The sequence below is a fragment of the Nocardia sp. Root136 genome (genome assembly GCF_001427185.1).
Lineage (GTDB): Bacteria > Actinomycetota > Actinomycetes > Mycobacteriales > Mycobacteriaceae > Nocardia > Nocardia salmonicida.
This window is the reverse complement of record NZ_LMFE01000013.1, coordinates 1-225,672: the sequence shown is the minus strand read 5'-3', so window position 1 is coordinate 225,672 and position 225,672 is coordinate 1. Positions and strand designations below refer to the sequence as shown.

211 protein-coding genes, 1 tRNA gene and 6 pseudogenes (1 of these 218 only partly in view) are annotated in these 225,672 nt (G+C 66.8%); 119 read left to right on the top strand and 99 right to left on the bottom strand.

What is annotated here, in order from left to right; genetic code table 11:
• The 3 genes in view from ASD42_RS31765 to ASD42_RS31755 are tightly spaced (at most 45 nt apart) and all read right to left on the bottom strand, a layout consistent with a single transcriptional unit that may run on beyond the window.
• A protein-coding gene (locus ASD42_RS31765; protein WP_235569907.1) for a carbohydrate ABC transporter permease crosses the window boundary here: on the bottom strand, positions 1-618 show its 5' portion. Its footprint begins 270 nt before the window's first position; the window shows 618 of its 888 coding nt (coding positions 1-618); its start codon is at positions 616-618; its stop codon lies beyond the left edge, outside the window.
• Positions 619-629: 11 nt separating this feature from the next.
• Positions 630-1,607: a carbohydrate ABC transporter permease gene (locus ASD42_RS31760; RefSeq protein ID WP_056823879.1), complete on the bottom strand. Its 978-nt coding sequence runs from the start codon at positions 1,605-1,607 to the stop codon at positions 630-632.
• Between the two features lie 45 nt (positions 1,608-1,652).
• The gene (locus ASD42_RS31755; RefSeq protein WP_056823877.1) at positions 1,653-2,930 is read right to left on the bottom strand and encodes an ABC transporter substrate-binding protein; all 1,278 of its coding nucleotides are present in this window, start codon (positions 2,928-2,930) and stop codon (positions 1,653-1,655) included.
• 197 nt (positions 2,931-3,127) lie between these two features.
• Here ASD42_RS31755 and ASD42_RS31750 point away from each other — a divergent pair, with 197 nt between their 5' ends.
• Entirely contained in the window at positions 3,128-3,928 is an 801-nt protein-coding gene (locus ASD42_RS31750; protein ID WP_056824192.1) for a DUF2786 domain-containing protein, read from the top strand.
• A gap of 84 nt (positions 3,929-4,012) precedes the next feature.
• Positions 4,013-4,543 carry a TIGR04338 family metallohydrolase gene (locus ASD42_RS31745; RefSeq protein WP_056823874.1) on the top strand — a complete coding sequence of 177 codons (531 nt, stop codon included), beginning with the start codon at positions 4,013-4,015 and terminating at the stop codon, positions 4,541-4,543.
• Here the strand turns inward: ASD42_RS31745 and ASD42_RS31740 are convergent.
• A complete protein-coding gene (locus ASD42_RS31740; protein WP_235569906.1) occupies positions 4,540-5,505 on the bottom strand; it encodes an o-succinylbenzoate synthase in 966 nt (321 codons plus the stop codon). The genes ASD42_RS31745 and ASD42_RS31740 overlap by 4 nt on opposite strands.
• Before the next feature lie 80 nt (positions 5,506-5,585).
• A complete protein-coding gene (locus ASD42_RS31735; RefSeq protein ID WP_056823868.1) occupies positions 5,586-6,755 on the bottom strand; it encodes a thiolase family protein in 1,170 nt (389 codons plus the stop codon).
• Positions 6,756-6,839: 84 nt separating this feature from the next.
• Between ASD42_RS31735 and ASD42_RS31730 the strand changes: the two genes are divergently transcribed.
• On the top strand, positions 6,840-7,370 hold the full coding sequence (locus ASD42_RS31730) for a winged helix-turn-helix transcriptional regulator (RefSeq protein ID WP_056823865.1): 531 nt from the start codon (positions 6,840-6,842) through the stop codon (positions 7,368-7,370).
• On the opposite strand, the gene ASD42_RS31725 is transcribed toward ASD42_RS31730, so the two are convergent.
• A complete protein-coding gene (locus tag ASD42_RS31725; RefSeq protein WP_056824188.1) occupies positions 7,367-8,014 on the bottom strand; it encodes an NADPH-dependent F420 reductase in 648 nt (215 codons plus the stop codon). The genes ASD42_RS31730 and ASD42_RS31725 overlap by 4 nt on opposite strands.
• 147 nt (positions 8,015-8,161) lie before the next feature.
• Positions 8,162-9,241: an ABC transporter ATP-binding protein gene (locus ASD42_RS31720; protein ID WP_056823862.1), complete on the bottom strand. Its 1,080-nt coding sequence runs from the start codon at positions 9,239-9,241 to the stop codon at positions 8,162-8,164.
• A gap of 136 nt (positions 9,242-9,377) precedes the next feature.
• On the opposite strand from ASD42_RS31720, the gene ASD42_RS31715 reads away from it, so the two are divergent.
• The 5 genes from ASD42_RS31715 (at position 9,378) to ASD42_RS31695 (ending at position 14,487) form a co-directional block, all read left to right on the top strand.
• Positions 9,378-10,172: an LLM class F420-dependent oxidoreductase gene (locus tag ASD42_RS31715; RefSeq protein WP_056823859.1), complete on the top strand. Its 795-nt coding sequence runs from the start codon at positions 9,378-9,380 to the stop codon at positions 10,170-10,172.
• Between the two features lie 114 nt (positions 10,173-10,286).
• Positions 10,287-12,068, top strand: a complete 1,782-nt coding sequence (locus ASD42_RS31710; RefSeq protein WP_056823856.1) for an ABC transporter substrate-binding protein/permease — start codon at positions 10,287-10,289, stop codon at positions 12,066-12,068.
• A gap of 76 nt (positions 12,069-12,144) precedes the next feature.
• Entirely contained in the window at positions 12,145-12,870 is a 726-nt protein-coding gene (locus ASD42_RS31705; RefSeq protein ID WP_056823853.1) for an amino acid ABC transporter ATP-binding protein, read from the top strand.
• A 111-nt stretch (positions 12,871-12,981) separates the two neighbouring features.
• Positions 12,982-13,278 (top strand): hypothetical protein, encoded by a 297-nt coding sequence (locus ASD42_RS31700; RefSeq protein ID WP_056823850.1) that lies wholly within the window; start codon positions 12,982-12,984, stop codon positions 13,276-13,278.
• Between the two features lie 141 nt (positions 13,279-13,419).
• Entirely contained in the window at positions 13,420-14,487 is a 1,068-nt protein-coding gene (locus tag ASD42_RS31695) for an alpha/beta hydrolase (RefSeq protein ID WP_056823848.1), read from the top strand.
• Between the two features lie 11 nt (positions 14,488-14,498).
• Here the strand turns inward: ASD42_RS31695 and ASD42_RS31690 are convergent, their stop codons facing one another.
• Genes ASD42_RS31690 through ASD42_RS31675 form a run of 4 tightly spaced genes read right to left on the bottom strand, consistent with a single transcriptional unit; the run spans position 14,499 to position 19,613 of the window.
• Complete coding sequence (locus tag ASD42_RS31690; protein ID WP_056823845.1) at positions 14,499-15,716, bottom strand: CHAT domain-containing protein; 1,218 nt, start codon at positions 15,714-15,716, stop codon at positions 14,499-14,501.
• A gap of 35 nt (positions 15,717-15,751) precedes the next feature.
• Positions 15,752-17,266, bottom strand: a complete 1,515-nt coding sequence (locus ASD42_RS31685; protein WP_056823842.1) for a tetratricopeptide repeat protein — start codon at positions 17,264-17,266, stop codon at positions 15,752-15,754.
• Positions 17,266-18,297: a hypothetical protein gene (locus tag ASD42_RS31680; RefSeq protein WP_056823839.1), complete on the bottom strand. Its 1,032-nt coding sequence runs from the start codon at positions 18,295-18,297 to the stop codon at positions 17,266-17,268. Before ASD42_RS31680 ends, ASD42_RS31685 begins: the two co-directional genes overlap by 1 nt.
• Positions 18,297-19,613, bottom strand: a complete 1,317-nt coding sequence (locus ASD42_RS31675; RefSeq protein WP_056823837.1) for a hypothetical protein — start codon at positions 19,611-19,613, stop codon at positions 18,297-18,299. Before ASD42_RS31675 ends, ASD42_RS31680 begins: the two co-directional genes overlap by 1 nt.
• 157 nt (positions 19,614-19,770) lie before the next feature.
• Here ASD42_RS31675 and ASD42_RS31670 point away from each other — a divergent pair, with 157 nt between their 5' ends.
• The 3 genes from ASD42_RS31670 (at position 19,771) to ASD42_RS31660 (ending at position 23,339) form a co-directional block, all read left to right on the top strand.
• Entirely contained in the window at positions 19,771-20,286 is a 516-nt protein-coding gene (locus ASD42_RS31670) for a lipoprotein LpqH (protein WP_056823834.1), read from the top strand.
• Positions 20,287-20,324: 38 nt separating this feature from the next.
• Positions 20,325-21,125: a hypothetical protein gene (locus ASD42_RS31665; protein ID WP_056823831.1), complete on the top strand. Its 801-nt coding sequence runs from the start codon at positions 20,325-20,327 to the stop codon at positions 21,123-21,125.
• A 156-nt stretch (positions 21,126-21,281) separates the two neighbouring features.
• On the top strand, positions 21,282-23,339 hold the full coding sequence (locus ASD42_RS31660) for a PhoX family protein (RefSeq protein WP_056823829.1): 2,058 nt from the start codon (positions 21,282-21,284) through the stop codon (positions 23,337-23,339).
• Positions 23,340-23,399: 60 nt separating this feature from the next.
• Here ASD42_RS31660 and ASD42_RS31655 read toward each other — a convergent pair whose 3' ends face one another.
• A complete protein-coding gene (locus tag ASD42_RS31655) occupies positions 23,400-24,134 on the bottom strand; it encodes a glycoside hydrolase family 25 protein (RefSeq protein ID WP_056823826.1) in 735 nt (244 codons plus the stop codon).
• Between the two features lie 132 nt (positions 24,135-24,266).
• Between ASD42_RS31655 and ASD42_RS31650 the strand changes: the two genes are divergently transcribed.
• Positions 24,267-24,953: a pentapeptide repeat-containing protein gene (locus ASD42_RS31650; protein ID WP_056823823.1), complete on the top strand. Its 687-nt coding sequence runs from the start codon at positions 24,267-24,269 to the stop codon at positions 24,951-24,953.
• Here ASD42_RS31650 and ggh read toward each other — a convergent pair.
• Together ggh and ASD42_RS31640 are read right to left on the bottom strand one after the other, a co-directional pair.
• Positions 24,950-26,290 carry a glucosylglycerate hydrolase gene (ggh, locus tag ASD42_RS31645; RefSeq protein ID WP_056823820.1) on the bottom strand — a complete coding sequence of 447 codons (1,341 nt, stop codon included), beginning with the start codon at positions 26,288-26,290 and terminating at the stop codon, positions 24,950-24,952. The two genes, ASD42_RS31650 and ggh, sit on opposite strands and share 4 nt — an antisense overlap.
• A gap of 54 nt (positions 26,291-26,344) precedes the next feature.
• Positions 26,345-26,887: a DUF6069 family protein gene (locus ASD42_RS31640; protein ID WP_056823818.1), complete on the bottom strand. Its 543-nt coding sequence runs from the start codon at positions 26,885-26,887 to the stop codon at positions 26,345-26,347.
• Positions 26,888-26,972: 85 nt separating this feature from the next.
• Between ASD42_RS31640 and ASD42_RS31635 the strand changes: the two genes are divergently transcribed.
• Both ASD42_RS31635 and ASD42_RS31630 read left to right on the top strand, forming a co-directional pair.
• A complete protein-coding gene (locus ASD42_RS31635) occupies positions 26,973-27,662 on the top strand; it encodes an SDR family oxidoreductase (protein WP_056823814.1) in 690 nt (229 codons plus the stop codon).
• Between the two features lie 170 nt (positions 27,663-27,832).
• Positions 27,833-28,621, top strand: coding sequence for a polysaccharide deacetylase family protein (locus ASD42_RS31630; RefSeq protein WP_056823811.1), 789 nt, complete (start codon positions 27,833-27,835; stop codon positions 28,619-28,621).
• 70 nt (positions 28,622-28,691) lie between these two features.
• Here the strand turns inward: ASD42_RS31630 and leuS are convergent, their stop codons facing one another.
• Positions 28,692-31,532 (bottom strand): leucine--tRNA ligase, encoded by a 2,841-nt coding sequence (gene leuS / locus ASD42_RS31625; protein WP_056823808.1) that lies wholly within the window; start codon positions 31,530-31,532, stop codon positions 28,692-28,694.
• A 95-nt stretch (positions 31,533-31,627) separates the two neighbouring features.
• On the opposite strand from leuS, the gene ASD42_RS34130 reads away from it, so the two are divergent.
• The 6 genes from ASD42_RS34130 to ASD42_RS31600 all read left to right on the top strand — a co-directional run bounded on the left by ASD42_RS34130 (position 31,628) and on the right by ASD42_RS31600 (position 36,041).
• The gene (locus ASD42_RS34130) at positions 31,628-33,046 is read left to right on the top strand and encodes an RNA-guided endonuclease InsQ/TnpB family protein (protein ID WP_084787387.1); all 1,419 of its coding nucleotides are present in this window, start codon (positions 31,628-31,630) and stop codon (positions 33,044-33,046) included.
• A gap of 158 nt (positions 33,047-33,204) precedes the next feature.
• Positions 33,205-33,612, top strand: coding sequence for an SdpI family protein (locus ASD42_RS31620; RefSeq protein WP_056823805.1), 408 nt, complete (start codon positions 33,205-33,207; stop codon positions 33,610-33,612).
• Between the two features lie 47 nt (positions 33,613-33,659).
• The gene (locus ASD42_RS31615) at positions 33,660-34,010 is read left to right on the top strand and encodes a hypothetical protein (RefSeq protein WP_176580403.1); all 351 of its coding nucleotides are present in this window, start codon (positions 33,660-33,662) and stop codon (positions 34,008-34,010) included.
• A gap of 99 nt (positions 34,011-34,109) precedes the next feature.
• Positions 34,110-34,457: a DUF7206 family protein gene (locus ASD42_RS35945; protein WP_131816737.1), complete on the top strand. Its 348-nt coding sequence runs from the start codon at positions 34,110-34,112 to the stop codon at positions 34,455-34,457.
• Between the two features lie 814 nt (positions 34,458-35,271).
• The gene (locus tag ASD42_RS31605) at positions 35,272-35,544 is read left to right on the top strand and encodes a hypothetical protein (RefSeq protein ID WP_056823799.1); all 273 of its coding nucleotides are present in this window, start codon (positions 35,272-35,274) and stop codon (positions 35,542-35,544) included.
• Between the two features lie 146 nt (positions 35,545-35,690).
• Positions 35,691-36,041, top strand: coding sequence for a hypothetical protein (locus ASD42_RS31600; protein WP_176579855.1), 351 nt, complete (start codon positions 35,691-35,693; stop codon positions 36,039-36,041).
• A gap of 88 nt (positions 36,042-36,129) precedes the next feature.
• Here ASD42_RS31600 and ASD42_RS31595 read toward each other — a convergent pair whose 3' ends face one another.
• From ASD42_RS31595 to ASD42_RS31580, 4 genes are read right to left on the bottom strand one after another with little or no spacing between them, the layout of a single operon-like run.
• Positions 36,130-37,158 (bottom strand): aminotransferase class I/II-fold pyridoxal phosphate-dependent enzyme, encoded by a 1,029-nt coding sequence (locus tag ASD42_RS31595; RefSeq protein WP_056823796.1) that lies wholly within the window; start codon positions 37,156-37,158, stop codon positions 36,130-36,132.
• Positions 37,155-38,168, bottom strand: a complete 1,014-nt coding sequence (locus ASD42_RS31590; protein WP_056823792.1) for a 3-oxoacyl-ACP synthase III family protein — start codon at positions 38,166-38,168, stop codon at positions 37,155-37,157. The genes ASD42_RS31595 and ASD42_RS31590 overlap by 4 nt, the downstream gene beginning before the upstream one ends.
• Positions 38,169-38,170: 2 nt before the next feature.
• Entirely contained in the window at positions 38,171-38,830 is a 660-nt protein-coding gene (locus ASD42_RS31585; RefSeq protein WP_056823789.1) for a hypothetical protein, read from the bottom strand.
• On the bottom strand, positions 38,827-40,539 hold the full coding sequence (locus tag ASD42_RS31580) for a thiamine pyrophosphate-binding protein (protein ID WP_056823786.1): 1,713 nt from the start codon (positions 40,537-40,539) through the stop codon (positions 38,827-38,829). Before ASD42_RS31580 ends, ASD42_RS31585 begins: the two co-directional genes overlap by 4 nt.
• Before the next feature lie 141 nt (positions 40,540-40,680).
• On the opposite strand from ASD42_RS31580, the gene ASD42_RS31575 reads away from it, so the two are divergent.
• The 3 genes from ASD42_RS31575 (at position 40,681) to ASD42_RS31565 (ending at position 43,133) form a co-directional block, all read left to right on the top strand.
• Entirely contained in the window at positions 40,681-41,208 is a 528-nt protein-coding gene (locus ASD42_RS31575; RefSeq protein WP_056823783.1) for an EXLDI protein, read from the top strand.
• A gap of 81 nt (positions 41,209-41,289) precedes the next feature.
• Positions 41,290-42,354, top strand: coding sequence for an ATP-binding cassette domain-containing protein (locus tag ASD42_RS31570; protein WP_442938699.1), 1,065 nt, complete (start codon positions 41,290-41,292; stop codon positions 42,352-42,354).
• Positions 42,351-43,133, top strand: a complete 783-nt coding sequence (locus ASD42_RS31565) for an ABC transporter permease (protein ID WP_056823781.1) — start codon at positions 42,351-42,353, stop codon at positions 43,131-43,133. The genes ASD42_RS31570 and ASD42_RS31565 overlap by 4 nt, the downstream gene beginning before the upstream one ends.
• A 53-nt stretch (positions 43,134-43,186) precedes the next feature.
• Here ASD42_RS31565 and ASD42_RS31560 read toward each other — a convergent pair whose 3' ends face one another.
• The 3 genes from ASD42_RS31560 to ASD42_RS31550 form a co-directional block, all read right to left on the bottom strand.
• Positions 43,187-43,885: a zf-HC2 domain-containing protein gene (locus ASD42_RS31560; protein ID WP_056823778.1), complete on the bottom strand. Its 699-nt coding sequence runs from the start codon at positions 43,883-43,885 to the stop codon at positions 43,187-43,189.
• Positions 43,882-44,391, bottom strand: a complete 510-nt coding sequence (locus ASD42_RS31555) for a sigma-70 family RNA polymerase sigma factor (protein ID WP_056823775.1) — start codon at positions 44,389-44,391, stop codon at positions 43,882-43,884. Before ASD42_RS31555 ends, ASD42_RS31560 begins: the two co-directional genes overlap by 4 nt.
• A gap of 66 nt (positions 44,392-44,457) precedes the next feature.
• A complete protein-coding gene (locus ASD42_RS31550) occupies positions 44,458-45,096 on the bottom strand; it encodes a YqgE/AlgH family protein (RefSeq protein WP_082844183.1) in 639 nt (212 codons plus the stop codon).
• 107 nt (positions 45,097-45,203) lie between these two features.
• Here ASD42_RS31550 and ASD42_RS31540 point away from each other — a divergent pair, with 107 nt between their 5' ends.
• Entirely contained in the window at positions 45,204-45,962 is a 759-nt protein-coding gene (locus ASD42_RS31540; protein ID WP_056823766.1) for a lysophospholipid acyltransferase family protein, read from the top strand.
• On the opposite strand, the gene ASD42_RS31535 is transcribed toward ASD42_RS31540, so the two are convergent.
• Complete coding sequence (locus ASD42_RS31535; RefSeq protein WP_056823762.1) at positions 45,956-46,267, bottom strand: GNAT family N-acetyltransferase; 312 nt, start codon at positions 46,265-46,267, stop codon at positions 45,956-45,958. The genes ASD42_RS31540 and ASD42_RS31535 overlap by 7 nt on opposite strands.
• Before the next feature lie 149 nt (positions 46,268-46,416).
• Here ASD42_RS31535 and ASD42_RS31530 point away from each other — a divergent pair, with 149 nt between their 5' ends.
• The gene (locus ASD42_RS31530) at positions 46,417-47,544 is read left to right on the top strand and encodes a glycerate kinase (protein WP_056823759.1); all 1,128 of its coding nucleotides are present in this window, start codon (positions 46,417-46,419) and stop codon (positions 47,542-47,544) included.
• 37 nt (positions 47,545-47,581) lie between these two features.
• Here the strand turns inward: ASD42_RS31530 and ASD42_RS31525 are convergent, their stop codons facing one another.
• The gene (locus ASD42_RS31525) at positions 47,582-47,959 is read right to left on the bottom strand and encodes a winged helix-turn-helix transcriptional regulator (RefSeq protein WP_056823756.1); all 378 of its coding nucleotides are present in this window, start codon (positions 47,957-47,959) and stop codon (positions 47,582-47,584) included.
• A gap of 143 nt (positions 47,960-48,102) precedes the next feature.
• Here ASD42_RS31525 and ASD42_RS31520 point away from each other — a divergent pair, with 143 nt between their 5' ends.
• Both ASD42_RS31520 and ASD42_RS31515 read left to right on the top strand, forming a co-directional pair.
• On the top strand, positions 48,103-48,984 hold the full coding sequence (locus ASD42_RS31520; protein ID WP_056823753.1) for an NAD(P)-dependent oxidoreductase: 882 nt from the start codon (positions 48,103-48,105) through the stop codon (positions 48,982-48,984).
• On the top strand, positions 48,984-49,826 hold the full coding sequence (locus ASD42_RS31515) for an NAD(P)-dependent oxidoreductase (protein ID WP_056823750.1): 843 nt from the start codon (positions 48,984-48,986) through the stop codon (positions 49,824-49,826). The genes ASD42_RS31520 and ASD42_RS31515 overlap by 1 nt, the downstream gene beginning before the upstream one ends.
• Before the next feature lie 45 nt (positions 49,827-49,871).
• Here ASD42_RS31515 and ASD42_RS31510 read toward each other — a convergent pair whose 3' ends face one another.
• From ASD42_RS31510 to ASD42_RS31500, 3 genes are read right to left on the bottom strand one after another with little or no spacing between them, the layout of a single operon-like run.
• Complete coding sequence (locus ASD42_RS31510) at positions 49,872-50,114, bottom strand: helix-turn-helix transcriptional regulator (protein WP_056823747.1); 243 nt, start codon at positions 50,112-50,114, stop codon at positions 49,872-49,874.
• Positions 50,104-50,952 (bottom strand): ABC transporter permease, encoded by an 849-nt coding sequence (locus tag ASD42_RS31505; protein ID WP_056823744.1) that lies wholly within the window; start codon positions 50,950-50,952, stop codon positions 50,104-50,106. Before ASD42_RS31505 ends, ASD42_RS31510 begins: the two co-directional genes overlap by 11 nt.
• The gene (locus ASD42_RS31500) at positions 50,949-51,878 is read right to left on the bottom strand and encodes an ABC transporter ATP-binding protein (protein WP_056823741.1); all 930 of its coding nucleotides are present in this window, start codon (positions 51,876-51,878) and stop codon (positions 50,949-50,951) included. The genes ASD42_RS31505 and ASD42_RS31500 overlap by 4 nt, the downstream gene beginning before the upstream one ends.
• A gap of 180 nt (positions 51,879-52,058) precedes the next feature.
• Between ASD42_RS31500 and ASD42_RS31495 the strand changes: the two genes are divergently transcribed.
• A complete protein-coding gene (locus ASD42_RS31495) occupies positions 52,059-52,505 on the top strand; it encodes a nitroreductase/quinone reductase family protein (RefSeq protein ID WP_056824181.1) in 447 nt (148 codons plus the stop codon).
• Between the two features lie 20 nt (positions 52,506-52,525).
• Here the strand turns inward: ASD42_RS31495 and aroQ are convergent, their stop codons facing one another.
• Both aroQ and ASD42_RS31485 read right to left on the bottom strand, forming a co-directional pair.
• Positions 52,526-52,969 carry a type II 3-dehydroquinate dehydratase gene (aroQ, locus tag ASD42_RS31490; protein ID WP_056823738.1) on the bottom strand — a complete coding sequence of 148 codons (444 nt, stop codon included), beginning with the start codon at positions 52,967-52,969 and terminating at the stop codon, positions 52,526-52,528.
• A gap of 201 nt (positions 52,970-53,170) precedes the next feature.
• Positions 53,171-53,731: a hypothetical protein gene (locus ASD42_RS31485; protein ID WP_056823733.1), complete on the bottom strand. Its 561-nt coding sequence runs from the start codon at positions 53,729-53,731 to the stop codon at positions 53,171-53,173.
• Between the two features lie 397 nt (positions 53,732-54,128).
• Here ASD42_RS31485 and ASD42_RS31480 point away from each other — a divergent pair, with 397 nt between their 5' ends.
• Both ASD42_RS31480 and ASD42_RS31475 read left to right on the top strand, forming a co-directional pair.
• Positions 54,129-55,808, top strand: coding sequence for an NTF2-like N-terminal transpeptidase domain-containing protein (locus tag ASD42_RS31480; protein ID WP_235569905.1), 1,680 nt, complete (start codon positions 54,129-54,131; stop codon positions 55,806-55,808).
• 73 nt (positions 55,809-55,881) lie between these two features.
• Positions 55,882-56,238 (top strand): DUF3054 domain-containing protein, encoded by a 357-nt coding sequence (locus ASD42_RS31475; RefSeq protein WP_056823728.1) that lies wholly within the window; start codon positions 55,882-55,884, stop codon positions 56,236-56,238.
• Here ASD42_RS31475 and ASD42_RS31470 read toward each other — a convergent pair whose 3' ends face one another.
• Both ASD42_RS31470 and ASD42_RS31465 read right to left on the bottom strand, forming a co-directional pair.
• Positions 56,239-57,309, bottom strand: coding sequence for a lysylphosphatidylglycerol synthase transmembrane domain-containing protein (locus ASD42_RS31470; RefSeq protein ID WP_056823725.1), 1,071 nt, complete (start codon positions 57,307-57,309; stop codon positions 56,239-56,241).
• Positions 57,310-57,313: 4 nt separating this feature from the next.
• A complete protein-coding gene (locus tag ASD42_RS31465) occupies positions 57,314-58,867 on the bottom strand; it encodes an adenylate/guanylate cyclase domain-containing protein (protein WP_435830330.1) in 1,554 nt (517 codons plus the stop codon).
• Between the two features lie 416 nt (positions 58,868-59,283).
• Between ASD42_RS31465 and ASD42_RS31460 the strand changes: the two genes are divergently transcribed.
• From ASD42_RS31460 to ASD42_RS31440, 5 genes are all read left to right on the top strand, one after another.
• Positions 59,284-60,525: an AI-2E family transporter gene (locus ASD42_RS31460; protein ID WP_056823722.1), complete on the top strand. Its 1,242-nt coding sequence runs from the start codon at positions 59,284-59,286 to the stop codon at positions 60,523-60,525.
• Positions 60,506-61,684: a MacS family sensor histidine kinase gene (gene macS, locus ASD42_RS31455; protein ID WP_056823720.1), complete on the top strand. Its 1,179-nt coding sequence runs from the start codon at positions 60,506-60,508 to the stop codon at positions 61,682-61,684. Before ASD42_RS31460 ends, macS begins: the two co-directional genes overlap by 20 nt.
• A gap of 16 nt (positions 61,685-61,700) precedes the next feature.
• On the top strand, positions 61,701-62,351 hold the full coding sequence (locus ASD42_RS31450) for a response regulator (protein ID WP_056823717.1): 651 nt from the start codon (positions 61,701-61,703) through the stop codon (positions 62,349-62,351).
• A 62-nt stretch (positions 62,352-62,413) separates the two neighbouring features.
• Complete coding sequence (locus tag ASD42_RS31445) at positions 62,414-63,085, top strand: DUF1707 SHOCT-like domain-containing protein (RefSeq protein WP_056823714.1); 672 nt, start codon at positions 62,414-62,416, stop codon at positions 63,083-63,085.
• A 564-nt stretch (positions 63,086-63,649) separates the two neighbouring features.
• A complete protein-coding gene (locus ASD42_RS31440; RefSeq protein ID WP_084787386.1) occupies positions 63,650-65,563 on the top strand; it encodes a DUF2339 domain-containing protein in 1,914 nt (637 codons plus the stop codon).
• Positions 65,564-67,220: 1,657 nt separating this feature from the next.
• On the opposite strand, the pseudogene ASD42_RS34710 reads toward ASD42_RS31440, so the two are convergent.
• The 3 genes and pseudogenes from ASD42_RS34710 to trmB form a co-directional block, all read right to left on the bottom strand.
• A pseudogene (locus ASD42_RS34710) lies at positions 67,221-69,809 on the bottom strand (MMPL family transporter); the annotation flags it as partial.
• Positions 69,810-70,526, bottom strand: a complete 717-nt coding sequence (locus ASD42_RS31430) for an NYN domain-containing protein (protein ID WP_082844190.1) — start codon at positions 70,524-70,526, stop codon at positions 69,810-69,812.
• Entirely contained in the window at positions 70,523-71,266 is a 744-nt protein-coding gene (trmB, locus tag ASD42_RS31425) for a tRNA (guanosine(46)-N7)-methyltransferase TrmB (RefSeq protein WP_442938702.1), read from the bottom strand. Before trmB ends, ASD42_RS31430 begins: the two co-directional genes overlap by 4 nt.
• Positions 71,267-71,458: 192 nt before the next feature.
• On the opposite strand from trmB, the gene ASD42_RS31420 reads away from it, so the two are divergent.
• The 4 genes from ASD42_RS31420 (at position 71,459) to ASD42_RS31405 (ending at position 76,681) form a co-directional block, all read left to right on the top strand.
• On the top strand, positions 71,459-72,568 hold the full coding sequence (locus ASD42_RS31420) for a hypothetical protein (protein WP_056823709.1): 1,110 nt from the start codon (positions 71,459-71,461) through the stop codon (positions 72,566-72,568).
• On the top strand, positions 72,555-74,036 hold the full coding sequence (locus tag ASD42_RS31415; RefSeq protein ID WP_235569903.1) for a hypothetical protein: 1,482 nt from the start codon (positions 72,555-72,557) through the stop codon (positions 74,034-74,036). The genes ASD42_RS31420 and ASD42_RS31415 overlap by 14 nt, the downstream gene beginning before the upstream one ends.
• Positions 74,037-74,285: 249 nt before the next feature.
• Positions 74,286-76,115, top strand: a complete 1,830-nt coding sequence (locus tag ASD42_RS31410) for a phosphoenolpyruvate carboxykinase (GTP) (protein WP_056823705.1) — start codon at positions 74,286-74,288, stop codon at positions 76,113-76,115.
• A 386-nt stretch (positions 76,116-76,501) separates the two neighbouring features.
• Entirely contained in the window at positions 76,502-76,681 is a 180-nt protein-coding gene (locus ASD42_RS31405; protein ID WP_056823702.1) for a hypothetical protein, read from the top strand.
• A 14-nt stretch (positions 76,682-76,695) separates the two neighbouring features.
• On the opposite strand, the gene ASD42_RS31400 is transcribed toward ASD42_RS31405, so the two are convergent.
• Positions 76,696-78,144, bottom strand: a complete 1,449-nt coding sequence (locus ASD42_RS31400) for an aldehyde dehydrogenase (protein WP_056823700.1) — start codon at positions 78,142-78,144, stop codon at positions 76,696-76,698.
• Between the two features lie 211 nt (positions 78,145-78,355).
• Between ASD42_RS31400 and ASD42_RS31395 the strand changes: the two genes are divergently transcribed.
• Positions 78,356-78,652 (top strand): hypothetical protein, encoded by a 297-nt coding sequence (locus tag ASD42_RS31395; protein WP_056823697.1) that lies wholly within the window; start codon positions 78,356-78,358, stop codon positions 78,650-78,652.
• Here ASD42_RS31395 and ASD42_RS31390 read toward each other — a convergent pair whose 3' ends face one another.
• Positions 78,653-79,438 carry a class I SAM-dependent methyltransferase gene (locus ASD42_RS31390; protein WP_056824171.1) on the bottom strand — a complete coding sequence of 262 codons (786 nt, stop codon included), beginning with the start codon at positions 79,436-79,438 and terminating at the stop codon, positions 78,653-78,655.
• Positions 79,439-79,781: 343 nt separating this feature from the next.
• Between ASD42_RS31390 and ASD42_RS31385 the strand changes: the two genes are divergently transcribed.
• Positions 79,782-80,945: a glycosyltransferase family 4 protein gene (locus tag ASD42_RS31385; protein ID WP_056823693.1), complete on the top strand. Its 1,164-nt coding sequence runs from the start codon at positions 79,782-79,784 to the stop codon at positions 80,943-80,945.
• Positions 80,946-80,964: 19 nt separating this feature from the next.
• On the opposite strand, the gene ASD42_RS31380 is transcribed toward ASD42_RS31385, so the two are convergent.
• Entirely contained in the window at positions 80,965-82,773 is a 1,809-nt protein-coding gene (locus tag ASD42_RS31380; protein WP_056823689.1) for a hypothetical protein, read from the bottom strand.
• 211 nt (positions 82,774-82,984) lie between these two features.
• Here ASD42_RS31380 and ASD42_RS31375 point away from each other — a divergent pair, with 211 nt between their 5' ends.
• The gene (locus tag ASD42_RS31375; RefSeq protein WP_056823685.1) at positions 82,985-84,190 is read left to right on the top strand and encodes a hypothetical protein; all 1,206 of its coding nucleotides are present in this window, start codon (positions 82,985-82,987) and stop codon (positions 84,188-84,190) included.
• Positions 84,191-84,251: 61 nt separating this feature from the next.
• On the opposite strand, the gene ASD42_RS31370 is transcribed toward ASD42_RS31375, so the two are convergent.
• Positions 84,252-85,442, bottom strand: a complete 1,191-nt coding sequence (locus tag ASD42_RS31370) for a DUF3068 domain-containing protein (protein ID WP_056823681.1) — start codon at positions 85,440-85,442, stop codon at positions 84,252-84,254.
• A 146-nt stretch (positions 85,443-85,588) separates the two neighbouring features.
• Here ASD42_RS31370 and ASD42_RS31365 point away from each other — a divergent pair, with 146 nt between their 5' ends.
• Positions 85,589-86,779, top strand: a complete 1,191-nt coding sequence (locus ASD42_RS31365; protein ID WP_056824168.1) for an acyltransferase family protein — start codon at positions 85,589-85,591, stop codon at positions 86,777-86,779.
• 7 nt (positions 86,780-86,786) lie between these two features.
• Here ASD42_RS31365 and ASD42_RS31360 read toward each other — a convergent pair whose 3' ends face one another.
• The 4 genes from ASD42_RS31360 to ASD42_RS31350 form a co-directional block, all read right to left on the bottom strand.
• Positions 86,787-91,055: an alpha-(1->3)-arabinofuranosyltransferase gene (locus tag ASD42_RS31360; protein ID WP_084787389.1), complete on the bottom strand. Its 4,269-nt coding sequence runs from the start codon at positions 91,053-91,055 to the stop codon at positions 86,787-86,789.
• Entirely contained in the window at positions 91,036-91,206 is a 171-nt protein-coding gene (locus ASD42_RS34120) for a DUF2613 domain-containing protein (RefSeq protein WP_022566695.1), read from the bottom strand. The genes ASD42_RS31360 and ASD42_RS34120 overlap by 20 nt, the downstream gene beginning before the upstream one ends.
• A 67-nt stretch (positions 91,207-91,273) precedes the next feature.
• Entirely contained in the window at positions 91,274-92,371 is a 1,098-nt protein-coding gene (locus ASD42_RS31355; protein WP_056823673.1) for an isochorismate synthase, read from the bottom strand.
• A gap of 57 nt (positions 92,372-92,428) precedes the next feature.
• Positions 92,429-92,896: a universal stress protein gene (locus ASD42_RS31350; protein WP_056823671.1), complete on the bottom strand. Its 468-nt coding sequence runs from the start codon at positions 92,894-92,896 to the stop codon at positions 92,429-92,431.
• Positions 92,897-93,011: 115 nt separating this feature from the next.
• Between ASD42_RS31350 and ASD42_RS31345 the strand changes: the two genes are divergently transcribed.
• The 3 genes and pseudogenes from ASD42_RS31345 to ASD42_RS35550 form a co-directional block, all read left to right on the top strand.
• Positions 93,012-94,190, top strand: coding sequence for a glycoside hydrolase family 3 N-terminal domain-containing protein (locus tag ASD42_RS31345; RefSeq protein WP_056824166.1), 1,179 nt, complete (start codon positions 93,012-93,014; stop codon positions 94,188-94,190).
• Positions 94,191-94,276: 86 nt separating this feature from the next.
• Entirely contained in the window at positions 94,277-94,876 is a 600-nt protein-coding gene (locus tag ASD42_RS31340; protein WP_056823668.1) for a TetR/AcrR family transcriptional regulator, read from the top strand.
• A gap of 141 nt (positions 94,877-95,017) precedes the next feature.
• A pseudogene (locus ASD42_RS35550) lies at positions 95,018-95,620 on the top strand (DUF5685 family protein); the annotation flags it as partial.
• Positions 95,621-96,169: 549 nt separating this feature from the next.
• Here the strand turns inward: ASD42_RS35550 and ASD42_RS31325 are convergent.
• Entirely contained in the window at positions 96,170-98,029 is a 1,860-nt protein-coding gene (locus ASD42_RS31325) for a VanW family protein (protein ID WP_056823658.1), read from the bottom strand.
• A gap of 302 nt (positions 98,030-98,331) precedes the next feature.
• On the opposite strand from ASD42_RS31325, the gene gnd reads away from it, so the two are divergent.
• The 3 genes from gnd (at position 98,332) to ASD42_RS31310 (ending at position 101,531) form a co-directional block, all read left to right on the top strand.
• Entirely contained in the window at positions 98,332-99,363 is a 1,032-nt protein-coding gene (gene gnd / locus ASD42_RS31320) for a phosphogluconate dehydrogenase (NAD(+)-dependent, decarboxylating) (protein ID WP_056823654.1), read from the top strand.
• Positions 99,364-99,748: 385 nt separating this feature from the next.
• Positions 99,749-100,447 carry a hypothetical protein gene (locus ASD42_RS31315; protein ID WP_056823651.1) on the top strand — a complete coding sequence of 233 codons (699 nt, stop codon included), beginning with the start codon at positions 99,749-99,751 and terminating at the stop codon, positions 100,445-100,447.
• 106 nt (positions 100,448-100,553) lie between these two features.
• Complete coding sequence (locus tag ASD42_RS31310) at positions 100,554-101,531, top strand: alpha/beta hydrolase (protein WP_056823649.1); 978 nt, start codon at positions 100,554-100,556, stop codon at positions 101,529-101,531.
• Between the two features lie 418 nt (positions 101,532-101,949).
• Here the strand turns inward: ASD42_RS31310 and ASD42_RS31300 are convergent, their stop codons facing one another.
• Positions 101,950-103,296, bottom strand: coding sequence for an acetyl-CoA C-acetyltransferase (locus ASD42_RS31300; protein ID WP_056823644.1), 1,347 nt, complete (start codon positions 103,294-103,296; stop codon positions 101,950-101,952).
• Between the two features lie 205 nt (positions 103,297-103,501).
• Between ASD42_RS31300 and ASD42_RS31295 the strand changes: the two genes are divergently transcribed.
• From ASD42_RS31295 to ASD42_RS31285, 3 genes are all read left to right on the top strand, one after another.
• Positions 103,502-104,857: a 3-oxoacyl-ACP reductase gene (locus tag ASD42_RS31295; RefSeq protein WP_056823641.1), complete on the top strand. Its 1,356-nt coding sequence runs from the start codon at positions 103,502-103,504 to the stop codon at positions 104,855-104,857.
• Entirely contained in the window at positions 104,857-105,726 is an 870-nt protein-coding gene (locus ASD42_RS31290; RefSeq protein ID WP_056823638.1) for a MaoC family dehydratase, read from the top strand. The genes ASD42_RS31295 and ASD42_RS31290 overlap by 1 nt, the downstream gene beginning before the upstream one ends.
• A gap of 483 nt (positions 105,727-106,209) precedes the next feature.
• Positions 106,210-106,737 (top strand): hypothetical protein, encoded by a 528-nt coding sequence (locus ASD42_RS31285; RefSeq protein ID WP_056823635.1) that lies wholly within the window; start codon positions 106,210-106,212, stop codon positions 106,735-106,737.
• Between the two features lie 99 nt (positions 106,738-106,836).
• On the opposite strand, the gene ASD42_RS31280 is transcribed toward ASD42_RS31285, so the two are convergent.
• Positions 106,837-107,418: a cysteine hydrolase family protein gene (locus tag ASD42_RS31280; RefSeq protein WP_056823633.1), complete on the bottom strand. Its 582-nt coding sequence runs from the start codon at positions 107,416-107,418 to the stop codon at positions 106,837-106,839.
• A 74-nt stretch (positions 107,419-107,492) separates the two neighbouring features.
• On the opposite strand from ASD42_RS31280, the gene ASD42_RS31275 reads away from it, so the two are divergent.
• Complete coding sequence (locus tag ASD42_RS31275; RefSeq protein ID WP_235569902.1) at positions 107,493-108,467, top strand: GlxA family transcriptional regulator; 975 nt, start codon at positions 107,493-107,495, stop codon at positions 108,465-108,467.
• 279 nt (positions 108,468-108,746) lie between these two features.
• On the opposite strand, the gene ASD42_RS31265 is transcribed toward ASD42_RS31275, so the two are convergent.
• Positions 108,747-109,196, bottom strand: a complete 450-nt coding sequence (locus ASD42_RS31265) for a hypothetical protein (RefSeq protein WP_056823623.1) — start codon at positions 109,194-109,196, stop codon at positions 108,747-108,749.
• A 155-nt stretch (positions 109,197-109,351) separates the two neighbouring features.
• Between ASD42_RS31265 and ASD42_RS31260 the strand changes: the two genes are divergently transcribed.
• Positions 109,352-109,615, top strand: coding sequence for a hypothetical protein (locus tag ASD42_RS31260; protein ID WP_056823620.1), 264 nt, complete (start codon positions 109,352-109,354; stop codon positions 109,613-109,615).
• Positions 109,616-109,669: 54 nt separating this feature from the next.
• Here ASD42_RS31260 and ASD42_RS31255 read toward each other — a convergent pair whose 3' ends face one another.
• Positions 109,670-110,383 carry an MmyB family transcriptional regulator gene (locus ASD42_RS31255; protein ID WP_056823617.1) on the bottom strand — a complete coding sequence of 238 codons (714 nt, stop codon included), beginning with the start codon at positions 110,381-110,383 and terminating at the stop codon, positions 109,670-109,672.
• 356 nt (positions 110,384-110,739) lie between these two features.
• Positions 110,740-112,575, bottom strand: a complete 1,836-nt coding sequence (locus tag ASD42_RS31250) for an acyl-CoA dehydrogenase (RefSeq protein ID WP_056823613.1) — start codon at positions 112,573-112,575, stop codon at positions 110,740-110,742.
• 211 nt (positions 112,576-112,786) lie between these two features.
• On the opposite strand from ASD42_RS31250, the gene ASD42_RS31245 reads away from it, so the two are divergent.
• The gene (locus ASD42_RS31245) at positions 112,787-113,383 is read left to right on the top strand and encodes an alpha/beta hydrolase family protein (protein ID WP_056823609.1); all 597 of its coding nucleotides are present in this window, start codon (positions 112,787-112,789) and stop codon (positions 113,381-113,383) included.
• Here ASD42_RS31245 and ASD42_RS31240 read toward each other — a convergent pair whose 3' ends face one another.
• The 3 genes from ASD42_RS31240 to ASD42_RS31230 all read right to left on the bottom strand — a co-directional run bounded on the left by ASD42_RS31240 (position 113,384) and on the right by ASD42_RS31230 (position 116,208).
• On the bottom strand, positions 113,384-114,055 hold the full coding sequence (locus ASD42_RS31240; protein ID WP_056823607.1) for a class I SAM-dependent methyltransferase: 672 nt from the start codon (positions 114,053-114,055) through the stop codon (positions 113,384-113,386).
• A gap of 129 nt (positions 114,056-114,184) precedes the next feature.
• The gene (locus ASD42_RS31235) at positions 114,185-115,291 is read right to left on the bottom strand and encodes a DUF4185 domain-containing protein (RefSeq protein WP_056823604.1); all 1,107 of its coding nucleotides are present in this window, start codon (positions 115,289-115,291) and stop codon (positions 114,185-114,187) included.
• A 167-nt stretch (positions 115,292-115,458) separates the two neighbouring features.
• Positions 115,459-116,208: a crotonase/enoyl-CoA hydratase family protein gene (locus ASD42_RS31230; RefSeq protein WP_056823601.1), complete on the bottom strand. Its 750-nt coding sequence runs from the start codon at positions 116,206-116,208 to the stop codon at positions 115,459-115,461.
• Positions 116,209-116,322: 114 nt separating this feature from the next.
• Here ASD42_RS31230 and ASD42_RS31225 point away from each other — a divergent pair, with 114 nt between their 5' ends.
• The 5 genes from ASD42_RS31225 (at position 116,323) to ASD42_RS31205 (ending at position 120,165) form a co-directional block, all read left to right on the top strand.
• Positions 116,323-116,640 carry a hypothetical protein gene (locus ASD42_RS31225; protein ID WP_056823598.1) on the top strand — a complete coding sequence of 106 codons (318 nt, stop codon included), beginning with the start codon at positions 116,323-116,325 and terminating at the stop codon, positions 116,638-116,640.
• 93 nt (positions 116,641-116,733) lie between these two features.
• Positions 116,734-117,849, top strand: coding sequence for a dimethylsulfone monooxygenase SfnG (gene sfnG, locus ASD42_RS31220; RefSeq protein WP_056823596.1), 1,116 nt, complete (start codon positions 116,734-116,736; stop codon positions 117,847-117,849).
• Positions 117,849-119,120 (top strand): SfnB family sulfur acquisition oxidoreductase, encoded by a 1,272-nt coding sequence (locus ASD42_RS31215; protein WP_056823593.1) that lies wholly within the window; start codon positions 117,849-117,851, stop codon positions 119,118-119,120. Before sfnG ends, ASD42_RS31215 begins: the two co-directional genes overlap by 1 nt.
• Positions 119,121-119,147: 27 nt before the next feature.
• Positions 119,148-119,675, top strand: coding sequence for an NADPH-dependent FMN reductase (locus ASD42_RS31210; protein ID WP_056823590.1), 528 nt, complete (start codon positions 119,148-119,150; stop codon positions 119,673-119,675).
• Positions 119,668-120,165: a flavin reductase family protein gene (locus tag ASD42_RS31205; RefSeq protein WP_056823586.1), complete on the top strand. Its 498-nt coding sequence runs from the start codon at positions 119,668-119,670 to the stop codon at positions 120,163-120,165. The genes ASD42_RS31210 and ASD42_RS31205 overlap by 8 nt, the downstream gene beginning before the upstream one ends.
• A 16-nt stretch (positions 120,166-120,181) precedes the next feature.
• Here the strand turns inward: ASD42_RS31205 and ASD42_RS31200 are convergent, their stop codons facing one another.
• Positions 120,182-121,027 carry a CPBP family intramembrane glutamic endopeptidase gene (locus ASD42_RS31200; protein ID WP_056823583.1) on the bottom strand — a complete coding sequence of 282 codons (846 nt, stop codon included), beginning with the start codon at positions 121,025-121,027 and terminating at the stop codon, positions 120,182-120,184.
• 560 nt (positions 121,028-121,587) lie between these two features.
• Here ASD42_RS31200 and ASD42_RS34695 point away from each other — a divergent pair.
• Positions 121,588-123,117: a PIN domain-containing protein gene (locus ASD42_RS34695; RefSeq protein ID WP_156677656.1), complete on the top strand. Its 1,530-nt coding sequence runs from the start codon at positions 121,588-121,590 to the stop codon at positions 123,115-123,117.
• A 703-nt stretch (positions 123,118-123,820) separates the two neighbouring features.
• Here the strand turns inward: ASD42_RS34695 and ASD42_RS34110 are convergent.
• The 3 genes from ASD42_RS34110 to ASD42_RS31185 all read right to left on the bottom strand — a co-directional run bounded on the left by ASD42_RS34110 (position 123,821) and on the right by ASD42_RS31185 (position 127,052).
• Complete coding sequence (locus ASD42_RS34110) at positions 123,821-124,807, bottom strand: GTP pyrophosphokinase (RefSeq protein ID WP_156677655.1); 987 nt, start codon at positions 124,805-124,807, stop codon at positions 123,821-123,823.
• A 719-nt stretch (positions 124,808-125,526) separates the two neighbouring features.
• Complete coding sequence (locus ASD42_RS31190; protein WP_200950549.1) at positions 125,527-126,138, bottom strand: HAD family hydrolase; 612 nt, start codon at positions 126,136-126,138, stop codon at positions 125,527-125,529.
• A 68-nt stretch (positions 126,139-126,206) separates the two neighbouring features.
• Positions 126,207-127,052 (bottom strand): GntR family transcriptional regulator, encoded by an 846-nt coding sequence (locus ASD42_RS31185; protein ID WP_056823575.1) that lies wholly within the window; start codon positions 127,050-127,052, stop codon positions 126,207-126,209.
• Positions 127,053-127,218: 166 nt separating this feature from the next.
• Here ASD42_RS31185 and ASD42_RS31180 point away from each other — a divergent pair, with 166 nt between their 5' ends.
• The 14 genes and pseudogenes from ASD42_RS31180 (at position 127,219) to ASD42_RS31120 (ending at position 135,082) form a co-directional block, all read left to right on the top strand.
• Complete coding sequence (locus tag ASD42_RS31180) at positions 127,219-127,665, top strand: hypothetical protein (protein WP_056823573.1); 447 nt, start codon at positions 127,219-127,221, stop codon at positions 127,663-127,665.
• A 14-nt stretch (positions 127,666-127,679) separates the two neighbouring features.
• Entirely contained in the window at positions 127,680-127,931 is a 252-nt protein-coding gene (locus ASD42_RS31175; RefSeq protein WP_156677654.1) for a hypothetical protein, read from the top strand.
• Between the two features lie 151 nt (positions 127,932-128,082).
• Positions 128,083-128,694: a DUF2637 domain-containing protein gene (locus ASD42_RS31170; protein ID WP_056823566.1), complete on the top strand. Its 612-nt coding sequence runs from the start codon at positions 128,083-128,085 to the stop codon at positions 128,692-128,694.
• 25 nt (positions 128,695-128,719) lie between these two features.
• Entirely contained in the window at positions 128,720-128,899 is a 180-nt protein-coding gene (locus tag ASD42_RS31165; protein ID WP_156677653.1) for a hypothetical protein, read from the top strand.
• The gene (locus ASD42_RS31160) at positions 128,899-129,240 is read left to right on the top strand and encodes a hypothetical protein (RefSeq protein ID WP_056823560.1); all 342 of its coding nucleotides are present in this window, start codon (positions 128,899-128,901) and stop codon (positions 129,238-129,240) included. Before ASD42_RS31165 ends, ASD42_RS31160 begins: the two co-directional genes overlap by 1 nt.
• Positions 129,240-130,556 carry an FtsK/SpoIIIE domain-containing protein gene (locus tag ASD42_RS31155; protein ID WP_156677652.1) on the top strand — a complete coding sequence of 439 codons (1,317 nt, stop codon included), beginning with the start codon at positions 129,240-129,242 and terminating at the stop codon, positions 130,554-130,556. The genes ASD42_RS31160 and ASD42_RS31155 overlap by 1 nt, the downstream gene beginning before the upstream one ends.
• Positions 130,553-130,834 (top strand): hypothetical protein, encoded by a 282-nt coding sequence (locus ASD42_RS31150; RefSeq protein WP_056823555.1) that lies wholly within the window; start codon positions 130,553-130,555, stop codon positions 130,832-130,834. The genes ASD42_RS31155 and ASD42_RS31150 overlap by 4 nt, the downstream gene beginning before the upstream one ends.
• Positions 130,835-130,836: 2 nt before the next feature.
• Positions 130,837-131,028: a hypothetical protein gene (locus tag ASD42_RS31145; protein WP_056823552.1), complete on the top strand. Its 192-nt coding sequence runs from the start codon at positions 130,837-130,839 to the stop codon at positions 131,026-131,028.
• Positions 131,025-131,678: a hypothetical protein gene (locus ASD42_RS31140; protein WP_056823549.1), complete on the top strand. Its 654-nt coding sequence runs from the start codon at positions 131,025-131,027 to the stop codon at positions 131,676-131,678. Before ASD42_RS31145 ends, ASD42_RS31140 begins: the two co-directional genes overlap by 4 nt.
• A pseudogene (locus ASD42_RS35940) lies at positions 131,675-132,573 on the top strand (replication initiator); the annotation flags it as partial. The gene ASD42_RS31140 and the pseudogene ASD42_RS35940, both read left to right, overlap by 4 nt.
• A gap of 31 nt (positions 132,574-132,604) precedes the next feature.
• Positions 132,605-132,937 (top strand): annotated as a pseudogene (locus ASD42_RS35935) (replication initiator); the annotation flags it as partial.
• 1 nt (position 132,938) lies between these two features.
• The coding region (locus tag ASD42_RS31130) for a replication initiator (protein WP_327153910.1) at positions 132,939-133,730 on the top strand (792 nt) is incomplete at its 5' end.
• 12 nt (positions 133,731-133,742) lie between these two features.
• Positions 133,743-133,955, top strand: a complete 213-nt coding sequence (locus ASD42_RS31125) for a helix-turn-helix domain-containing protein (RefSeq protein ID WP_056823540.1) — start codon at positions 133,743-133,745, stop codon at positions 133,953-133,955.
• A gap of 80 nt (positions 133,956-134,035) precedes the next feature.
• Complete coding sequence (locus ASD42_RS31120; protein ID WP_235569901.1) at positions 134,036-135,082, top strand: tyrosine-type recombinase/integrase; 1,047 nt, start codon at positions 134,036-134,038, stop codon at positions 135,080-135,082.
• Between the two features lie 96 nt (positions 135,083-135,178).
• On the opposite strand, the gene ASD42_RS31115 is transcribed toward ASD42_RS31120, so the two are convergent.
• Positions 135,179-135,249: transfer RNA gene (locus tag ASD42_RS31115), tRNA-Gly, on the bottom strand.
• A 162-nt stretch (positions 135,250-135,411) separates the two neighbouring features.
• On the opposite strand from ASD42_RS31115, the gene dcd reads away from it, so the two are divergent.
• Positions 135,412-136,011: a dCTP deaminase gene (gene dcd / locus ASD42_RS31110; RefSeq protein WP_056823535.1), complete on the top strand. Its 600-nt coding sequence runs from the start codon at positions 135,412-135,414 to the stop codon at positions 136,009-136,011.
• Here the strand turns inward: dcd and ASD42_RS31105 are convergent.
• On the bottom strand, positions 135,930-136,439 hold the full coding sequence (locus ASD42_RS31105) for a hypothetical protein (protein ID WP_235569900.1): 510 nt from the start codon (positions 136,437-136,439) through the stop codon (positions 135,930-135,932). The two genes, dcd and ASD42_RS31105, sit on opposite strands and share 82 nt — an antisense overlap.
• A gap of 202 nt (positions 136,440-136,641) precedes the next feature.
• Between ASD42_RS31105 and ASD42_RS31100 the strand changes: the two genes are divergently transcribed.
• From ASD42_RS31100 to ASD42_RS31090, 3 genes are all read left to right on the top strand, one after another.
• Positions 136,642-137,901 carry a helix-turn-helix domain-containing protein gene (locus tag ASD42_RS31100; RefSeq protein WP_082844197.1) on the top strand — a complete coding sequence of 420 codons (1,260 nt, stop codon included), beginning with the start codon at positions 136,642-136,644 and terminating at the stop codon, positions 137,899-137,901.
• 60 nt (positions 137,902-137,961) lie between these two features.
• The gene (locus ASD42_RS31095) at positions 137,962-139,215 is read left to right on the top strand and encodes a pyridoxal phosphate-dependent aminotransferase (RefSeq protein ID WP_056823529.1); all 1,254 of its coding nucleotides are present in this window, start codon (positions 137,962-137,964) and stop codon (positions 139,213-139,215) included.
• Between the two features lie 466 nt (positions 139,216-139,681).
• Positions 139,682-140,953: a YibE/F family protein gene (locus ASD42_RS31090; protein ID WP_056823526.1), complete on the top strand. Its 1,272-nt coding sequence runs from the start codon at positions 139,682-139,684 to the stop codon at positions 140,951-140,953.
• A 69-nt stretch (positions 140,954-141,022) separates the two neighbouring features.
• Here ASD42_RS31090 and ASD42_RS31085 read toward each other — a convergent pair whose 3' ends face one another.
• Together ASD42_RS31085 and ASD42_RS31080 are read right to left on the bottom strand one after the other, a co-directional pair.
• Positions 141,023-142,381, bottom strand: coding sequence for an Hsp70 family protein (locus tag ASD42_RS31085; RefSeq protein WP_063893786.1), 1,359 nt, complete (start codon positions 142,379-142,381; stop codon positions 141,023-141,025).
• A 90-nt stretch (positions 142,382-142,471) separates the two neighbouring features.
• Positions 142,472-143,794, bottom strand: coding sequence for a UDP-glucose dehydrogenase family protein (locus tag ASD42_RS31080; protein ID WP_056823524.1), 1,323 nt, complete (start codon positions 143,792-143,794; stop codon positions 142,472-142,474).
• Positions 143,795-144,046: 252 nt separating this feature from the next.
• Between ASD42_RS31080 and ASD42_RS31075 the strand changes: the two genes are divergently transcribed.
• On the top strand, positions 144,047-144,571 hold the full coding sequence (locus ASD42_RS31075; RefSeq protein WP_056823521.1) for a YdcF family protein: 525 nt from the start codon (positions 144,047-144,049) through the stop codon (positions 144,569-144,571).
• An 83-nt stretch (positions 144,572-144,654) separates the two neighbouring features.
• Here ASD42_RS31075 and ASD42_RS31070 read toward each other — a convergent pair whose 3' ends face one another.
• The gene (locus ASD42_RS31070) at positions 144,655-145,398 is read right to left on the bottom strand and encodes a glycine zipper family protein (RefSeq protein WP_056823517.1); all 744 of its coding nucleotides are present in this window, start codon (positions 145,396-145,398) and stop codon (positions 144,655-144,657) included.
• Between the two features lie 458 nt (positions 145,399-145,856).
• On the opposite strand from ASD42_RS31070, the gene ASD42_RS31065 reads away from it, so the two are divergent.
• The gene (locus ASD42_RS31065; RefSeq protein ID WP_056823514.1) at positions 145,857-149,144 is read left to right on the top strand and encodes a (Fe-S)-binding protein; all 3,288 of its coding nucleotides are present in this window, start codon (positions 145,857-145,859) and stop codon (positions 149,142-149,144) included.
• 132 nt (positions 149,145-149,276) lie between these two features.
• Here ASD42_RS31065 and ASD42_RS35545 read toward each other — a convergent pair whose 3' ends face one another.
• Positions 149,277-149,480 carry a PASTA domain-containing protein gene (locus ASD42_RS35545; protein WP_235569899.1) on the bottom strand — a complete coding sequence of 68 codons (204 nt, stop codon included), beginning with the start codon at positions 149,478-149,480 and terminating at the stop codon, positions 149,277-149,279.
• On the opposite strand from ASD42_RS35545, the gene ASD42_RS35540 reads away from it, so the two are divergent.
• Positions 149,479-149,742, top strand: coding sequence for a hypothetical protein (locus ASD42_RS35540; protein ID WP_235569898.1), 264 nt, complete (start codon positions 149,479-149,481; stop codon positions 149,740-149,742). The two genes, ASD42_RS35545 and ASD42_RS35540, sit on opposite strands and share 2 nt — an antisense overlap.
• 532 nt (positions 149,743-150,274) lie before the next feature.
• Here ASD42_RS35540 and ASD42_RS31055 read toward each other — a convergent pair.
• The 5 genes from ASD42_RS31055 to ASD42_RS31035 form a co-directional block, all read right to left on the bottom strand.
• Positions 150,275-151,534: a S1 family peptidase gene (locus ASD42_RS31055; protein WP_056823508.1), complete on the bottom strand. Its 1,260-nt coding sequence runs from the start codon at positions 151,532-151,534 to the stop codon at positions 150,275-150,277.
• A 154-nt stretch (positions 151,535-151,688) separates the two neighbouring features.
• Entirely contained in the window at positions 151,689-153,050 is a 1,362-nt protein-coding gene (locus tag ASD42_RS31050; protein WP_063893784.1) for a S1 family peptidase, read from the bottom strand.
• Positions 153,051-153,168: 118 nt separating this feature from the next.
• The gene (locus tag ASD42_RS31045) at positions 153,169-154,263 is read right to left on the bottom strand and encodes a hypothetical protein (protein ID WP_056823504.1); all 1,095 of its coding nucleotides are present in this window, start codon (positions 154,261-154,263) and stop codon (positions 153,169-153,171) included.
• 42 nt (positions 154,264-154,305) lie between these two features.
• A complete protein-coding gene (locus ASD42_RS31040) occupies positions 154,306-156,822 on the bottom strand; it encodes a LuxR C-terminal-related transcriptional regulator (RefSeq protein ID WP_063893783.1) in 2,517 nt (838 codons plus the stop codon).
• Entirely contained in the window at positions 156,812-158,626 is a 1,815-nt protein-coding gene (locus ASD42_RS31035; RefSeq protein ID WP_056823502.1) for an Hsp70 family protein, read from the bottom strand. The genes ASD42_RS31040 and ASD42_RS31035 overlap by 11 nt, the downstream gene beginning before the upstream one ends.
• A 293-nt stretch (positions 158,627-158,919) precedes the next feature.
• Here ASD42_RS31035 and ASD42_RS31030 point away from each other — a divergent pair, with 293 nt between their 5' ends.
• The 4 genes from ASD42_RS31030 (at position 158,920) to ASD42_RS34690 (ending at position 164,894) form a co-directional block, all read left to right on the top strand.
• A complete protein-coding gene (locus ASD42_RS31030) occupies positions 158,920-161,205 on the top strand; it encodes an IniB N-terminal domain-containing protein (protein ID WP_131817278.1) in 2,286 nt (761 codons plus the stop codon).
• Positions 161,206-161,222: 17 nt separating this feature from the next.
• Entirely contained in the window at positions 161,223-163,061 is a 1,839-nt protein-coding gene (locus ASD42_RS31025) for a dynamin family protein (RefSeq protein WP_056823497.1), read from the top strand.
• Positions 163,058-164,620: a dynamin family protein gene (locus ASD42_RS31020; RefSeq protein WP_084787383.1), complete on the top strand. Its 1,563-nt coding sequence runs from the start codon at positions 163,058-163,060 to the stop codon at positions 164,618-164,620. Before ASD42_RS31025 ends, ASD42_RS31020 begins: the two co-directional genes overlap by 4 nt.
• Before the next feature lie 73 nt (positions 164,621-164,693).
• Positions 164,694-164,894 carry a hypothetical protein gene (locus tag ASD42_RS34690; RefSeq protein WP_131816846.1) on the top strand — a complete coding sequence of 67 codons (201 nt, stop codon included), beginning with the start codon at positions 164,694-164,696 and terminating at the stop codon, positions 164,892-164,894.
• A gap of 118 nt (positions 164,895-165,012) precedes the next feature.
• On the opposite strand, the gene ASD42_RS31010 is transcribed toward ASD42_RS34690, so the two are convergent.
• Positions 165,013-165,315, bottom strand: coding sequence for a hypothetical protein (locus ASD42_RS31010; protein WP_156677650.1), 303 nt, complete (start codon positions 165,313-165,315; stop codon positions 165,013-165,015).
• Between the two features lie 20 nt (positions 165,316-165,335).
• Entirely contained in the window at positions 165,336-167,027 is a 1,692-nt protein-coding gene (locus ASD42_RS31005) for an MFS transporter (protein ID WP_056823491.1), read from the bottom strand.
• Between the two features lie 111 nt (positions 167,028-167,138).
• Between ASD42_RS31005 and ASD42_RS31000 the strand changes: the two genes are divergently transcribed.
• From ASD42_RS31000 to ASD42_RS30975, 6 genes are all read left to right on the top strand, one after another.
• On the top strand, positions 167,139-167,603 hold the full coding sequence (locus ASD42_RS31000; protein WP_056823489.1) for a MarR family winged helix-turn-helix transcriptional regulator: 465 nt from the start codon (positions 167,139-167,141) through the stop codon (positions 167,601-167,603).
• 251 nt (positions 167,604-167,854) lie between these two features.
• The gene (gene dnaK, locus ASD42_RS30995; RefSeq protein WP_056823486.1) at positions 167,855-169,720 is read left to right on the top strand and encodes a molecular chaperone DnaK; all 1,866 of its coding nucleotides are present in this window, start codon (positions 167,855-167,857) and stop codon (positions 169,718-169,720) included.
• A 41-nt stretch (positions 169,721-169,761) separates the two neighbouring features.
• Positions 169,762-170,289 carry a nucleotide exchange factor GrpE gene (gene grpE, locus ASD42_RS30990; RefSeq protein WP_371852136.1) on the top strand — a complete coding sequence of 176 codons (528 nt, stop codon included), beginning with the start codon at positions 169,762-169,764 and terminating at the stop codon, positions 170,287-170,289.
• Positions 170,290-170,313: 24 nt separating this feature from the next.
• Positions 170,314-171,510, top strand: coding sequence for a molecular chaperone DnaJ (gene dnaJ / locus ASD42_RS30985; protein ID WP_056823483.1), 1,197 nt, complete (start codon positions 170,314-170,316; stop codon positions 171,508-171,510).
• Between the two features lie 2 nt (positions 171,511-171,512).
• Positions 171,513-171,914 (top strand): heat shock protein transcriptional repressor HspR, encoded by a 402-nt coding sequence (locus ASD42_RS30980; RefSeq protein ID WP_056823480.1) that lies wholly within the window; start codon positions 171,513-171,515, stop codon positions 171,912-171,914.
• A gap of 616 nt (positions 171,915-172,530) precedes the next feature.
• Positions 172,531-173,700, top strand: a complete 1,170-nt coding sequence (locus ASD42_RS30975; RefSeq protein ID WP_056823477.1) for an FAD-binding oxidoreductase — start codon at positions 172,531-172,533, stop codon at positions 173,698-173,700.
• Between the two features lie 59 nt (positions 173,701-173,759).
• On the opposite strand, the gene ASD42_RS30970 is transcribed toward ASD42_RS30975, so the two are convergent.
• The 7 genes from ASD42_RS30970 to ASD42_RS30940 form a co-directional block, all read right to left on the bottom strand.
• Positions 173,760-174,164: a PIN domain-containing protein gene (locus ASD42_RS30970; protein ID WP_056823475.1), complete on the bottom strand. Its 405-nt coding sequence runs from the start codon at positions 174,162-174,164 to the stop codon at positions 173,760-173,762.
• Positions 174,152-174,418 (bottom strand): type II toxin-antitoxin system Phd/YefM family antitoxin, encoded by a 267-nt coding sequence (locus ASD42_RS30965; protein WP_056823473.1) that lies wholly within the window; start codon positions 174,416-174,418, stop codon positions 174,152-174,154. Before ASD42_RS30965 ends, ASD42_RS30970 begins: the two co-directional genes overlap by 13 nt.
• A gap of 366 nt (positions 174,419-174,784) precedes the next feature.
• Positions 174,785-176,254 (bottom strand): ADP-ribosyltransferase, encoded by a 1,470-nt coding sequence (locus ASD42_RS30960; protein ID WP_056823470.1) that lies wholly within the window; start codon positions 176,252-176,254, stop codon positions 174,785-174,787.
• Positions 176,251-176,553: a WXG100 family type VII secretion target gene (locus ASD42_RS30955; protein WP_056823469.1), complete on the bottom strand. Its 303-nt coding sequence runs from the start codon at positions 176,551-176,553 to the stop codon at positions 176,251-176,253. Before ASD42_RS30955 ends, ASD42_RS30960 begins: the two co-directional genes overlap by 4 nt.
• Before the next feature lie 2 nt (positions 176,554-176,555).
• Complete coding sequence (locus ASD42_RS30950; RefSeq protein WP_235569897.1) at positions 176,556-176,873, bottom strand: WXG100 family type VII secretion target; 318 nt, start codon at positions 176,871-176,873, stop codon at positions 176,556-176,558.
• 120 nt (positions 176,874-176,993) lie between these two features.
• The gene (locus ASD42_RS30945) at positions 176,994-177,752 is read right to left on the bottom strand and encodes an FAD-binding oxidoreductase (protein ID WP_056823463.1); all 759 of its coding nucleotides are present in this window, start codon (positions 177,750-177,752) and stop codon (positions 176,994-176,996) included.
• A 29-nt stretch (positions 177,753-177,781) separates the two neighbouring features.
• On the bottom strand, positions 177,782-178,939 hold the full coding sequence (locus tag ASD42_RS30940) for an FAD-binding oxidoreductase (RefSeq protein WP_056823460.1): 1,158 nt from the start codon (positions 178,937-178,939) through the stop codon (positions 177,782-177,784).
• Between the two features lie 227 nt (positions 178,940-179,166).
• Here ASD42_RS30940 and ASD42_RS30935 point away from each other — a divergent pair, with 227 nt between their 5' ends.
• Positions 179,167-179,745, top strand: a complete 579-nt coding sequence (locus tag ASD42_RS30935) for a DapH/DapD/GlmU-related protein (protein ID WP_082844337.1) — start codon at positions 179,167-179,169, stop codon at positions 179,743-179,745.
• Between the two features lie 5 nt (positions 179,746-179,750).
• On the opposite strand, the gene ASD42_RS30930 is transcribed toward ASD42_RS30935, so the two are convergent.
• Positions 179,751-180,182: a MarR family winged helix-turn-helix transcriptional regulator gene (locus ASD42_RS30930; protein ID WP_435830337.1), complete on the bottom strand. Its 432-nt coding sequence runs from the start codon at positions 180,180-180,182 to the stop codon at positions 179,751-179,753.
• Between the two features lie 74 nt (positions 180,183-180,256).
• Between ASD42_RS30930 and ASD42_RS30925 the strand changes: the two genes are divergently transcribed.
• Positions 180,257-180,886 (top strand): maleylpyruvate isomerase family mycothiol-dependent enzyme, encoded by a 630-nt coding sequence (locus tag ASD42_RS30925; RefSeq protein ID WP_056823457.1) that lies wholly within the window; start codon positions 180,257-180,259, stop codon positions 180,884-180,886.
• 7 nt (positions 180,887-180,893) lie between these two features.
• On the opposite strand, the gene ASD42_RS30920 is transcribed toward ASD42_RS30925, so the two are convergent.
• On the bottom strand, positions 180,894-181,259 hold the full coding sequence (locus ASD42_RS30920; RefSeq protein ID WP_056823455.1) for a hypothetical protein: 366 nt from the start codon (positions 181,257-181,259) through the stop codon (positions 180,894-180,896).
• A gap of 88 nt (positions 181,260-181,347) precedes the next feature.
• On the opposite strand from ASD42_RS30920, the gene ASD42_RS30915 reads away from it, so the two are divergent.
• From ASD42_RS30915 to ASD42_RS30900, 4 genes are read left to right on the top strand one after another with little or no spacing between them, the layout of a single operon-like run.
• Positions 181,348-181,875 carry a DUF3558 domain-containing protein gene (locus ASD42_RS30915; RefSeq protein WP_056823452.1) on the top strand — a complete coding sequence of 176 codons (528 nt, stop codon included), beginning with the start codon at positions 181,348-181,350 and terminating at the stop codon, positions 181,873-181,875.
• 9 nt (positions 181,876-181,884) lie between these two features.
• Positions 181,885-182,262, top strand: coding sequence for a hypothetical protein (locus ASD42_RS30910; protein ID WP_056823449.1), 378 nt, complete (start codon positions 181,885-181,887; stop codon positions 182,260-182,262).
• Complete coding sequence (locus ASD42_RS30905) at positions 182,263-183,576, top strand: hypothetical protein (RefSeq protein ID WP_056823446.1); 1,314 nt, start codon at positions 182,263-182,265, stop codon at positions 183,574-183,576. It abuts the gene before it with no gap.
• A gap of 33 nt (positions 183,577-183,609) precedes the next feature.
• Positions 183,610-184,368 carry an ESX secretion-associated protein EspG gene (locus ASD42_RS30900; protein WP_056823445.1) on the top strand — a complete coding sequence of 253 codons (759 nt, stop codon included), beginning with the start codon at positions 183,610-183,612 and terminating at the stop codon, positions 184,366-184,368.
• A gap of 186 nt (positions 184,369-184,554) precedes the next feature.
• On the opposite strand, the gene ASD42_RS30895 is transcribed toward ASD42_RS30900, so the two are convergent.
• Genes ASD42_RS30895 through ASD42_RS30880 form a run of 4 tightly spaced genes read right to left on the bottom strand, consistent with a single transcriptional unit; the run spans position 184,555 to position 187,757 of the window.
• Positions 184,555-185,091 carry an SMI1/KNR4 family protein gene (locus tag ASD42_RS30895; protein WP_056823440.1) on the bottom strand — a complete coding sequence of 179 codons (537 nt, stop codon included), beginning with the start codon at positions 185,089-185,091 and terminating at the stop codon, positions 184,555-184,557.
• Entirely contained in the window at positions 185,088-185,780 is a 693-nt protein-coding gene (locus tag ASD42_RS30890; RefSeq protein WP_156677649.1) for an SMI1/KNR4 family protein, read from the bottom strand. Before ASD42_RS30890 ends, ASD42_RS30895 begins: the two co-directional genes overlap by 4 nt.
• Positions 185,781-185,807: 27 nt before the next feature.
• Positions 185,808-186,212, bottom strand: a complete 405-nt coding sequence (locus ASD42_RS30885; RefSeq protein WP_056823436.1) for a hypothetical protein — start codon at positions 186,210-186,212, stop codon at positions 185,808-185,810.
• Positions 186,213-186,221: 9 nt separating this feature from the next.
• On the bottom strand, positions 186,222-187,757 hold the full coding sequence (locus ASD42_RS30880; RefSeq protein ID WP_156677648.1) for a hypothetical protein: 1,536 nt from the start codon (positions 187,755-187,757) through the stop codon (positions 186,222-186,224).
• A gap of 901 nt (positions 187,758-188,658) precedes the next feature.
• Between ASD42_RS30880 and ASD42_RS30875 the strand changes: the two genes are divergently transcribed.
• Both ASD42_RS30875 and ASD42_RS34685 read left to right on the top strand, forming a co-directional pair.
• Positions 188,659-189,006, top strand: a complete 348-nt coding sequence (locus tag ASD42_RS30875) for a hypothetical protein (protein WP_156677647.1) — start codon at positions 188,659-188,661, stop codon at positions 189,004-189,006.
• Positions 189,007-190,055: 1,049 nt separating this feature from the next.
• A complete protein-coding gene (locus tag ASD42_RS34685; protein ID WP_156677646.1) occupies positions 190,056-190,688 on the top strand; it encodes a hypothetical protein in 633 nt (210 codons plus the stop codon).
• Here the strand turns inward: ASD42_RS34685 and ASD42_RS35930 are convergent.
• The 3 genes and pseudogenes from ASD42_RS35930 to ASD42_RS30860 all read right to left on the bottom strand — a co-directional run.
• Positions 190,587-190,982 (bottom strand): annotated as a pseudogene (locus ASD42_RS35930) (WXG100-like domain-containing protein); the annotation flags it as partial. The gene ASD42_RS34685 and the pseudogene ASD42_RS35930 sit on opposite strands and share 102 nt — an antisense overlap.
• A 3-nt stretch (positions 190,983-190,985) precedes the next feature.
• Positions 190,986-191,303: a WXG100 family type VII secretion target gene (locus ASD42_RS30865; RefSeq protein ID WP_056823425.1), complete on the bottom strand. Its 318-nt coding sequence runs from the start codon at positions 191,301-191,303 to the stop codon at positions 190,986-190,988.
• A gap of 300 nt (positions 191,304-191,603) precedes the next feature.
• Positions 191,604-192,593, bottom strand: a complete 990-nt coding sequence (locus tag ASD42_RS30860) for an NADP-dependent oxidoreductase (protein WP_056823422.1) — start codon at positions 192,591-192,593, stop codon at positions 191,604-191,606.
• A 212-nt stretch (positions 192,594-192,805) separates the two neighbouring features.
• On the opposite strand from ASD42_RS30860, the gene clpB reads away from it, so the two are divergent.
• The 8 genes from clpB (at position 192,806) to ASD42_RS30820 (ending at position 201,885) form a co-directional block, all read left to right on the top strand.
• The gene (gene clpB / locus ASD42_RS30855; protein WP_056823419.1) at positions 192,806-195,382 is read left to right on the top strand and encodes an ATP-dependent chaperone ClpB; all 2,577 of its coding nucleotides are present in this window, start codon (positions 192,806-192,808) and stop codon (positions 195,380-195,382) included.
• A gap of 63 nt (positions 195,383-195,445) precedes the next feature.
• On the top strand, positions 195,446-196,261 hold the full coding sequence (locus tag ASD42_RS30850; RefSeq protein ID WP_056823416.1) for a DUF5666 domain-containing protein: 816 nt from the start codon (positions 195,446-195,448) through the stop codon (positions 196,259-196,261).
• Positions 196,262-196,329: 68 nt separating this feature from the next.
• Entirely contained in the window at positions 196,330-197,529 is a 1,200-nt protein-coding gene (locus tag ASD42_RS34680) for a hypothetical protein (RefSeq protein ID WP_174552016.1), read from the top strand.
• A gap of 54 nt (positions 197,530-197,583) precedes the next feature.
• Complete coding sequence (locus ASD42_RS30840) at positions 197,584-198,390, top strand: SDR family NAD(P)-dependent oxidoreductase (protein WP_056823407.1); 807 nt, start codon at positions 197,584-197,586, stop codon at positions 198,388-198,390.
• 5 nt (positions 198,391-198,395) lie between these two features.
• A complete protein-coding gene (pyrE, locus tag ASD42_RS30835) occupies positions 198,396-198,959 on the top strand; it encodes an orotate phosphoribosyltransferase (protein ID WP_056823404.1) in 564 nt (187 codons plus the stop codon).
• Positions 198,960-199,028: 69 nt separating this feature from the next.
• Entirely contained in the window at positions 199,029-200,087 is a 1,059-nt protein-coding gene (locus ASD42_RS30830) for a beta-ketoacyl-ACP synthase 3 (protein WP_056823401.1), read from the top strand.
• Position 200,088: 1 nt separating this feature from the next.
• Positions 200,089-200,775 (top strand): lysoplasmalogenase, encoded by a 687-nt coding sequence (locus tag ASD42_RS30825; RefSeq protein ID WP_056823398.1) that lies wholly within the window; start codon positions 200,089-200,091, stop codon positions 200,773-200,775.
• A 96-nt stretch (positions 200,776-200,871) separates the two neighbouring features.
• Positions 200,872-201,885 (top strand): alpha/beta fold hydrolase, encoded by a 1,014-nt coding sequence (locus tag ASD42_RS30820; RefSeq protein ID WP_056823394.1) that lies wholly within the window; start codon positions 200,872-200,874, stop codon positions 201,883-201,885.
• Here the strand turns inward: ASD42_RS30820 and ASD42_RS30815 are convergent.
• The gene (locus ASD42_RS30815) at positions 201,869-202,315 is read right to left on the bottom strand and encodes a hypothetical protein (protein WP_056823391.1); all 447 of its coding nucleotides are present in this window, start codon (positions 202,313-202,315) and stop codon (positions 201,869-201,871) included. The two genes, ASD42_RS30820 and ASD42_RS30815, sit on opposite strands and share 17 nt — an antisense overlap.
• 71 nt (positions 202,316-202,386) lie before the next feature.
• Here ASD42_RS30815 and ASD42_RS30810 point away from each other — a divergent pair, with 71 nt between their 5' ends.
• From ASD42_RS30810 to ASD42_RS30800, 3 genes are all read left to right on the top strand, one after another.
• A complete protein-coding gene (locus tag ASD42_RS30810; RefSeq protein ID WP_056823388.1) occupies positions 202,387-202,689 on the top strand; it encodes a hypothetical protein in 303 nt (100 codons plus the stop codon).
• 21 nt (positions 202,690-202,710) lie between these two features.
• Positions 202,711-203,376, top strand: a complete 666-nt coding sequence (locus ASD42_RS30805; protein WP_056823384.1) for a TrmH family RNA methyltransferase — start codon at positions 202,711-202,713, stop codon at positions 203,374-203,376.
• Positions 203,377-203,471: 95 nt separating this feature from the next.
• A complete protein-coding gene (locus tag ASD42_RS30800) occupies positions 203,472-204,599 on the top strand; it encodes a glycoside hydrolase family 76 protein (protein WP_056824148.1) in 1,128 nt (375 codons plus the stop codon).
• Between the two features lies 1 nt (position 204,600).
• On the opposite strand, the gene ASD42_RS30795 is transcribed toward ASD42_RS30800, so the two are convergent.
• Entirely contained in the window at positions 204,601-205,266 is a 666-nt protein-coding gene (locus ASD42_RS30795; protein ID WP_056823381.1) for a DedA family protein, read from the bottom strand.
• Between the two features lie 32 nt (positions 205,267-205,298).
• Positions 205,299-205,955 carry a DedA family protein gene (locus tag ASD42_RS30790; protein WP_056824144.1) on the bottom strand — a complete coding sequence of 219 codons (657 nt, stop codon included), beginning with the start codon at positions 205,953-205,955 and terminating at the stop codon, positions 205,299-205,301.
• 212 nt (positions 205,956-206,167) lie between these two features.
• Here ASD42_RS30790 and fbaA point away from each other — a divergent pair, with 212 nt between their 5' ends.
• Positions 206,168-207,205, top strand: a complete 1,038-nt coding sequence (gene fbaA / locus ASD42_RS30785; protein WP_056823378.1) for a class II fructose-bisphosphate aldolase — start codon at positions 206,168-206,170, stop codon at positions 207,203-207,205.
• Between the two features lie 30 nt (positions 207,206-207,235).
• Complete coding sequence (locus ASD42_RS30780; RefSeq protein ID WP_056823376.1) at positions 207,236-208,354, top strand: BTAD domain-containing putative transcriptional regulator; 1,119 nt, start codon at positions 207,236-207,238, stop codon at positions 208,352-208,354.
• Positions 208,355-208,638: 284 nt separating this feature from the next.
• Here ASD42_RS30780 and ASD42_RS30775 read toward each other — a convergent pair whose 3' ends face one another.
• Together ASD42_RS30775 and ASD42_RS34675 are read right to left on the bottom strand one after the other, a co-directional pair.
• Complete coding sequence (locus ASD42_RS30775; protein WP_056823374.1) at positions 208,639-209,697, bottom strand: fused (3R)-hydroxyacyl-ACP dehydratase subunits HadA/HadB; 1,059 nt, start codon at positions 209,695-209,697, stop codon at positions 208,639-208,641.
• Between the two features lie 98 nt (positions 209,698-209,795).
• Positions 209,796-211,307 (bottom strand): Rv0361 family membrane protein, encoded by a 1,512-nt coding sequence (locus ASD42_RS34675; protein WP_156677645.1) that lies wholly within the window; start codon positions 211,305-211,307, stop codon positions 209,796-209,798.
• 1,402 nt (positions 211,308-212,709) lie between these two features.
• Here ASD42_RS34675 and ASD42_RS30760 point away from each other — a divergent pair.
• Together ASD42_RS30760 and ASD42_RS30755 are read left to right on the top strand one after the other, a co-directional pair.
• Positions 212,710-213,144, top strand: a complete 435-nt coding sequence (locus ASD42_RS30760; RefSeq protein WP_056823365.1) for a DUF3151 domain-containing protein — start codon at positions 212,710-212,712, stop codon at positions 213,142-213,144.
• A gap of 25 nt (positions 213,145-213,169) precedes the next feature.
• Entirely contained in the window at positions 213,170-214,336 is a 1,167-nt protein-coding gene (locus ASD42_RS30755) for an FUSC family protein (RefSeq protein WP_082844334.1), read from the top strand.
• 1 nt (position 214,337) lies between these two features.
• Here the strand turns inward: ASD42_RS30755 and ASD42_RS30750 are convergent, their stop codons facing one another.
• From ASD42_RS30750 to ASD42_RS30740, 3 genes are read right to left on the bottom strand one after another with little or no spacing between them, the layout of a single operon-like run.
• The gene (locus ASD42_RS30750; protein WP_056823363.1) at positions 214,338-215,192 is read right to left on the bottom strand and encodes a glycosyltransferase family 2 protein; all 855 of its coding nucleotides are present in this window, start codon (positions 215,190-215,192) and stop codon (positions 214,338-214,340) included.
• A gap of 40 nt (positions 215,193-215,232) precedes the next feature.
• Complete coding sequence (locus ASD42_RS30745) at positions 215,233-216,021, bottom strand: site-2 protease family protein (protein ID WP_056823361.1); 789 nt, start codon at positions 216,019-216,021, stop codon at positions 215,233-215,235.
• Positions 216,018-216,647, bottom strand: a complete 630-nt coding sequence (locus tag ASD42_RS30740) for a hypothetical protein (RefSeq protein WP_082844335.1) — start codon at positions 216,645-216,647, stop codon at positions 216,018-216,020. The genes ASD42_RS30745 and ASD42_RS30740 overlap by 4 nt, the downstream gene beginning before the upstream one ends.
• A gap of 265 nt (positions 216,648-216,912) precedes the next feature.
• On the opposite strand from ASD42_RS30740, the gene ASD42_RS30735 reads away from it, so the two are divergent.
• Positions 216,913-218,202: an adenylosuccinate synthase gene (locus ASD42_RS30735; protein WP_056823356.1), complete on the top strand. Its 1,290-nt coding sequence runs from the start codon at positions 216,913-216,915 to the stop codon at positions 218,200-218,202.
• A gap of 206 nt (positions 218,203-218,408) precedes the next feature.
• On the top strand, positions 218,409-218,702 hold the full coding sequence (locus ASD42_RS30730; protein WP_056823353.1) for a hypothetical protein: 294 nt from the start codon (positions 218,409-218,411) through the stop codon (positions 218,700-218,702).
• On the opposite strand, the gene ASD42_RS30725 is transcribed toward ASD42_RS30730, so the two are convergent.
• The 3 genes from ASD42_RS30725 to ASD42_RS30715 all read right to left on the bottom strand — a co-directional run bounded on the left by ASD42_RS30725 (position 218,703) and on the right by ASD42_RS30715 (position 220,559).
• Complete coding sequence (locus tag ASD42_RS30725) at positions 218,703-219,521, bottom strand: alpha/beta fold hydrolase (RefSeq protein ID WP_056823350.1); 819 nt, start codon at positions 219,519-219,521, stop codon at positions 218,703-218,705. It abuts the gene before it with no gap.
• Between the two features lie 173 nt (positions 219,522-219,694).
• Positions 219,695-220,258, bottom strand: coding sequence for a methylated-DNA--[protein]-cysteine S-methyltransferase (locus ASD42_RS30720; protein WP_056824139.1), 564 nt, complete (start codon positions 220,256-220,258; stop codon positions 219,695-219,697).
• A 37-nt stretch (positions 220,259-220,295) separates the two neighbouring features.
• Positions 220,296-220,559, bottom strand: coding sequence for a hypothetical protein (locus ASD42_RS30715; protein ID WP_056823347.1), 264 nt, complete (start codon positions 220,557-220,559; stop codon positions 220,296-220,298).
• Between the two features lie 62 nt (positions 220,560-220,621).
• Between ASD42_RS30715 and yczR the strand changes: the two genes are divergently transcribed.
• Entirely contained in the window at positions 220,622-222,121 is a 1,500-nt protein-coding gene (gene yczR, locus ASD42_RS30710; RefSeq protein WP_056823344.1) for a MocR-like transcription factor YczR, read from the top strand.
• Here the strand turns inward: yczR and ASD42_RS30705 are convergent.
• Positions 222,108-222,479 (bottom strand): hypothetical protein, encoded by a 372-nt coding sequence (locus ASD42_RS30705; protein ID WP_056823342.1) that lies wholly within the window; start codon positions 222,477-222,479, stop codon positions 222,108-222,110. The genes yczR and ASD42_RS30705 overlap by 14 nt on opposite strands.
• A gap of 78 nt (positions 222,480-222,557) precedes the next feature.
• On the bottom strand, positions 222,558-223,655 hold the full coding sequence (locus tag ASD42_RS30700) for a CaiB/BaiF CoA transferase family protein (protein WP_056823339.1): 1,098 nt from the start codon (positions 223,653-223,655) through the stop codon (positions 222,558-222,560).
• Between the two features lie 128 nt (positions 223,656-223,783).
• Here ASD42_RS30700 and ASD42_RS30695 point away from each other — a divergent pair, with 128 nt between their 5' ends.
• Positions 223,784-224,266 carry a DUF456 domain-containing protein gene (locus ASD42_RS30695; RefSeq protein ID WP_056824136.1) on the top strand — a complete coding sequence of 161 codons (483 nt, stop codon included), beginning with the start codon at positions 223,784-223,786 and terminating at the stop codon, positions 224,264-224,266.
• A gap of 1 nt (position 224,267) precedes the next feature.
• Here ASD42_RS30695 and ASD42_RS30690 read toward each other — a convergent pair whose 3' ends face one another.
• Both ASD42_RS30690 and ASD42_RS30685 read right to left on the bottom strand, forming a co-directional pair.
• The gene (locus tag ASD42_RS30690; protein ID WP_056823336.1) at positions 224,268-225,116 is read right to left on the bottom strand and encodes an amidohydrolase family protein; all 849 of its coding nucleotides are present in this window, start codon (positions 225,114-225,116) and stop codon (positions 224,268-224,270) included.
• Between the two features lie 36 nt (positions 225,117-225,152).
• Positions 225,153-225,672, bottom strand: a pseudogene (locus ASD42_RS30685) (pyridine nucleotide-disulfide oxidoreductase); the annotation flags it as partial.

The following is a 225,672-nucleotide window of genomic DNA, read 5'->3' as shown; positions in this document are numbered from 1 at the left end:
CAGCATGATCAACCGGAAGGCCTGGAACTTGCTCGCGCCGTCGATGCGCGCGGCCTCTTCGAGCTCCCACGGCAGTTCGGCGAAGAACGAGGCCAGGATGTAGACCGTCATCGGCAGCACGAACGAGATGTTCGGGATGATCATCGCCTGGTACTGGCCGATCCAGCCGATATCGGTGAACAGCTGGAACAGCGGCGTCACCAGCACGACGGCCGGGAACATCGACGCCGACAGGATCAGCCCCGAGATCAGGTACTTGCCCGCGAAGGCCATCCGGGCCAGCGCGTAGGCCGCGAGCACACCGAGGATCAGCGCCACGGCGGTGGTCGCCGATCCGATGATCACACTGTTGAGCAGCGCCTTGCCGAAGTCGTTGCCGCGGCTGGTGTCGAAGGCGTTGCGGAAGTTCTCCAGCGTCACGTGGGTCGGCCACGGGGTGCTGTCGAAGGTGTGGGCCGGGTCGCGGAACGCCACTACGGCCATCCAGTAGAACGGCCCGAGGCCCCAGATCAGCACGATGGCCACACCCAGGTAGAGCCGCGCCGTGCCGAGTCGCTTACTCCACGGCACCGGCTGCACCGGCAACGAATTCGTTTCGGCGGCAGAATCTTTCGTCATCACAATGCTCATCAGTTCGCCTTCCGCTGATCTTCTTGCGTGCGAACAGCGTTGGCGCCCAGCACCTTCACCAGAATGAACGCGATCGCGAAGACGAGCAGGAAGGTGATCACCGACAGTGCCGCGGCGCTGTTGGGACCTTGGCGCACCTGCTCGACCACCAGGATCGACAGCGTGTTGGTCGACGGGTTACCCAGCGTCATGATCGCGGGCAGGTCGTACATGCGCAGCGCGTCCATGGTGCGGAACAGCACCGCCACCAGCAGTGCGGGCTTGAGCAGCGGCAGCGTGATGTGCAGGAACCGCTGCCAGGCCGACGCGCCGTCGACCTTGGCCGCCTCGTACACATCGGCCGGAATCACTTGCAGCCCAGCGAGAATCAGCAGGGCCATGAACGGCGTGGTCTTCCACACGTCGGCCGCGATCACCGCGAAGCGCGATGCCCACATATCCGAGGTCCACAGGATGTGCGTGCCGAGCACTCGGTTCACGACGCCGTCGTACTGGAACATGAACTCCCACAACCGCGCTGTGACGGCGGTGGGGATCGCCCACGGAATCAGCACGGCGGCGCGCAACAGCGCCCGGCCACGGAAGGTCTTGCCCATCACCATGGCCATGCCGAGCCCGAGCAGGGCCTCGAGCGACACCGTGATCACGGTGAAGAACAGGGTGATCCCGACGGCCGACCAGAACTGTGAGCCGAGGGTGCCGGTGGGACACGACACCGTGCCCGTCAGCGACCCGCACTGCTGCAGCAGCCAGTGCGTGTAGTTGCTGAATCCGGCGCTGCCGCCCTCGACGAACATCCCGGTGGCCGGGTCGATTCCGGAGTCCTTCGAGAAGGACATCGAGATCGCCTCGACCACCGGATATCCGATGACCACGGCCAGTGCGACGAGCACGGGCGCGACGAACAGCCACGCCTTGCCGGATTGTCGCAGTTCCAGCGCTAGCCCGCGCTGCTTGACTCCCGAAGGATCCGACACCGTTACTACTCTCCTACGGTCTGGTCGGGTCCGCTGCGCGTACCGCTACGAACCGGCGGTCTCGATGCCCTTTTGCATGCCGGCGACTGCGTCGTCGACGGACTTCGTGCCGTTGAGGGCAGCATAGGCGTTGTCCTGGATGGCCTTCGACACCGCGGGATAGAACGGGGTCACCGGACGCGGCACCGCGCTGGCGATAGATTCCTTCAGCGTGGGCAGGTACGGCATCTTCGCGATCAGGGCCGGGTCGTCGTAGAGCGAGGAGCGCACCGAGGGCAGCGAGCCCGAGGCGATGATCTGCTGCGCCTCTTCACTGATCAGGTAGCGAACGAAGTCGGCGGCGGTGGCCTTGTTCTTGGAGAACGCGCTGATCGCGGCGTTGTAGCCACCGAGGGTGGAGGCGCCGACGCCGGTGTTGCCCGGCAGCGGGGCGACGCCGAACTTGTCCTTCACCGCGGAGCCCTCGGCGGATGCCTGGGCGAAGAGGTAGGGCCAGTTGCGCAGGAACAGCAGCTTGCCCGACTCGAACGCGCTGGCGCTCTCGCCTTCCTTGAAGGTGATGGCTTCCTTGGGGATGTCACCGTTCTTGTAGGCGTCGACGAGGACCTTCAGGCCCGCCTTCGACTCCGGGCTGTTCACGGTGGGGGTCTTGCCGTCGGCGCCGACGAAGCTGCCGCCGAAGGCGTTGATGACCTCGGAGGTGTTCACGGTCAGGCCCTCGTAGGGGGCGAGCTGGCCGGCGTAGCAGCCGATGTTGTTGTCGCGGGCCACCTGGCACTGGCCGAGCATCTCGGTCCAGGTCTTGGGCGGGTTGGGCACCAGATCCTTGCGGTAGTACAGCAGGCCGCCGTTGGTGTTCTTCGGCGCCGCGTACAGCTTGCCGTTGTAGGTGGCGCTGGCCACGGTCGGCGCGAGCAGCGGCGCGGTGTCGATCGCGAAGCTGTCCTCGAGGGGCTGGATCCAGCCCTTGGCCGCGAACTCGGCGGTGTTCGGCACGTCGAGGGCGACCACGTCGTAGCCGTCCTGCTTGGCGCGGAAGTGCTCGGCGAGGTCGTCGTGCTGCTGGGTGCCGTCGGCGGACTGCTCCTTGAACGTCACCTGCTCGTTCGGATGCGCGGCGTTCCAGCGGTCGATGAGCTGCTTGACCACACCGGTTTCGGTGGTGTCCTTGCCTTCGACGTAGGTGATCGGGCCGCGGCCCGTCAGGTTCTGGTCGAGTGCGTTGCCACCGTCGTCACTGGAGCAACCACTGGCGAACGTTGCGGTGAGCAACGCGATCGAGGCAGCAGCCATCGTCGCTCTGGGGACAAACTTCAAGGCCATCGCAGACACTCCAGGGTCAAGACGTGAGCAGCAGCACACCGTGCGGTGCAACAGGCAACATACATGGTGAGCGGTCCCCGCGTCCGATCGTCCTGGTCTTCGGCTTACTTCCCGGTCAGTTCGCCTACGATTCGCTGTCGGTGCCGTGCCCTACCCTCGACACCGTGACCAGTCCACCGCCGTCGACGCCCGATCGGATGCTTACCCGCATCGGTGGTTTGCTGCGTAAAGCCGAGTCCACCGACAATGCTCACGAGGCCGAAGCCTTCCTCGCCGCGGCCCAACGGCTGGCGACGAAATCCTCGATCGATCTGGCCGTGGCGCGCTCGCATGTGGCCTCGCGTGAGCGCAGGTCGGTCCCTGTTCAGCGGATTGTTCCGATCGGCGAACCGGGCCGAAAGGGCCTACGGACCTACGTCCAGCTGTTCGTCGCGATCGCGGGCGCCAACGACGTTCGCTGCGATGTCGCCCGTACCTCCGCCCAGGTCTACGCCTACGGCTTCGCCGCCGACATCGACACCTGCGAAGCGCTCTACGCGAGCCTGCTCATCCAGATGGTCCGAGCGTCGGACCACTACATCAAATCCGGCTCCTACCGCGAGGCGACGGTCAGCAAGATCGTCACCGAGAAGCGCCTCGGTCGTACCGTGCGCCGCAAAGTGGAGGTCCCGGTGGCAGGCGTCACCGCCCGCCTGAACTTCCAGATGGCCTTCGCCGCCCGGATCGGCGCCCGCCTGGCCGAGGTGAAGGCTGAGGTCGTCGCCGAGGCATCGGTCGTGGAATCGACCGGAACCGCCCTGGCCCTGCGCGACAAAGAGGTCGCACTCACCGATTTCTACACGACCACCTCCGAGGCACGCGGAACATGGCGAGGTCCGCAAACCTCCACCGGTCACTCCGCGGCGGCCCGGCGCGCAGGCGACCGCGCCGGTCGTACCGCCCGGCTCGGCGTCTCACCGGAACTCCCCGCCGCACGCGGAAAGCTGTCGGGCCGATGAGACCGACCGGACTGGCAGCACTCGATCGAGCCGTCGGCGTCCTGTTCGGCGGTGCGTTCCCGGTGGGGAGCGGCGGGCAGGGCTGTGTCGCCTGGTAGTTCGGAACGGCCGCAGCGCGACAGTCAGCGCGCCAAGGTCTACGACGGTGAGCAGTTGGTGCGTGGGGTCTTCGATCGTGCCGACGAGTTCGGGCATCGGACGGTCGATGTCTACGGCTCGCAACTGACCTTGCCGGTGGAGCGGCGCTTCGCCTCTGTGGAGTCGGTGCAGAGTTATGCCGACAAGGTGCTGGCGCTGAATTGGGTTCGCGCGAAATGGGAGCGGGCCGCGGTATCGATCAGGGTCCGCGCCCGTGGTGGTGCCGCGGCTGCGCACTACGAGCCGGAGACCGCCGTCCTCGCCGTCCCGCTGTACACCGGTTCCACCGCATGGGCGCTTCGCGAATTGGTGGTCCTGCACGAACTCGCCCACCACCTGTCGCCCGATTCGGCGGCAGCACCGCACGGGCCCGAATTCTGTAGCCGCTATGTCGAATTGGTCGACGGTGTGATCGGCCCGGAGGCCGCCTTGCTGATTCGAACTACGTTGACCGGTTGCGGTGTTCGTTTCGGCTAACCGCGCTCGAGCAGTGCGCTGACTCGCTCGTAGCGCCGCAGCCACCAGTCGACCCGCTCGGGATCGGGATGTCGGTACTTGTCCAGCAACGCGGGGTCGGGCTCCGGCGGCGAAGTCGGGACCGGCAACCAGCCGTCGACCGGCAGCAACGACTCCGCCACGAGATCACCTTCGAACAGTGCGAGCGTGCCGAGACCACAGGCGAATTCGAGCTCCGGCAGCGCGCCCGCCAACGCCAGCTGCGCCGCCAAGCCGACGCTGGTCTCGAGCGCCGACGAGACCACAGTCGGCAGCCCGGCCGCCCCGGCGACCGCCAACGCTCGTCGTACCCCACCCAACGGCGTGCACTTGAGCACCGCCACATCAGCGGCCCCCGCCACCGCCACCCGCATCGGATCCTCGGCCCGCCGAATCGACTCGTCCGCCGCGATCGGCACCGAAACGCGGCGGCGTACCTCGGCCAATTCCGCTACGGTCCGGCACGGCTGTTCTACGTATTCCAAACCCCCGGCGGCCTTATCGATCTCCCCGATATGCCGAACAGCGGTCTCCACGTCCCACACCGCGTTCGCGTCGACCCGCACAGCCCCGGATTCCCCGATCGCCTTCCGCACCGCCGCCACCCGAGCCACATCCTCGGCCAGCGAGTCGGGATGATCCGCCACCTTCACTTTCGCGGTCGCACAACCGGATTCCCGAACAATCCGACCTGCCCGCTCAGCATCAACTGCGGGCACAGTGCAATTCACGGGAATGCGATCGCGCACCGGCGCCGGCCACCCCACTGTCACCTGCTCGACAGCGGTAGCCAACCACCCGGCCGCTTCTCGATCGTCGTACTCGGGAAACGCGCAGAATTCCCCCCAGCCCAACTCCCCGCGAATCAACATCCCCTCGCGCACGGTGATCCCCCGAAACCGTGTCCGCAACGGAATCGCATAGACAAAAAGGTCGGCGCTCACCGGACCGATCGTAGAGGTTGCGGCCCGGCCTGAGGCCCGAGCCGGACGGCGGCGCTCGCGGTGAGCGCCGCCATCGCGCCTCACAACCGTTCGATGATGGTGGCGTTGGCCAGACCACCCGCTTCGCACATGGTCTGCAATCCGTAGCGCGCCCCACGCTGCCGCATCGCGTGCACCAGCGTCGTCATCAACCGCGCCCCGGAAGCGCCGAGCGGATGCCCGAGCGCGATCGCCCCGCCGTTGACGTTGACCCGGCTCATATCCACACCGGTCTCCTTCGCCCACGCCAGCACAACCGGCGAAAACGCCTCGTTGATCTCGAACAGGTCGATGTCGGCGATCTCCAGACCCGCCCGCCGCAGCACCTTCTCGGTGGCCGGGATGACCGCGGTGAGCATCAGCAACGGGTCGTCGCCCGCGACGGAGAAGCTGTGGAGCCGGGCCAACGGCCGCAGCCCGAGTTGCTCGGCACGCTCGCCGGACATGATCAGCACCGCGGAACTTCCGTCGCTGACCTGGCTGGCCGAGGCGGCGGTGATCTCCCAGCCGATCTGCGGGAACCGCGCCGCCATCGCGGGGTCGTAGTAGGCGGGCTTCAGTTTCGCGAGGGTGTCGATGGTGCTGCCGACCCTGATTCCCTCGTCGGCGTTCAATCCGTTGATCGGCGCGAGTTCATCGGCGAAGAGTCCGTCTTTGGTTGCCCGAGCGGCCTTTTCATGACTGCCGAGGGCGAATTCGTCGAGCTGGGTTCGCGTCAGGCCCCACTTCGCGGCAATGAGCTCGGCGCTGATTCCCTGCGGGACGAGATCCTCGGGATAGCGCTGCGCGAAGGCGATGCCGGACAGATCGGTGGCGCCGAGCACGCTGGCGCCCATGGGAACTCGTCCCATCGATTCCACGCCCGCCGCCACGACGATGTCATAGGCCCCTGCGATAACCCCCTGTGCCGCGAAGTGGATCGCCTGCTGGCTGCTGCCGCACTGCCGGTCCACCGTCGTGGCGGGCACAGATTCCGGATACCCGGCGGCCAGTGCGGCCCGCCGGGTCATGTTCGCCCCCTGTTCGCCGACCTGGGTGACGATGCCGCCGATCACATCGTCGATCAGCACCGGATCGATCCCGCTGCGCTCGACCACCGCGCGCAGGCTGTGCGCCAGCAGATCAACAGGATGAACGTCGTGAAGTGCGCCGTTCGGCTTACCCCGCCCGATCGGGGTGCGTACCGCTTCTACGATGACCGCGTCTCGCATGGGAGTCCTCTTTCGACAACGCTGGCTCTATCTAACAATAGTCAGCGTAGCTGCTAACTATCATCGACTCAAGTCAGATTCGCTATGATGTCCCTCATGGCAGCCGTGATGGAAGGACCCCTGGCCGATCTCAGCAAATGGGACACGGCGGGCTGTTCCATCGCCAGGGCCATGGACCTCATCGGCACCCGCTCCGCGATGCTCATCCTGCGCGAGGCCTACTACGGCACCCGCCGCTTCGACGGCTTCGCCCGCCGCGTCGGCATCACCGACGCCGCCGCCGCGGGCCAACTCCGCAAACTCACCGCCGCCGGCCTCCTGGAAAAACGCCCCTACCAGGAAGAAGGCAAGCGGACCCGGCACGAGTACGTCCTCACCCAGATGGGCCGAGACCTACTCCCCGCGGTAGTGGCCCTCTGGCAATGGGGCGACGCCTACCTCCAGCCCGGCCCCGCGCCGTTACATCGGGTGGACGTCGAGACCGGCGAACCGGTCCGCGTCGATCTCCGCACCGCCGACGGCACCGAAATCCCCCTCGAACGCCTGGCGGTCCGGGTCAATGAGGACTATCTCCGAGACCGCGCCGAGCGCCGGAAGAAGAAGTCCGACGACTAGGCGCTGAACACGCCGATGGTCACGTCTTCGGTGCCGAGGGCTTGGAACAGGCTGACCCACAGCAGGACGACCGGTTCGGTGCTGCGGGCGGTGTTCAGGGCGCCGAGGTCGACCAGCTGCTCGTCGGCCCAGCCGAAGGAGTTCAGCAACTTCGCCACCTCTTTCTTGGCGTCTGCGTCGTCGCCGCTGAGGAAGATGGTGTGCTGTCCGGGAATTCGGGTCGGGTCGACCATCACCTGATTGTTGGTGGTGTTGAGCGTCTTCACCACGCGGGTGGTGGGGAAGGCCTGCTGGATTTCCTCGGCGACGCTGCCCGCTTCGGGGACGACGAGTTTCGGCGGAAAGCCCTGTGAGAAGTCGAGTGCGTTGGAGACGTCGACAATGATCTTGCCCGCGAGGTTGTCCGCGCCCGCCGCGGTGAGGGCGGCCACCGAGACCGTGCCCGACGTGGCGTTCACGATCAGCTCGGCAGCGCCCGCCGCATCGGCGAAAGTGCCGTGTGTTCCCCCGGTTTCGGCGGCCCAGGCTGCCGCGTCGGCATTGTCGGCGGTTCGCGACCCCATCGTCACCGTGTGCCCGACCTCGACGAGCTTGCTCGCCAGCCGTCGACCCACCTGGCCGGTGCCGAGTACTGCTATGCGCATGTCACTACCTCGTGTCGGCAAACCTGCCCGGCGATCACCGGCGGCGAGCATCAGCATAGGGCCGGACCAGGCCTCGAGCCGAGCATCTAAGCGCACAGCGCAATCGGGCGCGGGCGACTCGATCGACGAGCCGCCCGCGCATCCGAATCAGCGCAGGCGGCGGCCGTCGACGCTGAAGAAGTACACGTGCTCGGAGTCGGTGGTGAGGCGGAGGCGATCGCCCCTGCGCGGCGGGTTGCGCCAATCCACGCGCGCCACAATGGTTTCGCCGGTCTGGCCGTTGATGCCGGTGGACAGGGCGCGGCCGTACACGTACGCGTCGGAGCCGAGTTCCTCCACCACGTCGACCTCCATCTCGAGGCCGCCGTCGCCCACCTCGAGGTGTTCGGGGCGGATGCCGAGCACCACGAAACCCTCACCCGCGTCGGACACCGCACGCGGCACCCGGACGGGATACCCACCGATGGTGACGGTTCCGTTCTCGACGGGCAGCGTGAACAGGTTCATCGCGGGCGAACCCATGAACCCGGCCACGAACATGTTCGCCGGATCGCGGTAGAGGTCGCGCGGCGATGCGCACTGCTGGAGCAGGCCGTCCTTGAGGACAGCGACCCGGTCGCCCATCGTCATCGCCTCGACCTGGTCGTGGGTGACGTAGACCGTGGTGGTCCCGAGCCGCCGCTGCAACTGCGCGATCTGGGTACGGGTCTGCACGCGCAGCTTGGCATCGAGGTTCGACAGCGGCTCGTCCATCAGGAACACCCGCGGCTGCCGCACGATCGCGCGCCCCATCGCCACGCGCTGCCGCTGCCCGCCCGACAGCGCCTTCGGCTTGCGGTCGAGGTACTGCTCGAGGTCGAGGAGCTTGGCCGCCTCGAGCACCCGCTCGTCACGCTCGGCCTTGGACACCTTGGCCAGTTTCAGCGCGAAGCCCATGTTCTCCGCGACCGACATGTGCGGGTAGAGCGCGTAGTTCTGGAACACCATCGCGATATCGCGATCCTTGGGTTCGGCGTTGGTCACGTCTTTGTCGCCGATCCGGATGCACCCGCCGTTGACCTCTTCGAGGCCGGCCAGCATCCGCAGCGAGGTCGATTTGCCACACCCGGAGGGTCCGACGAGTACCAGGAATTCGCCATCGGCGATCTCCAGGTCGAGTGCGTCGACCGCGGGTTTGGTGGCGCCGGCGTAGAGCCGGGTAGCGCGGTCGAAAGTCACGGTAGCCATGCGTAGATCAACATCCCATCCCGGCAGGAACGTGCCGGACGATCCGAGTAGTGGGTCGCTGGGGATCGTAGCGGCCCACAACGGCGCCGGGTAGCCTCGGTCGCGGAGCCAACCGAGCTATCGAGGAGCCAACGATATGAGTCGTCCGGTCCGTATCGGAGTCCAGCTTCAACCGCAGCACGCGCCCGATTACGGACTCATCCGTGACGCGGTGTTGCGGGCAGAGGACGCCGGGGTCGACATCGTCTTCAACTGGGACCACTTCTATCCGCTCACCGGCGACCCGGCGGGCGCGCATTTCGAATGCTGGACGATGCTCGGCGCGTGGGCGGAGCAGACCGAGCGGGTCGAGCTCGGCGCGCTGGTCACCGGCGGCGGCTACCGCAATCCCGACCTGCTCGCCGATATGGCGCGCACGGTCGACAACATCAGCGGCGGCAGGCTGATCCTCGGCATCGGCGCGGGCTGGTTCGAGCGTGACTACGACGAGTACGGCTACGAGTTCGGCACGCCGGGTAGCAGGCTGAACTTGTTGAAGGACAGCATGTCTCGCCTCACGTCCCGGCTGGCGAAGCTGAACCCGCCGCCGGTGCGGGAGCTCCCGATTCTCATCGGCGGTGGTGGGGAGCGCAAGACGCTGCGCCTGGTCGCCGAGTACGCCGACATCTGGCACTCCTTCGCCGACGTGTCGACGCTGGCGCACAAGAACAAGGTGCTGGCAGAGCATGCGGCGGCGGTCGGCACCGACGAGTCGCGGATCGAGCGCTCGGTGCAGTGGCAGGGCCGCGACAACGCGAAGGCGCTGCACGACGCGGGTGTGACTCTGTTCACCGTGGGCGTCTCCGGTCCCGCATACGACCTGACCGAAGTGCGGCGCGCGATCGAATGGCGCGATGAGGTGAACCCCGAGGTGCTCGAAGGTCTCGCCTGAATCCGGCGCGGTGCCCCGGTGTAGCCGCCGCAGTGCCACGTCGCACGGTCGACGGCGGATACGCCTCGCGTGCGTAACCCTCGGTATGCAAGGTTGCGGCTAGGGTCTAACGGCATGGCAGGTGTACGAACTCGGGCGCGGATCGCTGCCCTCTTGCTCCTCGTCGGCGTCGCGGCGACCGGGTGCGGTGGCTCGGACACCAGCACCGCGAGCGATCTGTGTTCCCCACCGGGGCCATCGGCGGCCGCCGCCGCGCCCACCAACTTGGCCGCGGGCGAGACCGCGGGCGCCGATCGCTACACCACCGCGACAACGGCGCCGGTCGACTCGATCGACACCACGAAACTCGGCCTGCTCAATCCGGGCACCCTGAGCGTCGGCACCTTGTCCGACGCCCCGCCGAGCATCTGCGTCAACAGCGAGGGCGACTTCACCGGCTTCGACAACGAACTCCTCACCGCGATCGCCGAGAAACTCGGTTTGCGCGTGGAGTTCTCCGGCACCGAGTTCGCCGGCCTGCTCGCCCAGGTGTCGGGCAAGCGCTTCGATGTGGGCTCGTCCAACATCACCACCACTGATGCCCGCCGCGAACTCGTCGGCTTCACCAACGGCTACGACTTCGGCTACTTCTCCCTTGTCGTTCCGCAGGGCAGCGCGGTGAAGGGCTTCGGCGATCTGAACCAGAGCTCGCGCATCGCGGTGGTGCAGGGCACCGTGCAGGACGAATTCGTGGTGAACCAGCTGAAGCTGGATCCGGTGAAGTTCCCCGACTACAACACCGCCTACGCGAATCTGAAGTCCGGCCAGGTCGACGCCTGGGTGGCGCCGTCGGCCCAGGCCGAGGGCGCGATCAAGCCCGGCGACGGAATGGTGATCTCACAGAACACCTTCAGCTTCGACAACTTCGTCGGCTACGCGGTGGCGAAGGGCAACCAGCCGCTGATCGACGCGCTCAACTCCGGCCTCGACGCGGTGATCGCCGACGGTACCTACGCCCGCCTCTACGCCGACTGGGTGCCACGCGAACTCCCGCCTGGCTGGAAGCCCGGTTCGAAAGCCGCACCCACACCCCAACTTCCGGACTTCAAGGCGCTCGCGGCCGAGAACCAGCCGGGCGAGACCGAACAGGTCGCGCAGAAATCGACCCTGCAGCAGTTGAAGGACACCTTCTTCGACTGGTCGTTGTACCGCAAGGCTTTTCCCGACCTGATCAAGGTCGGCCTGCCGAATACCCTGATCCTGGCCTTGGTTTCGGGTGTCCTCGGCACCGTGATCGGCATGCTGCTCGCGGTGATGGGCATCTCCCGCACCCGCTGGTTGCGCTGGCCAGCCCGCGTCTACACCGACATCTTCCGCGGCCTGCCCGCCGTGGTGATCATCTTGCTGATCGGCCTCGGCGTCGGCCCGGTGGTCCGCAATATCACCGGCGGCAACCCGTACTGGCTCGGCGCGGTGGCGCTGGCCCTGCTCTCGTCGGCCTATATCGGTGAGATCTTCCGCTCGGGTATCCAGTCGGTGGAGCCCGGTCAGCTCGAGGCCGCGCGCGCCATCGGCTTCGGGTACCGGCAGTCGATGACGCTGGTGGTGATCCCGCAGGGTGTGCGCCGGGTGCTGCCCGCGCTGATGAACCAGTTCATCGCGCTGATCAAGGACTCGTCGCTGATCTACTTCCTCGGCCTGCTCGCCTCCCAGCGCGAGCTGTTCGCCGTCGGCCGCGACCTCAACGCCCAGACCGGCAACCTGTCCCCGCTGGTCGCCGCGGGCCTGATGTATCTGGTGCTCACCATCCCGCTCACCCACCTGGTCAACTACATCGACCAGCGCATGCGCACCGGCAAACCCACCCCCGCCGACCCGATCGAGCAGGCGGTCATCACAGAAGGGCGAGGCGCATGAGCGAGCGTAGCGAGCGGCGGACCAGCACAGCCGCATATGCGGTCATGGCGGAACCGAGCGCCAGCGAGGTGGAGGCATGAGCGCATCGTTGACCGGCACCGGGCTCAACCTGACGCTCGGCAACAACCACATCCTGCGCGGTGTCGACATCCACGTCGAGGCAGGCCACGCCACCACCGTCATCGGCCCGTCCGGCTCCGGCAAATCGACCCTGCTGCGGGTGCTCAACCGCCTGCACGAGCCCGATTCCGGCGACGTGCTCCTCGACGGTAAGTCGGTGCTGAAGGACAACCCCGACAAGCTGCGTCAGCGCATCGGCATGGTCTTCCAGCAGTTCAACCTGTTCCCCCACAAGACCGTCGCCGACAACATCGTCCTCGGCCCCCGCAAACTGCGCGGCCTGTCCGCCGACGAGGCCCGCGCGCTGGCGATCGAACAGCTCGAGATCGTCGGCTTGGCCGACAAGGCCGACGCCCGGCCCGCGTCGCTGTCGGGCGGTCAGCAGCAGCGCGTCGCCATCGCCCGCGCGCTGGCCATGAAACCGGAGCTGATGTTCTTCGACGAGGCCACCTCCGCGCTCGACCCGGAGCTGGTCAAGGGCGTGCTCGCACTGATGGCCGACCTCGCCTCGGGCGGTATGTCGATGATCGTGGTGACCCACGAGATGGGGTTCGCGCGCGAGGTCTCCGACAGCGTCGTGTTCATGGATCAGGGCGTCGTCGTGGAGACCGGCACCCCAGACGCTCTGTTCGACGACGCCGAGACCCCACGCCTGCGTCGCTTCCTCGATCAGGTCCTCTGACCAGGTTCGGGGGGTCGCAGCAACCCATGCGCAACTGCTAATGTCGGAAGTGCTTCAGCTCCATTCGATCAGTACCGGACCGAGTTCCGGGAAACCGGAAAGAGAGAGCCGATGACCACCACGCACGCCGAACATCCGCAGCACACCCACGTCCACGGGCCCACCTGCGGCCACGTCGCCGTTCCGCACGAGGACCACGTCGACTACGTCCACGACGGCCATTTGCACCGCGAACACGAGGGCCACTTCGACGAGTGCGAGACCTCAGCACACGTCGAGCACACCGCCCACACCCACGAGCACGGCCCCGGCTGCGGGCACGTCGCCGTGCCGCACGGCGACCACGTCGACTACATCCATGACGGCCACCGCCACGCTGCTCACGCGGACCACTACGACGACCACTGACCACCAGGCCCCGACCCCACCTCAGGTGGGGTCGGCAGCCCGTAATACCTCTGGCTCGACGATCGATCGGTTCCCCGGATACTGTCTGTGCCTGCGGCCTGCGTCATGCCTGCCGATTCATGGATGGGGAATTCTCGGCCGATGGGCAAAACAATCAGGCGCACAATGGCTTTCGGTGTCGTCGGCAGTGTGCTGGCCGCGTGTGCCGCTACCTTCGGCGCGGGCAACGGCCTGGCCGACGGCCGCGATCCGATCGTCGAATCCAAGAAACTCCTCGCGACGCCGACTACTGCCAACGGCTCGAACATCATCTCGAGTAGGGTCGATGACCGAAATCTGACCATGCTGGTCTTCTCCGCCGCGATGAACAAAGCCATCACCGTGAAGGTGCAGCGGCCTGAGGACGCCTCCGTGCCGCGCCCGGCGCTCTACCTCCTCAACGGCGCAGGCGGCGGCGAGGACCGCGCGACCTGGTGGCAGAACACCGATGTCGGCGACTTCCTCGCGACCAAGGACGTCAATGTGGTGATGCCGATCGGCGGCGCCTGGGCGTACTACACCGACTGGCAGCGTGACGACCCCGCGCTGGGTCGCAACAAATGGCGCACCTTCCTCCTCGATGAACTCCCGCCCCTGGTCGACGCGGCGCTGGGCACCAACGGCGTCAACGCCATCGCCGCCAACTCGATGACCGCCACGGCCGTTCTGCAATTGGCGGAGGCCAGGCCGGGCTTCTATCAGTCCGTCGCCGGCTACAGCGGCTGCGCGCAGATCGCCGACCCGATCGGCAAGCAGTTCACCAAGCTGGTCGTGGAGACCTACGGTGGCGGCGATGTCACCAATATGTACGGTGCCGACGACGACCCGGCCTGGGCCGCCAACGATCCCGTCGTCCATGCCGAGAAGTTGCGCGGCACACGGCTGTTCGTCTCGGACGCCTCCGGTCTGCCCGGCCCGCACGACCGCGTCGACGACCCGTACATGATGAATCCGACGCCGGTCGGCCTGGCCAATCAGGTCGTCGTCGGCGGCATCATCGAGGCGGCGGTCAACTGGTGCACCCGCAATCTCGAGTCCCGGCTGGACGAGTTGGGGATTCCCGCGACCTTCGATCGTCAATCGAGCGGCACGCACTCCTGGGGCTACTGGCGTGATGCCTTCTATCGGTCGTGGCCGGTTCTCGCCGCGGGCCTGGGACTGCCCGAATAGTCGTACGCGAGTCAGCCGGTGACGGTGGCGAAGGCGGCCCAGAGCAGCGGTGAGTTCTCGGGCGTCGGTGCGTCACGCCAGGCGGCCAGTCGCGACCTTTGCCAGGTCAGCAGGGTGGGGACGGGTGTGGGTGAATCGTGGGCGGTGTCCACGGCGCAGATGGCGGATTGCAAGGGGTAGGTCGTGGTGGGGGTGAGCGTGTGGAAGGCGTGGTCGGTGGGCAGGGGCCAGCGGGTGGCCGTCACCAGTTCCGCGCCTGCTGCCAGGGCCGCGGTGGTGAGGCCGAGGGCCTCGGTGAAGCGCAGGTCGCCGCCGCTTTCGCAGGCGATCAGGGCTACCCGGCTCGGCATCGGCCAGAGGTCGCGGCCGGGGATCGGGTGCGAGTCGAGCGAATGGGTGCCGAGTAGGAGGTCTTTCGCCGAGAGGGGGCGGTGGGTGCGGTTCGTCGCCGCGAAGCCGCGCGTATCGGCGGTGCAGCTGAGGTGCAGTTCGGCGTGTTCGCTCTGCCCGGATTCCGGTGCGGGGGCGGTGACATGGCCGACGTAGACGAGTCGGCTCGCACCGGCCCGGAGAACTTCGGAGAGCCAGTCACGGTCGGTGTCGGCGCGGCGGAACAGCTCTACGGGATCGTCGGCACGGGGCACGACGCGATTGCCGTACCGGCCGAAATGCCGGGCCACCAGGGTTTCCGGGCTCGGTCGACCGAGTACCGATCCGAGCTCTGAGTCGGCACGGAATCCGGGCACCCGAGGATCGAGCACCGCGACGACGGGCAGATCGTGAGTGTCATTCCAGCGGTGCACGATTCGTTGCGGCGCATGAACCACCGACACCGGCGCGAGCAGGCTCACATCGGCGATATCGAGCAGCCGGAGCGCGGGATCGGGAGCGATGAGCTCCCACGGAACCTGTGCCAGTCGTGGCGAAGGCTGAATCCGCAGATGCGGCCGAACCCCGCGCTGCGAGAGTTCGTAGAGCTGCACAGCCAATCCATAGGGCAACAGGGTGCGCGACAATGCTTGCGCCAGTGCGGTTTCCGCGGCGGGATCGACCAGCGCGCCCTCGGTCATCACCCGCCGCAGATCCTCGGGCCGGGTGGGATCGGGCACCGCCTGGGTCAGCAGCCGCAGCGCCTCGCGGACCTGGTCGCGGGGCAGTGTGGCGACCCCGCGTGCGAGCGCGTCGTCGACCCATCGCCACGACACGTAGACATCGCCCGCGTCAGCCATCCTGATGAGCGCGGTCGGGGATGGAGGTAGTGCGTTCACAGCGCGAGTACCCGCTGGTCGCGGACCGAACGGCCGTAGCGGTGTTCGGCGTAGGTGATGAAGTCCGCCAGCACTATTCGATCACCGTCGGTGAGCCGAGGGGGGAGTGCGACGGGGATTCCCGCCGCTGCCGCCACGTCGGCGAGCGCGGCGCCGAGTTGCAGTGCGGGAGTGGTTACCTGCTCGGCGGCCGCCGGCTCGAGCAGCTCGAAATCGAGGGTAGGCGTCTCGGAGTCCTTGTAGGAGTTCAGGTCGAGAGTTGTTCCCGCGCACTGGGTGTCGATCAAATCGCTGACCAGTTGGCCGTTGCCGGAGAGGGCGGCGCAGCGGAAGGCAAGGCGCATGGCCGGTTCGGCGACGGTGCGGTGCCAGTGCTCACGCTGGTTGCCGTTGGGAAGGGTGTGGCGGACGGCGTCGATGGCGAGGGCGGCGGGGACCGCCAGCGACACCGCGCGGCCCAAAAGTTCCGGATCAGGTTGTGGCGCTCGCTCGATCGAGGCATGGAGGAGTTCAGCGTGCCAGTAGTCGAGTTGAGCGCAGTGCATCCCGAGCCCGTGGGCGGCGTAGACCGAGAACGACGCGTCGAGCAGCTCCTCGACGAGCGCGAGATCGCCTTCCGCGCAGGCGAGGGTGGCGAGTCGCAGTCGAACATCCGCCGCGTCCACCACCGCACCGGCGGCGTCGAACCCATCCAGTGCGCGCTCGTAATGCGCACGTGCCGTAGCGAAGTCGTTTCGACGTTCGGCGAGAAAGCCCATCGTCTTGGCCCCGATCCCGGACCAATGGCCCAACCCGCCCGCCTCGAAGAACTTCTGACTGGCCCGCAACGGCTCCTCGGCCTCGTCGAATTGCCCCGCACGTATCAGCATGGTGGCCAGATTCTGCTGCGACTCGGCGACCGAGGCGTCCTCACCCGCCGCGGCGAAAGCGGCCACTCCCTGCCGGGCGAAGTCGATGGCCAGTTCCCATCGCCCGGTCTCGAACGAGCAGGCGGCCAGGTTCATCAACGGGTGCCCGGCCATCTCGGGCGCGAAACGTTCTGTCACCCCGAGAGATTCGGTGGCCAACTCACCCGCGCGCGCCCACTGCTGCCGGTGCAACGCCACCGCTGTCAGCGACAGCAGGCACGTCACCCGCAACAGTCCCTGATCGGTGCTGTCGGCGAGCAGCGTCCGCGCTTCCTCGAGCACATCCTGTGCGGCATCGAACTCGCCCAGATGCTGGAAAGCCTGCGACAGGTTCACCAACGCGGCAGGTCGCTGATGCGCGGCGTCCTCGGGCATTTCGGCGAGTGCCGTCCGGAAGAGCACCACCGACCGCCGGTGATCGCCGAGCTCATCGGCCATACTCGCGGCATTGATCAGGGCCGCACTCCGCAACCGCGGCGCCGCACCCTCGGCCGCTTTCTCGAACATCTCCAGTGCCGCGACCACATCGCCACGTTGATAGGCCGCATACCCCGCGGTGAGCTGTGCGTCGTCGCGATCCGAGGTTCTACCCGTGGCTGCCATCAGAAGTCCTCGTCTGTCTCGGCGGCCGCTGTTTCGGCGGTCAGGCGTCGGTCGGAGGTGTGTTCGGTGAGCCGTGCTCGGACGAATCGGCGAATCCGATCCCGAACGGCCGACTCGTCTTCCGGCTGATCGACCGGACCGACACCGGGCACGAAAACGGTGATCTCCGGCGATTTTTCAGGTGTGCCGGGGAGCGTGGCCGAGCCCGTCCAGGCATCACCCCGCAGCTGCAAGGGCATCTCCATGTCGGTCGAGGGCAGCTGCGCTCGCACCCGGGCGTACGGCCGAAGATATTCGGGAACGAGTTGTCTACAGTCCGGCGCGGCAACCACGTTGACCTGCACCGTCGATACCCCGGCCGTCCGGGACACCTGCCACGACACAGCCTGCTCACCCGCGTCCAGAATGCCGGGCGGGCACAGTCGCCAATCCCATCCGCCGCTGCCGCGCGCGACGATCAGCCCTTCGGACGAATCGGAGCCACCGGCCGCCAGGGCGTAATCCTCCGCACGGCCGCTGATCGACGCTGCGCTGTCGTCGGAGGTCTGCGCCGCGCCGAGCTCTTGCTCACGGAACAGCTCGTCGGCGTCTCCGTCGATCACCATCTCGCATGTCGCGGTGAGCGACTCGATCTCCTCGACCAGCAGCCGTTGATCCAAGGCTGGTATCCCGTCGACAGTCGACGCGGGCCACCACCGACTTGCCCAGTGCGCATAGGCGAGTCGCCGTAGGGCCGCCGCCGACTCCCCCCGAGCGGGCACGGCTGTCACCGCACGGGGACGGTTGTCCGAGACGGCCAAGGCGACTTCCTCGCCGTATACCGCCCACACCCATTCCTGCGCCGCCTCGACGTCGTCGAGCACAGCGGCGGGTACCACGTCGCTGTCGAACAGGCGCCAACTCAGATGTCCCCCGAGCACTTCGAGGACCAGCACATCGAGCCCCGGCGCGGCATCGGTGACCAGGGGAGCCCCGTCCGGAGCGATCACGAGCAGGCCGGGCTCCGCATGGCGAAGATGGACGACGGTCATCAGCTGGCCCTCGCTTCCCTGTCGGCCACGCTGTCGGCGGTCAGCGCCTGTTTGACCCGGGTGCGGTGGTCCAGGATCACCGACCGGGCGACGCCGTCGAGCAGATCCCACAGCTCACCGGGATCGAACACCGGCATCTCGCGCACATCCCGACCGTGCAACCGCACCCACAACCTGCGCGAATACGGCCGCCACGGCGTACGCAGCTCGGCGGCCACCGCCGCGAGCGGCCCTGTCTGTCCATCGACCACATGCACCGCGTACCGACGTGCCTGCAACACATACCCTTCGCGGCGCCAGCGACCGTTGACCACCTCGTGCGCACGCGACGACGGCACTCGCCGGTGGAATTCTTCGGCGGCCGTCCCGATCGGTGAGAGACCGAGCGCCAGTTCGGAACCCGCCGCCGCGGCGACCCGCAGGGATTCCTCGAGCAATCCCCACGGGGAACAGCTCCGCGAGATCTCCCGCGTCACCAGTTCCGGAATCTCGGGCAGATCGGTCCGATCGATGCTGCCCTGCAACACCGTGAAGACTCGTTCGTAGACGGTCCGGTCGAAGGGCAGACCGAGGCTCGCGGTCGACGCGGACGCGCCGAGCTCGGGTCGCTGTGGGCTGGAAAACGTGGTGAGCCCCAGGTCGTCGGCACCCGATTCGGGATGCTCGAGCCACAGGGCGATCCCGCGGTGGGTGCCCGCGCGGTTGTCGAGGAGGTCGTCGAACAGGGGACCGGCGTCGGCCGGATCGCCGGAGTGGGCGAGCGTGCAGGCTTCGAGCAGCTCGGTCAATTCCGCTGCCAGGTCGCGGGCCGCGTAGGGGGCGAGCGGGCGTCGCGCCCAGGCGATACCCAGCAGTTCCGCCAGCTCGGCGGCTCGACGAGGCTCGGTGACATGGCGTTTGAGGGCTGCGGTGGTGCGCCCGCCGGTGCTGTCGTGGACTTCCCGCAGCGTCGCCTCGGCCCGCGCGTGCCCGCTGTCGCCCTCCGGCGCACCGGCTACGGTCGCCAGCTCGAAACAGCGCTGGAAGTAGAGGTCCTGTGCGTTGCCCTCGGTGATCCGCAGCCGACGCCGCACCTGCTTCAGCACGACGAACCACGCCGCGCAGGCCCGAAGCGCATCGGACTGCGCGTGCACCAGGGCAGTGAGCAGCGCGATCCCGTCCTCGTCGAGCACGCTCGACGCCAACACCGGATGCTGCATCGGCCGAAGCACCAGCGGATCCAGAATCAACTTCACCGTCCGGCGCAGCGGTCCGCCATCGGCCCCACTCAACGCGTCGACACCATCGATCTCTCGCCACACCTCATCGAGCACCATGGCGCGCGGTCTCCGCATCCGACCAGGTTATAGGTATTTTCGGCGACCGGCGCGGCGGTTACCGAGCACGAAAGTTGGGATCGGTAGGCGGGAAAAGATTTCTACCTTTCTCTCAACGGGTTACCAACCCGCTCACACCGAGAGAAACGGAAACACCATGAACACCAAGCTGATCGCCACCCTCGCCGCTTCCGCCGCCGCCACCGCGCTGTTCGTCACCGGCTGCAGCGACGATGCGGGCACCACCTCCCCGAGCACCGCCGGATCGGCTGCCCCGGCCCCGGCCGCGGGCAAATCCACCGCCACTGTCGACGGCAAGGAATTCACCGCGAAGTTCGACACGACCTGCGCCAAGCAGGGTGGCACCCTCGCGCTGGCGCTCACCGACACGGCCAATGCCACCTACGGCAGCCTCTCGGTCAGCGCGTCGGTCGAAGGCGAGAAGGTCCAGGCGGTCGCCATCGGTGGTAGCCAGGGCGGCGCCAACGGCCTGCCCTACGCCGTGGGCTACGGCAACGGCCAGCCCGGCGGTTCCGCGACCCTGGCCAAGGACGGCAACACCTACCGCATCACCGGCGAGGGCATCAGCGCCGACATGACCAACCCGCTGGCAGGCCCGTCGACGGTGAAGTTCGACATCACCTTCGCCTGCTCCACCATCGTCGGCGCCTGATCCCTCGCGACCCGGTCGCATCCATTCAAGGAGAAATCATGAAATCCAAGCTGCGTGCGGCCGCGGTCGCCTTCGGAATCCTGGCCATCGGCTACTACCTCTTCTACGGCCTCACCTACACCCCCGACGAATTCACCGGTGCGATGCTCGGCTGGGTCGGTCCCCAGATGGCCCTGCCGATCATCGCGCTCACCATCGTCCCGATCGTCTTCGCCTTCACCGGCGACGGCATTCTCGAAGCCTTCACCGGTCGCAACAGCAGCGAGTTCCGCGACGCCGCGGTCGGCATCGGCACCATCACCTCGTTCCGCCAGACCGGTGTCTCGGTGAACGACCAACCACAGGTCAAGATCGCTTTCCGGGTCGAGGGGTCCGACGGAAAGGTCTTCGACTCGCACGCCAAGATGATCGTGCCGCTCACCGAACTGGCCCTGCTGCAACCGGGCGTGGTCCTGCCGGTCCGGTACCTGCCGGGCCGCACCGACAAGGTCGAGGTCGACCGCTCCGGCGACAACGGCGCCGCCCAGCGCGCGATGAACGAATCCCTCATCCGCAAGGGCATCACCACTCGCGGCAAGCTCGACATCGCCGATCGCGGCATCGCCGCCCAGGCGGTGGTTCGCAGCCTCGACGTGCCCGGCCGGATCCGCGGCGGCTACACCGAGATCGCCCTCGGCCTGGTGGTCACCCGCCCCGACGGCACCACCTTCGAGACCCGCGCAGAGAAGTACCTGCCGCCCACCGCGGTCGGGCACGTACAGGTCGGCCGGATCGTGCAGGTGCACTACCTGCCCGGCAACGAGCAAGAGGTGGTGATCTCCCTTCCGATCAACGCCTGATGACAACTCCCTTCGCACTCGGTGCGCGCTGCGGCTGATCCCTTCGTGATCGGTCACAGCGCGCGCCGAGTTTTGGTCGTCCGTTCATCTTCGCGTTCCCGATGGCTCGCTTGGGCTGCTTACGGTGCCCGGAGTCCGTTCTACTCAGGAGTCACCGTGAGTCCGAAACCGCTCGCCCTGTTCGTCAAGCACGACGGTCAGTCGGCACGCGCCGCCCTGACCTGTGAATACAAGTGTGGCAATGCCTGCTTCCACGAGCCTCCGAACACCTCAGCGGGTGCCTACTTCGGTGACATCGTCAGCGGCCTCAACCGCCGTGGCCTGATCAAGGGCGGCGCGGCCGCGGTGCTGGCCGTCGGTGCGGCGAGCGCGCTGGCCGCCTGCGGTGACGACTCCGACGCCGCGAAGACCCCGGCCCCGACTCCGGCCGGAACACCCGGTACCGGAACGGCTTTCACGGCCGTGGCGCCGAACAAGGAAGACGCGCTGACCATTCCGGAAGGCTACGACCAGCAGGTCGTGATCCGCTGGGGTGACCCGATCTTCGCCGACGCTCCCGCGTTCGACTTCGACAAGCAGACCGTCGCCGCGCAGCTGAAGCAGTTCGGGTACAACAACGACTTCGCCGCCCTGCTGCCGATCGAGGGCCAGGCCAACAGCTACCTGCTCGTGGTCAATCACGAGTACACCACCGGCCCGATGATGTTCCGCGGCTACGACAAGGCCAAGCCGACCGACGAGCAGATCGCGATCACCAAGGCCGCGCACGGCATGGCCGTGGTCGAGGTCAAGGGCGAAGCGGGCTCCGGCAAGCTGACTCCGGCCTTCGGTAAGTACAACCGCCGCATCACCGCCGACACCGAGTTCCTTCTCACCGGGCCCGCCGCGGGCAGCGCGTTCACCGTTACCAGCGCGGACCCCTCCGGCACCAAGGTGCTCGGCACCTTCGCCAACTGTGCGGGCGGTGTGACCCCTTGGGGCACAGTTCTTTCCGGTGAGGAGAACTTCAACGGCTACTTCGCGAACGGCGACCTGGCTTCCGACCCGCAGGGTCGGGTCAAGCGCTACGGCTTCGCCAAGGGCGGCACCCCGAACCAGTGGGAGCGCACCGACAAGCGCTTCGATCTGAGCAAGGAACCCAACGAGGCCAACCGTTTCGGTTACGTCGTCGAGGTCAACCCGTGGGATGCCTCGTCCACGCCGATCAAGCACTCCGCGATGGGTCGCCTCAAGCACGAGGGCGCGTCGATCTACGTCACCGATTCCGGTGACGTCGTCTCCTACACCGGCGACGACGAGAAGTTCGACTACATGTACAAGTTCGTGTCCTCGCGCAAGATCCAGTCCGGCACCGGCGCTTCCGCGATGCGACACAACCTGACCATCCTCGACGCGGGCACCCTCTACGTCGCCAAGCTCACCGGCGACCACGCCGCCGAGATCGATGGCTCCGGCAAGGTCCCCACCGGTGGCTTCACCGGCAAGGGCCAGTGGATCCCGATCCTGGAGACCGGCGACGACGGCAAGGGCAAGTCCCTGGTCGACGGCATGACCGCCGCCGAGGTGGCGGTGTTCACCCGTCTGGCCGGCGACAAGGTGGGCGCCACCAAGATGGACCGCCCCGAGGACTTCGAGGCCAACCCGTTCACCGGCAAGGTCTACGTGGCGCTGACCAACAACGACAACCGCGCCAAGGACGACAAGCCGGGCGTCGACGAGGCCAACCCGCGCAAGCTGAACAAGAACGGCCAGGTTCTCGAGCTCACCGACAACCACACCGGCACCGACTTCACCTGGTCGCTGCTGCTGGTCTGCGGTGACCCCGCCGCCGCCGACACCTATTTCGCCGGTTTCGACAAGACCAAGGTCAGTCCGATCTCCTGCCCGGACAACCTGGCCTTCGACCCGTACGGCAACCTGTGGATCTCCACCGACGGCAACGCCCTCAAGACCAACGACGGCCTGTTCTCGGTGATCCTCGACGGCCCCAACCGCGGCGAGACCAAGCAGTTCCTCACCGTCCCCAAGGGCGCGGAGACCTGCGGCCCGATCGTCACCGAATCCCACGTCATCGTCTCGGTCCAGCACCCCGGCGAAGCCGATGACGCCACCCCCGACAACCCGCAGTCCCACTGGCCCGACGGCGGCACCTCGCAGCCCCGTCCCGCCGTAGCGGTCGTCTGGAAGAAGAACGGCGGACGAATCGGCATCTAGCCGACCCCCGATCCGCTGACGAAACCGCTACTCGGCTGGGCGAGTAGCGGTTTTGTCATGTCAACTGCTGCCGAACAAACCGGACATGTTGGCGAAGCGGGCGAAATCGCCATGGGCGGCGTTGAAACGGTTGACGTCGGTGCCGCCATGGATGCCGGGCACGACGCCACGGTCGGTGGTCTGCCAGAACGTCCAGGTGGGCCAGTTGCCGGGGACTTCGGGCTGGTCGTTGCCGCTGTAGTCGGCGATCCAGAGGGGATACCTGGTGAAGGCGCTGGTGTCGGCCATCGCGGTCTTCCAGAAGTTCGGATACGTGTAGATGATCGGGGTGCGGCCGGTGAGGGTCTGCACAGTGTTGAGGTAGCGGTGGGTCCAGTCGATGAGGGCGGCGGGAGCCAGGCCGCCGGAGGTTTCCAGATCGAGGACCGGCGGGAGATCGAGGGGGCCGTTCTGGCCGAGGACCGTCGCCGCGTACATCGCGGCCTGCGGTTCGGGCGGCAGTTCGGGACGGGCGAAATGGTAGGTGCCGCGCGCTACACCGGCGGTTCGCATCAGAATGCTGTCCTGCACGAAGTACGGGTTGAAGTAGTGCAGACCCTCGGTGGCCTTCACCATCGCGAACTGGTGTCCGGCCGCGCGCACCGCGTGCCAGTCGATCATCCGGCCGTCCACATGCTGCCAGGACGACACGTCCGGCCCGCTGGGCTCCGCCTGCGCGGTGGCGGGAAGCACGCAGGCCAGGGCGACGAGCGCAACACAACCACGAACCGTCGAACTCCAGCGCTTGGTGTCCATGGCCGTCGACCGTAGTGGCTTGTTGCTCGTGTGACCAGTGGTGTTGGTGGGTGTCTGTGAATAGTTACGACAAAGCCTGTCGGCCCGTGCCCGTATCTTGGTGCGGACATCGTCTGACAGGGAGTGGTGGGCATGGCGCGCAAGCGTGAGGTGCGGTTCGAACCGGCGGTCGCGAAGCCGGGGGCGTTGCGACTCGCGGTCTCGCCCGGCGACGATCCGACCGACGAACTGACCGTCACCGACGTCGAATATCGCGACGCGGATTTCGCCGAGAGCCACGTTTCCGGCATGAGCGTCGAGGCCTGCCTGTTCGACAGCGTGCGATTTCCGAGCACCCTGCGCCACAGCACCATCGCCGAATCCACCCTGCGGGTCTGCGATCTGGCCAACGTGCAGGCCGACGACTCCTCGCTGATCGAGTCCCTGATCGAGCACGGTCGCCTCACCGGATTGTCCTGGACCGCAGGCGTTCTCCGCGACGTAATGATCGACTCCACCCGCGCCGATCTGTCCTCGTTCGCCCAATCCCGCATGCGCACAGTAGTTTTTCGCGACTGCGACCTTCGTCAAGCCGACTTCCAGAGCGTCGAGTTCCGAAATGTGCGCTTCGAGCGCTGCAATCTCGTCGGCGCCCGCTTCGCCGGCGCGCGCATCCAGCAGAACCTCCGCTTCGAAGACTGCGACCTCACCGGCATCTACGGCATCACCGCGCTGCGCGGCGCCACCATCAACGGCGGCGACCCGGAAGGGCTGGCATCAACTCTGGCGCGCGAACTCGGCATCGTTGTCGAATGGCACACCGCTATCGCTGAGAACTAGCCCAACCAGTCGAGAACCGAAGCGGCAGTCCAGGATTGCTGCATACTGCCCAGCGGCGCACCGGTGAACGGCTCGTAGTACTCGGCGAAGCTGCCGTCGCTGGCCTGCCGCAGTCCTTCGGCCCGGAGCATGTAGGAGCGCTCGGCCCAGCCTCGGCGGGCGAAGGCCCAGGAGAATAACCAGCTCATGACCGGCCAGACGGGACCACGCCAGTACTCGCGGGGACGGAAGTCCTTGGATACGGGGGAGGTCGACGGTGGCAGGGCGTAGCGCAGGTCGGGGTGCCCGCAGAAGCGAGGGCCCTCGAAGGTATTGAGCAGGGCACGCTCGGCGTGGCGGGACAGGCCGCCCGAGATCAGCGGCGCGAACATGGCGAGGGTCTCGGTGCTGATCCAGCGCTGCAAGCGGGAATCGTAATCCCTTGCCGCGCCGGTGCGTTCGTCGGTGGTGGCGACCACGCCCTTGCGGAAACGTTCGGCCCAGCCGTGCAGTTCGCGGACGTCGGCGTGCGGTTGCTTGTACTCCTCGCCGATATCGGCCAGCACCTCGCAGGCCAGCGCGAAGATCGCGGAGACGAACACGTCTTCCACGGCGAAACTCATCACCGAGGTGAGCTGGAAATCGTCGTAGTTCGCGCGCCGCATCTGCTCGACCAGCCACAGGTAGCGGTCGTATTCGCGGTCGCTGGGGCGCTGGGTCGGGTCGGAGACGATCGAGGTGTCCGCGCGCCGATACGGCGGAAGGTCCTTCCCCGGAACAACATTGGCGTAGGCGCGGTCCCAGCGCGGGGAGTTGTCCATGCCGGATTCCCAGCCGTGGTACAGCGTGATCCGCCCGGTTTCCTTGGGGTCGCGGGCGTGTGCGAGCCAGCGGTGCCAGCGCACCAGATCCGGCCAGCGGCGGTTCAGGAATTCCTCGGCCACGGCGCGGGTGGAGCGGCCGTGCCTGCGGGAATGGTCGAGGATGCGCTGCACGGCGATGGCGTGCACCGGCGGCTGTGTGATGCCGGAGGTGTCGGGGCCGTCGGGCGCGTTCGTCGCCAGCTTGCGACATTCCCACCGCGCGGGCCCGGGGAAATACCCGTCCACACCGTTGGCGAAGACGATGTGCGGGATCATCCCGTTCTTCCACTGCGCCGACAGCAGCGTGTCGAGTTCGACCACGGCCCGCTCCACGCTCAACGGAGCCAGCCCCACCGCGACGAACGCCGCGTCCCAGCTCCACATGTGTGGGTAGAGACGGGGCGCGGCGCTGGTCATCGTGCCCAGGTCGTTGCCGCGCAGGAGGTAGGCGGCGCGGGCCGCGAGCTGCGTCGAGGTGAAACCTGGGTCGGTCATCTGTCTATTCTGCGGCGGAGCAGGCCCTATGGCATCTCGACAGCACTGTGACGATCAGTACCCGGCTTGACGCGGCGTGTTCTGGGCGGCCGATCCGACCGAGCTGAGCATGGTGGTGATGCACAGCCCCACCACCAGGTTGATCGCCGCGGTCGCGATCTTGGCGTCCAGATCGGCGACCAGCGTGAACGGCAGGATCACCGCGACGGCGGTGAGGAGCAGACAGATCCAGGTGAAGAACGTGAGCGGGCTCGGCATGGCGAGCAACAACACCATCAGCAGGGCCGTGGCCAGCAGCGCGGCGGCCGCGGCGGCGATGGCGTAGGAGGTGGTGGAGACGGTGCCGTACGCGCCCGCGCCTTCCGGCGAGAGGATCGCGATGCCGAGCACGCCCCGGATCAACATGATCGCGACGACCACCAGCAGGGCGGCGACGACCGCCGTGCCGATACCGCCAGCCCACAGCTTGCCCACATTGACCTTGGGCTCCGGCTCGCCCTGAGGATAGGGGGGCTGGCCCTGGCCGTACTGAGGCTGGCCCTGGTGCTGGGGGTACTGCGGGTCCGCTGGTCCGTAGTTGTACCGGGGATCGGTCATAGTCCGACGGTACTAGCCGGTGCTGTCATCCGCTGGGGGAAACAGCCAGGGTGTCTAGATCTCTGTGCCCGCTAGCGTGGGATGTATGACGGTGACCAGTACTCCCGCCCAGACCGCTCTCATCACCGGCGCGAGCCGCGGACTCGGTGCCGCGATCGCCCGCGAGCTCTCGCCCACCCACGACCTGCTGCTCGGTGCCCGCTCTGCCGACGCGCTGAAGCCGATTCTCACCGAGCTGCCCGATGCGACGGGCTGGCCGGTCGCGCTCACCGACTACCCCGCGGTGGCGGCGGCCGCCGAGCAGATCTCGCGGCTCGATGTCCTCGTGCACAACGCGGGGATCGCCGACCTCGGAACGGTCGCCGAGTCCTCGTCCGAGCAGTGGCGCGAGACTCTCGAGGTCAATCTGATCGCCGTCGTCGAGTTGACGAGGGTGCTGCTGCCCGCGCTGCGCGCCGCGAACGGGCATGTGGTGTTGATCAATTCGGGAGCCGGGCTGCGCGCGCATCCCGGTTGGGGTTCCTATGCGGCGAGCAAATTCGGGCTGCGCGCCTTCGCCGACGCGCTGCGCCAGGAGGAGCCCGCGCTCCGCGTGACCTCGCTGTTCCCCGGCCGCATCGACACCGATATGCAGCGCGCGATCGTCGCCGACGAGGGTCGCGAGTACCGGCCTGAGGAATTCCTCACCGCCGAGACGGTGGCCGGTGCCGTGCGGACCGCTCTCGACACACCGCGTGACGGACATCCCACCGAGATCGTGCTGCGCCCCCGCTGACCGAAATCGCGTGATTCGGTATGGTCGCCGATAGCTGCGTCCAGGGGGTCGGCGCTGGAATTCGCACAGAGGTATCCGCTGGTTCAGACGTTTGATGGATTCGGTAGGTATCGTCCCGCGGCGCCAGCCGAAATGACTCGAGTAGGGGTTCGTAAGTGGATAGACGTCGAATGCTGGCGATGTTGGCCGCGGGTACCGCTGTGGCGCTGACCGGTTGCGCGACCGCCGAGGGCGAGACCGTCGAGGCCGGTTCCGGCGGCGAGATCCCCACGCCGCCGCCCGCTCCGACCCCCGTCCAGCCCCTGCTCCCGCCCCCGCCGGGCGGCCCGAAGTCGATCATTCCCCCGAAGCCCATCACCGCGCTCCCTGGTCAGGGCCGTTCCATGGCGCTCACCGTCGATGACGGCGCCAGTCCCGAAGTCGTCGGCGCCTACGTGAAATGGGCGAAGGACACCGGCGCCCGCTTCACCTTCTTCGTCACCGGCTACTACGAATCCTGGACCATCCATCGCGACGCGCTACGCCCGCTGGTGGAATCGGGTCAGATCCAACTCGGCAACCACACCTGGGACCACGCCGCCCTGACCAAGATCAGCACCACCGAGGTGGCCGACCAGCTGAGCCGCACGAAAACGTTCCTGCGCAACAACTTCGGCGTCGACGGCACGCCGTACTATCGCCCGCCGTTCGGATATCACAACGCCACCGTCGACAAGGTGGCCGCCGACCTCGGCTACACCGTCCCCACCATGTGGTACGGCTCGCTCTCCGACTCAGGCCTCATCACCGAGGAATACCTGATCGAATGCGCCCACAAGTATTTCGCCGCCCAGACCATCATCATCGGCCACGCCAATTTCCCCCCGGTGACCCATTGCTACGGCCAACTGGTCGACATCATCAGGGAACGCAACCTGGCCTTGGTCACGCTGAATGATGTTCTCCAGGTGCAGGCCTGACGGAAAAGCCCCGGCGATGTGACTTTCGTCAGGGATCGTTCCGGGGCTTTGCCGTCTGTGTTATCGCAGGTCAGGGGACGATGTTGACCATCTTGCCCGGCACCACGATGATCTTGCGCGGTGCTTGACCTTCGAGCAGGGCGATGACCTTCTCGTCGGCCAGGGCGGCAGCTTCGATCGCCGCTGAATCGGCATCGGCGGGAACCTGGATTCGGCTGCGTACCTTGCCCTTTACCTGGATCGGGTATTCCACCGAGTCCGCGACCAGCAGCGCCGGGTCGGCGGCGGGGAAGGGGCCGTGGGCCAGGGATGCGTTGTGGCCCAGGCGTTCCCACAGTTCTTCGGCGATGTGGGGAGCCAGCGGGGCGAGCATCAGCACCAGGGGTTCCACGGCGGCGCGGGGGGCGCCGGTGGGGTAGTTCTTGGTGAGGTGGTTGGTGAGCTCGATCAGCTTGGCGCCGGCGGTGTTGTCGCGCAGCGCGGCAAGGTCATCGTCGACGCCCGCGATGGTGCGGTGCACCAGGCGCAGGGTCTCGTCCGAGGGTGCGGCGTCGGTGGCCTTCACCGTGCCGGTTTCCTCGTCGACCACCAGGCGCCACACCCGCTGCAGGAAGCGGTGCGCGCCGACGACATCCTTGGTCGCCCACGGGCGCGAGGTGTCCAGCGGACCCATCGACATCTCGTAGAAGCGGAAGGTGTCGGCGCCGTAGAGGTCGCACATCTCGTCGGGCGAGATGGCGTTCTTCAGCGACTTGCCGATCTTGCCGTACTCCTGGAAGACCTCGATCTCCACGCCGTCGGCCCCGGTCCAGAAGAACTTCGCGTCACGCTCGACGATCTCGGCGGCGGGCACATACGCGCCGCGGGAGTCGGTGTAGGCGTAACCCTGCACGTAGCCCTGGTTGTACAGGCGGCGGTAGGGCTCGCTGCCCGACACATCACCCAGGTCGAAGAGCACTTTCTGCCAGAACCGCGCGTACAGCAGGTGCAGCACCGCGTGCTCCACACCGCCCACGTACAGGTCGACGCCGCCCGGGTCGTTCGGGCCGTGCTCGGCCGTGCGCGGGCCCAGCCAGTACTTCTCGTTCTCCTCGGCGCAGAACGTCTCGGCGTTGGTCGGGTCGGCGTAGCGCAGCTGGTACCACGAGGATCCGGCCCAGTTGGGCATGACATTGGTGTCGCGGCGGTACTGCTTGGGCCCGTCGCCCAGATCCAGCTCGACGTTGACCCAATCGGTGGCCTTGGCCAGCGGCGGGGACGGCTCGGAGTTCGCGTCGTCGGCGTCGAAGGTGACCGGCGCGAAGTCTTCCATCTCCGGAAGTTCTACGGGCAGCATGGATTCCGGCAGCGCGTGCGCCACGCCGTCGGCGTCGTAGACGATCGGGAACGGCTCGCCCCAGTACCGCTGACGGGCGAACAGCCAGTCGCGCAGCTTGTACTGGACGGTGCCGGTGCCGTGGCCTTCGGCTTCGAGGTGACCGATCATGGTCGCCTTGGCCTCGTCGACCGGAAGTCCGTTCAGGAAGCCGGAATTCATCAGAGCGCCGTCGCCGGAGTAAGCGGCCTCACTCACGTCGCCGCCCGCGATCACCTCGACGATGGGCAGACCGAGCGTGGTTGCGAAATCCCAGTCGCGGCCGTCGTGGCCGGGGACCGCCATGATGGCGCCGGTGCCGTAGCCGCTCAGCACGTAATCGGCGATGAAGATCGGCACCTGCGTGCCGTCGGCCGGGTTGGTGGCGTAGGAGCCGAGGAAGACGCCGGTCTTCTCCTTGTTCTCCTGACGTTCCAGATCCGACTTCGCCGCGATCGACTTGCGGTATGCGGCAACGGCTTCCGCGGGGGCGGCGCTGTCGTTGGTCCAGCGGGCGTCGGTGTCGGCGGGCCATGCTCCGGCGGTCAGCTTGTCGACCAGCTCGTGCTCGGGGGCCAGCACCACATACGTCGCGCCGAACAGGGTGTCGGGTCGGGTGGTGAACACCTCGATGGTCTCGCCATCGGCGTCGAACCGCACCTGTGCGCCACGCGAGCGCCCGATCCAGTTGCGCTGCATGGACTTCACGTTGTCGGGCCAGTCCAGCGTGTCCAGATCGTCGACCAGGCGATCGGAGTAGGCGGTGATGCGCATCATCCACTGCCACATGCGCTTACGGAACACGGGGAAGTTCCCGCGCTCGCTGCGCCCATCGGTGGTGACTTCTTCGTTCGACAGCACCGTACCCAACCCCGGGCACCAGTTGACGATCGAATCCGACTGGTACACAAGGCGATACGAGTCGATCAGCGCGCCGCGTTCGGCGGCCGACATGGTGTTCCAGTTCCCGTCGGGAACCGGACGCGCACCCGTGGCGAACTGTTCTTCCAGCTCCGCGATCGGCCGTGCCCGACCGGCCTCCTGGTCGTACCAGGCGTTGTAGATGCGCAGGAAGATCCACTGTGTCCACCGGTAGTACTCGGGGTCGGTGGTGGCGAACGAACGCCGCGGGTCGTGGCCGAGGCCCAACCGGTCCAGCTGACGCTGCATCGTGGCGATATTGGCCTCGGTGGTCACCCTCGGGTGCGCGCCGGTCTGCACGGCGTACTGCTCGGCGGGCAGGCCGAAGGCGTCGTACCCGAGCGCGTGCAGCACGTTGCGGCCGCGCATGCGGTGGTAGCGGCCGAACACATCGGTGGCGATATAGCCGAGCGGGTGACCCACGTGCAGGCCCGCGCCCGACGGGAACGGGAACATGTCCTGGATGAACAGCTTGTCCGGCGGTGTCTCACCAGCCAGCGGGCCGACCGGGTTCGGCGCGTTGAAGGTGCCGCGCTCGGTCCAGTTCTGCTGCCAGCGGCGCTCGATCCGCCCAGCCAGCTCGGCGTTGTACCGGTGCTGAGGTACGTCAGTCTCGGTTGCACGAGTGTCCTGCACGGTCCTGCCTTCTTGTTCTCGCCGATCCCCGGTAAACATCGTCTAACAGAGTATCGGAGCAGTTATTGTCGGTACTTCCTGGCAGACTCCAGCGAATGGCACGGCACACGACGTTCCGATATCGCCTCGACCCAACGGTCGAACAGCGATCGGCTCTGTCGCGACATGCCGGCGCTGCGCGGTTTGCGTACAACCATTGCCTGGCCGGGGTGAAGACAGGCATGGACAGGCGCAGTCGTGATCCGGCTGTGAAAGTGCCTTGGTCAGGATTCGACCAGATCAACGCGTTCAATACGTTCAAACGGTCCGTGCAGGCCGGACGGACGATCGCAGTGGATACCGCCGGTACAGCCGAGGTAGTAGAAACTGGATTGGCGTGGCGAACTGCGGTTTGTCAGCAAGTGTTCGAGGAAGCTGCCGTAGATCTCGGTCGTGGACTGACTGCATGGGCGACGGCCCACTCCGGTACCGGCAACAAGAGTGTCGGTTTTCCTCGGTTCAAGAAGAAGTCCGGGAAGCGATCGTTTCGCCTGCGCAACAAGTACACCAGCACCACTCGTCCTCCGATCCGTGTCGGCGAGGACAGCGCAGCGCGGTCGGTGCGACTGCCTGGAATCGGGGTCGTCGAGGTATCCGATGACACCAGGCCGTTGCGGCGGATGCTGGCCAAGAACCGGGCGAAGATTCTGTACGCGACTGTCGTCGAGAAGGTCGGTCGGTGGTCGGTCTCACTCACTGTCGAAGCCTGCGACCGGCACGCCTCGCTCAGACATCCAGCTCGTGACCAGAATGATGTCGGTGGATGGGTCGGGGTCGACCGGGGATTGTCGGCGTTGATCGTCGCGGCTACGGCCGATGGCATCGAGGTGGCGCGGGCCTTCGGCCGGCCCGCTCGCCTTGCGACACGGATCCAGAAACAGCGAAAACTGGCTCGCGCTGTAAATCGCCGGATAAAAGGATCACACCGCCGCCGAAAAGCTGTCGCATGCCTTGCACAGCATCATCGCCGTGTCCGTGACACGCGCATCCATACGCTGCATCAGGTGTCACACGATCTGGTCAAAACCCACAACCGAATTGTGTTGGAAAACTTGAACATCGAAGGGATGCGTAGCAACCGCCACCTCGCTTGCGCCATCAGCGACGCCGGATGGGGTGAGTTCGCCCGCCAAATCCAGTACAAGCAACAGTGGTATGGCGGGCAAGTATTGATCGCCGACCGATGGTTTGCTTCCAGCAAAACCTGCTCGGGCTGCGGATCTCGTATAGCTGCGTTGTCGCTGGCCCAGCGGGTTTTTATCTGCGCCGATTGTGGACACAGTCTTGATCGCGATCTCAACGCCGCGGTCAATCTCGCCGCCTGGGGCGAAAGACATCACCAGGCTCGGGAGCCCGAAGCGCGAGCCCCGATTACCAATGTCCGTGGACGGGAAGGCTCTGGCCGACGCTCTGGTGTCGGCGAAACCAGCCCGGAAGAAGCGGAAACCGACACTCACGCGGGATCAGCCGCGTGAGCCGAGGACGTCCGAGAAGGACGGTGTCCGAGAATCCACGCCGCTGGATTCTCGGACGCGCTGGAACAGCGTAGAACGTCGTCGACGGACTGTGTGGGCCGTCACCTCGTTGGGGAGGGCTCGAGCGGCGATTCGCACGGGTGCGCTAGCCTGCATGAATGGTCGTCGTCGCTCTCCTGTTGTTCGCGCTGGCCGCGGTCGCCATCGCGACCGGCGTGCTCGGACTGCTCGGCAAACTGCCCCGCAACCGCTTCCTCGGTGTCACCACGGAAGCCGCGCTGCACAGCGACGACAATTTCCGCATCGCCAACCGCATCGCCGCCCCCACCTCGGTAGGCGCGGGCGCCCTGCTGTTCGCCGGCGGCCTCGTCGTTCTCGGAGCCGGTGGTTTCGCGGGCCTCGGCGTAGCCGCGCTGGTAGCGGTGATCGCGGTCTTCACCCTCGGCGCCGGCGCCAACGCCGCGGCACGCACAGTCGAACCCCTGCTGCCTCCCGCTCCGGTGGGCGGCTGCGGCTCCTCCTGCGGCGGCTGCTCCATCCGCGACACCTGCGCCCCCGCGAACTAACCCCCTAGCGGCGGGTCCCGCACTCCGGTACAACAGGAGGCAGGACCTTGATCGGGGGAATCATGAAGGTTGTCGGGGCGGGGCTCGTTCTCGCGTTGATCGGTGCGATCACTACAAGCTATTCGGCGAGCACGGGGATCGTCATTGTCGTGGTCGCGGCGGTCATTGTCGTGGTCGGCGGGATTCTCGTCTTTCGCGATCCCGGCGGGTCACGGAAATCGAAGCGGTGGTGGGCCGCGGGGCCGTCTGCGGCCGGGGTCAGCTGGTTCGGTGACGGTGGCGGGCAGCATCACGGCGGCAGTGGAAACAGCGGCAGCGGTGGGCACGGTGGGGGCGGCTGCGGGGGTGGCAGCAGCAGCTGCGGAGGCGGCGGCTGTGGGGGTGGCGGCGGCGAGTGATCGCTGACTACGGCCTCGACGGTGGTTGAGCCACAAGGAGATTGCAAGAACGCGCGGTTACGGTCGCCCCCTACATACCGGTCCAGGTAGGAGGGGTCCATGAGTATCAGCGATGTAGTCACCACTGTTCTCGCGCTTCTTGTCGGAATGATCGGCGTGGTGGGAATCGTGACCGTGCCGGTCATGGCCATTCTGGCGATAGTTCAGCAGGTCTCCGATCCGGCGGGGCGACCGGAAAGGCGCGCGCGGATCGCGGCGAATCGACAGGCACGGGAGCTGGCGCGGGCGCGGAATCGGCAACGGGGACACCGCTCGGGGGCGAGCAGCAGCTGGAATTCGTCCGGTACGAGCTGGTCCAGCGGTAGTAGCGACAGCGGCGGTAGCAGTTGGTCGGGGAGTTGCGATTCCGGGTCGAGCAGTAGCTGTGGTGGCGGCAGCAGTTGCTGAGGAAAGTCGTGGGGGCAGTAGGTAATTCGGTGTCGTCGGTTGGCGGCGACGCTCATCTCGGGGAGGAACCATGGTCTTTGTCTTGGCGTTCATCGTCGCTGTAGTCGGGCTGTTGCTCGGGGGTGGTACGGGAGCAGTCCTACTAGCGACCACGGTCGTGCTGGTGCTGGTCGGGCTCGTCATGCTCGGTGCCACACCGGAAGCCAGACACGAACGAGACGCGGCCGCGGTTCGCCGGGCGCGTCGGCGGGCGTCGGGGCAGACACGGCGTGCGAAGAGTCGGCGACGGTCGGCGTGGTCGAGTGGAAATGGTCGCAGCGATTCGTCGAGCGGTGACTGTTCGTCGACCAGTTAGTCGGCCACAAGGGGATTGCAAGAACGCGCGATTACGGTCGGTCTCGACATACCGATCCAAGTAGGGGGTCCCGTGAACGTCATCGAAGTGATCGCCGCACTGTTCGCGATCGTCGTAGTCGCGGTATCTGTCGTAGTGCTCATCGGAGCGCCGATGATGATCATCAGGGCGATCATTCGGGCGACCGATACGTCGGCCGACAGGACCAGGCGCGCGCAGCGGGCCGCGAATCTACAGCGGGCGCGTACTCACTCGTGGGCAAGGCACTCGGGCTCGAGTAGTTGGAGTTCTACTGACAGCAGCTGGTCCAGCGGCAGCGCCTGGTCAGCGAGCAGCGACTCCGGATCGAGCAGCAGCGGCAGCTGCGATTCCGGATCCAGCAGCAGTTGCGGTGGGGGAAGTAGCAGCAGTTGTGGCGGCGGCAGCAGTAGCTGCTGACATCTGAACGGACAAATCTTGATGATCTACTGTGCGGGAATTCTGGTAGCTCTGGTCGGGGTGATCGCCACCAGCCATTCGCTGCTGGTCGGCCTCGGCCTGCTCGGCTTTGCGGTGACACTGCTGATGATCGGTGGCGTGCTGAGCGTTCGGGATTCGCGCCGCTTGCGGTCGAAACACCAACGTCTGCGGATCGACACCGGCGGCAAGGCAGGTCGACGCGGGATCGACGACGCGGACTCGCTGAACGAGACCTACGGCGGCGGTTTCGGTGGCGGTGGCGGCGGGGACTGAGGACCGGTTGCCCCGTCGGGGCGAGGAGTAGATGTGGCGCGCCATCGGCGCAGGCCGGCTGAAAGCGAATTGCAAGGTCCAGCGTTTACGGTCAGCCCAGACCTACCCGGTCGCACCACGAGTTCGACATTCGCAGGAGGTATCCGATGGCTGCTACACGTTCTGACCTGAGGGGGAGCAGGGCGTACCTTGCCGGGGCGCTGGTGCTGCTGGTTGTCGGGCTGATCTCCGCGGCATACGGGTGGATGTTCACGGCGGCGATCCTGTTCGGCTCGCTGGTGTTCTTCATCATGGGCGTCACCAGGATCGTGCTGCGGCCGAAGCGGGGTGCAGGCGGCACGGCGCGCAGGTCGGGATGGCTTGCCGCGGGTAGTGCCGGTGCCTGGTTCGCCGGGACCGGTGATGGTGGTAGCGGTGACGGTGGCAGTGGGGGTAGCTGCGGTGGCGGGAGTGGTTGTGGTGGCGGGGGCGGTTGCGGTGGTGGCGGCGGGTGCTGAACCGCGGATGACCGGGACCTGGTGGAGGGTCCAGGTCCCGGTCGTGGTGACCCGGTGCGCACCGGGTCGGGTTCCGTTGTCGAACTGACTACCGCAGGTCGACGAGGGCGGCGTGGACTGCCCGGCCTGCGACAGGGTCGCCGACCGCGATGCGGGCGCTACCGTCGGAGTAGGCCTTTGCCTTGATGCCGGCGCGGCGCAGGGCGGTGGCTACCCCGGGTCCGGGCAGGTAGAGGAAGTTCGCGTGGCTTCGGGGGACATCGATTCCGCAGGCCAGCAGGGTCATTCGCAGGAGATCGCGTTCGCCGTTGATGCGGTCGACGCGGTCGCGAAGTTCCTTGCCTGCCGCGTAGGCGGCGCGCACCGCGGCGACGGACGCGGTGGGGGTGCCGAAGGGCAACTGCTGGTAGCGGATTCGTTCGATCAGCTTTCCGCGGCCCACACAGTAGCCGATCCGCAGCCCGGCCAATCCGTACGCCTTGGAGAAGGTGCGCAGGATCAGCAGATTCGGGTGGCGGTGCAGCAGGGTGCGAATATCGAGTCGGTCTGTCGGATCGAGGAATTCGACGTAGGCCTCGTCGAGCAGGACCGGCACCCGGCGGGGAACCGCGGCCAGAAAGGATCGGACGGCCGCCGCGTCGAGCACGGTGCCGGTGGGGTTGTGGGGGCGGCACAGCACGACCAGGGAGGTGCGCCGGTTCACCGAGCGGCGCATGGCGGTGAGGTCCTGATTGCCGCCGACGTCGAGGGGAATCGGGACCAGCGTCATCCCGGCCATGTCGGCCATGATCGGGTAGCCGTCGAAAGTCGGTGTACTGGTGAGCAGTTCACCGCTGCCGAGCGTCCGCATCACCTGCATCGCGACACCGGTGGCCCCCGCGCCGACCACCACGTCGTCGGGCGAGACCCCGAGGTGATCGGCGATGACCCGCGGCAGTTCTTCCGGAAGGAACTCCGGATACCGGTTGGCATGAGTCAGTGCGGTATTCACCGCCGACAGCACGGAAGGCAACGGTGGGAACGGATTCTCGCTGAGACCGAGGTCGAACAGCGTCGGGGTCGAAGTGGTGTGGAACCGACGGGAGGGGATCGTCGGTTCCACCAGCCGCACAGTCATCGCGCGGCGCCCCAGCGAATAGCCGCCGCACCGGCGAAATCGCCCGCGTGCGCGAACGCCGACAGCAACACCACCGACCCGTTGCGCAATCGGCCCGCCCGGTTCTCCGCGTCGAGCGTCACGGGAATGCCCGCGGCGAAAAGGTTTCCGCACTGATCGAACGTATCGGGATGACGTTCGGCGGGCAGTTCCAGCGCATCATGCCAGTTGCGCAGGAACAGCCGGTTCGGCTGATTGGTGACGAAGGTGTCGATATCGCTGCTCTTCACCCCGATCCGCTTGCAGACCTCCAGCGCCACCTCGGGTACCAAGCGATTGCCGCGCGCGAACACCTTGGTGATCTTGGATTCGGAGAAACTCACGCAGCCCTGGCCCTCGCCCGGCTCCCAGTACTTGCGCGGACCGTTCGTGGAGAAGTCCATGTCACCGGCAAATTCGGGATAGGTGCGGGTTTCGATATCGAGGATCGGGCCCGAATCGTCCTTGCGCAGCAAGCCGATTCCGCAACCGTCACCCGGCACCGGCGCCTGCGCCAGCTTCCGGATATCGGGCTGGGTGAACACCGGGCCCGCACAATTCTGCGCGGCGACGATCAGCGCGGTCTTGGCGTCGCTGGTCGCCATCATCATCCGGGCCATCGCCATCATCTGGACGAACGCCGCGCAACCGCTGTTGTGCACATCGAGCACCTGCGAGGGTTTCGCCCCGAGCCGTCGCGCCAGTTCGGGCCCGGCGCCGAGCACCGGATTATCGGGCAGTTGGGTGTGGGTGATGATGATGTCGATCTCGTCGGCGAGATCGGCGCCGTGGCGTTCGCGCAGCTGAGCGAAAGCCTGCTCGGCCATGTCGACGGCGGTTTCGTCGCGTCCGATGTGATGGCGACCGGTCGGCGAACGGAACATCACGTTCTTCGCCATCCGTTCCGAACGCGAGAACTGGGTGAAGTAGTCGGTCGGAACGGGGTCGCCGGGCAGATAGCTCGCGACATCGACCAGACTCACCTGCGGCATATTCACTGCATCCACTCCGGCTTGATGGGCAGCCCGTTGGCCGCGCGGTATTCACAAATGGCTTTGAGGTTGTCCAGCTCGAGCTGGTGTCCGGCGGAGAACATCTCCCAGAAATCGCCGACCCAGACCGGGCGTTTCGGCGGAGCTGTTTCGGGATAACCGTTTTCGTCGTAGAAGGGGTGCTTGCAGTTGACCCACGTCACCACCGAACCCGGCTTGTTGAACACCACCTGGGCGTCGACCACCCGCATCAGATAGATCATCCAGAGGTGCTCGGACTGGTCCCACGCGCAGTGATAGTCGACGGTCATCGCGTCGGAATGGGCGACGGTGCGGGTGAAACACTTGGTCGCGTCACCGAGGCGGTCGTAGGACAGCCACAGGCCGGGCTCCTCGGTTTCGGTGAATCCGCGCAGGCTGTAGGTCCACTCCTCGAGCGAGCGGGTGTCGGCGAGGTACTCGTAGACCTCGCGCGGCGGCGCCGCGATGTAGGTCTGCACGGGGCAGTAGTCGCCGAAGATCTGGTCGTGCGGATACACCGACCGCAGCATGTCCATGATGATCGGTGTGGTGGTCTCCCGATCGGAGTTCTCGATGCGGATGACGCCGGGCACCACCTCATCGGGGATGTCGGACAGGGCAGGCAGGGCGCTGGTGGTCACGGGGTGCTCCTGGAGGATTCGAGGGCGGACAGGAAGGGCAGAAACGGCGGGACTTCGTCGGGGTCGCAGAGGATTTCGAGAAACGCGGGTCCGGCGGCGGCGAAGCTGTGGTCGAGTGCGTCGGACAACCGGTGCGGGTCGGAGACGGTGCGGGCAGGCAGCCCGGGGAACATGGCCGCGATGCCCGCTCCCAGATGTGACGGTTGAAAACGATTGAAGCTGTAGCGATCCCGGTAGTAGATCTGCTCCCGGGTGACGCACATGGCGTGCGCGTTGTTGTTGAACACCACGAAGGTGATGGGCAGGTCGTGTTCGATCGCGGTGTGAATCTCCATGCCGTGCATGAAGAACGAGCCGTCACCTGCGATGACGACGGTGCGGTGCGAGCCGTCGGGCGCGGCGCGGCGGGCGAACGCGGAACCGATACCCGCGCCGAAGGCGTAACCCATTCCGCCCATCCCGAGTGCGACAGTGAACCGTCCGCCCTCGGGTACCCGTAGGTAATGCACCACCGAGGCGCCGGTGTTACCCGCGTCGGCGAAAATATCCGCCCCATCGGGCAGCGCGCGCTGGATCGCCTCGACGACGGTGCGATAGCGCAGCCCGGGGCCCGCCGCTTCGGGGACTGCCATCGGCGTGAGCTCGGCCGAACGCGGGCTCGTCGTCGACCCCGCGCCGATGTCGGCCAGCAGCGTGGTGATGGTCCCCGCGAGATCCGCGCTGGTGGCGTGGGTCGCCGCGAGGTACGGCGCACGTGCGCCGACGCTGAGTACCGGGAGGTCGGCGAGGGCGGCGTCGAGCCCGGCGCGGGCAGTGACCGGCAGTCGGGTGCCGACCAGCAGGCAGGCGCTTGCCGCCGAGAGGGCCTCGACCAGCTCGGCATGACCCATGCTGCCCGCGACACCGCAGTAGCCCGGGCCCGTGTTGGAGTACACGTCCTTGGCGTCGGGGGCCAAGCCGATGGCGGCATCCAGCGTGGCGACCAGTTCGGCGAGTTCAGCGCGGGCATCGTCGCGGGCGACCTGATCACCGGCGATGATCACCACCTTCCCTGTGCGCCGGGCGGCGGCGAGTTCGGTGGCGATGGTGTGCGGGGACGTCGCTGCCGGGAAGCTCGGCGAGGCTCGATCGAGCTGTGTTCCGGCCGCAGCGGTGTCGAACTGCCGCATGAGGGTGGAATCCGGCATCGCCTGCTGCTGTACATCTTTCGGGATCAGCAGCACCGCCGGTCCGCCACTTTCCGCGGCCGCCATCGCGGCAGCGAGCTGATCGGGCAGCTCGACCGGGTCGGTCACGCGAGCGCAGTACCTGCTGATCGTCGCGAACAGCGCTGCCGCGTCTATGGATTCGGACAAGCCGCTCGAATCCTGGAACGCGCCGAGACCTTCCAGGCTGGTCGGCGGCTGACCGATCAACGCCAGCACCGGAACCCGCGAGGTGAACGATTCAGCAAGTCCGGCAACAAGATTGACCGCTCCGCCACCCGAAGTGGCAGCCACGACGCCCATCCCGCCGGTGCTGCGCGCATATCCGTCAGCCATCGTCGCCGCGGAGAACTCGTGTTTGGCGACGATTCCGGTGGGCGAACCGCCCGCGTCGAAGATCGCGTCGTAGAGGTCCTCGATATTGGCGCCGTCGACGCCGAAGATCTGGGTGATTCCCCGGTCGGCTACCGTTCGTACCAGGTAGTCGACCACTCTGTCCGGCATCGGCCCTCCTTCTCCGCGACGAAAATGTGACGCCGCTGTGCACCGCGTCTGATGTGGTTACGAGGCGCGCCGAGGGGGAGTTCAGAGGGTGGGTGAAAACCACCCCTTGTGTGTACGTACACATATACGTATAGTGAGTTCATGCCCAACAAGACGATCTACGTAGCCGACGACGATCTCCCCGTGTTCCAGCGGGCTCAGGAGCTTGTCGGCGGAAACCTCTCCAGCACCGTGGTCAGCGCGCTGCGCAGGCTCATCGAGCTGGAAGAAGGACGTGAGGCCGGCTTCGAGGAGGTCGTGCTGCAGGTGGGTCGCGACGGCGTCCGGCAGGTGCGCTTCCAAGGCGTGCTGCTGGGTGAATGGCGCGATGTCGGCGACAAGCAGGTGCTGCACCAGCAGGTCTACCGCAGCCGCAAGGGCAAGCTCGTGCTCCACACGCACTCGGCGCTGTGGTCGGAATATCCGACCGGGGACGCCGCGGGCGACATGAAGGACTGGAAGTACTGGCGCCGCATGTTCGGCATCGGTGACCGGCCGTGGGACTGGGGCGACTACGAGTACGAGGTCCTCGACGACCTGAAAGACCTGAAGGATCGCGTGCCCGACAAGCTCTACCGCAAGGTCGAAGACATCACCGCGCACCCGCAGATCGAGGAGCTCGACATCTAACTCCTCGACTACAACCGCACATCACATCCGAACCGCAGCCCCTGGGGGCTGTGTCGATAACTCATGCATATATACGCAGTAATGAATGAAATCCTGTGGAAAGGGACGATCATGGTCAACTCGGCCATCACCGCACGCGGCCTGCGCAAGGCCTACGGCGACAAAACTGTTCTCGACGGCATCGACATCACCGTCGCCGAGGGCACTGTCTTCTCCCTGCTCGGCCCCAACGGCGCGGGCAAGACCACCACGGTGCAGATCCTCACCACGCTGATCGCAGGCGATGCGGGGGAGTGCACCGTCGGCGGCCACGATGTGGTGACCGACCGAGGCGGGGTGCGCGAGCTGATCGGCGTCACCGGGCAGTTCGCCGCCGTCGACGAGCTGCTGACCGGCCGCGAGAACCTGCACATGATGGGCGACCTGAACCACCTGCCGCGCCGCGAGACCCGCGCGCTGGCAGAGGAGCTGCTGCAAAGATTCGACCTGGTCGAGGCCGCCGACAAGCCCGCGAGTACCTACTCCGGCGGCATGACCCGCAGGCTCGACCTGGCGATGACGCTGGTCGGCAATCCGCGGGTGATCTTCCTCGACGAACCGACCACCGGCCTCGACCCGCGCAGTCGCCGCTCGATCTGGGAGATCATCCGCGGCCTGGTCGACGATCTCGGCGTCACCGTCTTTCTCACCACCCAGTACCTCGAGGAGGCCGATCAGCTGGCCGATCGCATCGCGGTGCTCGACAACGGCCGGATCGTCGCGGAAGGCACCGCGGCAGAACTGAAGCGATTGATCCCGGGCGGCCACATCCGCATCGATTTCGCCGATCAGCCCGACGTGGTCGCCGCCCAGCGCGCGTTCGGGTCGACGGCGAAGGTGGTCGAGGGCACCGACGGCCTGACCCTCGCCGTGCCGAGCGACGGCGGCGTGCGTTCCCTGCGCTCCGTGCTCGACCTGCTCGATGCCGAGAACATCGAAGCGGGCGGCATTTCGGTGCACACCCCCAACCTCGACGACGTCTTCCTCACCCTCACCGGCATGAGCGGTCAGCGGCCGGAGGCGGAAGCGGAGCGTGACCACGCAGGCCGCCCGAGCATGCCCAATGTCAACAGCCGCGCCACCATCGAGCAGGAGTCACTGCGATGACCACACTGACCAAATCCAAGTCCTACGCCTTCGCCGACACGATGACGATGCTGCGGCGCAACATGATTCACGTCAAGCGCTACCCCAGCATGACGTTCAGCATCATCATCATGCCGATCGTGCTGATGCTGGTGTTCAAGTACGTCTTCGGCGGGGCGCTCGAGAAGTCCTCGGGCGGTAGCTATATCGACTATCTGGCGCCGGGCATGATGTTGCTGTTGCCCGCCTATCTGACGGTATCGGTGGCAGTGTCGATCGCCACCGACGCCAGCAAGGGGATCGTGAATCGCTTTCGGGTGATGGCGATTTCGCAGTCGTCGGTGCTCACCGGCCATGTGCTGGGTGCGCTCGTCCAGGCGATGGCGGGCGTTGTCGCGATGACCGCCGTGGCGATGCTGGTCGGCTTCCGGCCGAACGCGAACGTCGCCGAGTGGCTCGCCGCGCTCGGGCTGCTGGCGCTGGTGACGTTCGCCTTCACCTGGCTGGCCATCGCGCTCGGCCTGCTCTCGCCGACTCCCGAAAGTGCCAGCAACGCAACGTTTCCCATCGTGCTGCTGCCCTTCCTCGGCAGCGGCCTCGTGGCCACCGACACGATGCCGGTCGGGATGCGCCAGTTCGCCGAGTACCAGCCCTTCACCCCCATCACCGAGACGCTGCGCGGACTGCTGATGGGCACCGAGGTCGGCGCCAACGGCTGGATCTCGCTGGTCTGGTGCGCGGTGATCGCGGGCGGCGGCTTCCTCTGGTCGAAGTCGATCTTCGCCAAGCAGTCGAAGTAGCCTGTCGCGCAAACGGTCCGGTCTCCATCAGGAGGCCGGACCGTTTCGCGCGTTCAGACCTGGGCCACCAAGACGGTCCGGCCGGAGTCGACGGAGGTGATCTCCACCTTGCTGATCGAATCCGCTGGGGCGTCGATGGTGCGAGCCACCGTCAGTTCGGTGCCGGGGCCCGCGGGCCACTGGTCGAGTTCGTACCGCTGCTCACCCGCGGTCACCACCAGCCCGTAGGTGCGGGTATAGCCGGAGCCGTAAGCGCTCGGCGCGTAGCGGCAGGTCATCACCAGGCGGGTGCGGTCGCCGTCGCGGAGCAGCTTCACCTGCGCGCTCACCGGGGTCTGCTCCACCGCCTGCATCACCTGTTCGGCGACGATCTGTTCGGTCGGCGTCTCCGAGCGCGCCACGGTGACCGTCACCGGAATCGCGATCGCCACCGCCGCCGCGGCAGCCGCCACCGCACTTCCGACACCCATCCAGCGCCGCCGCCTCCGGCGCCGCTCGGCGGCCGCGGCCAGCGACGGAATCAGGTCGGGAACCTGCGGCGCGTCCGGCTCCGGCGATGCGATCATCGACAGCGCGGTATCGCGGTCCACCAGACCGAGCATGCCCGGCATCCCGGACAGTTCGGCGACCGCCTGCTGGCAGTGCGCGCAATCGAGCAGGTGTGTCTCGTATTCGCGCCGCTCGGCGGCACCCAGCGAACCGAGGACATAGGCAGCGTCCCAGGTGCTGTACTCGTCGGCGAGGTCGGTCATCGGTTCGTCACCCCCATCTCCTGTAACGCCAGCCGCATCGCGCGCATGCCGTAGTGCAGGCGCGACTTCACCGTTCCCGGTGGGATACCCAATTCGTCGGCGATCTGGGCCATGCCGAGGCCGCGATAGTAGGCCCGCACGATCACCTCGCGATGATCCGGGCTCAATGTGCTCAGCGCGTCGGCGACCAGCCAGCCGTCGAGCGCGCGATCGGACTGGTCGGGGCTCACCTGCTCGGGCGGGGTGTCGGTACCGAACTCGCGACGGTGCCTGGCGCTGCGATGCTCGTCGACCGCGAGATTACGAGCCACGGTGAACAACCATGCGCGCGGCGAGGTTTCGGTCTGTTCCAGCACGGTGGGGCGTTGCCAGGCGCGCAGCAGCGTCTCCTGCACGATGTCCTCGGCCCGGCCGGGATCGCGCACCAGCCCGAGGGTGAAACGCCACAGGGCGGGTGCGTGCTCGGCGTAGAGCGCACGCATCAATTCGTCGCGACCATCGTTCATCGGCGGCCCTGATCACTGCTCGTCGTAATTCATGTGTCACTCCTGCTCGTCGAAGGAGTAACGGTGTCAGTTGCGTTCGAGTTCAATCGGGTGTGTCGCCAGCAGGGCCAGCGGCAACGGCTGACGCCGCAACACCGCGGCCCACAGATCGTGGCGGTCGGTGGCGATCGGGTCCGACGGCAGCGCCGAGACCACGATCCAGTCGTCGTTGTCGAGTTCGCCGTCGAGCTGGCCCATCGACCAGCCCGCGTATCCGGCGAAGACCCGGATCTGCTCGATGAGCGGGCCGATCTCGGCGGGGTCGGCGTCCAGATCGACCAGCACCACGCGGCCGTCGACCCGGCGCAGCCCGCGGATATCGGAGATGTCGACGCCCGTGCGCAGCACCGCCAGGCACAGCGCCGCATCGCGTTTGACCGGCCCACCGATGTAGAGGTCGGTCGGGCTGGCGGCCAGGTCGGCCCAGGCGGGCAGCACATCGACGACCGGGGTCTCGCTCGGCCGGTTCAGCACCACGCCGAGGCTGCCCGCGTCGTTGTGCTCGATCACATACACGACGGTACGCCGGAAAGTAGGTTCCACCAGGTCTGTCGCGGACACCAGCAGGTTGCCCGCGCGGACGTTCACCGCGGGCTGACCGCGCCGCCGATCGTCACCGTGTCCGTCGCGAGTCCGCCGCTCGTCCGGGTCGTCTCCGCCTGCCACCGAGTCATCATCGCATTTTCAGCGCCGGTGCGCGCTTCCCGCGGACCGGATCGAAATCGGAAATCCTCGCGCGCGGGGCCGCTGGGATCGCCCGGTAGGGTCGCGCTATGCACTTGCCCGAGGTCCTGCTCGACGACAACGACGCCGTGTACGACTACTACCTGCGCCATCAGCAGAACAGGTGGAAGGCGCTGGCTTCGTATGCGGTGCTGGCCCGGCGGTTCCGGCCGCGCGTGGTGTTCGCCGAGGGTGCGAAGCAGCAGTTGAAGGCCCTGGTTCGCAGTGGGCGGCCGGTCATCTACGCGATCAACCATCTGTCGACCAGCGACCCGTACACGGTCGCGGCCACGGCGTGGCGGTCACCGTTGCGCTCGAAGATCGGGCGGGTGCGGGTGCTGGCCAAGGACGAGCTCTTTCTCGATCCCGAGCAGCGCCGCAAGGTGGACATGATGGGCGGGATCCCGGTGTTCCGCGGCAAGGATCACGGAATCCGGGCGGTCAACGCCGCAGGTCAGCGGATGATGGATGTGTGCGCGCAGCGGTTGGCCGCCGGTGATCACCTCGCGATCTTCCCCGAGGGCACCTGCAATGAGGTAGATCACACCAAGGTGCAGGCGGTCGGTAGCGGGATCGGGCACATCGCGTTCCGTGCGGCCAAACTGGGCGCCGCGCCCGCGCTGATCGCCATCGGGATGAACTACGGAGACCGCGACGCGTCCGCCGAAACGACTGCTGCCGACGTGGTGTCGGGGGTCGCTTACTTCCGGGCGCCGATCCTCGAGGTGCCGCAGCGGCCCGCCGACATCGCCAGGCTCGTCAAAGAAGAGCTGCAACTGGCTGTCGACGGGGCCGTCGCGCACTACTGAGGTAGGCCGAACAGCTCCCTGGCCCGCTGCGGGACGTAGGCGATGTAGTCGGGATGGGTGTTGATGAAATGCAGCACCACCGGGCACATCGGTAGCACGCTGAAGCCTTGGTCGCGGCTGGCGTCGAGTGCGGACTCGACCAGGATGTTCGCCAGGCCGCGGCCTTCGAATCGGGGATAGATCTCGGTGTGGACGAGCGCGCGTTCGTCGCCGGTGTCCTGGTATTCGATGTAGCCGGCGGGTTGACCGTCGGCGGTGAGTTCGAACCGCTCTAGCGCGGTGTTGTTGCGGACCTCGGTCGCCATAGGTCGACGCTACCGTGTTGTTCGGCGTCGGCCCTTGTCGATCGGTGGTCCCAGGAGGTTCGGTAGTGCGGTTACGGCGGACTCGGGGCGTTGAGGATGGCTGGAACTGCGGGGATGCGGGTTTTGGTCTCAGGGCGGAAGATGTCGGGATGACTCGTGGACCGCTTGTTGTGCTTGCACCGGACAAGTTCAAGGGTTCGCTTTCGGCACCGGAGGTTGCCGAGGCGTTGGGACGGGGGATTGCTCGGCGGGCGCCGGGGGCGCAGGTGCGGTGTGTGCCGGTGGCCGACGGCGGCGACGGGATGGTCGACGCCTTCGTGGCGTCGGGGTGGAAGCGAGTGGAGCTGGCCGCGCCCGGGCCGACGGGGGAGCCTTCGACGGCGGTGTACGCGGTGCGCGGAGATGTCGCGGTGGTGGAGTTGGCGGCGGCCGTCGGTCTGGTGAAGTTGCCCGGTGGGCGGCTCGACCCGCTCCGGGCCGACACGTTCGGGTTGGGGGTGGCCATCGCGCACGCGCTCGACGCGGGGGCTCGGGAGATCGTGCTCGGGCTCGGCGGGAGTGCGTCGACCGATGGCGGGGCGGGGCTGTTGCGGGCGCTCGGGTTGCGGCTGCTCGACCGGGAGGGGCGGGAATTGGCGGGGGTCGCGGACGTAGCCGCGATGCTCGCGCAGGTGGCCTCGGTGGATCGAGCCGGGTTGCATCCGGCGGTCTCGACGGCGCTGTTCACCCTTGCCTGCGATGTGGACAATCCGTTGCTCGGACCGGCCGGTGCCGTTGCGGTGTACTCGCCACAGAAGGGGGCCAACGCCCGGCAGATGGTGAAACTCGAAGCAGGGCTGACCAATTGGGCAGCGGTGCTGGGTACGGGGTATGCCGAGATCGGTGGGGCAGGGGCGGCCGGTGGTACCGGGTTCGGGGCGCTCGCGGTGCTGGGGGCGCAGGTGCGCAGCGGGATCGATGTGCTGCTCGAGCTGCTGGAATTCACGGACTTGGTCGACGGGGCCACGCTGGTCGTCACCGGTGAGGGCTCGCTGGATCACCAGAGCATGCATGGGAAGGCACCGGTCGGGGTCGCGGCCGCGGCCAAGAAGGCGGGGGTGCCGGTGGTCGCAGCGGTAGGTCGAACCCTGTTGTCACCCGGTGAGATTCGAGCCGCGGGTTTCGCCGCGTGCTATCCGCTCAGTGACCTGGAGCCCGATCCCGCACGCTCGATCATGGCCGCGGCGCGCCTACTCGAACGAATCGGCGAGCGAATCGCCATGGAGCACTTGAAATGACAGCGCTCGTGCGCGAAGCACGATGAAGCGCGGGTAGTTACAGCGCGATCGGGGAGGGCGAAGACGCCGGGGCGGTGGGCCGGGTAGCGGTGGCGAGCACCGCGCGGTGCTCGTCGCCCCAGCTTTCGAGCGGTGCCAGGGCGAGGCGCAGGGTCTCGCCGAGCGGGGTGAGCGAGTACTCCACGCGCGGGGGGATCTCCGGGAAGATCTCGCGGTGCACCACGCCGGAGCTCTCCAGATGACGCAGGTTCTCGGCGAGCACCTTCTCGCTCACGCCGTCGAGCAGCCGCCGGATCTGGCCGAATCGCTGCGGCCCGGCGTCGAGCACCCACATCAGGTGCAGCTTCCATTTACCGCCGACGACGTCGATCGCCAGGCTCATGCCACATACATCGTGATCTGCGTCACTACTCATTTTCGGCGCACCCTTCTGACCGTATTTCGAACCTCTAGGTAAGCAACCACACCCGAACGTTCGGTCTTCCCGGACGATACCCGCGCGGACACCATGGAAAGCGGCGCCGAACCAACCCGTAGCGAGAATCGAAGGGCCACACAATGTCCGAGCAGACCACCTCCCGTTCCGTTTCCGTTCTCGGCCTCGGCCCGATGGGTCAGGCCATGGTCGAGGCCTTCCTCGAAGCAGGTGTCGAGGTGACGGTATGGAATCGCAGCACCGCCAAGGTCGACGCGCTGGTGGCGCTCGGCGCCAAGCGCGCCGACACCGTGGCCGAGGCGCTGGCGGCCAACGAGGTCTCCGTGCTCAGCCTCACCCACTACGACGCCATGTACGACGTGCTCGGCCAGGCCGTCGACCAGCTGCCCGGCAAGGTCATCGCCAATCTGTCCTCCGATTCGCCGGCCAAGGCACGGGCAGGCGCGACCTGGGTTCGTGAGCGCGGCGCCGAATTCCTCTCCGGCGGCGTGATGTCGGCGGGCGACAATATCGTCCATCCCTCGTCCTACATCTTCTACAGCGGTCCGAAGGCGGTCTTCGACGCGCACGCCGAACTGCTGCGCCCGCTCAGCCCGCAGGAATACCTCGGCGCCGACGACGGCTTGGCCCAGATCTTCTACCAGGCCCTGCTGATCACCTTCCACCCCTGGTTGCTGGCGTTCGACCAGGCGTCGGCGATGATCGCGAACTCCGGCCACAGCATCGACCAGTTCGTACCGTTCGCCGTCCGCTCCGCCGGCGCCTACCCGTTCTTCATCGAACAGTTCGCCGAGGCGAACAAGGAAGGCGGCTTCGCCGACCTCGCGCACCTGAAGATGATGGACGCCGGCGCCCAGCACATCATCGACGCCAGCGAAGAAGCAGGCGTCGACGCGAGCCTGTCCCACCTCGCCCAGTCGTTCTGGCGCAAGGCCGTCACCGCCTCCGAGGCGACGGGTAAGCAGATCTCGCCGTACGCGCTGTTCCGTGGCGAGGCGTCCTGATGCCGGCTCCGGACCGAGCGGCCGATGCGGTCACCGTCATCGGCCTCGGCCCGATGGGACAGCAGATCGTGCGCACGTACCTCGACGCGGGCTTCACCGTGACGGTCTGGAACCGCACCCCTGGCAAAGCACAGGGTCTCGGTGCCCAGCTCGCCGAGACGGTCGCCGACGCGGTGGCCGCGGCCGAGCTCGTCGTGCTCAGCCTGACCCACTACGACGCGATGGACGAGGTTCTCGGCTCCCTCGATCTGACCGGAAAAGTAGTGGTCAACCTGTCCTCGGATTCGCCGCAGCGGACTCGGCGGGGCGCGGCGTTCGTCCGGGCGCGTGGTGGCGAATTTCTCGCCGGTGGGGTGATGGCGCAGCCGCACGAGCTGGCGGGCCCGGCGGCTTACATCTTCTACAGCGGTCCACCAGAGGTCTTCGAGGATCGACGCGAGTCGTTGCGGCCGTTGGCGGAAATGGAGTACCTGGGTGCGGATGACGGTGCGGCCCAGGTCTTCTACCAGGCCATGCTCGCCCTGTTCCTGCCTTTGATGCTCGGCTACGAACAGGCGCTGGCGATCATCGATCGGTCCGGTTCCTCGATAGATCGGTTCGTGCCGTACGCCCAGCGTTCACTGGGCAGCGTCGCCGAGTTGTACGCCGCGTGGGCGGAAACGGCAGACGACGGTGGTCCGGCCGATCCGGCGTACCTGCGGATGATGGCGGCCGGCGCGCGCCATGTCGTGGCAACCGGCACCGCGGTCGGTGTGGATACCGTTCTGGCCGAGTCGGTTTCGTCGTATTGGGAGCGAGCCGTCGGCGCCCCCGAATCGACGTTCCGGATATTTCGCGGCTGACACACCGAAACCGTTCGGCGCGTTGATGCCGAACGGTTTCGATGTTCACGCGGTCTCGGCGCCCGATCCCAGTCTCGGGAACGGCTCGGTGGAGAACACCACCTCCACCGCTACCTCGAAATAGGCCGCGAGCCGCAGGGCCAGGTGCAGGCTGGGGCTGTATTCGCCGCGTTCGAGGTAGCCGACGGTTTGGTAGTGCACGCCGAGTGCTTCGGCCAGGTCCCGTCGCGAGATGCCGCGCTCGGCACGCAACATCGCGATGCGGTTGTAGATGACCTCAGAAGGCACGCTGCATCGCTTTCTCGCGGCGGACGGCCACGCTGGATCCCGACTCATGGCGGGCCGCTCGCCGCAGCACGATCGGCGCGAGCAACAACCCGACGATCGACCATACGCCGAGCACCGCTGCGGTCTCGAGGTGCCGCCAGGACCCGTCGATCTCGATGGCCGCCGCCTCGGCGGGCAGCAGTGCGGAGCGCATGCCGAGGCCGAGCCAATACATCGGGAAGAGCTGGGCCAGGCTCTGTATCCAGCCGGGGAGCGCGGTGATCGGGTACCAGATGCCGGAGATGGCGATGAGTCCCATCAGCGGCAAGGTCAGCAGGAAGATGTCGCGGGCGCCGACGATCAACCCGCCAAGGATGGCGCCGATCGGCAAGGTGGCCAGTAGGCCGAGCACGATCACCCACGTCAGCGTGATCACGGCGCCGCCGGGCGTCGACAATCCGCCGACGATCACGGCGCCGATGGTCAGCACCACCACCAGCTGTACGAGTACCGCGCCCGCGGTGGTACCGATCTTGCCGATGAAGTAGCCCAGGATGCCGTTCGGAATTGTCTTGGCGCGCAACAGGGTTCCGTCCTCCCGGTCGAGAGCGAGGACTTCGGCGATGCCGTACAGGCCGTTGAACGCGATGATGCTGCCGAGCAGGCCGGGCACCGCGAGTTCGCCGAGCGACAGCCCGGTGTCCTGGTAGGTCCGGTCGCGCAGGAAGAAGATCGCGATCAGAAACAGTGTGGGAGTGAGGAACTGGGCCATCAGGCTCGCCCCGTTGGTGTACAGCTGCCGCAGTTCGATCCACATCGCCGCCAGGCCGCCCCTGACCGCTACCAGCGTGGGATTCATCGCGTGACCTCCTGCAGTGAACGAACGGGTTCGGCGGCCGCGTCGGATTCGAAACGGCGGACCAGTGCCATGTAGGTGTCCTCCAGCGACGCGCGCTGTACCTCGAGGTCCTCGATCAGTTCGCCGTGCTGTTTGAACAGTTCGTGGACGTATTTCGTCGACTCGGTCGTCGTGTGGACGAAGCGTTGGCCCTCGTGGGTCCAGCGCACCTCGGCCTCGCCCGCGGTGGCGGCGCTGAGCTCCTCCGGGGAGCCGTCGGCGATGATCCGGCCACCGGCCAGGATCAGGATCCGGTCGGCCAGTTTCGCGGCTTCGTCCAGGTCGTGGGTGGTGAGTAGGACGGTGGTCTCGTCCAGATCGGCCAGGCGATGCACCAGGTCGTGGAAGTCGCGGCGGGCGGCGGGGTCGAAGCCGGCGGTCGGTTCGTCCATGAACAGCAGTTCCGGTCGGCCGACGATGCCGATCGCCACGTCGAGTCTGCGTCGCTGTCCCCCGGACAAGGTGGCGATCTTCGCGTCGCGCTGCTCGGTGAGCCCGACCAGCGCGATGAGTTCATCGGTGTCCCACGGTCGGGTGATCCGTGCCGTGGAATACGGGCTGTAGTACCCACCGAGGTGGCCGAGCAGCTCGCGCACTCGCCATTTCGCGTGGTCACGCCAGGATTGGAGCACGACGCCGATGCGGGCGCGCCAGAGTTCGTCACCGTGTTCGGGATCGGCCCCCAGCACCTCGACCCGGCCGGCCGACCTCCTGCGGAACCCCTCGAGGATCTCGATCGTGGTGGTTTTGCCCGCGCCGTTGGGCCCGAGCATGACGAGCACTTCCCCGCGCTTCGCGTGAAAAGTCACATCGTGCAGGACGTCTGTCTCGTCGTATCGCATCCGTAGTTGCGCGACATCGAGAACGACGTTGTTGTTCGAAGTCATGAGTCCTCCCAGTCTTCGACCTTCGATGATATGTAGCATACGTACTACATATCATCGCGGCAATGCTTCGCCGAAAAAGGACATTTCGAAAACTGTGAGCACTGCTCTTGACTTCGGGTCGGGCGGGGCGCATGCTTGTACTCAACAGAGAGCAGTGCTCACAGTTCAGGAGTGATCAACATGGACAACGCGACTCGCCACCTCCCCCCGACCGGCATCGATCCGATCGTCAACAAGATCGCCAACCTGCTGCCCAAGCTGGGGATCAGCATCATGGGTTCGCGGCTGCTGGCCGTGCGCGGCCGCAAGAGCGGTGAATGGCGTACCACCATGGTCAACGTGATGACGGCCGCCGACGGCGAGCGCTACCTGGTCGCGCCGCGCGGGCACGTGCAGTGGGTGCGCAATCTGCGCGTGGCAGGCGACGGCGAACTGCGCCTCGGCCGCAAGACCGAACAGTTCACCGCCACCGAGATCGCCGACGCCGACAAGGTGCCGCTGCTTCGGCTGTACCTGGAGAAGTGGGGCTGGGAGGTCGGCAAGTTCTTCGAGGGCCTCACCAAGGACGCGACAGACGAACAACTCGTCGCCATCGCCCCCGGATTCCCGGTCTTCCGTCTCGCGTGATCACGCCGAGGCGGACCGGCCTATGGCTTGCTCAAGAACTCGATGGCCGCGGCGTAGCCGTGGATGCCCAGCCCGGCGATCACCGCGGTGGCGATCGGGGAGACGAACGAGTGGTGCCGGAACTCCTCGCGCGCGTGCACATTGCTGATGTGCACCTCGACGATCGGCACCTCCGGGATCGCCAGGGCGTCGCGCAGTGCGACCGAGGTGTGGGTGAGGCCGCCGGGGTTGATGACGATGGCCGACACCTCGCCGCGGGCCTGCTGGATCCGGTCGATCAGCGCGCCTTCGTGATTGGACTGAAAGGCGATGACCTTGCGGTCGAACCGGGCTGCGGTGTGTTCGCACAGTGCGACGACGTCGTCGAGGGTGTCGGCACCGTAGATCTCGGGCTGACGGGTCCCGAGCATGTTCAGGTTCGGTCCGTTGATTACCAGGATCGGACCGGTCTGCTCGGTTTTCATGCAGGCAACTGTATCTAAGTGTGCCTGGCCCGGGTCGTATGGTGGCTGTGTTTTTGGAGCGCTGGCGCGCTCGAGCGGGGCCCCTGAGGCCCCGATCTTCCCTCCCTCCGGGTACTCCTTCGTCGCACCCTCCGGTCAGTCCAGATCGGGGCGGGCCCCTTTGGGTAGAGACATACGGGGGGTGCCGGGCCCGGTGGGGGATTACAAGCCGGTTGGGCCTTCCGAGCGCAGGTCGTCGACCTTGCGCATGGCTTCGCGGAGTTCGGCGAGCCAGGTTTCGGCGTGCTTGCCCGCGAGTTTGACCGTCCAGGCCAAGGCGTCGGCGCGGGAGCGGGCTACGCCTGCGTCGATGAGGGTGTCGAGGACCTGGCGTTCGGGCTGGCGTAGGCGGGTCATCACGGGCACGGCCAGGTGGGTGAACAGGATTCGTTCACCGTCTACTCGCACGCCCCAGGCGACGCTGCGGCCGTAACGGCGCTGGGCCTCGTCGGCGATCTGCATGCGGGCCGGGCGGGTCGACTCGCGGAAGCGGGCGAGTGCGCCTTCTTTGGTGGCGGTCGAGGTGCTCGTGTCGCCGGGGACGGGTAGTTCGCCGACCACGACGATCTCGTCGCGGTCGATCTCGATGTCCACCGGCCCGGTGAACCAGTCGGCGGGCAACCGTCCGGCGAACCAGTCGGGGGCGTCGGCCGGATCGGGAAGGTCGGCTTGCTGCCAACCGCCGGGTCGGCCGAATCCGCGCTCGCGTCGATCGTTCCGCATGGAAATCACCTGCTGTCTCTGTTGTGCGTGTTGCGTTGATTACAAGATTACGCCGATATCCGCGCACTGAATTCCGCTCTGCGTGAACGGGTGCGTACCGACTCGGTAAAGCCCATGCCGCACGGTTGGATGGAGACGGGCTTGGGTACCCTCACGTTGAATCGCCGGACAATTGCGAGATCCGCGCGACCTGGCGCGGCTGTCGGTACGGTTGACACAGCAGTTGTTGCCGCTTACTGGGCGAGGTTGGAAAACGGACCCTCATCAGGGCGAGATTTCCGGCACAATCGAGGTGTCGAGGTCGGGGAGTATCCCGACTGACCGGGGCATTGGAGACAGGTCAACTTCCGGTACGGTGTATTTGTTACCGGAGTGGCAAGAGTGAAGAGTGGGCGATATGGATGTGTGGGGATCCCGCCGCTTTCGCGTCCGGGGCGCTATGGCGATCGCGGGGGTTGCGACCCTCGCCATCGCGCTGTGCTCGTGCGGAGTGGGTGGGAAGACGAGCGAGTCGGAGACGGTGGTCCAACGGTTCACCGAGCTCCTCGATGAGAAGGACTACGGCAAGGCCGCCGACCTGACCTCGTACCCCGCCGCCGCTTCGGCAACCATGAAGCAAATGTTCGAGGGCCTGCAATCGGGCACCGTCGACTACGAAGCCTCCCAGGTGATCGACCTCGACAAGCAGTCGGCGATCTTCAGCATGGAGGTCGCTTGGAACTTCGGTGAGAAGAAGGACTGGACCTACACACTGCAGGGCACCGTTCGCAAGCTCGCCATCGGCTGGCGGATCTCCTGGGAGCCCGCGGTGGTGATGCCGCAGTTGACGGACAACCGCACCGTCAAGCTCGTGCGCACGACCGCGAAGCCGCCGCCGAAGGTCGTCGATCTGCCGGGTGAGGCGCTGATGACCGAGCAGACGCTCAATGTCATCAAGATCGACCCGAGCCGCACCGGCGATCTCGTCGGTACCACCAACGCCCTCGCCGACGCCATCGAACCGGTGGCGCCGCTGATCACCGGGCCGTCGCTGATGCAGCAGCTGGCGGGCTCGCAGGGTCAGCCGATCGTCGCGGTGAACCTGCGCGACGGGGATTTCGCGATCCTGGAACCGCGGATGGCCAAGGTGCCCGGCGTGGTGATGGAGAAGCAGCCCAAACTGATCTCGGCCGACCGGCGCACGCGCTCGCCGATGCTCGACGCGCTGCGCAAGGTGTGGCAGGACAGTCTCGAGGCCACCGCGGGCTGGGGTGTGCAGATCTTCGAGGCCGATGGCAGGTTCGTCAACCAGGTGGCCGGATATCAGGGACCTTCCGGGCCGGATATCGCCGCGACGATGGACCAGCGTCTACAGCGCGCCGCCGAAGACGCGGTGGTGAGCGCGGGGACCCCGGCCACGGTCGTGGCCATCCAGCCCTCGACCGGCGCGGTCGTCGCGGTGGCACAGAACTCCTACGCCACCGAGAAGGGTCCGATCGCCTTCACCGGGCTGTTCCCTGCGGGCGGCACGATGGAACTGTTTCGTACCGTCGCCGCGGCGACCAAGAACAAGCCGCCACAGGACGTCACCGTGCAGGAAGCGGCCGAGGCGGCCACCGCGCTGGGTGTCGGCGTCGACTTCAAGGTGGCCGGGCTCGACGAGGTGACCGGGCGAATCAGCGCACCCGGCCGCAGCACCGAACAGGTGCGCCAAGGCGCGGGCGCCGACGCCGTGCAGGTCAGCCCCTTCGGGATGGCCATCGCGGCCGCCGCGATCTCGCGTGGCTCGGTGGTGCCGCCGATGATCGTGGCAGGTAATCCGGGCGCCACCGATTCGCCTGTTCCCGCGCTGCCACAGCCGGCGGTCGACCGGTTGCGCGCAATGATGAACGACGGCATCAACAAGCCGGAAACCACCGCACTGCGCGGATTCCGCGATGTCACCGCGTTCGCCGCGACGGGTGGCGCCGACGGGTGGCTGCTGGCGACGATGGGCGATCTGGTCTTCGCGGTGCACATCGCCGATGTCGACAGTGGTGACGCCACTTCACGTCTCGCGGCCGTTTTGCTGAAATCACTGGCGACGCCGGAGCCGTAAGCACAGGGTTACCACTGATCAGTGGGCATGAACCCGGTCTCGAAGTCGATCTTGAGCGGTTACGCTGCTTTCCGTGAAGAGATACGCGCCGTTCGGTATCGATGCTTTATTGGTGATCATTTTCTGCGCGATCGGGAGGCGCAGTCACGATGAGGCTGTCATCGCCGGTCTGCTGAAAACCGTGTGGCCCTTCGGGGTAGGGCTGATTCTCGGCTGGGTGTTGGCGGTGTACGCCGCGCGGGATACACGATTCGACGCAACGGCGTTGTGGCCCACCGGAATCCTGATCTGGGCGAGCACGCTCGTCGGCGGGATGGCGTTGCGCGCCATCAGCGGTCAGGGCGTCGCACTGAGTTTCATGATCGTCGCGGCCTGTGTGCTCGCGCTGTTCCTGCTGGGTTGGCGAGCGGCCATTCGCGCGCTGCGGTGATCAGATTCGTCGTTGCTGCTTGAATTCCTGCTCGTACTCGTGGTCGTCGGCCTGCGGTGTGCGGAACAGGAACGCGAAGACGATCCAGCCGACCACGGCGACCAGGATGAAGCTGACCAGCCGGTAGACGAACGCGGCCGCCACGGCCTGTGCGGCAGGCAGCCCCGCGCCCGCGGTGAGACCGTAGATCAACGTGGCATCCACATAGACGATGCCGCCAGGGGCGAACGGAATGGACCCCACCGCCTTGCCCGCCGCGAACGCGATGAGCAGCCCGGACAACTTGGGGTCGGCACCGACCGCGAAACAGGCGGCGCCCAGACACGCCACGTCGGCGAATCGGTGCACCAGCGCCCACACCCCGACGAGCGCCCCGTCCTTCTTCCCCAGCTCGACCGACTCGAGCTGGGCCCGGATCTCGGCCAGCTTGGCGATGCCGTGGTCGGCGGGCTTCTTGCGCAGCCGATTGATCAGCGCGAGCACCCGCCGCAGGATGGACTCCAGCATGCCGGGATGGCGGGCCAGATAGTTGCCGATGAACAGGACCAGGCCGAGCACCACCAGCGAGCCGACGAATTTGAAGCCGATTCCCTGCCCGACCAGTGCGGCGCCGGTGATTCCGATCAGCGCGAGGCCGGCCGCGGCGACCACGCCGGAGAAGACCAGCTGCCAGGAGGCCACGATCGGGCTCGCGCCCCAGCGCCGGGTCTGGCGGTAGGTGAACGCGGTGGAGAAGACCTGGCCCGCGGGCAGCGTCAGCGACATCGCGGTCGCGCCGTAGACCACCGAGACCGATTTCCCCTGGCTGACGTCCACCCCGCCCGCGTGCAGCAGTTGCTTCTGCACCCGCCCGAATCCACTCATCGACATCGCCTGCAACACGATGCACAGGAACAGCCAGCCCCAGTGGATCTCGGTGAGCGTGCGCCAGGATTCGTGCAGGCGGGGCCACAGATACAAGCCTTCGCCGACGAGCAGCGCGAGGATCACCGCGCCGAGCACCCACTTGACCCACCGGAAGCGGCGGCGGCGCCCGGCCGGTGCGCCTGCTAGGTCGCCGTCGGCCGTCACGGTCTCAGCCTAGCGAACGTGCCTGTTCTTCCTCGTCCATGCGCGGCGCGGCGATCGCGGACTTCGGCCAGGCCAGGCGGGTTTTTCTGCGTCTGCCGCGCAATTGGACCTCGTCTCCGGTTATCCAATGTTCCTGCTCGCTTTCGTCGGCGAAGTAGAGCGCGCTGCCCGAAGCGAGAACGCGGCCGGGATGATCTTTGGCCAATTCGGTGAGCCGCGACGCCTCGTTGACGGGGTCGCCGATCACGGTGTATTCGAATCGATTTGCGGCGCCGATGTTTCCGGCGACCGCCAGGCCCGCCGAGACGCCGATGCCGATGTCGAGGCTGGTCACCTCGCGCAGCGCCTCGCGCAGATCGCGGGCCGCGGCCAGCGCGGCACTCGGCGCGTCGGGGCGATCCAGCGGGGCGCCGAAGATGGCGAGCGCCGCGTCGCCGACGAACTTGTTGACGAAACCGTGGTGGCTGTCGATCACGTCGACCACCACCCGGAAGAACTCGTTGAGCAGGCTGACCACCTCGGTCGGCGGGCGCTCGGCAGCGGCGGCGGTGGAGCCGACCATGTCCACGAACAACACCGCCACGAATCGGGTCTCACCGCCCAGTTCGGTGCCGTAGTCCAGTGCCCGCTGCGCCACGTCCTCACCGACGTGCTGGCCGAACAGTTCCTGCAGCTTGCGCCGCTTGGCGGCCTCGTCCATCATCCGGTTGAAGCCGACCTGCAGCAGCCCGATCTCGCTGCCGTCGTAGACCTCCACCTGCACATCGCGCGAGCCGGCCTGCACCCTGTTGATGGCTTGGGACAGCTGACGCACCGGGTCGGAGATCGAGGAGCCGGTCAGCATCGACAAGGCCAGCGCCTGCAGGATCACCACGCCGCACAGCAGCAGGATCGAGATCGCGAGGGACTTCGCCGAGAACTTCACATCCGAGGAGATCTGGGTGACGCACAGCAGCACGATCGCGATGGTCGGTGCGAAGGTACCCATGCCCCAGGTCATCGCCATGCGCGTGCCGACACCGGGGGTGAGCGTGTGGTCGAAGGTGCCCTCGGTCAGCGCCTCGGCGGCGACCGGGCGCAGAATGCGCTCACCCAGCATGTAGGTGAAGCCGAACACGATGGTGGCGGCCATACATTCGGTGACGATCACCGCGCCCGCCAGTTCGGGCGATTCGGAGATGATCAGCGCGGCCAGGATCCCGCCGCCGATGACCCACAGCACCAGGTGCACGATCGACTGCCGCAGCGGCACATGCAGCGCCGCCATCTGCTCGCGTCGGCTCGGCGGTCCGCCGCGCATCTGCCAGCGCATCACCGGCCGCAACATGAGCGCGGCGGCGAAGATGCTCAACACCGCGGCGACACCGAAAACGAGCAGCGGCGCGAGCAGACCGGTCTGGCGCACCCCACCCGGATCGCCCTCGGGAACCGGCAGGCCATATTGGATGAAGGCCCACACCAGCACCGCGCCGAAGGCATTGGCCAGCAGCACAGACGTCAGGTACAGCGGCCAGCGCGTTCGCATGGTCTGTTTGACCGCTTCAAGTGGCGCTGACACGCTAGCCAATCTATCCGACCACGTGCCCAGGTGATCAGGACAGGCGACCGGGTGTGCATTATCGCACCTACGCTCGCCCGTTACTGGGTGGAAACCGAGGAAACCTCTGCGCGATTTCCCAGTAATTCGCTCCGGCTATATATGAAAGGCGCTGGCTTGCAGGGTAATTCGCGCTACTCGTGCGGTTGCGCGGCGGGCAGACCCCCGAGGTTGCCTGCCGGCCGGCCGGATCACCGCCGATCTACCCCCTGGCTGGCCTGTTCGGGCACTGACATGCGGGTTTGTCCTCGACAGGCAGGCGATCGCCGGATCCGGTCGGCCGGGCGATCGCGGTAAGGGGGAACTGTGGTCAGAACCTCTTTCCGAGGCGCCGACGCGAGCACCGATCCAGCGTTCGGACCGATAGGCTCTGTCGAGTGACCGACCAGCAGGTAGATTCCGGGACCGCGTCGACACCATGGCGCTCGGACGCCGAGGCAGTTCATCCCCTGGTCCGGAAAGCCGCGGCGTGGAGCTGGCGGCTGCTGATCATCTTCGGGGCGCTGCTCGCGGTGGGGATGCTCGTGCAGAAGTTCGCCACGGTGGTGATTCCGCTGGCCATCGCGTTGCTTGCCGCCGCGTTGCTCGCGCCGCTGGTCGATTGGATGCAGCGGGTGGGGATCCCGCGCTCGCTCGGCGTGTTCGTCGCGCTGCTGGGGTCGATCGGGCTGCTCGCCGGGGTGTTGACCTTTGTCGTCGAACAGTTCGTCGACGGAGTGCCGGGGCTGTCCAACGAGGTCACCAACAGCGTGCACAAGGTGCAGGACTGGTTGATCAACGGTCCGCCACACCTGAGCGATCAACAGATCCGCAGCGCGGGCGACACCATCGTGCGCACCATTCAGGACAACCGCGAGAGCCTGACCAGCGGCGCGCTCACCACCGCCACCGCCATCGGTCATATCCTCACCGGCGCGTTCCTGATCCTGTTCATCCTGATCTTCTTCCTCTACGGCGGGGATCAGATCTGGAACTTCGTCACCCGGATCATCCCCACCGTGCACCGCGAGAAGGTGCGCACCGCTGGTGAATTGGGCTTCGGGACGCTGGTCGGTTTCGTGCGCGCCACCGTGGTGGTGGCCGCGGTCGACGCCATCGGTATAGGGGCCGGGCTCGCGATTCTGCATGTGCCGCTGGCCTTGCCGTTGGCCTCGCTGGTGTTCATCAGCGCCTTCATCCCGATTATCGGCGCGTTCTTCGCCGGGTTCGTCGCGGTGTTCATCGCGCTGGTCACCAAGGGTCTGGTGACCGCGCTGATCGTGCTCGGCATCATCATCGCGGTGATGCAGCTGGAAGGCCATGTGCTGCAACCGCTGCTGCTCGGGCGGGCCGTGAGCATCCATCCGCTGGCCGTGGTGCTCGCCATCACCGCCGGTTTGGTCGTCGGTGGGATCGCGGGGGCGCTGCTCGCGGTGCCGCTGATCGCGGTGGGCAACACCGCGATTCGATACCTGCTCGCCGACAGCCCGGCGGAGGCGTTCGGCGAGCTAGTGGGCACCGAAGAGCGAAAACGGTTCACCGCCGAGCCCGACAAACCCGAACCGCCGGGCCGCTTCGACGTGGCGACGCGGCTGCGCATGGAAGAAGCCGAGTTAGGCGATGCGGACCCACACAGCTGAGTTGAGCTCGGCCGACGCCGCGACCGCGCCACTGTGGCGGGCCGCGCAGGCGTTTCGGCTGGTCACGCTGCTGTACGCGATCGGCCAGCAGATCGCGTCGGTGCCGTATTACGACCATCCGCGACTGAGCTGGATGCTGATCGCGGTGATGGCGATCTGGTCGGGGAGTTCGGCGCTGTTGCTGTCGCAGTGGTACTTCCCCGAGGCCACCGGGAAGATCCGCGGCTGGGTGGTGTTCGGCGATCAGGTGGTGACGATCGCGCTGATCGCCTCGACTCGGCTTGTCGCGGATTACGACTGGTACCACGGCCATCAGACTCTGCCCACGACGTTGTGGATCGCGAACTCGGTGATCTCCATGGCGATTCTGCGCGGTCCCGTCGCGGGTGTCGTCGCGGGGCTTGTGATGTCGGCAGTCGTGGTGACGGTGCGGGATCAGTGGGGGCAGGACGTCTGGGGTGATGCGACCGCACCGGTGCTCGTTTCGGTGGGGTTGGCGCTCGGACTCGCGGCCAATACCGCTCGGCGGGCGCAGGGTCAGCTCGAACGGGCCCTGCGGATCACGGCGGCGGCGCAGGAGCGGGAGCGATTGGCGCGCGAGGTGCACGACGGGGTGCTGCAGGTACTGGCCTTCATCAAGCGGCGCGGCGGCGAAATAGGTGGGCCCGCAGCAGAACTCGCGCAGCGAGCCGGGGAGCAGGAGGTGGCGTTGCGCGTGCTGCTTTCCGAACAGGCGGAGCTGCCCGACCCCGATTCGGGCGAGGTGGATCTGCGGCCGTTGCTGACCGCACGCGCCACCCCGGAGGTGTCGGTGGCCACGCCGGGTGATCCGGTGCTCGTCGGGCGGGTGGTCGCGCAGGAGATCGCGGCGGCGGTGACCACCGCGCTGTCGAATGTCTCGCTGCACGCCGGGGCCGACGCGAAAGCCTATGTGCTGCTGGAAGACACCGGTGACATGCTGGTGGTGAGCGTGCGTGACGACGGAGTCGGGATCGCGACGGGGCGCCTGCGAGCGGCCGAAGCCGAAGGGCGGATGGGGGTTTCGCGGTCGATCGTCGGGCGGGTCGAGGCGCTCGGCGGTAGCGCCGAGTTGCTGACCGAGGGGCAGGACCTCGGTACCGAGTGGGAATTCCGGATTCCGCGCCACCCGGCGCGCTGAGAAGAGGAGCTGGGCGATGCCGGTCATTACGGTGATGGTGGTCGATGACCATCCGATGTGGCGTGAGGGTGTTTCTCGTGATCTCGCCGAAGCCGGTTTCGATGTGCTGGCCACCGCGGACGGTGTCGGCACCGCTTCTCGGCGCGCCGCGGCCGTGCGGCCGGATGTGGTGTTGATGGATATGCAGCTCACCGATGGCACCGGGGTCGCGGCTACCGCCGAGGTGTTGCGGGTTTCGCCCCATAGCCGGGTGCTGGTGCTGTCGGCTTCGGCCGAGCGCGACGACGTGCTCGACGCGATCAAGGCAGGGGCGAGCGGGTACCTGGTGAAGAGCGCGTCGGCTGCCGAGTTGATCGATGCTGTCAAGGCCACCGCCGCAGGTCAGCCGGTGTTCACGCCCGGATTGGCCGGGTTGGTACTCGGGGAGTATCGGCGAATGGCGACCGCGCCGGCGGCCGCCGATCAGCCGCACCGGCCGTCGTTGACCGACCGGGAGACCGAGGTGTTGCGGATGGTGGCCAAGGGATTGTCGGCCAAACAGATCGCTACCCGATTGAACCTTTCGCATCGGACGGTGGAGAACCATGTGCAGGCGACGCTGCGCAAGTTGCAGCTGGCGAATCGGGTCGAGCTCACGCGCTACGCGATCGAACAGGGGCTCGAGTAGTCGCAGTGATTAGGGGTTTGCCCTGATGCGCTACGTGGGTGTGGCTGGTTACCCTCGATGGCATGGGCGGTCCTGAATCCCTCTTCGTACCCGGTGCCGCGACGGCTGGTCCCGTCGGTGACCGTGAGCTGCGTGTTTCCGATGCCGAACGAGAACATGTCGGGCAGTTGCTGCAGCGAGCTGTCGGGCTCGGCATGCTCTCGCTCGGGGAGTTCACCGAGCGGATGGATACCGCGCTGGCCGCCAAGACCCGTGGTGAACTCAACGCCGTGCTGGTCGACCTGCCCGGTATGCGGGTGGCGGGTACTCCGCAGCCTGCCGCTATGCCGCGTCCACGACACGTTCCGGTTCCGGCCGGTGGGTCCAATCCGAGCGCGATTCGTAGTCGGTTGTCGGGGGTCAATCGACGCGGGCCGTGGCAGGTACCGCCGGTGCTGCATCTCAACAACCTGATGTCCAGTGTCACCTTGGACTTCACCGAGGCGGTCATGCAGACGCAGATCGTTGAAATCCAGGTCGACGATTACTGCACGAGTTTGACTCTGCTTGTGCCGGCGGCCGCGACTGTTGACCTCAACGGGTTGGATTTGGTGGGGTCTTCGGCTAATAACAAGGTCCGTACGGGGCCGCCGATCGGGCCGCTGCATCTTGTCGTGCATGGGCGTATCCGGTTCGGCTCTGTCACGGCGAAGTATCCGTTGATGGTTCAGTGGAGACGGTTCTTGGGGTCGTGACCCGGCCCTCAGCTGGTCGGCAGTTCACAGGTTGAGGTGTGAATTCGGGTAGGAACAGCGGGTAGGGCGGGGGTTTCTACTCATGTTCGGCGGTCTTTTCGGGCCGACTATGGGGTTATGAGTACCGCTATCGATCCCGCGCTGGTTGCGCGGCTCTCGGGGGAGTTCACCGCGCTCGGCGTCCGGATGGGGCAGCTCGGGGGCGATCTGGATGTGCTGTCCGCGCAGTTGCGGGGGGAGGTGTCGCGCGCGGGGAGTTCGGAGGCGACGTCCGCGGGTTCGGATGCTGAGCAAGCTGATTCGGATGCGGTGTCCGGGGTGCATGGGATTGGTGTGGGCGAGGTCGGTCGAGTCGGCGTGTCTCCGGAGCCGGGTACTGCATCAGGTGCCGGCGGTACGCAAAGTGTTGCGGGGCAGACGGTTCCGGGTACAAGGCACGGTTATGTAGGTCCGGTTGGTGGTGTGGCGTACGGACCGGCGGGATGGCCGGTAGGTGTGCGGTACGGCGGGCAGGTAGGCGCTGGGCCGAGTGGGGTGGCTCCGAACTGGGTGGGTTCGAACGGGATGCCCGGTGGACCCGCCACGTCTTACCGCGCGGCGGGGCCGCCGCCGAAATGGGTTGGCCCCGCTGGGCCGCAGGGTGGGCGAGCTGTGCCATCCGGGCAGGTCGGGCAGCCGGCCGGTTGGGCGGGGACGCCAGGGCGTGGCGCTCCGGGGTGGGTCGGAAGTTCCGGGAGTCGCGGGCAATTCGGGCCGGGGCGCACGACTCGGGTGCCGTGGTGGCAGCGGGAAGGCGTCATTTCTCGGGTGCTCGCGGTGGCCGGGGTCGGGGTGACCTTGGTCGGTGTGCTGATGCTGTTGGTGTTGGCCGCGCAGGCGGGGTTCTTCGGGCCGGTGGCGAGAGTTGTTGCCGGGGCCGCACTGTCGGTGGTTCTGGTCGGGCTCGGGTGGCGGGTCTTCGGGCGCCCTGGTGGTCGTGTCGGCGGAATTGCGCTGGTGGCCACGGGTATTGCCGGGTTGTATCTGGATGTTGTCGCGGTGACCGGGTATTACGGGTGGATTCCTGGTGGTGTGGGGCTCGCGGTGGCGCTCGGGGTGGCGTTGGTCGGGTTGGGGATCGCGGTGCGGTGGCAGTCTCAGCCGTTGGCGGTGGGGGTGGTGTTGGGTGCGGCGGTGTTGTCACCGGCGTTGACGACCGAACTGATGCTGCTCGGGTTCCTGGTGGTGTTGCAGGCGGCGGGGGTTCCGGTGCAGATGCGCAGGAACTGGCCCGCGCTGCACGTGGCGCGCACGTTGCCGGTGGTGCTCGCCGTGCTGGGGATGGTGGCATTGAGCGGGATCGAAGGGGCGATCTCCGGTACCGAGGCGGAGCAGCGGCAGGGACTGCTGGTCGCGGCGATCGCCTGCGCGGTGGTCGGGTTGGTCGGCGCCCTGCTCGCGGTGCGACGCAGGTCCGGCGACATCACCGCGAGTATCACGATCGCGCTGACCGCGCTTCCGGTGCTCGCCGCCGCGGTGCTGTTCGACCGGGTGGTGAGCGCTTCGATCACCGCCGTGTTCGCCGCCGTACTCCTCGGCCTGGCGGCCACGGTGCTGATCCCGCTTCGTACGGCGACAGCCGAGATTCGCGGGCACGGGGATTCGGCAGTGGACACCGCGAAGGTAGATCCGGGCTCCGCGAGTGCCGCGGTCGTTCCGGACGGGCTGGTCGGACGGTTGCGAATTGCCCGGCACACGGCGCTGGTGGCGGGGCTGACCGGTGCTGTCGCCCTGTTGCAGACCTGCACGATCGCGACGGGCGGTCACCCTCGACTGCTGCCGACCATGTTGTTCGCGGTCGGTCTCGCGTTCCTCGCGGTTGCCGCGGCGAGTCGAACGCGGGTGGCCGCGGGGCTCGGTATCGCGTTCGCCCTGCTGGGCGGGCTGGTAATGCTGGCGATCGCTACGCCGGAAACGCTGGCGCTGCAACGACTCGCGGACCAAAACCTCGATACCTCGACGGCGGTGGCCGCGGTGGTCGGGTTGGGCGTGGCGGCGATGGTGGCGTGGACCGTGCCGCGGTTGCCACGGTACGACGATCCCGCGCTCGTCACCGGAGTGTGGATCTCGGTGAGCATCGCCGGGCTGTACTACGTGCTGGTCGCCGCGGTATCCCTCGGCGTATCTCTCGGCGGCGCAGACGGTTTCATTGTCGGCCACAGCCTTGCGACCATCGTGTGGATGGTCGCGGCGACCGGCTCGCTGTTCTACGGTCTGCGTCGACTGTCCAGCTCGCCCGCCGTCGCGAAAGTCTGCCTGGTCTCCGGCCTGCTGGTGGCCGCGGCCGCACTGGCGAAACTGTTCCTGTTCGACCTCGCGACACTGTCCGGCCTGATCCGCGTCACCGCGTTCCTGGCGGTCGGAATCCTGTTGCTACTCACCGGAACCCGCTACGCCCGCGCCTTCGCCGACGCGGCGCAGCCTCGCCAGGCTCCCTGAGCAGACCCGCCCCTCAGTCGTCCTCGCGCCGACGCAGAAGTTCGTTCACGCTGACCGTCCGGCCTTCAGCACCATGATGGCGACCTTCGTCCGCGGCGGTACCGCGGCGCGACGAGCGCAACTGAGCCATCCAGTTCTCGATCTCGTTGCGAGTGTCGGCCGGGGGTTCGCCGGATTCCGGTGCGGTGGAATCGGTTTCCGCCGCACCGGCAGTCTCCGGCGACACCTCGGTGGACGGCTCCGAGGGCGAGGCGGCGGGGGACGGGACGGCGGTGAAACCCGAAGGGGCCTGCCACCGACCGGCGTTGTCGGTCGTCGGTGCCTCGTCGGCTGCTTCCCGACCTGTCGCCGGTGTTTCACCGTTGCCGCCCTGGATCGGCGAACTCGCCGGTGAATCCGGCTGTCGGGGTGAAGGAGCAGTATCGCGCGTGACCTCGGTGAATCCCGGCGGCGCCACCTGCGGGCGCACGATGTCTGCCTGGCGAGCCGAGTCCGACTGAGCGCCGGACGGATTCGACGCACCGGAGAAGTCGGCCGGGTGATCGACGGCGGGGCGGATGCGATCGCTCGCACTGTCCTGCGAGGAGGGCGTGACCGGCGAGAACCGTGGTCCGCTGTCCTGATCGGGCGTATTGAAACCACGCGGCGTGCCCGGGCTGGTCATGCCGTTGTTCCACGGAGTGCTCGGCTGTGGTTCGACGGGCACCGCAGTGCCGAAAACGCTCCGCGGAGGGATCGGCGAATCGGGTTCGGTCTCCGCACGCGCCGCATCGCCCTGGGGCGGCTCGGCACGATGCGTGCCGGGCGCGGCCGAGAGATCGGGACTCGGTGACGCGAATCCGTGCGGGCGTGAATCCGCTTCGCGCACTGCGGCATCAGCCTGGTCGGACGGACGGCTCGGCTCGGCCGGGATGCCCGAATCCGGCGCGGGGGAGTCGGGCGTGACCGGCCGCAGATTCGACGCCGTCACAGGGCTGAACCCGTTGAAGGTTCCGCCCGACGGAGTATCACCAGCGCGAGGAGGCGTGTCGCCCGTACGGGGTGCGGGTGTCGGCTCGCCCGCGCGAGGTGCCGTGTCGCCCGCGCGAGGTGCGGAGGTCGGCGCGTTCGGCGGCGTGTTGACGATCCTCGGTGCGGCCGGCGGGACGATTCCGCGAGGCGGCGGGGTCGCCGTGCTCGGCCGGGCCGGGGGGACGATGCTCGGCCGCTGCGGCAAATCCGCCGGGGGCGTACCGAATCCGGCGCCGTCGCCGGTCTCGTTCGGTGTTGACACCCGAGGCGTCGGCGGAGTTTCGCCGATCACGCCCGGGGTGTACCCCGTAGGTGGCTGCACGCGCGAGGAGCCACGCGGCGCGGCCTCGGTGACGATGCCGGGCAGGTCGAGGTCGGACCCGCTGTCGCCGGCCGGACGGGAAATCGAAGGGCCACCGGTGGTTTCGGTGATACCGAAGGCGGTGTCCGGCGTAGCGGTACGAGACGGCGAGTCGGCGGTGCCGTTGGTCTGTCCGAGCCCGTTGGTGGAGCGAGTGGCCCCACCGGGTCCGGTTTCGGGGTCGCCGAGGTCGGTGTGGGGTGCGGGAGGCGTGCCGAAGCTGGGGCCCGAATAGCCACGGTCTTCGTCCGCGGCAGTATCCGGGGTCGAATCACCGTGTCCCTGAGCGGGATTCGGCGTACCCGGCTTCACGATCGGGAGTACCTGAGTCGGCTCGCCGGACACGTACTTCGGCAGTTCGAACTCGGCGTCTTCCTGCTTCGCGGCGCCTTCGGCATCAGGTTTCGCGGGCGTACCCGGCTTCACCACCGGCAATTCGCGCGTCGGCTCACCCGAGGACAACATCGAGGCACGGGGGCGCGTCGGATCTGGCGACATCGGCTGGCGCGCGCGTGCGGGCTCAGCGGAGTCGGCATCGGTGATCTTGTCGATGCGCTGAGTCGGTGCCTCGGCCTCGATCTCGGCGACCGTGCGCGGCCTGCGGGGCGTACGCGCCAGCTTGGAGTCGGGGACCGCCGTCATCTGCATGGTCGGCGGGTCGGTGATCGGGGTGGTCTTCACCAGGTCGACCACGCCACCGTGTTCCGGGCGTTCGTCGTCGAGGATGGGTTCGCCGAGGCCGATCTTCTCCTGGATGCGCTTCATCCACTTCGGCGCCCACCAGCAGTCGTCGCCGAGCAGCTTCATGATCGCGGGGACCAGCAGCATGCGCAGCACGGTGGCGTCGATGAACAGCGCCGCGATCATGCCGTAGGCGATGTACTGCATCATCACCAGATCGGAGAACGCGAACGCGCCGGTCACCACGAGCAGGATCAGGGCGGCGGCGGTGATGATCCGCCCGGTCTGCGCGGTGCCGATCCGCACGGCTTCGGTGGTCGACGCGCCTTGGGCGCGCGCCTCCACCATGCGCGACAGCAGGAAGACCTCGTAGTCGGTCGACAGGCCGTAGATGATCGCGATGATCAACATCAAGACCGGCGCACTGATCGGCTGTGGCGTGAAGTTCAGCAGCCCGGCACCGTTGCCATCGATGAAGATCCAGGTCAGGATGCCCAGCGTCGCGCCGAGACCGAGCGCGCTCATCAACGCGGCCTTGATCGGCAGCACCAGCGAACCGAACGTCAGGAACATCAGCACGGTGGTGGTGACCAGCACGAGCAAGATCATCCACGGCATCAGTTCCAGCAGCGTGTCGATGCTGTCGGCCATGAGCGCGGGCTGACCGGTGACGTACATCGTGACGCCGTCGGGTACTTCGATCGAACGGAGGTAGTCGATCGTCGGTTCGGCGTTGCCGGTGGGATCGACCAGGGTCGCCGAGGTGCGGAACACCTCAGGGTTGGTCGGCGACTTGGTCGGCACGGCGAACGGGCCGACCATTCCGGGTGCCTGGTTGGCTTCCTTCCAGACCTGACCGATCGCGTTCGTGTCGTCGGAGACGAAGACCAGCTGGATCGGGTCGGTCTTGCTCTGTGGGAAGACCTCGTAGAAGTGCTCGAGCGCGGATCGGGCCTTGTTGTCCGGCGGGAGGTACTTCTCGTTGATACCGCCGAACGCCAGATCCTTGACCGGGATGATCAGCAACAGCAGACCGACGGTGATCGGAATGGCGATCTTGAGCGGGTGTTTCATGACCCAGCGGGTCGTGTTGCCCCAGAAGCCGTTCTCGATCTGCTCGGCGGTCTTGGTCTTGCGGAACCGCTTGAGGCCGAACGAGTCGACGCGCGGGCCGAGGACGGCGAGCATCGCGGGCAGGATCGTCACCGCGGTCAGTGCGGCCAGGGAGACGGTGGCGATGGTGCCGTAGGCGACCGATCGCAGGAAGCCCTGCGGGAACAGCAGGATGCCGCCGAGACTGGCGATGATCATCGTCGCGGAGAACACGACTGTTCGTCCAGCGGTCATCACCGACCGCCGGACGGCGGCGCGCGTGGAGTAACCCTCCGCCAGTTCTTCGCGGAAACGACTGACTATGAACAGGCCGTAGTCGATCGCGAGGCCGAGGCCGATCATCGACACAACGCCGCTGACGAAGGAGTTGACCTCGGTGAAGTTGGTCAGCGCCATGACGATGCCGTTGGCACCGAGGATCGTCAGACCACCGATGACCAGCGGCAGCGCGGCCGCGACGATGCCGCCGAAGATGAAGAACAGCAGCACTGCCACCGCGGGGATGGCCAGCACTTCCATCCGTTTGGTGTCGTGCGCGATCGTGTCGTTGAGGGTGACCGCGATGGCTTGGAGGCCCGAGACCTCCACGTCGACGCCGGGAATGTAGAAGACGTCCTGCACGGCGCGGTAGTTGGCCATGATGACGGTGTCGTCGTTGCCGACGATGGCGATCGAGGCGAACGCGTGCTTCTTGTCCTTGGAGCCGAACGCCGACGGCACAGCGGGCGCGTCGCCCACCTTCCAATAGGTGCCGTTGATCTTGTCGATCTGATCAGGGTGTTCGGCCAGGGCCGTGGTCAGGCTGCCGACGACCTTCTGCTGGAACTCCGGGTCATCGATCGTTTTGCCCTCGGGGGCGTTGTACATGACGATGACGTCGGCCATGTGGTCGCGTCCGTAGGAGCCGTCGGCGATCTGCGCGCCCGCCACCGATTCCGAGCCGGGATCGAACCACCCGCTCGATGTCAGGCGAGGGCCGAGTCCCATGCCGTAAGCGCCCAACGCCAACAACGCCGCACCGACGACAGCGATGACGGCGAAGCGGAACCGAAAGACCAGATCGCCCCAGCGGGTGAACACTTAAGCGACTCCTTGACCAGGGCGAGAAGTGAGTAGTGCCGACAGCGGCCGGAAAGGCTGCAGCCAGGCACCCTCGTCGGGCAGCGACTCGAGACTCACCCGCGGTAGCGGTTCACGGAACACGCCGGGGATGTCCTCGAGGTCGACGAACCCGAGGGTATCCGAAGTGACGGCCCAACTCGCGTGCTCACGGAATCCGAGCACCTGAGCTGGGATTCCCTTGGCCGCGATGGCCTCCAGTGGTTCACGGAACGCCTGACCGTCGGCCGAGGCGACCATGATGCCGGCTAAACCGCCGTCGCGTTGACGGGTCGCGATGTGCGCGAGCATGTCGGCGTCGACATCGGAGTCTTCGTCGATCTTGGGCTTGGCGAACACCGCGAAACCGACGTTGCGCAGCGCTTCCACCCAGGGGCGGACCACGTCGGCGGTGCCGGGCGCGATATTGGTGAAGACGGTGGCCTCGGCCTCGATGCGGCCCTTGGAGGCCACCGAGATCTCGGCGGTGCGGGCCAGCAACCAGCGGCCGAGCGCGTCGAAGCGGGGGCGATAAGCGGCAGTGGGCCGTCCACCGAGGATGGCGCCGAGCCCCATGTCGAGGTTCGGCGCGTCCCAGACCAGCAGCACACGTCGAACATCGGAACCGCTCAACGCCTCGGAACCGGAGCCTGCCTGGGCGGGCACCGGCATCTCGGGGGCGATCTCACTCACGCTCATCTGTCGATCTTCCCCCATATGAACTCGTTGATGGCGCTACCGGCACGCAGGCCTTTGCCTTCGAACTTGGTGACGGGCCGTTCGAAACCGATCGGCGCGGTAGTGCGGTTGACGGCGCTGTCGCCACCGGTGGTGTCGTTCAGGCCGGTGAACAGCGGTTCCTTGGAGCCTACTTCGAGAATATGCTCGGCGTAATCCGCGTGGTCGGTGGCCACGTGCAGCACTCCGCCCAGCTTCAATCTGCTGGCGATCAGGGCGAAAGTCGGCGCCTGTAGCAGTCTGCGCTTGTGGTGGCGGGCCTTCGGCCACGGGTCGGGGAAGAACACCCGAACGCCGATCAGCGATTCCGGGGCAACCATGTTCTCCAGTACGTCGACCGCATCGCCGCGCAGCAATCGGATGTTCTCGATCTGTTCGCGCTCGATCTGCTGAACCAGCTGGGCAAGACCGGGCTGGTACACCTCGATGCCGATGAGATTCAGGTGCGGTTCGGCCTTGGCCATGGCGGCCGTCGCGGTGCCGGTGCCGGTGCCGATCTCGATCACCAGCGGCGCTTCGCGCCCGAACCAGGCGTCGGCGTCGACCGGATCATTGGACACATTGCGCCCGATCTTCGGCCACGTGTTGTCCCACGAGGCCTGCTGGTTCGGCGTCAGCGCGCCCCGCCGCGTGCGGAAGCTCGTCACGCGCGGGTACAGCCTGGAGCCGGTGAGCGAGCGTCGGCCCGCGTCGTTCGGCATCTCCGACAGCTTGTGGCTGGTCGGCTCGGCGTGGTCGGCGGCGTCGTTCACGCGTCCATTGTCCAGCATGCGCGCGGGTGCGTCGCAGGCGAGTTCATGGGACCGCTGATCCGCCCAGGTCGGCCGAAGGTTCGCCCGGCCCCGGCTCGGCGCGGATCTGACACAATGCCCTCCGAAAAGGGGGTGTGCAGAATGTCGACAGCCACCGAATTCGCACAGACACGGCCCGCGGATCAGCTCGACGAGCTGATCTCGGCTCTAGGTGCAGGTCGCGGGGGTGATCCGGCGATCGCCGAACAGCTCGCGACAGCGGCGGCGAGCCGTCGTCGTCCGCTGCACATCCAGATCACGGGGCGTGCGCTCAGCGGGCGCACGACCGTGATGGCCGCGCTGGCATTGCTGTCGGCGCAGGAGACCGCGCCGGTCGATCAGCCCGAACTGCCCGATCCCGTCCTCGACGGCGATCTGGTCATCTATGTACTGGCCGGTGCGCCGCAGGCCGCCGACTATCGCCTGCTCGCCACCGTGCCGCCGGGTCGCGGGGTGGTGGTGCTCAACAAGGCCGACGCGGTAGGCGCGCGCTGGGGTGAGGCCGTGGCCGCGGCACAGCGGCACGCACAGGAACTCGGGATGCCGATCGTGCCGATCATCGCCTCGGTCGCCGCCCGCACGAGGGCGGGAGCGGTGAGCGCCGCCGATCTGAGCGATCTGCGCAGGCTCGCGGTCGGCCCCGATGTGCCCTCGGTACTCGCGGCCGATCTGTTCATCGGCGACGGCTCCGACCAGGAAGCCCGTCGGCGGCTGATCGCCAACTGGGACCTCTACGGCGTGGACTGCGCGCTGACGGCTCTGCGCGCCGACCCGGATCTGCCCGCGTCGGCGATCATCCAGATCCTGCACTCGGCCAGCGGGATCGATCCGCTGCACAAGCTGGTCCACCGCCGGTACGAGCAGGTGGAAGCGGTTCGTGGCGGCGAACTGCTCGACGAGCTGACCCGACTGGCCGCCCGCTCGGTCCCCGGCGACGGCGGCCGCGCCCGCGAACTGATCGAGCACTATCTCGCCGGCGACGAAGCGCTCTGGGCCGGCATGTGTGCCGGATTGGCCTGCCCGCAGGTCTCGCATCTGGCCGCCGGCTATCCGTCGCCCGCGCCCGGCGACGCCGACGAAGCGCTCGCGCGCGCCACCCGCTGGCGTGCCGTCGTGTCCAGCGACATGCCGCCCGCCGCCCGGCGCGCCGCGCTGCGCGTCCACAACGGCTATGTCAGAGCCTGGGAGCGGATGTCCAGTGCAGGCCTCTGAGGTCCCGTCCGACCGAGGAACGGCCGATGATCCCGGTGCCCTCTCGCCTGCGGTAGACGCGGTGATCGACCGGTGGAACCCGCAGGGCGGCGCGCTACTGCGGGCGATGGCCGAGGCGGGCGAGGGCACCAGCATCACCTTCTACGCCGCCGACGACGCCAACACCACCCTCCTTCGCACCGAACTCGCCCGCTTCGAACCTCATATCGACCTGGCCGACCCGGCGGCGCTCACCCCCGAGAACGAACCCGCCGCGGCCCTCATCCTCTTCGACGCGGGCAGTGTCCTCGGCGCCGACATGTTCGCGCTGATCGACCGCCTCCGCGCCGCCGACCAGCGAATCCTGCTCGCCATGAACGGCTTTCACGCCTATCAGGACTGGCGCGCGACCCGCGTCCGCAACCTCGAACTGCTCGCCGCGCGCGGCATCACCGACCTGGACATCGTCGCCGTCTCCGCCCGACTGGCCGCCGCGGCCCGCGCCGCCGACGACTCGGCGCTGCTCGATCGCTCCGGCGTGGCCGGACTGCACGCCACCCTCGCCGCCGCCACCGCGCGGCGCCCGACCGACGGCGCCCAGCGTCGAACCGCCGTCCGCACCCGCGTACTCGCCGACACCAGGGCGAGAATCGACGAACAGATCACCGCGCTGCGCTCCGGCACCGACACCGAGCGGATCAGAGAGGAGCGCATCGGACTGGTCGCCGAGCGCGACGGCGGCCGCCAGACCGGCCTGGCCGCCGTGCGCAGCCAGGTCCAGCTCTCCCGCGTTGACCTGACCACCGAACTCGGCGCCATGGTGCGCGCCCTGCACACCCGTTCCCGCGCCGAACTCGACCGCTGCGACCGCGCCGAACTGCGCGCCTATCCCCAGCGCCTGCAGCAGGCCGCCGGTGAACTGTCGGCCTCGGTCGACGCCGTCATCGACGAACGGGTGATCGAAGCCGCCCGCCGGATCGGCACGACCGCCCCGACCACTCGCCGCCGTGATCCGGCCCCTCGGGTCGGTCCCGATCCCGACAAGAGACACCGGGGTGTCGAAGATCACCTCATGATCGCGCTCGGCGCGTCGGCGGGTGTCGGGCTCGGCAGGTTGGTCGTGGCGCCGCTGTCGTTGGTGCCGACTCTCGACGTGGCGAGCGTCCCGGTGACCTTGCTGCTCGGCGCGGGCGCGGCCGCCTGGGTCGTGCGCGCCCGCGGTCAACTCGCCGAGCGCAATCACATGGCCCAGTGGGTCTCCGAAGCGCTGGTGAATATCAAAGCCCAGCTCGAACAGCGTGTCGCCGCGGTGCTGGTGGATATCGAGGCCGAATTGGCCGAGCACGTGGTCCGGGAATCGACCGCGCGGGCGATCGCCGTCGATCGGCGTGTCGCCGAACTCGACGCGCTCGCGCGCAGGCTCGTCGCGGAGCGTCCGGCACAGCTGACCGCCTGTGAGCGCGACATCGCCACCCTCGATCAACTGTGAGCGCGGGATTGACCGATACACCTGTGGGTACCTGTAATGGAGCCCGATGCCATATCGGTCGTCATATCGCGTTAACCTGGAGGCAGGAACCTGGGCGTCCGCTCTTGCCAGTCGATGCGCGGCCACCGTCCGTGTACGGCCTTCCTAGCCGTCTATCGGGGTTGTGCGACGGTTGGTCACTGCGGACGCCTTACCCGCCCATGGTGGCGATCGATGGATCGAACAACCGCCCATCTCAGGAGAGTTTTCATGACCTCAGCGACCATTCCTGGTCTTCGTGGATCCGACGGCAAGGCGCCGACCGAGCACAGTGAACTGCTCGCCTGGGTACAGGAAGTCGCAGAGCTCACTCAGCCCGATCGCGTGGTCTGGGCCGATGGCTCCGACGCGGAATGGGATCGCCTGACCACTCAGCTGGTCGAGGCAGGCACCTTCAAGCAGCTGGACGAGAAGAAGAAGCCGAACTCCTTCCTCGCGCTGTCCGATCCCTCCGATGTGGCTCGCGTCGAATCGCGCACCTACATCTGTTCCGCCACCGAGGCCGATGCGGGCCCGACCAACAACTGGGTCGACCCCGCCGAGATGCGCGCCACCATGACCGAGCTGTACCGCGGCTCGATGAAGGGCCGCACCATGTACGTGGTGCCGTTCTGCATGGGCCCGCTCGGCGCCGAGGACCCCAAGCTGGGCGTGGAGATCACCGACTCCGAGTACGTGGTCGTCTCGATGCGTGTGATGACCCGCATGGGCGCCGCCGCGCTGGAGAAGCTGGGCACCGACCGCCCGTTCGTGAAGGCGCTGCACTCCGTGGGCGCGCCGCTCGCCGAGGGCCAGGCCGACGTGCCGTGGCCGTGCAGCGACACCAAGTACATCACCCACTTCCCCGAGGACCGTGAGATCTGGTCCTTCGGTTCCGGCTACGGCGGCAACGCGCTGCTCGGCAAGAAGTGCTACTCGCTGCGCATCGCCTCGGCGATGGCCCACGACGAGGGCTGGCTGGCCGAGCACATGCTGATCCTCAAGCTGATCTCGCCCGAGAACAAGAACTACTACGTCGCCGCCGCGTTCCCGAGCGCCTGTGGCAAGACCAACCTCGCGATGATCCAGCCGACCATCCCGGGCTGGCGCGCGGAGACCCTGGGCGACGACATCGCCTGGATGCGTTTCGGCAAGGACGGCCAGCTCTACGCCGTGAACCCGGAGTTCGGCTTCTTCGGCGTCGCGCCGGGCACCAACCACAGCTCCAACCCCAACGCGATGGCCACTATCGACGCGGGCAACACCGTCTACACCAACGTCGCCCAGACCGACGACAACGATGTGTGGTGGGAGGGTCTCGAAGGCGACCCGCAGCACCTGATCGACTGGAAGGGCAACGACTGGACCCCCGAGTCGGAGGGCCACGCCGCGCACCCGAACTCGCGCTACTGCACCCCGATGTCGCAGTGCCCGACCCTGGCGCCGGAGTGGGACGACCCGCAGGGCGTGCCGATCTCGGCCATCCTGTTCGGCGGTCGCCGCAAGACCACCGTTCCGCTGGTGACCGAGTCGTTCGGCTGGGAGCACGGCGTGTTCATGGGCGCCACGATGGGCTCCGAGCAGACCGCCGCCGCCGAGGGCAAGGTCGGCACCGTGCGCCGCGACCCGATGGCGATGCTGCCGTTCCTCGGCTACCACGTGGGCGACTACCTCAACCACTGGATCGACCTCGGCAAGAACGCCGACTCGAACAAGCTGCCGAAGATCTTCTACGTCAACTGGTTCCGTCGTGGCGACGACGGCCGCTTCCTGTGGCCCGGATTCGGTGAGAACTCCCGCGTGCTGGAGTGGATCGTCGGCCGCATCGAGGGTCGCTCGGGCGCCACGGCCACCGCGGTCGGCAATGTGCCTTCGGCTGCCGATCTCGACCTGGACGGCCTCGACGTGGTCGCCGCCGACGTCGACGAGGCACTCTCGGTGAACGCCGACGAGTGGCGCAAGGAGATCCCGTCGATCGAGGAATGGTTCGAGTTCGTCGGCGACAAGCTGCCTTCGGGCGTGCGCGACGAGTTCGAGGCCCTCAAGGAGCGCCTGGGCTAGTCGCCCGAGCAGTCCAGAATGCGCACGCACACCAAGGCGTGCGCATCACACTGCTAGTCGCGCACGCACACCAAGGCGTGCGCATCACACTGCTAGTCGCCCGAGCAGTCCTGAATGCGCACGCACACCAAGGCGTGCGCATCACACTGCTAGTCCCCCGCAAACACTGAACCGCCCGTACCGAATCGGTACGGGCGGTTCTGTTCGTCCGGGTTCGTCGGACGATTCTCGCGGTCTCTTTCTGGGTACATCTTTCGGTGTCAGAGAGTCGCGTGAGGCGGCAGCGTTACCTTCGCCTATATTTCCTCTCGAGCTGATACCCCTGCGAGACTCCTGCACCGCCATGCGGTCAACGACGAGATCGACGCTGAGAGGTGGTTTGACGCATGACCGATCTGGTGACCGGATTCGAGTCCGACACCTATTCGAGTACGCCCATGCAGCGCGTGGCGGGCCGGCTGGAGCGAGTCCTGCCCCCGGGCTGGCGCGTCGAGGTCGTCGATCTACCTGCCCGGGGTGAGGTGGCCGCCCAGCCGGTTCTCCGGGTCCATATGCCGGACCTCTAGGCGGCCATCACCGATTACTCGGCGGTCCAACCCATCGGCATCAGGACGGACTTCTGTTCGCAGAACGCGTCGAGGCCCTCCGGGCCGTTCTCGCGGCCGATACCCGAGTTCTTGTAGCCGCCGAACGGCGCCGTCGGGTCGAAGGCGTACCAGTTGATCGCGAAGGTACCGGTGCGAATCCGGGCCGCGACCTCGACGCCGTGCTCGATATCGGTGGTCCACACCGAGCCGGCGAGACCGTAATCGGAGTCGTTGGCGATGGCGATGGCCTCGTCCTCGGTCTCGTACGGGATCACCGAGAGCACCGGGCCGAAGATCTCCTCCTGGGCGATGGTGCTGGCGTTGTCGACGTCGGCGAAGATCGTCGGCTCCACGAACCACCCGCGCTCCACGCCTTCGGGCCTGCCGCCGCCGAGCACCAGTCGAGCGCCCTCGGCCTTGCCCTTGGCGATGTAGCCCTCCACGCGATCGCGCTGCTTTTCGCTGATCAGGGGGCCGAGCTGGGTCGCGGGATCGGTCGGATCGCCGGTCTGCATGGTCTTGACGTGCGCGACCAGCGCGTCGACGATCTCGTCATAGCGACTGCGCGGCGCGAGAATTCGCGTCTGCGCGACGCAGCCCTGCCCACTGTTCATCAGCCCGGAGAACGCGAGCACGGGAATGCTCGCGGCCAGGTCGACGTCGGGCAGCACGATCGCGGCCGACTTACCGCCGAGCTCCAGCGATACGGTCTTGAGCTGCTCACCGGCCAGCGCGGCCAGCTTCCTGCCGACGGGGGTGCTGCCGGTGAAGGTCACCTTGTCGACGCCGGGGTGGCTCGCGAGATACTCGCTGGCCTCGGCCTCGGCGGGCAGCACCGAGAGCACGCCGTCGGGCAGGCCCGCCTCGGTGAACAGGTCGGCGAGGATATTCGCGGTCAGCGGAGTCAGCGGCGACGGCTTGAGCACCACCGTGCAGCCGGCCAGCAGCGCGGGTCCGAGCTTGTTCGCGGCGAGGAACAACGGGACGTTCCATGCGGTGATCGCGGCGACGACACCGCGCGGTTCCCGTGAGACACGCGAGGTTCCGAACAGGCCGACTCGAGTCTCGTTCCAGGCGAACGTCTTCGCGAGCTCGGCGAGTGCGTCCAATGCCGCGACGGCCGGAATCTGGTTGAGTGTCAAGGCGGCTAACGGCGGCGCACCCATCTCCGCGGTGAGCGCGGCGACCAATTCTGGCGAACGCTGCTCGATCAGCCGGGCAACCTTGGTGAGTACCTCGGCTCGTTCCAGTGGGGGCGTCGATGGCCACGGCCCGCTGTCGAACGCGTCGCGCGCCGCGGCGACCGCCGCGTCGACATCGGCGTTCGTTACCGCGGGCACGCTGCCGACGGTCTCCTCCGTTGCCGGGGAGACTACCGAAATGCGGTCACTACCGGCCGGGGTGGTCCACTTCCCGCCGATGAACAGACTGTCGTAGTGCATGAGAACACGTTACAGTTTTGCGGGCGAATTGTCTGCAACCTGTTCTAATTCGCTGTGGCGCAACGACTGTGAAGATTGCGAATTCCAACCTGTCGGTTCGCTTTTCGGGGAAACGCACTATTGCGTTCCGGTGGTGAAAAGGGGATGCTTTAGCTACTGATCAGCTCGCTCGATTCATCGGACATTAACAGCGAATTGGGGAGACCGACTCATGGCTGTGCAAGTGATCGGCCGATCGTTGATGACCAGCGACCAGACCGACCATCAGGCGAAAAGTGTGGGCAGTGGCGGATGGGTTGTCTCATTCCTGCCGGGCCGCACACTCACGATCGAGCAGGCGACTGCCGCTATCCAGGCCGCTGAGGCGGTCGCGATGGTCGGCGCCCTGGCCGATCAGGTCGGCCTGACCACGTTGGAGACCGTCGGCCTGGCGATTCAGGAATCGCCGTGGGTCAGAGTGTTGCCCGAGCCGATGCGGAGGTCGCGGCGCTTGAGCTGGCTGGCGTGATCACGCTTTGGTGGCCACCACGACCAAGTTGCTGACCAGTAGCTCTCGGATCACCGGAACGCGGACGAGCCACCAGGCCCAGCGCGGGTGATAACGCGGAAAAATAGTCCGCACATCAGCTGATGTCGTTGCCGCCCAGCGCAACCCATCCGCTGCCGTCACCGTGAACAGTGATCGGCCGAACCTGTTCTTCGGTTCGTGTCCGTGCTTGCGCCGGTATCGGCGGGCCGCGTACTCGCCACCGAGGTAGTGCCAGAGGCCGGTTTCGTGACCACCGAAAGGCCCGTGCCACACCGTGTACGAGTACACGATGAGGCCGCCGGGCTTGGTCACCCGCACCATCTCGTCGGCCATCAGCCACGGCTGCGGCACGTGCTCGGCGACGTTGGAGGAGAAGCAGACGTCGAAGGCGTTGTCGCGGAACGGCAATGCCATCCCCGATCCGCGCACCGAACCCGACACCCGCAGTCCGGCCGCGTGCATCTCCGACGGGTCCGGCTCCACCGAGACGTAGCGCGCGCCCACCGCGGTGAACTCGTCGGCGAAGTACCCGGGGCCACCGCCGACGTCGAGGATCACGGTGCCGGTGAGGTCGCGGCCGGTGACGTCGGCGTAGAAGTCGCCGATCAGCTCGGCGCTGTCGGTGGCGATGCCGCCGTAGAAGCGGGCCGGGTCGGACTGCTCGAAGCGGAAGCTGGTGAGCAGGCGCAGCGAGCGGCGCAGGCTCGCCCGGCGCGCGAACCTGGATCGGTCACGTCGCGCGACGGGCTGCTCGGTTCTCGGCATGGTGGCGGTCGACACGGGCTGGAGTTTATGGGCAGACCCTTCGGTCGCGGCTGGTGGTGGGTGGGTTGGGTTTGTGGGTTTGGGTTGGGCGGTGTGAACGGGGTGGGGTTTGGCGCGGTTGAGTGGGTGCGGTCGGTGGTGGGTGGGTTGGGTTTGTGGGCTTGGTTCGGGGGGTGTGGGCGGGGTGGGGTTTGGTGCGGGTGAGGGGGTGTGGTCGGTGAGGGGTTGGGGTGGATCGCGCGGTTTGGGCGGACACTGTCGATCCGTCCGTGTTACGCAGAGCACACCCGCTAGTGTGGGGTCCGACGTTTGTCTTCCTCCGAACCGATTGCGAGCCCCGACCGTGCGTGAAGTCCTCCTACTCTGCTGGCGTGACACCGGGCACCCACAGGGTGGCGGCAGCGAGCGGTATCTGGAGCAGGTCGGCGCGCAGCTGGCCGCGCGCGGCATCAAGGTCACCCTGCGTACGGCCGGTTATCCGGGCGCTCCCAAGCGCGAGCGGATCGATGGGATCGACATCAGTCGCGCGGGCGGGCGCTTTACCGTCTACCCCCGTGCGCTGGCCGCCATCATGGCTGGTCGGCTCGGTTTCGGTCCGCTGCGCGGCGTGCGCCCCGACGTCGTGATCGACACCCAGAACGGGATCCCCTTCTTCGCCGCGGCCACGGGCGTGCCCTCGGTGGTGCTGGTGCATCACGGGCACCGTGAGCAGTGGCCGGTCGCCGGTCGCCTGGTCGGGCGGATCGGCTGGTGGATCGAATCCACGCTGTCCCCGCGCGTGCACCGCGACAATCAGTACCTCACCGTGTCGCTGCCCTCCGCCGAGGAGCTGTCGGTGCTCGGCGTGGACCGTGAGCGCATCGCCGTGGTCCGCAACGGCGCCGAACCGGTCCCGGCCGAGGTCGTCCCCGGCGACGACGACACCCGCGCCACCCACCCGCGCGTCGCGGTGCTGTCGCGCCTTGTCCCGCACAAGCAGATCGAAGACGCCCTCACCGCCGTCGCCCACCTGCGCGAGCGCTTCCCCGGCGTGCACCTCGACGTCATCGGCGACGGCTGGTGGGCCCCCAACCTGCGCGCCTGCGCCGACGACCTCGGCATCGCGGACGCCGTCACCTTCCACGGGCACGTCGACGAACGACGCAAGCACGAGATCCTCTCGACCGCCTGGGTCCACGTGATGCCCTCGCGCAAGGAAGGCTGGGGCCTGGCAGTCATCGAAGCCGCTCAGCACGGCGTTCCCACCATCGGCTACCGCAGCTCTCGCGGCCTCACCGACTCGATCGTCGACGGCGTCACCGGCCTCCTGGTCGACGATGCGCCCGCGCTCGCCTCAGCCGCCGCCGACCTCCTCGCCGATCCCGAGATCAGACTGGTCATGGGCGAAAAAGCCCGAGCCCGCGCCAACGAGTTCTCCTGGGAGCAGACCGGCGCCGGGGTACACACGGTTCTCGCCGCCGCGGCTCGCGGAGAACGGGTCTCGGGGTTGGTCGCGTCGCGCGACTGAGCGCGGGCTCTCAGCAGTGCTAAGTGACGCTCCGGCTCGCCGGACGACGCTCCAGTGGTGTGCGGTAGGGGCGTAGCGCGGCGGCGATCAGTCCTGCGAGCAGGAGTCCGGCCCAGAGAAGGTGGGCTGCGGCGGAAATTCTGCGTTGGGCCGGTGTGGCGGTGTCGAGGGAGGTAGGGGAGGGGACTCGATAGAGGGACAGGTCGGAATCCTGGTATTCGAGTTCGGCTGTGGCGAGGGTGTTCTCTGATGCGCCGAGGGGGCCGGGGGTGGTTCGTTCGATGAGGATCCAGCCGACGCCGAGGGCTGCCAGGTCGGCGGCCGGGGCGCCTCGGAGCAGCGCTTCCTCGACTGTGCGGGCGCGGTTGCCTTCGCCGGTGACCGCGTAGCCGCGGACGCGGAGTTCGCCGGTTTGTAGGACGTCGTGGGGGAGAATCCGCGGCGCGGGGTCGAGGACGGGAGCTGTTCCGCTGTAGGGGAATCGGCGGAACATCCCCCCGGGGAGTACGGCTATGTCACCGGGGGCATCGATATGGTCGATGACCTGCTGCCAGCCCGCGGGATAGTGGACGGGACGCATCGCGCCGCCGACTCCCCAGGCCAGGTCGGCCATGGGAAGGGTGATGAGAAGAATGAAAAGCGTTGCGGTGGAACGCAGTCCGAAGTCGGAGACCGACTCGGTGTCTGCCGCATCTGTGCTCCCCGGCTGCCCACCGGTCAGCAGTCGGCGGCTCGCAGCGGCGACGGTTCGGCACGCTGCCGCGGCGCACAGCGCGTACGCGGGCATCGCCAAGGCGACGTACTTCTGCGTATCCCGCAGCAGCCCGGCCCCCGGAACATGCACCATCAACCATTCCCCGGCCCCGAGCCCCCAACTGGTCGCGCCGAGGGCGGGCAGCACGATCGCCACCGCCGCGATCACCAGCAGTGCCCGCCCGTCACGGCCGAGCGCCCACACCGCCCGCACTCCGAGGACGACGATGCCGAGCAGCAAGAGCGTGCCGACCAGGGCGAGCGGAGTCGTGCGGCTCGCCGGTACCGCCTCGCCGTTCCAGATCCCACCGAGCCCGGCGAGGCTGCCGAGCGTGCCGAGCCACGGTTCGGCACGGGCCGCGAACGCCGAGACCCCGGCCGGGTCCGACGGCTCGGCCCCCGATCCGAGCGCGGTCGCGGTCAGCCAGGGCGCGCAGGTGGCGACCCAGAGAACAGTGGCGGGGAGGAAAGCCCGCCGCCCGATCAGCGCCAGCCCGATGACGGCGGCCAGCAACGAACCGGTCGGCGTCAACCCGGCCGCGGCGAAACTCGCGGTCAGCGCGGCCCACCCCCCGAGCGAGCCGAAGCGTTGAGTCGTACTGGATTCTGTTGCACCCGTGGCTGTTCTGATCCGCGCGGCGGCCAGCGCGGTCCACGGGAGGGCGGCGTAGCCGGCGAGCAGACTCCAGTGACCCTGCAGAAGTCGTTCGGCGACATACGGATTCCACAACGCGAGCGTCGCGGCGACCAATTGTGCTCCGGTAGAGGCGGAGACGAATCGTCGGGCGAGGACCGCCGCGCCGTAGCCGGCCGACCACAGCGCGACGATCAGAATCGCCTTCACGAGTATCCCGCCGTCGATAGCCGGCGAGAGCACCGCGAGCAAGGCATCTTGCGGAACGGCGCGTGGTGCGGCGGCCCCCAAGCCGAGTGCCGAATCGGTGAGGTACGAGCGCGGGGTACTCACCGCGTCCCGCAGCAGCAGATAGCCTGATCCGGCCAATGGTCCGACGATGATCATCGTGAGTAGAGCGCAGTATCCGGCTACCAAGGCCCTTGCACGCCCGCTACTCATCACGTCCACGCACCTTACGTCCCGTCGCGCGTCGCCGTGGCCGGGGTCGTATCGGCGCTGTTCGGGGTGGAATTGCTCGAGGTGAGTCCGCTCGGACTCACATTTTCGGGGTAGGCGTGATGGCGAACACAGGCAGGTGCGACGATGAGGCGTGTCCTCAGTCCGCCGCCCTCCCGTTGTCGCCGACCTGACCTGGGTGACGGCTGGCGCGATGACCGCCAACGTCGCCGGCTACCTGCTGCAACTGCTGGCGGCGAGCTGGTTGGGGGTCGGGGGGTACAGCGAGTTCGCGAGCCTGCTCGCGGTGCAGTTGTTGTGCGCGGTCCCCGCCCTGGCCATGCAGAACGTGGTCGCCCGAGAGGTGGTGCGCGGGGCGTCGCTGCGGGCCGTGCGGGCGATGATGTGGCGGTGCGCGGCGATGGTCGCCGCGGTCGCGGTGGTGCTGATTCCGGTGGTGGCCGGCGTGCTGAACGTCGGAGTGTGGGCCGCGGCCGCTGCGCTCGGTGCGGCACCCGCGTTGGTGATCCTCTCCGGTGAACAGGGAATCCTGCAGGGCGGCAACCACTTCCGTGCGCTCGCGACGGTACTCGCGATGGCCGGTACGGCCCGGGTGGTGCCCGCGCTGCTCGCGCTCGCGCTGGGCGGCGGTGCCGCCGGCGCGCTGTGGGCGGGTGCGGCGGGCATCGTCGGCGCGGCGATCGTCGCCGGGCGAATCGCTCGTTCGACGGCCTCGACCGAGGGCAGCAGCGGCGGGGACAGTCGAGAATCGGCCGCCGTCGGCGTCGTGCCGGTGTTGCGTGCTGTCCAGGTGCAAGCGGCGCTGATGGCACTGTCCTCGGTCGACCTGATCGTGGTCCGCATCGTCCTCGACGAGGTCGACGCGAGCCGCTATTCGCTGGGCACCATCGCCACCAAGATCGCGTTCTGGCTGCCGCAAGCAGTCGGCGTCGTGCTGTATCCCCGCATGGCCAAGCCCACCCAGTCGGCCCGTGCGATCCGCGACGCGCTCTCGGTGTTATCGGCGATCGGCGTCGTCGCGGTGATCGGCGCCGCTCTGGCCGCCCCCCTTGCCCCCCTGTTCGCCGGTGCCGATTACGCGCCCATTCAGGGTCTGCTGTGGCTGTTCGCCCTGCACGGCGCGATCCTGGCGGTACTACAGGGTGCCCTGCTCTCCGCGATCGCCGTCGAACGCACCGCCCTGGCGGCCGTCACCTGGATCGGCTTGGCCATCGAGATAACCCTGATGTTGGCCTTCGCTCGCACCATCGAATCCTTGATCGGCACAGCCGTCTCCGTAGCCGCCGTCACCACCACGATCGTCGCCGTCGTGGTCCTGCGAGCCGCCCGCACCACACCCCGAGTCTCGGAACTCCCCGAAGTGCCCCTCTCGGGTGCGGCGCGCCCTGACCTGGACTGACTGCGTCCCAAAAAAGCAACGGCCCCGGTCAATGACCGGGGCCGTCGAACAGCATCAGAGCTCAGGGACGCTTGTCGATATCAATCTGCTCGGTGGGAGTGTCGTAGTCCCCACGAGGGAACTGCGTGGTCGGCGCGTCGTCGCCATCCCAGCGAGTGGCCGCACTGTCATCAGGCGCCGCGGTAGGCGCGGGCGTCGGGCGCGTCCGACGAGGAGTCGCATGAGCCGGAGTGCCACCACCGCGCAGTCCGAGGAACAACCCCGCCAGCAACGCCAGCACACCGAGTACACCGAACACGATCGGCACCACGCGGCCGAACAGCGACAGCTTGTCGGTGTTCTCCTTGGCGATGGCGATCTGCGACTCGACGGTCGCCTCGTCGAACACCAGGTGCGACTTCAGCGCGGTGACCTCGGGCTTGTCCCCGGACCGCGCGTAGTACAGGTGGATCGACTCCCCACCCTTGATCACGGTGCCGGTCTCCGGCTCGACCCACAGGTCACGCACGTTGGTGTAGTAGCGCGTCATGGTGACGGGGGTGTCGCCACCCTCGACGCCCCACTTGGAGGCGGGCAGGGTGAGCCGGTTGGTCGGCGACTGTACGACGTCCCAGGTGCTGGTGACCGGCGCGGTCATCTGGAAGTGGTACACCTTCATGTTGTTGATCTCGGTCTCTTCGATGAAGTTCGCGTCGAAGGACTCGCGCACATTGATGTCGAAGTACGGGTAGGTCTTCTTCTCGGTGCCGATCGGGAAGCGGTAGCCGATGCCGGTGTGCTGCACCGGCTCCATGACGCTGCCTTCCTTGTCCACGGTCACCGCGATCGACCCGTTGGGGTTCGTCTCCACCGGCATGCCGGTGGTGCGCGAGATGGTGACGCGGTCGATGGCGGCGGTGAGCAGGCCGGTGTCGCCCTGCACGTCGGTGCGCCGCAGCGTCTGACCTGCCTGCAGCGTCATATCGTCGGCGTCGGAGGGCTCCTCGACGGTGACGAAACGCTGGGAGATCAGCGGCACATCCTTGTTCACCACAGCGGCACCCTCACCGGAGGTCAACGACTTGGAGTCGAGGACGAGACTTTCCTCGCCCTTCTGGTTCTCCGCGATCGTGGTGATCTCGAGATCGAGTGGAGTCTTGGCGACTTTGCTCACCGTGTAGGTGGGGATCAGCAGCGCGGCGACGAGTAATGCCGCGCCCAGACCCACGAGCACACAGGCGACCGTTCTTCTGGTACCGGCACTCAGTGCCATGCAAACTCTCCTCGTCGTTCGAACACGGATGGCCCGGTGGTCTGGTATTGCACCACAGGCACTCGTGAGCCCCGACACTAACAGCCCGGACTCCGAAGGTGCGGCGCTGTGCCGTGGAAATCGCCGACACGGCAGACTGGACTCCGATGACGACCGCCACCGCTCCCGTTTCGCCCCCGCGCGCCTTCATTCCCGCCCTCGAAGGAATGCGCGGGATGGCGGCGCTCGGTGTGTTGGTCACCCACGTCGCTTTCCAGACCGGAACGAGTGGGATATCGGTCCTCGGCCCGCTCCTGGAACGCTTCGATATGGCGGTCGCGGTGTTCTTCGCGCTGTCGGGTTTCCTGTTGTGGCGCCCACACGCGGCGGCTGCGCACGGTCTCGGCCGCGCGCCGAAGACCTCCCGCTACCTGTTGCACCGGGTGGCCAGGGTCATGCCCGCGTACTGGGTCGTTGTGGTGTTCGTCCTGCTGTTGCTGCCCGGCGCGGCGCATTCGGCGAACCTGCGGGTGTGGGTGTCGAATCTGTTTCTGTTGCAGGTGTTCGTGCCGTTGACGTTGACCGATGGGCTCACGCAGATGTGGAGCCTGTCGGTCGAGATGGCCTTCTACCTGGTGTTGCCGCTGCTGGCCTGGCTGGTCGTGCGCCTGCGCGGCCCCGCGGCCCGGTGGCGGGTGCCGGTGCTGTGCGGGCTGATCGCGGTGTGTCTGACCTGGAACCTGTGGCCGGTCCCGACGCCGGACGCGATCCACTCCGACAACTGGCTGCCCGCCTACCTGCCGTGGTTCGCGGCGGGCATGCTCCTGGCGGAACTGATCCACCTCGCGCGAGGTGATGTCCGGTGGGCCCGAATCCTGTCGAGTCAGCCCCTGATGTGGGCGTTCGCGCTCGCGGCATTCCTGCTCTCGGCGACCGAGTACGGCGGGCCGGCCGGTCTGGAACGCGCGCAGCCGTGGCAGTACGCGATGAAGATGGTGCTCGGCATGATCCTCGGCTTCTGCCTGCTCGCGCCCCTGGTACTACGCCGGTCCGGCGCACCGCACCGCTGGCTGGAATCGCGAACGGCTTCGATCTTCGGCCGCTGGTCCTACGGCATCTTCCTGTGGCACCTGGTGGTGCTCACCGTGGTCTTCCCGGTGTTCGGCATCATGCCCTTCCACGGACACTTCCTCTACGTGCTCATCCTGACCACCGCCCTCACCCTCCCGCTGGCCGCCGCCAGTTTCGCCCTGGTCGAAGAACCCGCGCGCCGCTGGGCGGCCCGCTGGGACAAGCGGACCGCGTCCGCGCGCCTCGAACCCGGAGCGGAATCGGTCGAGACCTCGGCGGTGCGCTGACTCACGGTCAGCGTCGACGTGGGAGCGCCGCCACCCCCACGGCGACGACCGCGACAACCGCCGGTGCCTGGGCCCACAGCGAGCCGCCCATGTATTCGGTACCGGACCGCCAGGTCCCCGTCGACAGGGCCGCCGCGGAGATCAACGTCCCGAGGCCCGCGAGCCAGGGCAGTGTCCGAGCCGTCACCGCGGGTCGGAAGTAGTTGCAGCCCAACGCGATCAGCGTGAATCCCGCACCGAACGGCCCGGAGATGACAGCGATCACGCCGGTCAGCCCGATCGCCGCGACCCAGCCGACACCCCAGGTGCTCGGTGCCGGGCCGACGTCGAGAACCGCACGTCGACGCGGAATCGCCAGCAGAACAAGGGGAATCAGCAACAGCAGTCCGCCGAAGATCGCCAGCCGATACCAGCGGTCCGCCGGGAACGACACCGTGATCTCCCCGCTGGTCCCAGGCGGAACGAGCCAAGCCTGCTGCCAACCGTCGACAACGATGGGCGACAGTTCCCGCCCGTCCGCGGTGTGCGCCTGCCAGCCGACATTGGTGCTCAGCGGCAGGACCAGCAGCTGAGTACCCGAAGCCGGATCCGGGACATCGGCGGGAGGCGCGGGTTCGGTGGGGTCTTCCGGTGCGGCGTCGGTGGGGGTGACGGCTTTGCCGGGGTAGGGGTCGGTGCGCGGCAGGCGTAGCCGGTCGACGGTGAACAGTTCGGTCGGTGCGACGGTGAGGTCGGGGTGGCCGGGCAGGAGTTCGATGTCGGCCGCGTCCTCGGGGCACGGCTGCGCGGAAACCGGTGCGCCGGAGCGCAGTTCGTCGGCAGTGGCGGTGATCGTCGTGTGGACGGCGCGCCCACCGATGGCGATCACCGGCCCCACGTCGCAGCCGATGGTGACGAGCCGGTCGCCCGGCGCGTGCGCGGGGTACTCGGGGCCGAGCACTTCCACTTCGGCCAGGCCCGCGGGCTGGGTGAGGACGAACCCGAGCGCGGTGCGGTCCAGAACCTCGTTCCAGCTCTGGATGGTGATCTCGACGCGATCGGTTTCGTTGGGGTACAGCGAGATCCGGGCCGGTTCACCGTGTTCGCGTTCGGGCAGTTCGCGGATCTGCGGGCCGTTGCCCAGGTTCACCGCCACGGAGGTGGCGGTGGCGGGTAGCCCGCCGAGGGCGGTGGTGATGTCGAGTCCGGTCACCATCGTCGGTTCCGGAAGTTCCAGTACCAGTGTGGGTCTGCCGCCCGCGAGCTCGCGCACGGTGGATTCCGGTGCGGTCCAGGTGGTCTTCGGGTCGCCATCGGTGGCCGCGAAGGCGGCGCCGCGCAGATCGGCGACATCGGCCTTGCCGCGCGCCACCGGCCTGGTGGGGTCGGTGAGCAGCCCCTCGAGCGCGGGACCGGGTCGGGTGCGCACGGTGAGGTCGGTACCGACGGTGAGCGGCTCCGGCACTGACAGGGTGCGTCCGAAGATGCCGGGTTCCTCGGCGGGCAAGCCGAGTCCCTTACTGCAGTGCACGCGGTCGGGACCGTCGAAACAGTTACCGCGACCGGGGAATTCCTGTCCGAGATCCCACCCGCTGACAATCGTTCCCGCGGCGACGTCGGGCAGCACCACCCGGTGCCGGATGTCGACGCGCACCGGGTCGTCCCGATTCGAATAGTCATCGAGCGTGAGTTCGCTGATCCCGAATTGCCCACCACGGGTGCCGGTTTCGGTGCGCGCCGCGGAGATCATCACCCAGTCGGACTTGCCCGCGGGCAGCGCGACGGACACGGGCTCACCGGGTTCGGTGATCCGCGCCGAGACCGTGCCGCGTTGGGTGCGCACCTCGACCCACTTCACCGGATCGCCCAGCGCCGCCGCCGTGGTGGTGAAACGCAGCGATCCGTTGGCGATCGGCTTATCCAGATCGAGCCGAATCCATTGCCCGAGAGCGAATTCGGAACCATTGCTGATCCACGCGGTGCTCGGATCGCCGTCGACGGCGGCCGCGGTGGAGCTACCGGGCGCCGCCCCGCCGATCTGGGTGGCGTCGGCGGCGGAGCTGGAGGCGGTGACCTTCGCGCCCGACCACTCGCCCTGCACGAGTTCGGTGCCATCGACGGGATAGTCGGAGACCAGATTGTGGGTGCGCCGAGCATCGTCGGCGGCGCGCACCGCGGAGTTGTGATTGTCGACCCGGCCGAAGTCGGACTCTCGATCCATCGGAGTGTCGGTCAGCAATACGGGCCGCGGAGGCAACCCGGCACGCTGCGCGTCCGCTTCGAGAAGCACCGGCGCCGTGGGGTTCTCGCTGTCTCGACGCACCCGCTCCAGAACCTCGGGACCGCCTCGGACTACGGGGATCGAATCCAGCGGGGTGGTGTACGCGCCGGGGAATCCGGGCGGTGCCCCGGTACCGCTGCGCACGTCGACGGGCGTGCCGGGCGGCGGCACGTCGACCCGGTAGATTTCGACCGCCGGATAGGCGGGCAGCAGATCGTTGTCGACCACCAGTCCCGCATCCGCCGCGCGCGGCCCGATATTCGCGCCGAACGAGGTCACCTTGGTCAACCCCGGCGAGCCCTCGATCGCGCGGTGCGCCAGGATCGGCCGGGTGGAACGCGACGTCTCGGGGTCGAGGTCGTTGCGCAACACCAGGAAGCCGATGCCCTGGTCGGCGAGGGTCGCGGCGAGACCGGTCGAGGGCCTGCCGTCGGCGATCAGCCGCTGCACCGAATCCATCGCGCGGATCGTGCCGGGCGGATTAAGCGGAACCGAATCGCGCACGGCCCACGGGGTACTCGCCAAGGCTTGCAGCGGTTCGTCGCGGGTGAGTCCCCAGATCTGACTGCCGAACGGCGCGCCGGGCACCACGAGCGCGCGGGTGTCGGCGGCATTGTCGGCCAGCCACTCGGCGGTATCGGTCCAGTAGGCGGGCACCCGGTCGTAGGCGCCGCGCGGGGCGAGTCGACCGGTCCACGCCAGCGAGGTCGCGAGGGCGAGCGCGGCCAGGACCAGCGCGGCGACCGCGACGAGCCGATCCCGCTCGGGATGGGCGAAAGAGCTGCGCCACACCGGCATCGGCACGGAGGCGGGCAGGGCGACGCGACCGAGCAGGTGTGCCAGCCCCACCACCAGCGGCAGCCGGATCAGCGGTTCGAGTTTGTGCACATTCCGCAGCGGCGCACCGCCGGAGTCGAGGAAGATCCGCACCGATTCGGCGAACGGCCCACCGAGCGTCCCGACATACCCGGCACAGATTCCCGCCAGCCCCACGCACAGGATCAGCGCGAATCTGCCCCGAAACGGCATCGTCGACCGGGCGAGTCCGGCCATGCCTGCCGCCGCGAGCAGCCCGGTCGCCAGCACCGCGGCAGGCTGGGTCACCAGCACCGCGCCGGCGATCCGCTCCGGCGAGACGAACGGCGTCCAACTATCGGTCCCGCGCAGCACCTCGCTCAGCGCGGCCCACTGCGTCGTCACCCCCGAGGACTCGATGAAATCGAGGAACGGCGGACTCACTTTGCCGAGCAGCAGCAGCGGCACCACCCACCACAAAGTGGCGAGGACCAGCAGCGGAATCCATGCCCGCGTAAACCGCCACCACTGCCGATTCGGCCGATAGGAAGCCCACCACAGTGCCGCGGGCAGGAACGCCGCCACGGTCGCCACGGCATTGACCGAGCCCATCAGCGCCAACGCCAACGCACTGCCCGCGGGAGAGAGCGGGCCGCCGCGCCGTCGTTTGATCGCCGTGCCGAGTGCCGCGGGCGCGAGCAGCACCCACGGGGCCAGCATCATGGGCAGGGTTTCCGAGGAGATCGACCCGAGCGTGGTGAGCACTCGCGGCGACAACGCGAAGGCGATGCCCGCGATCACGCGTGACCCGCGCGAGCCGATGCCGAGCGTTTCGCACAGCTTGACGATGCCCCAGAACCCGGCGAGCAGGAGCAGCGCCCACCAGACGCGCTGGGTGACCCACGCGGGCAGGTGCAGCAGGTGCCCCGCGGAGAAGAACGCGCCGTGCGGGAAGAAGTAGCCGTAGGCCTGGTTCTGGACCTGGCCCATCGGGGCCTGGCTGCTCCACAGGTGCGATGCCCGCGCGAGGAAGCCGAGCGGGTTCTGCGCGAGGTCGTATTTGGTGTCGGCGACGGTGAGGCCGGGCGCCTGCGCGAAGGTCAGTACGAAGGCGGCTACTACCGAGCCGACGAGCCAGCGCCAACCCAGTGGCGCCCTGTCCGGTTGCCCCGATGCGGGGCGCGACGCGCGGGCGTCAGCCTCAGCGGCTGCCGTATTCAGGTGCGTTGAGCAGCGACGAGTCTTTGTCACCGCTGCGGTCGATCGAGGGCGCCGTGTTCTGCTGCACCGCCGCCGTGATGGCGAAGACGGCGATCGCGCTCAGCAAGGCGCCGCCGACCGCGCTGGCAACAGCCGGAACAGCAAACTTCATCGCGCACTCCAATACGCTCGGCGTCGGGGCCTGTCTCCGGCAAACCTAGCAGGTCTATCGGGCTCGGTCAGTCGTTGGGCAGCTCGCAACGCAGGGCGCCGAGCAGGGTGCGAAGTTTGGCGGTCGTCTCGGCCAGCTCCGCCATGGGGTCCGACGCCGCCACGATCCCGCCGCCCGCGCTGGCTCGCAGGACGCGCTGATCGGCGGATAGTTCGCCGCCGCGAATCGCCACGACCCATTCGCCGTCGCCGTCGTCGTCACACCAGCCCACCGCCCCGCCGTAGAACCCGCGCCACGGTTCGTCGGAGGTGATGGCGTCGAGCGCGGCGGCGAAGGGCGTGCCGTTGACCGCGGGGGTCGGGTGCAGCAGCAGCGCCAGGTCGAGTGCGGTGGTCGACGAATCGCGCAGCACGCCGTGGATGGGCGTGGCGAGGTGCCAGACCTGTTCGGTGCTGAGGAGTTCGGGCGCGTCGGGGATGTGGAGCTCCGCGCAGACCGGCGCCAGTTGGGCACGGATCCAATCGATCACGAAGGCGTGCTCGTCGTGATTCTTGGTGCTGGACAACAGCGCTGCGGCCTGCTTCGCGTCATCGGTGGGGTCGGCGAGGCGGGGGAGGGTGCCTGCCAGCGGATGCAGGCTCACGCGATCGCCGCGCCGTGCGACCAGCACTTCGGGCGTCGCGCCGATCAGCGTCTCGCCCGCTCGCCCCGCCGCGGACAGATCTACCGCGTACACCGCAGCGTTCGGATGCCTGGTCAGCAGGTGGCCGGCCAGCACCTCCGGTTCCAGCGGCGCGTCGGCCGCCAGCACCATCGACCGCGCGGCCACCACCTTGCGCAGTTCGTTCGCGGGGTCGCCGAGTAGCTCGACCAGCTTCGTCACCCGGGCCACATGCTCTGGTGCACTGGGTATCTCGGCCACCACCCGCACGTCGGGCAACGCAGGCAGCGCGGCGGGCCGCCACGGACCCGCGGTGTGCAGCACGCTCTCGGGCTCCCAGAGCGCGGCCGCCGTGCGCGGATCGAACGGCAGCGCACCGACGATCAACCTCGGCGCAGTCGTCCGACGCAATGCCGCGACCGCCTGCCGGGGATCCGAATAGGTCGCGCGCACGCCCGAAGTCCGCAACACCGCGTCGGGTCGAGCGAGCAGGAATTCGTTCATGGTGTCTCGACCATAGCTCCGAGACCGTGGCATCGATTCGGGAGAGCGATCGAACTCTCACTGGTCGGGCGGCACCAGGAAGACCGGCCGGTGGCCGTGCTTGAGCACCGCCTCGGCGACGCTGCTGTGCAACAGCGCGCGCAACCCCGTTGAACCGCGCGTACCGGCGACGATGATGTCGACGTCGAGCTCATCGGCGCAGGCCACGATGGCGTTCCAGATCGTGGTCGTGCACTCGGCGGTGCGCGGTTCGGCGTCGATCCCGGCCAGTTTCGCCAGGTGCACACCCTCGGCGTTGATCTTGCGGGCGTCGGAGTAGGCGATGTCCTCCACCTCCTCGTCGGGCACCCAGTCCGGCTGCATCACCCCGGAGATCCCGGAGATGCGCGCGGCCTGGCGCACCATCGGTTCCCATGCGGTGAGCAGAATCGCGCGTTCGGCGGTCAGGAACCGCCCGGCGTACTCGATGGCTCGTTTGGCGTGTTCGGACCCGTCGTAGGCGATGAGCATCCGATCGCATGCCATGACGACCTCCTGCGCTGGTCGGAGCGGCTTTTTCCTCAGGTTACCCCTGGGCGGAGGGTATCGATCCGAACCAGCGTTGTGGGGTTCGCGACCCGGGCGGGCTAACGTGGAGCGCATGCGGAAATCGCCTGTGGTCGTGTTCGCAGTCCTCGCCGCCGTTGCCACCGCTTGTTCGGGAGGATCGTCGAACGAGACGACGCCCGCGGCCAGTAGCAGCGGAGTGGCCGCCCCCTCTGTCGCTGGGGAGTCGAGTGCGCCCGCGTCGGCGACGCCGATCCAAAGCAATTGCGGCGCAGACTATCTCGCCAAACTCTCCCAGCGGGAGAAGCTCGCCCAGCTGCTGACCGTCGGCATCACCGGTTCGGCGGATGCCTCGAATGTGGTGAGTTCGGAGCAGGTGGGCGGCATCTTCGTCGGCAGCTGGACCGATCCGAGCCTGCTCGACCGCGCCGCGCTCGACGCGGTGAAAGCTCAGGCCAAGGTGCCGCTGATGGTGACGATCGACGAAGAGGGCGGGCGTGTCTCGCGCGCGAAGAACGTGATCGGCGCCGTGCCGTCGGCCCGCGAGATCGCGCAGACCCAGACCCCTGAGCAGTTCTACCAGCTCACCCTGACCAGGTCGAAGGCGCTGAAGGACGTCGGCATCACGGTCGATTTCGCGCCCGACGTCGATGTCAGCAGCCAGCCCGACGACAGCGTGATCGGCGACCGCTCCTTCAGCGACGATCCCAAGGTCGTCTCCGAATTCGCGGGCGCCTACATCCGCGCGTCCAACGAGGTGGGCCTCGGTTCGGTGATCAAGCACTTCCCCGGCCACGGCTCTGGCTCGGGCGACTCGCACACCGGCGCCGTAACCACCCCGCCGCTGGATCAGTTGCAGAACACCGACCTGGTGCCGTTCCGCGACCTGGTGAACTCCGGCGCGGCGGTGATGGTCGGTCACCTCGACGTCCCCGGCCTGACCGACCCCGGTGTGCCCGCCAGCATCAGCCCGGCCGCGATGACGCTGCTGCGTGAGGGCACCGGCTACGGCGCCCCGCCGTTCAACGGTCCGATCTTCACCGACGATCTCAGCGGCATGGCCGCCATCACCGCCCGCATGTCCATCGTCGACGCGGTCGAGGCCACCCTCCTCGCGGGCGCCGACAACGCGCTGTGGATCAGCAGCGACGCGGTGCCGCAGGTACTCGACCGTTTGGAACAGTCGGTCTCTAGTGGCAAACTGCCCGCCGACCGGGTCGACACTTCCGTACTGCGGATGGCGCGCTACAAGGGCGTAGCGCTGGGCTGCTGATCGTGCCCGGCGACTGTGCGGCAAATGAGCGCGGGTGAACTTACCTTGAAGTAAGATAGGTGGTTCACCCTGCGGTAGGAGAGTGGATGGCAGGCGGGACCAAGCGACTTCCCCGGGCGGTTCGCGAGCAGCAGATGCTCGATGCCGCCGTCGAGGTGTTCGCGCGCAAAGGCTTCCACGACACGTCGATGGATGCCATCGCCGCCGAGGCGAAGATCTCCAAACCGATGCTCTACCTGTACTACGGCTCCAAGGACGAGCTGTTTCGCGCCTGCATCCAGCGCGAGGGTCTGCGTTTCATCGAAGCCGTCGCGCCCGCGGGCAACCCGCAACTGACCCCCCACGAACAGGTCCGCACCGCGCTGGAGGGCTTCCTCGATTTCGTCGACCGCAATCGGCAGTCCTGGCAGGTTCTCTACCGACAGGCTATCGGTCAGCAAACTTTCGCCTCCGAAATCGACAATGCCCGTGAGCGCGTCATCGAGCTCACCGCGAAACTGCTGGAATCCAGTGCCAAGAACGCCGACCCCGGCACCAATTTCGAGGTCGTCGCGGCGGCGGTGATCGGCGCGGGTGAGGCCATCGCCGACCGGGTCGCGAGCGGGCGGATCGAAGTGGCCGAGGCGGTCGACCTGCTCGACGATCTCGCCTGGCGCGGTCTGGCCGGTCGGAAGAAGACCGACTAGCGGTTGCGCCGCGCCCCGTCGGCTGCGATCGTGCACGGTTGACGTTTCACGAAAGACGGGGTGGCAGTGTTCGGTGTGTTGAAGCCGTGTGCGCACGGCGCGGCGAAATATGGCATCGATCCGGGGCAGTGGCAGGCACACATGTGCGGGCTGTGTCTGGGTCTGCGTGACGGGCACGGTCAGTTGGCCCGTGCGGCAACCAATACCGATGCGATCGTGCTCAGTGTGCTCACCGAGGCGCAGTCGGGTGCCGGTGCGCGCACGACCGCGGGACCATGTCCGCTGCGCGGAATGAAGCGCGCCTCGGTGGTCGCCGCGAGCGCGCCTGGCGTGCGTTTGGCCGCCACCGCGTCACTGCTGTTGGGTGCGGCCAAGATTCGCGATCACGTCGACGACGGTGATGCGTCCGCTGTCGCCCGTGGTCCGATGCGCAGGGTGTCGAACATCTGGGCGGTACGAGCCGAGCAGCAGGCAGACCTGATCGGGCTCGATGTGCGGCCGATGCTGAACGCGATCGCCACCCAGTCCTCGCTGGAGTCCCGCGCTGCGGCCTTCAGTGCGCAAGGGTGTGCGGGTCATCCGGGTTCGACCTCGCTCGACGAACTCACCGGGCCGACTCAACTCTGTGCCGCCACCCTCTTCGGGCATACCGCCACGCTGGCCGGTCGCCCGGAAAACGTTGCCGCTCTCCAGGAGATCGGTCGGCACGTCGGTCGTATCGCGCATCTGGCCGACGCCATCGAAGACCTCGAACGCGACCGTGCCCGCGGCCGTTTCAATCCATTGGAGGCCACCGGCACGGATATGCCCCGGGCCTACGATCTGCTGCGCGAGAGCGAATCCCACATCCGTCGGGCCGCGGCCGAGGCCGAACTCGATCAGCTGCCGGCCGTGCGCTGGGCGCTGCTCGATCCGCTGGCGAGCCTGCTGCGAAGCCTCGGCCGTGGGCTCGGCATCGCGGTCGGACATGCCTGTCGTACTTCCGTTACGGCTCAACAGCATTCGCCGTACGAGTTCCCGTCGCCGCCGAGTCGCCGCCCGGGCCGACCTGGTCCGTTCAAGGCCGGTGGGCTGATCCTGGGCGTCTATTGCACCGGCATGGCCTGCTGTGTCGATCACACCAGTCCGTGCACCGGCGAACAGAAGGACGCCTGGGCCAAGAACTGCGACTGCGGCAGTTGCTGCGATTGCGGTGACTGCTGCGGTAACTGCTGCGGCGAGGACTGCTGCTGTGGCGACTGGCTCGCGCGGTGGCGAATCCGCCTACCGCGCGAGCCTCTTACGGTCGAACCCCTACTCGCACTTCACAACCGGGATCGGGTCGTACTTCACGGTCCGCGTATGCCGCGACACCTGGGCGCCGGACTTCGCGTCGGTGATCACCCTGGTGTCGGAGATGGTGAAGCCGGGCGCACCCTCGGAGGCGATGCAGTCCTTGCCCTTGGGCAGGACGACCTCGTTGGGCTCGGTCGGCTTCGACTTCTCACCCGTAATCGATTCCACGTTCACGGTTTTGGTGCCCCACAACCGCACGGTGATATCGGATCCGGTGGCGACCGCCTGAATGTAGACGCCGGTCGTGCCGGTGTTGCGGAATGCCAGGTCGATCGCACCGTCGAACACGGTCGCCTCGCGCGCGGCCGGGTAGCGCGAGATGTAGTAGCTGTGCTCGGTGTGTCCGCCGTCTTCCATCCCGGCGAAGTAGGCCGCGTTGTAGAGCGTGGTGGCGAACTGGCTGATGCCGCCGCCCACTGCGGTACTCGGCCTGCCCTTGTCGATGATGCCCGACTCCACATAGCCTTCCGCGGCGGTGCGCGGACCGGTGAACTCGTTGAGCGAGAACGTATCTCCCGGCTTGATCACCGCCCCGTCGACCTTGGCGGCGACCGTGCGGATGTTCACTCCGGAGGGTCCGCTGAAGCCGCCGGTGGTGAACTGGCCGATCGTCTCGTTCACCCCGAGCGCGTTCGCGGCCTCGGTGGTGAGCTTGGGCTCGACGCGCTGATACACCACCGGGGTGGTGCGCGGACCCGACTGCGTGAGCAGGGCGGGCAGCTTCTCCAGCGTCTTGGGCCAGTCGATCTTCTCGCCGACCACAGCGGGCACGACGGTCGGCTTACCCGCACCGACCGTAAAGGTGGCGTCCTTGGGTTCCACCTCGGACTTCGCCAATTGCGGTGCGAGCAACGCGATTACGGCTTCGTTGTTGATCTGGGGCGCCAGTCCGCCGTTGCCGTCGGGGACGAAACCGAGCACGTCGGCGATCTGGCCGGTGGTCAGCGAGGCTTGAACGTCCTTGCCGGACAAGGTGATCGGTGAGGCGACAGCCGGCGTCGCGATCTCGCGCAACGCCGCCTGTACGGCATCGGTGCGCACGGCGACGGGTGCGGCCACCACTGGCAGATCCAGTTGGCTGCTGGCGGCCCAGCGGTCGGTGATGGTGGTGCGCGCGGACTCGGTGTCGAGCACCCGGCCGGGCACCGGCGCGACCGCGACGGGTCTGCCGTTCTCGAACCGCACCGTGCCTTCGACAGTCGGATTGTCGTGGACGCGGAAATCAGCGAGCTGTGCGTCGAGAGCCGCGGTGTCGACGGTGCTCGACACCGGTACCTCGCGGGTACCGAACAGGGAGATCAGTCGGCTCACCGGGTTCAACGGCTGACCGCCGACGGCGTCCCAGGTGCGGTCGTAGTCCACCGACAGACCGGCTGCGGCAGGCACCATGCTCGCCTGGACGTCACCGATCCGTACGGGGAGCGGTCGTTCGGCCTTGGGTCCGAGCTCGGTGTGCAGCAGCGCGTCGGCTTCGGCCTGGTCCATCCCGCCGATGTCGATACCGGCGACGACGACGCCGCGCGCCACCTCACCCGAGCTCAACGCGAGGTCGGCCAGGTAGGCGGCGGTTCCGACGGCCAGCACGGCGCCGACCGCGATCCCGATTCGCTTGACCAGCTGCTGGTTGCCCGGCGGGGTCGGCGGCTGGTTGCCCGCCGGGCCGGGAGTGGGTGACCAGCGATCGCGGGTCACGGTGTTCAGGGGCTGGGTGAGGGCGGTGGTGTCCGGATCGAAAGTGCGATTTGATTCGAGCAGCTTGCGTAATCCGACCTCGCCCCTTCGGTCGGCCGGTTGTCCGGCGGTCGACTCGCTGGGCACGGAGGTCCTTCCGTTAGGTTGGCCCCGAATGTTTGCGGGGTCCGGCCCGAGGGTAACGCGCTTCGGCGCGCTCGGCAGCTCGGCACCGGGTCGGGGGCAGCAGAAAGGCTCCGTGTAGTTGCCGGGTCGGGGGTCTGGCAACTACACGGAGCCGATCTGTTTATCGTGGCCCGGAGCGGGGCGTTACAGCCCATACGGAAGAATTTCGGCGCGCTGGGCGACGCCGCCACGGCCGAGGTCGCGGCGGCGCGAGACAATCGAGGTGAGACTCGACACCACGGACCGGACAACGAGGAGAACTGATGCAGCTGGGAATGATCGGCCTCGGCCGGATGGGTGCCAACATCGTGCGCCGGATCGTGCGCGACGGGCACACCGCCGTGGGGTACGAGCGCCACCCAGGGCCCCTCGCCGACCTGGAATCCGAGCTCGGTGACAAGTTCAGCGGCACGACCGACCTTGCCGATTTCATCGGCAGGCTCGAGGTTCCCCGCGTGGTGTGGGTGATGATCCCCGCAGGCGCCACCGGTGCGGTGATCGAGAACGTCGCCGAGCTGCTCGAGCCGGGCGACATCATCATCGACGGCGGAAACAGCCGCTACCACGAGGACATCAAACGCGCGAAGGCGCTGGAGCCCAAGGGCATTCACTATCTGGACATCGGCACCTCGGGTGGCGTTTTCGGCCTACAGCGCGGCTACTGCCTGATGATCGGCGGGAACAAGGCCCAGGTCGACTACCTGGAGCCGCTGCTGAAGACCATCGCTCCGGGCTACGAGTCGGCCCCGCGCACCCCTGGCCGCACCGGTGAGCCGTCGCAGGCGGAGAAGGGCTATCTGCTGTGCGGTCCGCACGGTGCGGGCCACTTCGTGAAGATGGTGCACAACGGCATCGAGTACGGCGCGATGGGCGCCTACGCCGAGGGTCTCAACATTCTCGAGCACGCCAACGCGGGCTCGGAGTACCTGCACGGTGAGCACTCCGCCGAGGAGACGCCGATGGAGCATCCCGAGTACTACATGTACGACCTGGACATTCCGGCCATCACCGAGGTGTGGCGTCGCGGTTCGGTCGTCGCCTCCTGGCTCCTCGACCTCACCGCATCGGCGCTGGTCGCCGACCCCGACCTGGACTCTTACAGTGGTCGAGTCTCCGACTCCGGCGAAGGCCGCTGGACCGTCGACGCCGCCATCGACACCGCGGTCCCCGTCCCGATTCTCTCCGCAGCCCTCTATCAGCGCTTCTCCTCCCGCGGCCAGGCCCTCTACGCCGACAAGATGCTCTCGGCCATGCGAAAGGCGTTCGGCGGCCACAACGAGCTGCCGCAGAAGTAGCCAGACGCGCATATCCCGAAAGGCGTTCGGTGGCCACAACGAGCTGCCGCAGAAGTAGCCAGACGCGCCTATTCCGAAAGGCGTTCGGCGGCCACAACGAGCTGCCGCAGAAGTAGGCGATAAGCCCCCTAGACACCCGCAACCGGCCCTTCGTCGTCAGACAGAGGGCCGGTTGTCGCGTTTTCGGACGGATTCCGGCCGAGCGAAAATTCTCGGATCCTACCCGCGCCGCAGAGTAAAACGACTATGTTCCACAAAATAAGAACACGTTCCTATTTTCCAGGACAATCGTCCAGTCCGACCTATACCTTGTGGTCAGAGGGGGGAAGCCCACCTGATGAGGAATTCGCCCCGGCCGTGTTCGCCGGGGCTATGGAGGAAAAACATGTTCCGGACTTCGCGTATCGCCGCGGGCGTCGCCACCACCGCTCTGGTCGTCGCCGGTGTCGGTGTCGGCTTTGGATCCGGCGTCGCCGCCGCCGCCGCCTGCGCGGTGAGCAGTCACGACACCAAGCAGGACTGGAGCACCGTCGGTGTCACCCACGTCTACGACAAGATCGCCAGCGCCGAGCAGATCGGCGTCGGCACCTCGGTCACCTACAAGGTGATCGTGGGGACCACCGGGATCGGCAACCCGTACGTCAACACCATCACCGACTTCCCGCCGGTCGGCTTCGGCGCGCCGACCAAGGCCACCATCACCGCCTATCACGCGGTCGGCGGCCAGGTCACCGAGGACGTCACCGCCGAGCCCAACGCGGGCGGTTGGAAGGTGACGAGCACCGGCTGGTTCGTCAACTCCGGCAACCCGGTCACCTTGACCATCACCTACCCGGTGCCCAGCGGCATCAAGGTGGGCCAGATGGTCACCAGCGGTGGCGTCGGCGTCGCAGGCACCGTGGGCGTGAGCAATGAAATGCCCGGCCTCACCGCCTGTTTCACCGCGCGCGGTGCCAACGCGGGCGAGACGGTGATCGGCAGCCTCGGCGACAACGGGCTGGGTTCCGATGATGGCCAGCTGAGCTCCACCGGCTCGCTGAGCGACATCATCTCCGACGTGCTGGGCGATCTGATCGGTAGCTGATCGCGTAGCACCTGGTCGCCGGGACGGATTCGCGCTGCCGTCCCGGCGAACCATTTCTGTGTGGCGCGATTCGATTCGAACTCTGTGAGGACTCTTGTTCACCTGCATGCGGACGGTGCTGACCGCGCTCGCTGTCACCGCGCTGTCGGTCGCGTCGATCGGGACGGCCGACGCGGACGGATCGAGGCTGGATCGGATCGAACGGCCAGGCCAGCGGCAGCAGATGCTGCACGTGTACTCCGCGTCGATGGACCGGGTGATCCCGCTACAGGTCATCACCCCACACGACACCAGCGCGCCACGGCCGACGCTGTATCTGCTCAACGGCGCGGGTGGCGGGGAGGACATCGCGAACTGGTACAACCAGACCGACATCGTGCAGTTCTTCGCCGACAAGAACGTCAACGTGGTCACGCCGGCGGCAGGTGCGTTCTCGTACTACACCGACTGGCAGCGCGACGATCCGAAGCTCGGCCGCAACAAGTGGCAGACCTTCCTCACCGAGGAACTCCCGCCGATCATCGACGCCACCATGAACACCACCGGTGTGAATGCCATCGCGGGCCTGTCGATGTCGGCCACGGCGGTGCTCAACCTGGCCATCGCCGCCCCCGACCGCTACCGCGCGGTCGGCGCCTACAGCGGCTGCGCCTCGGTGGATGACCCGGTGAGTCGTGCCTACATCGATTTCGTCCTGGCCCGTGGCGGAGCCGACCCAGCCAACATGTGGGGCCCGCCCGGCGATCCCGCCTGGCGCGCGAACGACGCCTACCTCAACGCGGAACGCCTGCGCGGCAAGGCGATCTACCTCTCCAGCGCGAACGGTCTGCCCGGCGTCGCCGAAACCCTCCCGCCCGGTGCCACGCCCGGAAAAGTCATCGGCATGACCGACCAGATCCTCCTCGGCGGCGCCATCGAGGCCGCCGCCAACCTGTGCACCCAGCGACTCGCCGCCCGCCTCGCGGAACTGAACATTCCCGCCCACGCCGAATTCCGCCCCGCGGGCACCCACACCTGGAAGTACTGGGAACAAGACCTGCACAAATCCTGGCCACTTCTCGCCGCCGCTATCGACGCGAACTGACAGTGGTTCGCGCAACGTGAATGGCTTGTAGCACTAGGCAATTCGAGGGTCAAGCCCAAGGAAGTTATGGATAACGCCCGCTTCGAGGCACCCGATGTGGTTATTAGCTTCGCTCAGTTTGTCCTTTGAAAGGCTTGTCATGCATCGTCGAATGATCCGAGTTCTTGTTGCCACCGCGGCCGTCGCCGGAATCGCCGCAGGCGCGCCCGCCGCGCTCGCCGCCCCCGCGCAGCCGGCGGTGGTAGCCGAATCGGGTTCCGCCGGAACCGGTTCCGCCGCGATCGATATTCCACTCGGCTTCATCAAGCTCCTCATCTGCGGGCCATGGGGGTCCACGCAGCCGCACCCGAACCCGATGTGCCCGGGTGGTCTCCGAAGAATCGGAGACCACCCGCCGTCGCTGTGTGATCGGCGCGGACTAGCGCTCGATGATCGCCACCACGCCCTGGCCGCCCGCGGCGCAGATGGAAACCAGCGCGCGGCCGGAACCCTTCTCCGCCAGCAGCTTCGCGGTCGAGGCGACGATACGGCCGCCGGTCGCGGCGAACGGGTGGCCCGCGGCGAGCGAGGAGCCGTTCACGTTGAGCTTGCTGCGGTCGATGGAGCCGAGCGCGCCGTCGAGGCCGAGGCGCTCCTTGCAGTAGGCGTCGGACTCCCACGCGGCCAGGGTGGCCAGCACCACGGAGGCGAAGGCCTCGTGGATCTCGTAGTAGTCGAAGTCCTGCAGGGTCAGGCCGTTGCGGGCCAGCAGGCGCGCCACCGCGTAGGTGGGCGCCATCAGCAGGCCGTCGGGGCCGTGGATGTAATCCACCGCGGCGACCTCGGAGTCCACCAGGTGCGCGAGCACCGGCAGCTTGTGCTCGGCGGCCCACTCGTCGGTGGACAGCAGCACCGCCGACGCGCCGTCGGTGAGCGGGGTGGAGTTACCCGCGGTCATGGTGGCGTCGCCCGCCTTGACGCCGAATACCGGCTTCAGGGTGGACAGCTTCTCCACGGTCGAGCCGGGACGCAGGTTGTCGTCACGGGTCAGGCCGAGGAACGGGGTGACCAGGTCGTCGAAGAAGCCACGGTCGTAGGCGGCCGCCATGTTCTTGTGCGAGAGGTAGGCCAGCTCGTCCTGAGCCTCGCGGGCCACGCCGAATTCCTTGGCGGTGATGGCGGCGTGTTCACCCATCGACAGCCCGGTGCGCGGCTCGGCGTTCTTGGGGATCTCGATGCCGAGCATCGAGGGGCGCAGCTGGCCGACCAGCTTGAGCTTGTCCTTGTTGGTCCTGGCGCGGTTGGCGGTGAGCATCCACTCGCGCATGTCCTCGCTCACGCCGATCGGCGCGTCGGAGGTGGTGTCGGCGCCGCCACCGATGCCGGACTCGATACGGCCGAGGGCGATCGCGTCGCCGACGGTCACGATCGACTGCAGGCCGGTGCCACAGGCGAGCTGCAGGTCGTGGGCCGGGGTGTAGGGCGAGAGCTTCGAGCCGAGCACGCTTTCGCGAATCAGGCTGTGCTCGCCGACCTTCTTGAGCACGGCGCCGCCGACGACCATGCCGAGGCGCTCGCCCTGCAGCCCGAACCGGCTGACCAGCCCGTCGAGGGCCGCGGTGAACATGTCCTGGTTGGACGCCTTGGCGTAGGCCTTGTCCGAGCGAGCGAAGGGGATTCGGTTGCCGCCAACGATGGCGACCGGGCGCTGGGTCTTCGCGGCCTTGGCAGTGCTGGTCTCAGCAGTGCTGTCCTTGGCCGTCGCCGAGCGGGCTTTGCTTGTCACTCGAGTTCTCCATGGTCTCGTCGGTTCCGGGTAACGCCGGCCGGTGGAATAGGCCCCCGTGCGGTCGCGGCGTCGTATCGGTTTACATTAAACTTACTCCGGAGTAAGTTCGTTGTCGACACCGTACCCGCAAGTGTGCGCTCACACGGGGGACACTGGGCGGAGCACGGTCACACACTCGTCGAGCACAGAGAAGGTAGGAACAGTGGCAGCCAAGAGCAAGGGTGCACCGAACCTCTACGGATCTTTCATCCACTCCGCCCCCGGCGCGTTCCTCGCGAGCAAACTGGGCCTCCCACAGCCGGCTGAGCTGCGCCGATACAAGGCGGGCGAGCCCGCCCTGCCCGGCCCGGTGCTGCTCGGTGGCAAGGGCCGCCTGGCCGAGCCGGTCCGCGCGCTGCTGTCGGACTACACCGTCGCGGACTCGCTCGACTCGGGCACCAAGTACGGCGCGCTGGTCTTCGACGCCACCGGCATCGACTCGATCGACAAGCTCGCGCAGCTGTTCGAATTCTTCCAGCCCGCCATGCGCAACCTCGCTCCTTCGGGGCGTGTCGTGGTTCTCGGCACCACCCCCGAACTGGCCGGCTCGGTCGATGAGCAGATCGCCCAGCGCGCGCTCGAGGGCTTCTCGCGTTCGGTCGCCAAGGAGCTGCTGCGCGGCGCCACCGGCCAGCTCGTCTACGTGCACCCCGAAGCGGGCGCCGCCGCGACCGGCCTCGAGTCGACCCTGCGCTTCCTGCTCTCGGGCAAGTCGGCCTTCGTCGACGGTCAGGTCATCCGCGTCGGTTCCGCCGATTCTGTCGCCCCGGCTTCGTGGGACAAGCCGCTCGCCGGCAAGGTCGCTGTCGTGACCGGTGCCGCACGCGGTATCGGCGCCACCATCGCCGAGGTGTTCGCCCGTGACGGCGCCACCGTGATCGTCGCCGACATCCCCGCCGCGGGCGAGGCCCTGTCCGACACCGCGAACAAGATCGGCGCCACCGCGCTGGCCCTCGACGTCACCGCGCCCGACGCCGCCGAGCGGCTGGCCGACTTCGCCACCGAGCGTTTCGGCGGCATCGACATCGTGGTGCACAACGCAGGCATCACCCGCGACAAGCTGCTCGCCAACATGGACGAGGGTCGCTGGAGCTCGGTGATCAACGTCAATCTCGCTGCACCGCACCGCATCACCTCCGGCCTCGTCGCCAAGGGCGTGCTCAAGGAAGGCGGCCGCGTGATCGACGTGTCCTCCATCGCGGGCATCGCGGGCAACCGTGGTCAGACCAACTACGGCGCGTCCAAGGCGGGCGTCATCGGCATGGTCGACGCCGAGTCCCCGCTGCTGGCCGAGAAGGGCATCACCATCAACGCGGTGGCGCCCGGCTTCATCGAGACCGCGATGACCGCCGCCATTCCCGTCGGCACCAGGGAGGCCGGTCGCCTGATGAGCTCGCTGCTGCAGGGCGGCCAGACCGTCGACGTCGCCGAGACCATCGCCTACTTCGCGAGCCCCGCGTCGAACGCGGTGAGCGGCAACGTGGTTCGCGTCTGCGGTCAGAGCCTGATCGGCGCCTGATGACCCAGACGATCACCCTCACCGAGGTTCCCAAGAACGGCGGCCTGTACGCGAAGGCGGCGCTGGGCGCCATCCCGCTGCCCGCCGCACTGTCGGGTCGCAAGCCCACCCTGCCCGACCGTCGCGTCGTCGTCGACGGCGTGCGGATCGACTCCGACCACCTGGCCGCCTACTGCCACGCCACCGGCCTGCGTTTCAGCGACACCCTGCCGCTGACCTACCCCTTCATCCTCGCGTTCCCGTTGATGATGGAACTGATGGTGGCGCGGGACTTCCCGTTCACGGCGGTCGGCGCGGTGCACTTCGAGAACGTCATCGAGCGCACCCGGGAGATCTCCGCCGCCGAGCCCCTCGACTTCTCCGCTCACGTCGAGAACCTTCGCGAACACCCGAAGGGTCTTCTGGTAGACGCGATCACGGAGATCCGGGTAGGCCGCGAGCTCGTCTGGCGTCAGGTATCGACCCTCCTGCACCAGCAGCGCACCTCCCTCTCCGGCGGTCCCAAGTCGGAGCCTCCGGCCGACGAGGTGCCGCCGCCTCCGCTGCGCGTGCAGCGCGTCGATCAGAAATTGATCAACCGCTACGCCGCGGCCTCGGGCGACCGCAATCCGATCCATGTCTCCGGAATCGGCGCCAAGGCAATGGGTTTCCCGCAAACCATCGCCCACGGCATGTGGTCCGCCGCCGCGATCCTCAGCACCATCGAGGGCCGTGTTCCCGAAAAGACCACCTACGCGGTCAAATTCGGTAAGCCGATCTTTCTTCCGTCCTCGGTGAACATCTACGCCGACCAGGTCGGATCCGGCTGGGATCTCTCCATCCTGCACCCCAAAAAGGGCTACCCCCACCTCACCGCCACCGTGCGCTGAGTCTCCAGCCACAAGGGCCGCACACTCCAGGGGGGTGTGCGGCCCTTGCGGTATTCGGGCGCGGTGGATAGGTCCCCACTGCGGAATATGTTCGGGGCCTTGCGCTTCGGGCGATCGTCATCGCGATAGGCCTCGTTACCGGGAATTGCTGTGACTTTACTCATCGGCCTGAATTGATTCGCTGGGCAGTAGCCATGTGGCAGCGAAATGCCAATTTTGGTCTACCGTCCGGTGTTTTCTTCTGCGTGCTAAGAAATTGCTCGAGGCGCGGTGGGCTGCGTTCGTGGTGTTGCCCGATTGCCAATATCGAGTGCTCGCCTACCGGGCAACTATTCGGCATCTGAACACGGCGATGGCCGAATTTCGAGCAGTCCGGATCCTTCGCAACGCGTGTAGAACTTCTCTTGCCCAGCGATCGTTCGGTCGCGTCGGCGGCTTCACCTGATCCAGATCCGTGGCGAGAAGTGTTGTGGAGGAAGCGTTATGAACAAGATCAGTCTTTCGAATCGGGGGATTCTTCGGACGGTGGCCGTGGTGGGAGCGGCACTGTCGCTTGTCGCCGGCGCCGGGGTGGCCGGCGCGGACACCGGCAGCGGCGAGACCGGCAGCGGGGTGATCGACACGGGCAGTGGGATTCTCGGGGACCTGCTCGATACCGGCAGTGGAATACTCGGCGGTAGCTCGAGCGGCGGCTCCTCCGAGACCGTGCAGCAGTGTAACCGCTCGACCAAGTCGGGTGGGGCTGGCGTCACCAACACCACGCACCAGCTCGGCGTCACCGGACCAACCTCGTTCGTCCTGGCCTACGAAACCCTCGACGTTCCCGACCGTATTCAGGTCTTCTACGAAGGCGGGCAGGTGCTCGACACCGGCTACGTCGGCGACGCTGCCAACGAGGGCACCGGATCTCGGGTCGTTTCGTTGCCCGCAGGGTCGTCTTCCACGGTGAGCATCCGGGTCACCGGCCCGAATGGCACCCAGTGGGAGTACACGGTCAACTGCCCGTCGTAGCGTTCCGGTCCGCTCGAAGCTGAGATCGGACGCGTGGGGCCGCATGCTCGAAAAGGTATGCGGCCCTGCGCAACAGTGATTCACCAGTCGGTCTGCGGATCAGGCGTTGAGGTCGTTCGGGGTGGGGACGACGATGCCGTAGAGGTCGGTGATGGTGGCCAGGGCGCTGGTGTGGAGTTGAGCTGCGGCGATGTCGCCCAGCGGGCGGGTGGCGCAGGCGTTGGCGACCACGGTGGGGGTGTTGCCTCGGAGGAAGGCGCCTTCGGTGGTGAAGGTGACGCACATGTGGGTCATGAAGCCGGCGATGATGAGGTTGGTGTTGCCTGCGGCGTCGACCAATTCGGCGAGGTCGGTGTTCACGAAGGCGTTGGGGGCGGATTTGACGACGGTGGGTTCGTCGGGGGTTGGGGATAGTTGGGGATGGATTCGGCCGATGCCGGTGGTGATGTCGTAGGGGGTGTCTTTGCCGCCGTCGTTGATGACGTGGATTACGGGGGTGCCCGCTGCTCTGGCGGCGGTGAGGAGTTCGGCGGCCGCGTCGAGAGCGGGTTTCCAGCCGTCCAGTTCCATGACGCCCTGGGTGTAGGTGTTCTGGTAGTCGATCAGGACGAGGGTGGAGTTGGTCAGGGAGGCGGGGGTTTCGTCGAAGCCGTTGAGTTCGCGCAGGGTCGTGGAGGTCATGGGATCCACGGTATGGGCGCCGTGTTATGTCGGCAATGTCATGTAACCTGCAGATTCGGACATGGAGGTGGTGGGTGACTGAGCGGCTCGTGGTGATCGTGTTGTTCGATCGGGTGGATCTGCTGGATGTCACGGGCCCGCCGGAGGTGTTCTCGCTGTTGCAGCGGGAGATGGACGAGCCGACGGGGTATCGGGTGGTGTTGGCCGCCGAGTCGATGGAGGCGGTGACCACCTCGGCGGGGGTGCGGATTCTGCCGGATGTGACGTTCGCCGAGTTGGGGCGGGTGGACACGGTGGTGGTGCCGGGGGCGGTGGAGACGGACAGTCACCGGCGGGTCAGCGCGGTGGTCGATCCGGGGGTGGTCGCGGCGGTGGCGCGGTTGGCCGAGGGGGCTCGGCGGGTGGCTTCGGTGTGTGTCGGTGCGCATATTCTGGCGGCCGCGGGGCTGCTCGACGGAAAGCGGGCGACCACGCACTGGTCGACCGCGCAGCAGTTGGCGGTCGCGCACCCGAAGGTCATCGTCGATGCGGATCCGATCTACATTCGCGACGAAAATGTCTGGACCGGAGCGGGACTCACTGCCTGTCTGGATCTCACACTGGCATTGGTGGCCGACGATTTCGGGGACGAACTGGCGTTGCGGGTCGCTCGCCAGTTGGTCATGTATCTGAAAAGGCCGAGTGGGCAGAGTCAATTCAGTGTGTCGCTCGAGCCGGTGTCGACCACGCGCCGGATCGAGGATCTGCGGCACTACATCGCGGGAAATATCGCGAAGCCGCTCACCGTGACCGACCTCGCCGAGCAGGTCCATGTCAGCGAACGCCAGCTCACGCGCATCTTTCGTACCGAGCTCGGGATGACGCCCGCGGCCTACATCGAGTCGGCGCGGGTGGAGGTGGCGCGGCATCGGCTCGAGACGAGCGACGAAACGCTCCAACGAATCGCTGCCGCTTGCGGTTTCAACACCATCGATACGCTCGCCCGCGCATTCCGTCGCCAGCTCGATACGACCCCCAACGAGTACCGCCGACGCTTTCGTATCGGGTGACTCACTATGATCTCGGTCGGAGTTGATTTGGTGATGATCTGAGCAACAAGGGGTTTCATATGGGAACGAATATCGCCGAGGAATGGCCGACGGGGTCGGCCACGACGACGCTGTGGGGGCTGACGTCGCTCATGCAGCTGTTGGCCAGCGGCTCGGGGTCCTGAAAAGTCACCGATAGTTCTTGCCGGCCTCTCTCCGCCTCGCGTGTTGCGAAACGAATCTCGAACTCGACCTTCTTCAGTGGGCGCGAGACAGCACGGTCTTTGGGCAAGTCGCGCCCTACGGCCGTTCGACAACAGGGCCGTCGCTATCGATCCAGGTCAGGTCCCCATCGCCCGATCGAGGTAGACCTGCCGCGTAGGCCTCGGCAGTTCCGGTCCAGCTCTGGACGCAACGCAGGAGGCGGGTGTACTCGCCCAGCTCCGCGGCGCTCCAGATCAACTCCGCCACTTCGGCGATGAAGTCGGCTCGCTCGTTCGCGCTGAGTGCATCTACCCAGGCGAAGGTGTCGGCGACAGCCTCGGCGACGTTGCCTTGCCGTCGAACCGCAGCACGCATCAGTCGGCTGGCCAACGCGATACCCGCGTCTTGACGATCCAGGTGGCCGGCCCGCATCAGGATCAGGTCTTCGGCGTCGCGGCGGGTGATCCGGACGATGCCGTCACCGGCCTTCTCCACCACGTCTTTCGGGTGGCGGAGTAGCTCGGTGAAGGTGGCGGTAGTGCTCATGAAACCAGGCTACACCTATATCTGATGTTTATCAGATGTCTTTGGCGAGCTTGTCTTGCCCCCCCTTTCATCGGTCTGCCGTCGAGGGTTCTTCCGCTGTTAAACATCTTGTGCGGCGGAAATCCGTGGCAAATCTGAACAATGAGGGGTTCACAATGAGCAAGATTCGTGTCTTCGGTGTGGCTATGGCTGCGGCGGCGAGCATCGCCGTGCTCGGTGCGGGTACGGCGTCGGCGGAGGAGCCTGCCCCCAGCACCGGGTCGTCGGAGCAGCTGGCCGCGATCCTGGCCTCGCTGACCTCGGGGTCGGGCGAGGAAGCCGAGGACGTCGTCGAGGAAGAGGCCGAGACCGGTTCGGCTGATGGTCTTGCCGCGCTGCTGGCGCAGCTCACGTCCGGGTCGGGCGAGGCTGCCGAGTAACTCCTGAAGAATCGCGGGCCCCTGTCGTCGCGGCGACGGGGGCTTCGCTGTGTGTCATCGAACGGGGATCAGGCGGTACAGCCACCATGGGCGGCTGGGGAACGCGGGGTCGTAGACGCGCAGCATCATGCGTCGCTCCAGACCGGTGCTGCGTTCGCGCAGGCGCAGGTGGCGCCGCGCGATGTCCTGTGGACGAACTTCGCTGGTCCACACCGGATCCCAGTCGGGAGAGTCGCTGCACGCCGCGGTGATGGCGGTGATGCGCTGAGAGGGGGCGAGCGGGGCGAGCATGCGGAAGGCGTGGACCAGGAGCTGGGCTTCGGTGGTCCAGTCGAGGTAGACCTTCTTCGCCACGGGGTTGAGGAACATCCACTCGAGCATGTTCACGCCGGCGCCGAGTCCGGGGAACAGGCGCTGGTAGTCGGAGTTCGCCGCGAGCATGTCCATGGTGGGGAAGCGGGCGAAGCAGGCGGGATGGGTGAGGCTGGCCAGGTCGGCGAGGTCTTCGGCCGAGGGGGTCGTTGGTGCGGTGCCGGATTCGATGGCGGGCAGGCCGCGGACCAGGATGTGTTTGCGATACCACTGGGGCACGTCGAGGCTGTCGAAAAGTCGTTGCAGCATCGGGGGATTCGGGACGAGAGCCCCGGATTCGATCTGGCTGATGAGAAGTGGCGCGAGCTGTGTGCGGGTGGCGAGTTCGCCCCGTGCTAGCCCCGCGGCCAGTCGTCGCTCGCGCAGATACACACTGAGCGCAGTGCTTTCGGCCATCTCAACCCCCGAGCCTCACCCCGACCGACGGTAGATCCCAGGGTACGCCGGGTGGGTAGCCGGACGGCGGGGAACCGCGACCGCCGAGGCCGTCAGCGGGCTGGTTTCAGGTGCTCACCACGTCGAAGGAGGACTGAGCGGGCATGTTCGCTCGGCGTTCACCTCGGCAAGGTTGTAGGTAACCATTCCGTGATAGGAATGGCCGACCCACTTCGAAGGAGATTTTCAATGGATGGCCTGATGTACTTCCTCACGACGCTCGCTGCACTCTCCAGCGGCTCCGCATAGAGGCAGAGACAGAAAACGGGCCGGAGCTGAATGCTCCGGCCCGTTTTGCGTGGATCAGGTGAGAAACCTCAGAAGGCGGCTTCGTCCAGGTCCATGATGTCGTTGTCCAGGTTGGCGAGGATCGCGCGGGTGGCGGTCAGCTCGGGCAGGACGTTGCGGGCGAAGAACTGCGCCGAGGCGACCTTGCCGGTGTAGAAGGCGACGTCGGAGCCGGTGGCGCCGTTGTCGAGCGCGGCGAGGGCGATCTCGGCCTGGTTCAGCAGCATCCAGCCGATGAACAGGTCGCCGACGGCCATCAGGAAACGCACCGAACCCAGGCCGACCTTGTACAGCTCGGTCGGCTGCTCCTGGGCGCCCATCAGGTGGCCGGTCAGGGTGGCGGCCATGGTCTGCACGTCCTCGAGCGCGGTGGCGAGCAGCTTGCGCTCGCCCTTGAGACGCTCGTTGGCCGAGTCGGACTCCAGGAACTTCTGGATCTGGCCCGCCACGTGGGCCAGGGCCACACCGCGGTCACGCGCGATCTTGCGGAAGAAGAAGTCCTGCGCCTGGATGGCGGTGGTGCCCTCGTAGAGGGAGTCGATCTTGGCGTCGCGGATGTACTGCTCGATCGGGTAGTCCTGCAGGAAGCCCGAGCCTCCGAAGGTCTGCAGCGAATCGGTCAGGTACTGGTAGGCGCGCTCGGAGCCGACACCCTTGACGATCGGGAGCAGCAGGTCGTTCACGCGGAACGCGACGTCCTTGTCGGCACCCGAGACGATCTCGGCGATTTCCGGGTTCTGGTGCGCGGCGGTGTAGAGGTAGATCGCGCGCAGGCCCTCGGCGTACGCCTTCTGGGTGGCCAGCGAACGACGCACGTCCGGGTGGTGGGTGATGGTCACGCGGGGCGCGGCCTTGTCGGTCATCTGGGTCAGGTCGGCACCCTGGACGCGGGTCTTGGCGTACTCCAGCGCGTTCAGGTAACCGGTCGACAGGGTCGCGATGGCCTTGGTGCCCACCATCATGCGAGCGTTCTCGATGACGTCGAACATCTGCGCGATGCCGTTGTGCACCTCGCCGACGAGCCAGCCCTTGGCCGGAACGCCGTGGCCGCCGAAGGTGACCTCACAGGTGGCCGAGGCCTTGATGCCCATCTTGTGCTCGACGTTGGTGACGAAGACGCCGTTGCGGTCGCCGTAGGTCTCGGTGTCGAAGTCGAAGTGGGTCTTGGGTACGTAGAACAGCGACAGGCCCTTGGTGCCCGGTCCGGCGCCCTCGGGACGAGCCAGCACCAGGTGCATGATGTTCTCGAACATGTCGTCGGAGTCACCCGAGGTGATGAAGCGCTTGACGCCCTCGATGTGCCAGGTGCCGTCTTCCTGCTTGATCGCCTTGGCGCGGCCCGCACCGACGTCGGAACCGGCATCGGGCTCGGTCAGCACCATGGTGGCGCCCCAGTTACGGTCGGCGATCTTGGCCGCCCACTTCTTCTGCTCGTCGGTGCCGTTGTTGAAGAACACCTGCGCGAAGCCCGCGCCCGCGGCGTACATCTGGATGGGCGGGTTGGCGCCGAGCACCATCTCCGACAGGGCCCACGCGACGGCGGACGGGGCGCCGAGGCCACCGAGCTCCTCGTTCAGCGGGACCTTGGCCCACTCGCCGTCTTCGAGCGCCTTGTAGGACTTCTTGAAGGACTCGGGGATGGCGACGGTGTGGGTGTTCGGGTCGAACACGGGCGGGTTGCGGTCCGCGTCGGCGAAGGATTCGGCCAGCGGGCCTTCGGCCAGCCGGCGGACCTCGGAGAGCATTTCCTTGACGGTGTCGGTGTCCAGGTCGCCGAAGGCGCCTGCGTCGAGCACCTTGTCGATGCCGAGGACCTCGAAGAGGTTGAACTCGAGGTCGCGAACGTTTGCCTTGTAGTGGCCCATGTGAGTACTCACTCTCCATTGAGTTCTGGTGCGGTCGGTGGTGTGCCGTTCCCGCCCGTCGCCGGTTTTCCGCATGCTACTCGCGGGTAACTTATCCACCATATTACCGGTGGGTAATGGTCTCGGCAAAGGGGTAGGCGGCAATGTGACGTGAAAAACACGCGCGGCTGCGGAGGCGTTGCTCGCCGCGACCTCGGGGCTACCGTGAGATGTGCGCATCGAGACGACTGTGGGACCGGCCGAGATCGAGCTCGACGAGGTGCGTGACCCGGCGTTCCTGCTGGTGATCACGCATGGGGCCGGTGGCGGCGTCGATGCCGAAGATATTCTGGCCGTGCGTGATTCGGCCGTCGAAGCGGGCGGGACGGTAGCTCGTGTGGTGCAGCCCTATCGGGTTGCCGGTGGGCGAGCGCCGGGGAACGCGGACAAGCAGGACCGGGCCTGGCTCGAGATCGTGGCGGCGTTGCGGGCGAGATTTCCCGGAGTGCCGGTTGTTCAGGGGGGTCGCAGCAATGGTGCGCGAGTCGCGTGTCGTACAGCGGTGGAGGTCGGGGCTAGGGGCGTCATCGCGCTGTCGTTCCCGTTGCATCCGCCGGGCAAGCCGGAGAAGAGCAGGCGCGATGAGCTGCTGGCGACCGGAGATATCGAGGTCGTGGTGATCAACGGGGGTAGTGACCCGTTCGGGGTGCCCGACGCCGCAGACGCCGCCGAAGTGCGGGTGATTCCCAAGCAAGCGCACTCGTTCCGCACCGGATTCGACGTCATCGCGGCGACCGTGACCCCCTGGTTCGCCCGGTGGGCGCGGTGATCAGTCGGTGGGTTCCGGGAGCGGGCGTTCGGCGATGAGCAGGGAATCGATGGCGTCGGGGCCCTCGGTGGGGCGGAAGACCTCATTCGCGAGGGAGATGGTGATGTCGTCGCGGGCCAGGTCGGCTCTCAAGTCTTCGGGGGAGAACAGGATCTGCGCTTCCTGCGGGCCGCCGTAGCCGTCGGTGATGTTGCGAGTGGCATGACCGAGGACCAGGAGCATGCCGCCGGGGGCGAGCATGTCGGACAGTTGGTGCAGCAGGGTGCGGCGCTCGTCGGCGGGGAGGTGGACGAAGACCATCAGGATCAGTTCGAAGGGGCCGGTGATGTCGGCGGCTTCGAGGTCGGTGATGTCGGCTGTTTGCCAGTGCACGCGAGAACGGACCGAGCGCGACAGGCGAGCGGCGACGGTTCTGCCCTTGTCGATCCCCACCTGGGAGAAGTCGACGGCGGTCACCTGCCAGCCGTGGGTAGCCAGCCAGAGTGCGTGGCGGCCCTCGCCGCAGGCCAGGTCGAGAGCCCGCGGGAGCGACGGCGCCACCCCTGATTCGTCGGGGAACAGGGGGATTCTGCGGTCGAGGCCGTACACATGTTCGACGACGGTGCTGTTCGGCGGTGCGCCCCAAACCAATTCACTGCGCGCATACCGCGCATCCCAATCCGCCGCGCTCATTCCGCCTCCCCGCGAATTCAAGCCAGACTCAGGGGCGTAACTGGTAGCGACGCGGCTGGCGGTAGGTCGAAGCCATGGTAGCCCGTTCCCGGTGAGTTACCCATGTACTCACTAGAGCTGGTCAAACCTTCACAGCGTGGTGCGCATGAGTACGACGTTGTACTGGGTGTGGATGGTGGTCATGAAGTACAGGTCGCGGCCGGTTTGGTACGGGAAGATCGACGGGGCGTAGGCGGTGGGGAGTTCGCGGGCGTCGATCAGGACTTCGGGGGCGCTCCACGGGCCCGCGGGAGACGCCGCGCGGCGCATCACGATGGAGTTGAACGGGTCGGTGGTGAGGGAGATGAACTGGCCGAGGTACTCGTTGTACATCACCGAGAGTTCGCCGACGCCACCCATGATGGGGGCCGCCGCGTTCACGTCGTTGAGCTTCCAGTCGTGGCCGTCCCAGTACTCGTAGGCGGCGAGGTTCTCGATCTGGGCTTCGGGGACGCGGGCGATGAAGGCCTCGTTGTTGCGGCCGGCGCGGGTGCCGTATTCGTAGACGAAGCCGCCGTCCTTCACGAAGCTGTTCATCTGGAAGTTGGCGTTGCCACCCTCGTCGGGACGGCGGGTGTGGCCGAGATCGGCCCAGGTCTCGCCGTTGTCGGCCGAGGCGGCGAGGCCGGAGAAGCTCGTGGTCCATTCACCGGGGGCGTCCCAGGTCTTCACCGACATCAGCGACATGTACTGCACGCCGTTGGCCGAGATGCCCGCGGTGGGGATGCGGCTGATCTCGAGGAAGGGGATCTTGGGGCTGGGGATCAGGTCGCGCGCCTGGCCGATGACATCGCGCACGACACTGTCGAACATGACCCCGTCGGCCGGGTTCTGATCGTTGCTGCGGACCAGGATGTTGGAGCGCCACGCCCAGGTACTGCCCGCGAGCAGGTTGGGGAAGCCGATGCCCGCGGTGTCGCCGAAGGCGGTGAGCATCTCGCCGCGCCCGTTGTCCCACATGATGCCGAGGTCGGTGCCGAGAACGTTGTAGTTCTGGGTGTTGTTGGGGCTGGCCATGCCCGTGACCTGGAAGACCGCCTGGGTGCGTCCGTGCAGGGTGGGCAGGCCATGGGTGCCGTTGAGGACGGGAATCGGGTTGATGGCGTTCGGGTTCGCCACGGCGGGAGGCGCGGCGCTCACCAGCAAGGCCGTAGTACCTGCGAGTGCGGACAGCAGGATGGATCCGGTCTTGTTCACAGGTGTTCGAGCCTCCGGGTCAGGCCGAAATCCGGGAACGTCGCGGCTTTTCCGTCACGTACCACTCTTCGGCTGGTCAGCGAATCGAAGCGATGCTAACAGCAGCTAAGAGTGATATGCGGTACATACGTTGGGTAGCCGACATGAATTTGCAGGTGGATTGCTTGTCAGTCGCTACTACTCATGGCCTTACGCAGGAGCAATGGCAGTTGGGCCAACCGTTCGGCGGCGAAGGTCGCCCGGGAACCACGGTGCCACGAGCGGTCGAACAGGTGTTTGGCGGCGCTCACAGCGGCGCGGTCGCGGGCGGTGACCCGGTCGGCGAGGGCTTGTGCGGCCTTCACGGGGTCGTCGGCGACGTCGGTGATCAGACCGATCCGCAGCGCGTAGTCGGCGTCGATCGAGCCAGCGGTCATCGCCAGCAGCTTGGCCTGATCGATGCCGATGAGCTGTGACAACGCGGCTGGGCCCGTCATATCGGGAATCAGGCCGTGGGCGACTTCCATGACCGAGAATTCGGCCGTGGGGGCGGCGATCCGGAAGTCGGCGGCCAGTGCGATCTGGAGGCCGCCGCCGAAGCAGCGCCCGTGGACCGCGGCGATCACCGGGACGTCGAGTCGGCGCCAGGCCCAACAGGCTTCCTGGAAGGTATTGGTGCCGCGCAGGGGCCGAGGGATGAATTCTTTGACGATAGCCACCGGATTGCGAGTGGCGGCGGCGATATCGAGTCCGCTACTGAAACTCGGGCCGTTTCCGGTAAGGATGACAGCGCGGGTTGTCTTGTGGTCGGCCACTTTTCGAGCCGCCTCGACAAGATCGCGGAGCATTTCCAGAGTGAGCCCGTTGTGTTTGCCGGGCCGGTTCAATTCGACATAGGCGCGGTCGTTGTCGAAGCGGACGGTGATGTGGTCTCCCATATCGCTATCTTACTCGCGAGTCAGTTCGAGTGGGTGGCCACGCGGACGACGGTGCGGCATGATCCGAACGCATCGCGCGTCATTCGATGCGCGACGATCGAAAGGACTCACCGAATGCGGATCTGTCTGATGGCCGCGGCGCTGCTCGCGCTGCCGGTGCTGGCGGCCTGCGGCAGTGGCGACGAAGCACCGGCGGTTACTCAGGCCGAGCTGTCGAAGTCGTTGCAGGACAAGGGGTTGAGTAATCCCGCGCTGGCCGACTGCGCCGCGCAGGTGTTCCTCGACTCGGGGATGTCGCAGGAGGGGCTGCGGGTGATGGTGTCGAACGCGCAGTCCGACGATCCGGCCAAGCTGCTCAGCGAGGGCGACGCGGCCAAGGTGAGCTCGGCGCAGTCGAAGATCGCCGCGGATTGCGTGCGCGTGGGGAGCTGATCGGAGCCCGTATCGATCGCGTCGATTCAAACCCTCGTCGGGGTCGGCTGCCGGTGTTGCACTGGAACAGCCGACGACGAGGAGGAACTGCCCGTGACCACGGAGAGAATCGCCGACCAGGTCTCGTTCGCCTACTGGGTACCCAATGTCAGTGGCGGGCTGGTGACCAGCGATATCGAGCAGCGCACCAGCTGGGATTTCGACTACAACAAGAAGCTCGCCCAGACCGCGGAGCGCAACGGTTTCGACTACGCGCTCACCCAGGTGCGCTACACCGCGTCCTACGGCGCCGAGTTCCAGCACGAGTCGACCTCGTTCAGCCTCGCGCTGCTGGCCGCCACCGAGCGCCTCAAGGTGATCGCCGCCATCCATCCTGGACTGTGGCATCCCGCGGTGCTGGCCAAGTTCGGTGCCACGGCTGACCATTTGTCCGGCGGCCGGTTCGCGATCAATGTGGTGTCGGGCTGGTTCGCCGGTGAGTTCAAGGCGCTGGGCGAGCCGTGGCTCGAACACGACGAGCGGTACCGGCGCAGCGCCGAGTTCCTCGAGGTGATCCGCAAGATCTGGACCGAGGACGCGGTGAACTACGGCGGCGACTTCTACCGGATTCGCGACTTCACCTTGAAGCCGAAGCCGCTCAACACCCCCGAACGGCCCAATCCCGAACTGTTCCAAGGTGGTAACTCCACGGCGGCCCGGCGCAACGGCGGCCGCCACGCGGACTGGTACTTCTCCAACGGCAAGGACTTCGACGGCGTCACAGAGCAATTGGACGATCTGCGCGCGGTCGCCAGGGACAACGATCGCGAGGTGAAGTTCGGGCTCAACGGGTTCATCATCGCCCGCGATACGGAGAAGGAAGCGCGCGACACCTTGCGCGAGATCGTCGAGAAGGCGAACAAGCCCGCGGTGCAAGGGTTCCGCGACGCGGTGCAGCAGGCGGGCGCGTCCACCGGCGATCGCAAGGGCATGTGGGCCGATTCCACGTTCGAGGACCTGGTCCAGTACAACGACGGCTTCCGGACGGGGCTCATCGGCACGCCCGAGCAGATCGCCGAGCGGATCGTGGCCTACCGCGCGCTCGGCGTCGACCTGATCCTGGCTGGCTTCCTGCACTTCCAGGAAGAGGTCGAATACTTCGGCGCCAAGGTGCTGCCGCTGGTGCGTGAACTGGAGGCCGCCGCGACGCCGGTCGCGGCGGTACGCTGATGACGGTGGTGACCGCTGAGCGGATCGCCACGGCCGACCATGCGGTGCGGATCGCGGCCGAGTTGGCCGAGGCGTTCGCCGCTGGTGCCGCCGAGCGCGATCTCTCGCGTCGGCTGCCGCACGAGGAGCTGGATCAGCTCTCGGCCAGTGGCTTGCTCGCGATCACCGTGCCCGCCGAATTCGGTGGCGCCGACCTCCCGCCGAGCGTGGTGGCCGAAGTAGTGCGGATCTTGGCCGCGGCCGATCCGAATATCGCGCAGGTGCCGCACAGTCACTTCGTGTATCTGAACCTGTTGCGGCTGGCGGGAACTCGGGCGCAGCGGCGGGACTACTTCGGCAAGGTGCTCGCTGGTGCGCGGATCGCCAACGCGCAGTCCGAACGCAGCGGGGCGACGGTCGCCGAGATCGCGACGGTGCTGCGGCCGATCGATGGTGCGGCCCGGCGCGGCGGTGCTCGGCGGTTCGCCGTCGAGGGGACGAAGTTCTATTGCACCGGGTCGCTGTTCGCCGATGTGCTCGCGGTGTTGACCAGACTCGATGATCCACAGGGCATTTCGAGGCTCGCGCCTGGGGAGTACGTGGCTTTCGTGCCCGCGCTCGAGCCGGGCGTACGGATCGTCGACGACTGGGATGCGCTGGGGCAGCGGACAACCGGCAGCGGGACGGTCGAGTTCGACGCGGTGGAGGTCGGGCATGAGCAGCTGGTCGCACGGGCGTCCGCGGTCAACGCACCCACCGGGTACGGCGCGTTCGCCCAGCTCCTGCACGCCGCCATCGACGCGGGTATCGCACGCGGTGCCTTGGAGGCGGCGGCGGAGTTCGTCCGGACGCGGAGCAGGCCCTGGTTCGAGGCCCAGGTAGCGAATGCGGCCGACGATCCGCTCGTCGTACAGCGGTTCGGCGAACTGGCTGTTGCCGTGTCGGCCGCTGAATCGACGCTGATCGCCGCGGGTGCGGCGGTCGACGCGGCGGTGCGGCCCGGGGTGATCGCGGAGGGCGAGGATCCGGTGGCGCACCTCGAGAGCGCGGGCGCGCGGGCATCGATCGCCGTCGCGACGGCCAAGATTCTCGCCGACCGTGCTGCGAACGAGGTGTCCGCCGCGATATTCGAAGTAGGCGGCACCCGCAGCGCCGCGTCCGAGCACCGGCTCGACCATTTCTGGCGCAACGCGCGCACCCATACGCTGCACGACCCGGTTCGCTGGAAATACCAGCACATCGGCCGGGCCGTTCTGCACAACCGACCGCCGCCGCTGCACGGCGTCATCTAGAACCACCATGCGAGACAAGGACAGCCCATGACAGTGACGGTCGTCGTCGGAAACCCGAAACCCGCTTCGCGCACCCTCACCGCGGCGGTGCAGGTCGCGCGGGCGCTTCGCCCTGATACCGAGCCAAAGGTTATCGACCTGGTAACCCTCGGGCCGGGCCTGCTCGGCTGGGGTGACCCGGCGGTGACGGCGGCCGCGCAGACCGTCGCGACCTCCGAACTCGTCGTGTTCGCCAGTCCGACCTTCAAGGCCACCTACACCGGGCTGCTGAAGCTGTTCCTCGAACAGTTCGACGGCGGTACCGGCCTGGCCGGTGTGGTGACCGTGCCGGTGATGCTCGGCGCGGGTCCGGCCCACGCGCTCGCACCCGATCTGCTGCTCAAGCCCGTGCTGGTGGAAATCGGTGGCACCGCCGCGCTGCCCGGGCTCTATCTGTCCGACCGGACTTTCGGTGCGGACGGCGTCATCGAGGAATACGCCCGGCGATGGGGACCCGTCGCCGCGGCACTGACAGACCCGGCTGTGCGGCCGGTGGAGGCAACGAATCATGCATGAGCTCTTGGAATTTCCCGCCGACGGCAACGGCTTACGCCGCGCCTTCGCCAACTTCCCCAGCGGCGTGGTGGCCGTGTGCGCCGAGATCGACGGCGTCCCACACGGTTTGGCGGTGAGCACCTTCGTGCCCGTCTCCCTGGATCCGCCGCTCGTGTCGTTCTGCGTGCAGAACTCGTCGTCGACCTGGCCCAAGCTGGCAGGCGCGGGCCACCTCGGCCTGAGTCTGCTCGGGACCGACCAGCAGGCGGCGGCCAAGGCGCTCGGCGCCCGCAACGGCGACCGCTTCCGCGAGACCGCCCTGCACCGGGGAACCGGCGAGGCGGTGTTCATCGACGGCGCGACGGCCTGGATCGAAGGGGTGCCGGAAACACAGGTCAGCGCAGGCGATCATCTCGTGGTGATCCTGCGCGTGAATCGTGTCGCCGCACGGGAGGACATCGATCCACTGGTGTTCCACGGCAGCAAGTTCCGGACTCTGCATACGGGCTGAACCTGCGTCGTACCGCTCAGGACGGGCGCTGATCCTTCACTCGGCCGCGGATGAAGAGCACCAGCACGTAACCGCTGATGATCAAGAGCATGGTGAACAGGCCGGCGGCTTGGAGGAGACCGCCCGAGGACGCGTCGGCGGCGACCTCGTCGACGCCGCCGGTGGCGAGCATCGTGGTCGGGTCGGTCAAGCCGTGCATCACCATCGCACCCAGCAGAAAACCGGTCACCCGCATCGTCAGATACATCAGTACGCCGAAGGAGAAGGTGTAGAGGATGGTGGGGCCGACGACCGTGATCGACTGCCCGCCGAGCAGATTCATGCTGTGCGACAGTGCGAAGGCGAGCGAGGTCACGGCCGCGACCACCAACTCGCCGTGGCCCCCGTCGCGCAGCATCTTGACCGCGAACCCGCGGTAGGTGAGTTCCTCGACGAAGCCGATCAGCAATCCGGTGGCGAGCAGCATCGCGACGACGTCGGCCTGATGCAGGCCCCAGTCGATCCCGAGCACGCGCAGCACGATCGGCGTGGCGACGATCACCGGTGCGATCCACATCCACTTCGACCGGTAGATGGGCTGTCGGCCGTACAGCTCCCGGTTCCAGCCCAGATACGCGGAGAACGCCGCCAGCACAACGGCTCCGATGATCAATGATGCGGTGACCTGGAGGAACACGCTGCCCAGACTGCTCAGCAGATCATCGTCGACATAGTGCCCGCCGAGGTGGCCGATCACGAAGCCGGAACCGAGGTAGATCACGAGATAGACAACGAGGAAGGCGAGAAATCGCCAGAATCCGCCGCGATTCATGAAGCCCCGCAGGCCGCGTTGTTCCTGCGACACAGGCACCGTATCGGTCATGTCGACTCCATGCTCTCTCGGGCAAGGCTGAGCATGTCCACGGTATGTGATGCGTCTTCCGACAGCGGGGATTTCGCCGGTGAGTCCGGGTTCGCCGCTGATCTGTCGTAGAAATGACGAAAGACCCCAGGTGACCTGGGGTCTTTCGTTGTTGAGCCGATGACGGGAATCGAACCCGCGCCATCTGCTTGGGAAGCAGGAGAATAGGCCGGAATGACCCTCTGACCTGGGCTACCGGTTGCGCGTTGGGTACTCGGACTTACCGCTGCTGACCCTAGTTCATGGCACGTATGTGGCACGACAGGGAGGGATCGCTCACCCACAGACTGGAGCCGGGTGCGGGGCTCGACGGAGTGATCATCGCAGTCGGTGCGTAGTCGTGGTGCAGACTCGGTGGTGTCCGCGAACGTAGACAAGCCCACAGTACCTACAACTCGCCAACCTTCGTCGGCTACCATCCATCGACCCGCGTCCCAAGTCGGATCGGACCTTTTGCGGATGACGAGATCTCTTGGAAGACTTGGCCAAACGCGCGCTCGCACCAACGAACGGAGTCAGTCATGAAGTCCGTCTTGCCTGAATGGTATCGACCGGGTGACGACGAAATCGCCGACTTTTTACGGACTGGCACCGTCGTTCTAGACACCAATGTGCTGCTGGCTCTGTATCGAGTGAACGGCATACAGCGTGATCAGATCCTAGATGTTCTGACGAAGGTGGGTGATCGCCTGTGGATCCCATATCAGGTCGCCTACGAGTACCAGAAGCGGAGGCTTGAGGTGGCTTCCGAGTTGCAGCAAGTGTATGACAAGATTCAGTCGATTCCAGCTGAAAAAGTTGCCGATATCCTGGATGCCGCTTCTAAATCGCTTCGGCAAGCATATTCTGAGATCGCGAGAGAGATCCGTGACAAAGAAATAAAATCCTCGATCGCGAGAGCGGTTGAGGACACCGTGGAAAAGCTTGCCGACTTTGCGAATGAGCGTCAAGCAGAAATGTCCGAAGTTATTTCAGGAATTCGAGAGAAGAACGCGATTGACTTCGGGGAAGTAAAAGGAAATGACCCAGTTCGGTCGGCATTGGACCGTCTTCTGGATGTTGGCAACATCGGAAAACGGCCGGATTCTGCGAAACTTGAAGAACGTAGAAGGTTAGCTGCTGCAAGACTTGAAAAGAAAGTCCCTCCGGGTTATAAAGATTCGAAAAAGGAAGATCCTTTCGGCGATGCGCTAATTTGGCTAGAAATACTCGAACATGCTGAACGCACAAAGAATAAGGTAATTTTTGTTACCGATGACGTCAAGGATGACTTCTACATCAAAGTGCACGGCCAGATCATCGGCCCTCGTACCGAGATGATTTACGAAATGCTGGACACGGCGGGGCAGCCGTATCATCAGACGACGCTCGATGGATTCTTGCGGCTGGCTAGCTTGTATCTGCAGGTCAGCGTTACCGAGGATACGATCACAACACTTGAATCCACTAGAAAACGCAGCGAATCAAACTCAGTCGACACCGGGTGGGCATCAGGACTTATTGAGGTATCGGACGGCGCTAGTCAGTCTAAAGCGGTTCTTGAGCAACTTCTTGCCGAGGCGCCCTCGGAGAAGACCGATTACAGGACTAGAAGTTTGCTCAGCCGTCGCAGTTACCTTGAAAGAGAGTATGCTCGCAAAGTGGCGGCATATGGCGAATTCAGCTCGGATGCATTGTTCTACAAAAACCTCCAAGCATCAAATCTGTATCATCTCGGTGAATATGATCGTGCGCTGGAAACTATCCGCGAAGTCATTCGCGCTCAAGAGGTTCACTGCCGCCCAGATGATTTTGACGTACTTACGCCCAGGATTACCTATGCTAGGACCTTGTATCATTTCGGTGATAACCAGAAAGCGGATGCGCAAATCGAATTGATCCGCCGCCTGGTGCATGATCATCATCTTAGTCGCGAGAACCTTGGGATTGTTCGCGATGTAGATATGGCAGTTGATCAGTGCATTAGTGAAAAGGACCCCCTCGTTAGGCAAGGCTCAATTCTTACGCTGGCGCGGATTGTTAACCAGCTCAATGAGTCGATCGACGAGTAGTGGGAGTGATTCGGCCTTGGATAGGGTCGGGTTGCGTATGAGGTGAGCTGGCTACCCGCCTGGCCCCATCTGGCCTGCTTGTCACGTGCAGGGGTCTTCGCTCGGGCGAAGGTTTCACTCGCGCGATCGGCGAGAGCGATGGCACGGATCAGCCCGTATGAGGACTGGAACTCTTCCGCGTAGCGTTGATAGCTAGCGGTTGCCCCGGTCGACGATGAAGTTTTAGACCAAACCGACAAGGAGTAGCCGCCAGCGACCGTCGGAACATGCATTTGATCGACGGCTGGAACTCGCCAACTCTTATTGAGAGGTCGACTGCTCGGCTTCCTCCACGGGCCTGTTCTGGGTTGGGTTGCGCACACCGGGGTTAGCTCACCTGCCTGCCCGCTACGGCCTGCCATTCACGCGCAGAGGCTCCACAGGTCAAGGTTTGCTCAGCAATCAGCGAAGCTGACGCCATCGGCGCCCTTGAGATATGGGGCGCGGGGATCACAATGCAGGCCAACCCAGAACAGGGACATCCGGCCCCCGGTCGCAATCCACCGACCTTACCGCAGATTCCATTCAGCAATCTACCCTGACCCCCCAGTTCAGCCGGTGGGCGAAATGCCTGGTCAAAGGCATCTTTCGCTGGTGCACCGATCGGCGTTGACATGGGGGTTGTTCGGCGTCGTTCGTAACGTGTGGTCCCGTTCCGGTCCCGCTACTGGCTCGGCGTGGGTGGTGACACCCGCCGTACTCCACGTCCCGGATACTCCAGAGACGTTATTACTCGAAGCATTCCGAGACCAGACAATTGCCTTTGCTCCTTAGTTTCCTTGTTCACCTCCCGCTCCTGCTCCAGGACGTCATCTAAATGCTTATCTACCAATTTTCGAAGCTGAGATATTCCAGTTACGCCAATTTCGCCCAGTTCATCGGCAAAAGCCGAATAGAGTCGCGCTTGTGACTGAATTCGGTCTGGAAATTGTTCAATGAGGAATGCTTTTAATGTGTTGCGATCGATTCCGATGTCGGCAGTTGCACTTGGACCACCGGAATTGAATCGGTTCATCAATTCAGACACATCTCGTTTAGCCGCGTCCTCCAAATCATGACCGCGGTCATGAATGTACTGAAAGGTCTTGTCTGCAACATGCAGAAGGCCGGCTAGTGCAGAAAAATCTCGACGGAGGTCCGGCGGGGTGCTGACCCTTCCCTTGTACGCAAGCGTGTGCTCAACGACCGCCCAGGCGTCTTGCAGAATGGTCCGCAATTGCACTTCGAAAACCAAATTATGCAAGCCTTCGTACCGCGGACCGCGGTAGCCATCTTTGAATTTGCAGAGATAATGCACGGATTGATACCCAAAGGTCTCGGGCTTCAAATTATCCAACTTGTCATTTCTCTCAATGATTGAGAATTCTCGTTCTATTATCGACTCAACTTTCTTGATGTCATCAACAAATAGGCAAACAACTCGTGAGCCCACTATGTCCGTCATTTCAACGAAGGGGTCGCGGTAATTTTTGCGCTCTATCTTCTCAAGGAAGCTTTCCTTCTTCTTGACCCTGACGCGGATATCGTGAATTTTAATATCCTTTAGGACCATCTCAAGGATATGTTCGACCTCCGAACGGAGCCGCACGAATGTTGGCATGCGATCGTCGTAGAGCGCGTGCCAGTCAGATTTTTCTGAGTCCTTCGTCACCAGGACATTGTGTCTCACCCGGCTGCCTGCTGGTGCCTCCTACGTACCCGGGTTGGCCTGGCCTGGGTTGGGGTGCGCGTGAGGTGGGCTGGCTTCACCTGCCTGCCCATAGGGCCTGCCTATCACGCGCAGAAGCTCACAGGTCAAGGGTTGCTCAGCAATCAGCGAAGCTGACGTCATCGGCGCCCTTGAGGTGTGAGGGGCGCGGGATCACAATGCAGGCCAACCCAGAACAGGGCCACGCGGCCACCGGTCGCGATACCACCGACCGCACCGCGGATTCGTTCAGCAATGCGCCTGAGGGGTTGGTGTCCTGCGCGTCCCGTGCAGGGGAAGGCATCTGCCCGCGCGAGGGGGCTTCGGCCCACAGCCCAACGCACCGATTCGTCGTCAGCTTCGTCCAACTGTGCCGGGACCACAGTCAGTCGACCAGGCAGAGTGCCGGCGGATTCGTCGTCGATTGCGGGAGGTCGGTCGGGTACGGCTGGTGTCGTGCCCAGCTCTGTGCGGTTGATCGAAGAAGTGAGCCAGAGAGGAATGGTCGCCTTCGGTATGCGCGTGCTCGTCGCCGACATGCCGACGCGCCCGCGACCGGAGCGTGCGTAGGTGGCGGTTGCGCGTCGTAGCGCGGCGGCGGCGCGCACGCGCCGCCGCAGGCGCCTTGACTCTATATAGCGAAATTCAGCAACAACCCGTGACGTGACCGGTGATGCGCTGGTCTACTGCGAGATAGATTCGCCGCGTACGGCATCCAGAAGCGCCGACATGCTGGTGATCGTCACGGCAGGGGCGAAGGGAGCGAATCGCTCAACCTTGCCGGGCTTGTTCGCGTACGCGACGGCAGGAAGTGTCGCGGAATTGGCTGCGAGCAGGTCGGTGACCGAATCGCCCGTGAAGCTGGCTGTCCTGGCGTCGATTCGCAGACCGGCTAGCGCGGCTTCGAGTAGGTGCGGGCTCGGCTTGAGTGGGGTAGCTGCTGACGTTCTCGCGTAGATGCCCGAGACGTAGGTCTGTAGTCCGTGGGTGCGGAGATACGCGGCGATGGCCGCTACCGAGTTGTTGCTGACGATTGCGACTGATCCGCCGTTCCTGCCCGCGGCTTCGCGAATGACATCGTGAGCGTGAGGGGTTGGCGTTGCGACGGCGACAGCTTCAACCTCGAGGCGGGTCAGCTCGCGTTCGGTTGCCACGGCGACATCCTCGGAGATCTGAGCGGCGTACTGGAGTAACTCGAACGGGTCGGAGGTGGCACCAAGGTGATCGGGGAGAGTGACTCCCATTGCGGCGCCGAGCTGTTCCGCGACGTGTCGGCTGGAGATGCCGGCGAACACCGCGCACACCGGGCCGTCGAAGTCGAGCAGGAGGCAGGGGCGTTCGGCAATCAGTCGGCGGAGGTCGTTCACGGGTGGTAGTCCTGCGCAACCGAGTTCCAAATGCTGTCGAACCACATCAGCGACTGGGCTACGAACTGACTGCCTGTGGAGTCGGGGTCGACATCGCGGGCGTGGTGGAACAGGGTCGCGTCCTTGCCCATGAGATCCCACATCGCGACGTTCTCGCCTTCGAGTGGCACCGTGTGCTCGACGACCGGGTAGTAGCCGGAGAACGCCTGTTCGCCGTTGAGGACGTAGAGCTTGAACAGTGGCACGGCCGGATAGGTCCTGATCTGCGCGGATGCGTTGGCGACCAGGCCCAGCCGTCCGAGCTCCTCGACTGACTCGACGATCGCGCTTCCGTGGCGTTCCATGATCTTGGTCGCGCGCTTCCGGAATGCGGGGCTATCGGTGAGATCATCGACTCTGGCCGGGAGCGTCCACGGTTGGGACGGGTCGGGGAGTAGGAGTCTGACGATGAGGCTCTCGGGCCGTAGCCGACCCTCGCGGATTCGATCGAGCGGTTCGGCGATCGCGCCGTGCAGGGTCTCACCGGAGAACCCAGCGAAATCGACTGTGACAGTGGTTGATTCGAATGCCTGCTCGATGTGAGGGCGCAGGCCGACGGGACGTTCGGTCCGCTCGCGAACGTAGGTGCCGCTTCCTGGCCGGCTGACGACTAGGCCCTCCTCGCGCAATGCGCGGAGTGCTGCCTCGGCTGTGGCTTTAGCGACGCCGAACCGTTCCACCAACTGCGGGCTGGACGGAATCCGCTCGCCCGGTGCGAACTTCCTGGTGAGGATCGAAGCGCGCAGGATGTTCGCGATCTGTTGTGACGCCGGGCGGGGGTCGTCGGGGTCGATTGTCTCCATTTGCCCAGCATAAGGGCTATTCCCTAGGGAATCCATGTAGGTCTTGACCTCCCTAGGGAGGTAGGCTAACCTTGAAGCTACCTAGGGAACCTAGGGGAGAAGCAAGGGCAATCTTTGCCGCAGCTGACGATCTGTCAATCCCGCTGACACACAGGAGTTGATTTCAATGGCACTCAAGGACATGTGGCTTTCCACCGAATTCCGTACCGCGTTCCCGATGGGTGTGCTGCTGCTCGGCAACGTCGAACCGGCGACCGAGTTCAGCCAGGACCGCAACGCGCCGAAGCGGCAGCGCCAGGACTACGACAACGACGGCAACGGCACCGGGTTGCGGATGTGGAAGGCCACGATCATGGACCCGGCCGGTGTGGCTCAGGGGGCGAAGAACGCGACGTTCGACATCATCTTCCTGGCCAACGTGCAGCCGGTCCCTGCGTCGGCGGAGGTCTCGCCCGGTGTCCGGCCGGTCGAGTTGGAGGGTTTGCAGCTCAAGCCTCGGGTGATCGGTAACGGTGAGTTCAAGTCGATCGGCTGGAACATCCGCGCGACCGGGATCAAGGGCGACAACTCCGGCGCGAAGATCAACGAGCCTGCCGCACGCAAGGCCGCGTGATCGCCATGTCGTTCATGAGCATCCACACCGGGTACAACAAGGGCTTCGCGCTCACCTATCTCGCTCCGAGAGAAACCGAGTGTGGCGTCAAGAGCAGCGGATGTGTGCGGATCGAGCTCGAATCCGAGATGGGCATTTACGCGCTGGCGCTCGATATCGAGGACGCTCGGCTGTTGGCCGAGCAGCTTCCCGCGCTGGTCATGGCCCACGATGCCGCTGAGCATGTCCGCAAGGAGCAGGCTGCCGCGATCGCTGAGGCGGCTTAGCGATGGACACGGCGGATCAGCAGTCCTCGGGTATGCGGTGGGCTCGCTGGTCCGCCGTCCTCGTTCTGATCGGTATCGGTGCTGGGCGTTCGTGTTGTCGTTCGCGGCGTNTCAAGGAGCAGGCTGCCGCGATCGCTGAGGCGGCTTAGCGATGGACACGGCGGATCAGCAGTCCTCGGGTATGCGGTGGGCTCGCTGGTCCGCCGTCCTCGTTCTGATCGGTATCGGTGCTGCGGCGTTCGTGTTGTCGTTCGCGGCGTTGCAAGACCTCGCGATCATGGGCGGCACCCCACGCGGTTTGGCGTGGTTGTTCCCGGTGATCGTGGACGGCACCATCGTTCAAGCGACCATGGCCGTGATCGCGCTGCCACCGAAATCGGCTGAGCACAAATGGTTCTCCTGGATTCTGGTCGGTGGGGCCGCGGTCTCGGTTACGAGCAACTCGGTTCACGCCTACCTGACCGGCCATAGCTGGGGCGGTGCCCTGTTGGCCGCGATTCCCCCGCTGGCCCTGCTGATCGACACACACGGCCTGGTCCTGCTTCGACGTGCGGCACAACACGATTCGGCTCCCACCGTCGTGGTCGAGACCGCACCCGAAACGACCGCTGACGCTGATACCGACGCACCCGACCTGGTGCCCACGGTCGCAGCCTCGACTTCTGTCCCGGCTTCTGCGCCGGTGCAGACCCTCCACACTCCTCCGCGCCCGGTTGCTCCGTTGCTGCCTGTCGCGGTCCCGATCCCTACAGGGGGCAACTGACATGTTCGACCACATCTCCGTCCGAATGTCTGGCCTAGCCGCCGGACGCTACGTCGCCGTGAACTACGACTCGACCGGGAACACCGTCGATGTCAGCTTCGACACGCACAAGGTGTCGCTGTCGGTGCTCGATGCCGCTGCGTTGTCCGATGCGATTACAACTGCTCTGGACACTTACTCCTCGAACCTGCGGGTGGTGTTCTGATGTTGCACCAGCGTGAGGGCTACTGGGAGACCCGCAAAGAACCCACCTGGTCTCGGGGATGGATGTTCGACGCCGACAACACCCGCAACGTCCTGCACGCCGAGGGAGTTCTCGGGGTCCGCTACGACGCCGGTCTGTGCGACGAAGCTCCCGGCATCGTGATCGCGTTGGGTCACGCTCCGAGCGGTCTGAATCTCGAACTCGCTGTTGATGAGGCGATGGAACTGATCGAGATGCTGGCCGCCGCGATCGGCGAGGCGCACGGTGTGCCACAGCCTTCCATCGACGTCACTGGCGAGCGGTGCCAGTGGCCGTGCTGCAACGGCAAGGCGGTGCGGTGATGGGCACGACTGTTGTTGCGCTGTCGACGATCCTGGCCACCGGGATGATGCTGTGGTGGCGTCGCCTCGACGGGGTGAGCCCCGCGGCTTCGGTCTCTGCTGTGGAATCTGATCCGTTGTCGCATGTGCCGGCCGAATTGCGAGTCGCGGTCATGGTGATGACCGACGTCCGCCAGCTCGCCTACATGTGGGTTGCGATCGGTCTCGGAGGCCCGGACAGCGGTTGGCCGAACGTGCTGACCATGACTCGGGTGCCTTCCGGTGCTATCGCTGAGGTGCAGATGCTCGGCGGTCAGAAGGTCTCGGACTGGACCAACGACGACACCCGAGACCAGCTCGCCCAATACCTCGGTGTTCCGAAAGTGGTTGTCACACAAACTGATCCTGGATTCTTGACTTTGGATCTGCGGTGCTGGGACACCCTCGCCGATCCTGTCGTCGTCCACCCGAACGCGTTCGTCGCGACCGGTGTCGACCTGTCGGCCGTCCCGGTGGGTGTGCGTGAAGACGGCCGGGATTGGCTGGTACGGCTGCTCGGGACTCACATCCTGCTCGCCGGTGCGACCGGTTCGGGTAAGGGCTCGGTGCTGTGGTCGCTGGTCGCCGGGGTCGGTCCTGCCATCAAGGCCGGGTACGTCGATGTGTGGGTGGCAGATCCCAAGGGTGGCATGGAGTTTTCCCGCGGTGAGGATCTGTGGACACGGTTCGAGTGGACCGCTGCCGGGATCCTGGGGATGCTCGCCGACGCCGTGGCGCAGATGCAGGAACGCACCGCCCAGCTCAAGGCAGCACGCATCCGCAAGTTCACGCCCTCGCCGGACATGCCCTTGGTGTGGGTCGTCATCGACGAAGGCGCTGCGTTGTCCTCGTTCGCCACCCGCGACGAGCAGGAACAGTTCCGCCAGTACACCGGCCTGCTGCAATCCCAAGGCCGTGCGGTCGGCTACTCGGTCACCGCGGCGGTGCAGGACCCGTCGAAAGAAACGATGCCGAACCGGCAGCTGTTCAACGTCCGCGTCGGCCTCCGCCTGGAGGAAGTTACTCAGATCCGGATGGTCCACGGCGATTCCGCCAAGGACAAAGGTGCCCGCTGCGACGAGATCCCCGCTGACACACCCGGTGTCGGCTACGTCGCCGAGGACGGCAAAGACGGGTTCGTGCGGGTCCGAGCGTTCATGGTCACCGACGACGACATCGACACCCTGGTAACCGCCTACGGGCCAGAAAAGCCGGACTACAGCCCGCAAGCCGACTACACCGGCTTCGATCCCGACTACATCCCAGGCGAAGACGACGAGCAAGGGATGGCGGCATGAAACGCGGAATGGTCACCGAATCCCACGTCGTCATCTACTGCGACACCTGCGGAGACATCCTCACCGACGCCGACGGGGAATCGATCTGCTTCGACACCACCAACCAAGCCGTGTCGTTCCTGGGCGCTGACCGTGCAAGCGGCTGGGTCTACGACGGCGACACCGTCCGCTGTGACATCTGCGTAGCGACTCAGCAATGCCAGCGCGATGGTCACCAGTTCACCGAACTCGAATGCACCGTCTGCGGCATCTTCCCCGCCGATCACAAGGAGTACTGACCGTGGCACCCAAGAACACCACCCGCACAGACGACGGTCTCGCCGACGTCATCGACTTCCAGACCCGCAGCCGCTGCCGGTCCGAAGCCCGCGGCCTCGACCCCCTCTCAGTCGCGGTCACGATGCTCGCCGAGACCGGCCACGCCCCTGCCTGGAACGACTACGGCACGGATGGATGGGACGACGCAGCATGACTCGCACACAGAAGATCACCAACACGACCACCACTGACTTCGCCGACGTCGTGATGGACGCCATCGGTCGCGCCATGATCGCCGTCGTCGTCGCCGGTTTTCAACTGGTGTGGTGGGCGGCCCTGTTCCCGATGGTCTCGGTGCCCGCCGGCCTTTCTCTCGCCGCTGGTTGGTGGTTCGGCTGGCCGTTCGGGGTCGGGGTGGCCGGTGTGGCTGTCGCGGGGATGGTGTTGTGGCGAGCGTCGAGTCCGCAGACCTTCGAGCGCTGGCTCACCGGTCGTATCCGGTCCCGGTTGATGACTTGGTTCCGCTACCGCCGTCGCTGGGCAACCGTGATGGCCGCTTGCCAGCTCACCAAGACCGACAACAACGACCGGGTGATCGTCCCTGCATTGGCTGGTGTCCGGATCGGTGAATCCCTTGACGTCGTGCGAGCCAAGATGCTGCCCGGTCACTCCCCAAGCGACTGGGAAAACCGCGTCGAGCACCTGGCCCACGCCTTCGGTACCCGCCACGCAAGAGCCGCCATCGTCGGCGCCAGCCTTGTCGAAATCACCTTCCGCCGCTCCGATTCGCTCGCCGAACCGATCGCCGTCGACTTCGAATCGATGGCCGGTTTCAAAACGTTGCCGTTGCGCAAGGCCGCATGAACATCACCACCGATCACCTAGCTGAGGGAGGCCGCCCCATGGACACCACCACCAACACCGCCCAATCCGTGCCCGCGGCTTCCCTCGGCCGTACGACTGCCGCCCAACGCCGCGCGATGCCCTCGCTCAAGGACATCGCCGAATCGGCCGCCGAGAAAGAAGGCGTGTGCGCTCGGGTCATTCCCATGCGTGCCGTCGACGATTCCACCGGCAAGATCTCCTACATCGGCGCCCCGTGCAAGTGCCGCTTCGAAGCGATCTGCCCGGCCTGCGCCAAGACCTACCGCACCCTGCGGATGAACCAACTCCGCGAAGGGTGGTGCCTGAGTGCGGAACCGGTCGACGAGACCGTCGAGCCCACCCAGGAACAAACAGACTTGCTCACTGCCCGCGCGCACCTGTTCGACCAGTTCCGTCAAGCCCATGAAGATAACGACACCGGCCTGGCCGACTCGATCCGCACATTGGTCGCCGAGATCGACGCCGAACTGCGTGACCTGGGTGTCAAAGGTCGGTTCCCGTCGCTGGATGAGAAGCCACGCCGTAAGGCCAAGTCCACTCGTCGCCGCCAGGACGTGCCGAACCTGCCTCGTCGGAAGGTCGAAAAGCGCACTCTGGGAGAGGTTTACAACGGCTACCAGCCCTCAACCTTCCTGACGGTCACCCTCGGCAGCTACGGCGCAATCAACCAGGTGTGGGACCCCAAGGCAGGCAAAGACGGCAAGGGTGCGTTGGTCTCAGATGGTTCCCCGGTAGACCCCGAAACCTACGACTACTCCCGCGCTGCCCGTGACGCGATCCACTTCGCCGCATTGGTCGATCGCTGGGTGCAGAACCTGCGACGGGCCGTCGGCTGGGACGTGCAGTACTTCGGCAGTGTCGAACCGCAGAAGCGNATCCACTTCGCCGCATTGGTCGATCGCTGGGTGCAGAACCTGCGACGGGCCGTCGGCTGGGACGTGCAGTACTTCGGCAGTGTCGAACCGCAGAAGCGTGGTGCCCCGCACGCGCACATCGCTATTCGCGGGTCGGTGTCGAACAAGATGCTCAAGGCCGTCACCGCGGCGACCTACCGCCAGATCTGGTGGCCGCACTTCGACAAGCCGGTCTACCGCGACGGGCAGATGCCCGAATGGGACTACGTCGCCGGCACTTTCGTCGACCCCCAAACCGGCGACCCGCTGACTTCCTGGGATGACGCTCTCGCGGTGATGGACGAGGTAGACGACCTCGAACCGGCTCACGTGATCCGGTTCGGTNCACTTCGACAAGCCGGTCTACCGCGACGGACAGATGCCCGAATGGGATTACGTCGCCGGCACTTTCGTCGACCCCCAAACCGGCGACCCGCTGACTTCCTGGGATGACGCTCTCGCGGTGATGGACGAGGTAGACGACCTCGAACCGGCTCACGTGATCCGGTTCGGTGTGCAGGCCAAGCCGATTCAGATCCTCGGTGGCACCGACAAGATGGAACGCCGGGTGAGGTACCTGACCAAGTACCTCACCAAGAGTGTCGCTGACCTGCTCGAACCGGACTCGCGTCGCGTCGCCGAACACTACGACCGTCTCCACGCGGAGATGTGCGTGACGCCGTGCTCCCAGAGCTGCGGGGTGTGGTTGCGCTACGGCATCGTGCCTAAGGGCGCTACCGAGAAGACACAGCCGGGTTACTGCAAGCGCAAAGCCCACCGGCGCGACACCCTCGGCGTTCCCGGTCGCCGGGTCCTGAACTCGAAGAAGTGGACCGGCAAGACCCTGCCCGACCACAAGGCCGAACGCGCGGAATTTGTTCGGCAACAGCTCGCGGCCGTGGGCATCGTCAAACCCGACACCTCACACGTGCGTGTGTATCCGGTCCCGCCTGGTGATCCGGACGCACCACCCCGCGAAAACCTGGTGATGGCACTCGTAGCGGCCCGGTCGAAATGGCGCGCCGAGTACAACACGGCCCTTATTGCACTGGCGGAGAATCCACCTGGCGATCAGGTTGTTTCGCATGGTCCGGTTGTGCCACAACAGATTTCAACAATCCAGCAAGCGGCAGCTTAGGGAGGCAGACAGATGGCAATTGACATCGGTGCGGAGTATCTGACGGTCGATCAGGCCGCCGAATATCTCGGCACGGGCGTTCGGTTCATTCGCCGAATCGTGGCGGAGCGACGGGTTGTGTTCTACAAGGTCGGCAGCTACGTGCGGTTCATGCGATCGGATCTTGACGCATTCGCACAGGCCGGTCGTGTGGACGTGGCCCCGAGCAACCAGGTGGTGGCGTGATGGGAAAGCGTGGATTCGGTAGCGTCCGCAAGCTGGTCTCGGGTCGGTGGCAGGCGCGTTACCGCGGCCCGGATGGTCAAATGCGTCCTGCACCAAGGACGTTCGAGACCAAGAAGGCGGCCGAGCGGTGGTTGTCCACGACCGAGGTACAGATTATCCAAGGTGACTGGATCGACCCGGAGCGGAGCAAGATCACCGTCTATGAATACGTCGAACGGTGGATTGACCAGCGGCCCGGGCTTCGCCCCAAGACCTTGTCGCTGTATCGCTGGCTGTTGCGCGCGCATGTGAAGTCGACGGCGATGGGTGGTACCCAGCTCGGCACGCTCACCACGCCGATGGTTCGGCAATGGCGGTCCGAACGGCTCGACGCCGGTGCCTCGGAGATCACGACGGCGAAGGCGTACCGGCTGGTCCGAGCGGCATTGAACACCGCCGTGGATGAGGACAAGATAATTCCGCGTAATCCGGTCCGGGTGAAGGGCGCCGACAAGGAGGACAGCCCAGAACGTCCGGTGTTGTCCGTGGCCCAAGTGTTCGCGCTCGCCCGTGCGGTCCCGGAGCGGTATCGGGTGGTAATCCTGCTGACCTCGTTCCTGTCGCTGCGATGGGGTGAGGTATCCGCGCTGACCCGGGCAGACATCACCGACGGCGCGGAGAGTGTGCGCATCGGTAAGGCGATGGTGGAGGTTGCCGGGCTCGGGCTGGTGGTTTCTCGCCCCAAGTCGAGGGCTGGTGTTCGAACCCTGACGGTCCCGGAAGCCATCCGGCCGGACATCCTGGATCACCTCGAGAAGTTCGTCGACAACCGGCCCGACGCCTACGTGTTCACCGGGCTGAGGGGGAATCCGTTGCGGCGATCCAACTTCACCAAGAACGTGAACTGGAAGACGGCCACCATGTCGGTCGGGCTCGCCGGCATCCACATCCATGACTTGCGGCATGCCGGGAACCTGTGGGCCTCGAAATCGGGGATGTCGACCAAGGATCTGATGTCGCGGATGGGCCACGACGATATGCGGGCCGCGCTGATCTACCAGCGGGCAACCGACGACGCCGAACGTCGCATTGCCAGCGACCTTTCGCAGATGGCCAAGGACTACCGCGACGGACGTTCCAGTGCCTAAGTGGCACGTGTGTGGCACGGCGGCCCCTCGGGAGCACCTCAGCCAGACCTACAGAAACAACAAAACCCCCAGGATGACCTGGGGGTTTTGTCTTTGAGCCGATGACGGGAATCGAACCCGCGCCATCTGCTTGGGAAGCAGAAGTTCTACCATTGAACTACATCGGCAGTGCGCTGTTGGGCGCGTTCGCGACTCTATCAGACCTCTCGCCGTGCGAGGCAAGTGTTGATGCGTCTGCCTTCGTCGCCGGTGGGCTGACGAGGGCGCTCGCTGAGCGGAGCCGCAGGGGTGGGGGGTCTACCTGGGGTGCAGCTGCCTACACTGGGCCGGTGCTGCTCTCCGATCGTGACATCAGGGCCGAGATCGCCGCGGGGCGGCTCGGCGTCGAACCGATGCTCGAGTCGATGGTTCAGCCGTCGAGTATCGATGTGCGCCTCGACGGGCTGTTCCGGGTGTTCGACAACAGTCGATACACCCATATCGATCCGGCGCAGCAGCAGGACGAGCTGACCAGCCTGGTGGAGCCGAAGCCGGGGGAGCCGTTCGTGCTGCATCCGGGGGAGTTCGTGCTCGGGTCGACGCTCGAGGTGTGCTCGCTGCCCGACGATCTGGCGGGGCGGCTGGAGGGTAAGTCGAGTCTGGGGCGGCTCGGGCTGCTCACGCATTCGACGGCGGGGTTCATCGATCCGGGGTTCAGTGGGCACATCACCCTGGAGCTGTCGAACGTGGCGAATCTGCCGATCACGCTGTGGCCGGGGATGAAGATCGGGCAGCTGTGCCTGATCCGGCTGTCGAGTCCGGCCGAGCACCCGTACGGCAGTGCGAAAGCCGGGTCGAAGTACCAGAATCAGCGGGGGCCGACGCCGTCGCGGTCGTACCTCAACTTTCCCCTCTCGCCCGATTCCTTGAGCGCGGTCGAGACGCGCTGAGGGCCTGCCGCCACCGCGATACGTAGCACCAGCGACAGGGCGGGCAGGGTGTCGCCGCCACCGGACGGCGCGCGCACCCAGTGGCAACCCTCGCGGCTCCAGCGACCCAGATTGGTCGGCAGCATCACGGCGCTGCCGATGCCGGGGATATCGATGTCGAGCCCCGCGAGCTCGGCGGCCTCTTCCTCGGAGGGCCTGGCGTCGGGTGCGGCGAGCACGCTCCAGCGGATCTGGCGTGCCAGCACCGGACCCTCACAGCGTTGCTCGCGCAGCGCCGTGAGCACCTTCTCGGCGCGCGTGGTCGGCAGATGCACCACGCAGAGCCGGTCGGTGATCGGCAGCATCACAAAGCCACCGCGCTCGCGGACGGGTAGCCGGAATTCGCGCTGGTAACACTGCACCCAGTCGTCGACAGTTCTGGCTTCCACGCTTCCAGAATCCCGTATACGGGAGGGCCTGACCACTGCCCCGCACCGCCCTTTCACTGCCTCTGGCAACCGATTCCGCGAACTTGTGGTGTGTCTCACTGTCACGCTCGTACTCTGGAGGGAGTTGTTCGTCGGATGAGGTGACGCCGTGGTCGGAGAGTGGACAGGGAGAGAGGCCAGAGCTCTTCGCGATGCCAAACGAATGAGCATCCGGGAGTTCGCGGCCCATCTCGGTGTGCACGAGCGACTGGTGTCGAAATGGGAGGCCGGTGGGGTGCGGGTGCGCCCACGTCCGGTGAACCAGGCAGCGCTCGATACGTCACTGGCTCGCTCCGATGATGTTGTGCGCGCGCGATTCTCGACCCTGCTGGCGCCCGCGGGTGATGCCGACCTGCTCGCGTTCGTCGATGCGGGAACTGTCAAAGGTGCTGTCCCCGAGGTGTTGTCGGAGAGGGAGTTGATCATGGCGGCTGCGCACGAGGCCAGCGAACACGCGGCCGCCGCGGAGGGCACGAACGTGGGGGCGACGACGTTGGCCCAGCTCGACGCCGATGTCCGGCGCATCGCCAACGAATATGTTCATGCCGCACCGGCGCCGATGATGGTGGAGATGCTGCGGGTGCGCAGGCGGGTATATCGACTACTCGACGGGCAGCAGAAGCCGGTCGACACCAGCCACCTATATCTGCTGGCCGGTACGTTGTCGGGGCTGCTGGCCAACGCGAGTACCGACCTGGGCTATCTCGATGCCGCAGGCGAACAGATCAGGGCCGCTTGGGCTTACGCGGAACTGAGCGGGCACAACGGGTTACGCGCGTGGACCCGCGGCATGCACGCGCTGATCGAGAACTGGTCCGACCGGCCGCGCAACGCCGTCCAATTAGCCCGCAGTGGACAGGAATTCGCCGGTCCGGGGCTGGGGCGGGTGCGGTTGCTCAATATCGAGGCAAGGGTGTGGGCACGGCTCGGCAGCGATGCCGAGACCGACCGGTGCCTGCGCGCGGCGGAAGTAGCGGCCGGTGATCGCCGCGACGAGCTGCACGACGAGATCGGCGGGGTGTTCGGTTTCGGCCCACCCAAGGCCGCCTATTACGCGGGCGCCACCTGCATCCAGCTCGGCCGCGCCGAACAGGCACTGGCCGCCACCGAACGCGCCATCACCCTCTACTCGAGTGGCCCGCCGCTACAACGTTCCTACGGGGCCGAATCGCTGGCCCGCGTCGACAACGCGGCCGCCCACCTCATCAACGGCAGCATCGACGGCGCCGCCGACGCCCTGCGCCCGGTCCTCGACCTTCCCGAGGACAAACGCATCGCCCAGCTGAGCGAGCGCCTTGTCGGCCTGCGCCGCCGTATCGCCGCCCCGACTTATCGCGACGCGGTGGAAGCGCGCGGACTCGACGAACGCATCGAGGAATTCTGTGTAGCGACCGCCGCGCTTGCCAGCCACCCGCGACCGTAGAAGGCTGTCACCAGGCACAAGACGACCGTGCGACCAAATGAGGTTGCGCAGGATGGCAACATGGGACCGGTGAGTCCTCAATCGCCGCATGTGCCCCCGCGCGTTCTCGAGCAGTCGACCAAACTGCAGAACGTGGTCTACGAGATCCGTGGGCCGGTACACGCACAGGCAGCACGGCTGGAGGCCGAGGGCCACCGCATTCTCAAGCTCAACATCGGCAACCCGGCCCCCTTCGGGTTCGAGGCGCCCGATGTGATCATGCGCGACATCATCGCCGCGCTGCCGTATGCCCAGGGGTACTCCGAGTCCAAGGGCATCCTGTCGGCGCGGCGCGCGATCGTGACCCGCTACGAGCTGGTGCCAGGCTTCCCGGAGCTCGATGTGGACGACGTCTACCTCGGCAACGGGGTGTCCGAGCTGATCACCGTCACCATGCAGGCCCTGCTCGACAACGGCGACGAGGTGCTGATCCCGGCGCCCGACTACCCGCTGTGGACGGCCATGACCAGCCTGGCCGGCGGTACCCCGGTGCACTACCTGTGTGACGAGGAGAACGGCTGGCAGCCCGATATCGCCGATATCGAATCGAAGATCACTGACAAGACCAAGGCCCTGTTGGTGATCAACCCGAACAATCCGACGGGTGCGGTGTACTCGGCGGAGGTGTTGCAGCAGATCGTCGACCTGGCGCGCAAGCACCGGCTGCTGCTGCTGGCCGACGAGATCTACGACAAGATCCTCTACGACGACGCCAAGCACATCTCGCTGGCCTCGCTCGCCCCCGACCTGCTGTGCCTGACCTTCAACGGCCTGTCGAAGGCGTATCGGGTGGCCGGTTACCGCTCGGGTTGGCTGGCGATCACCGGGCCCAAGGAGCACGCGGCCGGTTTCCTCGAGGGCATCGATCTGCTCGCGTCCTCGCGACTGTGCCCGAACGTGCCCGCGCAACACGCCATCCAGGTGGCGCTCGGCGGACATCAGAGCATCGAGGATCTGATCCTGCCCGGCGGGCGGCTGCTCGAGCAGCGCGATGTGGCGTGGGAGCGGCTCAACATGATCCCGGGTGTGTCCTGCGTGAAGCCGCGTGGCGCGTTGTACGCCTTCCCCCGGTTGGATCCGAATGTGCACGAGATCCACGACGACGGAAAGCTCGTGCTGGACCTGCTGTTGCAGGAGAAGATCCTGATGGTGCAGGGGACCGGGTTCAACTGGCCGGCGAACGACCATCTGCGGATCGTGACGTTGCCGTGGGCGCGAGATCTGGCCGTGGCGATCGAACGATTCGGCAACTTCCTGTCCAGCTACCGTCAGTAGCGATACAGTCGGCGCTCACTTGTAAGGGCTTTGACCAGTGAGTTTTCGGGGCTCGGGCCAGGATGGCCATCCTGGTATCGCAGGGAAAACAGACTGTGAGTTCGGAATGTTGGATGTTATGAAGATCTACTAGTGCAAAAGTCCATCTTTTGTGTACAGTAGACCTCGGCGCTTCGGCGCCCTGGCCCGGTTGTCTACCCCCCCTGGACAACCGAGAGCCTTAAGGTATGCGCGCCTACCCCCCTGGGCGCCTGCCTCCGGCGGCGGAGACACCCCCCTGCTCTCCGCCGCCGCACAAACCCGCCTCCCCGGGCCTAGGTCAGACCTAGGCCCGGGGAGGTTTTTGTCTGCGGCCGTGGGTCTGATCTTTGGCCGAGTTGGCCCATCGCCGGTGAGTTACCCGTGTTCTTGCGAGATCTGGTGTTGCGAGGGTGTTATTGAAAACCGGAGCCTTTAAGCTCTGGGCGTGAGCGAGCATCATCACCATCACGACCATTCCGGGCCGATAGCCATCAGTGACACCGCGGCGAAGGTGGTTGTCGGGCTGCTGGCGATCATCGGGGTGGTGGTGTTGGTCGCGACGGTGTTCCTGTGGCCGAGCGCGCAGCACGTCGAGATTCCGTTGCCGATGCAGACCATGTCCGGCGGGGCGGTAGAGACCGAGGCCGGAACCGTTGTCATGCAGGACATCGGGGCCTGCGGGAGCCCGTCGATCGGGAAGGTGTTCGAGGACAAGCCGGAACCGCCGCGGGTCGCCGCCTATACGTGTCAGCGCAGCATCGTCGACATCAGGTCGGGGCCCGACGAGGGCAAGAAGACGCTGTTCGAGATCGCGCCGGGACCGGGGCAGCCCGATCTGCGGGCGGGCGACAACATTCGGGTGGTGCGGGCCGTGGATCCGGCCGGAGTCACCATGTACGGGTTCGAGGACTACGCGCGCGGGCTGCCGTTGACCTTGATCGTGCTCGCGTTCGTGGTGGTGATCTGTGTGGTCGCGCGGTGGCGGGGATTCCGGGCGCTGGTCGGGTTGTGTTTCGCCTTCGCTGTGGTGGTGATGTTCCTGTTGCCGGCGCTGCTCGACGGGAAGTCGGCGATTCCGGTGGCGCTGGTGTCGGGGGCGCTGATTCTCTACGTGGTGCTCTATCTCGCGCACGGGGTGAATCTACGGACCAGTTCGGCGTTGCTCGGGACGCTCGCGTCGATGGTGGTGGCGGCGGTGCTGTCGTGGGTGGCGATCGAGGTCACCCATCTCACGGGGCTGTCCGAGGAACAGAACACCAACGTGGCCACCTACATTCAGCACGTGAGCATCACCGGGCTGCTGCTGGCGGGGTTCATCATCGGATCGCTCGGTGTGCTCAACGACGTGACCATCACGCAGGCTTCGGCGGCCTTCGAACTCGCCGCGCTCGACGAAGGCGCGACGCGTCGGGAGATCTTCACCGCGGCCATGCGGGTGGGTCGCGATCACATCGCCAGCACGGTCTACACGCTCGTGCTCGCCTATGCCGGTGGGGCGCTGCCGCTGCTGCTGCTGTTCAGCGTGGCGGGGCGGTCGATCACCGATGTGCTGACCGGAGACGCGGTGGCCATCGAGATCACGCGCTCGGCGGTGGGCGGTATCGCGCTGGCGTTGTCGGTGCCGTTGACGACGATGATCGCGGTGATGCTGGCACGGCCGTTCGGTGCTAAGACGGCCGCGGTGGCGCCCGCGCGGGCCAGGCACGCTCGGAACTGATCCTGTTCGGATGCCGGACCGGCTCGCGGAATTCGATTCGGCGAGCCGGGCGGTGTCCAGCAGAAGGGGTTACTGACCGGCAGGTGGGAAGCCGGGTAGGGCCACCGGGGGCAGAGTGGGCAGTACCACCGGGGGCAGGCCTGGGACCACGGTGAAGGTGTTGGGGCCCTTAGTTGGTGGGGCGTCGGTGGTTTGCTCGACCTGGCGCGGACTGCTCGGTGGGGCCGCGGCGGTTTCGTGTTGGGCCTCGGTGGTCGCGGCCGGGGCCGCCGACGGACTTACCGCGCTGGGGCGCGGGGGAGTGGTCGCGGGGACGGCCTGCGAACCATCGCTCGACGAACCGCGCTCGAGCACTTCGGGACCGTAGCCGAGGCCGAGGCCGATCGCGGCGACGACCACCAGCGAACTCACCGTCAGCACCGCCACATTCAGTTCGCGACGGGAATGAGCCCGGTTGGTGAGTGCGCTGAGCGGGCGGCGGCCGCGGGTGGGCGCGGTGAGCCAGGCGGGGGTCGTGTCGTCGTGTTCGTCCATCGGAACCGGCGCCGGCGCGACGGGCGCCTGCTGGACCTGGGCGGGGCGGGCGAGCAGCGCGGCGCCGCGGGCGAGCGCGGTCTCCGGCTCGGCCGGCACGATCACCGGTACGCCGATCGTGCGCTCGAGCACGCGCGCGATCAACGGAATCCGGGCGCCACCACCGAGAACCATCACCGCCTGCACCGGATGCTGCGCGCGGATGATGACATCGCGGGTCATCCGGGCAGACGACTCGATCGCCAGCATCATCAGCGCTTCGAAGTTCTCCTGCGTGAGCAGAACCAGGCCCTGCTCGCTGGGCAACGCCACCGCATTGCTGTTGGACAGCTGCTCCTTGGCGGCCCGGCACAGCGCGTCGAGGGCGGCGAGGCCCGCCGGGTCGGCTGGATGCGCGATCCGGCCCGAGGCGATCTGTTGCTCCCTGATCAGCGAATCCAGGTAGTCGCCGCTGATGTCGCTGATCCGCTCGCACTGGTGCACATCGCTGGTGCGGGCGTTGATCACGCTCACCGTGAGACCGGAACTGCCCAGGTCGTAGACGGCCAGGGTGGACACTTCGCGCATATCGCTGGTGGCGTGGGCGAAGTTCACGGCGGCAACGGCTTCGGGCACGAGCTGATAGTTGGTGAGCTGGCGCCGTGCCATCGCGGCGCGCACCGCCCTGGCCTGCGGCTCGCTGCGGAAGGTGATGGTGGTGGCGGCGATCTCCGGCGATGCGGCCAGCGTGGCGGCGATCGCGTCGGCGGCGGTCTCCTCGGCCTGCTGTTCGGGCATCGGGATCGATTGCAGGTCGAACGAATACGGCGGAACGGAACCGTGTGGGCCACCGTGCTGCGGACGCGCGAGGCGCACCGTCCCGGCCCCCACCGAAATTCCCAGAACCGAACTCATCCGCTGCCCATCTCGTCCGTGCTGCACGACATGCGAGGACTGCGATAACGCGGACCGAAATCCGCTCCAGCCCCCGCTTGGCTCGTTACTCTACGGGGTGCCGAGTCCGGCGTATACCCACCCGGCCGCACGCCAGGTTGCGCTGTCCAAGCAGTTGCGACCGTCGATAATCGAACGGGACCGTACCACCGGGTCGAGGTCGGCCGGCGTCAATGCGGTGAATTCGTTCCACTCGGTAAGGACCAGCACCACATCGGCGCGATCACAGGCCTCCGAGACCGAGGTGGCGTAGTTCAACGTGGGGAACACGCGGCGCGAATTCTCCACGGCCTTGGGGTCGTACACGGTGACCACGGCGCCGTGCAGCTGGATCATCCCGGCCACATTCAGGGCCGGTGAATCGCGCACATCGTCGGATTCGGGTTTGAAGGCCGCGCCGAGAACCGCCACGTTCGCACCCAGCAGGGAACCGCCGCAGGCGCGGGCGGCCATGTCGACGACCTTCGTGCGGCGGCGCATATTGATGTTGTCGACCTCGCGCAGGAACGCCACGGCGTGGTCGGCGCCGAGTTCGCCCGAGCGTGCCATGAAGGCGCGGATGTCCTTGGGTAAGCAGCCGCCACCGAAACCGAGTCCGGCATTGAGGAATCGGCGGCCGATGCGGGCGTCGTAGCCGAGGGCATCGGCCAGCATGGTGACGTCGGCGCCGGTGGCCTCACAGACCTCCGAGACGGCGTTGATGAACGAGATCTTCGTCGCCAGAAAGGCATTCGCCGAGACCTTCACCAGTTCGGCGGTGGCCAGGTCGGTGAGCAGGAAGGGGATCTCGGCGGCGATGAGGTCGGCGTAGATCTCGCGGATGTGTTCCTCTACCCACGCCGAACGTTCGCGGGCATGGTCGAGACCGAGAACGAGGCGATCGGGGCGCAGGGTGTCCTGAACCGCGAAACCCTCGCGCAAGAACTCGGGGTTCCAGGCGACCTCGACGTCGACCTTCGCCTGCTCGCGGGCCCGAACGCCGAGGGCAGCGGCGGTTCCCACCGGCACCGTGGACTTGCCGACGATCATCGCCGGGCGTTCCAGCATCGGGGCGAGCGTATCCACCACCGCGTGCACGTATTTCAGGTCGGCGCCGTACTCGCCCTTCTTCTGCGGTGTTCCGACACCGAGAAAGTGCACGTCGGCGTGGGCTGCGGCATCTTCGTAGTCCGTGGTGAACCGCAGACGGCCGGTAGCGAGGTTGCGTTGCAGCACTTCCTCGAGCCCCGGTTCGTAGAACGGCACCACACCATCGGCCAGCTTGGCCACCTTGCCGGGATCGACATCCACCCCGACCACGTCGTGTCCCAACTCGGCCATACACGCTGCATGCGTGGCTCCGAGGTACCCCGTTCCGAAGACTGTGCATCGCATAGTTCTGTTGGTAAGCGTCGCGCGTGGCTATGCCGCGTCAGTGAGGCAAGAGGGGGCGCAACATCTGGTGTACAGGGGGAAACGCCGGCGAGGGTGATCCGCGTGCGGGGCTTTCACCTGCGTAAACGAGAAGTCGGTGGGTGCACGGTTCGGATCGTGGGCCTGCACTCGCAGCGAGCCGCTCGGGTGTGTGGGGGTTGGCATAATCGGGCGGGATCGCACGAATACCCCATCGGGGATGGAGCATTGACTATGCGTCGGGTCCTGTTCGCCACGGGTGGATTGCTGGTCGTGGTGTTGATCKCGGTGGTCGCGCTGTGGCCGGTGTATGTGCGGCCGCGCACGGACGATCCGCAGGTCGCCGATGCGATTGTGATCCTCGGTGGGGCGCACGACGGCCGCGAACAACTCGGGCTGCGGTTGGCCGCGCAGGGGTACGCGCCACGCGTGCTGGTCTCCAACCCCTATGACCACAGTCCGATGGTGAATCGAATCTGCCACGGGGGCTACAGCTTCGAGGTGATCTGCTTCGACCCGAGTCCGCGCACGACTCTCGGTGAAGGCCGTGAGCTGGCGCGCCTCGGTGCCGAGTGGGACCGCGTCATCGTGGTCACCTTCACTCCGCACGTCTCCCGCGCTCGCTACATCCTCGGAAAATGCTGGGACGGGGAGTTGTTGTTCGTCGATCCGGAGCCACAGCTGTCGCCCGTGCGCTGGGCGTGGGACTACGTCTATCAGTCGGCGGGGTTCGTGAAGGCTTGGTTCGCCGATTGCTGATGGCGCCGCGTTCGACCATCGGGGACGCGAAAGGCCCCGCTCCGAAGAGCGGGGCCTTGGCGGAAAACTGTGGAGGAGGCCGATCAGTTGGCCGGAGCGGACTTCGGAGCCGGAGCAGCGACTGCCTGCTGCTTGTCGGCCCACACGGTGGTGCCGTCCGGAGCCTGCATGATGTTGAGCAGCTCGAAGCCGGCAACCATCATGGTCGGACCACCGATGGCGATCATACCGAGCACTCCGCCGACCGCGGCACCGGTGCCGAAGCCGGGAACGCAACCAACAACCGGAAGAACGAAGAAGCCGATAGCGCAGCCAGCGATGGCGCCGATGGCGGTCCCGACGAACGTACCGATGGCGGTGCCGATGCTGAACTTGCCTGCGAAGTCGTTGATCGCCTTCTGGTTTTCCTGAGCTGAGGCGATCTCCTGCCCCTTCATGACCGGCTTGACCGCGACCGGGTTGGCCGCCACGTCCACGCCTGCCGGCTTCTCCGGGGTCAGCGAGAGCACGGTGGAGTCCTCGGCCACTTTGACAGCGGTCGGGATCTCCGCGCCGTTGATCGCGAAGGCGATCGGCAGCGCCACGACCACGTCGCCGCGGGTGTCCTTGATCTCGGCGAATTTGGTCTTGGGGGCCTCTGGGGTCTCGCCGGCCTGCTCGACAATCGAGAAGGTGCCGTTCTTCACGGTGGCGACGACAGTCTTGTCGACCAGCTTGACCGAGTATTTGATGTCCTGCGGTGCCTCTTCGGCATGAGCAGTGCCCATGGCAACGGTCATCGCCCCGATAACCAGCGCGGCAGCCGCAGTGGTCCTACGGAAGTTCATTCAGGTTCCAATCCATCAGGTGTGGTGCGTCGTGCGATCGAGCGACACGCGAGACTCGTCAAGCAGGGCATCCCTATGAGATGTCCCCTACTTCTCCCCGAGCAGTGTGAAGACCGGCACAGCATGCAGAACAGCTGGAGCTTAATGGACTGAATCCCCTGAGGCCAGAAGGAATTTCGGCGGGGCTAGTAAGCCTGACCTTAGCTTCGCCGCAGTTCACGGACGGTTTACGGTGTTCAACAGTCGCTACGGGAACCCCGTAGCAAACAATTTTGTGATATTGCTCACAGGCAAACCATGGGTCAAGTCGCAGTAAACGAGGTCAGGGCGCAAAAGCCGAACCTACGGTGGACAGCGGTAGTTACTGGCCGGTAACTTAGTGGCGGTTACGATACGAGCAAATCGGGCGAGGTCTCCTCGCTCAGAACCTCGTGTTGCCTCGAAAGAAAGGTCGCGACATGAATGCCCTGACTATCACGTTGGGCACGATTGGAGCTGTGCTCAGCCTGTTCTGTTGGGCGTCGTTTATCGGCGGCGCTTGGAACATCGGCAAGGCAGTCACCATCGGCCAGACGGCCCCCGACCGTTGGCGACCGTTCTTCCCGCGGTTCAAGAACATGTTCATCGAGGTCGCGGCCCATACGCGGATGAACAAGTTCCGCACCGTCGGCTGGGCGCACTGGCTGGTCATGACCGGCTTCATCCTCGGCGCGATCCTGTGGTTCGAGGCCTACGGCCAGACCTTCGACGGCTCGTTCCACTGGCCGATCATCGGCGACTGGCCGATCTACCACCTCGTCGACGAGATCCTCGGTATCGGCACCGTGGTCGGTATCGGCACGCTGATCATCATCCGCCAGCTGAACCACCCGCGGATTCCCGAGCGCCTGTCGCGTTTCAGCGGCTCCAAGATGGCCCCCGCCTATGTCATCGAGACGATCGTCTTGCTGGAGGGCCTCGGCATGATCTTCGTCAAGGCCGGCAAGATCGCCACCTACGGACACGGGCACGCCGGCACCGACTTCTTCACCATGCAGATCGCCAAGCTGCTGCCCGCGAGCCCGACCATGGTGTCGGTCTTCGCGTTCATCAAGCTGATGTCGGGCATGGCCTTCCTGTACCTGGTCGGCCGCAACATCACCTGGGGTGTGGCCTGGCACCGCTTCTCGGCCTTCTTCAACATCTACTTCAAGCGCAATGCCGACGGCAGCGTCGCGCTGGGCGCGGCCGCGCCGATGGTGTCCAACGGCAAGGTTCTCGACATGGAGAACGTCGACCCCGAGGTCGACACCCTGGGTGCGGGCCGCATGGAGGACTTCTCCTGGAAGGGCTGGCTCGACTTCTCCACCTGCACCGAGTGCGGTCGCTGCCAGTCGCAGTGCCCCGCCTGGAACACCGGTAAGCCGCTCTCGCCGAAGCTGCTGATCATGTCGCTGCGCGACCACGGTTACGCCGCCGCCCCGTACCTGCTGGCCGGTGGCCGCAAGGACGCCGGTGGCGACGAGGTCGGCTTGGTCGACGCCGACGGCAAGCCCGATGAGGCCGCGCTGGCCAAGATCCCCGAGGCCGCTCGTGCGGAGGCGGAGCGTCCGTTGGTCGGTGGCGAGGATGTTCTCGGCATCATCGATCCCGAGGTGTTGTGGTCGTGCACGACCTGTGGTGCGTGTGTCGAGCAGTGCCCGGTCGATATCGAGCACGTCGATCACATCATCGATATGCGCCGCTACCAGGTGTTGATCGAGTCGGAGTTCCCGTCCGAGCTCGCGGGTCTGTTCAAGAACCTCGAGAACAAGGGCAACCCGTGGGGTCAGAACTCCAAGGACCGCCTGAACTGGATCAAGGAAGTCGATTTCGACATCCCGGTCTTCGGTAAAGACGCTGACAGCTTCGACGGCTACGAGTACCTGTTCTGGGTCGGGTGTGCCGGTGCCTACGAGGACCGGGCGAAGAAGACGACCAAGGCCGTGGCCGAGTTGTTGGCGACCGCGGGGACGAAGTTCATGGTGTTGGGTGCGGAAGAGACCTGCACCGGTGACTCGGCGCGTCGTGCGGGTAACGAGTTCTTGTTCCAGCAGTTGGCGTTGCAGAACATCGAGGTCATCAACTCGGTGTTCGAGGGTGTCGAGCAGTCCAAGAAGAAGATCGTTGTCACGTGTGCGCATTGCTTCAACACGCTCAACAACGAGTACCCGCAGGTCGGTGGCACCTATGAGGTGGTGCACCATACCCAGTTGCTGAACCGGCTCGTTCGCCAGAAGCAGTTGGTTCCGGTCGCGACGGTCTCGCAGAACATCACCTATCACGATCCGTGCTATCTGGGTCGGCACAACAAGATCTACAACGCTCCGCGTGAGTTGATGGAGGCGTCGGGCTCGACGTTGGTGGAGATGCCGCGTCATGGTGAGCGGTCGATGTGTTGTGGTGCCGGTGGTGCTCGGATGTGGATGGAAGAGCAGCTCGGTAAGCGCATCAATGTCGATCGGGTCGATGAGGCGTTGTCGACGAATCCGACCAAGATCGCGACGGGGTGCCCGTTCTGTCGGGTGATGCTCAACGATGGTGTGACCGCGCGTCAGGAGCAGGGCCAAGGCGAGGGTGTCGAGGTTGTCGATGTCTCGCAGTTGATGTTGGACTCGATCACTCGTGTCGACGCCGAACAGTTGTCGGCGAATCTGGTTGTTGTTCAAGAGCCCAAGGCCGAACCCGAACCCGAGGTGGAACCGGAGCCGGTGGCCGAGGTCGCGACCGCGACCACCGCCGCGCCGAAGGCTGCTCCTGCTGGTGGTGGTCTGGGGATGAAGGGCGCCGCGAAGGCTCCCGGTGGTGGTCTCGGCATGAAGGGTGCCGCCAAGGCTCCCGGTGCCAAGGCCCCTGCGGCTGAAGCTGCTCCCGCAGCTGAAGCCCCCGCAGCCGCTCCGGCCAAGGGGCTGGGCATGAAGGGTGGAGCGAAGGCTCCCGGTGGTGGTCTCGGCATGAAGGGTGCCGCCAAGGCTCCCGGTGCCAAGGCTCCTGCGGCTGAAGCTGCCCCTGCTGCCGAAGCCCCCGCAGCTCCTGCGGTCAAGGGGCTGGGCATGAAGGGTGGAGCGAAGGCTCCCGGTGGTGGTCTCGGCATGAAGGGCGGTGCGAAGGCTCCCGGTGCGAAGGCCCCGGCCGCTCCCGCTCCCGCTGCGGAAGCTCCGGCCGCCGAAGCTCCTGCTGCTGAAGCCGCTTCCGCACCGGCCGCGCCGGTCAAGGGCCTCGGTATGAAGGGCAAGGCGAAGGCTCCGGGTGCCAAGGCAGCAGCTCCGGCACCCGCTGCATCGGCTGCTCCGGCAGCAGAGGCGGCTCCGGTGGCTGAGGCGGCTCCGGTGGCTGAGGCGGCTCCCGCCGAAGCTGCTGCCGCTCCTGAGGTTTCGGCTCCTACGGAATCCAAGCCGTCGGTTCCCGCCAAGGGGCTTGCCATGAAGTCCGGTTTGAAGCGGCCCGGACCGAAGGCCCCCGGCGCTGCTGCGGCTCCCGCTGCGGCCCCGGCTCCCGCTGCCCCGGCTGAACCTGCGGCTCCGGCTGAACCTGCGGCTCCGGCTGAACCTGCGGCTCCGGCTGAGGCTGAACCTGCGGCCGAGCCGGAAGCCCCTGCGGCGGAGTCGGCCACCAAGGCCGAGCCGACCAACGGCAATGGCAACGGCACCTCGGTGACGCCGCCGACCGCCAAGCCCGGCGGTCTCGGGTTCAAGTCCGGTGCGAAGTCTCCGGGTCGCAAGAGCTGACGACTGAACACCCCAGTGAGGCGCGGATTCTCAGGAATCCGCGCCTCACTGTTTTTCTGCGTATGTCCTCGCGCAAGGTGGACCTATGGCCGTGAAGGACTAGTTCGCCTAGGTCGAGTCGGTGGTCTCAGCTCAGCACTGGTTGGGTTCTTCGTTCTTCACCACTGACAGCACGGCTTCTCCCTCGCCGATCGGCGTTCCCGGTGCGGGCTCCTGGGCTACGACGGTCCAGTTGCGGTCCATGACCTGGGCTCGGCCACGTCCGCTGGCGTCCGTGGAGCGGGAGAAGAACACTCCTGCCGCCTGGATGGTGTTCTGTGCCGCCTGGAGGTTCATGCAGACCACTGCGGGCATGATCGCGGTCGGTGCGGCGGCGGTTGTCGGGGCGGACGCCGGCGTGGTCGCGAGGGGTGGTGCGATCGCGGGTGTGTTGGTCGGCGCGGCGGCTTGGGCTGTGGTGGGTGGGCGCAATGTTGTTGTCGATGGGGCGCTCGGAACGGTCTCGGGTGCGCAAGCGGTGATTGCCGCCAGCATCGCTGCCGCGATCATTGCTGTTTGCGCGTGGCGTGGTGATGGAAACGCTTTCCCCGGTGAGTGATTCATGTCTGAAGTCCCCTGCTCACAGTTGCACTGACGGTCGGATGGCCGGTGTGCGCGACTCCCCCCGACAGGAGCGCTGGGCGAGCGTATATCCGGGGTGGGGTGTGGGAGGGGAGTACTGGCAAGTAGTGGGCAATCTGGGTTAGGGGGCTTTGTTCGGTAGTCCCAGGAGGGTTGAGGCTGTGTTTGTTGGAGCGCTGGCGCGCTCGAGTCGCGGCCCTGAGGGGCCGCCGGTTAGGCGCCGTTGCTTGCTCCTTCGTCGCCTACGCCGCGACCGGCCACTTCGTGGCCGCCGCTCCCTAAGGGTCGCGGGTGGGGGATGGGAGTGCGGTCATGGCGGATTCGGGGTGGGTGGTGTGGTGGGGCTGGGAGTGCGGTTGTGGCGGATCGGGGGTGAATGGTGTGGTTGGTGTGGTCAGTGAGGGCAGGGTGGGCCTGGGGTGAACCCACCTGTGCACTGACGCCAAAAAGGCCGGTAGCGGGAGTGCTACCGGCCTTTTTGGGGCTGCTCTATGCCTACATGGTGGTGATCAGTTGGTGCGGACCGCCAGGCCGGGGTTGTCCGAGAGGACGACGGTCAGGGGCTGGGCGAACAGCTGGGGGGTGTCGCCGGTGAGGGCGCCGATGATGTTCGGGATCTCGCAGATGGGGAAGTCGGCGACCGAGGAGGCGCTGGAGATGCCGAGGGCCAGGCGGCCGGTGACGATGGCGCCGCCGGAGTCGCCGGGGAGGGCGCAGATGTTGGCCGAGAAGCTCTGGGTGAGCTGACGGTCGCCGACCTGGACGGTCTGGTCGACGCCGTTGATCACGCCGCAGCTGAAGCCGGTGCGGGCACCGGACTTGCAGACGGGGGCGCCGACCACGGGGGTGGCCACGCCGTCGACGGCGATGGGGGCCTGGCCGGGGATGCGGACCAGGTTGTTCTCGAAGCGGGCACGCGCGTTGTCGTTGACCCGGATGATCGAGTAGTCCTGCTCGCCGAGCACCGACTTCTGGAAGGTGCCGAGCTGGGCGCCCGCACGGTCGCCGTTGATCTCGTACACGGCGGCGGCGTTGCCGGTGCCCGCCGACTCGATGTCGGGGTTGCAGTGGCCCGCCGAGATGTTGATGACGTTGCCGGAGCGGTCGGTGCCGTTGAAGCCGAGCGAGCAGCGCAGCGAGCTACGGCCCACGATGGAGGCGTAGGCGTCGCCGCCTGCCAGCGCGCCGTTGCCGTCACCGGCGATGGGGGTGGCGGACAGGTCGACGCGCTCGCCTGCCACCGGCGGCGCGGTGACGATGACGCGGGAGGGGTCGATGAAGCTGGGCAGCGGAAGCCCGGCCTGCTGCACGCGGACAGCGATCGAGTTGTTCACGGTGTCGACGACGACGCCACGCACCAGCGCGGAGATCTCCGGCGGCGCGGCGGCGAGCCAGTTCTCGAAGGCGGTCTTCTCACCGCGCAGGGTGGACTCGCTCTTGGCGACGTTGCGAACCTCGAAACCGGCCGACTGCGCGGCTTCACGGGCCTGGTCGGCGCCGGGGCCGTGGGACAGCGCGACGACGGCGTTGCCCTGATCGCTCAGCCAGGAACCGGCGAAGACCTGCGGGAACTGACGCTGCGCGGTGGTGGAGAACGCGGCGACCTGCTGCGCGACATCGGCGCGGCGCAGGTACTCGTCGGGGGAGATCTTCAGATCGCGGGTGACCGCCTCGATGAGCTGGGCGGGCAGGTCTGCGGGCGCGGGCTGCGCGTCGGCGACCGCCATCGTGGGGCCGAACAGCAGAAACGCCGCCGAAGCGGCGATCATAGATTTCCGAGCTCTTCTCGAGCTTCGCGCGGACGGGGTACGACCCATACGTGGCAGGAGCATGGTCCGAACTATATGGGCTCGAGCGACTTATGCCTACTCGGACCGGGCAAGAGATTTCGCTCACCCGGTCCGGTCGGTGATTTGTCCCCGCTCAGCCCGCGTTGGGCTTGGTGCGCACCATGATTCCGCTGCCGAGCCCGCCGCCGGAAGTAGCCTCGATATCGGCCAGGATGGGCCGGATCGGGATGCCGAGGGAAGCAGTGCCGCCGTAGGGGGCGAGCTGGGTGTTGGCTTCGGTGCAGTTGGGCGCGCCGGAGGCGTTCGAGCCGCTGGTGATGCCGAGGGCGAGCGTGCCCGACACGATGGCGCCGCCGCTGTCGCCGCCGAGGGTGCAGGCGGTGCTGGCGAAGCCGCGGATCGTCTTGCTGACGCCCGTCTCGGTGAACAGCTGGGTCTCCACGTGGTCGGCCGAAACGAAGCCACAGGTGAAGGTGGAGGACTGACCGGTCTTGCAGACCGGCGCGCCGGTGACGGGTTCGGCGGTGCCGGTGAGCGTCAGGGTGGTGCCTTCGGCGCCGCGCACCCGAGGCTGGTCCATGCCCGCGTTCACCGCGCGCTCGTTGAGCTTGATCACCGAGTAGTCCAGCGAGGCGGGCCCGCCGAGCACCGAGCGGGCGAACGAGCCGACCTCGGGGCTGTTGGGGATATCGCGCACGTTCGGTACGTAGACCGCGGCCGTGCTGCCGTTGTCGACATTCGGGTTGCAGTGGCCCGCGGAGATATTGAGCGCGTTACCCGCGGCGTCGGTGCTGTTGAACCCGAACGAGCAGACATCCACGCCGCGCAGGTCGGCGTCGTGCAGGTCCTTCTTCGCGGTGATGTAGGTGTCGCCGCCCATCGGCTTGTACTCCACCGGACCACCGCCGCCGGGCGAGAGCACCACCTTGATGGTGGCGATCAGGGTCGGCAGGTTGAGCATGTGGCCGGTGCCGGTGTTGGCCACGTTGAGCACCAGCTGGCTGTTGAGCGCGTCGATCGCGATCGAGCTGATCGGCGCGGAGATGGCGGGCGGCAGGCTCGCGACCCACTGACTCAGCTGCACCAGCGCGCCCTCCAGTCCACCGGCGGAGATCGGCGCGAGGTGGGTCTGGTAGCCGGCGGCGGTGACGAGCTTGCCCGCCTCGGCATCGGTGGTGGCGACGACCGCCTTGCCTTCCGGCGTGAGCCAGGCGCCGGCGAAGGTATCCGGGTTGGCGGCGCGGAAATCGGTCGCGTAGTCGCGCAGCTGCTGGGCGCGCGCGGCGCGATCGAGGTACTCGGTGGGGGTCATCCCGAGATCACGTGACAGCGCGGTCACCAATTCGCCGGGTAACGCGTCGGCTGAAAGTTGTAGTGGCGCAACGGGTTCCGAGTACGCGATACCGGATCCGAGCAGGGGTGCGAGTAGAACAGTCGCGGCGAACCCGGCGGAGGCTGCCTTGACCGCGGCGCGACGCGCCACCAACTTGCGCATGAAATCCCTTCGTCGACAACCAGTGACCGAGAACACCGCCGGCGGCGATCATGTCGGTCAGCGCATCACTCTAAGGCACGCTCGCTCAGCTGGCTCGGTTACCGTCCGGCTGCTGGATTCAGCGCTGACCCGGGATGGTGAGAGGCGCGGGGAGATAGCCCGGTGGGTAGGTCCCGAAGGGCGACCGCGGACGGCTGGTGGTGGGGCTCGGCGTGGTCGTCGGCGGGGTGGTGGTCGGTTCCGGGGTGGTCGTCGGCGGCGCCTCGGTGGTGGTCGTCGGCTCCGGCTCGACGGTGGTGACCGGTGGGGGCGTGGTCGAATCGACGGCCGGGGGCGGGGGCGGCGCGGGTGCCGAGGTGGGGGTCAGCGTTTCCGGGCGGGCATCGGAAATCGTCGGGGGCTGGGTCGTTTCGGCGTCTCGGATCAGCACCGAGACCGCGACGCCGCCGAGCAGCAGGCCGATGAGCGCGGCGGCGGCGATCAGCAAGGGGGTCTTGCTGCGGGCGGGCTTCGCGGCGGGCACCACCGCGGGCTCGGCGATCGGGGCGGGCGCGACCGGCGCCATCGCCTTCGTCGGCAGGGGGGTGACCGGCAGCGCCGCCGAGTACGCCTGCGCGGTAACCAGGGGCGGCTCCAGCGCGGGCATCACATCGGTGGCGACCGTGGCGTTCTCGGTGACGATCGGATCGGGCGGGGTCGCGCCCGCCGGGGTGGCCAGCACCGCGACCAGCGCGGCCTGGGCGGCGGCGTTGGCGTAGGTCTTGCCCGGATCGGCGCCGTGCTCGGGCTGGGGCAGTTCGTCCTCGCCGAGCAGGGCCACCGACTTCAATCCCAGATAATCCAGGGCCTCGCGCACGCCGCGCACGACCTCGGTCGACCAGCCGGCGGGGTGGGTCGCGTAGAACTCGGCGGGACCACTGAGGTGCTCGGTGGTGAGATCGATCAGGCAGAACATGGCCGTCGCGAGGAGGTCTTCGGCGCGATAGGCCTCGCCGCCGTCGACATCGACACCGGCGGGGTCACCGATCGCGCGCACGAATCCGGCGATCGAGTGGGCGTGCCCGGTGGGTGCGGGTCCGCCGAGGGCGGCGTCACCTTCGTCGGACATGTGCAGGACCGAAGCACGCTCGATGACCTGAACCGTGCCGTCCTCGGTGACCACCGCGGCGATGCATTCGTCATCGGCGATACGCAGGCCGACCCCAGTGGCCATCGGCGGTACACCCCTCACTTCGGCATAGATCGTCCGCGCGAGTCACACCAGCAGTTGGCCGTGTCCCATCGCGCGCAGCATTGACAGTAATTCCGATCGTGAGCGCGCGCCTATTCGACGACGGATTCGCGCGACGTGATGCTCGACGGTCTTCGCGGAAATGTACAGCCTCGCGCCGATCTCGCGATAGGTCAGACCGAGCAGTACCAGTTCGGCCACCTCGCGTTCACGGTCGCTCAATGCGCTGGACTCGCTGGTCAGCGGCGTGCGACCGGCGGTTACCTGCGGCAGCGGTTGTGCGGTCGGTCGTGGGGGCTCGACCGGCTGGGACTGGGTGCGCACCGACCGCGCGAGTTTGAGCAAGGACGTCGCGGTCGTCGAATCACCTGCCGCGAGGGCGGCCTCGCTGGCCAGTCGGGCGGCGTCCCAGGTGAGTCCGAGTTCGGCCAATGCCGACACCGCGGCCTGCACATCGGCCGCGGCCACCTGTCCGCGCAGCACGAGCAACCAGGTGCGCCCGGCGTCGGCGAGCACGGCGGCCTGCCGGTCACCCGCTTCCGCCGCCGTCTTCAGTGCATGGGCGTGGGGCAGCAGCGCGCGAGGTGACTCGTCGGCCAGCGCGGCCTGTACCCCGTACCAGTGGAAGGAATTGGTCCAGGCGGGTGCTCGGCCGAGCTTGCGGACCAGCGCCCGCGCGGCGTCGACGAGCGGCTCGATCCGGCGCACGTCTCCCAAGCGGATGCCTGCCAGCCACAGTTCGCCGATCGGCAACAGGCTCAGCAGGTCGGCTTCCAGCTCGTCGAACAGGGGGCAGGCCGCCTGCCACGCGTGAGCCAGGGCGGCGTGGTCGCCGCCGCGGCGGGCCAGTCCCACGGTCAGGGCGTGGGCGAGAAGCTGATCGCGTGGCGCGAGGGTGCGAATGTCGATGTCGGCGAGGGTGCTCGCGGCGCGGCGTTCGTCGCCGCCGAGCAGCGCGGTCCACGCGGTGAGCACCGGAAGCTGTCGGCTACCGCCCATGCCGGCCGCCCGGCGCAGCGCGTCACCGGCGCGGCGCGGCTCGCCGCTGCCGAGGCAGAGCAGGGTGGCGATCGAGACGGCCGAGCAGGGTAGGTAGCGATCGTCGCCGGTGTCGGTGTTGCCCGCTTGGATCAGCGCGGAGATCGCCGCAGCCGTGCCCGCGCCGTGCGGGTCTAGCGATTCGTCGAGCGCGCCCGCGATCAGCCGAGCCCCGGCGTCGGCCTCGGTCGGCGGCCAGTGCTGCGCGGAGACCGACATGCGCGCGGCGGCGGCCTGGTCACCGGCCAGGTTGAGGACCATGGCCGCGGGTGCCCAGTCGGCGCCGACTCGCTCCGGTCCGAGCCAGTTGTACAGTCCCGCCGCGCGGCTCACCAGGCCCCGACGGGTGAGCACGCCCGCGCAGATTCGCACCGCGGCGACGAGTTCGGTCCCGGGGATGTGCTGTGCGGTCAGCAGCGGTTCGGCCAAGCGGAGGGCGGTGTCGGTGTCGCCCGCGTGCGCGGCGGCCTCGGCCCAGCGCACCGCGATCGTCTCGACCGCGGCGCCCGCCGCGGCCGCGGCCGCGTAGCAGCGGGGGGCCTCGTCCGACTTCTCCGCAGTGCGACAGAGGAACTCCGCGAGCCGGGCATCGACCACCCCGGACTCGGCCAGGATCAGCGCCGTGCGGTCGCGGAGCAGGCCGGCGTCGAGGCGCGCGGTGAGCAGCCTGCGCTGCACATCGACATAGCGGCGATCGCCGAGCAGCGTCCGCAGCGGAGCGACCGCGGGCGGGAGGAGTAGGTCGGCATCGGTGACCAGGGCGCCCGCCCTGGCACGGTCGATCAGCTCGTGCGCGGTGGCGGTGTCGACGCCGAGCACCTCGGTGAGTTCTGTCGCGTCCAAACCGGTTCCGGTCGCCGCGATGACCAGCGTTTCGAGCAGCTCTGGTTCGACCGCTTCCAGCAGCGACCGCGTCCAGGCGGTGACGGACTCGTTCACCGCTGACTCGCAGGTCTCGAGCGAGGCCGAACGGGCGCCCATCAGCGCCGCGACGACACCGCCGGGAATCCCCGCGGTCAGCTGATGGATGTGCGAAGCGAGCGGTTGGGACACGGCCACGCCGAGTTCCCTGGCGAACGAGGTGATGTGGGCACTACCCAGTGCGCGCAGATCCACCGTGCGGCCGTTGCGCGCCACCGCGTCGGCCAGCGCGCGCAGCCGGGGATCGTGTGGGCGCGGCTGGGTGGTCAGCACAACGGAGCGTTGTCCGGTCTCGATGGCGGCGCAGAGTGCGTGCAGTTCGGCGTCGCTGTAGCGGTGGATATTGTCGGCGACGAGCACTGCCCGATCGCGAATCTCGCCCTCGGCATGGTCGGCCGCGGAGTCGACCATCGGAATGCCGCGGCCACGGAGATGCGCTCGGACGGCGTTGAGCAGGAACGATTTTCCGGTGCCCGCTCGGCCGCGGATCAACAGCAGCACGGTCTGCTCGTCGGCGGTGTCGAGTGCGCGGAAAACGGTTCGGGCGTTCGGGAAGGCGTCGTGAGCGATGTCAGCCACCATTTCCTCCGAGGACCCGGCCCGGCAGTTGCGTTCCCGATTCGAGGGTCTCGCCGACCGCGCCGCCTACGTCGTCGAGTAGGCCGCCGGGATCGACCTGGATGGCCGGAACCTGCGGCTTGGTCGGGGCGGGCGCGGGCGCCGGAGCGGGGGCAGGTGCTGGAGCGGGTCCCGGCGCGGGCGCAGGGGCAGGTGCCGGCGCCTGCCCGGCGGGCGGCGCCTGCGCCGGTTGCTGCGCGGCGGGACCTGGTTGACCAGCGGTCTCCGGTGTTGCGGTCGCTGGTGTTCCGGCGGCGGGTGCGCCACCGGCAGGCGCCGGAGTTCCCGCAGCGGGCGTGCCGCCAGGAACGCCGGCGTCGGTCGTGCCGACCGGGATCACGCCCGACGGCGTCGCGGTCCCGGTCGCGCCTGGCAGAGCTGGGTCGGTGACCCCGGAGTTCGTGGTGTTCGCTGTCCCGGCCGTGCCGCCCGCGCTGGTTGACTCGGGTACGCCGGGAACCGGTGGGGCGTTGGTGGTCGCGGCGGGTCCGGTGGGTGAGAACTGAGTGGTGCCACCGAGCGCGAGGGTGCCGGTGGCCAGCGCGGCCATGGTCAAGGCCGCGGCCGCGACGATCGCCGAGCGTTTGGCTGTGAACATCTTGGTTCGAACCGGTTCCGAGGGTGGCAGCGCGAGTACCTCGACGGCCGGGGCCACGGCCACCGACGGCGATGCCACCGCCACGACCGGGATAGCCGCGGTGGGCAGGCTGATCGCGGCGATGTCGAGGGCGATCTCGGCCGCGCCGAGTGCCGCGCAGGTCGTGGGGTCGGCACAGGCGATTACCGGCAGGCCGAATTCGGTGGAGATCAGCTCGGCTACCAGGGGAATCGCGCCACCGCCACCGGTGAGCAGCACCCGACCGACATCGCCGAGGGTGAGGTCGGCACGGCGGACCGCGTCCTGGAGCAGGCTCATCGAGTCGAGCAGGGTCGGACGCAGCAGATCCTCGAGTTCGCCCCGGGTCAGCCGCACCTGTTCGGTGTGCACGGAGGGGCTGAGCATCCCGACCGGAATCGCCGTCGCGGTATTCCTCGACAGTTCTTCCTTCGCAATTCTGCAGCGCTCGCGCAATGCCGACAATTCCACTTCGACAACCGGATCGAATGGATCGATGTCGTTTCCACCCAGGGCATTTGCCAGCACATAGCGCATCGTCAGCAGATCGAATTCGGAACCGGCGATCGCGGTGCTGTGCACCGGCGTACCGAGCAGCCCGGCCTGCTCGCCCGTGCGTAGGACCGTCACCGTCGATCCGCTCGCGCCGAGGTCGTAGACGACCAGCGCGCCGTCGTCGAGCGGCCCGTGCTCGATCTCGTATCGCCGCACCGCGGCCAAGGGTTCGGGCACCAGCGTCACCTCGGGCAGGCCCGAGCGCGAGAGTGCGGACCTGGCGGCCTCGACGGTGACCTCGGGCCACCATGCCGGGTAACACGCGACGGTGGTCGCCGCGTCGTCGGATTCGGCTGCGGCGTCGCGGAGTTCGGCTGTCAGCGCGCGGGTCGCGGCGGCGAACAAATCGGCTGCGTCGTGGGTGGAACCATCCGCTGCCAGCAGGTCTACCGGATCGCCGACTCTGGACAAGTAATCGTCGATTACTACTCCGCGATGGTGGCCTGTCGTGTCGGCGAAGCTCACCGATCCGTCGGTGCCGAGCCGCAGCGCGCTGCGGTGAGTGAGAACGGTGGCACCGGCCTCGTCGCCTGTCGTGGCCGCGGCAGCCGAATTAACCGCTCCGACAGTGGTGCCGAGCGCCAGACGCTCTGTCATTGGACAACCCCGTTCGCAGGACTTCCGGTGGACCGGTAAACGCTTGGGTAGAGCGAGATCGCCGAGGGCGGGCGTCCCATCCGATCTGTCGGTTGCTAGGGAGCAGCTGTTACCTGTGGTGGGGGAAGTACGGGGAAATTCCCCTAATCCGCGTCGGCCCCTAATGGGGTGCGTTCGGTGGGAACTAGGTATTCGCCCCGTTACCTGTAACGACGTGCCCGCCTAGCGTGAAAGACATTCCAACGACAAACAGATCGGGCATCACCGCCCATGATCTGGAGGAGCTGATCTCGATGACACCGAACGCGATTCTGGAGTTCATCCTCAATCTGCTGCGCGACCCCGATGCCGCGGCCAGTTATTGCGCCAACCCGTGCCAAGCGCTGAGCGTGGCAGGCCTGGCGGTGACCCCGGAGGACATTTCCGCGGTAGCGCCCATGGTGGCCGAATCCGCGCTGGTCAGCGGCGGCTCCCAGTTGCAGGCGATCGTGGCAGCGGGCGCCGCGGCGAGCACGAGCGCGGTTCTCGCTTCCACCGCGACGGCGGCCGCCGCTGTCACCGCGGCCGCGGCAGCCGACGCCGAACTCGACCTCGGCCTCGACGTGGGCCTCGGCGCCGTGGCCTCGGTAGTCGCCGACGCCGCCGCCCAGGTGGGAGCCGGCCTCGACGTCGCCATGAACGCTGTCACCGGCGCGAACGTGGACGTGAACGCCGACCTCGGCGCCGACCTGGCCGCCGGTGTGACCGCCGGTCTCAACGGAGCTTTGAACGGCGCGGTCGGCGTGGGTGGCGATCTTGCTGCCGGCTTCGGCGGTGCTTTGAACGGTGCGGTCGGTGCAGGTGCTGACCTGGCCGCCGGTCTCGGTGGTGCTGTGAATGGTGTGGTCGGCGCAGGTGGCGATCTGGCCGCTGGCGTCGGTGGTGCCTTGAACGGTGCGGTCGGTGCAGGTGCTGACCTGGCCGCCGGTCTCAATGGAGCTCTGAACGGTGCGGTCGGCGCAGGTGGCGACTTGGCTGCTGGTCTCGGTGGTGCTGTGAATGGCGCGGTCGGCCTGGGTGGCGATCTGGCCGCTGGCGTCGGTGGCGCCCTGAACGGTGCTGTCGGCGTCGGTGGCGACCTCGCTGCCGGCCTTGGTGGTGTGGTCGGCGTCGGGGGCGATGTTGCCGCCGGTCTCGGCGGTGTATTGAACGGTGCGGCGGGTGCAGGTGTTGGGCTGGACAGTGCGCTGACCGGCGCCGTCGGCGCGGGTGCCGATCTGGAGACCGGGTTGAACGCTGCGCTGGGTGGCGCGGCCGGTGCCGGTGTCGGTCTGGGTGGCGTGCTGTCCGGTGCGGCTGGTGCTGGTGCGGATCTCGCGGCCGGTCTCGATGGCGTGGTCGGTGCGGGTGCCGGTCTCGGCGGTGCGCTGAACGGCGCGGTGGGTGCCGATCTCGACGGTGCGGTGAATGGGGCAGTGACCGCGGGTGGCGATGTCGCGACCGGTCTGGGCGGTGGCCTCGAAGCCGGGCTGAGCGGGGCGAGCACCGCTGTGGGTGGGCTCGGGGCAGGAGTCAACGGCGGGCTCGGCGCGGTAGCCAACGCGGGGGCGCAGGCTGCGGGCGGGCTCGGAGCCGCCGCGACCACCACGGCGATCACGGGTCTCGACGGTGTGGTCGGCGCGGAGTTCGGCACCGGCCTGGAAACCGGGCTCGGTGGCGCCGTATCGGCGGGCACGGGTCTGATCGGCGGCATCACCGGCGGTGCGAGTGGTGAGTCGGATACCGGATTCGGAATCGACGGATCGCTTATCGGCGGCGGCTCGGAGCAGGTCACGACCGGCTTGGAGTCAGCGCTGTCCACTACGACAGGCATCGGCCTGACCACCGGCCTGCAGGGCGGTCTCGACACCGCGACGACTCTCGGCACCGACATGTCCGGCGCTGTCACCTCGGGTGCACAGGCAGGGTTGAACGGTGCCGTCGAGTCCGGCGTGGGTCTGGCCGGTTCCGCGACCGGCGGTGCGCAGGCGGGCCTCGGTGGTCTCGTCGAGTCGGGTGTGGGTCTGGCCGGATCGGCGACCGGTGGTGCGCAGGCGGGTCTGAACGGTGTCGCCGACGTAGGCGCCGGGCTCGCGGGCTCCGCTGTCGGCAGTGCGCACACAGGGCTGACCGGTGCCGCGGAAACCGGCATCGGGCTGACAGGTTCCGCGACCGGCGGCGCCGATACAGGAACCGGCCTCGAGACCGGCCTCGGCGGCTTCGGCGACGCGGGACTGTCCGGCAGCACCCAGCTTGCGGGCGGCTTCACCTCCGCCGTCGACGGCACGGCACAGGGCAGCACCGCCGCAGTCGGCGGCCTCTCCGGCCAGACCACGGCGACCTCGACAACCCAGGCCGACGCTTCCGGCACGGACAGTGCGACGACGCAGGGCGCGGTGACCACCGCGGCCGACACCTGGTCCGCCGTCGACGTATCGAGCGCGTTCGGTTCCGGCCTGCACGGTTCCGGCCTCGGCGGGACCGAGACGTCGCTGTTCGGTGAATCGAGCACCGTCACCGACCACGGACCCGAAGTGCACACCGACGGACTGTTCCACTGAGCGAAACGGACGATGCGATGACTGTTCTCGCACCGAACGCGGTGCCGCTGACGACGGTGTTGTCCGACATCGTCGCGGCGGCCCATGCCGCGGGCCGCGACGACCTGGTCGCACGCTTGGAGAAGGTGACCGAGCGGGTGCGAGACCCGCGTCACCGGATCGTCGTCACCGGTCAGCTCGGTCAGGGCAAGAGCCGGTTCGTGAACGCACTGCTCGGGATGGATGTGTGCCGGGTCGGCGACGACGCGACCACCGTGCTCCCTCTGCAGCTGTCCTACGGTGAGCAGCAGCGCGCGTACCTGGTGCTCACCGCGCCGGGAACCGACGAATCGCGGGTGGAGATCCCGTTCGACGAGATCGGCGCCGTCGATGCCCGCAGCCCGCTGGCACAGAGCCGGCAGATCGTCCGGATCGAGGCCGAGCTGCCGATTCAGCTGCTCGCCGACGGCATCGTCCTGATCGATACCCCCGGTGTCGGCGGACACGGAAGTGTCTGCGCCGCAGGTGTACTCAGCCTCGCCGCGGCGGCCGACGCGGTGCTCGTGCTTTCCGACGCCTCCACCGAGCTCACCGAACCCGAGCTCACCTTCGTCCGGCAGATCCGCGAAATGTGTCCCGCGGTCGCCGTCCTGCTCACCAAGACGGATCTGTATCCGCACTGGCGTCAGGTGCTCGAGGCTGACCGCGCCCATCTCACGCGCGCGCAAGCCGAGGTCGCGTTGATCCCGGTGTCGGCGCTGCTGCGCGCGCACGCCCTGCGTCTGCAGGACGCGCAGCTCGGCCTGGAATCCGGATTCGGCGTGCTGTTCGGTTTTCTGCGCGATCGGGTCGTCGCCCGCGACCAGGCGGTCTCGCGGCAGGCAGTGGCTCGCGAATTATCTTCGGCGGCAGAGCATCTGGCGCTGGCGCTGGGCAGCGAACTGGTCGCGCTGCGCGATCCGGCAAGCGGCACGGCGGCGGTCAGCGAGCTGCAGTCGGCGCGCGCGGCCGCCGAGGACCTGCAGCGGCGCACCGCGAGCTGGCAGCAGACCCTCGCCGATGGCATCACCGACCTCGTCGGCGATGTCGACCACGACCTGCGCGACCGCCTGCGCGGTATCGCCCGCACCGGCCAGGAGTGGATCGACGAGAACGATCCGGGCAGGCATTGGGGTGCGATCACCGAATGGCTCACCGGCTCCGTGGACACCGCGCTCGGCGACAACCTGGTACTGACCCATCACAGAACAGAACTGCTCGCCGAACGGATCGCCGACCACTTCAGGGAGGTCGGCGCGGTCGAGCTGCCGCAGGTGCACGCCGGAATGGACGAAGAGAGCGGCCTGGTGAGCTCCGGTTCCCTGGCCGATCTCGAGCCGGATATCGGTTTCACGAGCAAGGTGCTCGTCGGTATGCGCGGCTCCTACGGCGGCGTGCTGATGATCGGTCTGGCCACGACCTTCGCGGGCCTGGCCATGCTCAACCCGATCTCCCTCGGCGCGGGTCTGATCGTCGGCGGCAAGGCCTATCGCGACGACAAGTCGGCCCGACTGGCGCGGCGCCGCGTCGAGGCCAACGGGGAGGTTCGCCGGTTCCTCGACGACGTGGCGTTCCAGGCGGCCAAGGACACCAAAGACCGGCTGCACCGCATCCACCGAGCGCTGCGCGACCACTTCGCCGGCGTGGCCGAACGCAGTCTGCGCTCGATCGACGCGTCCCTGCGAGCAGCACAGGAAGCGGCGGCGATGGCCGCCGCGCACCGCGCCGAGCGCACTGTCGTGCTGGAACGCCAACTGCACGCGGTCGCCGAGCTGCGGCGTTACGCGGAATCGATGCAGATCGAACCGAGACGGGCCGACGGTACGGTATCTGGGTGACCCACCGTTTCGACACCGCCGCGCCCGGCGACCGGACCACACCCAGGATCCTGACCGAGGCGCACGAGTTGGTCGGCGCGGCGGCGCGGGCATTCGCTCGTGACGAGTACGCGCGCACGCTGCTGGCCGAATGCGACTACCGATTGCGTGAGCCGCTGCGCGTCGCGTTGGCCGGTTCGATCAAGGCGGGCAAGTCGACATTGCTGAACGCGCTGGTGGGCCAGGCCGTCGCCCCGACCGATGCCACCGAGTGCACCCGCGTCGTCACCTGGTACCGCGACGGCGCGACCCCCACGGTCACCGCGCACGCCGCCGACGGCTCGCGCGCGAATGTGATCGTGCGCCGCGGAAGTGGCGCGCACGGCCTGACCTTCGACCTGAACGGTCTGCGCTGGGACGTGCGCGGTCCCCGCGAGGTGGACCATCTCGAGGTCGGCTGGCCCTCGGCCGCGTTGTCACAGACCACGATCATCGACACCCCCGGCACGTCGTCGCTCTCGCGCGAGGTGTCGCTTCGTACCGCACGATTGCTCACTCCCACTGATACCGGGAGTGATCCGCGAGCGGGCGGCGCTCCGATCTCGGTGCCGGGGGCCGATGCCGTCGTGTATCTGCTGCGCCGTCTCGACGCCACCGATGTGAGTTTCCTCGAGCAGATCGGGGCAGGCGCCGGTGGTGCGGGCCCTCTCGGTGTGATCGGGGTGGTGTCGCGCGCCGACGAGATCGGTTCCGGCCGCATCGACGCGTTGCATTCGGCTCGCGATGTGGCCGCCAGGTTCGCCGGTGAGCTGGAACGAACCGGCCTGTGCCAGGCGGTGATTCCGGTGGCGGGCCTACTGGCGTTCGCCGCTTCGACGCTGCGGCAGCCGGAGTTCGCGGCGTTCGAGGCGTTGTCCACGGTGCCCGCGGAAGACCTCGGGATCGCGTTGCTCTCGGCGGACCGATTCGCCCGCGCCGACATCGCGCTGCCGGTGGCTCCCGAACTCCGCGCGCAGCTGGTGGATCGCTTCGGCCTGTTCGGTATTCGCATGGCCACCATGCTGATTCGCCTCGGTGTCCGCGATTCATCCTCGCTGGCAGCGGAATTGGCGGCCCGCAGCGGAATCGACGAACTGCGTTCGGTGCTGGAGGTCCAATTCGGCCAGCGCGCCGACGAACTGAAGGCGCATTCGGCGCTGAGCACGCTGGACCGGATCCTGGCCGCCTACCCCGGCACCGAGGCCGACGACCTGCGCCCGCGCGTGCGAGCGCGGCTCGCCGACGTGCACGGTTTCACCGAACTCCGACTGCTCGGCCGCCTGCGCACCGACGAATTACCTTTGCCGCCAGCGGTACTCGCCGACCTGCACCGCATTCTCGGCGGCGTCGGGGTAGCGGCGCATCTCCGCCTCGGGCTGTCGGCCGAGGCGGACCCGGACGCCCTGCGCGCCGCGGCTTTCGCCGCCGTTCGTGCCTGGCGAGCCCGAGCGGCCCACCCCCTCGCCGACCAGGCAACCGCCACCGCCTGCCGAGCCGCGGCCCGCAGCGCCGAAGGAATCCTGGCTGAACTTCCCCGGTGAACGCCGCGGATCACGAGCCGCTCAGATGAAGTAGGCAGTCCCCGAAGAACTTCCGGTCCCGTACCCCAAGCTCTTGGCGAACTCCCGAACCGCGATCAACGCATTCCCCACCGGCCCCGGATCGCTGCACGACCCCCCGACCGAGGAGAACGTGCACCCATCATCGGCGATGGCGACCCCGCTGTCGGCCACGGCGCTTCCCCCGGCCGAGACCATCCCGCCCCCGGCCAAGGCGGCGACCACAGCCACTCCGCCGAACGCCCGCTTCCACTGAACTCTGCCCATCGATGCACGCATACCCCGAAACTAGTGCCGGACCGAACTGTTTCGCACCCCTATCGTTGCCCCGAATTCTCGGGGCAACGCGCTCGTCGAGCGTGCGGTAGGGCTGGTCACTCACCCAGCTTCGGCACAACCTCCTCCGCGAGGTACTGCTCGATCCCACGCCCGGCCCGCTCCGCCTGGACGACCGTGGCGCCGTGCTGATGGGCCGCAGCCGTCAAGACCTCCCGGGAGTCGGGTTCGACCCCACCCCCGATCACCAGCACGCGAACCCGTTCACGCCCGAGGATCACGAGTGCCTCGTCGTCGGTGGTCGACCCGAGGACGCGAAATCCGAGCCCGCCCACATAGCCGAGTACGGCATCGACGACTTCGGGTCCGCGCCCGACGGCAAGCAGATCAACTGTGTACATGAGTTTCCGTCCTTGCTGTTTCATACAGTGACAATTTCCGGCTCGTCATCATCGAGCACGCGTTGTTCCAGCTTGGCCTCCTTCGGCAGTGCCAAGAATCCGAGGCACACCAACAGCAGCATCCCGGCGCCGTAGGACAGCGTGTACCGGAACGTCTCGGCGAAGTTCACCGCGTTCGCCTCGGTGCCCGCCTCGGTGAGTACCCGCGAAATCGCTGATTCGCCAACAGAATTCGACTGACAGCTGGCGGGCGTCACCGCCGGATCATCCTCCGCCGACCGATCGTGCACGCACGCCGCGAACCCGGCCACGATCTGATCCTGGACCTCTGTCGGCACTCCCTCTAGCGCCAGCTCCGCCCTGATATCGGGCGTCACGGCGGCCACCCCGAGATCGGAATCCCGGTCCAGCACGGTGAAGAACAGCACGCCGACCAATGCGACGCCCAGCGCGGTTCCCAACTGCTGCCCCGTGTTCAGCAGTCCGGAGGCCGACCCGGCCTCGCGCTGCGGTACCTGTCCGAGCAGCAGATCCAGCGTCGGCGCCACCACCATCCCGAACCCCGCGCCGGTGAGCAACAACGGCAATGCCATCTGCCACGAAGTGAACTCGCTTCCGTACCGCACCCCCATCGCGCCGTACAGCGCGAACCCCGCGGCATTCACCAGTGCCCCGATCATCAACACCCGCCGCCCGTACCGAGCCGCCAGTACTCCGACCGAAAGCCCCGCTCCCACACCGGCTCCCACCGCGAACAGCGCCGATGTGAGCCCGGCTCGCAACGGCGACCACCCGAGCCCGCCCTGCATGAACAACGTCCACACCAGGAAGAACCCGCCCATGGCGATCCAGAACAGCAACCAGGTTCCCACCCCGACCGCGAACGGCCGAGACCGGAAGAGCCCGAGGTCGACCAACGGCGAACGCCCCGCCCGAGCCAGCCCACGCTCGTAGAACAGGAACCCGACGAACATCGCGAGAGCCGCGGCGATCATGACGAAAACCCACGCGGGCCAGTCGAGTCGACGTCCCTCGGTCAACGGGTAGACCAGCAGCAGTACGGACGAAACCGCCAGCACCATCCCGACCGGGTCCAGTCGAGGCGGCGTAGCCGACTTCGAATCACTCATCACGAACCACGCCGCGATGAAGCCCGCGATGCCGATCGGGATGTTCACCAAGAAGATCGGCCGCCACGCCAACCCGAACAGGTCGGCCTGCACCAGGATGCCGCCGAGCGCGAGACCGACCGCTGAGGCCGACCCGCCGACACCGCTGTAGATGGCAATCGCCTTGGCCCGCTCCTCCTTCGGGAACGTCGTCTGGATGATGGCCAGAATCTGCGGCACCATCAGCGCCCCCATCGCGCCTTGGGCGAAGCGGGAGCCGATGAGCACGGTCGGATCGGTGGCCAGCCCGCAGGCCGCCGAGGCGATCGTGAAACCGGCCATGCCGGTGAGGAATACGCGTTTGCGACCGTAGATGTCGCCGAGTCGCCCGCCGGTGATCAACACTGCGGCGAAGGCGAGCACGTACGCCGCGATGATCCATTCGAGCTGTGAGTACTCGGCGTGCAGGTCGTTGCGGATGCTCGGCACGGCCACGTTGACGATGGTCACGTCGAGTAGATCCATGAAGCCGGCGGCCAGGACCACCGCGAAGGCGATCCAGCGCCGGGGATCGGCGTCGGGGGGAGTGGGGGAGGTAGTCACGATGGTCTCTCTTCGAGTAGGGAGTGGAGACCTCTCAAACTATGCACCTCAAGTGATTATCAATCAATAGGGCAATCATGAATGGTGCGTTAATCGGCGTATCGTAGGGGTGTGACCGACCCGACGCAGCTGTCGACCCACGCCGGATTCCTCCTCGGCCAACTGGGCTTCCATACCGCCTACCGCTTCAGTGATCTGCTGGCGCCGCTCGGCATCAAGCCGCGCCACTTCGGCATGCTGAAACTCCTGAGCGCCCACGACGGCCGCACTCAGCAGGAGCTCGGCGAGGCGCTGGAGATCCACCGCAATGTGATGGTCGGCCTGGTGGACGACCTGGAGAAACGCAACCTCGTGGAGCGTCGTCGCCACCCGAGCGACCGCCGCGCCCACGCCCTTCATCTCCTGCCCGCCGCCCATGCCCTCCTGGTCGAAGCCGAGCAGCGGGTAGCCGAGCTGGACGCCGAACTCCTGTCCCCGCTGCCTCCCGAGGATCGTGCCGTCTTCCTCGATCTCCTGCGCCGAACCGCCGAGGGCAACGGCCTGCGCCCCGGCATCCACCCCGGCCTCACCCGATAACTCCGTCTCCGGACCGTCACGATCCAGCATCGGGGGCTGCAGTTGAGCGCACTCGTGGCAAGAATGGCTCGGGGTCGGGAAGTTTTTTTCGGGTGGCGGGAATGAATCGCCGCAGCTACTGGTTGTGCCGATCAACAACCTGAGCGAACCTGACTCAACTTCGGGTTGACTCACGGTGGATCTCGAAGGCAGGATTGAGCCCACTACGCTCAGCGTTGCAATAACCGAACGTCAAACAGGAGGAAACCACTATGGCTCGTGCGGTCGGAATCGACCTCGGGACCACGAACTCCGTCGTCGCCGTGCTCGAAGGCGGCGAGCCGGTCGTCGTCGCGAACTCGGAAGGCTCGCGCACCACCCCCTCGATCGTCGCCTTCGCGAAGAACGGCGAGGTTCTCGTCGGTCAGCCCGCGAAGAACCAGGCGGTCACCAACGTCGACCGCACCATCCGCTCGGTCAAGCGCCACATCGGCACCGACTGGAACGTCGAGATCGACGACAAGAAGTACACGCCGCAGGAGATCTCCGCGCGCACGCTGATGAAGCTGAAGCGCGATGCCGAGGCCTACCTGGGCGAGGAGATCACCGACGCAGTGATCACCGTCCCGGCCTACTTCGAAGACGCCCAGCGTCAGGCCACCAAGGAAGCCGGCCAGATCGCCGGTCTCAACGTGCTGCGCATCGTCAACGAGCCCACCGCGGCCGCGCTCGCGTACGGCCTGGACAAGGGCGACAAAGAGCAGACCATCCTGGTCTTCGACCTCGGCGGCGGCACCTTCGACGTCTCGCTGCTGGAAATCGGTGAGGGCGTCGTCGAGGTTCGCGCGACCTCCGGTGACAACCACCTCGGTGGCGACGACTGGGACGAGCGCGTCGTTTCCTGGCTGGTCGACAAGTTCAAGGCGTCCTCGGGCATCGACCTGACCAAGGACAAGATGGCCATGCAGCGTCTGCGTGAGGCTGCCGAGAAGGCCAAGATCGAACTGTCCTCGGGGCAGAGCACCTCGATCAACCTGCCCTACATCACCGTCGACGCGGACAAGAACCCGCTGTTCCTCGACGAGCAGCTCACCCGCTCGGAGTTCCAGAAGATCACCTCTGATCTGCTGGATCGCACCCGCGCGCCGTTCCAGTCCGTGATCAAGGACTCGGGCCTGAACGTGGCCGATATCGACCACGTCGTGCTCGTCGGTGGCTCTACCCGTATGCCCGCCGTGTCCGACCTGGTCAAGGAACTGACCGGCGGCCGTGAGCCCAACAAGGGCGTGAACCCGGACGAGGTCGTCGCCGTCGGCGCGGCACTGCAGGCCGGCGTGCTCAAGGGCGAGGTCAAGGACGTCCTGCTGCTCGATGTCACCCCGCTGTCGCTGGGCATCGAGACCAAGGGCGGCGTGATGACCAAGCTCATCGAGCGCAACACCACCATCCCCACCAAGCGCTCGGAAACCTTCACCACCGCTGACGACAACCAGCCTTCGGTGCAGATCCAGGTGTTCCAGGGTGAGCGCGAGATCGCCTCGCACAACAAGCTGCTTGGCTCCTTCGAGCTCACCGGCCTGCCCCCGGCCCCGCGCGGCGTGCCGCAGATCGAGGTCACCTTCGACATCGACGCCAACGGCATCGTGCACGTCACCGCGAAGGACAAGGGCACCGGTAAGGAAAACAAGATCAAGATCCAGGACGGCTCCGGTCTGTCCAAGGAAGAGATCGACCGCATGGTCGCCGACGCCGAGGCGCACGCCGCCGACGACAAGGCGCGCCGTGAAGAGGCCGAGACCCGCAACCAGGCCGAGTCGCTGGTGCACCAGACCGAGAAGTTCATCAACGAGCAGAAGCTGAGCGAGGGTGGCGCACAGGTCTCCGCCGATCAGCTGGCGAAGGTGGAGAACGCGGTCGCCGAGGCCAAGCAGGCACTCGAGGGCACCGATATCTCCGCGGTGAAGTCGGCCGTGGAGAAGCTGGCCACCGAGTCGCAGGCCCTCGGCCAGGCGATCTACGAGGCCTCCGCCGCCGCCGACGCGCAGTCCGGGAACGGTGCGGGCCCCAGCCAGGCCGATGACGATCAGGTCGTCGACGCGGAGGTCGTGGACGAGCCGGTCGACACGGACAAGAAGTGACCGAGGCGAACTCCTCGGAGCAGGAGTTGGTCGACGACATTCTGGAAGACACCGCCGACGAGAACGCGGAGGCCGCCACGGCGGACTCCGCCCTCGACGCCGACGTTGTCGAGCCGGAGAACGACGAGCTGGCCGAGCGCACCGCCGACCTGCAGCGGTTGACCGCGGAATACGCGAACTACCGCCGCCGCGTCGAGCGCGACCGTCAGGCCAACATCGATGCCGCCAAGGCCTCGGTGGTCACCGAATTGCTCGCGGTGCTGGACGATCTGGATCGGGCGAGGGCGCACGGCGACCTCGATTCCGGCCCACTGAAGTCCGTCGCCGACAAGCTCGAGACCGCGCTCACCAAGCAGGGTCTCGTCGAATTCGGTTCCACCGGTGACCCGTTCGACCCCACGCTGCACGAGGCAGTGCAGCACGAGGGTTCGGGCGCCGACCCGGTGATCGGCATCGTCATGCGCAAGGGCTATCGGTTCGGCGACCGGGTGCTTCGGCACGCGCTGGTCGGGGTAACCGATGCCGAGACCGCGGGGGCATCGGATCCGGATGCCGGCGACAGTCAATAAGAACGCGAAAGGAGGAGACGCCCGGTGAGCCAACGGGAGTGGATCGAAAAGGACTTCTACAAGGAGCTGGGTGTCTCCTCCGGCGCCTCGCAGGACGAGATCAAGAAGGCCTACCGCAAGCTCGCCCGCGACCTGCACCCGGATTCCAACCCGGGTGACACCAAGGCCGAGGAGCGGTTCAAGACCGTGAGCGAAGCCAATGCGGTGCTGTCGGATCCTGCCAAGCGCAAGGAGTACGACGAGACGCGGCGCATGTTCGCCGGTGGCGGCGGTGGCGGACGAGCCTACGGCGGCGGCGGGTTCAATCCCGGTGCCGGCGGCGGCTTCTCGCAGGACTTCAACATCGGCGACATCTTCGGTCAGGCTGGTGGCACCGGCGCCGCGGGCGACGGCGGGCTCGGCGATCTGCTGGGCGGGCTGTTCAACCGGGGTGGCGGCGGCGGCCGGGCGGCGGCTCGTCCGCGTCGCGGCTCCGATGTGGAGACCGAGACGACGTTGGGTTTCCGCGAGGCCGCCCAGGGCGTCACCGTTCCGCTGCGGATGACCAGTCCCTCGCCGTGCACCACCTGCCACGGCAGCGGCGCCAAGCCGGGCACCAGCCCGCGTGTGTGCCCGCACTGCAACGGCGCGGGCGTGGTCAGCCGTAACCAGGGCGCGTTCGGTTTCAGCGAGCCCTGCGACGACTGCCGCGGCACCGGGTCGATCATCGACGACCCGTGCACCGACTGCTCCGGCACCGGTATCCAGAACCGCACCCGCACCATCACCGTCCGGATTCCTCCGGGCGTCAGCGATGGTCAGAAGATCCGGCTGGCCGGTCAGGGCGAGGCGGGTCTGCGCGGTGCGCCTTCGGGCGATCTGTATGTCACCGTGCACGTCAGCCAGGACAAGGTCTTCGGCCGCCAGGGCGACGACCTCACCCTGGTGCTCCCGGTGAGCTACAGCGAATTGGTACTGGGGACAACAGTTTCGGTACCGACGCTCGACGGCCGGGTCGGCGTGAAGGTGCCCCCGGGCACCGCCGACGGGCGTATCCTGCGAGTTCGTGGTCGTGGCGTACCCAAGCGTGGTGCGGCGGGCGGCGCCGGTGACCTGCTGGTCACGGTGAAGGTCGCGGTACCGCAATCGCTCGACTCCGACGCCACCGATGCGCTCAAGCGGTATCAGGAGGCGGAGAAGGCCAGTGGCTTCGAACCGCGTGCGGGATGGGCGGGTGCTTGACGATGTCCGATGATCCGAAGTCCGTTTCGGGTGCCGCCGCGCGTGCCGAGTTCTTCATGATCTCGGTGGCGGCTCAACTGGCGGGGATGCACGCGCAGACGTTGCGTACCTACGACCGGCTGGGTTTGGTCACCCCGCAACGGACATCGGGTGGCGGACGCCGTTATTCGGCCCGCGATGTCGAGGTGCTGCGCGAAGTGCAGCGCCTGTCGCAGGACGAGGGCGTCAACCTCGCCGGCATCAAGCGCATCATCGAGCTCACCAATCAGGTGGAGGCGTTGCAGCAGCGCGTCGAGGAGATGAGCGCGGAGATGGAGCGGTTGCGGGCGGGCTACCGGCCCGATCTGTCGCCGCCGGCGCGCAGTACCGCGCTCGTGGTGTGGCAGCCACGGCATCGTCGCTGAGCCGTCTTCGATCCGACGAGCCTCCGGTTCGCCCCTCCGCTGTGGTGGAGGCGAGCCGGGGGCTCGTCGGTCTCCGGTCAACCCCCGGCGACCGGCTGGTGACTCTCCAGCAACCCACTTATTCATGATCCTGCTGATCGGAAGTAGCGTTGCGGCGCGCTGAGGTGGGGATTTGTCACCGTGGACGTCCAAAAGTTTGCTGACGGGATGCTGGATTCGGCTCAATCGGAAGGCAATTCGCCGTCCTCGACCAGCCACTCCGGTGTGCCTACCACGCGTGTCATGGCTCGGCGCGTCGGCTTACGACATGCCGTCGTCGTAGCGGAAGGGTCGCTCTACCAGGCACGTTGATATCCAATTGTGTGGAATGCCGGGCACTTTGAGGAATCGTGAGCAAGTGTTCACCCTCAATTAACGGGCCCCGGGTATGTTTTCATGGGAAACTGCTGGGAACCGCCTGGTATTTCAGGAATTACATGCGTGATGTTTAAGAGTACGATTCCTAAGCTGGCAAACCTCGCCTAGACTTCTCGCATCGGCTGCTGACGAGTGTCCTCCCAGCCCGTCACTCGCCGGCGCGGCTAGCGTTCGATGGCGAAACGAGGTTGTGACACATATGGATTCGCGGACTGTCGCTTTGATCCGTACTACGTTCAAGGCGGTTGCTGCGGAAGAAGGTGGACCCGAGAAGCTGTCGAGGTCGTTCTACTCGATCCTCTTCACGGACTACCCCGGTGTCCGAGACTACTTCCCGGCTGCCATGGATTCCCAGCGCGACCGTCTGGTCACGGCGATCTCCTACGCCCTCGACCGACTGGAGGAGCCCGACAAGCTGCTGCCGTTCCTGGCCCAGCTCGGGCGCGACCACCGTAAGTACGGCGTGCAACCGGCTCACTATGTGGCCGTGGCCAACTCGCTGAAGTCGGCCATGCGGTTGTTCGCCGGCGCGGAGATGTGGACCGATGAGGTCGCCACCGCCTGGGACGAGGGCCTGGCCACCATCAGCGGCGCCATGATCAGCGCGGCCGACAAGGAGTCCACCCCGGCTACCTGGACGGGCACCGTCGTCGAACATCGCGAGGTGCTGCGCAATCTCTCGATCGTCCGAGTCCAGCTCGACGTGCCGATGCAGTACGCCGCCGGTCAGTATCTCAGCGTGCAGATCCCCTCGCGGCCGCGGATGTGGCGCTATCTCTCGCCCGCGAACCCGGCCAACCCCAACGGCGAGATCGAGTTCCACATTCGCGGGGTGCTCGGCGGCTGGGTCAGCCCCGCCATGGTCGCGCACACCGCCGTCGGCGACCAGTGGGCGCTCGGCTCCCCTCTCGGCGGCCTCGGCGTGCCACGCAACACCAAACGCAAGATGCTCATGGTCGGCTGCGGCACCGGCATCGCCCCCCTGCGCGCGCAGATCATGTCGATGGCTCAGCGCCGGGTGAACCCGAAGGTCCACCTGTTCGTCGGCGGCCACCACCCCTGCGACCTCTACGACCTCCAGGTCCTGAGCCAACTCGCCATCGCCAACAAATGGCTCACCGTCACCCCCGTCACCGAAAGTGACGAAAACCCGTGGTGGTACTTCGATTCCGGTGAACCCCACCCCGAACTCCCCGGCCTCGAGCCCCGCATGACCGGCCAGATCGGCAAGGTGGTGGCAAGCTACGGCCCTTGGGCAGACCGCGACGTCCAGATCGTCGGCTCTCCCTCGATGGTCCAAACCACCAAGTTCCGCCTCATGGCAGCAGGCACGCAAGCCCAGTCGATCCGCCACGACCCCTTGTTCTGACTTGTCATTCCCGCAGGACGCAAGCCCAATCGATCCGCCACGACCCCCTGTTCTGAGAGTCACCCAACCAGGAGGGCTTCGACTCCTGGAAGCTCGCCGAACTTGGCGCGCCGATCGGTGGTGATGACAGTCCGTCCGGTCGCCCGCGCGGTGGCCGCGATGATCAAGTCGTGCGCGCCATGCGGCGTACCTTCGGCTCGAACATAGGAGAGCAGTTCCGCGTGATGTTCGGCGATCGCATCGTCATAGGGAATGCTCGGCACGATAGCGCGGAACTCCGCGAGAAACGCTCGCGCGCTCGCTTGTTTCGCCGGGTTGGTCTGACCGGCGAGCCCGGTGAGGTACTCCGCGATCACCACCGAAGCAACGGCAACGTTATCGCTGTCCGTGATGATGTCGGTCAGATCGACTGTCCCCCGATCGCTGGCGATCAGCACTCCGGTATCGAGGATCAGCTTTGCCACGGGTCACTGTCTTCGTCGGCGCTCGCATACTGATCGATCGCATCGACGGCCGCCTCGAACTCATCGTCCAACCCGATCCTGCCCGACCACTTGCGAGCCAACCCGTTGAGACTGGCGCCGTTGGCGCGCGGCGCCGGAAGTAGCCTCGCCACACACACGCCCTTGCGAGTAATAACAAACTCTTCACCCGCCTCGGCCTCATCGAGCACCCGAGCAAACGCTCGCGCAGCCTCGGTCGCACTGATCTCCTTCATGAAATCATGATATCAGAATCAGATAATCGGATTCACATCTTGTTGTTGTCTAGTCAGAGGGAGTATCAGTCGCCGTTGCTGGTCCGATTGCTGTAGTCGTCGTGGGTCGGTCGACCTTGCTCGTCGAACGTCGTCCCGCGTGTGGGTCAAGAGTCCTCGGGCTCTCGTCCTACGTAGTCGTCATGAAACCGTTCCGGGACAGTCGAGGGATCGGCGGGTGGCGCGGCATCCCACCTCGCTCGTGCCTCGTCGAACATCCGACGTTCAGCATCCCGCTCCTCGTCGCTCAGGGGAGCAAGGCCCGCTTCTTCTGCGGTTCTAAAGGTTTTCCCAAAGGACTCTTTTGGCATGGTAAATCCTAGTCTATCAAGGGACTTCGACAAGGTCGATGTACGTAATCCCGGTGTTTGGGTCTGTCCAGTTTCTTGCGACTCGGAAATTTGTTGAGGAGCGGAACAATACCTCATCCTCGATATGTCCAGCCTGTTGCGCGGTGGAATATTGGGAAACATCCTTTCCGGTTTCGGATTGAATGGTGAATCGTGTATTCCCAGAGAATGCGCGACTGGGGTCAGTTGATGTGCTGGTGAATGCTTTCTCGGTAACTGTCCCGCCTTCCTGGTATTTTGCAATGTCCTCGGGGTCCAGATTTGTCCCGCGGTAAACGGTGCCTTTGTTGTCTGGTAACTTGTTCAACGCGGCGTTCAGGTCGTCGATTCTAACTTGTTGCGCGGCACTGACATTGTCTGTTCGCAAAGCGAGGTTGACATCGCGGGAGCCTGCTCCTGTGTAGCTACCGATCGCGTCGAGATCTTGCTGCGTCAGTTGTGATCCAGGCCTTTTAGGCCTGGATCCTCCGCCACCTAGTCGTTCGCGGAGTTCAGTGATTTTCTGTTTAGCCCTTGACATCGCGGCAGTTGCGTCATCACTGACACCTTTGAGCTGCAACGTTTTGCGAGCCCGCCACCCTGACACTGCTGTCTTGATCTTCGTCGACCACCGTCGGGCTGACTCGACGGCTTTGGCGCCGGCGATCAATCCACCGACTCCAGTCAGGCATGTCGCGATGATGGTAATCGTGACATCGATCGCTGCCTCGGTGACGATGGCCTCGATGAACCCTTGGATCTCGTCGCGGAGCTCCTGGATAGATGCTTGATAGTCGGTACACGACTTGCTGATCTGGTTGCAGGCGGTGAGGAGTTCGCCGATCGAGGCTTCGATGGTTTTCAGGTCTTGCCGGACCTGAGTGGCATCGGTGGAGGTGACGCCGTCGAAAAGGCTGGCGGCGATGGTGATTTTGTCTTTGGCGTTGGTGTTCACATACACCCTGCCGAGGCGATCCCAGGCGTCGGCGGCTTTAGCGAGGGTATCGGTGTTGCCGTCGGGGAGCGGGCAGTTGATGGCGTCGAGGACGTCTATTGCGGTTTGCGCGAGACCTTCGGGGGTTCCGCCTGCCGCTGATGCCGGCAGTCGGTAGGGTCCGAGGGTGGCGGTCGATACTGCGTCCGCGGGGCGCTCGGGCTGGGTCGTGCCGTGGATCGATGCGTCGGATTTAGCGTGTTCGAAGCCGATGTCGTTGAGTGCGGTGCCGTAGGCGCGCAGGGTTTGGTAGGTCTCGGTGAAGAAGGAAGCGGCGTCTCGGGCGGATTGGTCGTAGGAGTTCGCCCATGCTCGACCGTCTTCGTCTTTTCCGGCCATCATGCCGTAGCCGCCGAGCTCGCTGAACACGTACGTGAAGCTGTCGAATAAAGCGGCCGCAGAGTCGAAGCAGTTGGTCGCAGCTTGGTAGTAGACCTTGGGATCGACCTCGAGTTTGGTTCCGGGCGGGCTCATACGCCCAGAATCTTCAGCGTGGTGACACCAGCCTGTGTATAGCTCTGGTGCGCGGACTTCGCGGCCGATTCCAGTGCGGCCAAACCCTCCTGCATGTCAGTGACGCCCGCCCGCCACTCCGAATGCGCCTCGTTATAGGCCGCGGCTACGGCTCCTGACCAGTTGTCCTCGGCCTCTTTGGCTTTCGCGTCGAGTGCGGTCAGAACATCGGCCACGGCCGCCATGTATCCCCGCATGCGAGCGGTCAGCTGTTCGAGTTGGTCGAGGTCTACCGAGAAGGCTGGTGTGTCATCGCTCATGGTCAGGGCAGATCCAGTGAGCTGAGGCCGGAGGCATTCGACTGGTCGGTGGCTACGAGAGTATTGGCGGTGATGCCGAGCTTCTCAGCCAGCTCGAACAGTGCGTCCCACACCTGATCGGCGCCGGAGTGGAACTCATCCCATCCGGCCGTGAAGATGGTGGCGTTGTTGCCGCGCCAGCTGTCGATCGTTATCTGGGTATCGGTCGCTAACGACCGATACCCAGTCCGGCACTCCGATGCAACTCGGTAAGCCAGTCGCCCTAATGCTTTGACCTCGTCAGGTACCACAGACAAGGTAGTCGGATCTTGCGCAGCCATCATCTCCCCCTCGAACTACCCCGCGCTCGTGCAGACCGCGCGACGACTCCTCGCAATCTACTGGAGGGTAACCGCAGCTTGTGATGGGCGCAAGAAAGGTCGTGCGGAGAGGTAGGACATTCAGGCGCCTTCGGAGATTATGTTCGTTGGGGGAGTTCCTGATTCGATCAGGCGGTCGACGGTGGTACGGACCATCGCGGGCGAACCGCAGACCAGGACTTGGTGTTTCGTGAAGGGTCCGTGGGCGGCGGCCACGTCGGCGAGGGTACCGTGCAGCATTTCCTCGAGCCCGAAACCCACGTCCGAGCGGGTCTGCTCGTACCATTCATCGCGCACCGCAAGATCTTCCGGACTCTCGACAACCGGAATGACCGAAAGCCAAGGCAATTCGCCCGACAGCAGGAACAGCATGTCGTTGGCGTAGAGGTCGCGAGGCGAGCGGCCACCGAAGAACAAGTAGGTGCGCGGCGGAGTGTCACGGCGAGCCAGGTCCAGGATCTGGGCGCGCATCGGCGCCAGCCCGGTACCACCGGCGATCATCACCACCTCGACAGCATCGGGATCGACGGCGAAAACCCCATGGGGAGCATTGATTCGCCACTGATCACCGGGTTTGGTGTCGGCGACGATAGAACTCGAACACCACCCACCGGGCACGGTCCGCACATGGAACTCGAGCTTGCCGTCCAGCGAGGGCGGCAGCGCCGGGGAGAACCGCCGTCGCACCCCGGGATGCTGCGGCACCTCGACCTCTACCGAACCGCCCGGCTCGAACGGTACGAAATCGCCGATCAGCCGGATCACGGCGAGGTCGTGGCGCAGCCGGTGGTGGCCGACGACGGTAGCCGTCCATGCGGGGTCAGGAAAAGCGTTGCTCATCAGCCTCTTTCGCGATGTCGCGGGCGGGTTCAGACAGGATCGGCGGCGATGATCTCACTCGGTGTACCGGCCCGCTGGAGCGCGTAACGAGTGTTGGCGATCATCGTCGGCGATCCCGCGATCTGGATCTGGCGGTCCGACCACGCGCCGAAGCTGGTCACCACCGCTCCCAGATTACCGACCAGCCGACGGGGCATGCCCATCGGCGTCTGGCCCGAATCCTGGGGATACCACCAGGGATTGGTGTGTTCCTCGCACACCGGCACCACGGTCAACCACGGATTGGACTGCGAGAGCTGCCACATGTTGTCCACGTCGTAGAGGTCGCCGGGATAGCGCCCGCCGATGAAGAAGTGCACGCGCGGATTGATCCCCCGCTGGCTCATCTCGATCAGCTGCGCTCGCAACGGCGCGATCCCCGTGCCGGAGCCGATCATCAGCACATCGCGCCCCGACTCCCGGTCCACGTGCAACCCGCCGAGCGGCCCGGCGATCTTCCACCGGTCCCCGACCTTGGTGTCGTTGACGATCGCCGGACTCACCCAGCCGCCGCTGATCCGCCGCACATGGAATTCGATCTCGCCATACGGGTTGGCGGGGATGGCGGGGGAGAAGTATCGCCACATATTCGGCCGCTGCGGCACCGCGACCGGCACGAACTGTCCGGCCTTGAACGGAATGGGCCCGTCGGCCTGTAACCGCACGATCGCCAGATCGTCGAGCACCCGCCGATGCCCCACCACGGTCGCGTCCCAGTACGGCTGCGAGGTGTCCTCGTTGGCGCCGATCGCCATCGACGCCGAGATCAGCAGCGTGATGTCACGCCAGCCCTCGTCGAGCTCCCTGGTCCAGCGGTTGCCGTGGAAGGTGCGCAGCGCGGCGAGCAGCGCGCGTCCGGCCAGGTCGTAGTGGTCGGCCTCGACCCCGTACTTGCGATGGTCGCGGGCAAGTTGCTCGAGGAAGCGTTGGGCGCGTTCGAAGTCCTCGAGATGGTCGAGGACGAACTGCACCGCCGTCGTGATCCGCTTGGCCTGCATGTCCATGGCAGGCGGAAACAGCTCACGCAACCTCGGGTCCTGCGCGAACAGGTGACCGTAGAAAGCGCTGATCAGCCGCTCGGACCCACCGGGTGTCTCGGCCACCCCGCGGAAATCGGCGCGGACCAGCGCAAGCGAACGCGCATCCACGTCGTCAAGCTCCGTTTCTCTGCAATTGCCACAATGTGGCTCACCCGTCGGTGACGCCCTCCCCAGTATCCCCCGAAACCGTCGTCTCGGTGCAGGGATGCTCGTCACGCCCGTTCCCAGCCGCACGGATCGTAAACCCCACGTCTCCGATCAGCACGATCTCCCCATCATCGATACGCGTCAGTGATCTTGCGGGTGGTGAGCGTGGGGTGCGTGAGAATCGGGGGATGGCGAGCGACAACTTCATGGAGATTCACGATCCCGAACTTCTGGCCAGGGGTGAACGGGTTCTCGGGGCCGAGTTCAAGGCGATGCACGAGCGGGTTCTGCAGGTCACCGCGTTGACGTCCCGGCTCAACGTAGTGCCCTTCGACGACGAGCCAGGGAAGGCGGCGCTGCTCGAGGAGATCCTCGGCCGTCCGCTGCCCGCGGGTCTCACGATCTATCCGCCCTTCTATACCGATCACGGCCTGAATTTGGACCTGGCCGAGCGCGTGTTCATCAATCAGGGCTGCACATTTCTCGACTACGCCGGAATCCGGTTGGGTCGGGGCGTGATGGTCGGCCCGAAGGCCACCTTCATCACCATGGGCCATCCCGTCGATCCGGAGGAACGGCGGCGATTCCTCACCGGCGCGCCGATCGACGTGGCGGACAACGTGTGGATCGGCGCGGGCGCGATGATCCTGCCCGGCGTCAGCATCGGCCGCGACGCGGTGATCGCCGCGGGCGCGGTCGTCGCCGATGACGTTCCGGCGAGCAGCTTGGTCACCGGTTCCAAGGCGACTGTGCATCGAAGCTGGTAGCGCGTTCACGCGTAAGGGTCGGTGACTTCACGGAGAGCGGTGAGCGTTTTCCGGAGGTCCGCAGCGGCTCGTTTGCCCAGATGGGAGATCCATTCGGTCTGAACCTCATCGGCGGTGCGGTTGGCGAGGTCGGCGGCGGACCGGCCGGTGGGGGTGAGACGAAAAAGGCGGGCGCGGCCGTCGGTGGGATCGGGGACCCGCTCGAGGTAGCCGGCCCGGACCAGCTGGTCGGCGAGGGTGCTCGCGGTCTGTTTGGTGACTTGGGCCTGAGCGGCGAGGTCGGTGAGGCGGGAGCCGTCGGTACCGATCCGGGCCACCAGGCGGGCCTTGGCCGGGGTGAGTTCGGCGTGACCGCCCGCGGTGAGCGCCGCGAAGACCCGGCGCTCCATCTCGCGGTACGGGACGAACAGGAGTACGCCCAGGTTCAGCTCGTCCACGCTCTCCTCCTTGTTTCAGTCAGTGTATCTGACTATATTGGTCAGATACACTGACTATTATTCGGAGGTCGACGATGGATCGCGAGCAGCAGTGGCAGGTCATCGAACAGCAGCGCCGCGCCGTCGCCGACCTACTCGCCGACCTCACCCCGCCCGAATGGGATTCGCCGTCACTGTGCGCGGGCTGGCGGGTGCGCGATGTGGCCGCGCATCTGGCGATGGCGCCGCAGCCACCCGGCCCGGCCGCGATGATCCGGATGGGAATCCGCGCGGGCGGCCGCTTCCATCGACTGAATCACGATGCCGCGGTCCGCTATTCGGATCGCCCCGACCTGGCCGGCGAGATCCGCGCGCACGCGGCATCGCGCCGATTGCCCGCCGTGACCAACTACCGCAACATCTTCTTCGACGTGATCGTCCACGCCCAGGACATCGCCCGACCACTCGGCCGCACCATCGAGGTGACCCCACGCGCGGCTGCCGTTGCCGCGCAACGGGTGTGGACGATGGGCTGGCCCTTCTGGGCGAAACGTCATCTGCGCGGCTTGCACCTCGCCGCCGACGACATCGAATGGTCAACGGGCGCAGGCACTCCGGTACACGGCCCCATCCTCGACCTCCTGCTGGCAATGACCGGCCGATCCGTCGCCGTGGCGAACCTGCACGGCCCGGGCGTGCAAGCCCTGTCGCACAGCTTGCGCTGAGGCCGCGTCAGCCCACGACCTTCTGCACCGCCGCCTGCCGAGCCTCCTCGTCGACCTCCCCGATCTCGAACCCCTTGCCCACGATGTGCTGGACCAACGCGGCCTCCGGCGGCAGCCCGTACTTGCGCAGGTAGTAGGGGACAGCGCCCGGCCAGACGAACGCGCCGTCGGTGTGGAAGTTCAACGGCACGTCGCGCTGGGCGGGGTCGAACTCGTCGGCGTCGCGGCTGCGGGCGCTCAGAATCACCGGCGCGTGCTCGAGGTAGGACAGCACCCGATCCTGGATATCGGAGTCCACCGCCGACCGGTTCACCACCGGTTTGCCCTCGGGATCACGCCCGTCGAAGGGCGCCGAAAGTCGAAGTTCGCTCATGCTCAGACAACCTACGCGGCCCCGACTCTGGTCGGTTGACCGTGCTAATGTCCCTGGTCAAGGCAGTGCTCGGCCGAAAGGGGTGGGGATGAAACGCGCAGGTACGGCGTTGGTGATTGCCGGTTTGGCGGTTGTCGGGTTGGTGGGGTGTGACTCGGGGGAGTCGACGTCGAAGGGGGCGACGACCACGGCCAGGCCGGTGCTGTGGAATCCGTGCACGGAGATTTCCGATGCTGCGTTGACGGCGGCGGGGGTGGATCCGGCTACGGAGGAGAAGGGTGTCGCGGGGGTTCCGCAGCCGGGGTGGGAGATCTGTGGATGGGAAGGTTCCAACTACGCCCTGACCGTCTACACGACAGACAAGCCCGTCAGCTATTTCGAGCAGAAGGCGGGGAACATCAACTTCGCCGACGTCACGATCGCGAATCGTCAGGGGCGCCAGTTCCGGGTACAGGGTGACACTCGAAACCTATGGTGCGATGTTGTCTTCCCGTCCGAACTCGGTGTTGTTCAGCTCGCGGTTGGTAATTCGGCAATCGCCGACGGACCGTTGGAGGACCCATGCGTCTACCTTCAGCGCGCCGGCGCCGTGCTAGTACCGACGTTCCCGAAGTAGGGGTTGGGCATGGCGGGCGATACCCCATACAGCCAGTTGGTCGGTCAGGCGAGGACCGGTGAGGTCTACCTGAACGACGAAGCTGCCGCGTTCCATATGTTCAAGGCATGCGATACGCGACTAGCCGACCTCCAGAAGCTGATCGGTGTCACACAGCGCGTGCAGAACGTCACCGGGTTCGGTGATTTCGACATTGCCAGGCAGCTCGAGGCGAAATTCCGCGCTCAAGCCGTCGGCGAGCCGAACTCGATCTACGAAGTCATTCTCCAGGACATCGAGGCGGTGAAGCAGTTGCGCGAGGTCTTCTCCATCTCCTTCAAACGCATTGCGGGCAAAGACATCGAGAACGCCAACGCTCTCGACTACGCCACTGAGCAGGTGAGCTGAATGACCGGCATGCAGAGCATCAGCGGCGTCGACCTGCTCGGCAACCTCCGAAACTTCGTCATGTCCCCGTTCTCGGGTGACGACGGTGAACTCGACAGCTCCGAGATCGCTGACATCCAGAACCAGTACAACACCCAGCGTGATCGCAACCGCCAGAAGGCGGGCGAGCTCGGTTTCGACGGCGAGTACCGCCCGACGGCGGTGACGAGGAACGACCTGTTCCCCGGCACCGTCGAGGAACTGCGCGCCAAGGTTGACAAGATCGATCTCGACTCCGTCTCCGCCCTGATCAGTGCCTGGAACGAAATCTCCACCCGCAACAGCACATCCCTCGACGAGTTCCGCAAGCAAATAGCCCGGGGCATGTCCCCCGACGTCTGGGCAGGTTCCGCGGCGAGCTCGGCCGCGCAAACTGTTGCGGCATATGACGCCACGGGAAAAAAGGTCACCACCGCCGCCGCGCTCACCAGCACCAAACTGGACGAACTCCGCACCGGCCTCGAACCGACAAAACGCCTCGTCCCCCACGAGCCCGAGCACCGCAGTGGTCTCGACAACGTAGGTTCCCTGCTGACCGGTCGTGGGTGGCGCAATGATGATGTCGCGCAAGAGAACGCGCGAGTCGAAGCCGTTCGCATCCTCCAAACCGTCTACGCCCCCGTGATTTACGAGTCCGACAACAAAGTCCCGGTGATCCCCATCCCGAAGACCGTCGAAGACGGCGGCGAACCCGAAACAAAGCGCAGCACAACACAATCCACGACGCAGGGTTCGACTACGCAGTCCACCACTCAGCCGACGACGACGCAGCCCACCACCCCGGCGTCGACCACCCCCACCACCGACCCGGATGACACCGACGACTCGGCCGACGATTCGTCCACCCCTGAATCGACCACTCCCCAGTCGACGGAGCCGGGCTCGACGACCCCCGCCTCGACCACCCCGAGCTCCACCGTCCCCGGTTCGGGCTCGCCGTCCGGATCACCCAGTGGCGCAGGCTCGCCCGGCGGTGGGTCGCCGGGTGCGGGCACACCGGGCGCGGGCACACCGGGCGCGGGAACACCGGGTGGTGCGGTCGCCGGAAGCCCGACGTCTACCGGTGCCGCCGGGGGCCGTGGAACCGGCGCGGGCACAGCGGGCCGCTCCGGCATGCCCGGCATGATTAGCCCCGGTGCGGGCAAGGGCGGCGGCAAGGACGACGAATCGACCAAGGGAATTCCCGACTACCTCATCACTCAGGAGAACGGTGACGAACTCACCGGTCTGGACACCCTGCCCAAGATGGTCCCGCCCGTCATCGGCGCCGACTAGTCGCCAATCCTGATGGAACAGAGTAGATCTCCCGTGCGTACCTGGCATCTCTCCGCGTTGGATTTCCGCACCCTGTGGGAAGCCGCGGGCCGCGACGTTCTTCCGTACCCCCTGCATCACCGCCATACCGACGTCGAAACCCACGCCGAGGTCCTGCGCCTGCGCAGCAAGGCCGCGGAGAACCTGATGGCCGAGTTCGACAGTGATCTCGACCGCGCCATGGCCGCCCTGCTCGCCCCGCACGCCCGCGTCGAAGTGGCGGGCGCGGCCAAGGGCGTGAAAACGATCCGCGCCCACGGCGGCGCCCGCGACACCTACGCCGCCCTCGCGGTCCAAGCTCCCGGCGACGAGACCAACCCCGGCGACATCACCCTGCACCTGTTCGACCCCGAAGCCCTGGCCGCCGCAGTCCTGTCGACCCTTCCCAAGGTCGCCCCCGGCAAGGGCCGCGAAATCCGCGTCACCGCAGCAGAACTCGCGGCCCCCCSCCCCCACGTCCGCGACCGCTGGAACCCCACCCCCCGGGAACAGCTCGAATCCTTCCTGGCCAAACCCACCACCACCCTCACTCACATCGGCGTCTACGCCCACGCCAGCGTCGACAACCGCCACACCGAAGGCCGCGACGACTTCCAACTCCACGACATCCCCGGCGACGGCCGCTACGTCTTCTACGGCGAAACCACCTTCATCGCCAAACCCACCACCCCCACCAGAATCCAATCCACCCTCGCCACCATCCTCACCACCACCGCCACCAAAGCCCGCACCGGCACCTACCTCCCCCGCTGACCCGGAACCGTTACGGCACTGGCACCAGGCTGAAGACTGGGTCGAGTCCCAGGCGCGTCCATCAAGCCCGCGCTACCGAGCTCGGCCTGGGTGATCATCTGGGTCATGTCCCTGTGATCGCGACCGATGCCACTGCAGTCCTTGACGCAATGGCCACCGAGGGTGAAGAATCCGGAATCTGCACAGCTACAACGACTCCACCGAATCAATCGTGGACGCGGCGGAATGCTGTCCAGTGTGGCCCCTCAACGCCGCTGTATCTTCGCGAATTTTCTGCTGGACAACCCAGGCATTTCGGAGGAATCCTAGGAAATTGTCGGCCAGCTTCGTGACCTCCGGATAGCCCTCCTGGTAGCAGTAAACCGCGTCGGATCCTAGTTCGAAGAAATATACCTTATATCCTTGGTGGTGCCCGAAGAAGAATCGGTGATCCAGGGACAGGCCCTCGCTGGAGATGTCCGCGGCGGCGTCGATGGAATCGAGCATGCGGGGGAAGTACAAGTCGGTTCCCCTGAAGAGCGTGCCAGCCTGCTTCCCCATCTGTTCGAGAAAGGCGTGGTATTCCCCGGGGATGGGAAAACTGTCTGGCGCTACGGAATAGACTTGTGCGATCTCGCCTGCGTCGCATCCAATGATCGAGTCGCTCGTTGCAAACCCGGACTCGATTAGATCCCGACTGAACGACACCATATCGCGCTTGCATGTATCACTGCCGTAGGTCATTTTTCAGACTCTCGTGGAGTATGGAGTCGGTCGAGAAGCTGCCGTGTGGAGTCCTCGGTGAACCCGATCAGCGGGACCGGTCGACCATCGCGACGGGCGCGCCCGGTTTCGAGCACTGCCATCAAAACGGTGCAGGTCCAGTTGTCAGTGTGTGTCATCAGTCCGTGACCGTCTTCGACGACCAGCCCATCCGAGGAGACCACCGCTAGGACATCACGAAGGAAATCAGCGACCGATCCCCACACCACTTCTCGATCGGAGTACACGTCCATATCGCAGTACACGACCTGCCCGGCACGGCCTTCCGCGCCAGGATGAGAGTCGACCGCGATCGCGTTGTCGACCGTTGCGTGTAGTGGGCACCATCCGCGATCCCACCACACCATGCGAACCGCACCGCTAGCCGAACCGTCCAACTCCTCGTAGGGCACTCCGGGGCCACTGGACTCGGCCTCACTCGCGCGGGCGGCACACCACAGTCCGGCCGAATTCGCGCCTTCCAGACACATCCCCAAGATGTCTCGACCGCCGAGCACCGACCACAGCTCGACAACTTCCGGCGGGGCGGGCGCACCTGTCTGCTCTTCGTAACGATCGGCAGCATCGGATCCGTGCCGCATCGCCGGCTCGAAACCCTTCTTTACCAGCACATCCCAGATGCGCTGGGCCAAGGAGGTTGCATCAACCATCGTCAACCGATCGATCTGTCATGCCGCTCACATTTCCTGCGGTCGGAGGATTTCCACTGTTTCTTCGGGTGTGAGTCCGCTGAAGACCTGGTTTGTCCACCTGATCGCTTCGTCGCTGTCGTAGGAGTATTCGATCCTGAATTTTCCTGATCGCGCGACTGTGCATTTCATTCCAGCCCATTCCTCACCCTGCGCAATGAACAGCTTGTTCGAATTTCTGCGCACGCGGTGGCTGATGTCACGGTGGTCGAAGAGACTGACAACCGATCCTTCCTCGCCCCGGTAGGCGACCACGATCGTTGTACTGACTCCTCGTGAGGTCTGGACCCTGGTCGATACCGCGTGCGTCCAATCTGGATATGCGACTGCCGCAGCTTCTCCGGTTGCCAGTACGAGTTCCGTGGTGATCTCGGCCTCGTCGATATCGGTCATGACACCCTCCTAGTGATCGTCCGTGTAGCGGTTGAAGTCGCCAAGCCGGATCCCGTGATCCTTGCGCACGAACACATTTCCGCCACGGTTGCTGAAATCGATATCGAACTCGTAAAAGATTTTGCCATTGGCATCGACCATCCTCACGTCGCCGAGAACCTCCTCTGGAGTGACTGAACCAGGAGGATCGGTAGTGAAGTTTATATGTGTCTCTCGGCCGGGGAACGACCTGGCCCAGTCCGCAATGGCGTTCTCCAACACACGAAACTGTCGTTGATTGAACTCGCTCTCTTGAGCGAAGAGGTTCACCAGTCCTCGGTCCAGTGTGGTCCGGTAGCTGGACGCATGGCCGCCATCGTATGTCAGCCCCGTGCCCGTCGGGTCTACACCTTCGTGGCCTGCATTTGTCGCTGCCGTGCTCTCGCGACTGTCCTTGTCGCGGTCGACCCGGTCTACCTTGGCGAAGTCGTGCCGGATGACACCCTCGGTCGAAACATGGCGACCGTTGAGCGACTCAGTGAGGACCACATTGTCGCCGACCTGGGATCGCGAGAAAGATCGAATATTGCCGTCAGCGTCGGGCGGAAAAATGACGTGCTGCTCGTGGCGTAGTGCCCTGAAACTGCCGCTGGGTCGTCGGTCGTATTCGACTGCGCGTGCGGGATAGTCGCGAACGACTGTGTGGTTCGGGGGATCTCCGTAGATGGTGTCAGTGAATTGCGCGCCGCTTTGCGTCGTCCCACGCACGATTTGGGTGGGGTCGCCCTGCGGTGTCGGTAGCGGGTAGTCGCCGGGGCGAAGGGTGCCGCGGATGTTCGCGTGGTCGGGATTGGTCGGGTCGAGCAAAGGTCCGTCCACCACTCGCCGTGGTGGCGTGATTCGTTCTAGGACCGCGTCGCGGCGCTCATGCGAAGTCTCCTGGCCTGGTGGAGAAGGGGTTGTCGGGGTATTCGGATGGGGGCCTGTGGGATTGACATTCGGCGGCGTCGGCTGTGAGCGATCGACTGCGCTGTCCGACTCGATGGCGTTCGTCGGTGTGGTTCCGGGTGGGTTGGACTCGGTGCCGTGGGGTGCGGTGGTGCCGTTCGGGTGGTGTGTCTGCCACTGACCGTCCGGAGGGACTCGGGGTCCGCGGGCGCCGTCGGGGTTGGTGACTGCGCTGGTGCTGAATACGTTTCCGTTGGCGTCGGTCCATGCTCGCTGGGTCGGCGCGAGGACCTCGACACCAAGGTGCTGGGCCAAGCGGTCGGCGAAGCCGTTTGTCGAGGCGTCGCAGCCGATCAGGCGGATGGGGGTTACGCCGTCCCAGCCGGAGCGGCGGAGGAGGTCGCCGTACTGCTCGGGGGTGAGGGTTCGGTTGCCGATGACGGCGTGGCCGTCGGGGGTGATGTGGGTGTCAGCGGTGAAGCGGTTGGGGTCGGCGGGGATTCGGTGGGGGAGATCGCCCATGGTGGGGTCGCCGCGGTGGTGGGAGACGCCGGCGGGGGTTTGTTCGGCGTGGTTGTTGTGGATTTCGTCGAGGTCGACGGTGGTGTCGGTGCCCACGTCAGGGGCTGTATCGGGGTTTGTGTCGGGGGTGGCGGATATGGTGCTGTCGACCTGGGTTGTGGGGGACGCGTGTCGGTCTGCCCAGGAGGGGATTGTGGTGCGGGCGAGGTCGGCTCGGGAGATGTCGGAGCCGAGGCGATGCATGTCGTCGGGGGTGAGGGTGGGGTTGTCTCGTGGGGGGAGGCCCAGGTTGGTGCGGACTGTGTTGGCGAGGTCGGTGAGGGTGGGGGTGGTGTCCGCGTTGATGGTGAGGTCGGCCGTCGATGGGTCGGTGGTGGGGACTACGTCGACCATGAGCCAGTCGCCGAGGGGGAATTGGTGACCTTGGTTGAAAGCGAGATCCGTGGCTGTTTGGGCGTTGTCGGCGACGGTGTCGATGGTGGTGGGAGGGGTGGTGGGAGAGCCTGTTACAGAGACGGTGAGGCGTACGACTCGGACTGGTTGGGCGAAGGTGTCGGGGTAGTCGGCGGCTTGGTAGGGGCGTCCGGTGGGTGGGCTGACTTGGAGAGCTTGATTATTGGCGGGAGTGATGGAGCGTAGGGATTCGCGGGCTTGTCGGGCCTGGTTCGCGACTTCGGGCGATTGAGAGGTGAGAAGTGGGTCGGTAGGCGGAGTGATGGTTGTCGGCGTGGGGTTCGATGCCGGTGCGGTCTCGGTGGACGACAGAGGGTCCGTTGAGGGGGTCGTATCGGTGGGAGTTGCTGGATCAGCTCGTCCGGCCGGCTGATCTGTTGTCGCAGAGGGAACGTCGCCGTTCTGACGATTCGATGCGGGGACCGACTTCGGGACTGTGTTCGGTGCAGCAGGGGTGTGGCCGATTGGCGGAGAGCTCGGGCGTGCCGCGGGAGGCGGCGGTGCTGTGTCAGTCGTCGGGTTGCTGCCTGTGGATGAGTGGGGAGTGCTCGGTGTCGCCGGATGCGTGGTGGACGGCGGGGTGCTCGGCGGTGTGCGGCCTGTCGATAACCCGGGATGGTTCGGGGTTGTCGGCTGGGCGGCTGACGGCTGGGCGGTGGGGGTCGCCGGCCTGGTGGTTGTGGATTGTTGGGGAATGTTCGATGTCGGCGATTGGTTAGCGCCCGGGGTGATCGGTGCGCTGATGGGCGGGGTCGACGGCGTCGAGTTGGGAGGTGTTGTCGTGGTCGGGGTGGCGGTGGGGGTCGTGCTGGGTGCTGTGGCTGTAGTCGCCGCGCTGGTTGTCGTCGGGTCTGTTTGTTGCGGCTGGCGGGTGGTGTCACCGGGGGATTGAACGCTCGGGGTCGGTGTTGTTGGTGTGGCGGTGTTCGGGGTGCCTGGTTGCGGCGAAATTCCGGGCGTGGCCGATGTGGTCGCAGTCGGGTTGCTGGTCGTCGGTGTCTGGTCGCCGGTGGTGGGCGACTGCGTGGTGGCGGGGGTATCGACCGGTGGGAGGTCGAGCGAGGAACCAGGTGCTGGTGAGCTGGGCTGATTGGTGGGGCCCGGAGTCTCGACTGGGGTGGCCGGAGTTGTGCCGTTGGGGGATCCGGTCGGATTCCCGGTGTTGCTCGGTGACGAGGGCGTGCTGGTGTCGGCGGGCGATGAGGGGCTGCCCGTCGCCGGACCGGGATTGCTCGACGAGTCGGGCGATCCTGTGCTGGAAGGGTTTCCGTTGTCGGCGGGCGGTGTCGGGCCAGGGGAAGTCTCTCCAGGTGCGCTGTCGCTGGGTGCGCTGTCGCTAGGTGAGTTGGTGCTGGGCGAGCTGGAACTCGGCGAACTGTCGCCAGGTGAGTTGGTGCTCGGCGAGTTGTCGCTCGGAACGCTCGGACCGGGTGAACTGTCGCCGGGCGAGCTGGGGCTGGGGCTGGGGCTGGGGCTGGGTGAACTGTCCCCGGGCGCGTTCGGACCAGGCGAGCTGTCGCCAGGCGAACCGGAACTCGGCGAACTGTCCCCGGGGGAGCTGGGGCTGGGTGAGTTGTCGCTGGGCGAGCTGGAACTCGGTGAAGTATCGCCCGGTGACACGGGGCTCGGTGAACCCGAATTGGGCGAACCATCACCGGATGGTGTGCCCGCTCCAGTAGGACTCCCATCGCCAGGACTGCCGCTCGATGGCGAGCTGTCACCAGGCGAGGAGGGCGAACCGGTACCGGAAGGTTGGGTCGCGTTGTCCCCATTGGGCGTTGACGGCGTGCCCGCGGATGCCGGCGCGGTGGAACCGGGAGTGCCCGTCGATCCGGGCGAATCACCGTTCGACGAACCCGGATCTCCCGTACTGGCAGGGCTGGTCGGCGAACCCGTATCGCCCAACCCGGGAACCGTCGGCGCCGCCGAGTTCCCATTGCCGTGCAGACTGGATTCCAACCCACTCTGCACTCCGCCAGCACCAGCACTGGTGAACGTATCGACCCCGATATCGAGTTTGAAATCCTGCCCCATCAGCAACGACGCCGCACTTGCCGACGCGACCTGCGCCGACAGATCCGCACCGAGTTCGGTCGCCGCACCTGCCGCGGACTTGGCTGCCATCTTCCCGAGCTCGGAGGTGACGTTGTCACCGACCCCGCCGAGTTTGTCGCCGAGGGACCCACCGACAGCACCACCGACCGCGCCACCGAAAGTTGCCAAACCCAGGTCGGACCAACCGAAGTTGTCCATCGACCGATCACCCTTGGCGACCTGGATGGTACGGGCGAGCGCGTCGATCCCGCCCTCTTCCAGCGCTTCGAACGCCGCACCGCGCAGCGCGGCACGAGATGCCGCCTTGGCGATACCGCGCGCGATCATCCGGGTGAGCAACTGTTTCATCGCGATCTTCACCGCGACTTGAGCCGCGACACGAGCGGCCACACCCGCCGCCGCACCGACCCCGGTCCATGCCGTCGCCAACGCGATACCGATTTCGACAGCCGCCACGATCATCGTCCCGATGATTACCAGCTTGGTGTGCTCGATATCGTTGGCGCCGTCTTCGAGTAACTCGGCCTGCTTCTCACACCACTTGCGAATCGCGGTGAACGCAGCCTCGTCACCGGCAAGGAGCTTGTCGCGATAGGCCGCGATCGCATCGTGCGTCTCGCCCTCGGACAAGGCGGTCAACGCCGAATTCAAGGCCCGTGCCGCGTCCTCGTCAACGGTGTTGAGAGTGTTCGCGGTGGCAGTCCACGCATCAGCGAGGCGCCGCATTGCGGTCTCGTCGCCGTCGGGCCAATCACCCGCCCCGAGAATGTATTTCGCGACCCACTGCAGGGAGTCCGGGATCTCGATGCCCACGAACTACGAACCCGTCGACTGCTTCAACTGGGCCGCACGGGCCGTGTCCTGCTCGACCAGCTTGTCCGCGACAGTCACCATGTTCGCGCCGAGCTGCGTCATCGACGTCGCGAGATTGCCGACCGAGGTCTTACCCTGCTCCACGCCCGGCGTGTAGTTACCCGCGAAGGCCTGCCCGATCTCGTCGCCACCCCAGCACTCGCCCTCGGCCGCCAACGCAGCGGTCAACGTGGTCAGCGCCGCCGACAGAGTCGACGCGACCGAATCGAACGAGGTCTGCGTACCGCGCAGCGCATCCGGATCGGCCTTGATCGAACTCATCTGCGCATCCCAACTTCGGCAACGGTGCTGTCGAAGTATTGGACGCACGAGTTCAGGCTTCGGATCCTTATTGTGCCCTATGTCTCATCAGCGAGGGTATGGCTATTGTGCTGTGGGCCAGCTCATCTGCACGTCGATGCTCATCGTTCGCACCAATTCGTCGAACGTGACGTCCGCGGTGAGGTCGGTCCGATCCAGCGAACCGGGCAGGGATGGTTACGACACCGGCACCCCTGGGCGCTCCTCATGGTGTGGCCCGACCGACATCCGACATCCGGTGTCAGTCGTCGAGAGCTTGGATCAGATGGCGAGGACTGTCTTTCCGCGTGCACTGCCCTGGCCGAGGACGGCGGGAGCGGCCTCCAGCGGGACTGTCATCTGCACCGGGACGACCACATCGCCGGCGGCGACGCGGGACAGCAGGCGGCTCAATTCCGGTGAGCGGCCTTTGGATTCGAAGTTTCCCCCGGTGATGTCGCGGTCGCGCAGGCCGGCTTCGTCGGCCGCCCAGGTCGTCGAGTAGGCGTGCCCGCCGCGGCGGACGAGGGTGGCGTGGGAGGCGAAATCGCCTGCTGAGCTGATCAAGTCGAACAGGACGTCGATGCCGTCGGGGTGGGTGAAGCGGACGGCGTCGGTGACGTTCGAGTCCTGGCGGGAGGCCGGGTCCGGGTCTACGAAATTCGGGTCGGCGGGGCGGGCCTGGGTGTAGTCGACGGTTTCGGCGGCGCCGAGGCGCGCGACCTGGTCGGCGGCATCGCCTCGGGCGGTCGCGATGACGTGGGCGCCCGCGATATTGGCCAGCTGAACGAGGAACGACCCGACACCGCCCGTCGCGCCGACGATCAGCACCGTTTGGCCGGGTCGGATGTGCGCGGCGTCGACCAGATCCTGGGCTGTCACGCCGGCGACCGGCAGCGCCGCCGCTGCCACCGTGGTGACGCCGTCGGGGATCGGGACGAGGGTCGCGTCCTCGGGGACAGTGGCGTACTGCGCCCAGCTGCCGTGTCCCGCGGGCGCGGTCAGGAATTTGCCGACCACTTTGTCGCCGATCTTGAACTTGGTGACGCCGGCGCCGATCGCCGAGACGGTGCCCGCGCCGTCGACGCCGAGGATCATCGGGAAGTCGGTGGGCATCTTGCCCTTCAGGATGCCGTCGGCCATCTTCAGGTCGAACGGGTTGACCCCGGCCGCGTCGAGCGCCACTTGAACCTCACCGGGCCCCGCGGCGGGGACCGGTACATCGGCGAGCTCGGGTGTGGCGCCGAACTTCTGAACCACGATCGCGCGCATGGGGGTGAACTCCTCGCATCGGGGGTGAGCCGGGCATCGCAATCCTAGGCGGATAGCCGTCCGACATGCAGTGATTGGTCGTCTTCGGTGGTGTCGCAGCGTAGCGTGAAGCGCGGATCCGAAGTCCACTGAAAGTTTTTAGAGTTGAGCGGAACAGACTCAACTTTGTGAGCGTTGAACTAGTCGATATCGGACACACACAAGGGAGATTCGTGGACTCGTTCAATCCCACCACCAAGACGCAGGCGGCCTTCACCGCCGCCCTTCAGGCCGCCGCGGCGGCGGGCAATCCGGAGATCCGTCCGGCACACTTGCTGGTGGCGTTGCTGGATCAAACCGACGGCATCGCCGCACCGTTGCTCAAAGCCATCGGAGTCGATCCGGCGACAGTCGAACGTGAGGCAGGTGCCCTCGTCGACCGTCTGCCGTCTGCCACCGGCGCCACCACCAAACCACAGCTGGGCCGTGAGGTACTGGCCGCGATGACCGCCGCCCAGCAGCTCGCCACCGAGCTCGGCGACGAGTTCGTCTCCACCGAGAACCTGCTGGTCGGGTTGGCTGAAGGCGCTTCGGATGTCGCTCAGCTGCTGCGCAAGCACGGCGCCACCCCGGAGGCCCTGCGCGACGCGTTCACCGCTGTCCGCGGCGGCAGCGGCCGGGTCACCAGTGCCGATCCGGAAGCCAGCTACCAGGCGTTGGAGAAGTACTCCACAGACCTCACCGACCTGGCCCGCGCGGGCAAACTCGACCCGGTGATCGGGCGCGACACCGAGATTCGGCGCGTGGTGCAGGTGCTGAGCAGGCGCACCAAGAACAACCCCGTGCTCATCGGCGAACCGGGCGTCGGCAAGACCGCCATCGTCGAAGGTCTGGCGCGACGCATCATCGAAGGCGATGTGCCGGAGTCGTTGCGCAACAAGAAGGTTGTCTCCCTCGACCTCGGTGCGATGGTGGCGGGCGCGAAGTATCGCGGTGAGTTCGAGGAGCGGCTCAAGGCCGTGCTCGACGACATCAAGAACAGCGCGGGCGAGATCATCACCTTCATCGACGAACTGCACACCATCGTCGGCGCGGGCGGGACCGGCGACTCGGCGATGGACGCGGGCAACATGATCAAGCCGCTGCTGGCCCGCGGCGAGCTGCGGCTGGTCGGCGCGACCACCCTCGACGAGTACCGCAAGTACATCGAGAAGGACGCGGCGCTCGAACGGCGATTCCAGCAGGTGCTGGTCGGCGAGCCGTCGGTGGCCGACACCATCGGCATCCTGCGCGGCATCAAGGAACGCTACGAGGTGCACCACGGCGTGCGGATCACCGATTCCGCGCTGGTGGCGGCCGCGACGCTGTCGGACCGCTACATCACCTCGCGATTCCTGCCCGACAAGGCGATCGACCTGATCGACGAGTCGGCGTCGCGCCTGCGGATGGAAATCGACTCGCGTCCCGTCGAGATCGACGAGATCGAGCGGGCGGTGCGGCGCCTCGAGATCGAAGAGGTGGCGCTCGAGAAGGAGACCGACGCCGCGTCCAAGCAGCGGCTGGAGAAGCTGCGCCAGGAATTGGCCGACGACCGCGAGAAGCTCAGCCAGCTCACCACCCGCTGGCAGAACGAGAAGAACGCCCTCGATTCGGCGCGCGGGCTCAAGGAGCAGTTGGAGGCGCTGCGTGGGGAGTCGGAGCGGGCAGAGCGCGACGGTGATCTCGGCAAGGTCGCCGAGCTGCGGTACAAGCGCATTCCCGACCTGGAGAAGGAGCTCGCCGACGCCGAAAAGGCCAGTGCCGCAGCGTCCGACGGTGAGGTGATGCTCAACGAGGAGGTGACTCCCGACGACATCGCCGATGTCGTCTCGGCGTGGACCGGGGTGCCGGTCGGCCGGATGCTCGAAGGCGAGACCGCCAAGCTGCTGCGGATGGAAACCGAGGTAGCGGGGCGCGTCGTCGGGCAGGAAGAGGCAGTGCAGGCGGTCTCCGACGCGGTGCGCCGGGCGCGCGCCGGTGTCGCCGATCCGAACCGGCCGACGGGCTCGTTCCTGTTCGTCGGACCGACCGGCGTCGGCAAGACCGAGCTGGCGAAATCGCTGGCGGACTTCCTGTTCGCCGACGAGCGCGCCATGGTGCGTATCGACATGAGCGAGTACAGCGAGAAGCACTCGGTGGCCCGCCTCGTCGGCGCGCCGCCCGGATATGTCGGCTACGACCAGGGCGGCCAGCTCACCGAAGCGGTGCGTAGGCGGCCGTACTCGGTGGTGCTGTTCGACGAGATCGAGAAGGCGCACCCGGACGTCTTCGACATTTTGTTGCAAGTTCTCGACGAAGGCAGGCTCACCGACAGCCAGGGTCGCACGGTCGACTTCCGCAACACGATCCTGATCCTCACCTCCAATCTCGGCGCCGGTGGTGACCACGATCAGGTGATGGAGGCGGTGCGCCGCGCGTTCAAGCCGGAGTTCATCAACCGGCTCGACGATGTGGTGATGTTCCACGCGCTCGACGCGAAGCAGCTGGAATCGATCGTCGACATCAACCTGCGTCAGCTGCAGAAACGGCTCTCGCAGCGCAGGTTGACCCTCGATGTCAGCGAGGAGGCCAAGCAGTGGCTCGCCGTGCGCGGCTACGACCCGGCCTACGGCGCGCGACCGCTGCGCAGGCTGATCCAGCAGGCCATCGGCGACAGCCTGGCCAAGGAACTCCTCTCCGGTTCGGTCGCCGACGGTGACACCGTCAAAGTGAGTGTGGACAACGCCACCGACAAGCTCGTCGTCGAACGCGAAGTTGTCCACAGCTCGTGATTTGTCCACAGCCCGGTGCGTAGGGACCTCCCAAACGCGCCGGGCTGTCCTACCCTGGAGCCCATGACGAACCCGAACGATCCGTGGGGGCAACGCCCGGAGGATTCGCCGACCGAACGGCTGGGTTCGCCGGGCTCCGACTCGACCACGCCGTACAAGGGCAATTCGTTCGACGAGTGGGGGCAACCGTCGAACCCGACGCAGGCGTTGCCGCCGCACGACGCGCAATGGGGTCCCTACGAAAGTGGTTACCCCGCGGCTCAACCCCCGCCGCAGCAGGCGCCGCCCGGCTACGACCAGGGCTACCAGGCGCCGCCGCCCGGGTACGACCAGGGCTATCCCGCCGGGCCGCCACCGGGTTATCCACCGCGTCCGCAGGATGGTGACCAGGAAGAACCGCCCAAACGCCACACCGGTTTGTGGATCGCCCTCGGCTTGGGCGTGCTGGCGTTGATCGCGGTCGGTGGGGTGCTGGCCGGGCTCGTGCTGAGCGGCAACGGCTCGAACGACAACACCGCTTCGGCACCGACCTCCACGCAACCGTTCGCCCCGCCGACGTTGAAACAGACCACGCCGGGCGCGCCGCCGAGCACGAGCGGACTCCCCGGTTTGCCCGGCCTCGGTGGCGGCGAAGATCTCGGCGCCACCATGGGCAGCATCACCGCCAATACCGGCACCGAGATCACCATGAGTACCCTCGGCGGATCCGACGTTCGGGTGCTGATCGACGATGCCACCCAGGTGATCTCGCTGACCAGCACGAAGGCGAGCGAGCTTCCCGTCGGCGACATGGTTATGGTGCAGGGCGACAAGAACCCAGACGGGTCGATCCACGCCAAGATCATCATCAGTACGGCGTTGCCGGGCGGCCCCCGATGAGCGACCCGCGCGTCGAATCCCCGGTGCTACCGGGCAATCACGGCGACGGCTGGATAGGCTAGGCGACGATGACGGCTATGTGGTTCGGGTTAGCAGCGATCGCACTCGTGGGTGCGGTAGTTCTGCTGTATTTCGATCGGGTCCAGCGGCAGCGCACCGGACACGCGAGACAGGTGTGGGCGAAGTCCCAGGGCTACACCTACGTGTCGGTGGAGCCCGCCCTCGCCTCGACGTGGCGTCGTGGCGCGCTGGCCAAGCTCGGCTACCTCTCGGCGGTCGATGTGGTCTCCGGTATTCGCAAGGGCGAGAAGTTCGTGCTCTTCGACCTGGAGGACGCGGCGACCCTGGTGGCCGTGCGCCGCCAGATCGGCTCCGAGATCGACGTCGACATGCGGCTCAAGACCGCCGCGCCGCCGAAGGACCACGATCTGGAACTGCTCGGCGCCATCGGCGACCGGGTAGTGTTCGCCACCGATCCGGAGATCGCGCGCCACGCGGTAGATCAGCGGATGGTGGGCTTCATCGAGTCGCTGTCCGACACCGTGCAGATGCTGTGGAGTGAGGGCAACTGGACCCTCGGAATGCTGCCCGTCGGCAGCGGATCCAAGGACTGGGAGACCGCGATCGACGTGGTGCTTCGTCTGTCCGGCCTGCTGCACGTGTTGCCGCCGGTGGCCGAGCCCAATGAATACAACCGTCCGCGCTCCAGCGCGAATCTGGCGCCGGGCTTCCGGCCCGAGTACGACGAAGACGACGACGAGCGCGAATTCGCTTCGGATCGTGACGAATTCGCCGACGCCGAAGAGCGTGGCCGCGCCCGCTTCCCCGGCCCCGACGAACTCGAGGCCGACGACGAGCCCTACGTCACCCGAGGCGCGGCGGCACGCCTGCCCGAGACCGACAAGCCCTACGACAGTCGTGGCGCCGCGGCCGGCATCGACGACGCCGAGCGCCCGCGCGGCGCTGCCGCCCGCCCGGACGACGACTCCTACGGCGGCGGCCAACGGCGCGACGATCGCGCCCCGATCGGCGGCCGTGCCCCCGCACTGCCCGCCGATTACGACCCCGATCTCGACGACCCCGAATTCGAAGACCAGCCCGCACCCGGACGCCGCCCGCTCGGCGAACCGCCCAAGCGCCCGTCGCTGGCCGTGGTCCCCGAGCCGCGTCCCCGCACCGAGCCACCGCTCGACGACGCGGAACCGGGCCGGCCGGGCGGGCCGTTCCACCCGGGTTTCCGCCCGTACCAGGGCCCTGTACCGAAGTGATCCACCTGCCGCGGTAGTCGTCGCGGCACCCTCCTCGACCGGAATCGATCTGCGATGACCGATAGTCCTCTGCGCCTGCCCGGCGTACACCGCCCCGTCGCGATGATCACCGGACCGACGTCCGGCATCGGGCAGGGCTTCGCCCACCGCCTCGCGGCCCTCGGCTACGACCTGGTTCTCGTCGCCAGGAACGAACAACGACTACGGGAGCTCGCCGACGAGCTGGCCCGCCGTTTCGCCACCTCGTCGGAGGTTCTCGTCGCCGACCTGGCCGACGACGACGACCGCGCCCGCGTCGCCGCCCGCGCCGCGAGCGGCATCGAATTCCTCGTCAACAACGCGGGTTTCGCGCATTCGGGTGAGTTCTGGACGCTCGAGCCCGCTGAGCTGCAAGCCCAGCTCGACGTCAACGTCACCTCGGTCCTGCAACTCACCAGGGCGGCCCTGCCGCCGATGGTCGCGGCGGGCGCGGGTTCGATCGTGAATGTGGCGAGTGTGGCCGGGTTGATCCCCGGACGGGGGTCGACCTACTCGGCCTCCAAGGCCTACGTCGTATCCTTCACGGAGGGTTTGGCGGGTGGATTGGTGGGCACCGGTGTTCGCATCCAAGCGCTGTGCCCCGGATTCGTGCACACCGAGTTCCACGAGCGCGCCGGCATCGAGATGAGTTCCCTGCCCAAGCGCCTGTGGCTCGACGTCGATCAGGTCGTCGACGGGTGCTTGCAAGATCTGGACTCCGGCCGGGTGATCAGCGTGCCCGGCGTGCAGTACAAGGTGCTCACCGCGGTTGCGGGCTTCGTCCCGCGCACCCTGGTGACCCGGATGAATCGCGGACTCTTCAACGCACGCGGAAGGACATGACTTAGATGATCGACCAAGCACGTCAGGCGCTCACGAAGGCCGATCGCGACCAGCTGGCCACCCTCGTGCGCGAGCTCGCGGTCGTGCACGGCAAGGTGACGCTGTCCTCGGGCAAGGAGGCCGACTACTACGTCGACCTGCGCCGCGCGACCCTGCACCACCAGGCCGCCCCGCTGATCGGATCCCTGCTGCGCGAGCTCGTCGCCGACTGGGACTTCGACGCCGTCGGCGGGCTCACCATGGGCGCCGATCCGGTCGCGATGGCTGTGATGCACGCGCCGGGCCGTCCGATCGACGCTTTCGTGGTCCGCAAGGCCGCCAAGGCGCACGGCATGCAGCGCCAGATCGAGGGCCCCAACGTCGTCGGCAAGCGGGTGCTCGTCGTCGAGGACACCACCACCACCGGCAATTCGCCGCTCACCGCGGTGCGCGCGCTGCGTGACGCGGGCGCGATCGTGGTCGGCGTTGCCACCGTCGTCGACCGGGAAACCGGCGCTGACCAGGTGATCGCTGAGGAGGGGTTGGAATATCGATCCATCCTCGGCCTCGACGATCTTGCCCTGGGATAGCCTGAACAACGCCGAACCCGGACGACGACGTGGTCTGTCCGGACAGTCTGAAGGACGTGTGAGTCACCTGTGGTGAGCATTGCAGTAAACAAAGGTCGCGACAACGTTGCGATGCTCGGGATCGGTGCCTACCGTCCGCAGCGCATCGTCACCAACGCCGAAGTGTGCGAGACCCTCGACTCGACGCCCGACTGGATCTTCGAGCGCACCGGTATCCACAACCGGCGCTGGATCAGTGGCGACGAGACGATCCGGTCGATCTCCGTGGCCGCGGGTGAGCGCGCGCTGAACAACACCCCGATCGATCGAAGCAAGATCGGCGCGGTCATCCTGTGCACCTCGAGCTGGCTCAAGCTCACCCCGCACGGCGCCCCCTCGGTGGCCTTCGACCTAGGGCTCAACGGTGTCGCAGCCTTCGACTTGACGTCCGGCTGTGGTGGCTTCTGCTACGGGCTCGGTGTCGCCGCCGACCTGATCCGTGCCGGTTCGTTCGACTACGTGCTGGTGATCGGCGCCGAGACGATGACCGTCGGCCTCGACCCCACCGACCGCGGCACCGCGATGATCTTCGGTGACGGCGCGGGCGCTGTGGTCGTCGGCCCGGCCGAGGACAACGGCATCTCCCCGACGGTCTGGGGCAGCGACGGCGAGAACGCCGAAGCCATCGCCCAGGACGTCGATTTCCTGGCGTACATGAACAAGGCCCAGGCCCTGCAGGGCACCGATCCGGCGGTCGAGGCCGTCGGCCGGATGTCGCTGCACATGGAGGGCCCGAAGGTCTTCCGCTGGGCCGCGGTCACCCTGCCGCGCGCGCTCTCGGCGGCGCTCGAGTCCTCCGGCGTGGCCAAGGAGGACATCGAGGTGTTCGTCCCGCACCAGGCCAACGCCCGGATCAACGAGCTGATGAAGAAGAACCTCGGCCTGGCCGAGGGTGTCCCGATCGCCAACGACATCGAGAACACCGGCAACACCTCCGCCGCCTCGGTGCCACTGGCGATCGAGGAAATGCTGGTCACCGGCAAGGCGAAGGGTGGTCAGCTCGCGCTGCTGCTCGGCTTCGGCGCGGGTCTGAGCTACGCGGGCCAGGTCGTCACCCTGCCGCCCGCCCCGAAGGAACCGAGCTTCTGACATGCGAAAGCTGCGCGTCGCTTACCTGGTGGCGGCGGCGGTCACCGTGTTCGGTGCCGTCACCGGCCGCGACCGCCTGCAATGGGTCGCCAAGCCACTGCTGATGCCGCTGCTCGCCGCCGACACGGTGACCAGCGGCGTCGAGCTGGATCCGGCGGAGCGTCGGTTGCTGCTCGGCTCGTTGGCCGCGGCCACCGTGGGTGACGTGCTGCTCCTCGATCCCGACGACGACCGCCGCCTCATCGCGGGCGCGTCGTCGTTCGCGGTCATGCAAACCGGCTACTCCCTGCTGTGGTGGAAACGAGGAGCCCGCCCGCGCCCCGAGATCGCCCTACCCAGAGTGGTGGCCTGGGTCGGTGCCGCGGGCCTGCTGCGCGCCAAAGCCCCGAACCTCGTCGTCCCGCTCACCGCCTACGGCGCGACGTTGGGCACGGCCGCGACGCTCGCCTCGGATCCAGCTCTCGCCCCGGATGCGAAAAACATCGCGGGCCTGAACATTCCGAACGCGGACCCTCGCAGCGGCTACGGTCTCGGCGCCCTGCTGTTCACGATTTCGGACGGACTGATCGTCCTGCGCCGCCTGTTCGCCCGCGACGATCGCACCCGCCGGATCACCGAAGGCGCCATTCTGGCCACCTACACCGCCGCGCAATACCTGCTCACGGAGCCGCCGCCCCAGCACCGCTGATTTCGCGGGTACACGGGAGGTGGCACAGCGGGCACCGTCACACGGCGCTTACCTCTGTGTTGTCACGATGCAACACCTCGCGCGCACGCTTCCTAGATGAGCGGGGAAGCGCAGTTCATCGAGGTGCACGGGTATCGCCGGGCGTTCAGGATGGCCGGAACCGGTCCGCCGCTGCTGCTCATCCACGGCATCACCGACAGCTCCCTGACCTGGGCGCCGGTTTTCGACGCGTTGGCCGAGCACTACACCGTGATCGCGCCCGACCTGCTCGGCCACGGTGATTCCGATAAACCGCGTGGCGACTACGCCGTGGCGGCCTATGCCAACGGCATGCGTGATCTGCTCAGCATCCTCGGGATCGAGCGGATCACTGTCGTCGGGCACTCGCTCGGCGGCGGGGTGGCCATGCAGTTCGCCTACCAGTTCCCCGAGAAGGTGGAGCGGATCGCGCTGGTGTGCCCGGCGGGGATGGGCGCGGGCGTGCATCCCGCTTTCCGGCTCGCGACGCTGGCAGGCGCGGGCCCAGCGCTGAAGGCGATCACCAGTTGGCCGGTCCGCACCGCCGTGCGCGCCGCGATTCCGGTGGTGACGGCTGCGGGCGGGCTCGGCCTCGGCCCCGACGCCGAATACGTGCTCAGCCTCTACGGCCACCTCTCCGACGCCGGCGCCCGCAATGCCTTTCTGCGCACCATTCGCGCCGCCGCCGACCGTCGCGGCCAGACCATCACCATGCTCGACCGCGGCTACCTCGCCGCTCACCTCCCGACGCTGGTCGTCGGCGGCACCCGCGACACCGTCATCCCGTCGGGTCACGCCGATCGCGCCCACCGAGCCTTCCCCGGCAGTCGCATCGAAATCTTCGTCGGCGCAGGCCATTTCCCCCACCACTTCGACCCGACCCGCTTCGTCGAACTGATCCTCTCCTTCATCGAGGAGACCGAGCCCGCGGTCTTCGACCCCCTCCGCTGGCAGCGCACTCTCCGCCGCGGCCGCCCGATCGTCGGCCTCCCGTCACCCACGCCGTCGAACGCACCCGTGCCGTCGGTCGAGCCCGCACCGTCGGTCGAGCCCGCGCCCCCGAACACACCCGCGCTCACAGCACCAGGATGATCCGATCGCGGTCCTGCGGGTCCACCCGAATCGGAACCGTCTCTCCCACAACCATTCTCGCCTTGTGTACCGGCATCACATCCACCACGATCGTCCCGTGGTAGCTCTCGGCCCCCGGCACCGTGAGCTCCACATCGAACTCGGTCAGTTCACTCGCGTGATCGGTCCGACTCAACGGATGCACCCCATCGATCCGCGCCCACCCCTCCAGCCCGTGCTTGCGTAGCTGCCGATCCGCCCGCGTCGGCATCGAAGCCCACGCCATCGCGATCCCGCACGCCGAGCCGAACAACCCGACCATGATCATCACCTGATACGGCAGCGTCCCCGGCGGTGCGTGGGGAGCCAACCACGCCAGCCACACCGCGAGCGCGATCAGATACCCCGCCACGACGCCGACCAGCGCCCGCGATACCCGCTCATGATCCATCTCGCTCACCACCCGAAGTCGGTGTTCTTCCAGGGTAAGCGCCCTGCGGCCGCCGCGATTACCCTTGGTCCATGAGCTATCCGCCCCAGGGCTATTACCCGCGCCCGCCGGAGCACCCCGAGTCGACGACGGTCCTCATCCTCGGCGTCCTCGGACTGGCCATGTGCGGCCTGTGTGCCCCGTTCGCCTGGGTGAAGGGGCGCAAGGTCGTCGCCGAGATCGATGCCTCCGGTGGGCAGATCGGTGGCCGCTCGCAGGCCAACGCCGGCTACATCATGGGCATCGTCGGCAGCTGCGTCCTCGGTGTGTCGGTCCTCGTCGTGGCCGGTTCGGTGCTGCTGCTGGTAATGACGGCCGATTCTTCGACCTACTGAGCTCCCACCTAGCATTGCCGGGTGAATGAACCAGAGGTCGCGGGCCCGACCGAGTGGGGCGAGCACCCGCACGGCCTCGGTCCGTGGGAGCAGGAATACGACACTCCCGCCCCCGCCGACGCCCGATATGACCCCGTACTGCTGGCCGAAGGCGACCGCCGCAATGTCGTCGACGCCTACCGCTACTGGACCCGCGAGGCGATCGTCGCCGACATCGATGCCCGCCGGTTCCCCTTCCACGTGGCCATCGAGAACTTCGGCCACGACGCCAATATCGGCACCGTCGTGCGCACCGCCAATGCCTTCGCCGCGGCGGCGGTACACATCGTCGGCAGGCGGCGCTGGAACCGCCGCGGCGCCATGGTCACCGATCGCTATCAGCACCTCGTCCACCACAGCGACCTTGCCGAACTGCGTGAATTCGCCACGCGCGAGGGTCTGGCGGTTGTTGCCGTCGACAATGTGCCCGGCGCGGTCCCGCTGGAAACAGCCGATCTGCCGCGCAACTGCCTGCTGCTGTTCGGCCAGGAGGGCCCCGGCGTCAGTGATGACGCGAAAGACGCAGCGGCCCTGACTGTTTCGATCGCCCAGTTCGGATCCACCCGCAGCATCAACGCCGGTGTGGCCGCGGGCATCGCCATGCACGCCTGGATCCGTCAACACGCCGACCTGTCCGCGGCCTGGTAACGGAATGGGCACGGAATGTCGGTACCACCTGGCACCATGGAGCCATGACCTCGCGCAGCGGCCGGCGCCCCCAGCCCACTGATCGCGCCGGATCCATGCCCACCCCGGCGCTGTGGTCCGAGCGTGCCGATATGGCCGAGTCCGCGATCATCTCGCGGCATCTGCGAATGCTATGGGGTTGTCCCGGAACGGAATTGGGTGTTGTCGGCTGGCCGGCGACCCGCCGCGAACGGGGCTTCGCGGGCTGGCACTACTGGTGGCAGGCCCACCTGCTCGATGTGGCGGTCGACGCCGCCAATCGCGTGCCCACCCCCGCCCGGCGCAGGCGCATCGGCGCGATCGCCCGCGCCATCCGGCTGCGCAACCTCACCGGCTGGACCAACCGCTACTACGACGACATGGCCTGGCTGGCCATCGCGCTGGAACGCGCCGAGCGTACCCAGGAACTGACCTCGGCCCGCAGCGGCCTGCTCGCCCTGGAACAGAAGCTCTACGGCGCCTGGGAACCCGAGGTCGGCGGCGGCATTCCGTGGCGGATCAAATCGGACTTCTTCAATGCCCCCGCCAACGGCCCGGCGGGCATCGCCCTCTTGCGCCTCGGTCGCGTGGAGCGCGCCCGCGAGATAGCCGACTGGATCGACGCCACCCTCCGCGACTCCGAATCCGGCCTGATCCTCGACGGCATCCACCTACCCTCCGGTGAGATCGAACGTCCGGTGTTCAGTTACTGCCAGGGTGTCGTCCTCGGCCTGGAAGCCGAGCTGGCTGTGCACACCGACGACGACGAACGTCACATCGAACGGGTCAGTTCACTGCTGGCCGCGGTGGAAGAACACATGACCACCCGCCTGGTGATCAACGGCGGCGGCGGCGGTGACGGCGGCCTGTTCAACGGCGTGCTGGCGCGCTACCTCGCCGTGGTCGCCCTGATGTTGCCGGGCGAGGGCAAGCAGGCCGAAACCGATCGGCGCACCGCCGCTGCCATCGTCAAAGCCTCGGCCACCGCCGCCTGGGCCAATCGGCTCGAGGTCGAGGGCGAGCCGCTGTTCGGGTACGACTGGTGCAAACCGGCCCGGCTACCCGGCGGCACGGCGGGCGCGGGCAAGTTCACCCCGGGCGGTTCGGTGACGGCCTCGGCGGTGCCGGAACGCGACTTGTCCGTGCAGCTGGCCGGCTGGATGCTGATGGAAGCGGCCTACCAGGTCAGCGCGGCCGGGCTGTAGCTCAGCGCTCGGCGTCGCCCGCGATGCTCGGCTCGAGGTCGTAATCGTCGACCGGCCGCGCCATCTCCTGGCGATAGTGCCGGATACCGAGGAGGGTGCCGATGATCAGACCCACGATCAGCGTGCCGATCACGACGGGCATCAGCCACGGCACCTGCTCGAGGAACTCGCCCGCGTAATACCCGATCAACAACAGCACCGGCGCCCAGATGATCGCGCCGAGCGTGCTGGCGACGGTGTAGCGCCGGTGATCCATCCCGGCCGCGCCCGCCACCATCGGGCACAGCGTGCGCACCCACGGAATCCAGCGGGCCACCAGCACCGCGAGGAACCCGTGCCGTTCGAGCAGACCGGTGACCTTGGCCAGATTCTTGGTGTTGATATAGCGGCCGTTCTTACGCGCTACCAGGCGATGCCCGGTACGCGCCCCGACGACATAGCCCACCTGATTACCCGCGATCGCCGCGAGCATGGTGCCCACCGACAACGCCCAGACCTGCGCTTCGCCATTGGCATGCGAGGCGAGCACGATGCCCGCGGTGATCAGCATCGAATCACCGGGCAGGAACAGCCCGATGATGAACGCACATTCGAGAAAGACGAAAACGAGCACCACCGTGCAGACCACAGCGGGGCCTGCCGAGATCAGCGGATCGAAGCTGCCCATAGCGAGGGTCGACGGTACTGCGGTCACAGGGATCAGTGCGTCTCGTTCGTCGAAGCAGCCAGCTCGCCGCTCTGGGCCGACGCGGCCGGTGCGTTGCGGCGCTCGAGCACCTTCTTACCGACCGTGATGATCGCGGGCAGGATCGAGACGAACACGATCAGCAGGAAGATTCCCTCGATGTGGTCGCGGATGAACGGCACATTGCCGAGGAAGTAGCCCAGGATCGTGACGCCGCCACCCCACAGCACCGCGCCGACGATGTCGAACGCCACGTACTTGCGGTAGCTCATCTGCGACACACCGGCCAGCACCGGCATGAACGTGCGCACGATCGGCACGAACCTGGCCAGGATGATGGTCTTGGGGCCGTGCTTCTCGAAGAACTCGTGCGTCTCGGTGACGTAGTGCTTCTTGAAGAAGCGGCTGTCTTCCTTGTTGAAGATGGCCGGACCGATCTTTCGGCCGATCCAATACGCACACTGGTCGCCGAGGAAGGCTGTGAGAATCACCAACGGTACGAGGACCCAGATCGAGAGGGTCGAGCCCGGTTGCGCGGCGAGCATGCCGCCGGTGAACAGCAGCGAGTCACCTGGCAGCAACGGGAACAGCAAACCGGTCTCGATGAAGACAATCGCCAGGATGGCGGGCAGCACCGCGTTCGCGAGCCAGGTCTCCTGGAGTAGATACATCGGGTCCAGCAACTGGGTCAACGCAAGGTTGGTCGTCACCGCATCGGATACCGCCAGCAAAGTCACGGCCCCCACAGTACCGGTCCGATCTGTGACACGAGTGCTCTGCGGGTGAACCTCGGCCCACCGGGTGATCTCGCGTTCGCCTTCCTAATTTAGGGTGTGGCCTGACAGAATTGGTTTTTGCTCCCCACAAGACGGAGGTCACTGCTGTGCCTATCGCGACCCCGGAGGTCTACGCCGAGATGCTCGGCCGGGCCAAGGCGCACTCGTTCGCATTCCCGGCTATCAACTGCACCTCGTCGGAGACGATCAACGCCGCCATCAAGGGCTTCGCCGACGCCGGCAGTGACGGCATCATCCAGTTCTCCACCGGTGGCGCCGAATTCGCTTCGGGCCTCGGGGTGAAGGACATGGTCACCGGCGCGGTGGCGCTGGCCGAGTACGCGCACGTCATCGCCGCGAAGTACGACGTGACGATCGCGCTGCACACCGATCACTGCCCCAAGGACAAGCTGGACACCTACGTGCGTCCGCTGATCGCGATCTCGCAGGAGCGCGTGAACAACGGCCAGAACCCGCTGTTCCAGTCGCACATGTGGGACGGCTCGGCCATCCCGATCGACGAGAACCTCGAAATCGCCAAGGAACTGCTGAAGGCCTGTCAGTCGGCCAACATCATTCTCGAGGTCGAGATCGGTGTCGTCGGCGGCGAGGAAGACGGCGTCGAGGCCGAGATCAACGACAAGCTCTACACCTCGCCCGAGGACTTCCAGAAGACCATCGAGGCGCTCGGTGCGGGCGAGAACGGGCAGTACCTGCTGGCCGCCACCTTCGGCAACGTGCACGGTGTGTACAAGCCGGGCAACGTGGTGCTCAAGCCCGAGGTGCTGGCCGAGGGTCAGCGCGTAGCCGCCGAGAAGCTGGGCCTCGAGTCCGGTGCGCAGCCGTTCGACTTCGTCTTCCACGGTGGTTCGGGCTCGCTGAAGTCCGAGATCGAGGACTCGCTGCGCTACGGCGTGGTGAAGATGAACGTCGACACCGACACCCAGTACGCCTTCACCCGCCCGGTCGCCGGTCACATGTTCGCCAACTACGACGGTGTGCTGAAGATCGACGGTGAGGTCGGCAACAAGAAGGTCTACGACCCGCGCAGCTACCTGAAGAAGGCCGAGGCCTCCATGGCCGAGCGCGTGACCGAGGCCTGCAACGACCTGAAGTCGGCCGGACGCTCCGTCAGCGGTTCCTGATTTTCGCACCAACAAACGGGGCCCGAGCTCATGAGTCTTGATGTCCGTGTGCTCGGGCCCGTTCGACTGCTCGTCGGCGGCGAGCCGGTAGCGGTCGGCGGGCCCAAGCCGCGCGCTCTCCTTGCCGCGCTCACCGTCAATCGGCGGCGCGCGGTGTCTTCTGCTGTGCTTGCCGAGATGGTGTGGAACGAGGATCCGCCGGATTCCTACGCCGCCAGCCTGCAGGTGTTCGTGTCGAATATTCGCAAGGCACTGCGCAACGCGGGGATCGATTCGGCGCAGGTGTTGCGGACCGAGGGCGCGGGGTATCGGCTCGAAATCCCCGACACCGCCTGTGATCTCGGCCGGTTCGAGAGTGCGCGCGAAGCCGGTACGCGGTGTTTGGACGTGGGCGACCACCCCGGTGCCGCCAATCTTTTCGGTGCGGCACTGCGGGAATGGACCGGGCGGGCGCTGGCCGATCTGGCCGGATTGCAGTTCGCCGACGGGTTCGCCACCGCGATGAACGAGGAGCGGCTACTCGCTGTCTCCGCCCGCGTCGACGCTGAAATCGCCTGCGGGCGCGCTTCTTCGGTGATCGGCGAGTTGGTGTCGATGACCAACGAACATCCACTGCGCGAGCCGCTGTGGGGCCAGCTGATCACCGCGCTGTACCTATCCGGGCGGCAGGCCGATGCGTTGGAGGCCTGCCGGCGGGTGCGGGGTGTGCTCGCCGAGGAGTTGGGCATCGATCCCGGAGCCGCGTTGATCGAGCTGGAGCGGCAGGTTCTGCGGCAGGAGCCGTTGAATGTGTTGGCTTCCAGGCGTTCTGATCAGGTGGCCGCGGCGATGACCGAGACTGTGACCGAGGTTCCGCAGTCGATCCGGAACGGCAATCTGCGATTTGCCGATGGGCGTACGCTGCCGATTCCGCACGGGGGGATCCGGATCGGCCGAATGACGGACAACGAGTTGGTGCTCGATGATCCGAAGGCCAGTCGGTATCACGCTCACATCATGCCCAGCCGGGCTGGGTTGTTGATCAAGGATCTGCACTCGGCCAACGGGGTTTATGTCAATGAGGTGCCGATCGACAGTGGTGCGTTGTTGGCCGATGGGGATGTAATCCGTATCGGGGGAACTGTTTTGGTGTTTATCGCGGTGAAGTAGGGGCGGGGCTCTGTATCCCCGGGGGCAAGGGATTATCGAGGTTCGGTAGTCCCAGGCTGGATACGCTGTGTCTTTGGCGCGCTGGCGCGCGCGTGTCCGCGGCCCCTGGGGGCCGCCGGTTAGCGCTCGAGACTCGCGCCTGCGGCGCATGCGCTTCGAGCGCTAACCGGCGACCCGGCCGCGGACCGGCCACTGCGTGGCCGCCGCTCCCTAGGGGTCGCGGGTGCGTGGCTGGGAGTGCGGTCATGGCGGTCTTGTGGGGTGCGCGGTGTGGCTGAGTGGGGTTACGTCAGGCGGATTTCGGCTGCTGCTCGGCCGAAGAGCTTGCGGCCCTCGGAGATTCCGCTCAGCAGGACTGTTGCCGCGCGGCGGTCGGAGTCTATCGACTTGATCTTTCCGGAGAACTCGATGACGCCTGCCTCGGCGGGGGGAACCGGGACGAATCCCGAGAAGCGGACGCTCAGCTTCTCGATGGCGGTGGGGTCGCCGAGCCAATCGGTCAGGTACTGCGCGGCCAGGCCCATGGTGAGTAGGCCGTGGGCCACCACGGTGGGCAGGCCCGCAAGTTCGGCTGCGCGGTCGCTGAAGTGGATCGGGTTGGGGTCGCCGGAGACGCCCGCGTAGTTGGCCAGGTCGCCGCGGGTCAGGCGGGCGGTGGCGGGGGGAAGTGCGGTTCCCTTTGCCAGAGTGTCGAATTCGGGGGTGGTGTTGACCGCTACGGTTTCGCGCTGGGGGAGCGCGGGGGCGGGGCCGGTGAGGCGGATCAGGGGGTCACCGGTGCCGTCGCCGCCGATGGTGTCGGGGTGCGGGTGCATGCTGATGTTCTCGACGGCCTCGACGATATTGGGGTCAACCTCGACACCGCGGCGGGCCACGATCATGGTGGTGCCCTGCACAGCGACCTGGCCGTGCTGGTTGCGCAGCGTGAAGCCGACGTTGATGAAGTCGTTGTCGCTGAACTGGCGGATCGACTCGATCTCGAGCTCGGTGCTGATCCGGTCGCCGGCCAGCATCGGCTGGAACAGCTCGAACACCTGGTCGGTCTGCAGCACCTGCGACAGGTCGTACTCGCTGAGCACGCTGTCGAGCAGGGCGCGGGTGGCCGTCATGCCGATCACCGAGGCGAAGGTCGGCGGGGCGATCACGCCGTCGTAGCCGAGCTTGCGCGCGTCGACTTCCTGCTGATGGGCCGGGTGCAGATTCTGCACCGCCCTGGCGAATTCTCGGATCTTCTCGCGGCCGACTTCGTAGTGATCGCGGAATCCGAAGCGCTGACCAACCGGCGTCGCATCCGGGACCACAGCATCGATGTCCGGCTGCTCCACTGTCTGTTCCCTGCTCATGATCCGGAAAACTTTACTTGTTCAGCCATCTGGATCACCAGTTATGTGTGACCCGTCATAGCAGGCAGAAGTGCCCACTAGGACGGGTCGACGCACGATCAGGGGGTACCCGCGGGGTCACACACCTTCCAGCTGCCGTCGGTGCGCTGCAGGTCGAACGTCCGCGCGGTCCGCTTCGACGGATCCGCCGAGGTGTACACCGTGGCCTGAGCCAGCGCCGTATCGCCGGTGATCCGCACCGCGTCCACACTGTCGACGACCGGGATGGAACCGCGCTCGGTCGAGACTTCGTGCACGCCCTTGAACTGTTCGGCGGTGATGCCCTGATAGAACGTGTGCAGCTCGCCGCACGTGCTCGCCCGCAGGTCCTCCAGGTCGCCGCTGCGCAGTGCGTCGGTGTAGTCCCCGATCACGGCCTTCACCTGACCCTCGGGCGAATCGTCCGTGCCGCCCATCAACGCCACGACTGTCGCGATCAAGGCGACGACCAGCACCGCGGCACCACCGGCGGCCAGCAGCCATTTCTTCGACTGCTTCGCGCCGGGTTCGGCGGGGGCCTCGCCCTGCGCCCCGATGCGCTGGGGCGGCGCGACCTGCCGCTGCCCCTCCGCCAACTGCTGCGCGGGTCTAGTGGGCTGAATGTCGGCAGGCGAAGGCGCCGATCCACCCGTCCGCTGCGGCGCACCCGGCCCGCGCGGCGGTGAAGGCTGAGTCTCTTCGACCCCCAGCTGCTCCGCACCGCGCGGACCCTGCGGGCCGGGGCCCGCCGGACCCTGCTGGCCGAGGCCCTGTTGTCCGGAGCCGACCGGCACCTGCTGCCCCGGTCCACCGGGCCTGGGGCCGACAGGTCCTTGCTGCGGACCGCGCGGCGGTCCCTGCTGACCCGGGCCCACCGGCCCGTGTTGCCCCGGACCGGCGGGGGACTGGCCCGGACCGGCGGGTCCGAGCTGGCCGGGCCCTGGCTGTCCGGCCTGCCGTGGTCCGGCCGGACCACGCGGCGTATTCGGCGGCGGAGTCATCGCGGGTCGTCCACCGGCGGGCGGCACCACCCGATCGGTCCCACCCGGACCGGCGGTCTTCGCCCGCTGTACCGGCATGGCGGTGGTCGGCGAATCCGCAGACGCCACCTTCATCGCCACGGTCTGATCCTCGGAAGAGGGGACGTTGCCCGTCGGCTTGCTCGTGCTGAACTTCTCTGTCGCCTCGACGTCGACCGGCTTGTCGTCCCGCGAGGCCGCCGCTGCAGTCTCGGACGAATCGGCCTCGGGCACTTCGGCCGAAGCGGCAGTCGGGTCTTCTTCGGGCTCTGCCGCCGGGGCAGCACTGCGAGCGGTCCCGGACTCCTTCGAGTCAGCCTCGGCCGCAGCCTTATCGGTGGCACTCGGGGGTGCACCGCCGTCCTGCACGCGAGTGCTGGAGTCGCCGTCGGCCTTCGGGTCCCGAGCTTCCGACGCCTCGTCGGATCCGTTGGTCCCTACCGCTACCGCGGCACCCGCGGCCGCACCGCCCGCCGCTGCGGCAACCGAGCCGAGGTCGGACTTGTCGCTCGGTGCGGAGGCATTGTCGTCCGTCGCGTCTGACGGGTCGATGGTGAGATCAGCCCGGCTCATCGCGGCCGTCGGTACATCCGCTTGAGCCGACTTCGCTTGGTCGCCACCCATTTTCACCGTGCGGTCATCCGCCGAACCACGTCCAGCCGCCGGACTCCGCCCGGGAATCGACATCGCGGTCGTCGGTGCGTCCGGGCCCGCGAGATCAGCGTCCTGCTCGGCACGAGGCGCGGAGCTCGGAGCGTCCGGCTTGCCGCCCTGATTCTTGCCGGGCAATCCCTTCGCCAGCCCGGCCAACGGCGACCCGGCCCCGGCCGAATCCCGCTCCGGTCCTTGCTCTCCCGACCGCCCCGCAGGCGCGTTCCCTTGCCGACCGGCCGGTGCCGGTCCGCTCGCACGCGGAGCGCCGCCCGGTCCGGCAGGACGCGGTCCCGCATTACCCGGCCCGCCTGGCTGCCGAGCGCCGGGCGCGCCCACAGGGCCGCCTCCTACTCGTGGTCCACCGGCTTGCGAGCCCGGTCCACCGTTGGGCCCGCGTCCACCGACTTGCGACGGCCCGCGTCCCGCTTGGGGTCCGTTCACCGGGCCCGGCCCACCGGCCGGAGCCCCGGGCCGTGGGCCACCCTGGCCCGGATGCTGTTGTGCACCAGGTGTGTTGCCCGGTCGACCCGAAAATTGCTGCGCGCCGGGCGCATTGCCCGGCTGTCCCGCGCCGGGGCCGCTACCCGGCCGCGAACCACCCGGCGTGAACCCTGGCCGACCCCAGGACTGCTGTGCCCCCGGACCCGAAGGCTGTTGTCCACCAGGCGTATTCCCCGGCCGCGCGGAGCCCTGCCCCACACCGGGTGCGGCGCCGCCCGGCCGTCCACCGGCGGGATTGCCCTGCGGAACCCGAGGTCCACCCTGCGGAGATCCGCCCGCATTGCCCTGTGCGCCTGCTCGAGGTCCATCCGCACCGGGGCCACCCGAGCGCTGCGGACCACCGGGCTGATCACCCTGCCCCGCGGCAGGCGGCGTCCCACCGGAACGAGCGTCCTGCACGCGCGCGGCATCATCGGGCTGACGCGGCAGATCCCCTCGCCGAATCACCACCGTCTGGTCCGCACTCACCGGCGGCTTCGTCGCGCGGTCCGGCTCGGTGACCGACTCCGGTGCGCCGGGAGGAGACGCGGACGAATCGTCACGCTGGCCGGGCGCGCCGGGACCGGCAGACTCTGCTGCCGGGTTGTTCTCGTCGGTCGGGTCGGACACCTCTGTACCCCTCGCTCAGGCTCGAACGTTGCACTCTGCGCTCAGCCTAATAGGCACGGACGCGAAGCGGTCCCAAGTCTCGCGCGCATGGCCGTAGCCACGCCCGGCAAACAGCTCCGAGTCGGGTGCGCATCGCGGGAACATGGCGCGTGGGGGGAGCGCTGCGGCGGGCCGGTCGGCGCCCGTCGGACCCTCGGTGCACAATGAACCCATGACCTCCTTCGGTGACCTGCTCGGACCGCAGCCGGTCCTCCTTCCCGAACTGACCGACGCCGAAGACGCCATTGCCGCGGGCACCGACCCCGTCGAGGTCGCCGCGCAATACCCGGCCGCATCGATCGCATGGGCCCAGCTGGCAGAGGCCGCTCTGAATCGCGCCGGTGGCGAGGTGAACCACGACACCGTCGCCGCATACGCTTTCGCCCGCACCGGCTACCACCGCGGCCTCGACCTGCTGCGTCGCAACGGCTGGAAGGGTTTCGGCCCCGTCCCGTGGAGCCACGAAGCCAACCAGGGCTTCCTGCGCAGCGTCGGCGCGCTGGCGAGCGCAGCGAAGACGATCGGCGAGACCGAGGAGTACGCACGCTGCCTCGACTTGCTCGAAGACTGCGATCCGCGTGCGGCGAGCGAACTCGGCCTGGACTGAGTCAGTGGTCGGGTCCGAGTCGTAGGTGAGCGAACACAGGCCATTCGTCGCCGTCGCCACTCCGGTGGTCGCGGCCGCCAAGGTCAGCACCGTCGGCCGGTACCGGGCGTCGATCGAGCGCCTGCGGCTCTCGGCGGTCCCGATCATCCAGTGCGCGCTCGGCGCCGCGCTGGCCTGGTTCATCGCCCACAACCTCATCGGCCACGTCGAACCGTTCTTCGCGCCGACCGCCGCGGTGGTCTCCATCGGCGTCTCGTTCGGTGCGCGAGTGCGCCGGTCGGTGGAGCTGGTGGTGGGTGTCGCGGTGGGCATCGGCATCGGTGACCTGTTCATCGCCCAGGTAGGCACCGGTGTCTGGCAGGTGGCCCTGGTGGTCGGCGGCGCTATGTCGGTGTCGGTCTTTCTCGGCAGCGGCGCGCTCATGACGATCCAGGCGGCTGGTTCGGCCGTGCTGGTCTCGACCTTGAATCAGGCGCCCGGCGCGGGCCCCAACCGCATGATCGACGCCTTGATCGGCGGACTCGTCGGCGTGCTGATGGTCGCGCTGATCCCGCTGCATCCGGTGCGCCGCGCCCGCGAACATGCCGCCGACGTGCTGTCGGTGATGAGTAAATCGATGATCACCTGCGCCGAGGGCCTGCTCGAACAGAACTCGACGAAGGTGTCCGACTCGCTGTCGGCGGTGCGCGACACCCAGCCCAAGATCGACGCTCTCCGCGACGCGCTCGCGGGCGGCCGTGAGATCAGCCGCATCTCACCGCTGTACTGGAATTCCCGAAAACGCTTGGAACGCATCCACAACGCGGCCGATCCACTCGACAACGCCGTCCGCAATACCCGTGTGCTGCTTCGCCGTTCGCTCACCCTCGTCCGCGACGACGAGGTCCTCGATCCGCGCTTGATCGACCTTCTCGACCAGTTGGGCCACGCCACCGACGTGGTCCGCAAGATGATGCTGGCCGACCCGGGCGAACAACCCGATCAGGCCGAAGCCCTCAAGTCGGTGCGCAGTGTCGCCAAAGGCGCCCGCCCCGAACTCGTTGTCGGGGCGGGATTGTCGGCGCACGTGGTGTTCGCGCAGCTTCGTTCGATCGTGGTGGATCTGATGGTGGTGTGTGGGATGCAGCGCATCTCGGCGATCGCCCTGCTCCCACCCACCGTGCCGAATCCGTATGTGACGCCCGAGGAGTGACTCAGTCGCCGACGGGGGAAACGCGCGGGCGTCCCGAACGCAGCGAGAAACGCTTGCGATCGAAATCCCACGCCCGGTAGATCGGCCACTGCGAGGTGTGCATGATCCAGGCGCCGGTGATCACCGCGCGATGGAACGGCACGACGGCGTAGCCCTGGTTGGCGATGGTCTGTAGGCCGCGCAGCTGGTATTTCCACCACACGCTCGGCGGGGTCTTGCGGCGGCGTGCGGAGATCTCGGCCCGCAACGTCGGCAGCTGGTCGATGCGCAGCTTCGCCTTCGAGAGGCACAGCGCCAGATCTAGGTCTTCGTGCAGGTCACGGCGGGTGGTGGTGGCCGAACGCACCTGCTCCCACGCCGAGCGCCGGATCGCCATATTGGCGCCGTGCACATTGCCGACGGGCTGGCTCTTGATCAGCCCGAGCCGCTCCTGGCCGCCGATCGCGGCGGCGAGGAAGATGCCGATCGGGGAGTCGTGATAGGTGCTGATACCGGTCACCGCCATGGTGTCCGGGTGGGAGTCGAGGTGGGCGCGCACGGTGGCGCCCCACTCGGGGGAGACGAGGGTGTCGGCGTCGATGCGGCCGAGGATATCGCCGCGCGCCTTGTCGAAACCGGTGTTGCGAGCGAACGCGACGCCGGGCTGCGGCTCGGAGATCAGTTCGATCTGGGGATGTCGAGCGGCTAGTTCGGCGACGATCTCGCGGGTGTCGTCGGTGCTGCCGTTGTCGACGACCACGATCTCATCGATCGCATCCTGGCTGACGAGGCGCTCGAGGCATGCGGCGATAACCGCTGCTTCGTCGAGTGTCGGGATAACGACGGACAGGACAGCGGACGATTCGGTAGAGCTCATACGCAATTTCCGTTCCAGGGTCGATTCTGACCCGAGGCTATCAACGCCAGAATCGGGTCAATTGGCCGCCGTACGCAGCCCACACCTCAGGTACCCCCGAAAGTTCGAACAATGCGTAAACACCGTTGAAGAACACCTGGTTGAGCGGCGTGAAGAAGATGACCGCGAACAGGATCAACATGCCGTACGGCTTGAACTGATCGAGTGAGCGCCGCGTCTGGTAGCTCAGCGACGGCTCGATGATCCCGTAGCCGTCCAGCCCCGGCACCGGAAGAACGTTCAGCAGAAACGCGGTGATCTGCAAAAACGCCAGAAAACTGAGCCCGCACCAGAACGCGGCATGCTCGGTGACCGATCCGAAAGCCCGGATCACGATCAGCAGCACCACCGCGCACAGCGCGTTCGACGCCGGCCCGACCGCGCTCACCAGGCGCTGCACACTCGTCTTGAACCGTGTCGTGTCGACATACACCGCGCCGCCGGGCAAACCGATCCCGCCGAGCGCGATGAACACCAGCGGCAGGCCGATCGACAGCACCGGGTGGCTGTACTTCAGCGGATTCAGCGTGAGATACCCACGCACCTCCACCTCGTGATCGCCCGCTCGCCACGCCACGTACGCGTGGGAGAACTCGTGCAGGCACAAACTGATGATCCAGCCGAACACCACGAGCAGGAACACGCCGACCTTGGCGCGCACCGAGTCGATGTCGGCCTCCCAGGCGAGTGCACCGCCGCCCACGGTGATCAGCACGATCAGCAGGAAAACCGGGCTCGGCCGAACCGCGCTGTGCCCGGACCGCCGTTCCGAGGGGAAGGAGTAAGTCATCGCACCAGTAACCAGGGTTGTTCGAATCGATAGAACGTCGAGCGGGGAACGGTGCGTTCGGCGGTGATCCCGTCGCGAGTGACCACGGCCCGCGGCGTGCCGAGTTGGGCGGCGCGACCGGAAACCCAGGTGCGCTTGCGCAGACCTTTACGCACTCGCGCGCGGACGCCCGGCATGGTCATCGTCGGCGAGATCAGCATCGTGGTGACCTTGCCGGTGAACAGCAGCGTGTCGTCGACATAGGCTTCGCCTTCGAGCTTCTCGCCGTCGACGCCGGTGATGCTCGCGCGCCCGACCAGCACGGTGCCGGTGTCGTCGCGGATCAGCGGCGTCTCGATCGCCCGGCCCGCTACCGCTCGCTTCGCGGCGCCGTTCCCGGTTCCGGTCTGATAGACCCGCGAGGCGTAGGTGGTATCGACGGGCACGAAACCGACTTCGACGTGCAACCGCTCGGTGCGCATCAAATGGGTGAGCACGGCGGCGAGCGAGGCATCGTCGCCGAGCACGATCAGGCGCGGGAGGCTGTCGGCGGCCAGCACCGGCAGCAGCTCATCGATCACCGCGACATCGGGCACCCGCCCGGTCTGGGTATTGGGTAACGAGGAGAGGGCGATCGGGACCGGCATTTCACCGCATCGGAGAACATGGGTACTCAAACTGCGGTACACCCTCCTCGGTCACGCAAACTCACTGCCGACTGGTAACCGTAACCGATCAGGGCAGGTGCGGTAGGGCGGGGTCGGCGCGCTCCGCAGGGCAGGTCGACAGGACCTGATCAGGCGTCGGCTAGACTGTGTCTCCGGCCGCCGCCTCAGTGTTAGACGCGCCAGCGTCTACGGCAGGTAGCTGCAGTGCCGCGTGCGCTGCCGTCGATCTGTAGGAGACTCCGAAATGCCGGCAATCGTCCTCATCGGTGCCCAATGGGGCGACGAGGGTAAGGGCAAAGCTACAGACCTGCTCGGTGAGCGGTTGCAGTGGGTGGTCCGATACCAGGGCGGCAACAACGCCGGTCACACGGTAGTTCTCCCCAATGGCGACAAGTTCGCGCTGCACCTGATTCCGTCCGGCATCCTCACCCCTGGCGTCAAGAACGTCATCGGTAACGGAGTCGTCGTCGACCCCGGCGTGCTGCTCGAAGAACTCGCCGGTCTGGAAGAGCGCGGAGTCGATACCTCCGGCCTGCTGCTCTCCGCGGACGCGCACCTGATCATGCCGTACCACGTGGCCATCGATAAGGTCACCGAACGCTTCCTCGGCAACCGCAAGATCGGCACCACCGGTCGCGGTATCGGCCCCTGCTACCAGGACAAGGTCGCTCGCGTCGGCGTCCGCGTGGCGGATGTGCTCGACGAGAAGATCCTCACCCAGAAGGTCGAGGCCGCCCTGGAGTTCAAGAACCAGGTGCTGGTCAAGATCTACAACCGCCGCGCGCTCGATCCGCAGCAGGTGGTGGACGAGGTGCTCGAGCAGGCCGAATCGTTCAAGCACCGCATCTCCGACACCCGGCTCGAGCTGAACCTGGCGCTCGAGCGCGGCGACACCGTGCTGCTGGAAGGCTCGCAGGGCACGCTGCTCGATGTCGACCACGGCACCTATCCGTTCGTCACCTCGTCCAACCCGACCGCGGGTGGGGCCGCGGTGGGTTCGGGCATCGGTCCGAACAAGATCGACACGGTGCTCGGCATCCTGAAGTGCTACACCACCCGCGTCGGCTCCGGCCCGTTCCCGACCGAGCTGTTCGACAACTTCGGTGAGTTCCTGGCCAAGAACGGCGGCGAGGTCGGTGTCACCACCGGTCGTGCGCGGCGCTGTGGTTGGTTCGACGCGGTGATCAGCCGGTACGCCACCCGCGTCAACGGCGTCACCGACTACTTCCTCACCAAGCTGGACGTGCTGTCCGGCCTGGACACGGTGCCGATCTGCGTGGCCTACGAGGTCGACGGCAAGCGGGTCGAGCAGATGCCCACCACGCAGACCGGGTTCCATCACGCCAAGCCGATCTACGAGGAGCTGCCGGGTTGGTGGGAGGACATCTCCCATGCCCGCACCTTCGAGGAGCTGCCCGCCAACGCTCAGGCGTATGTGCTGCGGCTCGAAGAGCTGTCGGGTGCGCGGATCTCGTGCATCGGAGTGGGTCCGGGTCGCGACCAGACGATCGTTCGCCACGACGTGCTCGCGTGATGTGAGACCGAAGAACTAGCCAGAGGTCCGGTGCCGGTTTACGGCACCGGACCTTTGTTTTGGGCGGGGTGCCGGACATCTATTCGCTATCAATGTGTGGCATCCGCGGTCGCGGGTGGCATGCTCGGCAGCGGTTACGGCGCCACTCTCTGACAGTCGAACGTTCGCCGGGTAGCGTCGAGACGGGTTTCGGAGGGAGGTGGACGATGGCGATGCGTGGTGTTTTCGCCGCGGCGGCGTTGCTCGCGCTTGCGGTGCTACCGGGATGCGCCGCGCCGGACGCCCCCGCCCCCTCGCCCAGTATCGCACCGGTGACTTCGGTGTTGCCGCCCGCGCAGACGCTGGCCCCCTCGCAACAGCGCAACGAGCGCATTCGCGGGATGCTCTACAGTGCCGGTTGTACGAGTAACAGCTGCGTTCAGGCCTACTTCGCCTGTATGGACGGTTACCTCACCGGTGAGCCGTGCCAGTTCTTCCGCGACCACCCACCGCCGCCCTGATCACCTTGTGCGGGTGAGGAATTCGCCGACAGCGGGGGCGAGAAGCGAGACCTTCGGGTTGTGACTCACCCCGGAGAGCTCGGCGAACTCCGCCTTCGGCAGCACAGCGGCCGCGGCCTTCGACCCCTTGATGAGCAGTGGCGCGGTGCGCTCGCCCGCGAGGACGAGCACCGGAACCTCGACACCCTGCCAATCGGCCGGATCCAGCTTCTTGCCCTGCATGTACGGCTTCATCACCGCCCAGTCGTGGGCTGTCGAATTCGAGGTTGCCGCAAGCGTTTTCCAGAATGGCGTCACCCGCATCGCCGCCACCATGAGCAACGGCATCCCCATCGCCTTTGTCATGTAGTACCGCACGGTCTTCCCACGCTCACCCGCGGCGATCATCGGATGGAGCTTGACTTCCAGATCCTTCGGCGGCACATGGCCTTTCGTGTCGACCACGAACGGGGGCTCGAAAGCCACCACCTCGGTGACGCCCGGTACCGACTGCGCGGCCAGCAGCGCGAGCGCGGCGCCGGAGGACCAGCCGAACAGCGCCGCCTTCCCGCCCTCGGCCTCGACCAGCGCCGCGATATCGGCGACCTCGTTGGCCGCGTCGTACACACCGGGAGAGTCCGTGCTGTCGCCACGTCCGCGCCGGTCGTAGTTCAGCACCGTCAGTCCGTAATCGTCGGCCAGCGCCTGCGCGAGTTCGACCATCGTCGGGAACTCGCGGTAGCTGAAGGCTCCACCGATCAGGATCACGGTCCCGGCCGTCCCCTCGCCGATCCGGTCGTAGGCAATCGTGGTGCCGTCGGCCGACGTCACAGTATGCATGGGGAATTCCTCTCGATAACGGGCCGCCGCGCTCGACGGTACGCGATCGCCTCGACCGCAGGTCCGCGCGGGTTTCGCGGACCCGGCAGTTCACCACCAGCCGGGCGAGTTCGATCTTGCTCGTTGAGACGGTGGCCGCCGAGAGAATTCATCGGTCGCGACCTGGACGCCGATCAGAACAACATCGGCTCGCCGAAACCCGGCGTCCGTTCGATCTCCAACAGCCGCGCTTTGGTGCCGATCCCGCCCGGCGCCGAGAACCCGTGCAATGCGTGATCGGCCGCGAGCACTCGGTGGCACGGAATGATGAGCGGCACCGGATTGCGTCCCAATGCTTGCCCGACGGCTTGCGCGGAGCCTGGAGCGCCGATACGGCTCGCGATATCGCCATAGCTGAGCGTGTGACCTGGGTCGATGTCGCGCGTCACCGCGTACACCGCGCGATGGAATTCCGGCACACCCCGCAGATCCACCTCGATCCAGCGCAGCGAATCGAGCGCCCCGTCGAGGTGGGCGCGGATTCCCGCGATCGCCTCGACGATCACGGGCCCCGGCGCGCTCTCCGGCACCACGGACCCGTCGAACGGCCGGGTGATCCGCGCGAGGGTCTCCTCCTCGCTGGCCTCCGGCAGCTGGAACCGGACAACGGAATCACCGTGCCAGGCGATCGCGCACAGCCCGATAGCGGTGTCGAACAGTGCCGAGACCACCGTCTCGGTCTGCGTCGAGTCACTCATGATCACAGTGTGCGCCGACCCACCGACAAAGACACGCTCACGCGGCGAGCGACCCCGGCTGCGTGTCCGCCGAGCCATTGTTAAGGCCAGTTTCGGGTAACTGGACTGCCTTGTCGTCGACCTCGTGCGCCCGCATCGCATCGAGATCCCGGTAGAGCCGTTGCTCGTCGTAGGTGCCGAAAGCCCGGTCATGCGGCAGATATTGGAAGGGCCAGAACGGCAGCTCGCCCTTCTTGGGCGAGAAATGGTAGACCGCCAACCCGAAGGCAACGGCAACGGCGAGGGCGAGAAAAGTGGTCATGTCAGTAAGAATCCACCCACTGGCCTTGCTTAGAAATATCCACTTAGGGAATACTGGACTTTATGGCGACAAGAGTGATCGGCGCGGCAGGCTTGGCTCGCGACCTCGGACGGTGGCGTGACCCGGAAACCGACGGCGATGCCGAACGTCGCCCGCACCGGCCCGCCTACCTGGCCTTGGCCGAGGCCATCCGGCTGCTGATCCACGACGGTCGCGCCCCGCTCGGCGTCGCGCTGCCCAGCGAGCGCGATCTGGCGGGCACGCTCGGCGTCAGCCGCACCACCATCACCTCCACGTATTCGCTGCTACGTGAACACGGCTACCTGATCAGCCGCCAGGGGTCGCGCAGCACGGTCGCGCTACCGCCCGCGATCCAGCACGACGGCGCGAAGCCGAGCCGCGGCATCATGGCCCTGATGGCGCAGCCGGAACTGCCGACCATCGACATGACCTACGCCGCGATGCCCGCTTCCCCTGAACTGCACGATGCGTATTCCATCGCGCTGCAAGGGATTCCGTCCTACCTCGGTACCCACGGCATGGACCCGGTCGGCATTCTCGCGCTGCGCGAAGCGCTGGCCCGTCGCTACACCGCCCGTGGCCTGCCGACGGAACCGGAACAGATCCTGGTGACTCTCGGTGCGCAACACGGACTTCGGCTGCTCCTCAACGTGCTCGCCTCGCCGGGCGCGCGAGTGCTGATCGAGCACCCGTCCTACCCGAACGCCATCGAAGCCATTCGCGATGTCGGCGCCCGCCCCATCCCGATCCCGCTGCGACCCGAATTCCCCGACGCCGGTTGGGATCTCGAAGGTCTGCGCAGCACCGCGAGGCAGACCGCCGCCACCCTCGCCTATTTGGTTCCCGACTTCAACAACCCCACCGGTCTGCTGCTGAACGCCGAAGGGCGCGCCGAACTGGCCGCCATCGCTCGTGACACCAGGATGACCGTCGTCGTCGACGAGTCGATGGGCGAACTGAACCTGTCGGACGGGACGATGCCCCCGCCGGTCGCCGCGTTCGCGAAAGGCTCCGAGATCGTCACGATCGGTTCGGCGTCGAAGTCGTTCTGGGGTGGCCTGCGCGTCGGCTGGATCCGCACCAATCAGCCCCTGATCGCCAAGCTGCTCGGCATCCGCTCCACCGTCGACCTCGGCACTCCGGTGATGGACCAGCTCGCCACCGTCCACCTGCTCGAGAACGCCGAACCGATCCTCGAACGCCGCCGCGAACAGCTACGCACCCAGCGCACCGCTCTGCTCGACGCCGTCGCCGAAGACCTCCCCGGCTGGCACATCGCGGTCGGCGCGGGCGGCATGTCGGTGTGGGCCCAGCTGCCGAGCCCGGTCTCCACCGCACTGGCCGCCACCGCCCCCAATCACGGTGTACTACTCGCCGCCGGGCCACGTTTCGGCGTCCAGGGCGCCTTCGAACGTTTCGTCCGACTGCCCTACACCCATCCCGCGGCCGACCTGCGTATCGCCGTCAAATCCATCGCCGCCGCCTACGACGCCCTCACCCCGCGCGCCGCCGACCCGCTCCAACCGCTCACCTGCTACTGAACGCGCACGGGTTGTGCCCGGTGGACGCGGGCTCCGGGCGGACGGTCTCGTACCCCGCCCCGAACATGAACAGCACCGCGAGTACCGAACTCACCGCCGTCAACGGCACCGCGACGGCGCTGCGTTCGGACGGATAGCGGAACAACAGCACCAGCAGACACAGCAGCGAGATCGCGGCGGCCAGCAGTAGCCCGGTCGCGAGCCCGTTCAGCACGGTCACCATCACCGGCACCGGCGCCTCGGTGTGGCAATGGGTTTCGGCGATCTGCGCTCTACGGGTGTCGAACAATCCCTCGGCCATGATGAAGCACAGCACCGCGGCGCCGAAGGTGGTGACCGCGATGAGGGCGGCGAGCACCTTCGGTGGCGTTCGATCGGTTCGGATCCTCGGCCTGTCGTCGATAGTGGAAAACTTTACCGACGACAGGCCGACAAATCAGTCAGCCCAGACCGTTTCGATCGGTGTCGCGACGTTCGGCGGGGGAGTGGGCGTGCCGCCCGGCGTGCGCGAGAACCGCGGCGCCGGCGCGTGCTGCACCACACCGTCGATCTCGATCAGGCCGGTACGGGCCACGATATGCGGGTTCTCGGTGGCCTCGGTGAAGGTCAGCACGGGCGTGGTGCAGGCGTCGGTGCCGTCGAAGATCGCGGCCCACTCGTCGCGGGTCTTCGTCAGGAACTTGTCGGTGAACAACTTGCGCAGCTGCTCCTGACCGTTCGGGTCGATCTGCATCGGCAGACCTTCCGGGTCGATCTCCAGCCCCGCCAGCAGCTCGGCGTAGAACTGCGGCTCGATCGCGCCGACGGCCATGTACTTGCCGTCGGAGGTCTCGTAGGTGTCGTAGAACGCCATGCCGGTATCGAGCAGGTTGGTGCCGCGCTCGTCGGACCACAGGCCGACCCCGCGCATGCCCCAGATCATGTGCGAAAGGGAAAGCGCCCCATCGATCATCGCGGCGTCGATCACCTGGCCCTTGCCGGAACTCTGCCGCTCCACCAGCGCGGCGAGCACGCCGAACACCAGGAACATCGAGCCGCCGCCGAAGTCGCCGACCATGTTCAGCGGCGGTACCGGCCGCTCGCCCTTGCGCCCGATGGCATTGAGCACGCCGGTGAGCGAGATGTAGTTGATGTCGTGTCCCGCGCGATCGGCGAGCGGGCCGTGCTGGCCCCAGCCGGTCATCCGGCCGTACACCAGGCGCGGGTTGCGGGCCAGCACATCGTCGGGCCCGAGGCCCATGCGCTCGGTGACACCGGGACGGAAGCCCTCGAGCAGCACGTCGGCCTTCTCGACCAGGTCGAGGATCTTGGCGACGTCGGCGGGGTCCTTCAGATTCGCCTCGACGATCGTTCGCCCACGCCACTGCGGGCGCTCCATGAAGCCGGGCAGCTGGTTCGGGCGCTGCACGCGCACCACGTCGGCGCCGAGGTCGGCCAGTAGTAGCGCGGCGTGCGGGCCAGGCCCGATGCCTGCCAACTCGATGACCTTGATGCCCGCAAGGGGCCCCTGCTTGGCGGTGGACTCCGTGCTCACGCGGTGACCTCAGTTCGTTGTCGAACGGTATTGACACTTTGACAATAGCGTTGGGGTGGCGGCTCGGGTAGAGCATGGGCGAGAATTCGCACGAGCGCGACTCGGCGCGGCAACGGGAGGACCCGGTAGTGGGCGTGTGGGGTGAGGTCCTTGTCGGCCTCGTCATTCTGGTCGGCATCGTCGGCGTGATCGTTCCGATTCTGCCGGGGGTGATCCTCATCTTCGCGGCGATCGCGGTGTGGGCGTTCATGACCGGCGGCGCGACGGCCTGGACAGTGCTCGCGGTCGCGACCGTCGCGCTGGTGCTCTCCGGCGTCGTGAAGTACACCTGGCCGGGAAAGCGGATGCGCGAAGCCGGGGTGTCGAACCGTGCGCTGCTGGTCGGTGGGGTGCTCGGCATCGTCGGCTTCTTCGTGATCCCGATCGTCGGCCTGTTCATCGGCTTCGTGCTCGGCGTCTACCTGGCCGAGCTGTACCGCTTGAAGACCAACGACCTGGCGTGGCCCGCGACGGTGCACGCGCTCAAGGGCGTCGGCCTGTCGATGCTGGTGGAGCTGTTCGGCGCGCTGATCGCCGTCGGCGTATGGCTCACCGGCGCGATGGTGAGCTGATCTATTCGATCACCGGCAGCGGGCGGGTGTGCTCGTCCGCACCGGGCAGTTGGTTGCGCGGGATCGGAATGGTCGGGTTCTCGGCACGCGGGAGCGGCACCGGCTCGCGGCGAACCGCGGGCAGCCGGTAGAACTCGCGGGCGTTGTCCTCGAGGACCGCGTGCATATCCGCGCCGACCACCTGGCAGATCAGGTCCACATCGCGCTCCTCGAACGGTCTACCGGCGCGCGTGCCGGGCAGATCGCTGCCGAACATCAACGCACCCGGGTTGACCGTGTGGATGCGACGCAGGGTCTCGGCCACATCCATCTCGACCCGCCCGAACCCGGTCGCCTTCACCCTGGCGCCGCGGTCGACCAGGTCGAGCAGGTACGGCAGACCCTCCTCGGACATACCGAGATGGTCGATCGAGAGCGCGGGCAGTTTCGAGATCACCGGTTGCAGCGAGGCCAACATCTGACCGTCGATGTAGAGCTCGACGTGCCAACCCGCCAGTTCGTACGCGCGCAACGCCTGCAACGTCATCTCGGTGATGTCGGCGGCGGCGCGCTTGAGATTGAACCGCAGGGCTCGCACGCCGGCTCGGTCCAGCTCGAGGATCTCGTCGTCGGTGGCATCGAGATCGAGTCGGGTCACGCCGACCCAGTCGGGGCCGAGCGCGGACAGCGCTGCCTTCAGATACGTCTGATCAGCGCCTTGGAAAGACGCGCTGACGACAGCACCGCCGCGAACCTCGAAGTGCGCCATACGCTTTCGATAGTCATCGATCACGTAGGGCTCGGGTAGATAGCCTTCGTTCTCGATCAGCGGAAACCGCGGATCGATGATGTGGACGTGGGCATCGAACACCAGTACAGAATGCCCTATCTCGGGAGCGGCGGCAGCTCAGGCCTTGTTCGGCTCGGACGCGCGCAGCATGTCCTCGCGCTCGACGACCTTCACGCGCTCACGGCCTTCGGGCTCACCGAGGGCGCGCTCGTGGGCGTCGAGGCGGTACCAGCCCGCCCACGTGGTGAACGGGATGCCCTTGCCCTCGAGGAACTCGGTGACGGCGTCGAGCTCGGGCTTCGGCGCGGGGGCGAAGCCCTTGGCGTCGTCGAGCAGGCAGGCGATGGTCTCGTTGGCGTCGCCCTTGGTGTGGCCGATGAGGCCGACCGGGCCGCGCTTGATCCAGCCGGTCACGTAGGTGGCAGGCATGAACCGGGCGTCGCCCTCGGCGGTGTCGTCGGAGATCACGCGGCCTGCCTCGTTGGGCACCGTGCCCGCCTGATCGTCGAACGGCAGCTGGGTGACGTTCTGCGAGAGGTAGCCGACGGCGCGGTACACGGCCTGGATGTCCCAGTCGGTGAAGTCGCCGGTGCCCTTGACGTTGCCGGTGCCGTCGAGCTGGGTGCGTTCGGTCTTC

Bases quoted from the DNA above. Each gene is read 5' to 3' on its own strand.
- ASD42_RS31755 (WP_056823877.1), bottom strand. From the start codon at position 2,930: ATGGCCTTGAAGTTTGTCCCCAGAGCGACGATGGCTGCTGCCTCGATC.
- ASD42_RS31750 (WP_056824192.1), top strand. From the start codon at position 3,128: ATGCTTACCCGCATCGGTGGTTTGCTGCGTAAAGCCGAGTCCACCGAC.
- ASD42_RS31735 (WP_056823868.1), bottom strand. From the start codon at position 6,755: ATGCGAGACGCGGTCATCGTAGAAGCGGTACGCACCCCGATCGGGCGG.
- ASD42_RS31730 (WP_056823865.1), top strand. From the start codon at position 6,840: ATGATGTCCCTCATGGCAGCCGTGATGGAAGGACCCCTGGCCGATCTC.
- ASD42_RS31725 (WP_056824188.1), bottom strand. From the start codon at position 8,014: ATGCGCATAGCAGTACTCGGCACCGGCCAGGTGGGTCGACGGCTGGCG.
- ASD42_RS31720 (WP_056823862.1), bottom strand. From the start codon at position 9,241: ATGGCTACCGTGACTTTCGACCGCGCTACCCGGCTCTACGCCGGCGCC.
- ASD42_RS31715 (WP_056823859.1), top strand. From the start codon at position 9,378: ATGAGTCGTCCGGTCCGTATCGGAGTCCAGCTTCAACCGCAGCACGCG.
- ASD42_RS31710 (WP_056823856.1), top strand. From the start codon at position 10,287: ATGGCAGGTGTACGAACTCGGGCGCGGATCGCTGCCCTCTTGCTCCTC.
- ASD42_RS31705 (WP_056823853.1), top strand. From the start codon at position 12,145: ATGAGCGCATCGTTGACCGGCACCGGGCTCAACCTGACGCTCGGCAAC.
- ASD42_RS31700 (WP_056823850.1), top strand. From the start codon at position 12,982: ATGACCACCACGCACGCCGAACATCCGCAGCACACCCACGTCCACGGG.
- ASD42_RS31695 (WP_056823848.1), top strand. From the start codon at position 13,420: ATGGGCAAAACAATCAGGCGCACAATGGCTTTCGGTGTCGTCGGCAGT.
- ASD42_RS31690 (WP_056823845.1), bottom strand. From the start codon at position 15,716: ATGGCTGACGCGGGCGATGTCTACGTGTCGTGGCGATGGGTCGACGAC.
- ASD42_RS31685 (WP_056823842.1), bottom strand. From the start codon at position 17,266: ATGGCAGCCACGGGTAGAACCTCGGATCGCGACGACGCACAGCTCACC.
- ASD42_RS31680 (WP_056823839.1), bottom strand. From the start codon at position 18,297: ATGACCGTCGTCCATCTTCGCCATGCGGAGCCCGGCCTGCTCGTGATC.
- ASD42_RS31675 (WP_056823837.1), bottom strand. From the start codon at position 19,613: ATGGTGCTCGATGAGGTGTGGCGAGAGATCGATGGTGTCGACGCGTTG.
- ASD42_RS31670 (WP_056823834.1), top strand. From the start codon at position 19,771: ATGAACACCAAGCTGATCGCCACCCTCGCCGCTTCCGCCGCCGCCACC.
- ASD42_RS31665 (WP_056823831.1), top strand. From the start codon at position 20,325: ATGAAATCCAAGCTGCGTGCGGCCGCGGTCGCCTTCGGAATCCTGGCC.
- ASD42_RS31655 (WP_056823826.1), bottom strand. From the start codon at position 24,134: ATGGACACCAAGCGCTGGAGTTCGACGGTTCGTGGTTGTGTTGCGCTC.
- ASD42_RS31650 (WP_056823823.1), top strand. From the start codon at position 24,267: ATGGCGCGCAAGCGTGAGGTGCGGTTCGAACCGGCGGTCGCGAAGCCG.
- ggh (WP_056823820.1), bottom strand. From the start codon at position 26,290: ATGACCGACCCAGGTTTCACCTCGACGCAGCTCGCGGCCCGCGCCGCC.
- ASD42_RS31640 (WP_056823818.1), bottom strand. From the start codon at position 26,887: ATGACCGATCCCCGGTACAACTACGGACCAGCGGACCCGCAGTACCCC.
- ASD42_RS31635 (WP_056823814.1), top strand. From the start codon at position 26,973: ATGACGGTGACCAGTACTCCCGCCCAGACCGCTCTCATCACCGGCGCG.
- ASD42_RS31630 (WP_056823811.1), top strand. From the start codon at position 27,833: ATGCTGGCGATGTTGGCCGCGGGTACCGCTGTGGCGCTGACCGGTTGC.
- ASD42_RS34130 (WP_084787387.1), top strand. From the start codon at position 31,628: ATGGCACGGCACACGACGTTCCGATATCGCCTCGACCCAACGGTCGAA.
- ASD42_RS31620 (WP_056823805.1), top strand. From the start codon at position 33,205: ATGGTCGTCGTCGCTCTCCTGTTGTTCGCGCTGGCCGCGGTCGCCATC.
- ASD42_RS35945 (WP_131816737.1), top strand. From the start codon at position 34,110: ATGAGTATCAGCGATGTAGTCACCACTGTTCTCGCGCTTCTTGTCGGA.
- ASD42_RS31605 (WP_056823799.1), top strand. From the start codon at position 35,272: ATGATCTACTGTGCGGGAATTCTGGTAGCTCTGGTCGGGGTGATCGCC.
- ASD42_RS31600 (WP_176579855.1), top strand. From the start codon at position 35,691: ATGGCTGCTACACGTTCTGACCTGAGGGGGAGCAGGGCGTACCTTGCC.
- ASD42_RS31595 (WP_056823796.1), bottom strand. From the start codon at position 37,158: ATGACTGTGCGGCTGGTGGAACCGACGATCCCCTCCCGTCGGTTCCAC.
- ASD42_RS31590 (WP_056823792.1), bottom strand. From the start codon at position 38,168: ATGCCGCAGGTGAGTCTGGTCGATGTCGCGAGCTATCTGCCCGGCGAC.
- ASD42_RS31580 (WP_056823786.1), bottom strand. From the start codon at position 40,539: ATGCCGGACAGAGTGGTCGACTACCTGGTACGAACGGTAGCCGACCGG.
- ASD42_RS31575 (WP_056823783.1), top strand. From the start codon at position 40,681: ATGCCCAACAAGACGATCTACGTAGCCGACGACGATCTCCCCGTGTTC.
- ASD42_RS31570 (WP_442938699.1), top strand. From the start codon at position 41,290: ATGAATGAAATCCTGTGGAAAGGGACGATCATGGTCAACTCGGCCATC.
- ASD42_RS31565 (WP_056823781.1), top strand. From the start codon at position 42,351: ATGACCACACTGACCAAATCCAAGTCCTACGCCTTCGCCGACACGATG.
- ASD42_RS31560 (WP_056823778.1), bottom strand. From the start codon at position 43,885: ATGACCGACCTCGCCGACGAGTACAGCACCTGGGACGCTGCCTATGTC.
- ASD42_RS31555 (WP_056823775.1), bottom strand. From the start codon at position 44,391: ATGAACGATGGTCGCGACGAATTGATGCGTGCGCTCTACGCCGAGCAC.
- ASD42_RS31540 (WP_056823766.1), top strand. From the start codon at position 45,204: ATGCACTTGCCCGAGGTCCTGCTCGACGACAACGACGCCGTGTACGAC.
- ASD42_RS31535 (WP_056823762.1), bottom strand. From the start codon at position 46,267: ATGGCGACCGAGGTCCGCAACAACACCGCGCTAGAGCGGTTCGAACTC.
- ASD42_RS31530 (WP_056823759.1), top strand. From the start codon at position 46,417: ATGACTCGTGGACCGCTTGTTGTGCTTGCACCGGACAAGTTCAAGGGT.
- ASD42_RS31525 (WP_056823756.1), bottom strand. From the start codon at position 47,959: ATGAGTAGTGACGCAGATCACGATGTATGTGGCATGAGCCTGGCGATC.
- ASD42_RS31520 (WP_056823753.1), top strand. From the start codon at position 48,103: ATGTCCGAGCAGACCACCTCCCGTTCCGTTTCCGTTCTCGGCCTCGGC.
- ASD42_RS31515 (WP_056823750.1), top strand. From the start codon at position 48,984: ATGCCGGCTCCGGACCGAGCGGCCGATGCGGTCACCGTCATCGGCCTC.
- ASD42_RS31505 (WP_056823744.1), bottom strand. From the start codon at position 50,952: ATGAATCCCACGCTGGTAGCGGTCAGGGGCGGCCTGGCGGCGATGTGG.
- ASD42_RS31500 (WP_056823741.1), bottom strand. From the start codon at position 51,878: ATGACTTCGAACAACAACGTCGTTCTCGATGTCGCGCAACTACGGATG.
- ASD42_RS31495 (WP_056824181.1), top strand. From the start codon at position 52,059: ATGGACAACGCGACTCGCCACCTCCCCCCGACCGGCATCGATCCGATC.
- aroQ (WP_056823738.1), bottom strand. From the start codon at position 52,969: ATGAAAACCGAGCAGACCGGTCCGATCCTGGTAATCAACGGACCGAAC.
- ASD42_RS31485 (WP_056823733.1), bottom strand. From the start codon at position 53,731: ATGCGGAACGATCGACGCGAGCGCGGATTCGGCCGACCCGGCGGTTGG.
- ASD42_RS31480 (WP_235569905.1), top strand. From the start codon at position 54,129: ATGGATGTGTGGGGATCCCGCCGCTTTCGCGTCCGGGGCGCTATGGCG.
- macS (WP_056823720.1), top strand. From the start codon at position 60,506: ATGCGGACCCACACAGCTGAGTTGAGCTCGGCCGACGCCGCGACCGCG.
- ASD42_RS31450 (WP_056823717.1), top strand. From the start codon at position 61,701: ATGCCGGTCATTACGGTGATGGTGGTCGATGACCATCCGATGTGGCGT.
- ASD42_RS31445 (WP_056823714.1), top strand. From the start codon at position 62,414: ATGGGCGGTCCTGAATCCCTCTTCGTACCCGGTGCCGCGACGGCTGGT.
- ASD42_RS31440 (WP_084787386.1), top strand. From the start codon at position 63,650: ATGCCCGGTGGACCCGCCACGTCTTACCGCGCGGCGGGGCCGCCGCCG.
- ASD42_RS31430 (WP_082844190.1), bottom strand. From the start codon at position 70,526: ATGAGCGTGAGTGAGATCGCCCCCGAGATGCCGGTGCCCGCCCAGGCA.
- trmB (WP_442938702.1), bottom strand. From the start codon at position 71,266: ATGCCGAACGACGCGGGCCGACGCTCGCTCACCGGCTCCAGGCTGTAC.
- ASD42_RS31420 (WP_056823709.1), top strand. From the start codon at position 71,459: ATGTCGACAGCCACCGAATTCGCACAGACACGGCCCGCGGATCAGCTC.
- ASD42_RS31410 (WP_056823705.1), top strand. From the start codon at position 74,286: ATGACCTCAGCGACCATTCCTGGTCTTCGTGGATCCGACGGCAAGGCG.
- ASD42_RS31405 (WP_056823702.1), top strand. From the start codon at position 76,502: ATGACCGATCTGGTGACCGGATTCGAGTCCGACACCTATTCGAGTACG.
- ASD42_RS31400 (WP_056823700.1), bottom strand. From the start codon at position 78,144: ATGCACTACGACAGTCTGTTCATCGGCGGGAAGTGGACCACCCCGGCC.
- ASD42_RS31395 (WP_056823697.1), top strand. From the start codon at position 78,356: ATGGCTGTGCAAGTGATCGGCCGATCGTTGATGACCAGCGACCAGACC.
- ASD42_RS31390 (WP_056824171.1), bottom strand. From the start codon at position 79,438: ATGCCGAGAACCGAGCAGCCCGTCGCGCGACGTGACCGATCCAGGTTC.
- ASD42_RS31380 (WP_056823689.1), bottom strand. From the start codon at position 82,773: ATGAGTAGCGGGCGTGCAAGGGCCTTGGTAGCCGGATACTGCGCTCTA.
- ASD42_RS31375 (WP_056823685.1), top strand. From the start codon at position 82,985: ATGACCGCCAACGTCGCCGGCTACCTGCTGCAACTGCTGGCGGCGAGC.
- ASD42_RS31370 (WP_056823681.1), bottom strand. From the start codon at position 85,442: ATGGCACTGAGTGCCGGTACCAGAAGAACGGTCGCCTGTGTGCTCGTG.
- ASD42_RS31365 (WP_056824168.1), top strand. From the start codon at position 85,589: ATGACGACCGCCACCGCTCCCGTTTCGCCCCCGCGCGCCTTCATTCCC.
- ASD42_RS34120 (WP_022566695.1), bottom strand. From the start codon at position 91,206: ATGAAGTTTGCTGTTCCGGCTGTTGCCAGCGCGGTCGGCGGCGCCTTG.
- ASD42_RS31355 (WP_056823673.1), bottom strand. From the start codon at position 92,371: ATGAACGAATTCCTGCTCGCTCGACCCGACGCGGTGTTGCGGACTTCG.
- ASD42_RS31350 (WP_056823671.1), bottom strand. From the start codon at position 92,896: ATGGCATGCGATCGGATGCTCATCGCCTACGACGGGTCCGAACACGCC.
- ASD42_RS31345 (WP_056824166.1), top strand. From the start codon at position 93,012: ATGCGGAAATCGCCTGTGGTCGTGTTCGCAGTCCTCGCCGCCGTTGCC.
- ASD42_RS31340 (WP_056823668.1), top strand. From the start codon at position 94,277: ATGGCAGGCGGGACCAAGCGACTTCCCCGGGCGGTTCGCGAGCAGCAG.
- gnd (WP_056823654.1), top strand. From the start codon at position 98,332: ATGCAGCTGGGAATGATCGGCCTCGGCCGGATGGGTGCCAACATCGTG.
- ASD42_RS31315 (WP_056823651.1), top strand. From the start codon at position 99,749: ATGTTCCGGACTTCGCGTATCGCCGCGGGCGTCGCCACCACCGCTCTG.
- ASD42_RS31310 (WP_056823649.1), top strand. From the start codon at position 100,554: ATGCGGACGGTGCTGACCGCGCTCGCTGTCACCGCGCTGTCGGTCGCG.
- ASD42_RS31290 (WP_056823638.1), top strand. From the start codon at position 104,857: ATGACCCAGACGATCACCCTCACCGAGGTTCCCAAGAACGGCGGCCTG.
- ASD42_RS31285 (WP_056823635.1), top strand. From the start codon at position 106,210: ATGAACAAGATCAGTCTTTCGAATCGGGGGATTCTTCGGACGGTGGCC.
- ASD42_RS31280 (WP_056823633.1), bottom strand. From the start codon at position 107,418: ATGACCTCCACGACCCTGCGCGAACTCAACGGCTTCGACGAAACCCCC.
- ASD42_RS31265 (WP_056823623.1), bottom strand. From the start codon at position 109,196: ATGAGCACTACCGCCACCTTCACCGAGCTACTCCGCCACCCGAAAGAC.
- ASD42_RS31260 (WP_056823620.1), top strand. From the start codon at position 109,352: ATGAGCAAGATTCGTGTCTTCGGTGTGGCTATGGCTGCGGCGGCGAGC.
- ASD42_RS31255 (WP_056823617.1), bottom strand. From the start codon at position 110,383: ATGGCCGAAAGCACTGCGCTCAGTGTGTATCTGCGCGAGCGACGACTG.
- ASD42_RS31250 (WP_056823613.1), bottom strand. From the start codon at position 112,575: ATGGGCCACTACAAGGCAAACGTTCGCGACCTCGAGTTCAACCTCTTC.
- ASD42_RS31240 (WP_056823607.1), bottom strand. From the start codon at position 114,055: ATGAGCGCGGCGGATTGGGATGCGCGGTATGCGCGCAGTGAATTGGTT.
- ASD42_RS31230 (WP_056823601.1), bottom strand. From the start codon at position 116,208: ATGGGAGACCACATCACCGTCCGCTTCGACAACGACCGCGCCTATGTC.
- ASD42_RS31225 (WP_056823598.1), top strand. From the start codon at position 116,323: ATGCGGATCTGTCTGATGGCCGCGGCGCTGCTCGCGCTGCCGGTGCTG.
- ASD42_RS31215 (WP_056823593.1), top strand. From the start codon at position 117,849: ATGACGGTGGTGACCGCTGAGCGGATCGCCACGGCCGACCATGCGGTG.
- ASD42_RS31210 (WP_056823590.1), top strand. From the start codon at position 119,148: ATGACAGTGACGGTCGTCGTCGGAAACCCGAAACCCGCTTCGCGCACC.
- ASD42_RS31205 (WP_056823586.1), top strand. From the start codon at position 119,668: ATGCATGAGCTCTTGGAATTTCCCGCCGACGGCAACGGCTTACGCCGC.
- ASD42_RS31200 (WP_056823583.1), bottom strand. From the start codon at position 121,027: ATGACCGATACGGTGCCTGTGTCGCAGGAACAACGCGGCCTGCGGGGC.
- ASD42_RS34695 (WP_156677656.1), top strand. From the start codon at position 121,588: ATGAAGTCCGTCTTGCCTGAATGGTATCGACCGGGTGACGACGAAATC.
- ASD42_RS31185 (WP_056823575.1), bottom strand. From the start codon at position 127,052: ATGGAGACAATCGACCCCGACGACCCCCGCCCGGCGTCACAACAGATC.
- ASD42_RS31180 (WP_056823573.1), top strand. From the start codon at position 127,219: ATGGCACTCAAGGACATGTGGCTTTCCACCGAATTCCGTACCGCGTTC.
- ASD42_RS31175 (WP_156677654.1), top strand. From the start codon at position 127,680: ATGAGCATCCACACCGGGTACAACAAGGGCTTCGCGCTCACCTATCTC.
- ASD42_RS31170 (WP_056823566.1), top strand. From the start codon at position 128,083: ATGGACACGGCGGATCAGCAGTCCTCGGGTATGCGGTGGGCTCGCTGG.
- ASD42_RS31165 (WP_156677653.1), top strand. From the start codon at position 128,720: ATGTCTGGCCTAGCCGCCGGACGCTACGTCGCCGTGAACTACGACTCG.
- ASD42_RS31160 (WP_056823560.1), top strand. From the start codon at position 128,899: ATGTTGCACCAGCGTGAGGGCTACTGGGAGACCCGCAAAGAACCCACC.
- ASD42_RS31155 (WP_156677652.1), top strand. From the start codon at position 129,240: ATGGGCACGACTGTTGTTGCGCTGTCGACGATCCTGGCCACCGGGATG.
- ASD42_RS31150 (WP_056823555.1), top strand. From the start codon at position 130,553: ATGAAACGCGGAATGGTCACCGAATCCCACGTCGTCATCTACTGCGAC.
- ASD42_RS31140 (WP_056823549.1), top strand. From the start codon at position 131,025: ATGACTCGCACACAGAAGATCACCAACACGACCACCACTGACTTCGCC.
- ASD42_RS31125 (WP_056823540.1), top strand. From the start codon at position 133,743: ATGGCAATTGACATCGGTGCGGAGTATCTGACGGTCGATCAGGCCGCC.
- ASD42_RS31120 (WP_235569901.1), top strand. From the start codon at position 134,036: ATGCGTCCTGCACCAAGGACGTTCGAGACCAAGAAGGCGGCCGAGCGG.
- ASD42_RS31100 (WP_082844197.1), top strand. From the start codon at position 136,642: ATGAGCATCCGGGAGTTCGCGGCCCATCTCGGTGTGCACGAGCGACTG.
- ASD42_RS31095 (WP_056823529.1), top strand. From the start codon at position 137,962: ATGGGACCGGTGAGTCCTCAATCGCCGCATGTGCCCCCGCGCGTTCTC.
- ASD42_RS31085 (WP_063893786.1), bottom strand. From the start codon at position 142,381: ATGAGTTCGGTTCTGGGAATTTCGGTGGGGGCCGGGACGGTGCGCCTC.
- ASD42_RS31080 (WP_056823524.1), bottom strand. From the start codon at position 143,794: ATGCGATGCACAGTCTTCGGAACGGGGTACCTCGGAGCCACGCATGCA.
- ASD42_RS31070 (WP_056823517.1), bottom strand. From the start codon at position 145,398: ATGAACTTCCGTAGGACCACTGCGGCTGCCGCGCTGGTTATCGGGGCG.
- ASD42_RS31065 (WP_056823514.1), top strand. From the start codon at position 145,857: ATGAATGCCCTGACTATCACGTTGGGCACGATTGGAGCTGTGCTCAGC.
- ASD42_RS35540 (WP_235569898.1), top strand. From the start codon at position 149,479: ATGCAGACCACTGCGGGCATGATCGCGGTCGGTGCGGCGGCGGTTGTC.
- ASD42_RS35545 (WP_235569899.1), bottom strand. From the start codon at position 149,480: ATGAACCTCCAGGCGGCACAGAACACCATCCAGGCGGCAGGAGTGTTC.
- ASD42_RS31055 (WP_056823508.1), bottom strand. From the start codon at position 151,534: ATGATCGCCGCTTCGGCGGCGTTTCTGCTGTTCGGCCCCACGATGGCG.
- ASD42_RS31050 (WP_063893784.1), bottom strand. From the start codon at position 153,050: ATGCGCAAGTTGGTGGCGCGTCGCGCCGCGGTCAAGGCAGCCTCCGCC.
- ASD42_RS31045 (WP_056823504.1), bottom strand. From the start codon at position 154,263: ATGGCCACTGGGGTCGGCCTGCGTATCGCCGATGACGAATGCATCGCC.
- ASD42_RS31040 (WP_063893783.1), bottom strand. From the start codon at position 156,822: ATGGTGGCTGACATCGCTCACGACGCCTTCCCGAACGCCCGAACCGTT.
- ASD42_RS31035 (WP_056823502.1), bottom strand. From the start codon at position 158,626: ATGACAGAGCGTCTGGCGCTCGGCACCACTGTCGGAGCGGTTAATTCG.
- ASD42_RS31030 (WP_131817278.1), top strand. From the start codon at position 158,920: ATGACACCGAACGCGATTCTGGAGTTCATCCTCAATCTGCTGCGCGAC.
- ASD42_RS31025 (WP_056823497.1), top strand. From the start codon at position 161,223: ATGACTGTTCTCGCACCGAACGCGGTGCCGCTGACGACGGTGTTGTCC.
- ASD42_RS31010 (WP_156677650.1), bottom strand. From the start codon at position 165,315: ATGTACACAGTTGATCTGCTTGCCGTCGGGCGCGGACCCGAAGTCGTC.
- dnaK (WP_056823486.1), top strand. From the start codon at position 167,855: ATGGCTCGTGCGGTCGGAATCGACCTCGGGACCACGAACTCCGTCGTC.
- ASD42_RS30980 (WP_056823480.1), top strand. From the start codon at position 171,513: ATGTCCGATGATCCGAAGTCCGTTTCGGGTGCCGCCGCGCGTGCCGAG.
- ASD42_RS30975 (WP_056823477.1), top strand. From the start codon at position 172,531: ATGGATTCGCGGACTGTCGCTTTGATCCGTACTACGTTCAAGGCGGTT.
- ASD42_RS30965 (WP_056823473.1), bottom strand. From the start codon at position 174,418: ATGAAGGAGATCAGTGCGACCGAGGCTGCGCGAGCGTTTGCTCGGGTG.
- ASD42_RS30960 (WP_056823470.1), bottom strand. From the start codon at position 176,254: ATGAGCCCGCCCGGAACCAAACTCGAGGTCGATCCCAAGGTCTACTAC.
- ASD42_RS30955 (WP_056823469.1), bottom strand. From the start codon at position 176,553: ATGAGCGATGACACACCAGCCTTCTCGGTAGACCTCGACCAACTCGAA.
- ASD42_RS30950 (WP_235569897.1), bottom strand. From the start codon at position 176,873: ATGGCTGCGCAAGATCCGACTACCTTGTCTGTGGTACCTGACGAGGTC.
- ASD42_RS30945 (WP_056823463.1), bottom strand. From the start codon at position 177,752: ATGAGCAACGCTTTTCCTGACCCCGCATGGACGGCTACCGTCGTCGGC.
- ASD42_RS30935 (WP_082844337.1), top strand. From the start codon at position 179,167: ATGGCGAGCGACAACTTCATGGAGATTCACGATCCCGAACTTCTGGCC.
- ASD42_RS30925 (WP_056823457.1), top strand. From the start codon at position 180,257: ATGGATCGCGAGCAGCAGTGGCAGGTCATCGAACAGCAGCGCCGCGCC.
- ASD42_RS30920 (WP_056823455.1), bottom strand. From the start codon at position 181,259: ATGAGCGAACTTCGACTTTCGGCGCCCTTCGACGGGCGTGATCCCGAG.
- ASD42_RS30915 (WP_056823452.1), top strand. From the start codon at position 181,348: ATGAAACGCGCAGGTACGGCGTTGGTGATTGCCGGTTTGGCGGTTGTC.
- ASD42_RS30910 (WP_056823449.1), top strand. From the start codon at position 181,885: ATGGCGGGCGATACCCCATACAGCCAGTTGGTCGGTCAGGCGAGGACC.
- ASD42_RS30905 (WP_056823446.1), top strand. From the start codon at position 182,263: ATGACCGGCATGCAGAGCATCAGCGGCGTCGACCTGCTCGGCAACCTC.
- ASD42_RS30895 (WP_056823440.1), bottom strand. From the start codon at position 185,091: ATGACCTACGGCAGTGATACATGCAAGCGCGATATGGTGTCGTTCAGT.
- ASD42_RS30890 (WP_156677649.1), bottom strand. From the start codon at position 185,780: ATGGTTGATGCAACCTCCTTGGCCCAGCGCATCTGGGATGTGCTGGTA.
- ASD42_RS30885 (WP_056823436.1), bottom strand. From the start codon at position 186,212: ATGACCGATATCGACGAGGCCGAGATCACCACGGAACTCGTACTGGCA.
- ASD42_RS30865 (WP_056823425.1), bottom strand. From the start codon at position 191,303: ATGAGTTCGATCAAGGCCGATCCGGATGCGCTGCGCGGTACGCAGACC.
- ASD42_RS30860 (WP_056823422.1), bottom strand. From the start codon at position 192,593: ATGCGCGCGATCGTGGTTCAGAAGTTCGGCGCCACACCCGAGCTCGCC.
- ASD42_RS30850 (WP_056823416.1), top strand. From the start codon at position 195,446: ATGACGAACCCGAACGATCCGTGGGGGCAACGCCCGGAGGATTCGCCG.
- ASD42_RS34680 (WP_174552016.1), top strand. From the start codon at position 196,330: ATGACGGCTATGTGGTTCGGGTTAGCAGCGATCGCACTCGTGGGTGCG.
- ASD42_RS30840 (WP_056823407.1), top strand. From the start codon at position 197,584: ATGACCGATAGTCCTCTGCGCCTGCCCGGCGTACACCGCCCCGTCGCG.
- pyrE (WP_056823404.1), top strand. From the start codon at position 198,396: ATGATCGACCAAGCACGTCAGGCGCTCACGAAGGCCGATCGCGACCAG.
- ASD42_RS30825 (WP_056823398.1), top strand. From the start codon at position 200,089: ATGCGAAAGCTGCGCGTCGCTTACCTGGTGGCGGCGGCGGTCACCGTG.
- ASD42_RS30820 (WP_056823394.1), top strand. From the start codon at position 200,872: ATGAGCGGGGAAGCGCAGTTCATCGAGGTGCACGGGTATCGCCGGGCG.
- ASD42_RS30815 (WP_056823391.1), bottom strand. From the start codon at position 202,315: ATGGATCATGAGCGGGTATCGCGGGCGCTGGTCGGCGTCGTGGCGGGG.
- ASD42_RS30810 (WP_056823388.1), top strand. From the start codon at position 202,387: ATGAGCTATCCGCCCCAGGGCTATTACCCGCGCCCGCCGGAGCACCCC.
- ASD42_RS30800 (WP_056824148.1), top strand. From the start codon at position 203,472: ATGCCCACCCCGGCGCTGTGGTCCGAGCGTGCCGATATGGCCGAGTCC.
- ASD42_RS30795 (WP_056823381.1), bottom strand. From the start codon at position 205,266: ATGGGCAGCTTCGATCCGCTGATCTCGGCAGGCCCCGCTGTGGTCTGC.
- ASD42_RS30790 (WP_056824144.1), bottom strand. From the start codon at position 205,955: ATGTATCTACTCCAGGAGACCTGGCTCGCGAACGCGGTGCTGCCCGCC.
- ASD42_RS30780 (WP_056823376.1), top strand. From the start codon at position 207,236: ATGAGTCTTGATGTCCGTGTGCTCGGGCCCGTTCGACTGCTCGTCGGC.
- ASD42_RS30775 (WP_056823374.1), bottom strand. From the start codon at position 209,697: ATGAGCAGGGAACAGACAGTGGAGCAGCCGGACATCGATGCTGTGGTC.
- ASD42_RS34675 (WP_156677645.1), bottom strand. From the start codon at position 211,307: ATGAGCCGGGCTGATCTCACCATCGACCCGTCAGACGCGACGGACGAC.
- ASD42_RS30760 (WP_056823365.1), top strand. From the start codon at position 212,710: ATGACCTCCTTCGGTGACCTGCTCGGACCGCAGCCGGTCCTCCTTCCC.
- ASD42_RS30750 (WP_056823363.1), bottom strand. From the start codon at position 215,192: ATGAGCTCTACCGAATCGTCCGCTGTCCTGTCCGTCGTTATCCCGACA.
- ASD42_RS30745 (WP_056823361.1), bottom strand. From the start codon at position 216,021: ATGACTTACTCCTTCCCCTCGGAACGGCGGTCCGGGCACAGCGCGGTT.
- ASD42_RS30740 (WP_082844335.1), bottom strand. From the start codon at position 216,647: ATGCCGGTCCCGATCGCCCTCTCCTCGTTACCCAATACCCAGACCGGG.
- ASD42_RS30735 (WP_056823356.1), top strand. From the start codon at position 216,913: ATGCCGGCAATCGTCCTCATCGGTGCCCAATGGGGCGACGAGGGTAAG.
- ASD42_RS30730 (WP_056823353.1), top strand. From the start codon at position 218,409: ATGGCGATGCGTGGTGTTTTCGCCGCGGCGGCGTTGCTCGCGCTTGCG.
- ASD42_RS30725 (WP_056823350.1), bottom strand. From the start codon at position 219,521: ATGCATACTGTGACGTCGGCCGACGGCACCACGATTGCCTACGACCGG.
- ASD42_RS30720 (WP_056824139.1), bottom strand. From the start codon at position 220,258: ATGAGTGACTCGACGCAGACCGAGACGGTGGTCTCGGCACTGTTCGAC.
- ASD42_RS30715 (WP_056823347.1), bottom strand. From the start codon at position 220,559: ATGACCACTTTTCTCGCCCTCGCCGTTGCCGTTGCCTTCGGGTTGGCG.
- yczR (WP_056823344.1), top strand. From the start codon at position 220,622: ATGGCGACAAGAGTGATCGGCGCGGCAGGCTTGGCTCGCGACCTCGGA.